Origin of the sequence: Rhodococcus sp. IEGM 1241, assembly GCF_033142365.1 — a bacterium.
GTDB classification, from domain to species: Bacteria; Actinomycetota; Actinomycetes; order Mycobacteriales; family Mycobacteriaceae; genus Rhodococcus_F; species Rhodococcus_F erythropolis.
Window position 1 is genome coordinate 1 of record NZ_JAWLSE010000004.1, and the last position, 230,686, is coordinate 230,686.

200 protein-coding genes, 1 rRNA gene and 3 riboswitches (1 of these 204 cut by a window edge) are annotated in these 230,686 nt (G+C 61.8%); of the genes, 113 read left to right on the forward strand and 88 right to left on the reverse strand.

Annotation, left to right across the window (positions count from 1 at the left end):
• Window positions 1–177 precede the first annotated feature (177 nt).
• Window positions 178–294 (forward strand): 5S ribosomal RNA (gene rrf / locus R4P70_RS18470).
• Window positions 295–560: 266 nt separating this feature from the next.
• Here rrf and R4P70_RS18475 read toward each other — a convergent pair.
• The gene (locus R4P70_RS18475; RefSeq protein WP_256065505.1) at window positions 561–1,958 is read right to left on the reverse strand and encodes a PLP-dependent aminotransferase family protein; all 1,398 of its coding nucleotides are present in this window, start codon (window positions 1,956–1,958) and stop codon (window positions 561–563) included.
• A 49-nt stretch (window positions 1,959–2,007) separates the two neighbouring features.
• Here R4P70_RS18475 and R4P70_RS18480 point away from each other — a divergent pair, with 49 nt between their 5' ends.
• From R4P70_RS18480 to R4P70_RS18495, 4 genes are all read left to right on the forward strand, one after another.
• Complete coding sequence (locus tag R4P70_RS18480; RefSeq protein WP_113682033.1) at window positions 2,008–2,466, forward strand: carboxymuconolactone decarboxylase family protein; 459 nt, start codon at window positions 2,008–2,010, stop codon at window positions 2,464–2,466.
• A 620-nt stretch (window positions 2,467–3,086) separates the two neighbouring features.
• The gene (locus R4P70_RS18485; RefSeq protein WP_317831077.1) at window positions 3,087–4,550 is read left to right on the forward strand and encodes a hypothetical protein; all 1,464 of its coding nucleotides are present in this window, start codon (window positions 3,087–3,089) and stop codon (window positions 4,548–4,550) included.
• 129 nt (window positions 4,551–4,679) lie between these two features.
• Entirely contained in the window at window positions 4,680–5,378 is a 699-nt protein-coding gene (locus R4P70_RS18490; RefSeq protein WP_317831078.1) for a class F sortase, read from the forward strand.
• Window positions 5,379–5,455: 77 nt separating this feature from the next.
• A complete protein-coding gene (locus R4P70_RS18495; protein ID WP_259117815.1) occupies window positions 5,456–6,253 on the forward strand; it encodes an SDR family NAD(P)-dependent oxidoreductase in 798 nt (265 codons plus the stop codon).
• 14 nt (window positions 6,254–6,267) lie between these two features.
• Here the strand turns inward: R4P70_RS18495 and R4P70_RS18500 are convergent, their stop codons facing one another.
• Window positions 6,268–7,389: a GGDEF domain-containing protein gene (locus R4P70_RS18500; protein ID WP_317557973.1), complete on the reverse strand. Its 1,122-nt coding sequence runs from the start codon at window positions 7,387–7,389 to the stop codon at window positions 6,268–6,270.
• 175 nt (window positions 7,390–7,564) lie between these two features.
• On the opposite strand from R4P70_RS18500, the gene R4P70_RS18505 reads away from it, so the two are divergent.
• Window positions 7,565–8,209: a GntR family transcriptional regulator gene (locus tag R4P70_RS18505; RefSeq protein ID WP_021342704.1), complete on the forward strand. Its 645-nt coding sequence runs from the start codon at window positions 7,565–7,567 to the stop codon at window positions 8,207–8,209.
• A complete protein-coding gene (locus R4P70_RS18510) occupies window positions 8,209–9,483 on the forward strand; it encodes an MFS transporter (RefSeq protein ID WP_019746671.1) in 1,275 nt (424 codons plus the stop codon). The genes R4P70_RS18505 and R4P70_RS18510 overlap by 1 nt, the downstream gene beginning before the upstream one ends.
• A gap of 49 nt (window positions 9,484–9,532) precedes the next feature.
• Here the strand turns inward: R4P70_RS18510 and R4P70_RS18515 are convergent, their stop codons facing one another.
• From R4P70_RS18515 to R4P70_RS18540, 6 genes are all read right to left on the reverse strand, one after another.
• On the reverse strand, window positions 9,533–11,092 hold the full coding sequence (locus R4P70_RS18515) for a flotillin family protein (RefSeq protein ID WP_070387081.1): 1,560 nt from the start codon (window positions 11,090–11,092) through the stop codon (window positions 9,533–9,535).
• 11 nt (window positions 11,093–11,103) lie between these two features.
• Window positions 11,104–11,619, reverse strand: coding sequence for a hypothetical protein (locus tag R4P70_RS18520; RefSeq protein WP_020968283.1), 516 nt, complete (start codon window positions 11,617–11,619; stop codon window positions 11,104–11,106).
• Window positions 11,620–11,767: 148 nt separating this feature from the next.
• Window positions 11,768–13,069 carry a M1 family metallopeptidase gene (locus R4P70_RS18525; protein WP_044480251.1) on the reverse strand — a complete coding sequence of 434 codons (1,302 nt, stop codon included), beginning with the start codon at window positions 13,067–13,069 and terminating at the stop codon, window positions 11,768–11,770.
• Between the two features lie 11 nt (window positions 13,070–13,080).
• The gene (locus R4P70_RS18530) at window positions 13,081–16,974 is read right to left on the reverse strand and encodes a Pls/PosA family non-ribosomal peptide synthetase (protein ID WP_003941141.1); all 3,894 of its coding nucleotides are present in this window, start codon (window positions 16,972–16,974) and stop codon (window positions 13,081–13,083) included.
• A 122-nt stretch (window positions 16,975–17,096) separates the two neighbouring features.
• Entirely contained in the window at window positions 17,097–18,950 is a 1,854-nt protein-coding gene (locus R4P70_RS18535) for a BCCT family transporter (protein WP_007727149.1), read from the reverse strand.
• 428 nt (window positions 18,951–19,378) lie between these two features.
• Window positions 19,379–19,783, reverse strand: a complete 405-nt coding sequence (locus R4P70_RS18540) for a hypothetical protein (RefSeq protein WP_019746677.1) — start codon at window positions 19,781–19,783, stop codon at window positions 19,379–19,381.
• 39 nt (window positions 19,784–19,822) lie between these two features.
• Here R4P70_RS18540 and R4P70_RS18545 point away from each other — a divergent pair, with 39 nt between their 5' ends.
• Window positions 19,823–20,149, forward strand: a complete 327-nt coding sequence (locus tag R4P70_RS18545; protein ID WP_317831079.1) for a hypothetical protein — start codon at window positions 19,823–19,825, stop codon at window positions 20,147–20,149.
• 15 nt (window positions 20,150–20,164) lie between these two features.
• Here R4P70_RS18545 and R4P70_RS18550 read toward each other — a convergent pair whose 3' ends face one another.
• The gene (locus R4P70_RS18550; RefSeq protein ID WP_003941170.1) at window positions 20,165–20,305 is read right to left on the reverse strand and encodes a hypothetical protein; all 141 of its coding nucleotides are present in this window, start codon (window positions 20,303–20,305) and stop codon (window positions 20,165–20,167) included.
• 244 nt (window positions 20,306–20,549) lie between these two features.
• Here R4P70_RS18550 and R4P70_RS18555 point away from each other — a divergent pair, with 244 nt between their 5' ends.
• The 8 genes from R4P70_RS18555 (at window position 20,550) to R4P70_RS18590 (ending at window position 30,493) form a co-directional block, all read left to right on the forward strand.
• Window positions 20,550–21,281: an SDR family oxidoreductase gene (locus R4P70_RS18555; protein ID WP_021333722.1), complete on the forward strand. Its 732-nt coding sequence runs from the start codon at window positions 20,550–20,552 to the stop codon at window positions 21,279–21,281.
• Between the two features lie 151 nt (window positions 21,282–21,432).
• On the forward strand, window positions 21,433–22,800 hold the full coding sequence (locus R4P70_RS18560) for a purine-cytosine permease family protein (RefSeq protein WP_019746680.1): 1,368 nt from the start codon (window positions 21,433–21,435) through the stop codon (window positions 22,798–22,800).
• Between the two features lie 30 nt (window positions 22,801–22,830).
• Entirely contained in the window at window positions 22,831–24,411 is a 1,581-nt protein-coding gene (locus R4P70_RS18565) for a hydantoinase/oxoprolinase family protein (protein WP_317831080.1), read from the forward strand.
• Window positions 24,408–25,517, forward strand: coding sequence for a DUF917 domain-containing protein (locus R4P70_RS18570; RefSeq protein ID WP_317831081.1), 1,110 nt, complete (start codon window positions 24,408–24,410; stop codon window positions 25,515–25,517). The genes R4P70_RS18565 and R4P70_RS18570 overlap by 4 nt, the downstream gene beginning before the upstream one ends.
• A gap of 6 nt (window positions 25,518–25,523) precedes the next feature.
• Window positions 25,524–26,582, forward strand: coding sequence for a DUF917 domain-containing protein (locus R4P70_RS18575; protein ID WP_020906014.1), 1,059 nt, complete (start codon window positions 25,524–25,526; stop codon window positions 26,580–26,582).
• Complete coding sequence (locus tag R4P70_RS18580) at window positions 26,579–28,114, forward strand: PucR family transcriptional regulator (RefSeq protein WP_153211390.1); 1,536 nt, start codon at window positions 26,579–26,581, stop codon at window positions 28,112–28,114. Before R4P70_RS18575 ends, R4P70_RS18580 begins: the two co-directional genes overlap by 4 nt.
• A gap of 60 nt (window positions 28,115–28,174) precedes the next feature.
• Window positions 28,175–28,289: riboswitch (SAM riboswitch) on the forward strand.
• Between the two features lie 53 nt (window positions 28,290–28,342).
• Window positions 28,343–29,668, forward strand: coding sequence for an aminotransferase class V-fold PLP-dependent enzyme (locus R4P70_RS18585; RefSeq protein ID WP_019746685.1), 1,326 nt, complete (start codon window positions 28,343–28,345; stop codon window positions 29,666–29,668).
• Window positions 29,669–29,878: 210 nt separating this feature from the next.
• The gene (locus R4P70_RS18590; RefSeq protein WP_020906017.1) at window positions 29,879–30,493 is read left to right on the forward strand and encodes a hypothetical protein; all 615 of its coding nucleotides are present in this window, start codon (window positions 29,879–29,881) and stop codon (window positions 30,491–30,493) included.
• Here R4P70_RS18590 and R4P70_RS18595 read toward each other — a convergent pair.
• The gene (locus tag R4P70_RS18595) at window positions 30,472–31,350 is read right to left on the reverse strand and encodes a DNA-binding transcriptional regulator (RefSeq protein ID WP_060939660.1); all 879 of its coding nucleotides are present in this window, start codon (window positions 31,348–31,350) and stop codon (window positions 30,472–30,474) included. The two genes, R4P70_RS18590 and R4P70_RS18595, sit on opposite strands and share 22 nt — an antisense overlap.
• A 143-nt stretch (window positions 31,351–31,493) precedes the next feature.
• Here R4P70_RS18595 and R4P70_RS18600 point away from each other — a divergent pair, with 143 nt between their 5' ends.
• Together R4P70_RS18600 and R4P70_RS18605 are read left to right on the forward strand one after the other, a co-directional pair.
• Window positions 31,494–32,492 (forward strand): alpha/beta hydrolase family protein, encoded by a 999-nt coding sequence (locus R4P70_RS18600; RefSeq protein WP_029254370.1) that lies wholly within the window; start codon window positions 31,494–31,496, stop codon window positions 32,490–32,492.
• Window positions 32,485–33,696, forward strand: a complete 1,212-nt coding sequence (locus tag R4P70_RS18605; RefSeq protein WP_317831082.1) for a saccharopine dehydrogenase family protein — start codon at window positions 32,485–32,487, stop codon at window positions 33,694–33,696. Before R4P70_RS18600 ends, R4P70_RS18605 begins: the two co-directional genes overlap by 8 nt.
• Here the strand turns inward: R4P70_RS18605 and R4P70_RS18610 are convergent, their stop codons facing one another.
• Window positions 33,697–34,041, reverse strand: a complete 345-nt coding sequence (locus R4P70_RS18610) for a hypothetical protein (RefSeq protein WP_019746690.1) — start codon at window positions 34,039–34,041, stop codon at window positions 33,697–33,699.
• 92 nt (window positions 34,042–34,133) lie between these two features.
• A complete protein-coding gene (locus R4P70_RS18615) occupies window positions 34,134–34,511 on the reverse strand; it encodes a hypothetical protein (RefSeq protein ID WP_003941183.1) in 378 nt (125 codons plus the stop codon).
• 63 nt (window positions 34,512–34,574) lie between these two features.
• Between R4P70_RS18615 and R4P70_RS18620 the strand changes: the two genes are divergently transcribed.
• Both R4P70_RS18620 and R4P70_RS18625 read left to right on the forward strand, forming a co-directional pair.
• Window positions 34,575–35,153 (forward strand): CGNR zinc finger domain-containing protein, encoded by a 579-nt coding sequence (locus R4P70_RS18620; RefSeq protein WP_317831083.1) that lies wholly within the window; start codon window positions 34,575–34,577, stop codon window positions 35,151–35,153.
• 159 nt (window positions 35,154–35,312) lie between these two features.
• Window positions 35,313–36,920 carry an ABC transporter substrate-binding protein gene (locus R4P70_RS18625; protein WP_020968297.1) on the forward strand — a complete coding sequence of 536 codons (1,608 nt, stop codon included), beginning with the start codon at window positions 35,313–35,315 and terminating at the stop codon, window positions 36,918–36,920.
• A 341-nt stretch (window positions 36,921–37,261) separates the two neighbouring features.
• On the opposite strand, the gene R4P70_RS18630 is transcribed toward R4P70_RS18625, so the two are convergent.
• Window positions 37,262–38,764: an MFS transporter gene (locus R4P70_RS18630; RefSeq protein ID WP_019746694.1), complete on the reverse strand. Its 1,503-nt coding sequence runs from the start codon at window positions 38,762–38,764 to the stop codon at window positions 37,262–37,264.
• A gap of 158 nt (window positions 38,765–38,922) precedes the next feature.
• On the opposite strand from R4P70_RS18630, the gene R4P70_RS18635 reads away from it, so the two are divergent.
• The gene (locus tag R4P70_RS18635; RefSeq protein ID WP_029254375.1) at window positions 38,923–39,597 is read left to right on the forward strand and encodes a TetR/AcrR family transcriptional regulator; all 675 of its coding nucleotides are present in this window, start codon (window positions 38,923–38,925) and stop codon (window positions 39,595–39,597) included.
• Here the strand turns inward: R4P70_RS18635 and R4P70_RS18640 are convergent.
• Window positions 39,587–40,546 (reverse strand): DMT family transporter, encoded by a 960-nt coding sequence (locus tag R4P70_RS18640; protein ID WP_030534848.1) that lies wholly within the window; start codon window positions 40,544–40,546, stop codon window positions 39,587–39,589. The genes R4P70_RS18635 and R4P70_RS18640 overlap by 11 nt on opposite strands.
• Before the next feature lie 272 nt (window positions 40,547–40,818).
• On the opposite strand from R4P70_RS18640, the gene R4P70_RS18645 reads away from it, so the two are divergent.
• On the forward strand, window positions 40,819–41,097 hold the full coding sequence (locus R4P70_RS18645) for a YHS domain-containing protein (RefSeq protein ID WP_020968300.1): 279 nt from the start codon (window positions 40,819–40,821) through the stop codon (window positions 41,095–41,097).
• 79 nt (window positions 41,098–41,176) lie between these two features.
• Here R4P70_RS18645 and R4P70_RS18650 read toward each other — a convergent pair whose 3' ends face one another.
• From R4P70_RS18650 to R4P70_RS18660, 3 genes are all read right to left on the reverse strand, one after another.
• Complete coding sequence (locus R4P70_RS18650) at window positions 41,177–42,499, reverse strand: MFS transporter (RefSeq protein WP_019746698.1); 1,323 nt, start codon at window positions 42,497–42,499, stop codon at window positions 41,177–41,179.
• Window positions 42,483–43,010, reverse strand: coding sequence for a carboxymuconolactone decarboxylase family protein (locus R4P70_RS18655; RefSeq protein WP_021333740.1), 528 nt, complete (start codon window positions 43,008–43,010; stop codon window positions 42,483–42,485). Before R4P70_RS18655 ends, R4P70_RS18650 begins: the two co-directional genes overlap by 17 nt.
• A gap of 73 nt (window positions 43,011–43,083) precedes the next feature.
• The gene (locus R4P70_RS18660) at window positions 43,084–44,514 is read right to left on the reverse strand and encodes an MFS transporter (protein WP_020968303.1); all 1,431 of its coding nucleotides are present in this window, start codon (window positions 44,512–44,514) and stop codon (window positions 43,084–43,086) included.
• Between the two features lie 251 nt (window positions 44,515–44,765).
• On the opposite strand from R4P70_RS18660, the gene R4P70_RS18665 reads away from it, so the two are divergent.
• The 3 genes from R4P70_RS18665 to R4P70_RS18675 all read left to right on the forward strand — a co-directional run bounded on the left by R4P70_RS18665 (window position 44,766) and on the right by R4P70_RS18675 (window position 46,552).
• A complete protein-coding gene (locus tag R4P70_RS18665; protein ID WP_024487558.1) occupies window positions 44,766–45,572 on the forward strand; it encodes a hypothetical protein in 807 nt (268 codons plus the stop codon).
• Between the two features lie 198 nt (window positions 45,573–45,770).
• Window positions 45,771–46,136: a metal-sensitive transcriptional regulator gene (locus R4P70_RS18670; protein ID WP_020968305.1), complete on the forward strand. Its 366-nt coding sequence runs from the start codon at window positions 45,771–45,773 to the stop codon at window positions 46,134–46,136.
• A gap of 35 nt (window positions 46,137–46,171) precedes the next feature.
• Window positions 46,172–46,552 (forward strand): 6-carboxytetrahydropterin synthase, encoded by a 381-nt coding sequence (locus R4P70_RS18675; protein WP_030534844.1) that lies wholly within the window; start codon window positions 46,172–46,174, stop codon window positions 46,550–46,552.
• A 40-nt stretch (window positions 46,553–46,592) separates the two neighbouring features.
• Here the strand turns inward: R4P70_RS18675 and R4P70_RS18680 are convergent, their stop codons facing one another.
• Both R4P70_RS18680 and R4P70_RS18685 read right to left on the reverse strand, forming a co-directional pair.
• Entirely contained in the window at window positions 46,593–48,194 is a 1,602-nt protein-coding gene (locus R4P70_RS18680; RefSeq protein ID WP_029254380.1) for an ABC transporter substrate-binding protein, read from the reverse strand.
• A 168-nt stretch (window positions 48,195–48,362) separates the two neighbouring features.
• Window positions 48,363–48,800 carry a hypothetical protein gene (locus R4P70_RS18685; RefSeq protein WP_317831084.1) on the reverse strand — a complete coding sequence of 146 codons (438 nt, stop codon included), beginning with the start codon at window positions 48,798–48,800 and terminating at the stop codon, window positions 48,363–48,365.
• Between the two features lie 111 nt (window positions 48,801–48,911).
• Between R4P70_RS18685 and R4P70_RS18690 the strand changes: the two genes are divergently transcribed.
• The gene (locus R4P70_RS18690; RefSeq protein WP_030534841.1) at window positions 48,912–49,586 is read left to right on the forward strand and encodes a class I SAM-dependent methyltransferase; all 675 of its coding nucleotides are present in this window, start codon (window positions 48,912–48,914) and stop codon (window positions 49,584–49,586) included.
• Here the strand turns inward: R4P70_RS18690 and speB are convergent.
• A complete protein-coding gene (gene speB, locus R4P70_RS18695) occupies window positions 49,550–50,506 on the reverse strand; it encodes an agmatinase (protein WP_003941134.1) in 957 nt (318 codons plus the stop codon). The genes R4P70_RS18690 and speB overlap by 37 nt on opposite strands.
• 146 nt (window positions 50,507–50,652) lie before the next feature.
• On the opposite strand from speB, the gene R4P70_RS18700 reads away from it, so the two are divergent.
• The 4 genes from R4P70_RS18700 (at window position 50,653) to R4P70_RS18715 (ending at window position 57,301) form a co-directional block, all read left to right on the forward strand.
• Window positions 50,653–51,288, forward strand: a complete 636-nt coding sequence (locus R4P70_RS18700; protein ID WP_020968310.1) for a helix-turn-helix domain-containing protein — start codon at window positions 50,653–50,655, stop codon at window positions 51,286–51,288.
• A gap of 133 nt (window positions 51,289–51,421) precedes the next feature.
• The gene (locus tag R4P70_RS18705; protein WP_021342734.1) at window positions 51,422–52,267 is read left to right on the forward strand and encodes a carbon-nitrogen hydrolase family protein; all 846 of its coding nucleotides are present in this window, start codon (window positions 51,422–51,424) and stop codon (window positions 52,265–52,267) included.
• Window positions 52,264–53,952, forward strand: a complete 1,689-nt coding sequence (locus tag R4P70_RS18710; protein ID WP_317831086.1) for an NAD(P)/FAD-dependent oxidoreductase — start codon at window positions 52,264–52,266, stop codon at window positions 53,950–53,952. The genes R4P70_RS18705 and R4P70_RS18710 overlap by 4 nt, the downstream gene beginning before the upstream one ends.
• Before the next feature lie 127 nt (window positions 53,953–54,079).
• Window positions 54,080–57,301 (forward strand): NAD-glutamate dehydrogenase domain-containing protein, encoded by a 3,222-nt coding sequence (locus R4P70_RS18715; protein ID WP_317831088.1) that lies wholly within the window; start codon window positions 54,080–54,082, stop codon window positions 57,299–57,301.
• Here R4P70_RS18715 and R4P70_RS18720 read toward each other — a convergent pair.
• Window positions 57,278–58,795, reverse strand: coding sequence for a PucR family transcriptional regulator (locus tag R4P70_RS18720; RefSeq protein WP_019746725.1), 1,518 nt, complete (start codon window positions 58,793–58,795; stop codon window positions 57,278–57,280). The genes R4P70_RS18715 and R4P70_RS18720 overlap by 24 nt on opposite strands.
• Window positions 58,796–58,923: 128 nt before the next feature.
• Between R4P70_RS18720 and gabT the strand changes: the two genes are divergently transcribed.
• Both gabT and R4P70_RS18730 read left to right on the forward strand, forming a co-directional pair.
• On the forward strand, window positions 58,924–60,288 hold the full coding sequence (gabT, locus tag R4P70_RS18725) for a 4-aminobutyrate--2-oxoglutarate transaminase (RefSeq protein WP_007727077.1): 1,365 nt from the start codon (window positions 58,924–58,926) through the stop codon (window positions 60,286–60,288).
• A 1-nt stretch (window position 60,289) separates the two neighbouring features.
• Window positions 60,290–61,735, forward strand: a complete 1,446-nt coding sequence (locus tag R4P70_RS18730) for an NAD-dependent succinate-semialdehyde dehydrogenase (protein ID WP_317831091.1) — start codon at window positions 60,290–60,292, stop codon at window positions 61,733–61,735.
• Window positions 61,736–61,787: 52 nt separating this feature from the next.
• Here the strand turns inward: R4P70_RS18730 and dszD are convergent, their stop codons facing one another.
• The 3 genes from dszD to R4P70_RS18745 form a co-directional block, all read right to left on the reverse strand.
• Window positions 61,788–62,366: an NADH:FMN oxidoreductase DszD gene (gene dszD, locus R4P70_RS18735; RefSeq protein ID WP_003941189.1), complete on the reverse strand. Its 579-nt coding sequence runs from the start codon at window positions 62,364–62,366 to the stop codon at window positions 61,788–61,790.
• Window positions 62,367–62,574: 208 nt separating this feature from the next.
• A complete protein-coding gene (locus R4P70_RS18740; protein WP_019746727.1) occupies window positions 62,575–63,048 on the reverse strand; it encodes a YbaK/EbsC family protein in 474 nt (157 codons plus the stop codon).
• A 15-nt stretch (window positions 63,049–63,063) separates the two neighbouring features.
• The gene (locus R4P70_RS18745; protein ID WP_003941129.1) at window positions 63,064–64,167 is read right to left on the reverse strand and encodes a membrane protein; all 1,104 of its coding nucleotides are present in this window, start codon (window positions 64,165–64,167) and stop codon (window positions 63,064–63,066) included.
• A gap of 126 nt (window positions 64,168–64,293) precedes the next feature.
• Between R4P70_RS18745 and R4P70_RS18750 the strand changes: the two genes are divergently transcribed.
• From R4P70_RS18750 to R4P70_RS18760, 3 genes are all read left to right on the forward strand, one after another.
• Entirely contained in the window at window positions 64,294–64,878 is a 585-nt protein-coding gene (locus R4P70_RS18750; protein WP_029254386.1) for a TetR/AcrR family transcriptional regulator, read from the forward strand.
• Between the two features lie 45 nt (window positions 64,879–64,923).
• Window positions 64,924–65,097, forward strand: a riboswitch (M-box (ykoK) riboswitch).
• Between the two features lie 347 nt (window positions 65,098–65,444).
• Complete coding sequence (gene mgtA / locus R4P70_RS18755) at window positions 65,445–68,138, forward strand: magnesium-translocating P-type ATPase (protein WP_317831093.1); 2,694 nt, start codon at window positions 65,445–65,447, stop codon at window positions 68,136–68,138.
• A 9-nt stretch (window positions 68,139–68,147) separates the two neighbouring features.
• On the forward strand, window positions 68,148–68,852 hold the full coding sequence (locus tag R4P70_RS18760; RefSeq protein WP_317831095.1) for an MgtC/SapB family protein: 705 nt from the start codon (window positions 68,148–68,150) through the stop codon (window positions 68,850–68,852).
• Between the two features lie 18 nt (window positions 68,853–68,870).
• On the opposite strand, the gene R4P70_RS18765 is transcribed toward R4P70_RS18760, so the two are convergent.
• From R4P70_RS18765 to R4P70_RS18785, 5 genes are all read right to left on the reverse strand, one after another.
• Window positions 68,871–70,232 (reverse strand): lipase family protein, encoded by a 1,362-nt coding sequence (locus tag R4P70_RS18765; protein WP_041814613.1) that lies wholly within the window; start codon window positions 70,230–70,232, stop codon window positions 68,871–68,873.
• Between the two features lie 64 nt (window positions 70,233–70,296).
• Window positions 70,297–70,746: a GNAT family N-acetyltransferase gene (locus R4P70_RS18770; protein ID WP_037125435.1), complete on the reverse strand. Its 450-nt coding sequence runs from the start codon at window positions 70,744–70,746 to the stop codon at window positions 70,297–70,299.
• Window positions 70,747–70,764: 18 nt separating this feature from the next.
• Entirely contained in the window at window positions 70,765–71,241 is a 477-nt protein-coding gene (locus R4P70_RS18775; protein WP_317831101.1) for a GNAT family N-acetyltransferase, read from the reverse strand.
• 176 nt (window positions 71,242–71,417) lie between these two features.
• Entirely contained in the window at window positions 71,418–72,539 is a 1,122-nt protein-coding gene (locus R4P70_RS18780) for a DUF475 domain-containing protein (RefSeq protein ID WP_003941145.1), read from the reverse strand.
• A gap of 137 nt (window positions 72,540–72,676) precedes the next feature.
• Window positions 72,677–73,252, reverse strand: coding sequence for a TerD family protein (locus R4P70_RS18785; RefSeq protein ID WP_003941199.1), 576 nt, complete (start codon window positions 73,250–73,252; stop codon window positions 72,677–72,679).
• A 243-nt stretch (window positions 73,253–73,495) separates the two neighbouring features.
• On the opposite strand from R4P70_RS18785, the gene R4P70_RS18790 reads away from it, so the two are divergent.
• The 9 genes from R4P70_RS18790 (at window position 73,496) to R4P70_RS18830 (ending at window position 83,781) form a co-directional block, all read left to right on the forward strand.
• A complete protein-coding gene (locus R4P70_RS18790) occupies window positions 73,496–74,641 on the forward strand; it encodes a hypothetical protein (RefSeq protein WP_082239047.1) in 1,146 nt (381 codons plus the stop codon).
• A gap of 92 nt (window positions 74,642–74,733) precedes the next feature.
• The gene (locus R4P70_RS18795) at window positions 74,734–75,891 is read left to right on the forward strand and encodes an HpcH/HpaI aldolase/citrate lyase family protein (protein WP_037129307.1); all 1,158 of its coding nucleotides are present in this window, start codon (window positions 74,734–74,736) and stop codon (window positions 75,889–75,891) included.
• Window positions 75,888–77,177: a phosphoribosyltransferase family protein gene (locus R4P70_RS18800; RefSeq protein ID WP_317831107.1), complete on the forward strand. Its 1,290-nt coding sequence runs from the start codon at window positions 75,888–75,890 to the stop codon at window positions 77,175–77,177. The genes R4P70_RS18795 and R4P70_RS18800 overlap by 4 nt, the downstream gene beginning before the upstream one ends.
• On the forward strand, window positions 77,174–78,283 hold the full coding sequence (locus R4P70_RS18805; protein ID WP_317831109.1) for a cysteine protease StiP family protein: 1,110 nt from the start codon (window positions 77,174–77,176) through the stop codon (window positions 78,281–78,283). Before R4P70_RS18800 ends, R4P70_RS18805 begins: the two co-directional genes overlap by 4 nt.
• 56 nt (window positions 78,284–78,339) lie before the next feature.
• On the forward strand, window positions 78,340–79,137 hold the full coding sequence (locus R4P70_RS18810; RefSeq protein ID WP_054826428.1) for a hypothetical protein: 798 nt from the start codon (window positions 78,340–78,342) through the stop codon (window positions 79,135–79,137).
• Window positions 79,138–79,164: 27 nt separating this feature from the next.
• On the forward strand, window positions 79,165–80,592 hold the full coding sequence (locus R4P70_RS18815) for a TerD family protein (protein ID WP_317831111.1): 1,428 nt from the start codon (window positions 79,165–79,167) through the stop codon (window positions 80,590–80,592).
• 158 nt (window positions 80,593–80,750) lie between these two features.
• Window positions 80,751–81,644 (forward strand): SGNH/GDSL hydrolase family protein, encoded by an 894-nt coding sequence (locus R4P70_RS18820; RefSeq protein ID WP_125050271.1) that lies wholly within the window; start codon window positions 80,751–80,753, stop codon window positions 81,642–81,644.
• Window positions 81,645–81,684: 40 nt separating this feature from the next.
• A complete protein-coding gene (locus R4P70_RS18825) occupies window positions 81,685–83,241 on the forward strand; it encodes a TerD family protein (protein WP_021342751.1) in 1,557 nt (518 codons plus the stop codon).
• A gap of 84 nt (window positions 83,242–83,325) precedes the next feature.
• Window positions 83,326–83,781 (forward strand): tellurite resistance TerB family protein, encoded by a 456-nt coding sequence (locus R4P70_RS18830; protein WP_003941110.1) that lies wholly within the window; start codon window positions 83,326–83,328, stop codon window positions 83,779–83,781.
• Between the two features lie 56 nt (window positions 83,782–83,837).
• Here the strand turns inward: R4P70_RS18830 and R4P70_RS18835 are convergent, their stop codons facing one another.
• Window positions 83,838–84,359 carry a 2-oxo-4-hydroxy-4-carboxy-5-ureidoimidazoline decarboxylase gene (locus R4P70_RS18835; protein WP_003941084.1) on the reverse strand — a complete coding sequence of 174 codons (522 nt, stop codon included), beginning with the start codon at window positions 84,357–84,359 and terminating at the stop codon, window positions 83,838–83,840.
• 559 nt (window positions 84,360–84,918) lie between these two features.
• On the opposite strand from R4P70_RS18835, the gene R4P70_RS18840 reads away from it, so the two are divergent.
• The gene (locus R4P70_RS18840; protein ID WP_003941092.1) at window positions 84,919–85,368 is read left to right on the forward strand and encodes a hypothetical protein; all 450 of its coding nucleotides are present in this window, start codon (window positions 84,919–84,921) and stop codon (window positions 85,366–85,368) included.
• A gap of 379 nt (window positions 85,369–85,747) precedes the next feature.
• On the opposite strand, the gene proC is transcribed toward R4P70_RS18840, so the two are convergent.
• The 3 genes from proC to R4P70_RS18855 form a co-directional block, all read right to left on the reverse strand.
• Window positions 85,748–86,551, reverse strand: a complete 804-nt coding sequence (gene proC, locus R4P70_RS18845; RefSeq protein WP_058227993.1) for a pyrroline-5-carboxylate reductase — start codon at window positions 86,549–86,551, stop codon at window positions 85,748–85,750.
• A gap of 522 nt (window positions 86,552–87,073) precedes the next feature.
• Entirely contained in the window at window positions 87,074–88,510 is a 1,437-nt protein-coding gene (locus R4P70_RS18850; RefSeq protein ID WP_082654919.1) for an MFS transporter, read from the reverse strand.
• Entirely contained in the window at window positions 88,507–89,094 is a 588-nt protein-coding gene (locus tag R4P70_RS18855) for a TetR/AcrR family transcriptional regulator (RefSeq protein WP_317831116.1), read from the reverse strand. The genes R4P70_RS18850 and R4P70_RS18855 overlap by 4 nt, the downstream gene beginning before the upstream one ends.
• A gap of 233 nt (window positions 89,095–89,327) precedes the next feature.
• Here R4P70_RS18855 and R4P70_RS18860 point away from each other — a divergent pair, with 233 nt between their 5' ends.
• Window positions 89,328–89,915, forward strand: a complete 588-nt coding sequence (locus R4P70_RS18860; protein ID WP_256261733.1) for a cytochrome P450 — start codon at window positions 89,328–89,330, stop codon at window positions 89,913–89,915.
• 448 nt (window positions 89,916–90,363) lie between these two features.
• Here the strand turns inward: R4P70_RS18860 and R4P70_RS18865 are convergent, their stop codons facing one another.
• Window positions 90,364–90,600, reverse strand: coding sequence for a hypothetical protein (locus tag R4P70_RS18865; RefSeq protein ID WP_054826767.1), 237 nt, complete (start codon window positions 90,598–90,600; stop codon window positions 90,364–90,366).
• A 463-nt stretch (window positions 90,601–91,063) separates the two neighbouring features.
• Between R4P70_RS18865 and R4P70_RS18870 the strand changes: the two genes are divergently transcribed.
• Window positions 91,064–91,759 (forward strand): hypothetical protein, encoded by a 696-nt coding sequence (locus R4P70_RS18870; RefSeq protein ID WP_054826768.1) that lies wholly within the window; start codon window positions 91,064–91,066, stop codon window positions 91,757–91,759.
• 116 nt (window positions 91,760–91,875) lie between these two features.
• On the opposite strand, the gene R4P70_RS18875 is transcribed toward R4P70_RS18870, so the two are convergent.
• The 3 genes from R4P70_RS18875 to R4P70_RS32750 are packed head-to-tail and all read right to left on the reverse strand — an operon-like array spanning window position 91,876 to window position 93,636.
• Window positions 91,876–92,883, reverse strand: a complete 1,008-nt coding sequence (locus R4P70_RS18875) for a CehA/McbA family metallohydrolase (RefSeq protein WP_167349900.1) — start codon at window positions 92,881–92,883, stop codon at window positions 91,876–91,878.
• The gene (locus tag R4P70_RS32745) at window positions 92,867–93,229 is read right to left on the reverse strand and encodes a DDE-type integrase/transposase/recombinase (protein ID WP_411742479.1); all 363 of its coding nucleotides are present in this window, start codon (window positions 93,227–93,229) and stop codon (window positions 92,867–92,869) included. Before R4P70_RS32745 ends, R4P70_RS18875 begins: the two co-directional genes overlap by 17 nt.
• Window positions 93,169–93,636, reverse strand: a complete 468-nt coding sequence (locus tag R4P70_RS32750) for an IS3 family transposase (RefSeq protein WP_411742480.1) — start codon at window positions 93,634–93,636, stop codon at window positions 93,169–93,171. The genes R4P70_RS32745 and R4P70_RS32750 overlap by 61 nt, the downstream gene beginning before the upstream one ends.
• Here R4P70_RS32750 and R4P70_RS18880 point away from each other — a divergent pair.
• Window positions 93,609–94,739 (forward strand): lipase family protein, encoded by a 1,131-nt coding sequence (locus R4P70_RS18880; RefSeq protein WP_256261732.1) that lies wholly within the window; start codon window positions 93,609–93,611, stop codon window positions 94,737–94,739. The genes R4P70_RS32750 and R4P70_RS18880 overlap by 28 nt on opposite strands.
• 391 nt (window positions 94,740–95,130) lie before the next feature.
• Here the strand turns inward: R4P70_RS18880 and R4P70_RS18885 are convergent, their stop codons facing one another.
• The 4 genes from R4P70_RS18885 to R4P70_RS18905 all read right to left on the reverse strand — a co-directional run bounded on the left by R4P70_RS18885 (window position 95,131) and on the right by R4P70_RS18905 (window position 99,456).
• Window positions 95,131–95,601, reverse strand: coding sequence for a DUF6301 family protein (locus tag R4P70_RS18885; RefSeq protein WP_054826769.1), 471 nt, complete (start codon window positions 95,599–95,601; stop codon window positions 95,131–95,133).
• 118 nt (window positions 95,602–95,719) lie between these two features.
• Window positions 95,720–96,946: an MFS transporter gene (locus tag R4P70_RS18890; protein WP_070161528.1), complete on the reverse strand. Its 1,227-nt coding sequence runs from the start codon at window positions 96,944–96,946 to the stop codon at window positions 95,720–95,722.
• Between the two features lie 502 nt (window positions 96,947–97,448).
• Window positions 97,449–98,270: an HAD-IIB family hydrolase gene (locus R4P70_RS18900; protein ID WP_141751457.1), complete on the reverse strand. Its 822-nt coding sequence runs from the start codon at window positions 98,268–98,270 to the stop codon at window positions 97,449–97,451.
• Between the two features lie 634 nt (window positions 98,271–98,904).
• The gene (locus R4P70_RS18905) at window positions 98,905–99,456 is read right to left on the reverse strand and encodes an AAA family ATPase (RefSeq protein ID WP_317831125.1); all 552 of its coding nucleotides are present in this window, start codon (window positions 99,454–99,456) and stop codon (window positions 98,905–98,907) included.
• 355 nt (window positions 99,457–99,811) lie between these two features.
• On the opposite strand from R4P70_RS18905, the gene R4P70_RS18910 reads away from it, so the two are divergent.
• A complete protein-coding gene (locus R4P70_RS18910) occupies window positions 99,812–99,952 on the forward strand; it encodes a hypothetical protein (RefSeq protein WP_317831127.1) in 141 nt (46 codons plus the stop codon).
• A gap of 180 nt (window positions 99,953–100,132) precedes the next feature.
• On the opposite strand, the gene R4P70_RS18915 is transcribed toward R4P70_RS18910, so the two are convergent.
• From R4P70_RS18915 to R4P70_RS18925, 3 genes are all read right to left on the reverse strand, one after another.
• Entirely contained in the window at window positions 100,133–100,495 is a 363-nt protein-coding gene (locus tag R4P70_RS18915; RefSeq protein ID WP_317831129.1) for an ASCH domain-containing protein, read from the reverse strand.
• A 618-nt stretch (window positions 100,496–101,113) separates the two neighbouring features.
• Entirely contained in the window at window positions 101,114–102,715 is a 1,602-nt protein-coding gene (locus R4P70_RS18920; RefSeq protein WP_317831131.1) for an ABC transporter substrate-binding protein, read from the reverse strand.
• A gap of 525 nt (window positions 102,716–103,240) precedes the next feature.
• On the reverse strand, window positions 103,241–103,834 hold the full coding sequence (locus tag R4P70_RS18925; protein ID WP_113682057.1) for a TetR/AcrR family transcriptional regulator: 594 nt from the start codon (window positions 103,832–103,834) through the stop codon (window positions 103,241–103,243).
• A gap of 155 nt (window positions 103,835–103,989) precedes the next feature.
• On the opposite strand from R4P70_RS18925, the gene R4P70_RS18930 reads away from it, so the two are divergent.
• On the forward strand, window positions 103,990–104,871 hold the full coding sequence (locus tag R4P70_RS18930; RefSeq protein ID WP_133727755.1) for an SDR family oxidoreductase: 882 nt from the start codon (window positions 103,990–103,992) through the stop codon (window positions 104,869–104,871).
• A gap of 608 nt (window positions 104,872–105,479) precedes the next feature.
• Here R4P70_RS18930 and R4P70_RS18935 read toward each other — a convergent pair.
• From R4P70_RS18935 to R4P70_RS18945, 3 genes are all read right to left on the reverse strand, one after another.
• Window positions 105,480–105,920 (reverse strand): hypothetical protein, encoded by a 441-nt coding sequence (locus tag R4P70_RS18935; protein WP_133727754.1) that lies wholly within the window; start codon window positions 105,918–105,920, stop codon window positions 105,480–105,482.
• Between the two features lie 85 nt (window positions 105,921–106,005).
• A complete protein-coding gene (locus R4P70_RS18940) occupies window positions 106,006–107,985 on the reverse strand; it encodes an amino acid permease (RefSeq protein WP_133727753.1) in 1,980 nt (659 codons plus the stop codon).
• A gap of 4 nt (window positions 107,986–107,989) precedes the next feature.
• Window positions 107,990–108,808, reverse strand: coding sequence for a polysaccharide deacetylase family protein (locus tag R4P70_RS18945; protein ID WP_317831137.1), 819 nt, complete (start codon window positions 108,806–108,808; stop codon window positions 107,990–107,992).
• 122 nt (window positions 108,809–108,930) lie between these two features.
• Here R4P70_RS18945 and R4P70_RS18950 point away from each other — a divergent pair, with 122 nt between their 5' ends.
• The 3 genes from R4P70_RS18950 (at window position 108,931) to R4P70_RS18960 (ending at window position 111,677) form a co-directional block, all read left to right on the forward strand.
• Window positions 108,931–110,460, forward strand: coding sequence for an LCP family protein (locus R4P70_RS18950; protein WP_230544148.1), 1,530 nt, complete (start codon window positions 108,931–108,933; stop codon window positions 110,458–110,460).
• Between the two features lie 133 nt (window positions 110,461–110,593).
• Window positions 110,594–110,800, forward strand: a complete 207-nt coding sequence (locus tag R4P70_RS18955) for a hypothetical protein (protein WP_124568973.1) — start codon at window positions 110,594–110,596, stop codon at window positions 110,798–110,800.
• Between the two features lie 46 nt (window positions 110,801–110,846).
• Window positions 110,847–111,677 (forward strand): crotonase/enoyl-CoA hydratase family protein, encoded by an 831-nt coding sequence (locus R4P70_RS18960; protein ID WP_021333819.1) that lies wholly within the window; start codon window positions 110,847–110,849, stop codon window positions 111,675–111,677.
• Window positions 111,678–111,764: 87 nt separating this feature from the next.
• Here the strand turns inward: R4P70_RS18960 and R4P70_RS18965 are convergent, their stop codons facing one another.
• Entirely contained in the window at window positions 111,765–112,256 is a 492-nt protein-coding gene (locus R4P70_RS18965) for an inorganic diphosphatase (RefSeq protein ID WP_003941181.1), read from the reverse strand.
• 103 nt (window positions 112,257–112,359) lie between these two features.
• Here R4P70_RS18965 and dacB point away from each other — a divergent pair, with 103 nt between their 5' ends.
• From dacB to R4P70_RS19020, 11 genes are all read left to right on the forward strand, one after another.
• Entirely contained in the window at window positions 112,360–113,769 is a 1,410-nt protein-coding gene (dacB, locus tag R4P70_RS18970) for a D-alanyl-D-alanine carboxypeptidase/D-alanyl-D-alanine-endopeptidase (RefSeq protein ID WP_021333820.1), read from the forward strand.
• Complete coding sequence (locus R4P70_RS18975) at window positions 113,769–114,842, forward strand: zinc-dependent metalloprotease (protein WP_019746776.1); 1,074 nt, start codon at window positions 113,769–113,771, stop codon at window positions 114,840–114,842. The genes dacB and R4P70_RS18975 overlap by 1 nt, the downstream gene beginning before the upstream one ends.
• Window positions 114,843–115,820, forward strand: coding sequence for a tRNA lysidine(34) synthetase TilS (tilS, locus tag R4P70_RS18980; RefSeq protein ID WP_113682065.1), 978 nt, complete (start codon window positions 114,843–114,845; stop codon window positions 115,818–115,820).
• Window positions 115,821–115,823: 3 nt separating this feature from the next.
• Window positions 115,824–116,378 (forward strand): hypoxanthine phosphoribosyltransferase, encoded by a 555-nt coding sequence (hpt, locus tag R4P70_RS18985; RefSeq protein ID WP_019746778.1) that lies wholly within the window; start codon window positions 115,824–115,826, stop codon window positions 116,376–116,378.
• Between the two features lie 294 nt (window positions 116,379–116,672).
• Window positions 116,673–119,240 carry a Z1 domain-containing protein gene (locus R4P70_RS18990; RefSeq protein ID WP_317831146.1) on the forward strand — a complete coding sequence of 856 codons (2,568 nt, stop codon included), beginning with the start codon at window positions 116,673–116,675 and terminating at the stop codon, window positions 119,238–119,240.
• A gap of 494 nt (window positions 119,241–119,734) precedes the next feature.
• Window positions 119,735–121,063: a hypothetical protein gene (locus R4P70_RS18995; protein WP_142006380.1), complete on the forward strand. Its 1,329-nt coding sequence runs from the start codon at window positions 119,735–119,737 to the stop codon at window positions 121,061–121,063.
• The gene (locus tag R4P70_RS19000) at window positions 121,063–121,956 is read left to right on the forward strand and encodes a hypothetical protein (protein WP_317831149.1); all 894 of its coding nucleotides are present in this window, start codon (window positions 121,063–121,065) and stop codon (window positions 121,954–121,956) included. Before R4P70_RS18995 ends, R4P70_RS19000 begins: the two co-directional genes overlap by 1 nt.
• A 107-nt stretch (window positions 121,957–122,063) precedes the next feature.
• Complete coding sequence (locus R4P70_RS19005; protein ID WP_221628835.1) at window positions 122,064–122,690, forward strand: DUF6339 family protein; 627 nt, start codon at window positions 122,064–122,066, stop codon at window positions 122,688–122,690.
• Window positions 122,691–123,372: 682 nt separating this feature from the next.
• Window positions 123,373–125,904 carry a UvrD-helicase domain-containing protein gene (locus tag R4P70_RS19010; protein WP_317831151.1) on the forward strand — a complete coding sequence of 844 codons (2,532 nt, stop codon included), beginning with the start codon at window positions 123,373–123,375 and terminating at the stop codon, window positions 125,902–125,904.
• An 8-nt stretch (window positions 125,905–125,912) separates the two neighbouring features.
• Window positions 125,913–129,098, forward strand: a complete 3,186-nt coding sequence (locus R4P70_RS19015; RefSeq protein WP_317831153.1) for a helicase-related protein — start codon at window positions 125,913–125,915, stop codon at window positions 129,096–129,098.
• The gene (locus R4P70_RS19020; protein ID WP_317831155.1) at window positions 129,095–130,801 is read left to right on the forward strand and encodes a DUF1998 domain-containing protein; all 1,707 of its coding nucleotides are present in this window, start codon (window positions 129,095–129,097) and stop codon (window positions 130,799–130,801) included. The genes R4P70_RS19015 and R4P70_RS19020 overlap by 4 nt, the downstream gene beginning before the upstream one ends.
• Window positions 130,802–130,809: 8 nt before the next feature.
• Here the strand turns inward: R4P70_RS19020 and R4P70_RS19025 are convergent, their stop codons facing one another.
• Together R4P70_RS19025 and R4P70_RS19030 are read right to left on the reverse strand one after the other, a co-directional pair.
• Window positions 130,810–131,244 carry a hypothetical protein gene (locus R4P70_RS19025; RefSeq protein WP_252194246.1) on the reverse strand — a complete coding sequence of 145 codons (435 nt, stop codon included), beginning with the start codon at window positions 131,242–131,244 and terminating at the stop codon, window positions 130,810–130,812.
• Window positions 131,241–132,143, reverse strand: coding sequence for a ParA family protein (locus R4P70_RS19030; protein WP_042922676.1), 903 nt, complete (start codon window positions 132,141–132,143; stop codon window positions 131,241–131,243). The genes R4P70_RS19025 and R4P70_RS19030 overlap by 4 nt, the downstream gene beginning before the upstream one ends.
• A gap of 143 nt (window positions 132,144–132,286) precedes the next feature.
• On the opposite strand from R4P70_RS19030, the gene R4P70_RS19035 reads away from it, so the two are divergent.
• The 6 genes from R4P70_RS19035 (at window position 132,287) to R4P70_RS19060 (ending at window position 151,048) form a co-directional block, all read left to right on the forward strand.
• Window positions 132,287–133,429, forward strand: coding sequence for a DNA cytosine methyltransferase (locus R4P70_RS19035; RefSeq protein WP_317831160.1), 1,143 nt, complete (start codon window positions 132,287–132,289; stop codon window positions 133,427–133,429).
• A gap of 95 nt (window positions 133,430–133,524) precedes the next feature.
• Entirely contained in the window at window positions 133,525–136,473 is a 2,949-nt protein-coding gene (locus R4P70_RS19040; protein ID WP_317831162.1) for a helicase-related protein, read from the forward strand.
• A complete protein-coding gene (locus R4P70_RS19045) occupies window positions 136,473–141,203 on the forward strand; it encodes an Eco57I restriction-modification methylase domain-containing protein (protein WP_317831164.1) in 4,731 nt (1,576 codons plus the stop codon). Before R4P70_RS19040 ends, R4P70_RS19045 begins: the two co-directional genes overlap by 1 nt.
• A complete protein-coding gene (locus R4P70_RS19050; RefSeq protein ID WP_317831166.1) occupies window positions 141,203–147,631 on the forward strand; it encodes a DEAD/DEAH box helicase in 6,429 nt (2,142 codons plus the stop codon). Before R4P70_RS19045 ends, R4P70_RS19050 begins: the two co-directional genes overlap by 1 nt.
• Window positions 147,632–149,845: a 3'-5' exonuclease gene (locus R4P70_RS19055; protein WP_317831168.1), complete on the forward strand. Its 2,214-nt coding sequence runs from the start codon at window positions 147,632–147,634 to the stop codon at window positions 149,843–149,845.
• 60 nt (window positions 149,846–149,905) lie between these two features.
• Window positions 149,906–151,048, forward strand: coding sequence for an HIRAN domain-containing protein (locus R4P70_RS19060; protein ID WP_317831170.1), 1,143 nt, complete (start codon window positions 149,906–149,908; stop codon window positions 151,046–151,048).
• 27 nt (window positions 151,049–151,075) lie between these two features.
• Here R4P70_RS19060 and R4P70_RS19065 read toward each other — a convergent pair whose 3' ends face one another.
• Both R4P70_RS19065 and R4P70_RS19070 read right to left on the reverse strand, forming a co-directional pair.
• Complete coding sequence (locus tag R4P70_RS19065; RefSeq protein WP_317831172.1) at window positions 151,076–152,485, reverse strand: acyl-CoA synthetase; 1,410 nt, start codon at window positions 152,483–152,485, stop codon at window positions 151,076–151,078.
• Between the two features lie 28 nt (window positions 152,486–152,513).
• Complete coding sequence (locus R4P70_RS19070; protein ID WP_317831174.1) at window positions 152,514–153,854, reverse strand: SLC13 family permease; 1,341 nt, start codon at window positions 153,852–153,854, stop codon at window positions 152,514–152,516.
• Window positions 153,855–153,953: 99 nt separating this feature from the next.
• Between R4P70_RS19070 and R4P70_RS19075 the strand changes: the two genes are divergently transcribed.
• From R4P70_RS19075 to R4P70_RS19140, 14 genes are all read left to right on the forward strand, one after another.
• Complete coding sequence (locus R4P70_RS19075) at window positions 153,954–154,601, forward strand: FadR/GntR family transcriptional regulator (protein WP_007727006.1); 648 nt, start codon at window positions 153,954–153,956, stop codon at window positions 154,599–154,601.
• A gap of 267 nt (window positions 154,602–154,868) precedes the next feature.
• On the forward strand, window positions 154,869–157,448 hold the full coding sequence (ftsH, locus tag R4P70_RS19080) for an ATP-dependent zinc metalloprotease FtsH (protein ID WP_134998458.1): 2,580 nt from the start codon (window positions 154,869–154,871) through the stop codon (window positions 157,446–157,448).
• Window positions 157,449–157,507: 59 nt separating this feature from the next.
• Window positions 157,508–158,125, forward strand: a complete 618-nt coding sequence (gene folE, locus R4P70_RS19085) for a GTP cyclohydrolase I FolE (RefSeq protein WP_019746783.1) — start codon at window positions 157,508–157,510, stop codon at window positions 158,123–158,125.
• Window positions 158,126–158,130: 5 nt separating this feature from the next.
• Window positions 158,131–158,991, forward strand: coding sequence for a dihydropteroate synthase (folP, locus tag R4P70_RS19090; protein ID WP_029254407.1), 861 nt, complete (start codon window positions 158,131–158,133; stop codon window positions 158,989–158,991).
• A gap of 1 nt (window position 158,992) precedes the next feature.
• Entirely contained in the window at window positions 158,993–159,358 is a 366-nt protein-coding gene (gene folB, locus R4P70_RS19095) for a dihydroneopterin aldolase (RefSeq protein ID WP_003945780.1), read from the forward strand.
• On the forward strand, window positions 159,355–159,858 hold the full coding sequence (gene folK, locus R4P70_RS19100; RefSeq protein ID WP_042451964.1) for a 2-amino-4-hydroxy-6-hydroxymethyldihydropteridine diphosphokinase: 504 nt from the start codon (window positions 159,355–159,357) through the stop codon (window positions 159,856–159,858). Before folB ends, folK begins: the two co-directional genes overlap by 4 nt.
• Before the next feature lie 17 nt (window positions 159,859–159,875).
• Entirely contained in the window at window positions 159,876–160,343 is a 468-nt protein-coding gene (locus R4P70_RS19105) for a DUF3180 domain-containing protein (RefSeq protein WP_153213529.1), read from the forward strand.
• Window positions 160,344–160,411: 68 nt separating this feature from the next.
• Window positions 160,412–161,533: a DUF6779 domain-containing protein gene (locus tag R4P70_RS19110; RefSeq protein WP_215515638.1), complete on the forward strand. Its 1,122-nt coding sequence runs from the start codon at window positions 160,412–160,414 to the stop codon at window positions 161,531–161,533.
• Between the two features lie 110 nt (window positions 161,534–161,643).
• Window positions 161,644–162,585 carry a Rossmann-like and DUF2520 domain-containing protein gene (locus R4P70_RS19115; RefSeq protein ID WP_003945822.1) on the forward strand — a complete coding sequence of 314 codons (942 nt, stop codon included), beginning with the start codon at window positions 161,644–161,646 and terminating at the stop codon, window positions 162,583–162,585.
• Window positions 162,578–163,510, forward strand: a complete 933-nt coding sequence (gene panC / locus R4P70_RS19120) for a pantoate--beta-alanine ligase (protein ID WP_317831180.1) — start codon at window positions 162,578–162,580, stop codon at window positions 163,508–163,510. The genes R4P70_RS19115 and panC overlap by 8 nt, the downstream gene beginning before the upstream one ends.
• Before the next feature lie 27 nt (window positions 163,511–163,537).
• Entirely contained in the window at window positions 163,538–163,984 is a 447-nt protein-coding gene (gene panD / locus R4P70_RS19125) for an aspartate 1-decarboxylase (protein ID WP_003945761.1), read from the forward strand.
• A gap of 3 nt (window positions 163,985–163,987) precedes the next feature.
• Complete coding sequence (locus R4P70_RS19130) at window positions 163,988–164,803, forward strand: type III pantothenate kinase (RefSeq protein ID WP_007726991.1); 816 nt, start codon at window positions 163,988–163,990, stop codon at window positions 164,801–164,803.
• A gap of 261 nt (window positions 164,804–165,064) precedes the next feature.
• Window positions 165,065–165,583 (forward strand): cysteine dioxygenase, encoded by a 519-nt coding sequence (locus R4P70_RS19135; protein WP_037132195.1) that lies wholly within the window; start codon window positions 165,065–165,067, stop codon window positions 165,581–165,583.
• Complete coding sequence (locus tag R4P70_RS19140; RefSeq protein ID WP_003945445.1) at window positions 165,580–166,002, forward strand: rhodanese-like domain-containing protein; 423 nt, start codon at window positions 165,580–165,582, stop codon at window positions 166,000–166,002. The genes R4P70_RS19135 and R4P70_RS19140 overlap by 4 nt, the downstream gene beginning before the upstream one ends.
• Before the next feature lie 21 nt (window positions 166,003–166,023).
• On the opposite strand, the gene R4P70_RS19145 is transcribed toward R4P70_RS19140, so the two are convergent.
• Window positions 166,024–166,983: an AraC family transcriptional regulator gene (locus tag R4P70_RS19145; protein ID WP_317831183.1), complete on the reverse strand. Its 960-nt coding sequence runs from the start codon at window positions 166,981–166,983 to the stop codon at window positions 166,024–166,026.
• Window positions 166,984–167,063: 80 nt separating this feature from the next.
• Here R4P70_RS19145 and R4P70_RS19150 point away from each other — a divergent pair, with 80 nt between their 5' ends.
• From R4P70_RS19150 to R4P70_RS19190, 9 genes are all read left to right on the forward strand, one after another.
• The gene (locus R4P70_RS19150) at window positions 167,064–167,897 is read left to right on the forward strand and encodes an NAD(P)H-binding protein (RefSeq protein ID WP_317831185.1); all 834 of its coding nucleotides are present in this window, start codon (window positions 167,064–167,066) and stop codon (window positions 167,895–167,897) included.
• Window positions 167,894–168,397 carry a DUF1772 domain-containing protein gene (locus R4P70_RS19155; RefSeq protein WP_019746795.1) on the forward strand — a complete coding sequence of 168 codons (504 nt, stop codon included), beginning with the start codon at window positions 167,894–167,896 and terminating at the stop codon, window positions 168,395–168,397. The genes R4P70_RS19150 and R4P70_RS19155 overlap by 4 nt, the downstream gene beginning before the upstream one ends.
• 11 nt (window positions 168,398–168,408) lie before the next feature.
• Window positions 168,409–169,920, forward strand: coding sequence for a lysine--tRNA ligase (gene lysS, locus R4P70_RS19160; RefSeq protein WP_003945834.1), 1,512 nt, complete (start codon window positions 168,409–168,411; stop codon window positions 169,918–169,920).
• 341 nt (window positions 169,921–170,261) lie between these two features.
• Entirely contained in the window at window positions 170,262–170,414 is a 153-nt protein-coding gene (locus R4P70_RS19165) for a hypothetical protein (RefSeq protein WP_167548962.1), read from the forward strand.
• 220 nt (window positions 170,415–170,634) lie between these two features.
• Window positions 170,635–170,973 (forward strand): histone-like nucleoid-structuring protein Lsr2, encoded by a 339-nt coding sequence (locus tag R4P70_RS19170; RefSeq protein WP_003945673.1) that lies wholly within the window; start codon window positions 170,635–170,637, stop codon window positions 170,971–170,973.
• A gap of 105 nt (window positions 170,974–171,078) precedes the next feature.
• A complete protein-coding gene (locus R4P70_RS19175; protein ID WP_097387918.1) occupies window positions 171,079–172,020 on the forward strand; it encodes an esterase/lipase family protein in 942 nt (313 codons plus the stop codon).
• Between the two features lie 5 nt (window positions 172,021–172,025).
• Entirely contained in the window at window positions 172,026–172,916 is an 891-nt protein-coding gene (locus R4P70_RS19180; RefSeq protein ID WP_411742481.1) for an esterase/lipase family protein, read from the forward strand.
• 297 nt (window positions 172,917–173,213) lie between these two features.
• A complete protein-coding gene (locus R4P70_RS19185) occupies window positions 173,214–175,757 on the forward strand; it encodes an ATP-dependent Clp protease ATP-binding subunit (protein WP_003945604.1) in 2,544 nt (847 codons plus the stop codon).
• Between the two features lie 77 nt (window positions 175,758–175,834).
• Window positions 175,835–176,314: a nucleoside deaminase gene (locus tag R4P70_RS19190; protein WP_019746801.1), complete on the forward strand. Its 480-nt coding sequence runs from the start codon at window positions 175,835–175,837 to the stop codon at window positions 176,312–176,314.
• Window positions 176,315–176,371: 57 nt separating this feature from the next.
• Here the strand turns inward: R4P70_RS19190 and fadD5 are convergent, their stop codons facing one another.
• From fadD5 to R4P70_RS19205, 3 genes are all read right to left on the reverse strand, one after another.
• Window positions 176,372–177,961: a fatty-acid--CoA ligase FadD5 gene (gene fadD5, locus R4P70_RS19195; RefSeq protein WP_317831189.1), complete on the reverse strand. Its 1,590-nt coding sequence runs from the start codon at window positions 177,959–177,961 to the stop codon at window positions 176,372–176,374.
• Window positions 177,962–178,056: 95 nt separating this feature from the next.
• Window positions 178,057–178,836, reverse strand: a complete 780-nt coding sequence (locus R4P70_RS19200; protein ID WP_097387915.1) for an enoyl-CoA hydratase — start codon at window positions 178,834–178,836, stop codon at window positions 178,057–178,059.
• Window positions 178,833–179,822: an NAD(P)H-dependent flavin oxidoreductase gene (locus R4P70_RS19205; RefSeq protein ID WP_020968363.1), complete on the reverse strand. Its 990-nt coding sequence runs from the start codon at window positions 179,820–179,822 to the stop codon at window positions 178,833–178,835. Before R4P70_RS19205 ends, R4P70_RS19200 begins: the two co-directional genes overlap by 4 nt.
• 338 nt (window positions 179,823–180,160) lie before the next feature.
• Between R4P70_RS19205 and R4P70_RS19210 the strand changes: the two genes are divergently transcribed.
• Together R4P70_RS19210 and R4P70_RS19215 are read left to right on the forward strand one after the other, a co-directional pair.
• On the forward strand, window positions 180,161–181,384 hold the full coding sequence (locus R4P70_RS19210; RefSeq protein WP_024487747.1) for a TetR/AcrR family transcriptional regulator: 1,224 nt from the start codon (window positions 180,161–180,163) through the stop codon (window positions 181,382–181,384).
• 98 nt (window positions 181,385–181,482) lie between these two features.
• Window positions 181,483–181,917 carry an OsmC family protein gene (locus R4P70_RS19215; protein WP_003945839.1) on the forward strand — a complete coding sequence of 145 codons (435 nt, stop codon included), beginning with the start codon at window positions 181,483–181,485 and terminating at the stop codon, window positions 181,915–181,917.
• Here R4P70_RS19215 and R4P70_RS19220 read toward each other — a convergent pair whose 3' ends face one another.
• Window positions 181,918–182,373: a hypothetical protein gene (locus tag R4P70_RS19220; RefSeq protein ID WP_317831195.1), complete on the reverse strand. Its 456-nt coding sequence runs from the start codon at window positions 182,371–182,373 to the stop codon at window positions 181,918–181,920.
• Complete coding sequence (locus R4P70_RS19225) at window positions 182,370–182,885, reverse strand: DUF4352 domain-containing protein (RefSeq protein ID WP_019746807.1); 516 nt, start codon at window positions 182,883–182,885, stop codon at window positions 182,370–182,372. The genes R4P70_RS19220 and R4P70_RS19225 overlap by 4 nt, the downstream gene beginning before the upstream one ends.
• A 24-nt stretch (window positions 182,886–182,909) precedes the next feature.
• Here R4P70_RS19225 and R4P70_RS19230 point away from each other — a divergent pair, with 24 nt between their 5' ends.
• Genes R4P70_RS19230 through R4P70_RS19240 form a run of 3 tightly spaced genes read left to right on the forward strand, consistent with a single transcriptional unit; the run spans window position 182,910 to window position 185,667 of the window.
• Entirely contained in the window at window positions 182,910–184,265 is a 1,356-nt protein-coding gene (locus R4P70_RS19230) for a sensor histidine kinase (RefSeq protein ID WP_113682073.1), read from the forward strand.
• A 48-nt stretch (window positions 184,266–184,313) separates the two neighbouring features.
• Window positions 184,314–184,967, forward strand: coding sequence for a response regulator (locus R4P70_RS19235; protein ID WP_019746809.1), 654 nt, complete (start codon window positions 184,314–184,316; stop codon window positions 184,965–184,967).
• A gap of 55 nt (window positions 184,968–185,022) precedes the next feature.
• The gene (locus R4P70_RS19240; protein ID WP_230091074.1) at window positions 185,023–185,667 is read left to right on the forward strand and encodes a DsbA family protein; all 645 of its coding nucleotides are present in this window, start codon (window positions 185,023–185,025) and stop codon (window positions 185,665–185,667) included.
• Here the strand turns inward: R4P70_RS19240 and R4P70_RS19245 are convergent.
• The gene (locus tag R4P70_RS19245) at window positions 185,646–186,914 is read right to left on the reverse strand and encodes a GAF domain-containing protein (protein ID WP_317831609.1); all 1,269 of its coding nucleotides are present in this window, start codon (window positions 186,912–186,914) and stop codon (window positions 185,646–185,648) included. The two genes, R4P70_RS19240 and R4P70_RS19245, sit on opposite strands and share 22 nt — an antisense overlap.
• Window positions 186,915–186,991: 77 nt before the next feature.
• Window positions 186,992–187,771: an acetoin reductase gene (locus R4P70_RS19250; RefSeq protein ID WP_020906092.1), complete on the reverse strand. Its 780-nt coding sequence runs from the start codon at window positions 187,769–187,771 to the stop codon at window positions 186,992–186,994.
• Between the two features lie 219 nt (window positions 187,772–187,990).
• On the opposite strand from R4P70_RS19250, the gene R4P70_RS19255 reads away from it, so the two are divergent.
• Entirely contained in the window at window positions 187,991–189,136 is a 1,146-nt protein-coding gene (locus R4P70_RS19255; protein WP_317831201.1) for a hypothetical protein, read from the forward strand.
• Between the two features lie 140 nt (window positions 189,137–189,276).
• Window positions 189,277–191,112, forward strand: coding sequence for a flavin-containing monooxygenase (locus R4P70_RS19260; protein WP_020968370.1), 1,836 nt, complete (start codon window positions 189,277–189,279; stop codon window positions 191,110–191,112).
• A gap of 59 nt (window positions 191,113–191,171) precedes the next feature.
• Here the strand turns inward: R4P70_RS19260 and R4P70_RS19265 are convergent, their stop codons facing one another.
• The 3 genes from R4P70_RS19265 to mhuD form a co-directional block, all read right to left on the reverse strand.
• Entirely contained in the window at window positions 191,172–191,948 is a 777-nt protein-coding gene (locus R4P70_RS19265) for a CbtA family protein (RefSeq protein ID WP_019746815.1), read from the reverse strand.
• On the reverse strand, window positions 191,939–192,133 hold the full coding sequence (locus R4P70_RS19270; RefSeq protein WP_003945915.1) for a CbtB domain-containing protein: 195 nt from the start codon (window positions 192,131–192,133) through the stop codon (window positions 191,939–191,941). The genes R4P70_RS19265 and R4P70_RS19270 overlap by 10 nt, the downstream gene beginning before the upstream one ends.
• Window positions 192,134–192,157: 24 nt before the next feature.
• Window positions 192,158–192,297, reverse strand: a riboswitch (cobalamin riboswitch).
• 87 nt (window positions 192,298–192,384) lie between these two features.
• Window positions 192,385–192,693, reverse strand: a complete 309-nt coding sequence (mhuD, locus tag R4P70_RS19275; RefSeq protein WP_007726927.1) for a mycobilin-forming heme oxygenase MhuD — start codon at window positions 192,691–192,693, stop codon at window positions 192,385–192,387.
• A gap of 45 nt (window positions 192,694–192,738) precedes the next feature.
• On the opposite strand from mhuD, the gene R4P70_RS19280 reads away from it, so the two are divergent.
• Window positions 192,739–193,476 (forward strand): alpha/beta fold hydrolase, encoded by a 738-nt coding sequence (locus tag R4P70_RS19280; RefSeq protein WP_029254422.1) that lies wholly within the window; start codon window positions 192,739–192,741, stop codon window positions 193,474–193,476.
• Here R4P70_RS19280 and R4P70_RS19285 read toward each other — a convergent pair.
• Both R4P70_RS19285 and R4P70_RS19290 read right to left on the reverse strand, forming a co-directional pair.
• Window positions 193,461–193,886: an HIT family protein gene (locus R4P70_RS19285; protein ID WP_019746817.1), complete on the reverse strand. Its 426-nt coding sequence runs from the start codon at window positions 193,884–193,886 to the stop codon at window positions 193,461–193,463. The genes R4P70_RS19280 and R4P70_RS19285 overlap by 16 nt on opposite strands.
• A gap of 38 nt (window positions 193,887–193,924) precedes the next feature.
• Window positions 193,925–196,543 (reverse strand): helix-turn-helix transcriptional regulator, encoded by a 2,619-nt coding sequence (locus R4P70_RS19290; RefSeq protein WP_317831204.1) that lies wholly within the window; start codon window positions 196,541–196,543, stop codon window positions 193,925–193,927.
• 386 nt (window positions 196,544–196,929) lie between these two features.
• Between R4P70_RS19290 and R4P70_RS19295 the strand changes: the two genes are divergently transcribed.
• Window positions 196,930–197,742 (forward strand): hypothetical protein, encoded by an 813-nt coding sequence (locus tag R4P70_RS19295; protein ID WP_317831206.1) that lies wholly within the window; start codon window positions 196,930–196,932, stop codon window positions 197,740–197,742.
• Between the two features lie 70 nt (window positions 197,743–197,812).
• Complete coding sequence (locus tag R4P70_RS19300) at window positions 197,813–198,835, forward strand: hypothetical protein (protein WP_317831208.1); 1,023 nt, start codon at window positions 197,813–197,815, stop codon at window positions 198,833–198,835.
• Here R4P70_RS19300 and R4P70_RS19305 read toward each other — a convergent pair.
• From R4P70_RS19305 to R4P70_RS19350, 10 genes are all read right to left on the reverse strand, one after another.
• Window positions 198,832–199,713, reverse strand: a complete 882-nt coding sequence (locus tag R4P70_RS19305) for an A/G-specific adenine glycosylase (RefSeq protein ID WP_024487744.1) — start codon at window positions 199,711–199,713, stop codon at window positions 198,832–198,834. The genes R4P70_RS19300 and R4P70_RS19305 overlap by 4 nt on opposite strands.
• A 122-nt stretch (window positions 199,714–199,835) precedes the next feature.
• Window positions 199,836–200,390 carry a hypothetical protein gene (locus R4P70_RS19310; protein WP_142006430.1) on the reverse strand — a complete coding sequence of 185 codons (555 nt, stop codon included), beginning with the start codon at window positions 200,388–200,390 and terminating at the stop codon, window positions 199,836–199,838.
• Window positions 200,387–201,625 carry an MlaD family protein gene (locus R4P70_RS19315; RefSeq protein WP_317831212.1) on the reverse strand — a complete coding sequence of 413 codons (1,239 nt, stop codon included), beginning with the start codon at window positions 201,623–201,625 and terminating at the stop codon, window positions 200,387–200,389. The genes R4P70_RS19310 and R4P70_RS19315 overlap by 4 nt, the downstream gene beginning before the upstream one ends.
• Entirely contained in the window at window positions 201,622–202,695 is a 1,074-nt protein-coding gene (locus R4P70_RS19320) for an MCE family protein (RefSeq protein ID WP_142006432.1), read from the reverse strand. Before R4P70_RS19320 ends, R4P70_RS19315 begins: the two co-directional genes overlap by 4 nt.
• Window positions 202,695–203,774 (reverse strand): MCE family protein, encoded by a 1,080-nt coding sequence (locus R4P70_RS19325; protein WP_052740911.1) that lies wholly within the window; start codon window positions 203,772–203,774, stop codon window positions 202,695–202,697. The genes R4P70_RS19320 and R4P70_RS19325 overlap by 1 nt, the downstream gene beginning before the upstream one ends.
• Entirely contained in the window at window positions 203,771–204,763 is a 993-nt protein-coding gene (locus tag R4P70_RS19330) for an MCE family protein (protein WP_020906101.1), read from the reverse strand. The genes R4P70_RS19325 and R4P70_RS19330 overlap by 4 nt, the downstream gene beginning before the upstream one ends.
• Window positions 204,760–205,770, reverse strand: a complete 1,011-nt coding sequence (locus R4P70_RS19335; RefSeq protein WP_020906102.1) for an MCE family protein — start codon at window positions 205,768–205,770, stop codon at window positions 204,760–204,762. Before R4P70_RS19335 ends, R4P70_RS19330 begins: the two co-directional genes overlap by 4 nt.
• Window positions 205,767–206,951: an MCE family protein gene (locus R4P70_RS19340; RefSeq protein ID WP_317831216.1), complete on the reverse strand. Its 1,185-nt coding sequence runs from the start codon at window positions 206,949–206,951 to the stop codon at window positions 205,767–205,769. The genes R4P70_RS19335 and R4P70_RS19340 overlap by 4 nt, the downstream gene beginning before the upstream one ends.
• Window positions 206,948–207,793 (reverse strand): MlaE family ABC transporter permease, encoded by an 846-nt coding sequence (locus R4P70_RS19345; protein ID WP_020906104.1) that lies wholly within the window; start codon window positions 207,791–207,793, stop codon window positions 206,948–206,950. Before R4P70_RS19345 ends, R4P70_RS19340 begins: the two co-directional genes overlap by 4 nt.
• Window positions 207,793–208,632 (reverse strand): MlaE family ABC transporter permease, encoded by an 840-nt coding sequence (locus tag R4P70_RS19350; protein WP_020968384.1) that lies wholly within the window; start codon window positions 208,630–208,632, stop codon window positions 207,793–207,795. Before R4P70_RS19350 ends, R4P70_RS19345 begins: the two co-directional genes overlap by 1 nt.
• 228 nt (window positions 208,633–208,860) lie before the next feature.
• On the opposite strand from R4P70_RS19350, the gene R4P70_RS19355 reads away from it, so the two are divergent.
• Entirely contained in the window at window positions 208,861–209,499 is a 639-nt protein-coding gene (locus R4P70_RS19355; RefSeq protein WP_019746832.1) for a carbonic anhydrase, read from the forward strand.
• Window positions 209,500–209,596: 97 nt separating this feature from the next.
• The gene (locus R4P70_RS19360) at window positions 209,597–210,340 is read left to right on the forward strand and encodes a DUF4232 domain-containing protein (protein WP_019746833.1); all 744 of its coding nucleotides are present in this window, start codon (window positions 209,597–209,599) and stop codon (window positions 210,338–210,340) included.
• Window positions 210,341–210,365: 25 nt separating this feature from the next.
• Here R4P70_RS19360 and disA read toward each other — a convergent pair whose 3' ends face one another.
• Window positions 210,366–211,451 (reverse strand): DNA integrity scanning diadenylate cyclase DisA, encoded by a 1,086-nt coding sequence (disA, locus tag R4P70_RS19365; protein WP_024487741.1) that lies wholly within the window; start codon window positions 211,449–211,451, stop codon window positions 210,366–210,368.
• Between the two features lie 96 nt (window positions 211,452–211,547).
• Between disA and R4P70_RS19370 the strand changes: the two genes are divergently transcribed.
• Entirely contained in the window at window positions 211,548–212,108 is a 561-nt protein-coding gene (locus tag R4P70_RS19370) for a PaaI family thioesterase (protein WP_019746834.1), read from the forward strand.
• Window positions 212,109–212,131: 23 nt separating this feature from the next.
• Here the strand turns inward: R4P70_RS19370 and radA are convergent, their stop codons facing one another.
• Both radA and R4P70_RS19380 read right to left on the reverse strand, forming a co-directional pair.
• Window positions 212,132–213,565: a DNA repair protein RadA gene (radA, locus tag R4P70_RS19375; protein ID WP_024487740.1), complete on the reverse strand. Its 1,434-nt coding sequence runs from the start codon at window positions 213,563–213,565 to the stop codon at window positions 212,132–212,134.
• A 98-nt stretch (window positions 213,566–213,663) separates the two neighbouring features.
• Window positions 213,664–214,299, reverse strand: coding sequence for a hypothetical protein (locus R4P70_RS19380; protein WP_317831221.1), 636 nt, complete (start codon window positions 214,297–214,299; stop codon window positions 213,664–213,666).
• A 265-nt stretch (window positions 214,300–214,564) separates the two neighbouring features.
• On the opposite strand from R4P70_RS19380, the gene carD reads away from it, so the two are divergent.
• Genes carD through rlmB form a run of 5 tightly spaced genes read left to right on the forward strand, consistent with a single transcriptional unit; the run spans window position 214,565 to window position 218,637 of the window.
• Window positions 214,565–215,053, forward strand: a complete 489-nt coding sequence (gene carD / locus R4P70_RS19385; protein ID WP_003945666.1) for an RNA polymerase-binding transcription factor CarD — start codon at window positions 214,565–214,567, stop codon at window positions 215,051–215,053.
• Window positions 215,054–215,075: 22 nt separating this feature from the next.
• Window positions 215,076–215,774, forward strand: a complete 699-nt coding sequence (gene ispD, locus R4P70_RS19390) for a 2-C-methyl-D-erythritol 4-phosphate cytidylyltransferase (protein ID WP_019746836.1) — start codon at window positions 215,076–215,078, stop codon at window positions 215,772–215,774.
• Window positions 215,775–216,251: a 2-C-methyl-D-erythritol 2,4-cyclodiphosphate synthase gene (ispF, locus tag R4P70_RS19395; protein ID WP_020968387.1), complete on the forward strand. Its 477-nt coding sequence runs from the start codon at window positions 215,775–215,777 to the stop codon at window positions 216,249–216,251.
• 11 nt (window positions 216,252–216,262) lie between these two features.
• A complete protein-coding gene (gene cysS, locus R4P70_RS19400; protein ID WP_003945830.1) occupies window positions 216,263–217,657 on the forward strand; it encodes a cysteine--tRNA ligase in 1,395 nt (464 codons plus the stop codon).
• A gap of 2 nt (window positions 217,658–217,659) precedes the next feature.
• Window positions 217,660–218,637, forward strand: coding sequence for a 23S rRNA (guanosine(2251)-2'-O)-methyltransferase RlmB (gene rlmB, locus R4P70_RS19405; protein ID WP_020906105.1), 978 nt, complete (start codon window positions 217,660–217,662; stop codon window positions 218,635–218,637).
• Between the two features lie 34 nt (window positions 218,638–218,671).
• Here the strand turns inward: rlmB and R4P70_RS19410 are convergent, their stop codons facing one another.
• Both R4P70_RS19410 and R4P70_RS19415 read right to left on the reverse strand, forming a co-directional pair.
• Window positions 218,672–220,453, reverse strand: coding sequence for an ABC transporter ATP-binding protein (locus R4P70_RS19410; protein ID WP_046377906.1), 1,782 nt, complete (start codon window positions 220,451–220,453; stop codon window positions 218,672–218,674).
• Window positions 220,450–222,078 (reverse strand): ABC transporter transmembrane domain-containing protein, encoded by a 1,629-nt coding sequence (locus R4P70_RS19415; protein ID WP_031330913.1) that lies wholly within the window; start codon window positions 222,076–222,078, stop codon window positions 220,450–220,452. The genes R4P70_RS19410 and R4P70_RS19415 overlap by 4 nt, the downstream gene beginning before the upstream one ends.
• A gap of 199 nt (window positions 222,079–222,277) precedes the next feature.
• Here R4P70_RS19415 and R4P70_RS19420 point away from each other — a divergent pair, with 199 nt between their 5' ends.
• Window positions 222,278–223,267, forward strand: a complete 990-nt coding sequence (locus tag R4P70_RS19420) for an iron-siderophore ABC transporter substrate-binding protein (protein ID WP_029537512.1) — start codon at window positions 222,278–222,280, stop codon at window positions 223,265–223,267.
• A 4-nt stretch (window positions 223,268–223,271) separates the two neighbouring features.
• Here R4P70_RS19420 and R4P70_RS19425 read toward each other — a convergent pair whose 3' ends face one another.
• Both R4P70_RS19425 and R4P70_RS19430 read right to left on the reverse strand, forming a co-directional pair.
• The gene (locus R4P70_RS19425) at window positions 223,272–224,069 is read right to left on the reverse strand and encodes a helix-turn-helix domain-containing protein (protein ID WP_019746842.1); all 798 of its coding nucleotides are present in this window, start codon (window positions 224,067–224,069) and stop codon (window positions 223,272–223,274) included.
• A gap of 172 nt (window positions 224,070–224,241) precedes the next feature.
• Complete coding sequence (locus tag R4P70_RS19430) at window positions 224,242–224,964, reverse strand: hypothetical protein (RefSeq protein WP_225320267.1); 723 nt, start codon at window positions 224,962–224,964, stop codon at window positions 224,242–224,244.
• 366 nt (window positions 224,965–225,330) lie between these two features.
• Between R4P70_RS19430 and R4P70_RS19435 the strand changes: the two genes are divergently transcribed.
• Entirely contained in the window at window positions 225,331–225,972 is a 642-nt protein-coding gene (locus R4P70_RS19435) for a hypothetical protein (protein WP_029254438.1), read from the forward strand.
• Window positions 225,973–226,060: 88 nt separating this feature from the next.
• Here the strand turns inward: R4P70_RS19435 and R4P70_RS19440 are convergent, their stop codons facing one another.
• The 6 genes from R4P70_RS19440 to R4P70_RS19465 form a co-directional block, all read right to left on the reverse strand.
• A complete protein-coding gene (locus R4P70_RS19440) occupies window positions 226,061–226,753 on the reverse strand; it encodes an LpqN/LpqT family lipoprotein (protein WP_317831232.1) in 693 nt (230 codons plus the stop codon).
• Window positions 226,754–226,830: 77 nt separating this feature from the next.
• Entirely contained in the window at window positions 226,831–227,703 is an 873-nt protein-coding gene (locus tag R4P70_RS19445; protein WP_182261283.1) for a biotin-dependent carboxyltransferase family protein, read from the reverse strand.
• Window positions 227,704–227,760: 57 nt separating this feature from the next.
• Window positions 227,761–228,375 carry a 5-oxoprolinase subunit B family protein gene (locus R4P70_RS19450; protein WP_092764586.1) on the reverse strand — a complete coding sequence of 205 codons (615 nt, stop codon included), beginning with the start codon at window positions 228,373–228,375 and terminating at the stop codon, window positions 227,761–227,763.
• Window positions 228,372–229,133 carry a 5-oxoprolinase subunit PxpA gene (locus R4P70_RS19455; protein WP_317831235.1) on the reverse strand — a complete coding sequence of 254 codons (762 nt, stop codon included), beginning with the start codon at window positions 229,131–229,133 and terminating at the stop codon, window positions 228,372–228,374. The genes R4P70_RS19450 and R4P70_RS19455 overlap by 4 nt, the downstream gene beginning before the upstream one ends.
• Window positions 229,134–229,167: 34 nt before the next feature.
• Window positions 229,168–230,049 carry a metal ABC transporter permease gene (locus tag R4P70_RS19460; protein WP_003945811.1) on the reverse strand — a complete coding sequence of 294 codons (882 nt, stop codon included), beginning with the start codon at window positions 230,047–230,049 and terminating at the stop codon, window positions 229,168–229,170.
• A protein-coding gene (locus tag R4P70_RS19465) for a metal ABC transporter ATP-binding protein (protein WP_029254441.1) crosses the window boundary here: on the reverse strand, window positions 230,046–230,686 show its 3' portion. The gene runs 220 nt beyond the window's last position; only the last 641 of its 861 coding nucleotides appear in the window; the start codon falls outside the window, past its right edge; the stop codon is at window positions 230,046–230,048. The genes R4P70_RS19460 and R4P70_RS19465 overlap by 4 nt, the downstream gene beginning before the upstream one ends.

Consider the following 230,686-nt stretch of genomic DNA (forward strand, 5'->3'; position numbering starts at 1 on the left):
GGCCGAGGACTTACCACAAAGAAGCTACGCGTCCACTGTGCGGTATCTGAAACAACACACAGATACTGATGAGAAACTCTGTTTTCTCCGTCATCCATCCACCCGGTAACGGGTTCGGGTTGGTGCACGGTGAAACCAGGTGATCAGAAGTTGGTTACTGTGACAGTTTCATAGAGTTACGGCGGTCATAGCGAAGGGGAAACGCCCGGTCCCATTCCGAACCCGGAAGCTAAGCCCTTCAGCGCCGATGGTACTGCACTCGACAGGGTGTGGGAGAGTAGGACACCGCCGAACACAATGTAGAGAAGCCCCCCAACCAGTGATGGTTGGGGGGCTTTCTCGTACCCAAAACACCCCGAAACATCCCGCCGCCGGCACCCCCCGGATCGAGCGAACGGTACGTTCGTCGCCTCAGATCGACCGAACGTACCGTTCACACCATCACGGGCGGGAGCACGGCCAACACGCGGTCCCTGTCCGGGATCGAGTGAACGACACTCTCACCCTCTTAGACGAGGGGAACGATACGTTCACTCCATCAGCGCAGGGCAGGGCAGGCGTTATCGCAGAGCCGCCTGCAACACCTCGCAGAGCACATCCAGCGTCCTGGAGTACTGCGACTGCGTCGGCGTGCTGTAACCGACGACGATGCCGTCACCGCCGACTGACGATGCGTCGGGATGTCGGAAGACGGACAACCCTTCGAGCCCGAGATCGCGCGCCTGCGCCGCCGCAAGAACAGATTGTTCGGTGCCGGAGGGAAGGCGGATCACAGCGTGAAGACCCGCGGAGATCCCCTCGACCCTGACCTGGGGTACTTGCTGTGCAAGGGTCGCAACCAGTTGATCGCGTCGTCGTCGATACGAGGTACGCATCTTTCGAATATGGCTGTCGAATCTTCCGGATGCGATGAAGTCTGCCAAGGTCAATTGATCCGTTGAACTGACCCAGCGTTCGTAGGGTCCCTTTGTCGCGAGGACGGGTTCGATCAGCCTGTCCGGCAACACCATCCATCCGATGCGTATGGCCGGCGACAGTGTCTTGCTGACAGTGCCGAGGTACGCAACGTGCTGCGGCGCGATTCCTTGGAGTGCGCCGACAGGCTTTCTGTCGTAACGGAATTCGCCGTCGTAGTCGTCCTCGATGATGACGCCACCGGTAGTCGAGGCCCATTCGAGAGCGGTCGCGCGCCTCGCCGGTGTGAGGGGACCTCCGAGGGGAAACTGATGCGTCGGCGTCAGCAGAACACTCTCAGCAGGTGTTGACGCCAATTCGTCTGTGCAAGTGCCTGATCCGTCGACCGAAATGGGAATTGTCAGCAGTCCTTCGTCGACGAGCAACTGTCGGTGCAGGTGAAGGCAGAAAGCATCGACCGCAATCGTTCCTCCGAGTGCACGGGCGAGGAGGGAGATCCCGTGACCCGAGCTGGCACTGATCACAATGCGGCTCGGATCGACGCGAACGCCTCTGGTGCGGCTCAGGTATGTGGTGAGGGCGTTTCGGAGTTCGACTCGGCCTCTGGGATCAGTGGTCGCGAAAGCGTCGGTCGGCGCGGTGGTCAAAGCACGTCTGGCGGACGAAATCCATGCAGTCCGGGGAAACGCCGACGCGTCCGGTGATCCGGGGAGAAGGCTGTAGGTCAAGCGCCGTCGGGTCGGTGATGTTGATGGATCGACCTCGCGACTGTGTGTGCTGGCGAGCGTGGCGACCACCGTCCCGGAACCCGGCCGCGTGACAAGCCATCCAGCGGCGGCGAGCTCGGCATAGCAGTCCGCAACGGTGTTTCGGGCAACTCCGAGGTCGAGTGCGAGGGTGCGGGAAGGTGGGAGTCTGGTGCCGGGCTTCAACAGTCCACTGTCGATCGCGTCGCGAAGCGTCTGAAGCAGCGCAGCGCGAACCCCGATTCCCTGTGGCAGCTCGATATGCAGATCGAACCCAAGATTGGCCCATGAATTCATCACCGGATTGAACCATGTTTCGGGGTCTTTCCGGGACTACGGTTTGAGTATGACTACAGCAACAGGACAACGACTGGATATCGCAAAGCTGGCGCCCGAGGTCTACAAGGCGATGATTGCGTTGGATGCCGCTGCGCGCAAGGGGCTGGAGCCGACGCTCGTCGAGCTGGTCCTCACGCGTGCGTCACAGCTGAATCATTGCGCGTGGTGCTTGGACATGCACACTCGCGACGCCCGAAAGGTCGGCGTGACGGAGCAGAAGCTCTACCTACTGAACGCGTGGGAAGAAGCGCGAGGGATGTACTCCGATCGCGAACGCGCCGCACTCGCCTTGACCGAGGCCGTGACAGTCCTTACCGACGGTTTCGTTCCGGACGAGGTGTACAGCGAGGCGGCCGGCGAATTCTCGGACGAGGAACTGGCCCAGCTCATCAGCGTCATCTTCACGATCAATGCGTGGAATCGCATTGCGGTTACCACAAGGAAGGCGCCTCCGGTCCGAGACTGATCCGAGGCTCGTACTCCGCTCTCTATCGGGGGCAGATTGCCGCCGTCGAAGATCTGGGTAATCGACACAAAGAGGACCAAAAGATTGGTTCAGAGTGTGAACAAAACCAACAGATTCTCTAAATGTGAGGCAAATCACATTTTGTGAATCGGTGGATTGTTCCGAGTATCTGCAAGTTGTCTGAATCCAGACAAAGCAGTCTCGGTTGGAAGTTCCGGTGAAGGGGTCCGCATTGCGGGCCCCTTCTTTTGTGTGCGCGCTGAAAACGCCCCTTCCTGTGAGTTTCCCCAGAATGTCCGAGTTACCGACCGGCTAGCGTCGGAGGAATGCCGGGAACGCCCCGGTTACGTGAGCCGATTTTGAGTTGATCGCGATAGTTGTGCGGTTGGACAAAGGTGCAGTCATCTTATTGGCTAACTCGTCGTCCGGAGGTTCAAGCTGCGTACGGGGGCTCGACGATCGGGTGGACTTTCTTGAAACATGCACTACATTGCCATCTAGTAACTGGCTGGTTGCCAAAAGCGATCAGCCGATCCTCTCGGAAGTGAGCGCTGGGTGGCGTGGCCTTGGGAATCCAAGCAACCTTCCCGCTACCGAAATGTCTTGAAAGGGAAGCTTTGATGACTGTGTCTGGTTCACGGCGTAGGCCGCTTGTTCTCCGGCTCTCGCTAACTGCAGCTATTGCCGTAACGGTGGCCGGTAGTAGCGTTGCTTTTGCTTCACCAGCTGTGTCCGCGCCGATGCCGGTGCGAACCGCGGCTGCTCCGGCGTTCACCGCCGGGTTGTGTGAGGGCGCCGAGTACACGCCCTCAGAGCAGATGCTCGACATCTCCGGCATTCGGCTGGATCACTACAACGACGGCAACATCGTGCCGATGTACGGCACCACCGATCGGGGTACATCGGCCGCGGTGGATGCTCCGGTCTGCGGTGTCCGCGACGTCGACGGAATTGCGAAGTCGGAATGGATGTACTGCACGGACTTCGATCTCGATCCATGTGCCGGCGTCGACGAAAACGGTTTGCCCGTGGACAAGCACAACGACGAGATGGGTGCGACGGTTCCGTCATCGGGCAATCCCGATCTGTCAGCCGACGATCTCGCTGTCATCAGTTGGTTGCTGCAGAATCCCGCCAAGCTCGACGGCGTCGTTTCGGGAAATGGCAGTGAGGATGCGCGTTCGGCGCGGCAGACGCTGGTGTGGTGCGTTTCGGACTACGACAATCCGCTGATGGCCGATTTCAAAAGCCTGTGCGACAGGAACATCGGCGACGACGAGCGAGCTCGCATCGTCGAGATCATGAACGTCACGCAGACGCTCGACCTCGTTCGCAAGACGCCCGCGACGGGAACTTTGAAGGCCGGCGAGACTGCCGTATTCACCCTGAACACGAATATGTACCGGAAGCCGATCAATGTTCAGTCCTCGGCGGGCACCGAACTCACCGTCTGTGGCGACAACGCCAAGGCAACGTTGAGTGCAAACCAATTGACGGTCGACGGCCGCGGCGACGCACCGACTGCCGTGGATCTATGCCTCACCGCTGCGGACGGCGGTGACTACTCCGTGACCGCAAGCGTCATTCCGGATTCGGTCGAGAACCTGCACTGGAACACGGCAGGCGCACAGTGCCAGGTCTTCGCGTCGTTCGACACCGTTCGGCCGGCGTTGATGAATGCGTCTGCCAGCGTCGGATATGCAGCAGCGCCCACGACGACACCCGCAACGACGACACCCGCAACGACGACACCGGCAACAACGACACCGGCAACCACGACGCCTGCAACTCCGGTCGTTCCGATTGTGCCCATCGTGCCGATTGTTCCGATCGTGCCCATCGTTCCGATTGTGCCGGTCGTGCCCGTAGTTCCGGGTGCGCCTGTTCCGTCGCAGCCGGTTGCAACTCCCGCTGCTCCGGCGCCGTCCGCTCCGAAGCAGGCCACCGGACCTCGCCCGGTTGCCATCGACGGTGGTGCCGCTGAACAGAATTCAGGCCGCAACGTCGCCGTCGCAGTGACAGGCCTCGGGCTTGTCGGAATGGCTGCTGCCGGAGCAGTTGCTCTCCGCCGCAAGCGTTCCTGACGCCAGACAGATGTAGTAGACGTCGGCACCGATCACGATTCGTGCGATCGGTGCCGACACTGATCAGACGCAGGGGGCGTCAATTCGCAAGAGGCGCCGGGGGTGCCTCATCCCGCAGGAGACAGTTCGATGACCATGTACGAGTCGGATCCCAATCCATCCAATCCATACGACGATTCCAACCACGATCAGCCCGCGAACACCGGCAAGGGGCGTCGTGTCGCGTTCATCCTGGCTCTCATCGCGGTGTTGGTCGCCGGTGCTTCCATGGCTTTCGTCGGCCTGCGATCCTCCGATGACGATGCTGCGATCCCGCCGAGTCCGAGAGTTGTCATGTCGCACTCCGCGAATCCGGCAGCGCCTTCGGATGAGTTGATGACTCCCAACACCCTTTCGCTCGACCCGGTCGGTGTTCAGGCGCCGATCGTGGACGCCACCGTGCCGGAAGGAGTTCTCACTCCGCCGGAGAACGTCAAGAACGTCGGAATCTGGCTCGACGGCGCCTCGCTCGACTCGGTCACCGGCACGACTTTGATTGCCGGACATGTCAATTTGACCGGCCAGGGTAACGGTGCACTGTTCGACCTGGGCACGATCGAACCGGGTGAAGTGATCCGCACCTCCGACGCGACGGGCAAGAGCACGTCGTGGAAGGTGACTGCGGTGACGACACGCCCGAAGGCCGATGGCGTGGAGGAAAGCGTGCTGGCCGGCCCGGAGGGCCCTCGCAAGTTGGCAGTCGTAACCTGCGGCGGCGAACTGCAATTCGAGGACGGTGTGGGTAACTACGCCGACAACGTCTACCTGTACGCGGATCTGATGGTCTGAGACCCAGAAACAATCCAGTCGGTCCCCGATCCCTCTTCGTAGAGATCGGGGATCGCCTGTTGGATAGTGTCGCAGGTATGGATCTTCACCTGTCTGGAAAGCGTGCGATCGTTGCCGGTGGTAGCAAGGGGATCGGTCTGGCAATCGCCAGAGGTCTGGCTGCTGAAGGGGTCGACATCGCGATACTCGCGCGCACTGAGCAAACCGTCGTAAGCGTTGCACGAGATTTGGTTTCGGAGTTCGGAATTCGTGCGATCGGAGTCGTGACGGATACGCGAGACGACGACGCGGTTCAGGCGTCGGTGCGGCAAGTAGTAAAGGAGTTCGGCGGCGTCGACATTCTGGTCAACTCGGCAGCGACTCCGTTCAGCGCCGGAAAGCCGACGGATTTCGAGGCGACCACCGACGACGTCGTGCGCGCCGAAGTCGAAGTGAAAGTGCTCGGCTACCTGCGCACTGCGCGTGCTGTGGCGCCGTATCTGATCGACCAGGGTTGGGGTCGGATCATCAACATCAGCGGTTTGGGTGCCAGACAGGCAACCTCGATCGCCCACACGATCCGCAACGTCAGTGTGTCTGCGCTGACCAAAAATCTTGCAGACGAGCTGGGCCCCAAGGGAATCAACGTCACAGTCGTCCATCCGGGCGTGACGCGGACCGAGAGGTTGACCGCGCGGATTGCGCGCGAGTCGGAAGAATCCGGCCGCTCGCAGGCAGAGGTGGAGCGGGGTATCGCGACGAACTCGATACACCGGATCATCGACGCCGAAGAGGTGGCTGACGTCGTGACCTTCCTGGCATCGCCGCGAAGCATCGCGATCACCGGTGACGCAGTGGCCGTGGGAGGAGGAGTGCCGGGGCCGGTTTATTACTGATAACTCACGTACTGCTACCTGCTCGCGGTGGTGACGATCGTGTGAACGCGTCCGCCGCCGAGTCTCTTGCTTTCGTACATCGCCGAATCGGCGACTTTCTGCATGTCGGTGAACGCTGTTGCACGCTCTTCTCCGGCGACGAATTTGTGGGTACGCACGGCGATTCCGATGCTCGATGTCGACGGTATCTCGTCGGTATTCGAGTGCATTGCCGGTCCGATCGAGTCGAGCATCGGGCCGATGGCCGGCACGGAAAGTCTTTGAGCGAGGATGAATTCGTCGCCGCCGACCCGTGCGACAACAGCATCGGCATGTGCCCAGGCGGACAACCGCTGTGAAACCCGGAGAATTATGCGGTCGCCCACGTCGTGACCGTGTACGTCATTGATCGTCTTGAACCGGTCGATGTCGATGGCGATCACGAGTAGTGCCGCCGATTCCTGACGCTGGAACTCCACGAGTACCTTCTCGACGTGGCGGTCGAGGCCACGACGGTTCAGGAGCCCGGTGAGGGGATCGAGGTCGGAGCTGGACGCGTCCATGCTGAGCATCGTCAGCACGATCTGCGAGATGAATGCACAGACCACGAGTGCGGTGACGACAACCAGCACTTTCGAAACTCCGAGCGCAGGATCTCGCTCCGGCCCGAAGAGGATCGGCTGCGCAGCCACCACGATCATCACAACCGAGAAGGTCAGGTGTGCGATCTGCAACTTCGGATTGTGAAAATAGGCGATGTAGATACCGATCAGCGCGTAGATGACACAGGTAAGTAATCGCGCAAGCTGCGAGGAATCTCCAAGTACGGAAATCGTGACTGCGATGTCGCAGAAGACTACGAAACCGAACGAGCGGCGCTTTGTCGGGCCGAAGACCCACCATGAGACTCCGACCATGAAGCACGAGATCACGACAACAGTGTTGAAGAACAGCGCAATCGTGCTTGTCGGACCGGCCGGACTGAATCTGTTGAGTAGTGCGCACACGCCCAGTCCGATGACAATGATGCCAAGTAATAGCCGAGTGGCGGTCGTGAGGCCGTTGTCGCGGAGATAGCGAGTGAATCGGTCGTATTGATCGGGGAGGGCCAGCCACTCGCGGGTCAGGGTCCTCATGGACTTCATCTGCGACGTCATGAGTGCATCAGTCTGCGATGGCGGGAGCGTGCGCCGTTCATCGTGAACTGACTCCTCTTCTGTCTGGCACCTTGCAATGCTAGCTGGATCGATGCCGTGTTGGACCGAGATGTTCGGATCGGCGACCCGAATGTCTGGGTTCCGCCAGCGTGGAGTATAAATACATCTTGTGTCTATGTTGTATTCCGCTTCGGAAACCGTCTTCCGCGAAGTCAAGGAGCTGATCCTTTCCGGCGAACTCGCCGGCGGGGAGCTGATCAGCGAGGGTGACATCGCCGCTCGGACCAATGTGAGCCGAACGCCGGTGCGTGAGGCGTTTCTGCGTCTCGAGTCGGAAGGTTGGATGCGCCTCTACCCGAAGAAGGGGGCGCTGATCGTCCCGGTCGCGGATGGGGAAGCGGAACACGTAGTCAGTGCCAGACAACTCGTCGAGACTCAGAGCGTTCGAGTGGTGTCGGTCCGACCGCACGCACGTGAAACGCTTGTCGCAGCGTTGCGCGCGAATCTGATCGAGCAACGTGAGATTGCTGATCGCGGGGACGTTGCCGCGTTCAGCGCGATCGATGCCGACTTTCACAAGATGATCGTTGCCGCCGGTGGGAACCCTTTGCTCGACTCGTTCTACGCGAGTCTGCGCGACAGGCAACGACGGATGACAGCGCGGTCGATCTCACGCGACCCCGGCCAACTGTCTCGCATCCTTGCCGACCACACCGCGCTTACCGACCTCGTCGAAACAGGCGATGCAGACGGATACAACACTGCCGTCCTCACACACATGCGCCAGGTGCACGGCCTCGGCTTCGAAGGAACTCTGTGATGAGCACCCAAACGATAGACGCTGGGACCGCAGCCGAACGTCGTCCAGGCAGTGAACGTGGCACCGGCGGAAAATGGCTGTGGCTGACCGTTGCCGCCAGCATGTTCGCCGCGGCCTGGGGCGGCAACGAATTCACGCCACTGCTGGTGATGTACCGACTCGATCACGGCTATTCGCCGGTGATGGTCGACTTCTTCCTCTTCGCCTACGTCGTCGGAATTGTGCCGGCCCTGCTGCTCGGCGGCCCGCTGTCCGATCGATTGGGTCGACGCCCGATCATGCTCCCCGCGCCGATAATCGCGATCGCCGGTTCGACGCTGCTCGCTTTCGGGGCCGACTCCGCTGCCGCTCTCATTCTGGGAAGAATCCTCTGCGGCATCGCCTTGGGGATCGGTATGGCCGTCGGCGGCTCCTGGGTCAAGGAGTTGTCCACGCAACCTTGGGATTCGACGGCGTCGGAAGGCGCAGGTGCTCGGCGAGCGGCGATGAGTCTGACCGCTGGCTTCGCCTTGGGGGCGGGCGCCGCGGGAATCTTGGCGCAGTGGGCGCCCATGCCGAGTGTGTTGGCGTACGTCCTGCACATCGCGATCACCGTCCTCGCCGCCATCGCGCTGTGGCGTGCTCCCGAAACACGACCGGCACAGGCGAAATCCGACCGTCGCAGGTTGATCGACGACCTCAAGATCCCTTCGGCAGGTCATCGTCGATTCCTCTACGTTGTTGTTCCGTTGGCGCCGTGGGTGTTCGGTGCTGCCAGTGTCGCGTATGCAGTTATTCCGGCGCTCATGACCGGGCACAGTGGCGATGCGCCCGTGGCCTTTTCGGCTCTACTGTGCATGGTCGCGCTGACATGCGGATTCGCGATTCAGTCGTTGGGGCGAAAGATCGATACCGACCGCAGCGCGCGCGGCGCAGTTGTGGCTCTGGTGTTTCTGGTGGTTGGTATGGCCGGCGCTGCTCTGGTTGCGTCGACGCTGACCGTGGCGATCGCGATCGTGGCTGCAGCGATCCTCGGTTGCGGGTACGGCATGGCATTGGTTTCCGGGTTGCTGGAGATCCAGCGAATCGCGGGGCCGGACGATCTGGCAGGACTGACCGCGGTGTTCTACTCGATCACCTACATCGGTTTTGCTGTGCCTGCGTTGCTGGCGATGCTGTCGGAAAGCATTCCGGCGCTGAGCTACACGGTGACTCTTCTGTTCGGATCAGCCGCCGCCGCTGCCTGCTTGATTCTGATTCTCTTCAAGTCGCGTTCACATCTTCCGAGCGCGTGATGCCGTCCGATCCGCCGACCCCTGCGAGAGTCGGCGGACCGGGGCGAAATCACGCGTCTACAGTTGCGGAACCGTTTTCCGAATTGTGTACCGAACCAACCGGAACCGATGCGGTCTTGTTCAGGCCGTTGAGCAATCCGGTGATATCGACGCCTGAGCTTTCGAGAGTTTCGATGACGCCGGCGATCACCTGGGGGCTGATGCCCAGGATCGAGCCGATCGAACCCTGGGCCCCATCACTGCCGCCGACGATGGAGATGCGGTCGATGTCGCCGACCGGCTTCGCCGCCGCTGCGGTGGCGTCGACCAATGCTGCCAGAACATCAGGCAGAGTGAGCAACTGCGCGGCCTGCGGGGTGTAGGAATTGAGCGCCTCGGCGATCTGACGCTTACCGGCAGCTTCGGCTTCGAGCTTGGCGCGCAAACCATCCGCCTCGGCTTGTTGCTCGGCACGGACGGCGTCGGCCGCTACCTTGCGGCCGTCTGCTTCGGCTTCCAGACGTGCTCGAAGGCCGTCGGCATCAGCCTGCTGCTCAGAGCGAACAGCGTCGGCGACGAGCTTTCGTGCATCGGCCTGAGCGCCGCCGGCCTGCCTTGCTGACTCGGCCTGTGCCTGGGCGCGGAGGATCGCGGCCTGTCGCTCACCCTCTGCGCGTGCGATGGAGGCTTGGCGTTCGGCCTCGGCCGGTGCAATGACATCTGCCTGCAATGCCGCTTCCGATTGCTGGGCGCGACGACGCTCGACCTCGGTGCGAGCTTCGACGCGGGCCGCCTCGGCCTGCTCACGTGCGATGCCGACGGCCTTCTCGGCTGTTGCCTGCGCGAGGGGCCCGGCCTGGTCGGCCTCGGCGTTCTCGGCTTCGGTCTGTGCTCGCAGGCGAGCGAGTTCGACGTCGCGTTTCTGATTTGCACTCGCGATCGCGGTGTCGGCTTCGGCCTGCGCGACGGAACCTGCCTGTCGCGCCTTTGCCGACTGGATCTGCGAATCACGCTCTGCTTCAGCAGTTCCGATCGCGGCATCACGTTTGACCTCGGCGATGCGGCGCTGACCGAGCGATTCGAGATAGCCGTTGAAGTCGGAGATTCCCGCGATCTTGATGACATCGACTTCCATGCCGATGCGGGCGAGGTCGCCGCCTGCCTCCTCGACCACACTGCGCGCAAGCGAATCGCGGTTGGAGTTCAGATCCTCGACCGTCATGGTCGCGGTGATTCCGCGCAGACTGCCCGCGAGGATTTCGTTGATCTGCTGCTGGAGTTCGTCCAGGTCGGAAGTCAGGAATCGTTGCACCGCTGTCTGAACCGCTTCGTCGGCGGAACCGATTCGCACCAGGCCGACTGCCTCGACGTTGACCGGAACACCGTCGTTGGAGAGCGCATTCTTGAGATTGATGCTGACGTTGAACGGCTCGAGCGACATGATGTCGACGCGTTCGATTCCGGGAATCTTGAACCGGGCACCGCCGCGGACGACCTTCGGCTTGCCTCGTCCGGTGAAGACCGCCACTTCGTTCGGCGGGACCTTGACGTAGTTCTTCACGTAGATCGCGGGGAGAACGATGAAGATGATTACTGCGACTACAACCGCAATGATGATGATTGGCAGCATGTATCGAGTCCTTAGATCGCGTCGTCAACCGTGACGACGTGAAGGTATTGATCGTCTACATCGGCGATGTAGACGGTGGTGCCGGTGGTGAGCGCCATCGGCTGTGCACTGACGGCCTTGGCCTGGACGCGATTGCCTTCGGCGTCGACGAACGAGACTTCTCCCCAACCTTCGGCTGCGATGGTGAGGGTGACCGTGCCCAACAATCCGTGGTATGAAGCGCGCCCGATGTGCGAATTATCTTGTTGTTTAAGGAGATAGGGGAGAAGAAGGCCGCGCGTGACGACAACGAGAACGGCGGCGAGTGCGAGTGCTGCAATCACCGCTACCAGCCTCGGAGCGTCCGCGAGAGTGGCAGCTACGCCGCCGGCGCCGAAGCCGAAAAGTGCTGTGGCCAAAGTTGTCAGGCTCAGAAATGGCAGCCCGTCTGCGTGGCCGCCGCCCAGATCTGCAACCTCGCCGACGGCGAAGGCTCCGATCAGGGCGACAACCCCGATCACGAAACATATTGTGAATACAACAAACATCGATCCCCCGATCTACCTGTCGAGGAAGCGTGCCCTGAGAATTGTGTTGTCGGGGTCGTCCCTCGGCCCACCTCTATAGTAAAGGTAAGACAAAGCTAATCGGCGCATTCGGAATGTTTCGGCGTGGTGCTACGGCTGGGGGAAAGCGTCAAAGCCGAGGTAGCGGGCGTTGATTCAGCCATGCATCCCAGAGAGGGCGCAGTGGGGTGTCGGTGAAACGTGAAGCGAGATCGGTGAATTGCTCGGTGCTGACCGTGCTGTGCCGATGCTTCGTAGTCCACTGGCGAATCAGTTCGAAGAACTTCTCGTCTCCGAGAACGCCGCGCAGGGCGTGCAGAGTCAACGCGCCCCGCTTGTAGATTCGATCGTCGAACATCAGGGCAGGCCCGGGATTGGCGACGATCAAGTCCTGAGATTTACGCCCGAGCCCTTGATAGGCGTTGGTCGCGAGTTGGTTCGAGGATGGGCCACCGGAATTCTCGGACCAGATCCACTCCGCGTAACAGGCAAAGCCTTCGTGTAGCCAGATGTCGCACCACTGCCCGAGAGTGAGGCTGTTTCCGAACCATTGATGGGCAAGCTCGTGTGCGACAAGACGTTCGGAACCGCGCCTACCCGTGCAGTGGTTGGCTCCGAAGATCGAGAGTCCCTGCGCTTCGATGGGGATCTCGAGTTCGTCGTCGGTGACCACAGCGGTGTAGTCGGCAAAGGGATACGGGCCGAACAGCTTTCCGAAGACCTCCAGCATCTGGGGTTGGCGCCCGAAGTCGACGTCGAACGCTGCGCGCAGCCGCGGCGGGTGAACGGCGAAGACCGGCACCGGCCCGGCGCTCACCTGCCGGTGCTCGTACTGACCGATCTGAATCGTCGCCAGGTAGGTTGCCATCGGTTCGGTCTGCTCGTAGACCCACGTCGTCTGACTCGCACGGGTCTGCTTGCGGATCAGCTTGCCGTTGGCGAGGGCATAGAACGGGGAATCGGTGGTGATCGAGATGCGGTACGACGCTTTGGAAATCGGATGGTCGTCGCACGGGAACCAGGACGCCGCGCCGTTGGGCTGACTTGCGACCAAAGTTCCTTCGTCGAGTTCCTCCCAGCCGACTTCGCCCCACAGGCTCTTGATCGGCTCGGGGTTGCCGCTGTACGCGATGGTGACCGACAGGGCACCGCCCGCGGGGATCTTGGTAGACGGCGTGAGGATCAGCTTGTTGTTCAAGTGCGCGTACTTGGTGCCGCGGGCACCGTTGACGGACACCTTGGACACCTGCAGGTTCTGCGCGAGGTCGAAGCTGAACTTGGATCGGCTCTCGGTGGTGACAGCGGTGATGACTGCCTTGCCGGCGAGACGGTTACTGAAGACCTTGTACGTCAGTTCCAATTCGTACCGAGACACGCGGTAACCGCGGTTGCCGTTGTGTGGCAGGTACGGATCGAGCGGCTCTTCGAGCATTCTGTTCGGCTTCACGACGCCACCCACGGTGCAATCGGATTGCCCTGCCAGCGGGTGGAGGGCGGAACGGTGTCACCTCGCATCACCAGAGATGCAGGCCCTACCGTCGCTCCCGCGCCGATGCCGGCTGCGGGTAGCGCGACACAATGCGGTCCCAGCGTTGCTCCTGCTCCCAAGGTGACGGTGTCCATGGACATGATCCGATCATGGAAGAGATGAGTTTGCACGACGCACCCCCGTTCCACTGTCGCTCCGTCGCCCAAAGTCACAAGATCTGCCTCGGGTAGCCAGTACGACTCACACCAAACGCCCTTGCCGATCTTGGCCCCGAGCCCACGCAAGAAGATGTTGAGTACGGCAGTACCAGTCGCTGCGCGAGCGAACCACGGCGCCGCGACGGTCTCGACGAACGCGTCGGCTACCTCGTTGCGCCAGACGAACGAACTCCACAGCGGATGCTCGACCTTGGCGATGCGCCCGACGACAATCCACTTGGCGGCGATGGTGATCGCGCCCGCCACTGCTCCGGCGACGAGCAGAATTACGCCGCTCAACAGAGCCGCGAACCAGAATCCGACGGCGCCGACCAGTGCTTCGAGTGCAAACAGAACACCGAGACCGATGCCGAACGTGACCATCACGGGGATCAGTCGGCAGGTTTCGACCACTCCGCGGGCGATCTTGAGTCTCATCGGCGGATTGAACGTGCGGGCGGCGTCGGTGTCCCCGGCAGCCCTTCTCAGACGTACCGGTGGACTACCCAGCCACGATGATCCGGACTTGGCCTTGGACGGGGTGGCCGACAGAACCGCCACGAGACCGTTCTTGGGGACGCGACGACCGGGTGCGGTCATACCGGAGTTGCCGAGGAACGCACGCTTGCCGATCTTCGCCTGTTCGATGTGCATCCAGCCGCCGCCGAGGCCGTAGCTCGCAACCATGGTGTCGTCGGCGAGGAATGCGCCGTCGGCGACCGTCGTGAACTTGGGAAGGAGGAGCACGGTGGATGCTTCGACGTTCTTGCCGATCTTGGCGCCGAGGAGGCGGAGCCATCCCGGCGTCAGCAGGCTCGCGTAGAGCGGGAAGAGGAAGGTTCTGGCCGAGTCGAGCAGGCGTTCGGTCGCCCACACCTGCCAGCCGATGCGGCTGCGGACAGGGTGGTAGCCGGGGGTCAGCCCGATCGAGAGAAGACGAACGGCCACCAGTGTGACGACTGCGAAGACGAGCAAACTCAGGATGGTCGCGACGGGAAGCATGATCAGCGATTGGAGCACTGCACTCGCGAGCGTGTCGGTGTCGCGGATCCACCAACCGATCAAGGCGATTCCGGCCATCAGAGCGAAGATCGGCATACCGGCCAGGAAGACCGAGGTGACGCCGTATACCGGCACCCAGCCGGGTGCGCGCTTCGGATGTTCGGCCGGCCAAGGATGATTCGCTTTCCCGACCTTGGTGGCGGGGGATCCGGCCCACTGCTGGTTTGCCTTCACTCGGCCGAACACCGCAGATCCGGGTTCGACGACGGCGTCCCGACCGATACGCGCGCCGGGCAGAAGCGTCGAGCGTGAACCGACGGAGGCGCCGTCACCGATCTTGATCTCGCCGATGTGAATGACGTCGCCGTCGATCCAGTGGCCGGAGAGGTCGACTTCGGGTTCGACGGAGCAGCCGTCACCGAGTTCGAGCATGCCGGTGATGGGAGGAAGTGTGTGGAGATCGACGCCGCTGCCGATGTCGGCGCCGAGGGCGCGGGCGTAATAGAGCATCCACGGTGCGCCCGAAAGGTTGGCTGCGCCACTGGCTTCGGTGAGTCGCAGCGCTATCCACAGACGCAGGTGTTCACTACCACCTCGCGGGTACGTTCCTGGTTCCAACTTGCGTAGGAGCAGGCGCGCCCCGACGACGGCGATGGTCATACGGCCGATCGGCGTGATGAACACGATGAACGCCAACAGGATCCACCACCACGAGACCGTGGGCGCCCAGCTGACGTCGACGAACCAGCCGAGGACGTTGTTCGCGATCGCCAGCCACGTCACCCACTGCAGTCCGGTGAGCGTCGTGAGTGGAACGGTGACGGCGATCTGCGCCAGCTGAGTTTTCAAGGGTGTTGGAGCGACGATGCGCGGCTCCACAGTTTCGGTGGGTGCCAATTCGTCGAGATATTCGGCGAGCGATCCCAACCGTGGATGATCGTAGAGCTGTGCGACGGTCACTTCGGGGAACCGCTCGCGCAGGGCGGTCACCAACTGAGCAGCAGAGAGGGATCCGCCGCCCACTTCGAAGAAGTCGTCGTCGAGTCCGGTGATCTGGGCTCCCAGGATCGATCCCCACAGACCGGCAACCCAGGCGGCGGTGCCGTCGAGGCCCAACGCGGCCCCGGCATCTTCACCGGCGCCGGGCAACGGCCACGGCAGCGCATTGCGGTCGACCTTGCCTGACGTACGCGTCGGAAGTTCGTCCATCAACGCCAGGCGCGGCACGAGGGCTGCTGGTAGCTGCTCGCTGAGCAGTGCATGAGCGGCCTTGAGGTCGAAGTCGGGATCCGTGCTGGCGATGTACCCGACGAGGAGCTGGTTGCCGGCTGCCGTCTTCTTCACGGCTGCGGCAGCGCCGCTCACACCCGGCAGATTCTGCAAGGCGTTGTCGACCTCACCGAGTTCGATGCGCCTGCCGCCGAGCTTGACCTGATCGTCCGCGCGGCCCTGGAACATCAGGCCGGTGGTCTCGAGCCGGACCAGGTCGCCGCTTCGGTAGGCGCGTTCCCACCCGAGCGAGGGCATCGACGCGTACTTCTCGGCGTCCTTCGCGGGGTCGAGGTAACGGGCGAGGCCGACGCCGCCGATCACCAGCTCGCCCACCTCACCGACCGCGACGGGATTGCTCTGGGCGTCGACGACGGCAAGGTCCCAGCCGTCGAGGGGGAGGCCGATGCTGACGGGGCTCTTGCCGTCCATCAGTGCGCCGCAGGCGACGACGGTTGCCTCGGTGGGGCCGTAAGTGTTCCAGACCTCGCGGCCCTCGACGGCCAGGCGTTCGGCCAGTTCGGGTGGGCAGGCTTCGCCGCCGAAGATCAGGAGTCGAACGGCTTCGAGGGCCTCGGCCGGCCACAGAGACGCAAGCGTCGGCACAGTGGAGACGATGCTGACGTCACGCGAGACCAGCCACGGGCCCAGGTCCATGCCGCTGCGAACCAGCGAACGAGGAGCCGGGACGAGGCAGGCGCCGTGGCGCCACGCGAGCCACATCTCCTCGCAGGACGCGTCGAATGCCACGGAGAGTCCCGCGAGGACGCGGTCACCAGGCCCGATGGGCTCGTCCTGGAGGAACATGCGCGCCTCGGCGTCGACGAAGGCTGCGGCATTGAGGTGAGTGACCGCGACGCCCTTGGGGGTGCCCGTGGATCCTGAGGTGAAGATGATCCAGGCGTCGTCCTCGGGTTCGGGTTCGCGAACCGGTGGATGTTCGAGCCGCTTCGGCGCCGTCCCCGGCTGGATTCCGTCGCCGGTGATGATCGCCGCTACCTGCGCCTCGCCGAACACCAACTCGGCGCGCTCTTCCGGATCGTCGGCGTCGACGGGAACGTAGGCGGCGCCCGCCGCGAGGATCGACAGGATCGCCACGTACAGCGAACGCGAACCTGACGGCATCCTGATTCCGACGCGGTCACCTGCGCCGACGCCGGCATCACCGAGCCAGCGCGCACCGAGCGCGATCTCGTCGAGCAACTCCGAGTACGACAGTGTGGTGTCGCCGTCGTCGATGGCAGGTGCTTCCGGGTTGGCCTCGGCTGAGGCCCGCACGATGTCGATGAGCGTGCGCGGCGCAGGTGCATGCGCCGACCGTAGGAATACGGACGGAATCCCGAAAGATTGTTCCGTCTCCGACTGCGACTGGAGTGGCAAACCCGTTGGTCCTGTTCTACTCACGAAACTTAGAGTCCTGCGAACTGTCGAGTTGAAAGTCTCATGACAAGTTTGCGAGTTGGTGAACAGATATGCCTAATGCAACATGCCGAACGTGCCGGTCAGTCCGTACTGGCAGCTTGCGCGTGGCCTTCTGCCGAGTCGGCGAACTCGGGTGTGTCGAACACCTCTCCGCCCAGCGGATCGACGACCTTCGATTCCTCGGAGAAGTCGACGGCGCCGGTATCCGGGTCGATGTTGACCGCATGGGCGGGAACTTCGTGGACCGCGACGAGCATGTGGGCGTCGGAGGGATCCGTCATGATTCCGCTTTGTGACGGGGTGAGCCCGGCGAAGGTCGACGAGATCTTCAGATCGCGGAGCCGCTTTTCGGTGGGTTGCGGAACGTCGGTCGATGCCGAGGCATTTGTAGAAACCCGCAGGTAGCGTGGTGCCGACGCGACCTCGTATCGGAACGCCTTCAGCATCGACAGACATGCAAGCACCATGATGACCGAGAACGGTACCGCCGTGGCGATGGCAACGGTTTGCAGCGCCGTGAGCGATCCACTGCCACCCACGATGAGGAGAACTGCGGCCGCGGCACCGGAGAGGAACGTCCAGTAGACACGCGTGATCTTGGAGGTCTCCAAGCTGCCACCGGTCGCGAGGATGTCGATGACGATCGAGCCGGAGTCCGCGGACGTGACGAAGAAGAACACGATCACGACGATCGCGAGAACACTCGAAATCGTTCCGAGCGGAAGTCCGTCGAGAAGCGTGAACAGCGACGTGTTGGTGTCCACTGCGCCGGATGCGTCGAGCATCGTGCCCTCGTTGCGCTGACGCAGAATGCCGGAGTTACCGAAGATCGTGAACCACAACGAACCAACCAGCGTCGGGGCCAGCAGCACACCGAAGACGAATTCGCGGATGGTGCGGCCGCGTGAGATGCGCGCGATGAACATGCCGACGAACGGTGCCCAGCTCATCCACCAACCCCAGTAGAAGATGGTCCATGCGCCCTGCCAGCCGTCTTCGGCGAACGGGGACGTGCGCAGCATCAGTTCGGGCAAGGCCTGGACGTATCCGCCGAGGTTCTGCACCCACGACTGCATGAGGAACAGCGTCGGTCCCAGAATCAGGACGAACAGTGCCAGCGCGGCAGCGAGCATCATGTTGATGTTGGAGAGCCACTTGAGGCCCTTCGTGACACCGGAGACGACCGAGAAGGTCGCCATGCCCGTCACGATGACGATGATGGTGATGACCAACCAGTTGTCGGTCTCCACCCAGCCGAGGTAGTCGAGGCCGGCCGAGATCTGCTGGACACCGAAGCCCAGCGACGTCGCGACACCGAACAGCGTGCCGACGATGGCGACGACGTCGATGGCGTGGCCGATCTTTCCTTCGATGCGAGCCCGTCCGAGGAGCGGCTCGAGCAGCCAACGGATCGACAGCGGGCGACCCTTTCGGTAGGTCATGTACGCCAGACCAAGGCCGACGACGACGTAGATCGCCCATGCATGCAAGCCCCAGTGGAACAGCGTCAGTTCCATGGCTTGATTGGCTGCGGCGTCCGTGGATCCGGCGATCTGCCCGGCGACGGGTGGGGTCACGTAGTGCGAAAGTGGTTCGGCTACTCCGTAGAACACGAGCCCGATGCCCATGCCGGCGCTGAAGAGCATCGCGAACCACGAGAGCATCCCGAACTCGGGCTGCTCGTCGTCACGTCCCAATCGGATGTTGCCGATGCGGCTGATTCCGCAGTACAGCGCGAAGATCACGAAACCGGTGGCCGAGAGGATGTACCACCAGCCGACGCCGTCGCTGATCACGTTGTTGAGTGTTTCGAAAGCATCCGCGGCGGTTCCCGCGTAGATCACGGCAAAGGCGATCAGGGCAAAGATCACTATCGACGCGGGGATGAACACGGGTTTCCGTAGTTCACGCCACGCAGTTTTGACCGCAGTCATTCCACTCCTCGAACGTTCAGGCATTCACAGCGCCCATCAGGGCGGCCACGTGTCACGCGTAGGTGGGCGTTTCGCTCACACCATCGCAGGTCAAGACCGGGCTATTGCTTTGAAATTCAACGTAACGTCAAGTTTCGGTCAACTCAACTGGACGAAAGATGCTGCACTGTCGCGAAAGTTCTCACTGGATGCCGTAGTTCCGGTTGTAAATCGTTGGGTAATAGTGGCATTGGGCCATGAGTGGAATGCTGAACGGCGAATTCGATTGGTACGGTGAGTTGAATCGGTCGAGTCGACGCTCACCGATTGACCACATTTGTCAAACTCGGCGAAACAGCCTGTCTGTCAGGTGGTTAACTCCTGGCGTGCTTGCCCGATCGTGGCGGTCAGGTGTCGATACCTAACTGTGATTGTGATGGTCGCAACTATCAGTGATGCGGGCCCTGTTCGCCCCGCTGAGCGTCGATCAGATCCATCGCATCCTTCAGACCCAAGCCCGGATGCAGTTCGCGTAGTGCCTTGATTGCCGGAATACGGTCGTCAGTCGACGCGAGTGCACTACGGACGTCGTCGGCGGGTATTTCGGTGGGGGCAGTTGTCCCTTCCCCCCACGCCGGTTGAGGATTGTTCCTGGTTCGCCAGGCTTGGACGGTGCCGTAGGCAAATCCGACCGTCGCGAAAAGCCAGATTGCCAGGCGAACCCAATTACCGGTTGTCGGTTCCGTGGCCACTGTATGGATGGTGCTCGGACCGATTACGACTACGAGCAGGACGAGGCCAATCGTCTGGCCCCATCGCTCGACGCGCCTGCTCGGTACCCACCACTCGGCCATCGATCGATACTCGCACGGGGCTGCTGTTTCGGTGCGAACATGGTGATCATGGAGATTCGTGATGCGGTGGAGCGACTTCGAGCGGATTCCGGGACCTCGATGATCTTCGGTGAACCGCACCAGACCAGCGACGGATCGACGATCATCACGGTTTCGCGTCTACACCGGCGGTGGCGGGGCGACCCGATACCGGTGCCAGTGGGAGTGTTCTCGATCCACGGGGGTGAGCCGTCGTGGTCACCGGCCGTCGATCACACCAGGGCGGCTTTGATGGGGGAGTTCATCGGGTTGGCGGCCGCGGTGATCGCAACCCTGGCCGTTCTACGTCGACCGCCCTGGCCTGATGTGACGATTCGGAAGGGGTGACTCAATAGGGGCGACTCAGAAGGGGTGACCCAGAATTACGCCGATCAACTGGAACGGCATCGCGAGGAACATCGATCCGACGTAGAGCGGATAGCGAATCGGGTCGCCGGCGAGGTAACCCTCGGCGAGCCAGGCCATGACATCTGCTGATCCCATATTCGTTACTTCCCTTCGCGGTTGTGGTTCACCGACATTTTCGGTCGTGGGAGTTGTTTTGTTACAAGCGAACTCGAAGGAGGAGTGCATGTGACGGCAGTTTCGACGCAGCAAACTCAGTCAAGTGAGATCCCTGGGGGCGGCAGTCTCTACCGGCTTAGTCTGGATACTTAGCACCGTGGCGTAGTGAAATCTGTGCATTCTGCACATGTCGGGACAATTCGGTGAGCCTTACAGTCGCTAAATGACAACGACACCTTCTCCTCTCTCAGGCAAGACCGTCGTACTGATCGGTGGCGGAACAGGCATCGGGCTGCGGGTGGCGCAGCTTGCCGTCGACGCCGGCGCGCAGGTAGTTCTCGGTGGCCGAACCACATCCAAGCTGGAAGCAGCGGCCACGCAGCTGGGTGAGGCGGCGCACTGGTTCACAGTCGACACCTCCGACGACGACTCGGTGAAAGCGTTCTTCACCAACATCCCCAGCGTCGACGCTCTCTTCACCACGGCTGCCGATTACCAGGTCGGCTCGTTCCGCGAACAGAGCGTCGAGGAAGCGGCGTCGCCGTTCACCTCCAAGTTCTGGGGGCAGTACCGCGTCGTGCACGCTGCGCTCGACAAGCTGACACCCACCGCATCGGTGGTCCTCATGTCCGGTGCTGCCAGTGTGCGGCCACCCGCGGCTGCCGCGGCCTACGTTGCGGCCAATGCGGCAATCGAGGGGCTCGGGCGGGGGCTGGCGGTCGAGCTGTCGCCGATTCGCGTCAACACCGTTGCTCCCGGAACCATCGACGGGCATCTGTGGGCTCAGCGTCCGGCGGAGGTTCGGGAGGCGGCGTTCACCTGGAGTGCGGAGAACAACGTGCTCGGCCGCGTCGGGAACGAAGACGAGATCGCACAAGCGGTGTTCTATCTCTTCACCAACACGTACACAACGGGTTCCACGCTGTACCCCGACGGCGGGTACGCGTTGCGCTAGACCCGTGCCATTTGACGACTGTGTGAAATGACGACTGTGCGAAATGCATTGTCGTAACACGAAGAAACGCCAATTCGCCCATAGGCGTGACCCCGGCCACATTCGTACCGTCTTCTCCGAGAACACTTCCCAACTATTCGAGGAGTCCGTCATGAAAAACACATCAACGACCGCCGCCGGCGGTGAAGTGTCCGACGGTGACGACTACGCGCTCACCCGCGTTCCCGACGAAGCACGGTATTCGTGGTTCTCGGTGGCAGTACAGCGATTCGGTCAGGTTTCGGCACTCGCACAGTTCCTGCTCGGCGCTACGCTCGGCTACGGCATGACGTTCTGGAATGCCTTCTGGGCATTGACAGTCGGGGCGGTGATTCTCGAGGTCGTCTGTATTTTCATCGGCATCATCGGGGTTCGTGAAGGGCTCAACACGTCGGTGGTCGCACGCTGGTGTGGATTCGGGCACGCGGGTTCCGCGGTGATAGGCCTGGTGATCGGAGTCAGCCTGATCGGTTGGTTCGGCATCCAATCTGCTGTCTCTGCATCAGGTTTGCACGGAATCATGCCGTTTCTGCCGCAGTGGGCGTGGGCCCTGGTCTTCGGCCTTCTGATCACCGCGATAGTCCTTCGCGGGTTCGGCTCCATGCAGCTGATCGCCAACATCACCGTTCCCCTGTTCTTGCTTCTGGTGGGTTGGGCCGTCATCGCCGAACTGCGTAATCACTCGCTGTCAGATCTGATGGCATCTGCTCCAGCCGGACCGGAGCTCAGCTTCCTCGCCGGAACCACCATCGTCGCAGGCGGTTTCATTGCCGGAGCAGTGATCACACCCGACATGACGCGATTCAACCGCACGGCGGGTGACGTCGTGAAGCAGACACTTGTCGGAATCACATTAGGCGAATACGTGATCGGATTGACCGGTGTACTTCTTGCGCATGCCGTTCGCAGTTCCGACATCGCCACGATCATCCTGTCGTCGGTCGGCTGGGTCGGCGTTCTCATCATTGTTCTCGGAACTTTCAAGATCAACGACTGGAACCTGTACAGCTCGGGGCTCGGCATCGTGAACTTCATCGACGTCGTGTTCGGGCGACGCATCAATCGCGCCGTCGTCACCGCTGTGGTCGGCGTGACCGGTTCGATCCTCGCGGCTGCCGGAATCCTGAACTCGTTCACCGACTTCCTGATCCTGTTAGGCGTCGGATTCCCGCCGATCGCCGGAATCATGGTGGCGGAGTACTTCATCGTCAAGACCTGGCGCAAAGACCTGGAGGAGAGTCGAGCCGCGGGTACCCTCCCGAACTCGGCGCCCACTTGGGTACCGGCCACGTTGGTGATCTGGATCGTCTCGGCGCTGATCGGGCATTACAGCACCTTCGGTTTGCCGTCCATCAACGCGGTGGCCTCGGCATTCGTTCTCTACGTCGTCGCGGGTCGACTCGGCCTGATTCGCGGGGTCGGACGCACCACAACCGAAGCGCCGCAAGAGCCTTCGGGAACATCTGCGCTCACGCACTAGCACTGCAAACACTGTAGAAGGGAGTTCGCGATGCGAATCGGAATCGACGTCGGTGGTACAAACACCGATGCGGTCCTGATGGACGGGACCACCGTCATCGGGCATGTCAAACACTCGACCAGCAAGGACATCACCGGCGGAATCGGCGGAGCTCTGACGGCGCTGCAGCAGCAGTACTCGTTCTCTCCCAGCGCTGTTCAAGCAGTGATGATCGGCACGACGCACTTTCTCAACGCTCTCATCGAGCAGCGAGGACTTGCACCAACAGCGGCTCTGCGATTGGGGCTTCCGGCGACCGCAGCGCTTCCGCCGATGGTGGGGTGGCCGCGAGACCTGGTCTCCGCTGTGCAAGGAAGGCACTACCTCGCTCACGGTGGGCACGAGTTCGACGGTCGTCGTATCTCACCGCTGGATCCCGACGAGATTCGTCGCCATGCCGCCGACATGGCTCGCAGCGGTACTCGTTCGGTCGCAATATCGTCGGTGTTCTCTCCGGTCAATCTCGAATGCGAAGCGGCGGCAGCGGAGATCGTGCGTCAGGAACTCGGTCCGGACGTCGCAATTTCGCTCTCTCACGAGATCGGTCGAGTGGGTCTACTCCAGCGGGAGAACGCGACCATCATCAACGCTGCGCTGCGCGAGCTTGCCGATCACATCGTCGACGGTCTTGCCAGTTCTTTGGTCGAGCACGGCATCGCCGCACCGCTGTATCTGAGCCAGAACGACGGAACCTTGATGGACATCGAGTACGCAAGGCGTTATCCGGTGGCGACTTTCGCGTCGGGACCGACCAACTCCATGCGAGGCGCCGCTGTTCTGTCCGGTCTGGCCAGCTGTGCGGTGATCGACATCGGGGGCACCACTACCGACGTGGGCGTACTGACCAACGGTTTCCCCAGAGAAGCCACCACGGAGGTGACGGTCGCCGGGGTACGGACCAATTTCCGTATGCCGGACGTCTTCTCGATCGGTATCGGTGGTGGTTCGCTGGTGGATGCAGACGGACTCACAGTCGGACCCGAATCTGTTGGATACGAATTGGGTTCACGGGCACTCGTATTCGGCGGTGACACGTTGACGGCCACCGACATCGCCGTCGCGGCAGGCTTGGCCGACGTCGGTGATCGCAGTGCGGTAGCGCACCTGGACCGCGGTCTGGTGTCGACGGCACTCGACCGGATCTCGCGCCGGGTCGCCGACGCCGTGGAACAGATGCGGACCACGTCGGATCCACTTCCCGTTGTGGCGGTTGGCGGGGGATCGGTTCTGCTGGAGCACGAACTTCCCGGCCTGGGAACGGTGATTCGTCCTGAGCGCTTCGACGTTGCCAACGCGATCGGCGCTGCGATCGCGCAGGTCAGTGGTGAGGTAGATCGAGTCGAAGCGGTACGGGACGGGCGCAGGCAGATTCTTGCCGACGACGCTCGCCAGGAGGCGATCGATCGGGCAGTCGCAGCAGGCGCACGGCCCGAGTCGGTGCAGATCGTGGAGTTCGATGAGGTCCCGATTCCGTATCTGCCGGGCAACGCAACACGTATTCGAGTGAAGGCAGTCGGTGACTTGGCACTGCACAGTGGTCTGGTCTCCACCCGTCAGGAAGGCTCACGATGAGTTGGACACTACGAACGGCAGACCTCGACGACCTCGCCAGGGGCGCAGCTTTGTTGGGGACCGGCGGCGGGGGAGATCCGTTCGTCGGCAAGATGTTGGTCACGCAGGCGCTCGGGGAAGCCGGTGAAATCACGATTCTGGATCCGGAGGAGCTCGACGACGACGCGTGGGTGATCCCCGTCGCGCAGATGGGTGCACCGACCGTCGTGGTCGAGAAGATGCCGCGCGGAACCGAACCCGAGCTGGCGCTGATCACGTTGGAGAAGCACACGGGGCGAACTGCAGATGCCACGATGCCGATGGAGTGCGGCGGGATCAATTCGATGATTCCGTTGCTGGTGGCAGCGCGGCGCGGACTGCCGGTTGTCGACGCCGACGGGATGGGACGAGCCTTTCCTCAGCTCGAGATGGAAACCTTCTCGGTGTACGGGATTTCGGCGAGTCCGCTCGCCATGGCGAACGAGCACGACGAGGTGGCGATCTTCGACACCGGCAGCGACAACAGCAGATTGGAGGGCCTCGCTCGCGGGGTGACGTCGAGGTTCGGTGGGATGGCGCATATCGCGCAGTACTCGATGACGGGTGCAGATGTGAAGCGGACGGCGATCCCACGGACTCTGTCGTTGGCCTTGGTCATCGGTCGGTCCATCAGGCTTTCACGTGAGCAGCGGGTGGACCCGGTTCAGGCGCTGGTGGACGGTCTCTCCGACACGCTTTACGGATACGGGCGAGTTCTCTTTCACGGCAAGGTGATCGATGTCGACCGGCGAACCGATGAGGGGTTCGCTCGAGGTTCGGTGCGGATCGCCGGCGTCGGAGACGAAGAGCTGGAAGTTCAATTCCAGAACGAAAATCTGATCGCCGTGCAATCCGGAGTAATGGTGGCGATCGTGCCAGACCTTATCTGCATCGTCGAGGCCGACACTGCCGAGCCCATCACCACCGAGGGATTGCGGTACGGGCAGCGAGTTGCGGTCATCGGGATCGCGACTCCGCCGATCATGAGAACACCGGAGGCACTGGCGGTCTTCGGCCCGGCAAGCTTCGGACTCGATCGCCCGTTCCTGCCGGTGGAGACACTCGAGCAACCTGTACTGGCAGAATAGCGAGCCGTGAGCAGGCTGCACGCGGTCCGGGAGGCCGACCTCGACGCGATCGCAGCGGGGGCGGTGGTCTTGGGCTGCGGTGGGGGCGGCGATCCACGCCTGTTCGTGGAAATGCTGCGTCCACTGATGACGTCAACGTCGGTAGAAGTCATCGCGCCGGACCAGTTGCCGTCCGGGGCGATGATCATGCCGGTGGGAATCGTCGGATCGGCCCTGGCTTTGGAAGAGCAACTGCCCTCCGGGCATGAGTTTGCCGACACTGCAGCAGCTTTGACGCGGTGGACTGGTAAACGTCCGACCGCGGTGATGACTTTCGAAGGCGGTGGACTCAACGCTCTCTCCGGCATTGCGGCGGCGTTGGCGTTGGGGATTCCCGTGGTCGACGCGGACCTGCTCGGTCGAGCGATGCCTCGGCTCGATCACTTCTCTCTCGCCGCAGCCGGGTTGGAATTGTGCCCGGTCACTCTCGCCCAGCCCGGCGGCCTCATTACCGTCGTCGACGGAGTGGATGTGCTGGGCGCCGAGGTAGCAGTGCGGTCGTTGATCGGGAGAACCAGCGGTTGGGGCGCTCTGGCGATCGCGTCGATCGATGCGCGGACTGTGCAGGAGGCGTGCATTCCGGGAACTCTGTCCCGAGCATATGAACTGGGTCAGCACGTCGGGACCCTCGGCAGTTGGCGGGAGATCGCCGAAAGCTCCGGGGGGCGAGTAATGGGGACAGGCCGGGTGCGTGCGGTGCGTCGTAGTCGCCCGAACGCCGGCGATCGTCGGGGCAACGTGATTCTCGAACACGATTCTGCGGTGATACGAGTCGAATTCGAAAGTGAGTTCCTGACCGTCGCGTCGGACGGCGAGATGATTGCGACATGTCCGGACATCGTGACGTTGCTCGACGTCCGGACCGGTGCCTTCGTCTCGTGCGAATCAGTGCACCAGGGGCAAGATGTGGCCGTGTTGGTTCTGCCCGGCCCTCAGTGGTGGGCGGAAGATGTGAGCAGGTTGAAAGTTGTCGGCCCGCGGGCCTTCGGGATCGACCATGACGCAGTGCTGATGGAGGCGCAATGAGCGCGAGTGTGTCGGCGTTGCTGAACAACCCGATCTTTGTCGGGTTGTATCGACTTGCCGGCGAAGGTGATCCCGTCGTGACGACAGTGGGAGCGCTCACCGGGGAATCGGCACAGTCAGCCGAGGCCGTGTCGGGTGCGGCGGGTGCAGGATCAGTTCTGGTGATTCTCGATCGAATCGACGTCGGGGAGTGGAGATTCGACGCTCTCCTTCGACGCACGGCGGCGACCGGCTGCCGGGTGCTCGCGGTACACAGCACTGCGGCGGAGGATGCGAATCTCTCGTTGCTTGCCGATCGCCTCGGACTGGTGGTGCTCGGAGTATCCGACCCGTGGCAGTTCAGCGTGGATCTTCGTGATCTTCTCTCGAATTCGCGGGCGGTGATGGCCGACGCGGTACTGCGGGCGACACACGCGGGCCAGCGGGCCGGCGGAAGCGTCGAGAATCTTCTGTCGGTGCTGCTGAACACATTTCAGCGTTCGTTCATCCTCCTGGACGCGTCCGGACGCCCGCTGACCGGCGCCGATTTGTTGTCCGATGCTGATCGAGCAGCCGCCGGTATGTTGTCGGGCCGCGGGGCGCCCACCACTGTTGAATTGGACTCCGGCGGGGTCCTGATTGCGTGCCCGGTGATGTCCGGCGCAGCCCGAGAGCCCTGGCTGGCGGTGCTGCTCCCGGTGCGTCAAAGCGTCGAAGAGGCTTCTCTCTCAGTGGTTCTCGACGTGGCCTCGTTGGCTGCCGGGCACCGACTGGCCGTTGCACGCATGGTCGACGAGCGTGAAGCGCGCCGGCGTAGCGCGTTACTCGGTGAACTGATCGACACGTCAGCAGACGCCACACCCGGACTGCTCCGGCGCGCACTCGACGCGGGTTGGGCACTGGACGGATGGCATATCGGCATCAAAGTCCTGGCGGTCGGTGAGGTCGACCTGGTGGCCAGGCGCAGTGAGGTCGCAGACGCCCTCGCCGCCGAGGGAATCGACGCCAATGTCGTGGAACAGGCTGACGGCTGGGCAGCGTGGACCACTCTGCCGGGCGAGCCGCGACCGGAGTCGATCACCAGGATCGCCGAGAGTATCCGTGCAGCTCAGGCGAGGTTGGAACCCACGATGGAGACCTGGGTCGGTGTGGGACGCGCACACGACGGTCCGGCTGGAATCGGTGCGTCCCTGTCTGAGGCCGGGGATGCCGCTCGGCTCGCGGGTTCGAGGTCGCACACAGGCCGCTTCCTGCACGTGGACCGCCTGGGTCTGGCGCAGTTGCTGCTGGCGTGGACGCGAACCGACACGTTTCAGCCCGCAGCCGCGGCGCTGCTCGCGCCGCTACGCGATTCGAATGGAGAGTTGCTCGAGACTCTGTCGACGTACCTCGACGAAGAATCGTCTCTTGCTCACACCGCAACCCGAATGGGCTTGCACCGCAACACCGTATCGAGTCGGATCGATAGAATTCAGCGCCTTCTCTCGGTGGATCTCGCAGATCCGGAAACGAGACTCGCGCTCCACCTTGCTTGCCGGACCATCGCGCCCTGACGGAGATCTTCGCGGCTTCGTCTTGACAAGCAAGGGAGGTTCCTGCCATCCTCGTTGCCAGGTCACGAGTACCAGTGTTCAGCCCCGGCTTGCTGGTCGGCAACCCTCCTCCGCGGTGGGGTGCTCCGGGTGACGACCCGGCTGCGTTCGAAAACGAATGCGGCAAGCGCGGACTCTTCCGGGGCCATCACCCGACGAACGAGTCCTTGAACGTGAGGATTGTCTTCGATGACTGCTGTATTGAGTGCCGACACCTGCCGCACCACCGCGATTGCCAAGGTTTCGGGTGCTGACCTGCAGGTTCCATTGGTTCAGGGCGGCGAATGCTCCTACGCCAACTTCGACTACGCCGCGAGTGCGCCGGCATTGGCCCAGGTCACCGACCGTATCGCCGAGTTGCTGCCGACATACGCCAGCGTCCACCGCGGTGCCGGCTACGCGTCTCGGATCTCCACGCTCACCTACGAGAACGCTCGTGAATCCGTTGCTCGTTTCGTGAACTGTGCCGACGATCAGGTTGTCGTCTTCACCCGGAACACCACCGATTCGCTGAACCTGCTTGCGCAGTGCGTCCCCGGCAGCACCGTCGTCCTCGATGTCGAGCATCACGCAAACCTGTTGCCGTGGAACGACGCTCGTATCGTCACCGCTGCAGACACCATCGAAGAGACGATCGAGCGTCTGATCGGTGAACTGTGCACCAAGCCTGCAGCGCTGCTCGCAATCACCGGTGCCTCCAACGTGACCGGCGAGATCCTGCCGATTGCACGCTTGGCTGACATCGCTCATCGTTGCGGCGCACGTATCCTCGTTGACGCAGCTCAGCTGGCTCCTCACCGTCGCATCGACCTGCAGGAATGCGGGGTCGACTACATCGCTTTCTCCGGTCACAAGCTCTATGCGCCCTTCGGCGCGGGTGTTCTGGTCGGACGCCGTGACTGGCTCGACGAAGCTCAGCCGTACCTCGCCGGCGGCGGCGCCGTGCGTGAGGTGACCATCGAGTCCACGGAGTGGGCCTGCGCGCCTGCCCGCCATGAGGCAGGTTCCCCCAACGTTCTCGGTGCGGCAGCCATCGCGACCGCATGCGAAACCCTGCACGCGCTGGACTTCGACGTCATCGCCGAGCACGAGAAGGCACTCACGGCCCAGCTCACCGACGGATTGTCCGCCATCGAGGGCGTCTCGCTCGTGCGACTGTGGAATGACGCACCGGACGCCGTCGGAATCGTCACCTTCACCGTCGACGGATTCGAAGCGGGCGAAATCGCCGCATTCCTCTCCGCCGAGCACGGCATCGGAGTTCGCGACGGTCGCTTCTGCGCACACCCGGTTCTCGCACGCCTCGGCCTCTCCGGCGGTGCAGTTCGCGCCAGCCTCGGCCTCGGTAGCAGCTCGGACGACGTGACGCGGTTGGTAGACGCCGTGAACATCCTGGTTTCGAATCAGCGTGATTGGAACTACGCCAAGACTGCCGGTGCGTGGAACCCCGTGCCCGAGACCCGCCCCTTCCTCGGAGCCGCAGACGACAACGCCGGCGCAGCCGAGTGCGTCTGAGCTGAGCTCGGTCCCCGAAAACTCGAACGGACAACTAGCATGGCAGCCATGGCACCAGCGGATTTCCCCGCCACCCCTTCGAGAGTGAGCATCACTCTCGGTCAGTGGTGCCGTCGCCATGTCGATCTGTGCCGCACCTCGTCAGGAATGTGTTCGAGCTGACGATTCGTCTCGCTCATCCCATACTTTTCTGATTTTCGGAGGTCTCACATGTCTTCACGCGCTTCGCATTCGCTGCACGTAGCGGTCGAGTTGACCGGATCCGGTCACCATCCGGCAGCTGAGGGCGCACCCGGCAACCTGCCCATCATCGGCGGCGACTACTGGGTGGACCTCACCGAGGGCGAAAAGGCTCTCGATTTAGCTTCATTCCCTACCAATGTGGTTCGGATTCGCGCTGCGGACCTGCGTGAGGCACAGCTCGAACGTGCACGGATACGCGCTGCTGTCGCCGAAGAAGGACGCGATCCCGACAGCGTCGCAGTACTGGTCGATCTCGAGATTCTGATCGCGCCGGAGGCTCGCTCCGCCCGTAAAGAGCTTGCACAGTTGGACAGCGCGTTGACGGCGCCGCGGGTTCCCGTTTCGCTTCACTACGTCGGAACGCCTTCCGGTCTCGGCAGTTTGATCGCCGATATCCGAGCTGCCGAGGTCGCCGACGGCGTTACGTTGCTGCCTCTCGCATTGCCTCGCACGCTCGAGCATCTGGTGGACAGCACCATTCCGTGGCTTCAGGATCGCGGACTTGTCACACCGTCCACCGCAGTCGACGAGGTTCTCGGGCGTTTCGGACTGCCACCCCGTCAGCGCACGCTCGCGTCCTGATCGTCACCGATTGCATCTGAGTACAGGTGGAACAGCGACGGTAAGTCGTCGGCACCGTCCACCTGTGCCAGAAGCGTCCAGCATTGCGCAGTGATCGACCGAGCCCTCGTGCCGATCCAGTTGGTGGGCAGTAGTTCCGGTGGCAACAGCGGATCCGGTTCCATGGCTCGCGTGAATTCCGCTGCGAGTTCGATGGTCATCGTGACAGCATCGGTACCCGGACTGTTCTGCAGTTTGTGCAGGCGTGCGGTCGCTACGTCGAGTAGCCGTTCGTATCCGTCAGCGATCTGGTCCAGTGGCCACAACTGCGCGGCAATCTTCACAGGGTCTTCGAGCATGCCCACTTTCAGATCTCGAGTGGTAAGAGAAGACAGGTGCTGTTCGACGTCGAGTTCGGCGGCCGCATCGCGAATATACGGTTCCCAGGCGTGCGGCGAGACGTACAGACCGCCCTGGACGAGCGCGCCGCCGAGGTAAACGACCCTGGTACGCAGCGCATCTCGCGCTTTCCGTGACGACTCCGGAATTGCGAATCCGGCCAGGTGCCAATACCCGTCCCACGGCGTCACAGTGTCGCGGTCTTGTTGATAGGCCAGCCGAACGAATTCGACGTCGGGTTCCATCTCGCGCAGGGCTTTCGGCGTTGCTCGTAGCGTGGCCTGCCGCCCGCGACCTTCCTGAGTGAACTTCCCCTCGGTGACCAACCGCTTGATGCACAGCCGAACCTGTTGATCAGTTTTGCCGAGGGCGTCGGCGGTGGCATAAAGGGTGCGTCCGTCGACAGTTCCGTCCGTGCGCAGTAGTCCCTCGATCAAGATCCTCGTGGGTACATCGACGTCCCTGTCGGTCATCGCCATGTCCTTTCCTCGCTTCTCGACATCTTCGCCCACAACTGTACTATCGAATGCAATACGATCGTTTCAAATTCGTACGTTAGGGCGGGAAGATGGCAGCGGAATCGATGAGCGAGGGCAAGAGTAAGCCTCGTTTACGCAGGTGGATGGTTACTTCCCTGGCGGTGGTCGTTGTTCTGATCGCGACTCTGGTGGGCTGGACGCTGTACCAGAACACCTATGACATCCGTGAGGAAAAAGTGACGATCACCGGGGGATCGGTGCCGCTCCAGGGAGTCCTTGCACTGCCCGAACACGGTGACGGTCCCTTCGGGCTCGTGGTTTTCGTCCACGGAGACGGCCCGGTCGATGCAACACATGAGACGTTCTATCGACCGGTGTGGGAGGCGTTCGCAAAGGCGGGGTACGCGTCACTCTCCTGGGACAAGCCGGGGGTGAATGGGGCACCGGGCAATTGGCTCGATCAGAGCATGGACGATCGCGCGGCAGAAACGGAAGCGGCAATCGAGTGGGCGCGGGGACGTTCGGATATCGATCCGTCTCGTATCGGTCTGTGGGGTGCAAGCCAGGCAGGGTGGGTGATGCCCAAGGTGGTGAACCTCGACCCGGACGTAGCGTTCGTCATTGCCGTGGGTCCCGCGATCAACTGGCTCCAACAAGGCGAATTCAATACCCTTGCAGAACTTTCCGAGAGAAATGCGTCGGCCGACGAGTTCGAGAAAGCGCGGGTCGATCGTGCGAAGAACTTGGATCAGTTGGCCCGTGATGCATCGTTCGACGATCTCGTGGCCTCCGGCGAGGCCGACGGTCTCACCGAAGACCGGTGGAACTTCATCCGAAAGAACTACCTCTCGGATGCGCGAGCCGATCTCGAAACCGTGAAGGTTCCGGTGCTCTTGATCATCGGCGGACAAGACGTCAACGTCGACGTGGCTGATACCGAAAGGGTGTACCGCGAATTACTCGACTCGCCAGGGCAACTGGTGGTCAAGAAGTACCCCGACGCCACTCACTCGATTGTGGAGAAGGACCTCGAAGACTCGGAATTGATGTCGGCTCTGGTGGCCGTTCTTGCTCCCCGTTCGATCTTCGCTCCCGGCTATCTAGCGGATCAGACTGCATTTTTGGAGGGAATTCATGGCTGACGGAATCACGGTTGTCGCACTGGGTGGTGCCGGTGCCATGGGCTCGGCAGCAGTTCGTCTGGCCGCAACATTGCCGGGAATCGGCAAGGTAGTAGTCGCGGATCGCGATATCGATGCTGCGAAGCGTCTTTCAGTTGAACTGGCGCAGGCGTCAGCGGAAGTCGAGGCGCGCAGCATCGACGTCACGGACGGTCGCACGCTACGTGAATTGCTTGACGGCGCAGACGTGGTCGTCAATACGGTCGGACCGTTCTTCCGTTTCGGCGTCGGCATTCTCCAGGCAGCGATCGAGACCGGGACTCACTATCTCGACATCTGCGACGACTGGGAGCCGGCCGTCGACATGCTGGAATTGGACTGTGCCGCGAGGGGAGCCGGAATCTGTGCGGTAGTCGGCATGGGCGCAAGTCCCGGGATGAGTAACCTCCTGGCCGCGATGGCAGTCTCGCGATTGGACGTGGTCGACGATCTGTATACAGCCTGGCCGGTTGATGTCGAGGGCGAGGACGAGTCGGTGGACACATTGAGTGCAGCGGCCGTTCACTGGATGCAGCAGATCAGCGGCACGGTTCCAGTGGTTCGTGCGGGGCGAATCGTCAACGAAGAACCGTTGCGTTCCATCGCACTCGAACTGCCCGGCGGACGTCGGGGGAACGCTTACGTGGTCGGGCATCCGGAGCCGGTGATGTTTCATCGGACCATCAATCCTGCAGGGCATTCGGCAAATCTGATGGTGATCACACCGGAAACCGTGGCGTTCCTCGACGTTCTCCGCTCCGATATCGACAAGGGGAGAATCGATCTCGACTCGGCTGCTGAAGAATTGGGCAAGCCCTCGCTCCGGCGGATGATCCGTGCTGCGCCTCGAATGCTCACGCGTGCCGGTCATGGATCCTTGCCGTTGTTTTTCGCCTCGGCGACCGGGGTGCGCGAAGGTCGAGAGATGCGCGTCGTGGCACGGATCGCTGACGATTCACCGGTATCGGCGTTACTGTCGGACATGGCCGGTGCAACCGCAATCCCCTTGGCGCTCGGCCTTGCTCAGGTGGTGTCCCGGCTGGCCGACGGAACGATTCGGGATCGGGTCGGTGTGCACTCAGCAGAGAGCGTCATCGACCCGGACGTTCTGTTCACTGCACTGTCGCGGTTGTTCGGTCGAACCGACTGGAGTGACATCGTTACCGTCGAATCCGAGTTTCGCTAGTCAGTTCGCGGCGTGCGATCCGATGCGACTGCGGATTTCGGTCTCGACGCGATCTGCGTCCTTGGGGCTGAATGAAGGCGCTCCGCGGCCGGCGAGGGTGAGTACCACCGCGGTCTCCTTCCACGGGCGTGAAAGATCCAGGCTGTACCACGAGCTGAAATCTGTTGTTCCCCAAATTCGTAAGCGTCCACTCAGCCATGACATGACTCCGAGGTCGACGGATTCGATCTGTGAGTACGGAACGAACTTGCTGACAAACGGGAAGTAATAGTGGCGGATCGTGACGCCCTGATCGTCGATCCGGACGGTCCTGTCCTCGTAGATCGTTGATGTCCCTGTACTCACAGTGAAAACCCGGTCCCTGCTGTTCGACGCTCTCGGCGGATGCCGAAAACCAACCATACAGTCTCTACTGGGACGGGTGGCCCGCCCGAGTGTCAGGCGCTGGTAGTCCTCGCGACGACGAGATCGCTCACCGCGATCTGAGCGTTGCCGATTGCAGCCTGAACCGGTTCGCAACTACTCGATGCTCTGGCGAGCGCAAGAACTGCGGTGAGTAGGGCGGCGTCGGGCTCTCCTTCGAACGGTCCGCTCTGGACGTCGAACTTTCCAGCTCGCAACTGCTTTCGAGCATTGATTCCAAGTTGTGAAATGACCTCGTCCATCGCGGTCAGGCACTGGGCGAGCGCGCCGATCGACCAGTAGAGATCGGCAGCGACGACAGGCGTCTCCGATGCCACGGTGCCGGCGCGGCGCAATCGGTGATGAGTGTCTCGGAGTATCTCGGGCAGTCTGTGGTCTGCGCAATGTTCCATCCCGCTGCCTCCGTAAGGTGTAAAGTTGGGTTATTCAATTACGGTAAGGCAGGGCGGTAAGGGATGCAAGTAGTTTTAGACGATTACGTCGTCGGTGCGTCGTTCGCGACCGACCTGGTCAACACCTCGCCCCGGGTCTGGGTGGAGGCAGGTGACGCGTTGGCTGACCCCCAGGCGCTTCACGATCTACTGGATGAACATGGACTCTCGCCGGATGCGCTCCGCAACGGGCGTCGGCTTACCAGCGGTGAACTTGCCGACGTGCAGGCACTCAGAGAGGAGATTCGTTCGATTCTCGATGCTCCGACTTCTGATGAGCTCGTTGATCGCACTGATCAACTCCTGCAGACTGTCCCGCATCACGTTCGACTTGTGCCTGATGCCCAGTACGACTATCGATGGAATGCGTTACCGGACAGAAGAATCGATCTCACGGGTGAGCTTGCGTTGTTGATCGGCTACTCGTTGCTGGGGACTCTGCGCACATTGGGGTACGAACGATTCCGCCCATGCGCGTCGCCGACGTGCAACGGGGTGTTTGTCGATACGAGCCGGGGAGGGCGACGCCGCTACTGCATGCCGGCGTTGTGCGGCAACCGAATCAACGTCGCGAATCACCGTCAACGGCAGCGTCGTACTTAGTCGTCAACGATGGCGTCGTACTTAGCGCCTGCGATTGCCCGGTCGATAGTGACAATCGAACAGAGTACGGCCGACTGTATGGGGAACTTCAACGAGATACAGACCACGTCAGTCCCGCACGATTGTCGCCATGGCAACTCCTAGTAGATGGCGGCTCGTATGAAAGCCCGTTCTGTCTCCGCGACAGCAGTTATCAGCGTTGGCGTATTCACTCTGGCCGGGTGTGGCGGCGCATCCAGTCCCGAAGGTTCGGTCGGTGAGTATGCAAAGGACGGCAGTTTCACGACTGTCATCAACGCCGATCCCGGAAATCTGCACCCTCTGATCACCAACCTTACGTCGACTCAGATCGTGAACGCGTACTCGTACGATTCGTTGATCGACATCGATGCGCAAACCCGCACGGTGCGTCCGTATCTGGCGGAGAGTTGGCGTGAAGAAGGAAACACGCTGAAGTTCGTGCTCAAGAAGGGCGTCACTTGTGCGGACGGCACTTCCTTCACCGCGCAGACCGCAGCCGATGACATCAACTGGGTCATGGACCCTGAAAACGCTTCACCGCTAAGAGGATCCACCGTACCGTCGTCGACGGTCGCGTCCGCGAACGGTGACGAACTGACGGTCACTACAGCCGAACCGGCACCCTTCTTGCTCTCCCGAATAGGCTCGATGCGGCTTCCGTGCGCTGCGACGCTCGAAGACCCGGCCAGTATCCGTTCGAGTAGTAACGGAACGGGTCTGTTCAAGGTCACCGAAGTTGTTCCCAACGATCACATCACGATGGAACGCCGCGACGGTTACACCTGGAGTCCGAACGGTGAGACCACTTCCGACACTCTCGGGGTGCCGAAGACAGTGACGATCAAGATTGTCACCGATCCGAGTACGACGGCGAATCTTGTTCTCACCGGTGGAGTGAATGCCGCGGCGGTGACAGGTTCGGACGAGGAACGAGTCTTGGCAGCGGGTCTGGATTCGAAGACCTACACCACGTTGTCCGGCGAGTTCATCTTCAATCATTTCGCGGCCCTACCCACGGCAGACCGTGCTGTACGGCAGGCCCTTGTGCAGGCAGTAGACCTGGACGACTACACCGAGATCACCACCGGCGGTAAAGGAACCCGTGCACGCGCCCTCGCGGTTTCGGAACCCCTTGCCTGCGACTACAACAGTGTCGAAGGGACGATCCCCGATTTCGACGTCGATGCAGCAAAGAAAACGCTGTCCGACGCAGGTTGGAAGGCGGGTCCCGACGGCCTCCTGACGAAGGACGGTCGACCGCTTGCCCTCAACGTAATTTTCAACAACTCACGCGATACAAACTCTGCCGCCGCGGAATACGTAGCAACACAGTGGGAAGGACTGGGCGCGAAGGTGAAACTGACCGGCGGCGACTACAGTTTCGTCATTGCCAACACATTCAGCACCACCGACCTGTCGTCGTGGGACGTTTCCATCGGTTTGACGCTGGGGAGTGATACGCCGAGCATCTTTGCCAAGTACTTCACCGGCCCGCCCAAACCTGAAGGAGTGAACTTCGCTTCCCTCGACAACAAGACGTACATCGAATTGTCCACTGAGGCTTCGCTTCTTCCCGGTGACGAGTCCTGCAAGGTCTGGGAGGAAAGTGAGCGCGCGTTGTTCAACGACATCGACCTGCTGCCGGTATCCACGACTCCCGCTCACATGTTCTTCAACGGCGCAACGTCGATCTACCCGCCGTCGAGCGGAATCCTTCCGGGCTCGGCGATCCGTGTCCTGAAGTAGGACCCTCGGCAAACGCTCACTTTCGGGTATTGATCATCCGAAGTGCAAACCGAAATACCACTGCAGCACCGGCACCTGCAGCCAGGCCGGCGACGACATCGGCAAGAAGAACACCGACGCCTATGCCCAGGACGGCAGCAGCGGCGACGGCAAGGGCGACGTCAGCACGAGGAGCGGCGATCGCGGCATCCTTTCCCCGAGTATCGAACGAGCACCCATCTCAACGGAGCATGTCACGAAACGGTCGTCTGCAGGTGTATCAACCGCAAAATGTGTGAAACGCGTCGGCCCCGGCGGAGTTGAACTCCGCCGGGGCCGTGCTGTGTGTGTTGCGCACTTGCTCAGTGCGTCGGGACGGATTCCTTCGACGTGGTCGGGGACGTATCGGTGTGCTGGCTACCAATCTCCTTGCGGGAGTTCGAGCCGTTGAACCGAGGGAGGAAACCGGCCAGGACGAGTGCGATGACGGCGGATCCGGCAGCGAGGGCCATGACGACGCGGAAAGCGTTCTCCGACGGCAGCGTTGCCCCACCGACGGACATGGTCATCTGGGCGATGACGACACCCGCGATGGCGCTGGCGAATGATGTACCGAGGGAGCGCATCAGAGTGTTGAAGCTGTTGGCCGCTCCGGTCTCGGACGGAGGAACAGCCCCCATGATGAGAGCGGGCATTGCGCCGTAAGCCATACCGGTACCGGCGCCGATGATTACTGCGATCACGATCAGTTCCCAAATCGAGTGCATGGCGAAAATGCCGATGCCGTAACCGATTGCGACCACAATGGCGCCGAGCATGAGCGTCACCTTGGGGCCGTGCGAATTGGTGATGCGTGAGGACAGCGGAGAGATCAGCATCATGATGATGCCGGAGGGAGCCATGACCAGACCTGCGGTGAGCATCGAACCGCCGAGGCCGTAACCAGTGATTTCAGGCAGCTGGACTACCTGGGGAAAGACCATGCTGGCGGCGAACATCGCGAATCCGAACACGATGGATGCGAGGTTGGTGAAGAGCACCTGGCGGCGGATGGATACGCGTAGATCCACCAGCGGCTTGGGGGTGCGTAGTTCCCACCATGCCCAGAATCCGAATATCAGGATCGCGGCGCCGAACAGGGAAAGCGTGAGCGTGCTCGTCCAACCCCAGTCGCCACCCTTGGAAATTGCGAGTAGCAGAGCGATGAGGGCGGCTGAGAGTGAGATTGCTCCGCCGAAATCGAACGTGCCTCCTGTGCGAACCGCCGATTCGGGGACCAGGACGACAACAAGAACGGCCGCAAGCGCGCCGAGCACGGCTGACGCCCAGAACAGGACGTGCCAGTCGGCGTACTCGGCGATCAAAGCCGCGATCGGAAGCCCCAGAGCGCCACCGACTCCCAGCGAAGCGCTCATCATCGCAACAGCGCCGGCGAGCTTCTTGGGCGGAAGTACATCGCGCATCACACTGATACCCAGCGGAATGACACCGGCAGCAAGGCCTTGCAGGATTCGGCCGGCAACGAGGGGGATAACGCTCGAACTGAGGGCTCCGACCACCGAACCGGTGACCAACAGCGCCATGCTGATCAGGAGTAGACGCCGTTTGCCGAACATGTCGCCCAAGCGGCCCATGGTCGGGACGGCGACGGCGGCGGCGAGCAGCGTGGCGGTCACAGCCCACGCGGTATCGGACGCCGGCGCGTTCAGGTACTCGGGCAGATGCGGGATGATCGGGATGACCAGCGTCTGCATGAGCGAGACGACGATGCCGGAAAACGCCAGAACAGCCACCACTGCGGTGGTGGCTGGCGACTTCGTTGTCTGTGGCGGCGTTGTCGGTGGTGGAGAAGTGGTTGACGACATTGCGGTAACTCCATCGGAAGAAGAACGAATAATGGTTTAAGTCAGTTGATTGAACTAAAGTTAAATCAAGTGACTGACTTAACGGAAGGGTGCGCCTCCGATCGTGACGAATATCTCCGGTGCCGAGCAGCTTCGGATGGTCGAGGATGATGGTGTCCATGACTACGAGGACTGAGGACGCGTCGGCCGACGTCGGCGGCGCCGCAAATTCCGCGCGCTCTGCTGCAACCCGAGACCGCATTCTCGCCGTCGCCGAGCAGCTGTTCGCCGAGCACGGAGTCTTCGCGGTTTCGAACCGCCAGGTGAGTGAAGCGGCAGGTCAGGGCAACAATGCAGCCGTCGGATACCACTTCGGGACCAAGACCGATCTGGTCCGCGCGATCGTAAACAAGCATTCCCAGCAGGTCGAGAAGAAGCGTGGCGAACTGCTGTGTGAGATCGAAGGGTCCACAAACGTTCGTGACTGGATTTCGTGTCTGGTTCGGGCGTCGACCGATCACTACGCCGAAATGGGTGGCCCGACTTGGTACGCGCGGTTCAGTGCACAGATTCTCACCGACCCGGTCCTGCGGAAAATCGTCTACGACGAGGTACTGGCCTCGCCCACCCTGCAGGAGACGCTTCGGGGACTCTCTGACTGTCTGGCCGACATGCCGATGAGTGTTCGACGCGCCCGCGCGGACATCGGACGCAATGCGATCGTGCACATGTTCGCCGAACGTGAGCGCACGCTTGCCGAAGAGGGGCCGGAAGCGGTCACGTCATGGGAGGACTTCACGACCGACCTCGTCGACGCGCTGGTCGGACTTTGGACGGCTCCGATCAGCCGCTGACCGGCCGTTTGTCCGCGCTAGCCGCCCGCCCCGGGGCAACCCTGCGCAATGGATCTCGCGTCGGCGGAAGATCCAGGAGCAAGCCCACTCCGGCAAGAATGATGACAAGACCGCCAACGAGCGCGAAGGTAACAGGCTCGTTCAACCACAGCACTCCGATGGCTGATGCCGAAATCGGAACGAGAAGAGTGACGGCCGATGCCGCGACTGGACCCGCCTGACGAATTATCCAGAAGTAGACCAGGTAGCCACCGGCGGTAGCCCCCAGCCCCAGGGCTGCCACGGCGATGAGTGGACCGACGGTTATGGGCCCCGGTGGGGGAGCGACGGCGGACACGGGAACCAATAGGGCAACCGCGGCAAGTTGTTGTCCGAGGGCCAGTGTCATCGGTGGAGTGTCCTGGAACGACTTTCGTGCGTAGACACCTCCGACTGCGTACAGCAGCGCCGCGGTCAAAGATGCGCCAATGGCCAGCATTGCGCGACTGTCGATCGCTGACGGAATTCCACCGACGAGCACCGAGACGCCGACGATGCCGATCGCGACCCCCGAGAGTTTTCGCCAGGTGATCTTTTGTCGAAGCCAGAAAGCGGCGACGAATACGGTGAACATCGGCGTCGTGGCATTCAGGATCGACGCCGTCGACGAGTTGAGGCCGACGATCGCAGTTGCGACAAGCGTCAGGGGCCCAGCGACGTTGAGGGCTGCCAGCAGTAGGAATGCAGGAAACCGGTGACCGACCGCGCGCCAGGTCGATCTGCTGGAAGCCGTTATCAGTGCGAGAACCAACGCTGCAACAATGAAGCGGCCGTGCGTCGTGCCGACGGCGCCGAGTGTTGGTGCTGCCACAGCAACGAGGGGGAACGAGCTTCCCCAGAGCGCGCCGACCAACAGCAAAGCTCCAACTACGGCGAATCGGCTGCTGCCGATTGCTTTCCAGTTCTTCATTGCGCCTCTTCGTCGACGACCTCGCGGACATGGATGGTCGATGCCAGAACTACCCTATACCCCCAGTAGGTATGATGCTTCTTGTGTCATGATGCTGCAGGTGATCCGAGGCTGAGGACGCATTATTCGTTCTCCTGCAATGGTTTATGTGTCGAGGCGCTGTACGCGCAGACCTTCAAGTTATCTCCAATATACCTATAGGGGGTATATTGGTGGTTGTGTCGGGCTCGCTTTCCGGGCCACATCCGTCCAGCAAAAGAACAGGAATCCCAATGAGTAGTTGTGGCTGTGGAAATACCCCGAAGGCCGACGCCAATGGCGCTGTAGGCACTGTCGGTACGGCGATGCCGACCGGTGGGAAAGACCTACTCAACTCTGGCAGCAGTGAACTCGTCGAATGTCGGGTCATGCCCGGCAGTGTGATCGAAAAGGCGCGTGCCGAAGCGGAAGGCCTGTTCCGTGACTACGAAGGTAATCGGTACTGGTTTTGCTGCAAGGGTTGTGGTCCTCGATTCGACGCAAATCCGCGGAAGTACGCTGACGTGAGCTGAGCGAAAAGTGGTGGTGCAGGCGATGGCTGCACCACCACTTTCGTTGAGGCCCAATCGGGGTTCGGGCAGACCGTCGACATCAGACGGTGCGAGCGCACGCGCACTGGGTGGCCGCCAAGGTGCATTCGCCTCGCGTGGTTTCGTACGTCGCTTGTCCGGGCAATTCAGCAACTGTCTCCCGAGGCCAAAGTGCAAATCCTGCAACGGCTCCCACTGCGGCAAGCGCTGCAAGGATGCTCCAGGTGACCGCAAATCCCGCGCTCGAACCAACCCATCCGGCGATCGGATAGGTGACAAGCCAGGCAAGGTGCGACAGGGAGAACTGGGCTGCGAATACCTCCGGTATACCTGCGGGCTCGACGGAGCGCCGAAGTACTTTTCCGGTCGGCGTGACGATCATGGCCATCCCGGCGCCGACGAGTGCCCACACTGCGGCAGTGAGCATCCACGTGAATACACCGGCCACGGCGAGGGCGGCTGCCGCGCTGGCACTGACGACCAGGACAACGGAACCTGCTGTCATCACAGTGCGTTCAGCGGTTCTGTCGAGAACGCGTGGAAGAAGCAGCGCGGTCACCAACGTGCCGGTGCCTGACGCGGCAAGCATCCACGCCACGTCGGATTGGGTTCCACCGAGCTCGTCGCGGACGTAGTTGACGGTGTTGACCACGACGATCGAACCGGCTGCTGCCACCACGAGATTGAGTGCCATGATGCCGCGCAGTCGCGGTGTGGTCACGAAGATTCGCACCCCCGACGCGATCCGATCCCACGCCTTGCGGTGAGTACTCCGGCGAGCGTTGGGGATTCGGGTGGCCAGCACGAGCAGTGCCGAGACCGCAAAGCCCACGGAGGTGGCGACGAACAACAGGTTGAATGTCATGAAGGACAGTGCGACTGCGGCAAGAACAGGGCTGAGCAGGCTTTCCATAGTGTAAGCGACCTGCGATGCCGACAGTGCGCGGGTGAAATCGGCCTCGTCGGTCACGATGTCAGGAATGACCGCTTGGAACGTGGGAGTGAACGCTGCCGACGCAGCTTGGAGAACGCCTACCAGCACGTAGATGTGCCAGATCTCGCTGACGAAGGGCAATGCGATCACGACCGCTGCACGAAGGGCGTCGAGGGCAACGAGGAAAGCCCGTCTCGGCAACCGGTCGACGTACGCCGCCGCGAGTGGAGCGATCACGACGTACAGGGACATCTTGATCGTCAGCGCGGTGGCCAGCACAGCTCCGGCGCTCGGCCCAGCGAGTTCGTAGGCGAGTAGACCCAGCGCAACCGTCGCCAATCCGGTGCCGAACAGCGCGATGATCTGGGCGCTGAAGAGCAGGCGATAGTCGCGAATCAAGAACAGACGCATGCTGTTCCGTTCCGGTGCGGTCCTAGCGGTCCGGTTCATCTGGTTTCACTCCCGCGACAAGATTGAAAGCTCCGGTCAGGACATTGAGGGCGACGATTCCGACGACGTCAGCGATCTCGCGATCACCGTAGCCGTGCGCTCGAAGGCCCGCGATGTGTTCGTCTGAAATCGAGGCAGGCTCCCGATAGACGCGAAGTCCGAGGTCGATCATTGCCGCGATTGCGGGATCGGCGGACGTGCCCGCGCGGGCACGCTCGATCTCGTCCGCCTCGACGCCGTTGGCGTGCGCGGCGGCAACGTGGGCTTCGAGGCAAACAGCGCAACCTTGCTGGACCTGCACGGCGATCGAGATTCGCTCGGTGATCTTGCGGCTCAGTTTCGCTCGCTTCATTGCCCGGCTGAGTTGCAGATAGCCACCCAGTACGGCGGGCGAATGAGCCATCGCCGCGACCATGTCACCGACCTGTCCATGACGGTTGACGAGTTCGGCGAGAAGGTCTTTAGATGCACCGACAGCGGTGGCGGGTGTGAGAGATGCAAGGCGCGACATAACGAGTCCTAAGTGGTTCCGCCGGTGGTGGGTTCGGCTGGTGACAGCCGGCCGAACCCACCACCGGAGTTGGTCAAGAATTGACGGTGGATTGAACGGTTCGAGGATCGTCGACCTTGGTCGACCGCATCACGACCGCGGTGATTGCTGCGCCCACCACTGCGATGGCGGCTGCTCCCAGGAACACGGCGGAGAAACCGTTCGTCAACTCCGTCAGGTCACCGAGTTGATCAGCGCCGAACACTGCTGCGATCGCGGTCATCACCGCGAGGCCGACAGCCGAGCCGACCTGGTAGCTGACGTTGACGATGCCGGAAGCCAATCCGCCCTCTTCCGGGCGTGCAGCCGAAATCGCCGTACCGAGTGAGGGAATGAACGCCAGCGTCATACCTGCCGCAGCCACGAGCGACGCCGGCAGTACGTCGACCCAGAAGTTGCCGGTGGGCCGGATCAACGACATCCAACCCAAACCGATTCCCAGTACCAGCAATCCGGTCACGATCATCGCTTTTGCACCGAAGCGTGCCATGGCCCGTGGTGCCACGACGACCATGCCGAGCATGACGAAGATCGTCATCGGCAGCAGCGCCGCACCGGCCGGGAAGGCGCTGTATCCGAGCACTTGCTGCAGGTACAGGTTCAGGAAGAACCACATCGGTATCCAGGCAGCGCCGAGGACGAGCTGAGCGATGTTCGCGGCACCGAGGTTGGGCGCCTTGAAGATTCCCAGACGCACCAGAGGTTCCCGACGCTTGGACTGGATCAGCACGAATGCACCCAACAGAGCGGCCGAAACGGCGAGCGCCAGCCACGTCTGCCCGGATCCCCATCCGACATCAGGTGCTCTGACGATGCCGAAGACTCCGACAGCAAGACCTGCGGTGACAGCGAGTGCGCCGAGGAAGTCGATCGACCCGGTACGTGCCGGTGCGTTCGGCATCAGGAGGGGAGTAGCGATCAGCGCGATGACGGCGATGGGAATGTTGAGGTAAAACACCCAAGGCCAGCTGGTGTATTCGGTGATGACGCCGCCGAGGAACACTCCGGCCGTACCGCCTGCCGGGGCGGCAGCGCCGTAGATGGACAGCGCCTTGGTCATCTCTTTCTGCGTGCTGCCGAACAGCATCATCAGCAAGGTGAGCGCCGATGGTGCGATGAGTGCGGCACCGGCACCCTGAACGGCGCGGCCCGCAAGTTCGACGGCAACGTTACCGGCGGCACCGGCGACAACGGAACCGATCAGCAGGATCAGCCAACCAGCGGAGAACACTCTGCGGGCGCCGAACAGGTCGGACAGGCGGCCGCCGAGGAGGAGTAGCCCGCCGAATGCGATGACGTACGCATTGAAGACCCAGGTCAGGCCTTCCTGGGAAAAGCCGAGATCGCTCTGCATCTGGGGGAGAGCGACACCGATGATCGAGGTGTCCATGATGACCATGAACTGAGCGGCGGCGATCAACGCCAACGCCCACCACTTACGGGTGGATTTCGGTTGTGTGGACATTCTGAGTTCCTTACCTCTACGGGGTATAGGTGATGCTCGTGTGGTCAGGGGGTGTCGAAAGCGAGCCTGGGCGACATCGGCGCAGCGCTTCGTTGAGGTGCGCGGGGAAATGCTGTTCTTGGAACTCATTCGGCCGGCGCTCTGCGTAGATGCGCATCGGATCTCCTTCGAGTGAATTCATGGTGTTCGAGTAGTTCGTTGCATACCCTAGGGGGGTATGGTACAAATTGCAACAGGTTCGAATTCAAGGAGTGTCGAACCCGACGCAGACGGCAACGGAAGTGCTGCCGACCCAAACTTTGGAGGGCAAGATGTTCAGCGGCAACGGCTACACACTGGAATTGGCAACGTCGGAGGCGGCCGTCGGCAGCCATGTCCCCTTGCAGTTCCGGATCCTGGATTCGGTTGGAACTCCGTTGACCAGGTACACCGACACCCACGACAAGCAGTTGCATCTGATCGTGGTCGGTCTGGACCTGACCGGATTCCAGCACGTGCATCCCGAATTGGACGAGAACGGAAACTGGCGTGTGTCAGTCGATTTCGATCACGCGGGAGACTACCGAGTCTTCGCTGACTTCACCCCGGACGGGGGTGACGGAATGACGCTGAGTGCGGATGTACGCGTCGCCGGGTCCTATGATCCTCGGCCGTTGCCCGCCGCTGCTGCCGTCACGACGGTCGACGGCTATACCGTCTCTCTCGAAGGCGCGGCCCATGCCGGCCAGACATCGAAGCTCACGCTCTCGGTCAGTCGTGACGGAATCCCGGTCACAGACTTGCAGCCCTACCTTGCCGCGTACGGGCATCTGGTCGCGTTGCGTGCCTCCGACCTCGCCTATCTCCATGTGCATCCGGATGGTCATCCGGGTGACGGTGTCACGCCGGCTGGACCGGCAATCACCTTCTACGCCAACATGCCGAGCGCTGAGGACTACCGGTTGTTCCTGGACTTCAAACATGGCGAAGTGGTGCGTACGGCGGAATTCACTCTGACTGCCGACAATGCGACCACGCCTGGGGCCGAACACTCGAGCCACTCGCACCACGGGCACTGAGACCGAATGAGTTTCGCAGCAACGGGAAAACGGGCATGGGCGATCACCATGCACCCATCTGTTCGTGCAGTAGCGAAATGCGTGGCGATGTGCGCAGTGATTGCTCTGCAAGACAACGGAAGTCGAAGAGTGACCGCACATCGCCCCGGTAACGAGAATTGTTGCGAAGTCACGCGTTGACGAACAGGAGGACATCGAATGTCGGAAGCGACAGAAGTGGGCAACGCTCCAAGCAGTGCCCCGGGCAATGATACGACCGGCGATGTGTGCTGCACGGGTGATTCCCACGGCTACATCACCGCCAAGGACGACTACCTAGGGCGCCTGCGTCGCATCGAGGGTCAAGCCCGCGGCCTGCAGCGCATGGTCGACGAGGACAAGTACTGCATCGACATTCTCACGCAGGTTTCGGCGATGACCAAGGCTCTCCACGCGGTGGCCATGGGGCTGCTCGAGGACCACATCAGCCACTGCGTCGTCAAAGCTGCCGTTGACGGTGGTCCCGAGGCGGAGGCAAAGGTGAAGGAAGCGACCGACGCGATTGCGAGGCTCGTTCGCTCGTAGAACTGTGCTCGACGAACATTGATACCGTGGTCGTCATGTTCAGCATCGAGATCCGTCGTACATTCGCTGTGAGGCAAGGGCTTCCGGCACCCGTGCGGGACGCAAAGAATTTGCCGCCGCTGATGCCCGTCGAGGGATTTCGCGTGACGATGCGAGTCGGGTTCTCGTTCGAGGACGACCAACTCGGAGAACGTGGATGGTTTGTCGACACGGACGCTCTCGACGAGTCTGTCGATCGGTGCGCCGAGCGATTGGCGAGCGGTGTCTGGCCGGAGATTTTCGATTTCCGTCCGTCATTCGAGAACGTTGCGAAGTGGGCTTTCACGGAACTTGCGTCCACGATTCCTCAGCTGACCTACGTCGAGCTGGACAACGAGACGATAGGTGTGGCAACGAGATACGTCAGATCGCACTGATCTGACATATCTCGTTGCCACAGGGTATCGATCGATCGGACTACTGGTAGAGACGCAGTGCAGACCCGATGAAGGACTTACCGAATGCGAGCCCGGCCTTGTTGAAGTAGAAGCTCATGTTCGTATTCGCGAACGGCACCGCGGACACCGTCTTGGTGATCTGCGACTCGGCGTCTGCCCACTCTGCGCACGCTGCGTCGCCGGTCAACCCGGAAGCCTTGGCCACCGCTGCTTCGTAGGCGGGGTTGTTGATCGAAGAGAAATTCTTACCGGCTGCCGGAGCAGGTCCGGTGAAGAACGGGGTGAACCCGCTGGGAATCGAATTGTTGATCTGGATCCATGCGATGTCCCACTGATTGTTGTCTTTACCGCTGAGCATGACGTCGACAACTTTGGTCTGGTCGGCTCCCGTTACCTCGACGTTTGCGCCGAGATCCGACCATGCAGATTGAGCGAGTTCGGCTGCTGCGCTGCGAGCCTCTTCGCCTCCTGCGTAGAAGAGGCGGAGTGTCAACGGGTTTCCGTCTTTGCTTCGTTTTCCGTCCGACCCGGCGGTCCAGCCGGCCGCGTCCAAGGTTGCCTTCGCTGCGCTGACGTCGTAGTCCGGAATGTTGCCGGTGACGGAGTCGTACACGCAGGCGCGGGGCTCTACACCGACGAGACTTGTTGCGCGGGTGCCCTGGCCGGCAGTGATAACTTCTGCCAGATCGTCGAGATTGACTCCCTGGATGAGTGCTTTGCGAACGGCGGGATCGCTGGTGGGATTGTTCGCGATCTGGTTGAAGTACATCTGACCGGACGGCATCGGGCGATTGATCGAGGCGAAATTGGCGGCTTCGATCCGGTCCTTGTCCGGACCGGCGATCGGAGATGCGTTGAGTTCGCCGGAGAGAAGCTGGTTTGCGGCGGTGCTGACATTGGGTGCCATGACAGCGATGACGGTCTTGGGGACACCTGGTGTGTCGGAGGTGGTGTCGTCGGGGCCCCAGTTGTAGCCGTCACGACGCTCGAACGTGTAGTGGTCGTTGGCGGCGACTTCGGTGACTTCGAACATCCCGGAACCGAGAGACTTCTTGTTCGAGGCGGTCGGGTCCGCGAGTCCGGCGTCGCACATGATCGGGAGGCGACTGACCGTGAGGAGGAGGAAGGGGCTCGGCGCCGGAGTGGTGACCGTGATGGTGCGGGTCGCGGGATCGGCAGTGGCCGAAGCGCCTACGGGGACCGTAGTGCCGCGTTGTTGTGAACCGTTGGCCGGATCGGCCACGAAGTTGATGTTGTTCGCGACGGTCTGCGCGTTCAGCGTCGACCCGTCGGTACAGGTCACTCCCTCGCGGATGGTGAAGGATGCGGAGGTCGGCGTCTCTTCCCATTTCTCTGCCAACCACGGTTTGAATTCACTGGTGTCCGGATCCTGGTAGACCAGGGAGTCGTAGGCCAGCCTCGAGATGTCAGCGGTTGCCGCGGAGCCGGACATGATCGGGTTGAGTGCACCCGGATCGGCTTGCAACGCATAACGGAAGGTTCCGTCTGTCAGAGGTTCACCGCCGTCGGAGCCCGAGGACGTGCCTCCCGAGCTGCAAGCCGACAACACGAGTGCGAGCCCCGCGGCCGTTGCAAGTGCCGGATAAGAGCGGTGTTTCATTGTGCCTCCGTGAAGGAGCCAGGGCCCGAGCGAAGTTCGAGAGGGCGCGGTCGAGTGTGACCGCTAAATCTTGGCGTAGGACGTGACGGGCATCTCGGTCGATCTTCACGAAAATCATGCCGATTTTTGTTCGATCTCACGAGAACCGGGGTGATGAACCAGTTCAGGTCACGGTGAGTCGAGGTCATTTTGCCGTGGCCACCCGGTTGCAGTGAGTACAACGGCAGGGACCGACGTCAACGGAGAGATCGGGCCGAGGGCGAGGAGATCTTCGTCTTCGTCGATCTCGGACCAGAATTTTTCAGAAGAAACATCGAGGCCGAGAACGATCCACGGCGGTCCGGCTTCTTGAAAGGCAAAGGAGACTCTGCCGGTTCGCGGAACCGTCGCATCGAACAGGTGGTCTCCGACTGGATATCCCTGTTGCTCGCCCACCAACGTCAGGGTTGTCGGTTCGAAGGACGCCTCGCGCAGCATCTTCTCGACTGCGCGGTCGAAACTCTGCTGAGTGATGAACTCTTCGTCCGCGTTCGAACCGCTGAACTCGGGGAAATGCGCACAACACAAAACGTGTGAGCCCTCTGAGTTGCAGTAGAGACGAAACACGGGAAATCCACCTGCCACGAAGCGTGACGTTAGCAGAGCGTCGAAATGGAGAAGTTGCTGTTTCGGCAAAGATGGTTGCGTGAGTTGTGGAAGGTCGTTCATCCTGGGTGCATGAGCCACGAACACCACAATCACCACGAAAACTCTGAAACCGCCGAGAATCCGTACGCCAAGGCGGACGCACAGTTCTGGAACTCGCTGTACGAGGAACGTCCCGCGCGCTGGAGCGGAAATCCCAACCCACAGTTGATTGCCGAAGCCTCCGACCTCGAACCGGGCACTGCACTCGACGTCGGTTGCGGCGAAGGCGCCGACGCTTTGTGGTTGGCACGTCGCGGGTGGAAGGTCACCGGCACCGACATATCGTCGGTTGCGCTCAGCCGCGCCCAGGCTCACGTCGAGGGCGAGGGCGTCGACATCGAATGGCTGGAAGCCGACCTGACGAAGTGGGATCCGCAGGGGCGCTCGTTCGATCTGGTGTCCGCGCAGTTCTTCCACATGCTCGAACCCGCGCGCGGGGAATTGTTCCGTGCTCTCGGAGATCTGGTCGCGCCCGGCGGGCATTTGCTGATCGTGGGCCACTCGCCACACGAGTCGCCGACCGAGCATCATCGGGCCATGCTCCATACACCCGAATACGTGGAGTCGCTGTTCACCGATGGTTGGAAGGTGTTGGTCTCGGAGTCGCGGGAACGTGATCTTCCCGCGAACCCCGAGATGCATCACACGACGGATACCGTTGTGCTGCTTCAGCGATTGAGTGCGAGCACCGACAGCAACTCGTAAGCGACGTGAGCCGCTGCGATACCGGTGATCTCGGCGTGGTCGTACGCCGGCGCTACCTCGACGATGTCGGCGCCGACCACGTTGAGTCCCACCAACCCGCGCAGTGTGTTCAACAATTCGCGAGAGGTCATGCCGCCCGCTTCGGGTGTTCCAGTACCCGGAGCGTGGGCGGGATCGAGCACGTCGATGTCGACGGAGACGTACACCGGGCCACCGTCGAGGCGCTTACGCATGCGCTCGACGATGCTGGCGACGCCGTCGACCTCGTAGTCGTCACTGCGGATCACCTGGAAGCCGAGGACGCGGTCGTCTTCGAGGTCTTTCTCGCTGTAGAGCGGTCCACGGATACCGATGTGCTGGGAACGCTCCATGTCGATCAGGCCTTCTTCGCTGGCGCGGCGGAAGGGGGTGCCGTGGGTGAAAGGCTGACCGAAGTAGGTGTCCCAGGTGTCGAGGTGAGCGTCGAAGTGCAGGACGGCGATCGGGCCGTGATCGCGGGCCAGTGAACGCAGGATTGGAAGTGCGATGGTGTGGTCGCCGCCGAGCGTGAGCACGGAGGAACCGTCGGCGCGCAGGTCGGTGACGGCGGACTGAACCGTCGTGAGAGCTTCCTGAATGTCGAAGGGGTTGACGCCGATGTCGCCGAAATCGGCTACCTGCTGGTTGGCGAAGGGCGAGACCTTCAGCGCGGGGTTGTACGGACGCAGCAGCTTCGACGCAGCGCGGATGTGCCCCGGACCGAACCGAGCGCCGGGTCGGTAGCTGACACCCGAATCGAAGGGGATGCCGAGGATTGTCACGTCGGCGCGCGAGACCTCATCGAGGCGCGGCAGACGCGCAAAAGTGGTCGGCTCGGCGTAGCGGGGGACGCGCGTGGCGTCGACGGGTCCGATGAACGATCCGGGGTTGTTGGTAGCCATGTGCAGAGGTCCCTGCTCTCGATTCGGCGCACACCGGGCGCCCTTCAGTGATGTAGCTCTCTGAGCAAGTATGGTTTCTTCAAGAGGCTCGGTTGTCAACCCCTGTTTCCTGAAAGGGACACGGCGGTCGTGAAGGAGTGGGTTCAGTGGCCAAGGCGAAGGAAGCGGTCGAGCCGGTCGGACCGCGCATCGGGGCGAGGCTCAAGGCGGCACGTCAGTCGAAGCGGTTGACCCTCGACGACCTGGCCGAGGCCTGTGGTGTGACGAAGGGGTATCTCTCGAAACTCGAGCGCGATCACGTCAACGCGTCGGTGGCGACCCTGATCAAGGTGTGCGCGGTGCTCGAGATCCCCGTCGGATCCCTGTTCGAGAATGCGTCCGCCGGTGAAGTAGTCCGCGCCGACGCCATGCCGCAAATCAGCTTCGGTGGCGAAAAGATGACGGAGTACCTGCTCACGCCTACCAACGAGCGTCGAATTCAGGTGCTGCTCGGCGAGCTGGAACCAGGCGGCGGAAGTGGTCAGGAGTTCTACAGTCTGCCGATCGACGTGAACTTCGTGCACGTGCTGGAGGGCGGCTTGCGGGTCTCGTTCGAGGGCGGTCGGACGGATCCGAACGGTGAGGCCGTCGATGCCGAGGACGTCGTGCTTGCGGCGGGCGATTCCTTCACATTCACGCCGACGCACAACCATAGTTTTCAGGCCGAAGGCTCGGTTCTGGCGAAGGTTCTGTGGGTCTTGAATCCGGCATTGCCGGAAGGGCCACGCGCGTCGCCTTCGTGAGACTCGAATCCGTGAATGTTGATTCTTAGGAAACAAGAGTTGACATGATTGGCGGCACCCGTCACGCTGGTAGTTGTCCCCGTCACACGCACCGTCGAAAATTGGCGTCACGGAACTCCTGAAGGAGCGCACCATGCATGTCGATTCAGTTCGAGTTGGCCTGTTCCAAGGTCCGCTCACCACCCCGGACACCTTTGCGTCGGTGGAGTTCAACCTCGCTGCAATCGACACCGCTGCCCGCGAGGCTGCGGCATCCGGTGCGAAGATCCTGCTGACGCCGGAGATGTCCGCAACCGGCTACGACATCGGCGAACTGGTGTCGCTGCGCGCGGAACCGGCCGACGGCCCTATCTTCGATTCCGTCGCCGAGATTGCTCGAAGTGCAGGCATCGCCGTCGTCTACGGCTACCCCGAACTCGACGGGGGAGACGTCTACAACAGCGTGCAGGTGGTGGACCGCGATGGCACTTCGCTTGCGCACTACCGCAAGACACACCTGTTCGGCACGCTCGACCGCGAACATTTCCGGCCAGGTGAGACCCTGGTGGTCGGGTTCGACTTCGAGGGCATCCGCTGCGGATTGTTGATCTGCTACGACGTGGAATTTCCCGAAGCGGTTCGGGCCCATGCCGACGCCGGTACCGAATGGCTCATCGTGCCGACGGGGTTGATGACTCCGTACGAACACATTGCGCAGCAAGTGGTTCCGGCCCGCGCATACGAGAGTCAGATGTTTGTCACCTACGTCAACCGCTGCGGCGCCGAAACCGAGCTGACCTACTGCGGTCTCTCGTGCGCCATCGCACCCGACGGTGCCGAGTTGGCGCGGGCCGGGGGCGGCCAGGAATTACTCTTCGCGGATATCGCCGCCGCCACCGTCTCGCAATCGCGCACCCTCAACACGCATCTCGACGATCGACGCCTCGATCTGTATCCAGACCTTTCTGTCACGACTGTCTCCAAGGAGAACCGTAGATGACCATCCCAGTAGCTCCGGACAGTTCCTCGGAACCCGGCAAGCAGCCGCCCCTCACGATGTTCGGACCGGATTTTCCGTTCCCGTACGACGACTACGTTTCCAGTCCGGCGGGACTCGGCTCGGTGCCCGATCTGGCACTGGGTACAGAAGTTGCCGTGATCGGTGGTGGACTCTCCGGCATGATCGCGGCCTACGAGTTGCTCAAGGTCGGTCTCAAACCGATTGTCTACGAAGCTGATCAGATCGGTGGCCGGATGCGGTCGGTCGAGTTCGACGGGCACCCCGGGGTTGTCGCCGAGATGGGCGCAATGCGTTTCCCACCGTCGTCGACGACGTTGTTCCACTACCTGAACGAACTGGGTCTGCAGACCGAGGAGTTCCCGAATCCCCTTGCCGAGGTCACGCCGAGCACGGTCATCGATCTCAAGGGTGAGAGCCACTACGCGCACACTCTCGAGGATCTGCCTCCGATCTACACCGAGGTGGCGCAGGCCTGGCAGCGCACTCTCGAAGAGCATGCCGATCTGATTCCGTTGCAGCAGGCCATTCGTGACCGCGACACCGCAGAGATCAAGCGGATCTGGAACGACCTCGTGGTGCGCTACGACGACCAGACGTTCTACGGATTCCTCGCCGCGTCGAAGCACTTCAAGTCCTTCCATATGCGGGAAGTGTTCGGGCAGGTCGGATTCGGTACGGGTGGTTGGGATACCGACTACCCCAACTCGATCCTCGAAATCCTTCGTGTGGTCATCACGGCCGCCGACGACGACCACCGCGGCATCGTCGGTGGATCGCAGCAGCTGCCGATGTGGTTGTGGAACCGCGCCCCGGAGCACATGGCGCATTGGCCTGCCGGTACGACGGTCGCTTCGCTCAACGACGGCGAGACGCGTCCCCGCGTCACCGAACTCCGGCGTACCGAGCCCGGCAACATCACGGTCACGGACTCCGAAGGTTTCATTCGCACATATGCGAGTGCCGTTGTGACAGTGCAGAGTTGGATGCTGCTGAACAACATCAGGTGTGACGACGATCTGTTCCCGATCGACCACTGGACTGCGATCGAGCGAACTCACTACATGGGTTCGACCAAGGTGTTCGTTCTCGTCGACCGCCCGTTCTGGAAGGACAAGGATCCCGTGACCGGCCGTGATTCGGTGTCGATGACACTGACCGACCGTATGAGTCGCGGCACCTACCTGCTCGATCAAGGCGAGGGCAAGCCAGGCCTGATCTGCTTGTCGTACACCTGGTCGGACGATTCGCTGAAGCTGCTGGCGCTCGATGCCACCGAGCGCATGAACATAATGCTGCGTTCGCTCGAAGAGATCTACCCAGGCGTGGACTTCCGCAGCCACATCATCTCGAGCCCGGTGACGCTGTCGTGGGAAACCGAGCGCGACTTCATGGGTGCGTTCAAGGCGAACCTTCCGGGGCACTACCGGTACCAGGAGCGCCTGTTCTCTCACTTCGTGCAGAATGATCTCGAACCGCGTCATCGGGGAATCTTCCTCGCCGGAGACGACGTGTCGTGGACTGCCGGCTGGGCCGAGGGCGCGATCCAGACCGCGATCAACGCGGTATGGGGCGTCGTCAACCATCTCGGCGGCGCTGCGCCTACCGAGAATCCCGGACCCGGCGACGTGTTCGAGGAGCTCGCTCCGATCAGGTTGGGCGACTGAGCTCACCGCAACTGCCGAAATGTCGTGCCCGATGGGGGTTGGTACTCCTATCGGGCACGACCTCTTTCCGGTGATCCACGCAACACTGGAAAGTGTTCGGATCCAATAATTTCCAGGAGGGTGTTCAATGGCGAGCACATCATCGGCGACCAAGACCGCAGCTGCAGAATCGAGACCCGCGGGCGGTGATCGATCCGGTGACCCGGTGCTCGAACTGGTCGCCGAATTGGCAGCAGCGGGCCAGCGACTCGTCTTCCGTCAGGGCGACGACTTGAACAGCGACGACTTGAACAGCGGTGCCCTGAACAGTGACGATCTGACCTGTGTGGTGCTGTGGCCGTCCGGAGAACCCTCCCTCTCCGATCTGTGCGAGAACTTCGAGTCCCTCGGACTCCGAGTTTCGACGCACCGCCCGCTTCCGACCGTTCTGGGTTCGGCACACTACTTCACCTTCGAGCCGAGCACCTTCGACGGCAGTGCGCTCGAGAAGATGGCGGACGCCTTCGAAGCCGTCATCGCCGGACAGACCCGGATGGACGCATTCTCCAGTCTGATCGGACGAGCAGACATCACGTGGCGCGACGCAGAGTTGCTGCGCGCTGCGTGCCGTTTCCTCGCTCAGGCTCGTATCGGGTTGTCCGAGAGCTACATCGTCGGAGTGTTGGCAGCGAAGCCGCTCTTCGTACGGCAGGCAATCGAACTCTTCACCGCGCGTTTCGATCCCGCAGTAGCAGGTTCGCGTGAGACGGCCGTGGCCACCGCGGCGGCGGCCATCGACGAATCAGTCGACGGTGCAGACACTCTCGACGAGGATCGCGTCTTGCGCGGTGTGCGTTCATTCTTGCAGGCGACTCTGCGCACCAACTGGTACCTGCGCGGTGAGGCCGGCGAACCGCTGCCGTACGCGTCGTTCAAGATCGACTCGCAGTTGCTCTCCACCCCGCAGAAGACAGTTCCTTTCCGCGAGATCTACGTCAGCGCACCCAATGTCGAAGGCGTGCATCTGCGTAGCTCCTCCGTCGCCCGTGGTGGCCTGCGTTGGTCGGATCGATACGAGGACTTCCGCACCGAGGCTCTGAGTCTGATGAAGACCCAGAGCGTGAAGAATTCGCCGATCGTTCCCTCGGGAGCCAAGGGTGCGTTCGTGGTTCGGGGCACGTCGTCACCGACCCCGGCGCAGGTGCAGGAGTCGTACAGCACCTTCATCCGCGGCTTGCTGGACGTGGTGGACAACATCGTCGACGGCGCAGCGGTGCACCCGGCAGAAGTAGTCGAGTACGACGGTGAAGACTCCTACCTCGTCGTGGCGGCGGACAAGGGGACCGCACGGTTCTCCGACGTCGCGAACGGCATCGCCGTCGAACGTGGTTTCTGGCTCGGCGACGCTTTTGCTTCCGGCGGTTCGGCCGGCTACGACCACAAGGCGATGGGCATCACCGCTCGCGGCGCCTGGGTAGCGGTTCGACGCCACTTCGCCGAGCGCGACCTCGATGTCGACACCGATCCGTTCACCGTCGCGGGCATCGGTGACATGTCCGGCGATGTGTTCGGTAACGGAATGTTGCTCTCGCACAAGATCCGTCTGGTCGCGGCATTCGATCACCGCCACATCTTCATCGACCCGAACCCCGACACCGAGACGACGTTTGCCGAACGCGCTCGCCTCTTCACCGTGCCGCGCTCGTCCTGGGACGACTTCGACCGCACCGTGATGTCGCCTGGCGGTGGGGTCTGGCCGCGTAGCGCTAAGTCGATCCGCCTTCCGCTCGAGGCGCGTCAGGTGCTCGGTATCGCCGAGGAGAAGCTGACTCCGCAGGAACTGATCCGAGCGATCCTGTGCGCTCCGGTGGACCTGTTGTGGAATGGCGGCGTCGGTACCTACGTGAAGGCGTCGACCGAAAGCAACGTCGACGCGGCCGATCCGTCCAACGACGCAGTTCGCGTCAGCGCTGACGAGTTGCGTGCAACCGTGGTGGGTGAGGGCGGCAACCTGGGTTTCACCCAGCGTGCCCGCATCGAATATGCCGCTGGCGGAGGACGAATCAACGCCGACTTCATCGACAACGCGGCAGGCGTGGCTACCTCGGACCGTGAGGTCAACATCAAGATCGCACTCGCAGAGTTGGACGCGACCTCGCGCAATGAACTACTTGCGGCGGCCCAGGACGAGGTAGCCGCATCGGTACTCGAGGCCAGCGAAGATCAGACCCTCGCGATCAGCCTGGCCGAGCACCGCGCTCCCGCCCTACTCGATCAGCACGAACGGTTGATCGAGAACCTGGTCTCGGCGGGCGCGATGAAGCGCCTCGAAGAATCATTGCCGGACGCCAAGGCGCTGGCGGTCAGGGCGCGAGCCGGGCAGGGCCTACTCCGTCCGGAACTTGCTGTGCTGGTGGCGCAGTCGAAGAACGTGCTGACGGCGGAATTGGGGGCGTCGACCGTCCCGGACAATCAGATCTTCGCCGATCGTCTCCCGCAGTACTTCCCGCTCTCCGTCGTCGAGGCAGCACCGGACGCGGTCCGCGCACATCGGTTGGGCCGCGACATCATCATCACCTCGGTGGTCGACGAACTGGTCAACCGCGTCGGACCCGGCGTGCTGTTCCGGCTGGAGGAACACCTCGGAGTCCACAGTCCGGAAGCGGCTCTGGCCTACGCAGTGGTCAGCGAAGTGCTCGGCACCGAGGAACTTCGGCGCGAGATCTTGAACTCGGAGCTTCGCGCCACCGAGCAGTTGCAGGCTCTCGATCGCTTGCAACAGTTGTTGGAATCCGAGATGAGCTGGGTGTTGCGTCGTCCGGGAGCAGCCGGCCGGTTCACCGTGAACCCGCGAGCCGACATCGATCGATGGGCAGCGCCGGTGCGGGCTCTCACCGAAGGGCTGTCGGCCAGCGACCGCATCGAGGCGTCTTTCGGGGCGCTCGCCCTGGCTGACATTGCGTTGCAGGAGAATACGACGGTTCAGGCCGCGGCTGCGATCTACCGGGAACTCTCCGACACCCTCGATCTGGGCGACGTTCTCGGGGGCGTCGACGTTGCCGTCGGTGCCTCGCATTGGGAGGTCATGGGCAGCGCTGCCGTCCACGCCAGGTTGACGGCGCGTTTCGCGGACCTCGTGTCCGGAGCGCTCGGAGAAGGTATTCCGGAGGTCGTCGAGTTGTGGACCGCCGCCAATCCGCAAGCGGTGCGCCGGTTCACGGCTTTGATGTCGAGCGTGAGCCGCAGTGGAGCGCTGGACACCGCCCGTCTCTGCACGGTCGACGCCGAACTCGAACTACTCGTTCGCGGTGCGTCCGGTTTCGCTTCGGTGCACGCCGCGGAGCGTTCAGCGACCCTCCCAGGCGAGTAGCGATAGCAGCAGTTCGGCTCTGACCCTGGCCTGTCCGAGGTCGCATTGCAGCAGTTCCTCGATGCGTGCGATGCGACCTCGGAGGGTGTGCCGATGAACACCGAGTTCGGCTGCGGCCGATTCCCATTGGCCGTTTGCCTCGAGATAGGCGCGCAAAGACGCGACCAGCGCGGTCCCGTGTGCCTGGTCGTGTTCCGTCAGCACCGGGATGGTGTCCGCAGCCATTGCGATCAGTGCCTCACGGGCAGGCTCGGATGCCAGAATCGTCGAACCACTCAGAGCGTCGAACTCGAGAATGCGGGCAGTGGCCGTCGTGAGATTGGCCGCGGCGCGGGCCTGGACGAGTGCGCGCGGTGCGTCCAGAAGACGGTGAGGGGTGCTGATTCCGGCCCGCACCGTCTTCGCCTCGGTGGGGGAGAGCTGCGCCAGTAGTGTTTTGGCGGTGTCGATTGTGTCGGTTCCGCGAAGGAGGACGGTCAGCGAACCGTCCTCGGATTGCGCGAACAACGGCCGGCCTGCTCGCGCGAGAGCGTTGTCGAGTTCGCGAAGAACAGGGCCGAGTCCGGATCCGCGAACGTGGACGACACGGACATTGCCGTGCGTATCGCTCGCTTCGTCCAAGTACGACGGCACACCGTCCTCAGGGATTCGGCCGTCGAGTAAGAGCCCGAAAGCCATGGCGTTGAGTCGAGTTCGCTCGGCCCGTAGTCGAACCGGTTTCTCGAGTTCGAGAGTGAGCAGCGAGACCGCATGCCCGAGCAACACTCTGTCGATATTGCTCAGGGGCCCGGCGCCCGCCATGGCGAGGTAGCCGTGCCAACTGTCGGTGACGCCGACGGGGGACAGTGTCAGCGTCCGTTCGGGTGTGCTCTGCGAGATCGACGCCGGAGCGTTGGGATCGCGGGTGGTGGCCGCGACCGCGCGAACCTCGGTGATCAACGACTTCTGGTTTGCCGGATGCACCGCGGTGATCCGATCACCGACAAACGCCACCGAAGTTTTTGTGGCCGTGGCCAGTTCACGCACGATCGCCGACACGCCACCGCGCAGCGCAACGCGGGTGATGCGTGTCTGTACTTCTGCCGCGCGGAGTACCGATTCGTATTCTTGCTGGCTCAGACGGGTCATCACCGCGCGCGTGACCGCCGCGAACGGGGTCGTGAACGGCACTTCCAGCAGGGGGAGCCCGCGACTGCGGGCGGCGGCAATCAGGTCTGCGGGCACACTCTCGTGGGAAAGGCCGGTCCCGAAACCCAGAGCCGATACTTCTGCGGCGGCCAGACGGTCGATGTACTCGCTGTAGTCGGTGGCGTCCGCGCCCACCAGTGCCAGCCCGGTGGTGAGCACCAATTCGCCGCCGGAAAGCCACGGGGTGGGGTCCGTCAGCTCTGTGGCCTGTGCAAACGTGACGGGGTGGGTGGCAGCTGCTCGGTCGGTGAGCAGAGCCAGCGAGAGGTGTTTCTGGCGCAAGAGCCACGAGATCGGAACCGTCACCTGATCAAGGCTAGCTGTCGTTGCCGATATGGAGTAGCCCTGAAGCTTCGGGTATCCATTTCGGCAGTGCTTGCGATGCTTCGCGCGTCGCATACTCGAATGCAATACACAACCGAGAGGGTGGTCACATGAGTGCAATCGAATACCGGCTTCCGCAGGAGCGTCGCATCGTCACGGAGTTCCCGGGCCCGCGCTCGGCTGCGCTCGCCGAACGCCGTAAGAAGGTCGTCGGCGCCGGCGTCGCATCCACCCTCCCGGTCTACGTCGCCGACGCAGACGGCGGAGTCATCGTCGACGTCGACGGCAACTCGCTGATCGACCTCGGTGCCGGTATCGCGGTGACCAGCGTCGGTGCTTCCAACCCGGCCGTCGTGTCCGCAGTTCAGGATCAGGTCGCGCACTTCACCCACACCTGTTTCATGGTCGCTCCGTACGAGGGCTACGTCGAGGTCGCCGAGCGTCTCGCCGAGCTCACCCCCGGTGACCACGAGAAGCGTTCCGTGCTGTTCAACTCCGGCGCAGAAGCCGTCGAGAACGCCGTCAAGATCGCCCGTCACGCAACCGGTCGCGACGCAGTCGTCGTCTTCGACCACGCGTACCACGGCCGCACCAACCTCACGATGGCACTGACATCGAAGTCCATGCCGTACAAGAGCGGCTTCGGTCCGTTCGCCCCCGAGGTCTACCGCGTCCCGATGTCCTACCCGTACCGCGAGGGCCTCAACGTCGACGGCTCCAAGATCACGGGTGAGCAGGCCGCACAGCGCGCCATCACGATGATCGAGAAGCAGGTCGGTGCTGCCAACACGGCCGCCATCCTCATCGAGCCCATTCAGGGCGAGGGCGGATTCATCGTTCCCGCAGAAGGATTCCTCCCGACGCTCGTCGCGTGGGCCAAGGAGAACGGCGTCGTCTTCATCGCCGACGAGGTTCAGGCAGGCTTCGCTCGTACCGGCGCCTGGTTCGCCAGCGATCACGAGGGCATCGTCCCCGACCTGGTCACTCTCGCCAAGGGCATCGCAGGCGGCATGCCGCTCGCCGCTGTCACGGGCCGCGCCGAGCTCATCGACGCCGTCCACCCCGGCGGCCTCGGTGGCACCTACGGCGGTAACCCCGTCGCCTGCGCCGCTGCATTGGCGTCCATCGACCAGATGCGCGAGCTCGACCTCTGTGGCCGCGCACGCACCATCGAGTCGACCGTCGTCGGCCGAATGAACGCACTGGCAAAGGAACTCGACGTCATCGGTGACGTTCGCGGTCGCGGCGCCATGCTCGCCATCGAGCTGGTCAAGCCCGGTGGGCAGGAGCCGGACGCCGATATCACCAAGAAGATCGCCGCCGAATGCCTCGCTGCCGGCGTCGTGATCCTCACCTGCGGTACCTACGGCAACGTCATCCGTCTGCTCCCGCCGCTGGTCATCTCCGAAGAGCTGCTCGACGACGCGTTGACCGTCCTCGAGACCGCTATTCGCACTGCAGCACAGGGGAACTGACATGTCCAACGTCTCGGATCTTCTCGACTCGGTACCCAAGGGTCTCTGGCTCGGCGGCAAGCTCGTCCCGGCCGAGAAGACCTTTGCGGTCTACAACCCGGCAACGGGTGAGGAACTCGCCCAGGTAGCCGACGCCACCGCTGCCGACGGTATCCGTGCGCTCGACCTCGCCGCTGCGGCGCAGGAAGACTGGGCGGCCACGCCGGCACGTGTACGCGGCGAGATCCTGCGCACCGCCTTCGAATTGCTGCACGCCCGCGCCGAGGACTTCGCGCTGATGATGACCCTGGAAATGGGTAAGTCGTTGGCAGAGAGCCGCGGTGAGGTCAACTACGGCGGCGAATTCCTGCGCTGGTTCAGCGAGGAAGCAGTACGCATCGGCGGACGTTTCACGCAGGCTCCGGCCGGCAACGGTCGCATCCTGGTCACCAAGGAAGCCGTCGGACCGGTCCTTGCGATCACCCCGTGGAACTTCCCGCTCGCCATGGGCACACGCAAGATCGGACCGGCGCTGGCTGCCGGTTGCACCATCATCGTCAAGCCCGCCGAGGACACGCCGCTGACCATGCAGCTCCTCGGTCAGGTGTTTGCCGATGCCGGTCTGCCCGACGGTGTGCTCTCGATCCTCCCGACGTCCGACGCGGCCTCCATCAGTGGACCGCTGATGGAAGATGCGCGTCTGCGCAAGGTCACCTTCACCGGCTCCACGGGCGTCGGAAAGCTGTTGGTGCGCAATGCCGCTGACAAGATGCTCCGCACGTCGATGGAACTCGGTGGCAATGCGCCGTTCATCGTCTTCGACGACGCCGACATCGACGCAGCTGTCGACGGCGCAATGCTCGCGAAGATGCGTAACGGCGGCGAGGCCTGCACCGCGGCCAACCGCATCTACGTCGCCAACTCGGTGCGCGAGGAGTTCACCGACAAGTTCACCGCCAAGGTTGCGGCCTTGAAGGTGGGCGCCGGTGACGCCGAGGGCACCAACATCGGCCCGCTGATCAACACCAAGCAGCTCGCAACCGTCACCGGACTCGTCGACGACGCCGTGTCCAAGGGCGCTCGCGTTCGCACCGGTGGATCGGCGCCCGAAGGAGCCGGCTTCTTCTTCACCCCGACCGTTCTGGATCAGGTGCCCGCCGATGCGCGCCTGCTGAAGGAAGAGATCTTCGGACCCGTTGCGGCAGTGGTCGGTTTCGACACCGAAGACGAAGCGATCGCGGCTGCGAACAACACCGAGTACGGCCTCGTGGCGTACTTCTACACCCGCGACATCGACCGGGCGATGCGCGTCTCGGCCAAGCTGGACACCGGCATGGTCGGCGTCAATCGCGGCGCGATCTCCGATGCTGCGGCGCCGTTCGGTGGCGTGAAGGAATCGGGCTTCGGCCGTGAAGGCGGTACCGAGGGTATCGACGAGTATCTCGATACCAAGTACGTAGCGCTCTAACTTGCTGTGCGCCTTTATTAACCGCGGGCGGTTAATAAAGGCGCACAGTTGTCTATTGACCTAACGGAGTGGGGCGGTAGTACTTGCCCTCGTGGTAGAGCAGCGGTGCGGCAGCGGATTCGTCGTCCTCTTCGGCGTGAACCCGCGTGACGAGTCCGATGACCAGCGTGTGGTCGCCGACAGGGATCAACTGGTCGACCTTGACGCGCATCCAGCTGGGGGTGCCGTGCAGAACCGGCTCCCCGGTGTCGAGCACTGCCCACAGCGACTCGTCTGCAAAACGCTGATCGGCGCTACGCGCAAAGCGCTGGGCCAGATGCTGCTGATGTTCGCCGAGAAGGTGGATAACCAAAGACTCGGCGGCCTTGAGTGCATTGATGCTCGACGACGTCTCCGCGATGTTGAACGAGACGAGCGGCGGCTCGAGGGAGACGGACGAGAACGAGGTGGCGGTGAAACCCACCGGGCCGGTACCCGAATCGAGGGTCACGACGGTGACACCGGCGGGGTGGCGGCGAAGCGCTGCACGGTAGTCACCGGCGCAGATGCCGGTGGACAACTCGGGCGTCGCTGCTACTTCGGGGACGTCGGGGGTGGTGTGGCTGGAAACGGCATTCGGCTTGTCAGACAACGGGAACTCTCCGGCTGGAACTCGAGGTGTGCGGTGTGGTCGAGGTGACTGCGCTCGGCATACACAGACATGCGTCGGTGCGGCACAGATCTACGTGTCGTCGACGCCAGTGGTTACCGGCCGGGGTCCTGGTTGCAGTGCACATGGTGCGTCCAACTATAGGTGGACGCACGTCTGAGTGGGTTCGGACCGGGTTGGCTGAAGTGCGTCAGTCCATGTCGACGGCGAGGCCGGCCGTGATTCGAAGGAGTTCGGAGTACGTCGTGCGAAAGACCGTGTTCGGGTGCCCGGCAGCAGCCCACAATTCGGGGTACTGCTCGAGGGCGGTATCGATGTAGGTGGGCAGGTTGGTGGGATGCCCGAGCGGAGCGACCCCACCGATCGGCTGGCCCGTTGCCGACTTCGCCATTTCCAGCGGCGCCCGCGTGAGCTTGCCTTCGAGGCGTTCGCCGGTGGCTTTCAGATTGACCTGATGTGCGCCGGAGACCAGCAGTAGGACCGGGTCGTCGTCGAGAAGGAACACGAGCGACTTGGTGATCGCGCCTACCTCCACCCCGACGGCCGCCGCTGCCTCGGCCGCGGTGTGCGTGGCTTCGGGCTGCGTGACGATGACGCCGTGGTGACCCCGTGAGATCAGTGTTTCGGCGACGTGCGAGGCGTTGGGGTGGAGGAGGCTCGTCATGAGTTCAGACTAGGACTAGTCGGCGTTCGCCACAGCTGGAGTCGGCGTCGTGTCGGTGGACTTTCGGTTACGACGGATCGTGAAGCCGAACAGCATGACCGCACCGATCAGCGCGTACAGGAAAAGCGTCAGAGCAGGCTGGCCGACGCCGACGTTGTTGAAGTAGACGATGCTCCGCACGCCTTCGGTGCCGGCGCCAGGTGTGATCCATCGGCCGATGGCGGCATAGAACGAGGGAATCACGTTGGAGCCGAATGCGCCTCCCGCACTGGGATTGCCGAGAATCACGAAGACGGCGATAGCCAGCGGGACTGCCAGAACGCCGATGGCAGCGCGCAATCCGAGTGTGAACATGGCGGTGCCGAACACCACGGCTGTTCCCAGGATCCACAGCGGGAACCAGTGGCCCGCGAAAGTTCCGAGCACGTGTGAGGTGATGAGGGCGCCGAGGGCTCCCGAGATGATCGAGTAGATCGCGATCACGCCCGTGTGCGCGCTTGCCTGGCGGAGGGTCTTCGGCGCACCGATGAACAGTCCGATGGCTGCCGCAAGGAGATAGCCGCCGACGACCCAGCCGACCGAGAGGTAGAAGCCGGAGAGGCCGCGGTTGTCGTGTGCTCCGACGGGGATCTCGTCGCGGACGACGAACTGTCGGTCCTGCGTCGCCTCGACCTTCGTGAACACCGCTTCGAGTGATGTCGCGATGGAGCTGCCTCCCGCGCTCGCGGTGATCAGGGTGTCCGGTCCGGCCGGGTTGATGACAAACGCGCCCTGGATCTCGCGGTCGTTGATCATGCGGCGAGCGGTCGCCGTGCTGTCGACCACCTGAGCGTCGAGCGGGCTGCCGTCGATGGCATTGAGTTTGTCGGCGATCTGCTGATCCATGCCGTCCGGTGTGCCCTGATCGGCGATGACCGCGATTTCGATGTCTCGCGGAGTCGGCTGATGGAAGGCGGCGACGTAGCTGAGGATGAAGCCCATCTGCAGCAGGAGCACGCCGACGAACAGCGCGGCCATCACCTTGGGTGCGCCGTATTTCACGAGCAGATTGTCGTGGTGGTGTTCGTCGTGGGTGGAGCTGTTGTCTGGTGCGGCGTGTGCCGGATGCGTAGTGGTCACGAAAGAGTCCTGATCTTGTCGAAAGTAAAGAGCTTGTCAATACCCGAGGTATTGAATACTCTAGGTATCGTGACTGAATCTCGTCAACCGGACTGGACGCCGGTAACCCGCCCCGGACGTGACGTGGTGCGGCAAAGACTGCTCGACGCTGCGGCGGAAGAGTTTGCGGAGCGCGGATTCAGTGCTGCACGTCTCACTGAAGTTGCTCGCCGAGCGGGCTTCACCAAGGGGGCTGTCTACTCCAACTTCGAGTCGAAACAGGATCTGTTCGCCGAACTGTTCGCGCAACGGTCTCTCGAACTGGCCGGCCGTGTGCTTGCCGAGATCGCCGGGATGAACCCGGCCGACGCGGCGGGCAAAGGTGGCGAGGCCATTGCAACGTGGATGGTCGACGACCCGGGGTGGTCACTGCTCGTCCTCGAATTCGGAGTGCTCGCCGGACGTGATCCGCAGATCGCTCAGGCGTACTTACGTGAGCGTCGCCACTTGCGCAGTCAACTCGTGGAGTTGATCGGTGAACGTGCCCGCGAATGGGGAGTGGACGATTCCTTCGATGTGCGGACCACTGCAATCTCGTTGATGGCCTTGATATCCGGGCTCGTTCTCGAGCACTCGGTGGATCCGGAAGAAGTTGATCAGAGCGTGATGGGTGCCGCCGTGACGGCACTCTTCGCCGGCGCCGTCGCACGGGCAGGATTGCCCGCCGTCTGAGTTGCTCGGTTGACAGGCAACAGATTTGAGAACTACCCTCTGGGTGCAGTACCTCGTTAGGTGAGGCTTCTGCACGAACACAGGCCACTGATCTCACGACGTCGAGAGACGCCCAAGGTTAGGACAGATCTCCCCGGCTTAAGGGGTGATCCAAAGTGGCTTCCCGGTCTTGATCGGGACACGTCGTGCAGTGCCAAAACTCGGACGTGGAGGTGTTTTCGCAGCTTGATGCCGGTTTCTTCCGGCGAAGGCGAGAGTACGTCGATATTCGGTTCTCCTGGCGTGTGCTGTGCGCATGTACTTTGTGTGGCGTCATCGGACGCCCCGAACTTTCAGGAGGTGACCATCGTGGACGACCCGCCGAGTCGATATTCGACCCATCCTTCTGTTCTTACCGACGGTGCTCACCCCGGCATTTTGCTCGTCAGTCTCTGACCTTCGCACCCTCGGTTTCATCTGCGCGGCTTTGTCGCGTCCGCTGACGACTTCCGTTGTCGTTCAGCGCATTCTGCTGCCCTCATGCACTGGCACTGGCCCGTGCACGCTGGCAGTCGAGGAGATTCGTCATGTCATTTTCCGTTCTCGCATTGCGGCCACGGCCCACGAGAAACAGTGCACAACAAACACCTTCAACGGTCCTGGCAAAAGAAAGCGCACAGGAATTGGTCGACTACTCGGCCTCGGACACGCGCACCGTTCTCGCAGATCTGACTACGACGGCCAACGGCCTTCGTGACGATCAGATCGACGATCTTCGTCGGCAATACGGGCGCAACGATGTCCGCCACGACCGCCCGGCACCGGCGATCGTGCAGTTCGCGCAAGCTTTCAAGAATCCGTTCATCTTGATCCTGGTGTTCCTCGCCCTGATCATGGTCGGGACCGACGTGGTGTGGGCAGACCCGGAAGACGGTCCCTCCTACGAGGGCATCATCACCCTCGGGCTGATGATCTTTGTCAGTGTGTCCCTGAGGTTCTGGCAGGAATACCGTTCGAGTCGGGCCGCCGAGGCACTCAAGGCCATGGTCACGACAACTGTCGCGGCCACCCGCAAGATCAACAACACAGTGGTCACGGCTGAGATTCCGATCGAGCAGCTACTGCCAGGTGATGTAGTCCAGCTTGCCGCCGGCGACATGATCCCGGCCGATGTTCGCATCATCCGGGCCAAGGATCTACAGGTCAATCAGTCAATGCTCAGCGGTGAGTCGATGCCGGCCGAGAAGTCGGCGGAACCGTCGACGGGGATCGACGTCGATCGGCTGCTCGAGGCCGAGAACATCGGGTTCATGGGTACTTCCGTCGTGTCGGGCAGCGGCACCGCCGTCGCGGTGCACACCGGCAAGCGGACTTACTTCGGTGCCATGACAGCACAATTGGCGTCCAAGCGACCCGAAACCAGCTTCGACGTCGGGGTGCGCAGTGTCAGCTACCTGCTGATCAAGTTCATGCTGATCATGGTTCCCGCGGTGTTCATCATCAACGGACTGACCAAGGACTGGAGCCAAGCACTACTCTTCGGCGTCGCCACCGCGGTGGGGTTGACCCCCGAAATGTTGCCGCTCATCGTGACTGCGAACCTGGCCAAGGGTGCGCTCCACATGTCGCGCAAGAAGGTGATCGTCAAGCAGATCAACGCGATTCAGAACTTCGGCGCCATGGACGTTCTGTGCACGGACAAGACCGGAACTCTCACCGAGGACCGCATCGTTCTCGGTGAGCATCTCGATACTGCCGGACGCAAGTCCGAGGACGTATTGCGGCTAGCGGCAGTCAATTCCGTGAATCAGACCGGATTGCGCAGTCTTCTCGACGACGCGGTGATCGAGGCCGCCGGTCCCGAAGTGGTCGAGGAGATCTCGCGTCGGCACGGGTTGGTGGACGAGATTCCCTTCGACTTCAAGCGCCGTCGACTCTCCGTGGTGGTCGACCACGGCGACGCCGATCTGATCGTCACCAAAGGTGCAGTGGAAGAGCTCCTTTCGGTCTGTGAATCGGTGGAACTGGACGGGGTGACCCACCAATTGACGCCGGGATGGCTGGCCCGAGTCGACCGTCTGGTCGCGGAACTGAACGGTCAGGGCAAGCGAGTGCTTGCGGTGGCAACCAAGACAGTCGTCGAAGAGCAGCGCCGTGAGTACTCGACGGCCGACGAAGAGGGTATGACCCTGGTCGGACTGCTGGCCTTCCTCGACCCGCCGAAGGAATCTGCGGCCGGGGCGATCGAAGCCCTCGCGAGCCACGGAGTCGCGGTCAAGGTAGTGACGGGTGACAACGAACTGGTCGCCGAAACCGTCTGCGGCAAAGTCGGTATCGACGTGGGAACTGTTGTATCCGGCGCCGAGATCGAAGCGTTGAGCGACGACGCCCTCGACGAGTTGGTGCAGCGGACAACCGTCTTCGCGAAGACGGATCCGATGCAGAAGGCACGCATTGTCGAATCGCTGCGCCGGGTCGGCCACACGGTTGGTTTCCTTGGTGACGGTGTCAACGACGCACCCGCACTTCGGGCGGCGGACGTCGGCATCTCCGTCGACACAGCGGCGGACATCGCCCGCGAATCCGCGGACATCATCTTGCTGGAGAAGGACCTCGGCGTACTCGAACAAGGAGTCATCGAAGGGCGTCGTACCTTCGGAAACATCCAGAAGTACATCAAGATGACTGCGTCGTCGAACTTCGGGAACGTCTTCTCGGTGCTCGTCGCCAGTGCCTTGCTGCCGTTCATCCCCATGATTCCCGTAGTTCTGTTGTTGCAGAACCTGATCTACGATCTCTCGATGCTCACGATCCCGTGGGACCGCGTCGACGACGACTTCCTCGCGAAGCCCCGCAAGTGGGAGACCAAGAGCCTTCGCCGGTTCATGGTGTTCATCGGCCCGATCAGTTCGATCTTCGACATCTCGACCTTCGCGCTGATGTGGTTCGTGTTCGCTGCCAACTCTCCCGAGCATGCAGCGCTGTTCCAATCGGGTTGGTTCATCGAGTCGTTGATCTCGCAGACGCTGATCGTTCACATGATCCGCACCCGGAAGGTCCCGTTCATCCAGTCGCGTGCTTCGCTTCCGGTACTGCTCAGCACGGGCGCCGCCTGCGTCTTCGCGCTGGTGTTCCCGTTCACGTCCTGGGGCCATTCCCTCGGGTTGGTTTCACTGCCGTGGAACTACTTCCCGTGGCTGGTCCTCACTCTCGCGGCTTACTGCGTCGTCACGCAGGTGGCCAAGGGAATGTTCATCCGTCGATTCGCGACCTGGCTCTAGGAGTTCACCGTGGAAATCCACGTCATCCTTGTGCGGATAGCGCTCGGACTCGTCCTCGGCGCTGCCGTCGGGATCGAAAGGCAATGGCGCGCAAGGATGGCGGGTCTGCGAACCAACGCGTTGGTGAGCTTGGGTGCGACGCTCTTCGTCATCATGGGCGCGTACGGGTTTCAGGGGCCGGACGCTGATCCGACGCGCGTCGCAGCGCAGATCGTCTCGGGGATCGGCTTCCTCGGTGCCGGGGTGATCATGAAGCAGGGAGCCTCGGTCACCGGCCTGAACACCGCCGCAACCTTGTGGGCCACGGCCGCCGTCGGTGCGCTGGCAGGCGGCGGAATGTACTGGGTTGCGGTGTTCGGTGCCGGTGCAATCATGTTGGCGAATACGTTGTTGAGGCCGTTGGGCCGGATGATGGATCACCAGCCTGCCCGCACCGGGCGCGAGGAACCGTCGGCTGACTACACCTTCGAGGTGACCTGCCACGGTGACGCCGAAGCTCACATCAGAGGGCTTACCGTGCAGTCCATTTCGAGGCCGGAGTTCCAGCTCCGGTCAGTGCAGTCCTTCGACATCCCGGACAGCGACCGCGTACGAGTGGTCGCGGAATTGGCCGCAGCGGAGCGTGACGACGGACTCCTGGAATCCGCCGTCAGCCGGCTTAGCCTGGAACCGTTGGTAACTCACGTTCGCTGGGAGGTGGAGCCGTCGAAGTAGATTCGAGGTCTCGGTCAGCTAGCGTGCATGTTCCTGCGGCGCAAGAGAGTTCCCCGGTGCGATATTCGCGCAGTTCGACGGAGCAGGCTTGCCGGTGAATCGGTCGTCGATCCAGGTGAGCGCACCGGGGAGCCAGAGCATGGCGCCGAGGAAGTGGCTGATGGTGTCGTACTGGTCGTACTGAATCGGCAGGCCGGCGTCGCAATACTTGCGTGCGAGGGTACGGACGTCGCCCGTGATCATGACGCCGTCGCCTGCTCCGACGCCGGGGCCACCGGGTTGGGTGCCCTCGATAGTGCCGTTGGCTGCCTGGGCGATGAACATCGGAATCGTCGGTGTCGCAGCGGTGCCCATGTTGATCTTGTTCACGACATCGACGTACTCGGGAACCGTATTGGGATCGGCGTACTCGGGCTTGACCAGTTCCTGCCAGGTCAGACCGGGGTACTGTGCCAGCACATTGCCGATGGACGCGTCTTCGAGTCGAGCCATGACGTCGCGTCCACGGTCACTGAGATACTTTCCGAAATCGATGTCGTACGAACGCGCAACGCCGACGATTGCCATGCCGACGACGCCGCCCCACCCGATGCTTCCGCTCGCGTAGCGAAGGTTGTTAGCCGGATTGACCAGCACGCCGCCCTGCGCGGCACCGATCAAGTTGTCGTTGATCTCCGGTGCGTACGCGGGAGCGAGGATCGAAGCCCAGTTGGTGGCGATCGCTCCGCCGGAGTACCCCATCAGCGCGATCTCTGCGTCGTCGGTGATTCCGGTTTCCGGGACATCTTTGGCCGCACGCAGAGCGTCGAGCGTCATCATCCCGTATTCGGGTCCGGCAGCGAAGTTTGCATCCGGGCCTTCGGTGTCCGGGACGACGATCGTGTAGCCGAGGGCGAAGAGCGGCCCGAACAAGGCTGCCTCGATGGACGTGAAGGTTCCGCCGACGTTGAAATTACGCCCACTCGGCGTCCAATCTCCGATCGGGGTGTTACCCGCGATAGCCCGCGACGGACTGTCGTCGGGGTTCAGTGAATCGTAAAAGGATTGGTACGAAACAACTTTGTCCGGTTGAGCGTTGGCCGGGCGCAGGATCGAGGTGACGTTGGCCGACGGCTGACCGAGGGCGTCGGTTGATCGGTAGAGAACCTGCACTGCCTGTATCGGGGTCGGGATGTTGAGAATGGTGTACGGCACGGTGCGAGTCTCGAGGACCGCGCCTGGAGCGTACGACGAGAGAGGCGCCGCGCCCTCGTAGCTGTAGAAACTGTCATCAGGGGACTGGGCAAGAGCCGGCTGCGCGAGTGCTGCCGGTGCACCGACGCCTGTCAGTGCAACCGCGAGTACTCCGACAACTGTGCGAGATAAGACCCTTGACGACATACTCGTCCTCCACATTGGTGTGCCACGCCCCACCCTGAGATCGCGGTGTGACGACCACCATATATTACTCGCGGGTAATGTGGGGATCGGTCAGATCGGGCGCAGGCTCGAGGTCTCGGCGCAGGAAGATTTCGGAGGACTCGCCTGGGAGTAACAGAACTCCCGCGTCGCTGTATCCCATTGCGCGATAGAAGTTCTGGGCTGATTCGTCGGCGAGTGTGGAGGTGAGGACCTGCGAGTGTCCCGCGCGGCTCATGCGTTTTTCCCAATCTGTGACCAAAGCGCGCCCGATGCCTTGGCCGCGGTTCGAAGACAGGACGGTCAGCATGTTCATGAACGGAATCTCGTCCCAGAACAAGCCCCAGCGCAGCCATCCGATTGGTTTCCCGCTGTCCTCGGCGACGAGTATCCGGCCGCGTTGGATCACTGACGCGAGTTCCTCGGCTGCGATGTGTGAGTCGTGCTCACGTAAGAACGGCAAGTCTGTCTGCGCTGCGACGCGAATGTTCACCACAGAAGTCAGTATCGCCGTTCACTCGGAGTTGATGGCGTTCGGCTTGGACAGGTAGACGACTCCGGGGATGTGGCTGGGGTCCGGCGGCAATTGGGAGTAGCCCGCTCGGGTGTACAGGCGAATGTTCCGCACGCTCTTGCTTCCGGTGAACAGCTCGAAACTTGTGGTGTGCTCCGGAGCGTTCTGTTCCACGTGTTGCAAGAGGCGTCGGCCGAGGCCGTTGCCCGCCAAGTCCGGCGCCACCATGAGGCGACCGATCTGCCATGCGGTTCCGTCCGCGGTTCCTCGCACGGCCCCGACGAGCCGTCCGCCGCGTCGTGCGGCCCAGACCGTCGACTGCTGAACCCAGGCTCGGACCGTGGGTAGGTCCTCGTGGAGCGGGGGTATGTCCATGCTGTTGTTCGAGATTGCTTCCGAGACCCAGCAACAGCGTTGTAGAACAAGGATTTCCGCGGCGTCCTCGTCCGTTGCGCCCTCTATGACTGTCTCGTTCATGGTTTCCCTTACGAATAGGTTTTTCACACCCGCAGGGCAATTGTTCACCCGCGGGCTGAATTTGGCGCGCGGCTGAACAATTGGCGCGCGGCTGTGAATGCAGAGGGTTTCAATTCAGGCAGAACAAACAAAACGCCCGCGACCAATTGGTCGCGGGCGTTTCGTGAAAAAGAACGTCAGACAGTTGCCGGAGTGTTCTCGTCCAACTTCGGATCTGCATTCGCGATTCGCTTGTTGCGAATGAGGCTGCTGATGAAAGCAGCGCCGATCAAGAAGACACCGACCAGGCCGGTGATGATCTCGTTGATGTGAACGCCGATGGACACCATCAAGATCACGGCCAGAGCGCCGATGGCCCAGTGCGCACCGTGCTCGAGGTAGACGTAATCGGAGAGCGTGCCCTTGCGGACCAGGAAGACCGTGATGGAACGGACGAACATCGCGCCGACGAAGCCGAGGCCGAGGGCGATGATGATCGGGTCTGCCGTGATGGCGAATGCGCCGATGACGCCGTCGAAGGAGAAGGACGCGTCGAGGACCTCGAGGTAGAGGAACAGGAAGAAGCCGGCCTTACCGGTCGCTTTCGCGAGCTGCGTGGGGCCGCCGGACTTGGCGGTTTCTTCCTCTTCGCCTTCTTCCGGCAGATTGAACAGTTCACCCAATCCGTTGACCGCGATGTAGGTGATCATGCCCAGAACGCCCGAGATCATGACGGTGGAGACCTTGTCGTCAGCAGCGAGGAAAGAACCACTGAGAACCAGGACGATGCCGGCTACGACGACCGAGAGCTGATCGAGCTTGCCGATGCGAGCGAGGGGCTTCTCCAGCCAGGACAGCCAGGTGATCTCACGCTCTTCGAAGATGAATCCGAGGAAGAGCATCAGCAGGAACATGCCGCCGAAGGCAGCGATCTGCGGGTGAGCGTCGGTGAGGATGGTTTCGTAGCTCGGCTCGCCGTTGGCGAAGTACGCGGCGTCGTCCGCAGGCGGGTTCAATGCCAGATCGAGTGCAGCAACGGGTCCGAGACCGGATGCAGCCCAGACGATCACGAGTGGGAACACCAGACGCATACCGAAGACGGCGATGATGACGCCGATGGTGAGGAAGATCTTCTGCCAGAATTCACTCATTCTTTGCAGAACAGTGGCGTTGATGACGGCGTTGTCGAAGGAAAGCGAGATTTCCAGAATCGACAAGATGATGACGAGGAACAGTGCCTCGGGTCCGCCGTAGATGAACGCAACGATCATCGCGAGGATCGAAATTGCGATGGATAAACCGAATATTCGCAGTACCACGGAGCGTGGCCCTTTCTAGTTGGTCAATGCAGAGTGGTTACTGCAAGCGGTCTCTCACCGCATCCGAACGTGAAAACGGGGAGGGTTCCACAGACTACTGCGGAACCTTCCCCGAGTCAGCTCGTCGAGAGCGAAGATCAGACGTTGACGCCGTAATCGCGCGCGATGCCCGCGAGGCCGGACGCGTAGCCCTGGCCGATTGCGCGGAACTTCCACTCTGCACCGTTGCGGTACAGCTCACCGAAGACCATGGCGGTCTCGGTGGAAGCGTCCTCGGAGAGGTCGTAACGAGCGAGCTCGTTGCCGTTCGACTTGTCGACGACGCGGATGTACGCGTTGCGGACCTGGCCGAAGGACTGCGAGCGAGCTTCTGCGTCGTAGATCGAGACGGGGAAGACAACGCTCTCGACCTCGGCGGGAACCGCTGCGAGGTTCACGTCGATCTGCTCGTCGTCGCCTTCGCCTTCGCCGTCCGTGTTGTCACCCTTGTGCTCGATCGAGCCGTCGGGCGAACGGAGGTTGTTGAAGAAGATGAAGTGCTGGTCGGAGAGGACCTTCTTGTTCGAGCCTGCGCCGATTGCGCTGGCGTCGAGGTCGAAAGCAGCTCCGGTGGTGGAACGTGCGTCCCAGCCCAGGCCGACGACCACTGCAGTCAGGTTCGGGGCCTCCTTCGTGAGAGAGACATTGCCGCCTTTGGTCAAGCTGACGCCCATTCAGGGGTCCTTTCAAGAGGAGAGACAAGGCCCACTACGACGCGAAGTCGTCTTGGGAGTGTGTTTACCTCCACCACCCTAACCGCAGTTCCGGTGTGTTCGCCGTAACAGCAGAATTACGATCCGAGAAGCGAAGTGCTGGACCCGTAGGATTCAATCGTGGTGGGAAGATGGTCGGAGCGCTTCAATCGGGGGGCAAGAGTGGGGGAGTCGGTCAGTCGTGCGCGGGAGGCGCAGACGGCCATGGTTTCGGCGTTCCTCGACATGGACAAGCGGCAGACCATCGCGTCGGCAGCAGTCGACGCTTCCGCCGAGCTGTACCCCGAGCGAGGGCTGCGCGCTGCGTGGGAACCCGTTCGGGATCGGTGCTTCCAGGCTGCGTCGGATTACCTCGACACATCCGAGCGCTATGGCAACGATCAGGTACTCCACCAGAACCCGAACGGTGCTCGGGCGGCGTTCGAAAAGTCGGTAGCCGAACTCGTCGAGGCGGCAAAGGGCGTCGACGCCTTCTACAACGGGCATCGTGCGCACCTCGAGCAGGCGACGGTCACGATGTCCGCCATTCCCGTCCTCGGCCAACAGGCCCGAACCCTGGCGAACGCCGTCCGGGAAAAACTGGCTGCCACCGATCAGCGCTATCGCGAGTACCCGTCGGTGGTGACGGCCTCCGAACACCTCGACGACGCGGTTGCAGCGCTCGACAATGCGCGCTCATCCGGTCGCGCCGACGCAGTCCGCACGCGGGCCGAGAGTGTCCGCGAAGCGGTATCGGCGCTCGAAGAAACATTGGCAGAAGCCCCGTCGACCCAGCACCGTGCCGAGATGACGATTTCCTCGGTCTCGACCAGGTTGTCGGCAGTGCGCACTCGAGTGGACCGCCTGGATCCGGCGTACTCCGCATTGCTGCGCGAGTTCAACGCCGCGAGTTCCGCTGACCTCGTCGACAACAGCAGTCGCAGTCGAGCGCATATCGATCAGGCCGACATCGATCTCAAGGAAGCGAAGCAGTCGCTGGCTGCGGGAAACCCCGAACACGCACTGGCTTTGATGGCCGAAGCCCGCGTGCACCTCGCCGACGCCGAAGCGTGTGCCGACGCCGTGACGGACCGTCTCGCTACTCTGCGTGCAGTCCGGGCAGATCCGAGCCAAAAGGAACGTGAGGTTCGTTTCCGGCTGAAAGACGCCCAGATGTTCGCTGTTAACCAAGGGTTGGTGGCGGAGTGGGGCTCTGTACTCGATGCTCAACTAGCAAGGATCGAGCGAGCGAGTGCGTCACTGTCGGGAACTCATCCGGACTACTGGTCGTATGTATTACAGCTGGACTCGGTATCGACGTTCATCACCGAAGTTGTCGAGAAGATGCGGGCGCGAGCCGGCAAAAACTGAATGGTCGGGCCGATCGGGGGATCGGAGTTGCCCGACGCGTTGTCACAGGGGGTCGTTTCATGGACTTGATTGCGGTTACAGAGAGAAGAGAAATGCAGCACTTTCAACATCTCGAGGATGACGTGCGGGAGCAACTGTTCCTGCATGCGCCTCGATCGTTCGCGGATTCCGACGAGAGGGATCTGCTCGCGATTGCTCTGGGTGCAACTCTCTACGTTCCTGCCACCCGGGCCGGGTTGGCCGACATCGTGTCCAAACGTGCGTCCGAGGGCGTCAGCTCGATGGTGCTCGATCTCGAGGATGCCGTCGCCGATCACGAGGTCGAATCGGCGCGAGCGAACGCGGTCGAAGCTCTCGACAAGATCGCGTCCACCGACGCCGTCGGCATGCTGCTGTTCGTGCGGGTTCGTGAAGTCGCGGACATCCACAAGGTCGCCGCGTCGTTGACCGAGGGGCGCGCCGCGCTCACCGGGTTCGTAATCCCCAAGTTCGGCAGCGAGTCCGGCCCCGTGTTTCTCGACGCCGTCGCGGACGCATCCGAACTGCTGGGTAAGCATCTCTACGCGATGCCGGTGCTCGAATCACCCGCGCTGGTTCACCGCGATACGCGTGATCTCGAATTGCGCACCATCAGTGGGATTCTCGCGCAGCACCGCGATCGAATCCTTGCCGTCCGCATCGGCGCTACCGACATGTGCAGCACCTTCGGCATCCGTCGTGACCGCGATCTGACCATCTACGACGTGCGCGTGGTGGTCGACGTCATCGCCGACATCGTCAACTATCTCGGGCGCGCGGACGGTTCGGGTTTTGTCATCACCGGGCCCGTGTGGGAGTACTTCGCCGATCACGAACGCATGTTCCGGCCGATGCTGCGCGCCACTCCGTTCGAGGAACACGACGCCGTCCGGTTCCGTCAGCATCTCGTCAGCCGCGACCTCGACGGTCTGCTCCGTGAGATCGCGCTGGACCGAGCCAACGGAATCCAGGGCAAGACGGTCATCCACCCGTCGCACGTCGCAGCGGTCAATGCACTGTCCGCTGTCACGCACGAGGAATATCACGATGCCCTCGACATTCTCGGTGCCGACGCCGGGGGAGTTCAGGCGTCCGGCTACCGGAACAAGATGAACGAGATGAAGCCGCACCGCAATTGGGCCCATCAGACTGCGCTCCGAGCTCACGTGTTCGGTGTGACCAACAAGGGAATCACGTTCGTCGAGTTGCTGACGGCGTTGGTCGATCGATGACAGAGGTTGTCCAGTCCAGGGACGTTCCCTGGGCTACAGCAGAATTCGGCTTGGACCTCGTTCACGGTGATTCGTCACTCGGGTATTCGGTGCCCGATCTGGTGATCCCGGGACTTCGGCGGAATCCGCGTCGCGCTCATCTGCTGGTGTCCACCGTGCTGGGAAAGCACGTGCCCACCGAGCCGTCCGTGGTCATCGGCGCTGCCGACGACCTCGGCGATCTGGTGCGGACAACCCTCGGTGAGGGTGTCGACGTCGTCGTTCTCGGGTTTGCCGAAACCGCAACAGGTTTGGGCCACTGCGTCGCAGCTCGCCTGCACGCTCACTGCTACCTGCACTCCACGCGCCGAGACGTACCAGGGGCTACGACGCTCGCCGGATTCGAGGAGGGGCACTCGCACGCCACGAGCCATCTGATGCAGCCGACGTCCGCCGAACTGTTCGAGAACGACCTGCCTCTGGTCCTCGTCGACGACGAGATCTCCACCGGCGCCACCGCGATCGATGCCATCCGGGCGCTGCACGGGCAATGCCCGCGAAGCCGCTACGTCGTGGCCTCGCTGGTGGACATGAGAACCGAGGAACACCGAGTCGCCGGCGAAGCCGCGGCGGCAGAGTTGGGTGTGCGGATCGATTACGTCTCTCTCGCTTCGGGTTCGACGGTTCTGCCCGACGGCCTGACCGAGCGCGTCACGGCGCTGGATGCTCCGGACCTCAATCCGATCGGTGATCGCCGCGGCACGCTGTCTCGGATGGATCTGCCGTGGCCTGCACATGTCCCCGACGGTGGCCGGCACGGTTTTCTCGATGGCGACACCGCGGCATTCGAGTCAGCCGTCGCGGCAGCGGTGTCCATTCTCGGATCGTCGATCGACGCGTCGCGTGCTGTGATCGTGATCGGTCACGAGGAGTTGATGTACCTGCCACTGCGCATCGCTGCGGGCTTGGAAAGCTCTGGGCGAGCGGTTCGTTACCAGACCACGACGCGTTCACCCGCCTACGTCGTCGACGTGCCGGGATACCCGCTGCGTCGCGGGTTCACCTTTCCGGCACCGGAACTGGGCGAGAACGAACCCCGATACGTCTACAACGCGCAGTGGCCTGACGCGGCGGTCGACGCCCTTGCCTTGCTCGTGGTGGACGAGCCCGCCGATACCGATCGGTTGACGGCGATGGACGGGGTGATCGAGGTGTTACGGAACTCCGGCACCGACGTCCTGGTCGCCACCGTTCGCGGGGCCGATCCGTCGGCGCTGCGAGAATCCAGAGCAGGAGGCTCGTCATGAACGAACCATTGATCGGGCCCGAATTCGGTTCGTACGCGCCGGGCGAAGTGAAGTGGCTGCTCAAGGATCTTTCGCACGTGGATCTCGAAGCGGATGTATCCGTGCGCGAGAAGCGTATTCAGTCGGGTGAGGCGCACTATGCCGAGTCTCTTCCCATCGAGTACCAACCCGATCAGGCATACCGGGATCTGTTCGAGACGGTGCTCGCCGAGAGCGCTCCACGGTTGGCGCGCGCTGTCGGGACCGTGATGGACCTGGTCTTGGCCGAGCGGGGGAGTGACATCACGCTGGTCTCACTCGCCCGGGCCGGAACACCGATCGGGATTCTGATGCGGCGCTGGGCCCAGCAGACCCGCGGGTTGACGTTGCCGCACTACGCGGTGTCCATCGTCCGTGGCAAAGGAATCGATTCCGTCGCACTCGATTATCTTGCGCACCATCACGACTCGGAGAACGTCGTCTTCGTCGACGGCTGGACGGGCAAGGGCGCCATCGCCCGCGAACTCGACGCAGCGTTGACGGAGTACCACGAGGCAGGCGGAGCGAAGTTCGACTCCGATCTGGCTGTTCTCGCCGACCCCGGACACTGCGTGCGAACGTACGGGACCCGTGACGACTTCCTGATCGCGTCGGCGTGCCTCAATTCGACGGTGTCCGGCTTGGTCTCACGAACTGTCCTCAACGACACCCTCATCGGGCCCGGCGATTTCCACGGCGCCAAGTTCTACGCCGACCTCGCCGACGTCGACGTTTCCAACAGGTTGCTCCACGTGGTCTCGGCCGAGTTCGATTCGGTTCGCGGCGACGCAGCGGATTCTCTTGCTGCAGTGCTCGATTCCGATCGGACGCCGACCTGGGCCGGTTGGGAGTCGGTGGAGAAGGTGCAGGCCGAGTACGGGATCTCGACGGTCAACTTCGTCAAACCCGGTGTCGGAGAAACAACCAGGGTGCTGCTGCGCCGGCTTCCCTGGAAGGTTCTGGTGCGCGAACTCGAAGCCCCGGAGCACGCGCACATCCGGTTGTTGGCACAGGCCCGTGGGGTCCCGGTCGAGGTCGTCCCGGATCTCGCCTACTCGTGTGTCGGCCTGATCAAGGACATCACGTGAGCCGTGTGGACACCGCTGCGTCCCAGGTCCTGATCGCCACGGATCTGGACCGCACGATGATCTATTCGCAGGCCGCGATCGGCGGCGATCCCAGTGGCTCCGACCTGGATTCGGCACCGAGCCCGCTGTGCGTCGAGTACTACAACGGCGGTCCGCTCTCGCACATGAGCGTCGAATCGATCGAACTGCTGATTGCGCTCAGCTCGCGGGTTCCGGTGATTCCGACGACGACCAGGACCATTGCGCAGTTCCAGCGGATCGATCTTCCGGGCGGACCGTGGAAGTACGCGATCACGAGCAACGGCGGAAACATCCTGGTGGACGGCGAAGCCGATCGCGACTGGCGAAACGAGATCGACCGGTCGACCCGTAAGGCCGGCGCCGAGTTGCCGCAGGTTCAGGCCGAACTGGAATCGCGGATCGACTCGAGCTGGGTCAGCTCCATTCGTGTTGCCGACGACCTGTTTCCATACCTGGTCGTCGATCTGGCCGTGATGCCGAGTGAATTCGAAACCGAATGGAATCACTGGTGCGTGACGCGGGGCTGGAATGTTTCGCGTCAAGGCCGGAAGATCTACACGATGCCCGACGCCGTGTCGAAGTCACGAGCGCTGGCAGAGGTGCGCCGCAGACTGGTCGAGTCGGGTGATCTGGATCAGTCCGCCGTCGTGATCTCGGCTGGTGACGGCGCATTGGATGCGGACATGCTCGAATACTCCGATTTCGCGATCAGGCCCAGGCACGGTGAGCTGGAAGAACTGAATTGGCAACGGCCGACCGTTACTGTGACAGAAAGGTCCGGTATCGCAGCGAGCGCGGAGATCTTGCGGTGGTTCTCTTCCGCGCTCGGGTAATACACGCTCTCTATGAAGGGGATTTAGTTGTCTGTATCGCTTGCCAAAGGGCAGAACGGCCCGCTGGACGTCTCGGATGTAGTTGTCTCGGTTCAGCTGGCTGCGGCCGCTGACCTGTCTGCACTCCTCGTGACGAGCAACGGAAAAGTTCGTTCCGACGCCGACTTCGTCTTCTTCAACCAGCCGACCGGACCCGGCGTGCAATTGGTACCCAACCCGGGTGGCATTGCCTCACTCCGAGTCTCACTCGCCGGCGTACCCGCCGATATCGAGCAGGTTCGCGCCGTCATCACGCTCGACGACGCTTCGTCGAACTTCGGGCGCACTGCTGCACCGACCGCTCGGGTCTCCGATGCGGCCGGGAACGTGTTGTACGAGTACGTGATCGACGGCCTCACCACCGAGTCCATCGTCATCGCGCTCGAGGTGTACCGACGGCAGGGTGCGTGGAAGGTGCGCGCCGTCGGCCAGGGGTACGCGGGTGGATTTGCCGCGCTGGTCACCGATCATGGTGTGTCCGTCGACGATGCACCACCGCCGCCGCCCACTCCGGTCGCGGCTCCGGCGCCGATCACCCCGCCCTCGTCCGTCGCTCCTACACCGCCGGCGTACAACCAGCCGCCGCAGCAGCAGCCTTCGTACAACGCGCCGCCGGTTCCGCCGGCCCCGCCCGCGTACAACCAGCCGCCTGCCTACAACCAGGGACCGACGCCGCCGGCCTACCCGCCGGCGCAGCAGCCTGCGTACAACCAGCAGCCGACGTACAACCAGCAGCCGACGTACAACCAGCAGCCGACGTACAACCAGGCACCCCCGGCGCCTCCCGTGCAGAACCAGCCGCCGGCGCAGCAGCCCGAGGTGAGCCTGGTCAAGGGACGCCCCGTCAGCCTGACCAAGGGCCAGAAGGTCACACTCCGCAAGGAGGGCGGCGTCGCGCTCACCATGATCCAGATGGGTCTGGGTTGGGATCCGATCAAGAAGAGCGGCCTGTTCGGAAGCCGTACCGCCGACGTCGACCTCGACGCTTCGGCACTCCTGTACGCCGACGGCAACCTCGTCGACGTCTGCTACTACGGTCAGTTGACGTCCAAGGACGGCTCGGTCCGTCACATGGGTGACAACCTGACCGGCGACGGAGACGGCGACGACGAGGTCATGCTCGTCGATCTGCAGCGGGTCCCGGCTCACGTGACCACCGTGATCTTCACCGTGACCTCGTACCGCGGACACACGTTCGAGCAGGTCTCCAACGCTTTCTGCCGTCTCGTGGACAGCACCACCAACTCCGAGCTCGCTCGATACACGCTCCAGGGCGGCATGGCTTTCACCGGAATGGTGATGGCAAAGGTGTACCGCGTGAACGGTGAATGGAAGCTGCAGGCCATCGGTGAAGGTATCCAGGCCAAGCACGCAGGAGAAGCTGCGCCGCAGCTGGGCCGTTTCCTCACTGCTTGAGTCGAGACTGCATAGTCGAGATGAATCCGGTTCGGCGGTAGGTGATTTCGATCGCCGTCCGTCGAACCGGACATCGTTTCCCCCTCTGTGCGTTAACCTCATGCGGCATGTCGAGCCGTCAGTCGAGCGGCCGTGCGCGAGAGGACTTGGCACAGTAGATGATCATTCGAGGGAAACTTCTCGGTCGGGCGGCGGCTGTCGCAGGCGTTGTGCTGGCGCTCGTGAGCACCGGGATCGCGCAGGCTTCGGTGCCGCAGTCGGAAACGCTGTCAGGTGTATCCGGCACCGGGATCAAGTACGTCGCCCTCGGTGACTCCCGCGCCTCCGGCCCAAGGCTGGAACCGATGTACCCCGACGCCTGTTCGCGTTCGTACGAGAACTTCGCGGGCAAGATCTCTCGGGCACTCGAGGTCGCGGAGTTCGCCGACGTCTCTTGCAGCGCGGCACGCGCCGAGAACATCATCGACACTCCACAGCTGATTCCGAACTACTGGCCTGTCCAACTCGATGCCGTTCACCCGGACACCGACCTGATCACCATCTCGATCGGCGGCAACGACTCCAACAGCATCTTCCTCGGTCCCCTGTGCGTCGCTCCGGGGCCAGGAACCGATCGTGGATGCCGGTACGACCCGCTCGCGAATTCCGTCGCCCAGTCCGGAATCGACCGGGCTGCCGGAGAATTGGATCGCATCCTGACCGCGGTCACGCAGCGCGCGCCTAACGCTCGCATCTACCTGATCGGTGAGGGCGGCATGATCTCCTCTCGCGGATGCTGGCCGAACATCCCGTTCTCCGACGCCGACGCAGCCTGGTTCATGGACTATTTCGCGCGCTACAACACGAAGTTCGACGAGGTCGCCCACGCCCACGGTGTGCGCACCGTCGACATTGCGGCGGCGAGCATCGCCGGCGGGCACGATGCGTGCGCGAGTGCAGATCAGCGTTGGTTCGAAGGCCTTTTCTCGGAGTCGACGGCGCAGCGCTTGCACTTCACGGACGCCGGGATGACCGCGGTGGCCGATCTAGTGGTGGCGGACCTGCAAGGCTGACCGAGAGAGCCCGGTCATGGCATAGTTCGCTGCTGTGGGTATGACTTTTGTTCCCGGACAGAACGCGCCGCTGCAGGCGCCCGTGGTGACGTTTCGAGCCGAGAGCCAGACGCCGTTCGACGTGTCGGCGCTGGTAGCGGACGCGAACCTGCGGGCATTGACGTCCGCGGACTTCGTGTTCTACAACCAACCATCCACCGCTGGAGTGCAACTCGACCAGAGCGGCATCCGGGTGGAACTCGATCGACTTCACCCCGATGCCGCAGCAGTGTTGTGCATCGTCAGCGTGGATCCGGCAGCGACGGCCGCGGGAGCCTTTCGCACGGCCGGGCTCTCCGCCACCCTGAGCGATCAATCCGGTTCGGTCCTGGCCGAATTCGCGATCCCCACCGCAGGCACCGAGACAGCGGTCATCTGCTGGGAGCTGTACCGAAAGTCCGGTGCCTGGAAGATCCGGGCCGTCGGGCAGGGCTATGCGGGTGGTCTGGCGGAACTGATCTCGGTGCACGGCGTCGAGGTCGACGACGAGCCGGCACAACCAGCCCCGACGGCTGCGCCCGCGTGGGACTCCGCGGTGGAGCCGTTGGAGGTGGGCCGCGGCCTCGAGCGTGCGTGGATGATCTTCGAGGACGCCTCGCGTTCTGCCGCTTCCTTCGTCTCCAGCAGCGAGTACGCGCTTGCTCGGTTGGACGAGGATCTGACCGCTGCCGTCGCAGATCCGTCGTTGCGGAACTCGGCAGCGGGAGTGGCGGCGCGCGACGCCGCACAGAAGCGTCACGACGACCTTGTCTCACTCGCACGGGACAACCACGCCCGCGACAGCGCTCAGCTTGCGCACGAACTCGGCGTGATCGACGGCGTGCTCCCACGGTCGATGGCGTCGTGGAAGTCGGTGTCGTGGGCCGGTACAACCGATCCGGCCCAGATCACGGCCGTCAGCGACGGAATGCGTCTTGGCGAGCTGTCGGCTCCGGACCGCGGCACGCTCACCGTTCCGTACTGCGTCCCGCTCCCACTGCGTCGGCCCATCTGGGTGGACAGTACGTCGAGCAAAGCAGCGCTCGGTCTGATCAGTGCCGTCACCGTGCGCGTCATGGCCGCCGGTCCGATGCCGCTACTCGACGTCGTCGATCTGACCGGCTCGCTGACGCCACTGACCGACAGACTGGCACCGATGCTCGCGGGGCCGGTCATCACCGCTCACACCGAGATCTCGGCGCGCTTGCGGGCACTGGCCGAGGCCGTCGACATGGGCGAGCTCGCGCGAATGAGTGGTGTCGCAGATGGCCCGAGTTCCCTGCGCCTGTTGATCCTCAGCGATTTCCCGCACGGATACTCCGCCGAAGACGCACAGACCATCATGTTCCTCGCCGAACGCGGACCCGCAATCGGTTTGTCCATACTGATTGTCGGAGAGGACGAGTCGAACTTCGCGGAAGAATCCGTCGCCGCGCTGTCCGAGGGGTGCCAACATCTTTCGGCAGCAGGGCAGACGGAGGTTCACGATCCGTGGACCCGCACGCAATGGCACTTCACCCCGGACGTGCTCGACCCGATCTCCGAGTCGCGAATTCTGGCAGTGTTCGACCGCACCTAGTGGCCGATGGCGGATTGCCGAGCGCACAGGCAGAGTGGTGGTACGACCACGCGCGGTGTGTGGCGGCAATACTCGAGGAGACTCATGGCATTCTGGGATCAGTTGAAGGCTAAGGCTCAGGAGATGAACGGCCAGCTCAAGACAAAGACCAGCCAGTTCCAGAACAAGGAATTCAAGAACGCGAGCATGGCAATGTGCGCGTTGATCGCCGCCGCAGACGGATCGATCGATCCGTCGGAGCGTCAGAAGACCGCCGCGCTGATCATGAGCAACGAGTCGCTCGCGGTCTTCCCGCCGGACGAGCTTCGTGAGCAGTTCGACTGGTACTGCAGCAAGCTGTCCTCGGACTACGAGTTCGGCAAGGTCGAGGCAACCGCAACCATTGCCAAGCTCAAGTCGAAGCAGGATCAGGCCCGCGCGGTCATCCAGATCGGCATCATCATCGGCGGCGCGGACGGCAACTTCGACGAGCACGAGCGCGGCGTCGTACGCGACATGTGTTTTGCAGTCGGAATCTCTCCGGCCGAGTTCGATCTCTGATCGATTCAGAGCATGAAAGCGGGTGCGGCGCGAAAGCGCTGCACCCGCTTTTCTTTTCAGTACTCGGGATAACCGTCCTCGGGCCCGAGCATGCGCTCGATCCTCGTCCGCGTGATCTTGGCGAGCTCGTCGACGCAGACCTTGCGCTCGACGGACCGTTCGTTGGACATGCGCTGGCCGATGTTCTCGAGCAGGTCGTCGGCGTCGTGGCCGTGCGAACACCACAGATACCGGAAGCCGAAGTTCCGCTCGTACTCCTCGCCGGCGCGATAGATGGTTGCCATGACGGCGTCGTCCGGAACCCAGATCGAGCATTGCTCGAGGTGGGACGGCACGCTGTTCCTACGGACGCCGACCGGTGGATGGCATTGCAGGGCGCGTTCGACGTCGACGTCCGAGAGGTTGAGAATCGCGTCCTCGGCGCGCGAGAGGATCTCCGCGTGGTCGGCGAACGGACGTCCGTCGCTGACCCACCCGGCCCACGTCAGCGAGCAGCAGCACTCGAACAATGCGTGAACCGCCTTCTGCCGCGGTAGTTCGTTGAAGCGCTCCAACCCGATCGATTGATGTAGCAGCATGTGACCTCCCGGCCCGTTGTGCCTTCAGGCGCGCTCGACATGCCGCGCGGTAACCAGATGCGCGACCATTTCGATAATCCGCCGCTTCACCTGGGAAAGGAAGGTTTGCTCACCGAGTTTTCAGGTTCTTAACGCGGCGTAACGAGCTGACCCACACAACGCAGAAGCCCCGCCGGCGACAACCGGCGAGGCTCCAGACCGGGAATCTCTAGAAGGAAAAACCCGATCATGACTGACGCTATTCGCCGGCGGGCCTATATCCAGCCAAGGCGCTCGCGATCGCCATTGCCCTCGGCATCACCGCCTGGCGCATTCGTACATTGCTTCGGCCATCACCGGGACCGGTTCTACGAGCCGCACTCGAGGATGCGTGGAAGACGAGATTGCGGCCACCCACTGCTCCAGGAAACAAACGACGATCATCCACATTTCGCCACCATCGCTGCGGACGAGCGGCAATCGCGCAGATTGTTGCCGACTGCCGCATAGACGCCGTGCTCGACGACCCACGATTCGAGCAGCCCCTACTAGGCGTAGTGGTGCCTGTAGCGTCCATGCCATGGGCTCCCGAAATTCCCGGCGATGGGGATATGCGCTGACGGCATTGGCGGTCATCGCGGCCGGTATCTCGGTCTTCGGCCCACAGAGCTTTCCGGGGCGAGAGCCGACATTCACCGGGGCCACAGCCTGGAACATCGATCCCGACGGCACCATCACTGAGATTACGGATTCGGACCTCGTTGCCGAAACCACGTTCGAGGACCCGCCGCCGCTCCGGGCAAGCGCAGTCGTCCGTGAGTTCCACGCCGAGGAAGGCTGGGGTGTACTCGACGCAGCCGAAATTCCCGGCGGTTGTTGGGTGTTCTACTCCGAGATTGTGGCGACTGGGTACCGCGTCCTGACTCCAGGCCAGCTAGTGGACCTTGAATACGAGGACCTTGTTGCGCAGTACGGTTCCGACGCGCACCAGGATGGCTACCGTTATCGTGCTACGTCCGTCCATCCGTGAGCCGCGCTGGTCTGGTAACGCGGATTTGGACCGCTTTAGGTGTGCGAAGTGGAATACCGGGAGTGCACCGACGGCGGACTCAGACATCCAGCATTCAAAGGTTTGCGCTCGACAAGTCCGCTGACGGAATCAACCCGCCGGGTCGTCACTGAGTCAGTGCCACAGCACTATTGAGGCAAAATAGCGCCCACACGGCGGCTGTTGTTTCCTCAGAAAATTCACGCTATTGCGAACTATGCGCCACCGCGCAGGAACGGTCGGTTCAATGAACTGCCGTTCTTGTGGACCGGATGGAGCTAGCTCACTAGCTCAGTCACAGATGGTCGGCCTCTGCCTCGGCGAACTCGCGGTCACTGCGGCAACTTGGCGGTGGGGACGTTCAGTTGTCGTGCTGTTTACCTAGCTCTGCGGCTCTATTGTGAGCGGCGGCGATCGCCGCGAGCACGGCGGTGTGAACTCCACGATTCTCCAGTTCGCGGATCGCGCTGATCGTCGTTCCTCCGGGCGAAGTGACCGCTTCGCGCAGACTGCTCGGATTGTCGTCTGACTCAGCGAGCATCTTTGCCGAACCTACGGCCGACTGAATGATCAGCTTTTCGGCGATCGCTCGCGGCAGACCGAGCCGGATCCCGGCGTCGACCATCGCTTCGACGAGGTAGAAAAAGTACGCCGGCCCTGACCCGGACAGTGCTGTGACGGCGTCCAACTGTGGCTCGGCCAGTTCGATGACCTCCCCGACGTGCTCGAACATGGTCTTGACGGTGGCTACATGCTCGGCGGTGGCGTGCCGGCCGGCGGCGAGAACACTCATCGATTCGCCCACCATCATGGGGGTGTTCGGCATGGCCCGGACGACCGGAACGTCGCCGAGGCGGTGTTCGAACAGTGCAGTGGGCAGGCCGGCACACACGGTCACAAGGAGCTTGTGGGCTGTCATTGCGATGCTCAGCTCTTCGAGCGTCACGTGGATGTCTTGCGGTTTCACGGCTACGACCAGAACATCCGCTCGTTCGACGGCCGCCCGTGTCTCGACGGCTTTCACGCCGTACTTGGCTGTCAGCTGTTGTGCGTGGTCGGCTCGACGCGTGGTGAACAGGAGATCTTCGGGCTTGTGTCCACCGCGCAGCAGGCCCGACATGAGGGCTTCGCCGATCATTCCTGCACCCAGTACCGAGATCACCATGGCGCCGAGCATAGCGGTCTGCCGACGGTCAGTTGGGTGGTGTTGTGGCGGCTTTGTGTAACGGCTTTGAGTGTCGTGGATTCTCAACGAACAAGCTATTCGATTGGTGTGGAACCGATTTCACGGGCATGTGGAGATAGTGCACGATCCAGATACTGCACACCGCCAGTCAACCTGCCGGGTCGTCGCTGAGTCGGTACAGCAGACTGCTTGAAGAAGGTTCACGAGGACGTTTTGACGTGCCGGATACCCTTCACCGGCAACGAGTCTCACTGACGAATGGTTTGCGTTTATGCAAATTCTTCACCAGAAGGCACCGAACACGGCCGCCGAGGTGCGTGCGCTGCGATCGCTTTCTGACAAAGGACGCCGAACGCGCTACAGCGCTGTGGACAGCAGAGTTTCGGGAGTTCATTTCTCTTCGCGATGGCCAAAACGGCGGATCGGTGAAGAAGACTTCGTCGGAAGTACGTCGAGCGCGATGCTATCTCCCGGCGGTCACTGTGTTGCTTCTTCGGTTCTTCACCGCGACGGTGGCCGGTTGTTCCGAGAGGCATTGATTCCAGCAGCGAGCACGATGGTGAGGAGTGCCAGAGCGCACGCGGTCCACGCCGCGGTCGAGTAGCCCGAGTTGGTTGGGGAAAAGGAACCGGTCACTGTGTGCGCGGCCAAGATCACACCACTGGCGGCACTACCGATGGAGAAGCCGACCGAACGCACAACCTGGTTGACGCTCATCGCGGCCGCGGTCTCTTCGGAGGGTGTGACTGCCAGGATCACCTGGGGCATCACGGCGGAGAAGCCTCCGACACCGAAGCCCAACAACCCCATGATCGCGATCGGCCACGCCACGCCCATGTCGCGGACGGTGGCGAACAGGACACACGCGAGGGCGATAACGACACCGTTGGCGATGAGTAGACCAAATGGGCTGACCTTGCGGCGCGCCTTGGGCACTACACGTCCTGCGACGAAACCCAGCGCGGAGAACGGGACCAGCACCAAGCCCGCCTCGACCTCGTTGAGCCCGTAACCGTAGCCGACCTCCGGGGGAGTCTGAACGAAGCGGGTGATCAGGGTGAAGAGCAAGTACATGGCGATACCGGAGACGAACATTATCAGGTTGGCGCCAGCGACCGCCGGGTGCCGCAGCGCGGTCAGGTCCACCAGCGGATGCGCCACTTTCCGCTCGACGGCGACCCACACGGCCAACACCGCTGCCCCGCCGAGGAGGACCGATACGACTACCAACGGCCTGCTCGACCACCAGCTCGACTGGCTCGTAACTACAAGCACCGCAACAAGACCGACGGAGAGAAGGGATGCTCCCCACCAGTCCACCGACTCCTTGGCCGGTGCGGCCGTACTGTCAGCTGGGAGTGCAACGACGGCGGTGATCAGCGCGGCGACTGCGACCACGACACCGAGTAGGTATGCCGCGCGGACGTCCCAAACTTGGACCAACAAGCTCGCGATGGGGTATCCCACGCCGATGCCGACGGTGGAGGCCACGGACAGCATTGCGATCGTGCCCTCTGCGCGGTCCCGGAGGTGTTGGCGGGCGGTGGCCATCATCAGTGCAGTCAGGCCCAATCCGATCCCCTGTGCTGCCCGACCGAGCAGGAGCACGACGAACGGTGCGGGCACGACGGTCGCCACGCTGCCCAGCGCCACGACGGTCAGAGTGGAGAGGACGACTTTTCGCCGCCGGTGGGCGGCGCCGAGGCGGCCGAGAAGCGGGGTGGCGACAGCGCCTGTCAGCAGTGTGATGGTCAACGTCCATTGAGCAGTGGACAGTGAAACGTCGTAGTCCTCGGCTACGGAGGTGATGAGGGGCGCTCCCAAGCTTCCGATTGCTGCGACCACCAATGCGATGAAGACCAGTGCCGCCACCATGTTGGTGTCGCCGCGCTTGGCGGTTCCGCTGGGGTGTGTCTCGGGAGTTGTGGAGGCGTTCATTGGTTGTTCTCCTCGGTCAGATGATCGAATAGTCCGGCATGGATGCGGGTGCGGATGCCGCGCGCCCACTCGGTGTCGAGGTCGTCGATGTCCAGCGCCGCGGCGACGTTGAGCAACATGCCGTAGGCGAGGAAACTTTTCACCGCCACCGGAGGCATACCCGTGTGATCGGCTGTCGCCGTCCACATTCCGGACATGTGATTGCGCACCGCATCGCGAACCTCGCGGTCACCGCATGCGGCGAAGGCTTGCAGTTGTACCAGCAACTCGGTGCGGTTCGACAGGGTGCTGTTGTTGTAGTACTCGCCCATCACGGCAACCGACTCGGGTCCTGTGGTGTCTGCCGCTGTACGGTCAATTCCGTCGATGAGGTGCGTGAACGCACGCTGGACGACTTGGAGGAACAGTGCCTTCTTCGTGCCGAACAGCCGAAAGATGTAAGCCTGCGAGATTCCCGCGCGATGGGCGAGTGCTTCCATCGACGCACCGTGCAGGCCAGCTGCGGCGAACTCCTCGGCTGCCAGAGCGAGCAGCTGTTCGCGTCGCTGCTGGGCGGTCATTCGCTTGACTTCACGTTTACTCACCCCGCCGAGAGTAGTAGTTAGTAGTCACTAACTACTAACAAAAATTCGAATTTGATGGTAGATATGTGACGGAACACTCCCGTTGTCGACGCCGCCAATCGGGGAGGGAAATGCGGACCTGACGCGGCAGCGGTACGCCCAAAGGCCGGGCAGTTCATCGCCTTTCTGCAATGCATCACCATCGCTCCTGGGTGGCATCGCGCTGACCGGGACCAATTCTGTTCGGAGATCGTATGAACAACGAATCGCCAGCGCAGCAGACAACAGAGTGCCCCTTCAATGGGGCAGAACAAGTCGGATCTGCATCTCCGGCGCCAACGATGCAGGTCGCACCAGGAAGGCTGCCCATGGTGGGCCATATGTGGCCACTGATGCGGAATCCTTTTGATTTTTTCGCTGACCTTCGTGCCAGCGGCAACGTGATCAAGATCTACATCGGAAAGCGTCCGATCTACTTCCTCACCAACGCGCGACTAGCCCACCAGGTTTTGGTGAAGGACGCGCGCTCGTTCCGCAAAGGCATGGTGTGGGAGGCCGTGCATCCGTTGAGCGGCAACGGTTTACTGGCCTCTGGTCGTGAGTTGCACCGTCGCCAGCGGCGGCTGATCCAGCCGCTGTTCCATCGGAAAATGATTGCCTCCTACGCGCAAATCATGACCGCCGAATCGCAGGAACTGGCCGAATCATGGCAGCCCGGGCAGAAGATCATCGTGCAGAAGGCCATGCTCGAGCTGACGCTCACAACCATCGTGCGATCGATGTTCTCAGGCAGGCCCAGACGATGCCTGGATCAAACCTGGACGTCGTTCGGCGAACAGTGATCGACACGGTCCACTCGTGCACCGCACCCGGGGTCGGTCGTAGAAGGCAGCGGGTCGATCTTCCCCCGGCTCTCCGACAGCGAGGTGTGTCGGTTAGTTGGTTCGTCGAAATCAATGGTCAGACTGTCGCTTTCGTAGCCATCGTCACGGGCCTAGGTGATGAGGTGATCGTTCGAGCTGCCAGAAGATGGCAGCAGGTTCGTGTTCGACGAGTGATTCCCGATCGGTCCGCCTGACGGGACGGGGAATATTGCATGTTTCGAATACTGCACATCTGCCAGTCAACCCGCCGGGTCGTCACTGATTCAGTGCAACAGCACAATTGAGGAAGGTTCGTTGTGGACAATTGGTGGTTGTACTGGAGCCCGTTTCCTCAGCCTGTCCGTGAGTGGCTGTGGATGATCGTGCAGCAGGTTTGGCCTAGCTGAGAATGGGTTACGGCCATCATTCACGCCCTGCCCTCGTACAGATCAGCTGCGATATCGATGGTCAACCCGGAACCGTGCGGGCCACCGCCGAGGTAGTAGATCCCGGAAATCCGCTTGGGATAGGAGTTGGCATCGACGATCGCCTCGGACCAGGCGTCTAGATAGGAGAGCAGTTCGTCGAGGTCGTCGCCGAGCGCATCGAGTCGACAACCTGCGGTATCGCTTCCATACGTGGTGAATTTGGGTTGGTGAAGCACATGCCGCTTCAGCGCAAGGCCGCGAGGTCGGTAGTGAGAAGGGTAAAAATTACCGGGTGCGCGACAACTGAACTCCGCTGCGCCAGACAACGAACCCAGTGAGCGCTCCGACCGCAGCGCTGGCCAGTGGCCCGACGATGAGATACAGCGTCGGGCTCTCATCACTGCCAGGGCAGAGGGAGATCGTAGGTAAGTTGGTCGGATCCGTGATCTGCGATGTCAGAGGTGCGTACGAAGAGCAATGGGTCGGTTGTCCGAGCCGCCAAAGCACGAAGCCAACGCAGATAAGACCACCAATCAAGAAGGTTGCAGCCCCCGCTGCGATCAACGTACGCATCTCAGCATCCTTCCATGGTCCTCCAACGTAAAGAATGATTGTGGAACAGATTTGGTCTGGCTGAGTCTGCAGCCGGTCGGCGGCGGAATACGATCTTGTAACACCCGGCGGCGAGAGGATCACAAGATGTCGGAACGTATCAATTTCGCCTACGTACGGTCCACTCCGCAGTGGGATGCGCACGTACTGCGCAGTGGTCAGGTCTTGCGGCTGGCTGGCGAACAAATTCCGGACCCGGTACTGAGGGAGAAGCTCGATGCCCTGAACCGTCCTGAACGATCTCGTACCGAACAACTGATTCGTAGCCGAGATCTCCCCGACTGGCGGCGACTCCCGCAAGCCGATTCCAACCTTCGCGCTTCATACGACATATCCCTACCGTTCCCCGCCGACCCCAGCCTCGATCTCCGGTTGACCAACCTGCAGCTATTTCGTACTGGGCTCGCATTCCATGTCGTAGCGCACGAACCCACGCCCGAGGAGATGCCCTCCCTCGCCCAGCCGAGCAACGAACAGATGAATTTCGGATCCCGGATCAAACCCGTTGAACCGCACAGAATTCGACTCATTGTCGACACCATCACCGGGCCGATTCTCGCGAACTCGACCCACCCCGGCGACTACCCCGACGACCCGAATGAGCCGTGGTTGTACAGTGGCCGTTCGTGGCGTGGTATCGCCGAGAACCTGTTCGGCATCACCACGGGCGGCGAATACTTTCTCAGCCCGCCCCCTCAGGGGCCCTTGTGGATCACCGTGGCATATCCCGAGTTCGGCCTGGCTCCGACAACGATCGAATTCGAGTTACCGCAATTGCTGTGAAGGAATACTGTACGTTTCGAATGCTGTACATCCGCCAGTCAACCTCCCGGGGCCGTAGTCGGAGCGGTCGCGGGCCGCGTTTCATTGCGCGTCGGCTATCGCTTGAACCGTCTTCGTCAGAGGTTCTCCTGTGAAGGTGTTCTCCTGTCCCTCAAGATGACTGGGTTGCTGAGTGCGGCCATGTGACCGGTTCGTGAACGCACCTCTGCGCGGACGAACGTCGAAGTTGGAGGGACAGGACGCGACAGTTCGCAGGTTCCGCTGCCGGGCAACGATTCTGAGTGAATTGGTCCTGCATCGGTGTGAATGGTGACGGTGCCGAACGGCACGCCGTGGACGGTGGCCTGAACCGTGGCCGATTTGCCATGTGTATCGAGCTCGTCGCCGATCTGTGCGCACTGATCGTCAAAAGTTGCCATGAACGACAGGTCGACGGTGGTTGCGGCTGAGATCCAAGTCCGGCCAGCTTTGATGGATGTCAGGAGATCGTCTGTGTTCAATCGTTCGGCTGCAACGACATTGTGGGGTAAGCCCATCTGGCTTCTCAGATGCGTATCGCTGTTGCCGATCGCGGGGGTCCAGCGCCCGGCTGGAACGTCGACAACTAACTGACGTGCCCAATGTGCAAGGGCTCGTTCGTTGTCTGCTTGCCACGGTAGATCGGACTCCCAAGTACCGTTCCAGACTTCGACGGCATCGAACCCGACGTGCGAGTAAGCGAAGGTACCTGACGGGTAGGGCGCGTATGGGTGTGCCACGACGCATATTCCTCCGGCGTCGTGGACGAGGTCACGCTGGGCGTGGAGACCGACGACGTCGGCGTACTGCCAGTCAACGAGATGTCCGGGTGGGAGTCCGAGAGCGAGCCAATGTCCGTGAGGGGTGGTGACTTCTTCTCCGAGGATTACTGCGAACTCCTGAGCGATGTTTTCTTGTTGCCACGCGTGGTGAGCCGCGGTTGTGTTGTGATCGGTAGTGGCCACGAAGTGCAATCCCAGTAGACGAGCGGTCTCCGCCAATTCCGGTGGAGTTTGCTCCCCATCGGAGTAGATCGAGTGGATGTGGCAATCACCTCGGAACCACAGAAGCTCAGTGGGCTGTACTGGGTCAACCTTGTCGGTCATCACCACATCGTCGCAGAGGTTGCTCGGCTATAGACCTCTCGGCCATGGCCCTTCTGCTCGATCTCGACAACACTCTCGTCGATCGAGATGGGGCTTTCACGAATCGGGCGTCAAATCTATTGCGCGCCTGGGGTGGTGACGCCACAGACATGAGTGCGTCCAGACAGTACGTAATCCCTTCTCGCAGTTGGGTCCAGATCGCATGTTCAATCGCATCAGCCACCAACGATGTCATCATCGTCCTAGCCGTCCTCCAGCCCGGAATCTGCCGTGAGTGCACATCCATCACGAACGCGACATAAACCCAACCCGACCACGCCGAAACGTAAGTAGATCGGCGACCCACAACATTTTGGCGTCACAGGATTGAACCTCACTGCACCAGATCGTCCGCGCGATGTCCTTGTGGATCGGCGATGGCGGTGCGCTTGGTTGGTCATGCCTCTTCGTGCGCATTCGAGCCCGAAGACACCCATCAATCGTGCACCGTGCCACATCAATGCCCTCACTACGCATTTCCAGCCACACCTTGTGTGCACCGTAGACCGAATAATTCTCGGTATGCACACGGCTGACCTCGGCTTGAAGTTCTTCGTCGCGCACAGTCCGCTGGCCCCTCGACTGCAGGAGCGGCACCCGAAGATAGTCGAACCGGCATACCGACACCTCCGGATCGCGCAGAATGGTAGTCGGCGTACACGCGGATGAACCCGGGGAGCGGTGCAATGATCCGACGACGGCTCGGCCAAGCATTAATGGTGATCGCGCTCGCCTCCGCGGCCGTTTCGACCGCGCCCGTCCACGCGCAGGAACCGTCGCCAATCACGACGCCGGGCACAGTGACCGCGGCAACTTCCCTGCCGCACTCCTTCTGGATTCCCGGCGCCGCCAACGCATCAAAGCTCACGTACTGGTCCACAGGACCGCTGAACCGGCCCGCGTTGAGTACGGGCGCGCTCTTCCTGCCCCCCGGCGACCCACCCGAAGGCGGCTGGCCGGTCATCTCGTGGGCTCACGGCACTGTAGGTATTTCCGACCAGTGCGCTCCCACCGTGACCGGGACCGTTGGCAGTCCGTACCTCACGAACTGGCTCTCGCAGGGCTACGCGATCGTCGCGACCGACTACGTGGGGCTCGGCACGCCGGGAATCCACGCGTACCTGGACGGACCGTCGGCGGCGCACAGCGTGATCGACATGGTGCGTGCCGCGCGTGCGGTCGAACCGTCGCTCTCACCGCGGTGGTTGGCACTCGGACAGTCTCAGGGCGGGCAGGCCGCTATGGTCACGGCAGCGATCGCCACACGGTACGCACCCGAATTGGACTACCGGGGCGCGGTCGCGACCGGGGCGCCGTCCAATCTGGAGAACCTTGCACCACTCGTGGGGCCGGACTTTCCCCGCCTGCCACTGACCGGCAGCACCGTGTTCGTCTCGTACCTCTTGGCAGGACTCCGGGCGGCGCGACCCGATCTCGACATCGATCGCTACCTGACACCACGCGGCACGGATGCCCTGGCCCGAGCCGAAACCGACTGCTACCAGGACATGGCATCGGGCCTCGGCGACGTCACGATCGGCGATCTGGTGAACCGGCCCCTCGACGATCCCGCGGTGCTGGCTGCTGCTCGCGGCATGCTGGAGATCCCGACGACCGGGTACGACCGGCCAGTGTTCCTCGGGCAGGGGCTGACGGACGAGATGGTGCCGGCACCGCTGGCTTTGAAACTCGCGGCCGAACTCGCCGCCAACCGCCAGCCAGTCACATTCCGCACATATCCGACCGGTCATATCGAGACGATGCGGGCAGCGCTCCCCGAAAGCCTCTCCTTCGTCCGGAATCTCTTCCAGCCATAAGTGAATCATGCGTTTCGTGAGAGCTTGTCCGACCCACTTTTGATCTTCTCAGCACCGTCAGGAGTGCGCGGCTGACCGAGGATCTGCCGAAGCCGAGCGTTGCAGCTACGGCGTCGAGGCTCTTGCCCCCGCCGCAGGTTGGACCGTCACCGAACATCGGGAGCGAGGCGCGTCAATAACCATAGACCTCAACATCGCATGTCCTGGGGGCCGCGGATCTAGACACGTACAGCGTCCAGGCGATCGACTTCGACGTTACGGATCGCTTGGGGCCACAGTGCGATGCGACCAGGCGAACCGACTTTGACCGTTCTGCTGAAATATTCTTCCTGGCAACAAAATTCGACTGAACCTGGTCAGGAGATGGCCTAGGTCGCTAGTCCTCGTCCTCCTACTCCGGTTCAGGCTCATCCATCCATGCTTGATATTCCGGACTCTTCAGACGCAGGTGGATCGCACTGACACCCCGGTTCAGTGTGATGACCGCTTTCGGCAGGTCCCATCTGAGAGCTGCCTCAGGTTCGGCGCTCGTGGCTGTCCCCAGGAGTGCAGTTAGTGCCACATCGAGGTTCGTGAATCCTTCGACCAGCAACGGACGCACCACGGTCATGGGCGTAGCATCATCTGCCACGTCCGTGACTAAGATCGAGATCGAATCCATTCTATGTTGCCGCCCGAACATGTTCGCCGTCGGCCGGCCGACATGAAAGTTCGTCCGAATCGAGCCGCCAGCATGCCTGAGTTCGACGAGCTCCCATCCAGCCTGTGCGCAGAATGGTTCCAGGTCGTCGACGGCCCAGGTCCAGTCGAATTCTGCGGCGAGGCGGGCGATCCGGGTGGCGCCCTCGATGTCGACGTGCATGCGTGGATGCTATCTGCGAGTGTCAACATGACCTGCACCTGGAACGGACGCTCCTAGGAATTACACGCTGTCAGAGAACTCGGCCGCCGCGGAGGTAAACCTGCGCTGAACGCCGAGGTTAGAGATCCCGCGCCGAGTGTCGCAGCGGCGAGAACGCCAGTGTGCCTGCCGCGATTGCGAACACGATGGTGACGCCGATCAGGGTGGGGCGTTCGCCGATCGCGCCGACCAACAGGCCTGCTGTCACGGCACCGAGGGCGGCCATGGTGCGGTTGACGGAACGCCGGGCGGCATTCACGCGCCCGAGAAGCTCATCCGGAGTGAGCGCTTGCCAATAGCCCATCTCGTTCGCGTTCTCCGCGCCTGCTGCCAAGCCCTGCAGGCCAAGAGCTGCGAAGAGAAGGAGATGGCCAACAAGTGTGTCGGTCGCGAAGGTAACGAGAAGCCAGGTGAGGGGATACAGCGAGCGGGCGAGGATGACCGTTCGTCCTGGTCCGATTCGCGTGCCGATCGCATGTGCACTGGACGCTCCGAGGAGGCTTGCGACACCGAACGTCGTCAGAAGCAGGCCGTATGTGTAGGCGCTGAACCCGAGTGAGCGGAGGGCGAAGAGAGACAGCACAGTCAACGCGGCTCCGTTGGCGAGGAACCACACGTGTGTCGATATTGCGAGCGGGTTGAGAGTGCGGTGGCGGTAGGTGAATCTCAGACCCTCACGCATTTCGTTCATCAGGTTGCGGGAGCGAGAAGCGGGTCGCGGCTCGTCTACGTCGAGACCGGAATTGAGTGCGGCATCAGCGAGATAGCTGATTGCGTCGACGGCAATCACCACTGGAGCGCCGAGCAGGCCAATGAGTCCGCCTCCGACCGTTGGCCCCAATGTCGTTGCTGCTGCGTCGGCTTGGTCGAGTCGAGCGTTTGCTTTCACCAGTTGGCTGCGTGGAACCAGCCGGGGTAACAAGGACTGCATCGCAGCGAAGCCGAACACCGAGAAGGAGCCGAACAACAGCAACACGATGACCAGAACCCAGATGTGCAGAAGCCCAGCGAGCCACAGGAGCGGAACAGTCCCGAGTGCTACCGCCCGACCGACGCTGGCCCACACGAGGATTGGCTTGCGCCGCCACCGATCGACGTAAACCCCCGCGAACAACCCGAGCACCGCATAAGGAATCAACTGAGCCGCGTTCACCATACCGACTTCGAAGGGCGTCGCGTCTAGAAGCTGCACTACCAAAATGGGCATCGCCACAACTGTCACCGACGAGCCGGCCGAACTGATTACCGCGGCCGTGAGGAAGCGGCGAAATGATGAACGATTGACGGCCGGAGAAACCTCACTCATCGCTTCTACTCACGATGCCGCCACATGTCCGACTCTGCAGGTCCGTCCCATGAAGGGGACTGTAGTCGAGCACGCCCGATATGGTGCTGAGCCCGGGACGGTTGTTTGGCATTGCGAAGTTGAGAGAAGTACTCGACATGGTGACAGGGGAGCGGCTCTACCGATTCGAGGGAAGGCATCACCATGATCGAAACAGGCTCTCCCACATGCATTTTCGTGATACCCCGCACTGAAGAACGCGACGGGTACGAGAATGAGTGCTTCACCCATTACGTCCAAGGAATGTTCCACCGCTGGATGTCAGGGCGCCACAGGATCTTCGGCCCTTTTCCTCGCACGCCAAGCCGTCGCCAGCGGCACCGTCGAATGCGCATTGGCTGTCGATGAAACCCGGCGCACTCAAGCGGGTCTGGGACGACCGCCCAGCGCCGATGTTCCGTTTCGACGATCTGATGACCGAGATCCTAGGCGTCCACGACGCGCCGCGCACAGCCCAGATGTTCTATCGGAACCATGTCGACAATGCGGTGGCAAGACCGTCCTCGGTGCCTGGTGGGCAGATCTGGTCGGCTGCGGCAAGCACAGAAGCAGGTGCGTGACCCATGGCCACGCCGTGAGCGGCCCAGTCCAGCATTTCCAGGTCGTTGATGCCGTCACCGACGGCTAGGGTCCGTGTTGCGGCGACGCCCAGCTCGATGCGCAGCCTTTCCAGCATCGCAGCCTTGCTTACGCCGGCTGCGGTCAAGTCGGCCAGTGGTTCGTCTTCGTAGCACAGGCTTCGAATGCCGGGGAGGTCGAGAGTAGACAAGATTTCGGTCAGCTCCTGCCCACTGCGTCCAGGCCAGTGGATCGCTAGTCGGGTGGTCGGCGTGGTCGCAAGTTCGTCGATATCGACCAGCTCGACCTCGCCGTGGTGCATATCCGCGTCGTCGACAGGGCCGGTTGCTCTGACCCCGATGCCCGGGTTCTCGGCTACGAAGATCGCGCCGGGTAGTTGTTCGCGTAGTGCCGCGATGGGAGTGCGTAAATCGAAGACCACTTGCTCCGCGATTTTCCCGGTTGCGGCATCGATCAGCACGGCCCCGTTGGAGCAGATCGCGAACCCCGTCATGATATCGAGCTCGAGTAGGAACGGTCGTGTGGCGGGGGCGAGTCTGCCGGTGCACAGCACGACGTGGGCTCCGGATCGAACAGCGGCCCGCACAGCCGATCTCACTGCGATGCTGATCGTTTCGTGCGCGAGCGGATTCGTGTCCTCCGCGACGTGCAGGGTGCCGTCAATGTCGAGGGCAATCATCATCGGGTGGCCGGATTCGAAAACCAAGGGTCATCCTTCGATAGTGTCAACTCGACAAAATTCATCGGTAGACCGTGTGTAGGTCGGTTCGGGTGCAACATACTCGAATCGGCATTCGTCGCCCAAACAGAAGCGGTGTCCGCCACGTTATCGGCACCGTCCACAGACTCGGCGGGCGCGGCATCGCATTCCGCTCCCTCACAGAAGGATTCGACACCACCGAGGACGGACGGTGGTTCCTGAGCTGCGGTCATCGGATCACGCGAGGTCGCCCGCGGCCATGAAATGCCCGAATCAGAAATGTCAGACCTGGTTAATGAACTCCCCACAAGGTGAGACGGGTTTCTCGGACACGCTGTCGATTCGACAACTGTTGAAATCGATTTCGCTCCGGAACTGTTTTCTGTCGGCGGACGAGGGTTAGCTGGTGATCTGCACTTATTTCTCAGTCACATAAGGGAACATGTCTCATCCTCCGGTGCCTCAGAAACAGCCTTGGTCTCAACAGTTCACGGCCGATTCTGAGACTGACAGCGAAATCCGAGACCGCAGTCGGCGAACCAAAGAGGGCTTTCCACTCTGGTTGGAGGGTCCCTGGCTGGTATGCCTCGTATGCCCGCGAGATGTCCTGCAAGAACACGGTTTCCGGCGGATTGAGCCGCTACTGTGCAAAGAGTCGGAAACGGTCGTCGCGAATGGCCGCTGCCACTTGTTGGGCACTCTGTTCTTCCGCGTCGCCCGACGTGTCCAGTACATGATCGTCGAGCTCGCCGAGGTCGGAGAACTGATCCCACATCGAGAGGATTGGCCCCTCATCGATCAAGGCGCTTGGCGCGGTTCGGGCTTGGGCTCGCTTCAGCGTGACGTCGCGCTGCGGCCGGAGCACGATGTAGTGGACCGCCAAGTTCGGGTGCTGTGTCGCGTGAGTTCGGAAGTGAGGGAGCATCCACGGCCCGATGATTCCGTCGATCACCGTGGTGAAGTCGCCGCGAGCATACGTATAGGCGGCGCCGGCGATCACATCCATGACAGTCTGGTTCTGCGCATCGGACGTGGGGTCGTACGGAGGTATCGCGCCCGAAACGATGCAGTGCCAGAAGTCGTCTGTGTGCAGATGAACGCCTTTGCTGTAACCGCGGGCAAGTCTCGCGGCGAGGGTCGACTTCCCTGCCCCTGGTGGGCCGGTCAGAATGATCACTGGTGCGTCGCTCACGCACCACAACCTATCCCTATCTCGACGGCTGAAGCACCCGATTTTCCCGGCCTAGGTCCAGTGTTCTCGCCGAACGACGCGGCGATGTCGTGCGAAGCGTCGCCGCCGTCGTGCTCGCGGTTTGGCCGCGAACATTTCGGTCCCGAAATCGCACTCCGAGTTGGCCCGCGCTGGCAATTCGCCGCCATGCACCCGGATCGTGCGTTCTCGTGCGGGTAGTGGAAGCAGGGCTGGGCGGAGGGTTTCGCGGTTGTCGACGCCGTCGATGGCGGCGTCGAAGTCCCCTACGGCATCTCTGATGGAAATACGTCCAACCCTGGGGCAGCACCGCCGGAAAGTCGAGTATGGTCCGGTCATGGGCCGACTCACAGAACTACTCAAGTCCGTAAAAAAACTCGGATCGCGCAAAGACACCGCCGCCAAGCAGGAAAAACGCGCACTGGATCGGTGGGAAAACGAAGGCGACCCTGTCGCAGAGGATCCACGACAACGCTGACCTCGGACGAGTGCCAGCGCGCCTGGACCGACCAACCCAGCCAGAATGGGCCGCAACGACCTGATCGGCTCCTCAAAGCCGCACCCACACTGACTCCGGTCGGTGGATCGGCGCCCGCAGCGCAGACCCCGACGCACACAGAAATACAACAGACGTTTTCGACGGCTGAGGTCGGTCGCACTACGTCGTGGGCAGTGATGAATCCCCGTGGTGACAGGTGGCTATGACGACCACCTGAACAACAGCGTCTTCAGGCATCTCGGGGTAGTAGTTGACCCGGAGTTGTCTTGCGAAATTCGTCATGTCGGTGCCGGGTGGCTGGTGAGCTGCTAGCGGCGACAGATGAGCGAGATCGTACGTTTCTACAGCGGTGACCTGTCCTGCAAGGGGGCGGGCGGTCGGGTGATTGTCGAAGATGAAAATTGCCGGCCCTTCGTGAATGTCTTCGCGCCAGCGGACGGTGGAAACTTTCGCGCCAGAAACCACTGCCGTGTAATGCTTCTGATGAAAGTGCACGGTTTGAGCAGGAGCGCAGGTCGTCATGTTCGCATTGTCCACTAAGCACGGCCAGCACCAAGGCGGTCCTACCCTCGATGGCGGCGGCCGGAAGCGTGGCCTTCGCGCCCCCGCAGGGTCGGCCGGCTTTCCCGGCAGGCATCGCCGCGCAGGGACTGGTCGGTGGAGCGGAGGGAATCCTCCTCCGTCTCCAAAGTCACGTCATAGGAGGCCTTCTGAACCTCGGAGTACTTCTGGTGCGAGGGCTCGAGCGTCGAGCACGAGAGCGGAAGCCGCACGACAGCGTGTGGATTTGGTTGTCATCTGGCTCCACCCGCATCTAACCCTTGGGTTCTAGTGCTACGACTCCTGTCATCCGCGGTGCCACGTTCTCACCGGAAACTGCGCGGTTAGAGATCGGCAGCCGCTGCTGAAGTGACGAAGAGGTGGTCGAGTGCCCAGACTTCGATGCCCCCTCCAGTGTGGGCGGAGGGGGCATCGAAGTGACGAAGGTGTCGGAGAGTAGCTAGATCAGTTCCCGATCCTGAAGAATGAGCTGGACGACAGAGGTCCGGAGCTCGCGCTGGACGTTCAGGGGAGTCGCACCGCTTCCGGTCGTTAGAGTGGAAGTAGTTCTACCGCAAGGAAATTGAGTGAGTAACTCGTTTACTGGTAGAGGCGGAGAGCAGAACCGTTGAGCGTTTTACCGAATGAGAGCCCGGCCTTGTTGAAGTACAGGTTCGTGATCGCGTCGGCAAAGGTCACAGCAGAAGCCGATTTCACGATCTCCGACTCTGCGTCGGCCCAGGCATCACAGGCTGCTTCGCCAGTCAATCCGGAGGCCTTTGTTACTGCTGCGTCGTATGCGGGGTTGCTGATAGACGAGAAGTTCTTACCGGCTGCGGGAACGGGTCCGCTGAAGTATCCGGTGAACGTGCTCGGGAGCGAAGAATTGATCTGGATCCACGCGATGTCCCACGCGGTGTTGTCCTTACCGCTGAGAATGATGTCGATGATCCGGTTTTCGTCGCCACCTGTCACCTCGACGTTTGCACCGAGTTGGGTCCACGCCGACTGCGCGAGTTCGGCTGCTGCATTTCGCGGATCGTCGACACCGTCGTAGACGAGGCGCAGGTTCAGCGGCTTTCCGTCCTTGCTTCGCTTGCCGTCTACGTTGGCGGTCCAACCAGCGGCGTCCAGGGTTGCTTGTGCCGCACTGAGATCGAACTCGGGAAGATTGGCGGTCACAGAGTCGTATACGCAGGCGCGCGGTTCGACGGCGACGAGACTGGTTGCCCGAATCCCGTTTCCTGCGGTGACGACCTGAGCGAGGTCATCGAGATTGACCGCTTGGATCAGTGCCGTGCGGACGGCGGGATCGCTGGTCGGGTTGGTTGCTGTCTGATTGAAGTACATCTGACCGGCCGACATCGGCCGTTTGATCGAGGTAAAATTGGCGGCCTCGATTCGGCTCTTGTCCGGCCCGTCGATCGGTGCTGCGTGGAGTTCGCCCGACAGAAGCTGGTTCGCGGAAGTGCTGACATTCGGTGCTACTGAGGCGATTACGGTCTTGGGGACACCTGGTGTGTCGGAGGTGGTGCCGTCGGGCCCCCAGTTGTAGCCCTCGCGGCGCTCGAATGTGTAGTGACTGCCGGCGGCGATTTCGGTGACTTGGAACATGCCGGTGCCGAGCGAGGCTTTGTTCGATGCCGTCGGGTCCTTCACTCCGGCCTCGCACAGGATCGGGAGGCGCCCGACATTAAGGAGCAGGAACGGGCTGGGAGTCGCAGTGTTCACCATGACGGTACGCGTAGCGGGGTCAACGGTCGCCGATGCACCGGTAGGGACAACCGAGCCACGCAACCGTGAACCGTTGTCCGGATTGGCGACGAAGTTGATGTTGTCCGCGACGGTCTGGGGGGTCAACGTGGACCCGTCGGTACAGGTCACGCCTTCACGGATGGTGAAGGATGCAGACGTCGGGGTTTCATCCCACTTTTCTGCCAACCACGGTCCGACTTTGCTGGTATCGGGATCCTGGTAAACCAGGGAGTCGTAAGCCAACCGCGAAATCTCGCCGGTAGCAGAGGATGCCGTCATGACCGGGTTGAGTGCGCCTGGATCGGCCTCCAGTGCAAATCGGAAGGTTCCGTCAATGAGGGGGTCACCGCCGCCGGGGCCCGAGGACGTGCCTCCCGAGCCGCAGGCGGACAACACGAGAGCGAGCCCTGCGGCCGCTGCAAGTGTTGGATAGGAGCGGTGTTTCATGGTGCCTCCGTGATGGAGCCGGGGCCCGAGCAAAAAGATGAGGGCGCGGTTAAGTGTTGACCGCTAAATCTTGACGCATGACGTGACGCCCATCTCAGTCGATTCTCACAAGAATCTGGTCGGTTTTTGTCCGTTCCCACGAGAATTGAATTGACAAGTAATTACCTGTCGACAATCGGGCAGCGACCGGTGAAACAGGCGGGTTAAGTCGGTTGCCGCCGCCCGCTGGTAGAGGTGCGAGACAGAAGCGACCTATATGGAAATGAAGATTTCTGCATGGGCGTGGACCTGAAACAGGGTCGCATCGAGCCAGCGGTCGCGAATTCAGTGCGGCGGCGTTAGACGAGCGCGGAATACGAGCCACCGTCACCGAGAACAAGGCAGTTCGAGTGGGATTTCATTTCGGTGTTCGACCTCAAATATGTCGGATAAGCCCTAGTCCGTAGGTAAAAGGTTTGGCCCCCAAGTCTGTTGGTAGATTCCATTGGTCGTTGCAACATATCGGCGGCGGTGCGGGAGTCATGATCACGCGACGAGCAAGCGTTCGAGTACGCGCAGTGCCGCGGACGTGGAGTCGGTGTGCGCGTTGTGGGCGAGCACCCATCGGTCGACTTCCGTGAGGACGGCGATCAGTAGGTGTAGTTGAAGCTCCAGGGGGGTGTCGAGGTCAATCTGGCCGAGGTCGCGGCCTCTTTCGAGTGCGTGTGTGAGCCAGTTCGTTATCGAGTGGCGAAGAGCGTCGAGCGTGGGTGAGGGCGGGACGTCGGCGGCGTGAAGCAGGCGTCCGGCAATCTGGGTGCGTGGGTCCGAGGTGGCGGCGATCTGGAGTTGATCACCGAGTTGACGTATCTGCGGCCAGAAGCTGTGCTGATCGAGTGAGTCGATGTTCGGTGGTGTCACCGCTGCGCGCAGCGCGTCCATTCCGGCTTCCACGGCGCGCTCGAACAGTGTCGTCTTGTCCCCGAAGTAGTGGTAGAAGGAGCTCTTCGGGAATCGCGCCTCGGCCAGGATCGAGTTGAGCGAGGCCCGCTCGAAACCGTGTGTTGCGAATGCGACGCCGGCGGCATCGAGTAGCGCGCGAGAGCGCGCCGGGTCCAACGGTCGTGCGGGACGCGCCATCACGTTTCCTCCATCTCATTGTTGCCGGCTATCCGAGGTGGCCCGACGTTCCCATTGTCCAGGTGGGCCGACAGGACCTCCTTTGGCGTGTCGAAGTCATCGCATGGCAGTACCGTATTCTTGGACTAAGCAGTACATGAATAGAAGGGGTGCACGTGGAAGCGCAGACCGTACTAGTTGCCGGGGCGACGGGGTATATGGGTAGGTACCTGGTGCGTGAGCTCCATCAACGCGGCTATCGGGTGAGGGCGCTGGTGCGTTCACGCGATCGGGCGGAGGGCTCGGGGGCGTTCGGAGCTCCATCTCTAAGCGGCCTGGTAGACGAGTGGGTGATCGGAGACATCGGCGATCGCAGTACGATTCCAGATTTGTGTCACGGTGTGCACCGGGTGGTTTCAGCGTTGGGTGTGACGAGGCAACACGCTGACCCCTGGGACATCGATTTTCAAGCAAACTTGCGTCTGCTGCAGTTGGCGGAGCTGGACTCGGTGTCGTCGTTTCTGTTTGTCAACGTCATGCATGTCCACGAGGGCACCTCGATGGTGATGCGGTCGAAGGCGGCGTTCGTGGAGGCGCTGCGGCGGAGCGAGGCGGCTTCGCAGATCGTCAATCCCTCGGGGTACTTCTCGGACGCTTCCGAGTTCCTCGACATGGCCCGTCGCGGCCTTGCGTTCGGCCTCGGTGCCGGAACTGCGCGACTGAACCCGATCCACGGCGCCGACCTCGCAGCCTTCTGTGTCGACCGACTCGGGGACGAGTCCGGTGAGTGGAATGTCGGTGGCCCGGACATCTACAGGTATCGCGACATCGTGGACTTGGCGTTCGCCGCGGTGGACAAGCGGCCCCGAATGGTCTCGGTCCCTGCCGGATTCGTCCGGCCTGTCATCTGGACCGCGGATCGCCTGGGGCCGCGCCCGTCGTCGCTGGCTCGATTCTTCATCGAAGGGCTCCAACGTGAGTCGGTGGGCGAGCGGACTGGCACTCACCGTCTCTCCGACTACTTCCGCGACCTCGTGTCAGCGGATCAGGAATCGTAAGTGACCCTTCGCGCAGCGCATGACACTGCCAAGCCCTCACTCTGAGTAGTGCTGAGCCGAGCCTCGGGTGGTGAGGCACTATCGCCTTCACACGATTGGAGCTGCGGAACAGGACATTTTCGCGGAGAAACTTTCGCGGGGATAAACGAATCGATTCTGGTCGAACCCATGAGGGGAAACATGACTATCTTCTTCGACATCATGCTCGTACTCTGCGTCGTCTCCATAATAGTGTTTTCTGGATACGTTCTTTATCGCTTGGTGACAGACGAATCGAACCTGCGATAGCCAGTCGCTTCGACGTGTGGGTGCGGCGGGGGCCGATCGTCCTATAGATCCGCACCATCGCAATGGATTTCAGGGCGAGCCTCGCACGCAAGATGTGATATCCGCGAGTTTCGCCTGAATATAGGCACGCAGCACTTCTTTCTGTGCGATCTTCCCTGTCTTTGGTCGAATTCTATGAAGCGGCTCGGTTGTTGGCATCGTGCGGGCGGCACGCGGCCGGTCTCCGGATGCGCGTTCCTGCGCAATTCACGGTCGATCGGCGATGATCATACGATCACTCTCGTTCAAGTAGGGTCGTGACTTTCAGGACCGAGCGAACATCAGTTCATCCGAAGCCGAGGATCGATTTTGTCGTTCGGCCTGGTCAGGCAGTGCGTTTTCGCCACGTGATAGAGCTCGGCGGACAGGACGGTGGTGAACGCGGCCGCCGATGCGCTGTGCCCTTCGAGACGCGATTTGACGGTGTTCTTGCCTTCGGTCATCAGCGCATGAAGATCAGCGGACTCGCTACGAGGGACGTTGATTGCGCCCATCAACTTCGGGGACGCCAACGGCTCGAGCAACCGGCACATGCGCTGACCACGTCGTCGGAGGAGTCGGACTTCGAGTCCGACGCCTGGCCGTTCGGCGTGCCAGTCCGGCAGATCCCTTTGCAAGACGGTGCGCACTAGTTTGACGTTGCCGGAGGACGCCCAGATCCGCGGGTCCATCAAGTCCTTGTCCTTGACGGCCGCGGAGTAGGGGTAACCGCGCATGCGCATTGCGGTTTTCCGTTCCAGTAGCCGGCGCTGCTGGTGTCGTCCATCGGCATGGCCTGGACCATCCCTCTGCTCGTCGTTTGCCGCGTCAACCGACGTGGACGTGGGGCCGTCGGGACTGGTCGGGTTCGGCGCGACGTAGAACCTCACGGGTCACCGGAGCGGTTTCGCCCTCACCGATGAACAGGAAGCGGAGCAGGTACATGATCGGATTTCCCTCCGTCCACTCGAAGTAGACGTCGGGAATCACGCCGGTGATGTCTCTCGTCCGCAGGAGAACCGCCGCAATGGTGTTGGGGACGGCAGGGCTGTCGACCCAGAGGATCCGGTGCTCACCGCGCTGTCGGCCGTGGACGAGGAGGTCGGTGCTGAATTCGGAGGAGTCTGTGACATTTACTTCGATGAAGATGATCGACTCCGCCTCCGGGATGTTGCTTTCGGCGCGCTGCTGCGATTCCTTCTGCCGATACTCGTCCTCGTCGAGACGATCGACGTCGTGCGCCACCATCGCGAGGTAACCCTTCTCGGCTGCCTCGGCGATGAATCGCAGTGCAGTCTCGTCGAATTCGACAGAGGTTGCCCGTAGTTCGAAGGCTCGCGAGATCCGGGAAAGGAAGGACACCACCATGATCGCGGCGATGAAAAACGACGCCACTTTCACACCGTCTGGACGTTCGAAGATGTTCGCGATCGTCGTGTAGACGAACAAAACTGCGACAAAACTGAACCCTACGAACAGTTTTCGCTGACCGTGCTTGCGGGCGGACAGGGCAACGGCGACGGTCGCCGACGAGATGAGCACGAGGACACCGGTTGCGTACGCGGAACTCTGAGCGTCGACACCGGCGTCGAAGTAGATCGTGACGGTGATGGCGATGACGCTGAACACGAGGACCAGCGGACGCACGGCGCGGGCCCACGACGGCGCCATGCCGTAGCGGGGGAGATACCTCGGAACAAGATTGAGCAACCCTGCCATTGCCGACGCACCGGCAAACCAAAGGATGAGGATCGTGCTGAGATCGTAGACGGTTCCGAAGATCTCACCCAGATAGTCGTGCGCGAGGAAGGCAAGCGCACGTCCGTTGGCAGCGCCTCCGGGTTGGAACTCGTTTTCTGGGATCTGGATGGTGGTGACCAGGCTCGACGTCAGCAGGAATCCACTCATGATCAGCGCCGCAGTGGTGAGCAGGCGCCGTGCGCCTTTGATGCGGCCACGTGGATTCTGTTCGGTGTCGTGCGGATCGCCCTTGATCTGCGGCATGACCGCGACGCCGGTTTCGAAGCCGGACAGACCGAGAGCCAACTTCGGGAAGACGATCAGCGCGATCAGGATCATCATCGCCGGGTTTCCGTGCTCGGTGGTCATGGCGCGCGTCCAGTCGGTGACCAACGACGGCGCGGTCGCGATGTGCCACAAACCTACGGAGATGACCACCACGTTCAAGGCGAGGTAGACGGCGACCAATCCGACCGCGATACCGATAGCTTCGGTGAATCCGCGGAGGAATACCGCGGCGAGGAGCGCGAGCAGAACAAGGGTGACGGCGACGGTGTGTCCGGAGAGAAAGGTTGGAGCAAAAGGGTTCTCGACGAGGTGTGCCGTGGCATCGGCAGCCGAGAGCGTCATAGTGATGAGGAAATCGGTGGCCGCGAAGCCGAGAAGCACGAGAACGAAGATCTTGCCGCGCCACTTGGGTAGCAGCTTCTCGAGCATGGCGATCGAGCCCTCGCCGTGCGGACTCTCGCGAGCCACTCGCCGGTAGACCGGTAGAGCGCCGAAGAGTGTCAGCAGGATCAATACGACTGTCGCGATGGGAGCCAACGTGCCGGCCGCCAGTGCCGCGATACCGGGTTGGTAACCGAGAGTGGAGAAGTAATCGACACCCGTCAGGCACATCACCTTCCACCACGGGTGGCGCTTCTCCTTCTTCGGCGCCATCCGGTGTGGCCCCAGATGTCCGGCGGGTTCCTCGGTGATGTCCGCGAGCAGCCAGGCCTCGGTGCGTTGTTTCACAGACGGAGCCCTGTTGTCGGCCGGAACCTCGTTGTCGGCTGCGGTCACCACGGCGTCACGGCTTCAGATAGACATCGTTGAGCGTGACCGTCCGCAGGTTCCGGCTTCGGATGATGTCCACCAGTTGCGGATACACGTGGGTCACGGGCAGATAGTTGAGGTGTCCGATCACTATGGCCCCCGGATTGAAGTACTGGTTCGCCATCTGCAGGATGTACTCCTCGGTGATCAACGAAGAATCCGACAGCGACCCGTACCAGAGGGTGGGTACGGTGTAGCCGACGCTCGCGGCCACGGAATCGACTGTCGCGTTGTGCCTTCCATACGGCGGCCGAAAGTACGGCGCCGCATCCACGCCGTAGGTGTTGCGCAGGAACGTGCCGTTCTTCGTCAGCTCGTCGGCGATCTGCTGCTTCGACACTGACGTCAGATCCGGGTGCGAGTAGGTGTGATTGCCGAGCTGAATTTGTCCGCTCTCGACAAGAGGTCTGAGAAGTCCGGCGTTTTCGGTCCACGAGTTGTATTGCCCGTTGACGAAGTACGTCAAACGGATGCCGGTGTCTTTTGCGAACTGTGTGTAGAGGCGCACGACTTCGGAGCTGGCTCCGTCGTCAACCGTCAGGGCCAACAGATCCCCGCCGCCGGGCAGGGCGGTCAACGATCCGCCGGCGGGCAGCGGCACCCGGGCAGACGGCGGTGGAGGCGGCAGCAAGGCAGGCGGGAGATTCGGAACAGCGGCGGGGCCTGCTGGCTCGTCGGCTGCGGCGACGGCCGTCCCGACGGAACGTGACGAACAAGCGGTTCCCATGGTCACTGCGGCGGTTCCGGTCAGAGTTGCTGCTGCGAGGGCACTGAGGAAGCGTCGGCGGTCCACAGGGCGGAGCCTAGAGCAGATTTGCCCAATTCGGACTTCATTCTCAGCGTTCTTTCAGCGAATGACCAGCTGTGTCCGGTATCGACAGGTTCTACTCAGGAACGGTGGATAGCGTGTCGGCCGTGGAACCGCGACCTCGACACTCGGCAACCAGGCACAGGCGTAGGCGTCAACCGCAGCGGTCGACGCTCTCGGTAGGGCGCAAGCTGGCGGCGGCGTCCCTGTCGACGACGATTCTGGTGGGCGTCGGAATCGGGTGGTATGTGCAGTCGGATCTGACGTCGGGGATGTACCGGTCGGATGCGCTCTCCGCCCTCGGTGACGACGCCGGAAGTTCTCTCGACGGGGATACCAACATCTTGTTGATCGGGCTCGACAGTCGCAAGGCGATGGACGGCAGTGACCTGCCGGCAGAGTTCGTCACCGACAAGTTGCACGCAGGGGACAGTGATGTGGGTGGGTACAACACGAACACGCTTATCCTGCTCCATGTTCCGGGCGATGGTGGCAAGGCCAGTGCGGTGGCAATTCCACGCGACGATTACGTCGCGGTACCCGGCTATGGAATGGCCAAGATCAAGGAAGCCTACGGAATGGCGAAGGCTGATGCGGACGCCAAACTCGTAGCGGACGGTGTGACGGATCCTGCTGCACGAGAACAACAAGCGCGTGAAGTCGGTCGGCGGTCGACACTGACCACCGTGCAGAATCTGCTCAAGGTTCCGATCGATCACTTTGCCGAAGTGAACCTGATGGGCTTCTATGACGTCGTCTCGGCTATCGGCACTGTTCAGGTGTGCCTCAACAATCCGGTGCAGGATGACTTCTCGGGCGCCAACTTCCCGGCGGGGGTTCAGACTCTCGATGCGTCACAGGCACTTTCGTTTGTCCGTCAACGCCACGGCCTGGACAACGGGGACTTGGATCGCACCCACCGGCAGCAGGCTTTCATCAGCGCGGTGATCGCCAACTTGAAGAGCTCCGGCGTCATCGGAAACATTCCGAAGATGACGGCACTGGCCGACGTGGTGAAGAAGGACGTGGTGATCGATTCCGCCATGGATCCCGTCCGATTCGCTTCTCAGGCAAGCGCTCTCGCGGGTGGGAACATCGACTTCTACACCCTGCCCATCGAGGGATACGAGACCGTCGACGGCCAGGACGTCAACATGGTCGATCCGGCGCGTCTGCGTAGTGAAGTGTCGCGGATCTTCGCGGGAGGTGACTCGGCATCTGCACCTGCGATGGACACCGCGATCTCGACCGGGAACGAAGTTGTGGACATCCGCAACGGAACCGCGACGGACGGGTTGGGCGCCGCGTTGGCAGCGGCGATGAAAGCGTCGGGAGTCGAAGTCGGAGAGGTGAGCACCGCAGCTGCGACGGCAAAGTCGGTGGTCAGCTATGGAGTCGGCGCCAAAGTCGTCGCAGAGGCGCTGGCCGAGCAGTTGGGCGTGGCCGCAGTGCCGAACGAGCAGGCAGCGGCCGAATCAGTGTCTGTACTGATCGGTGAGGACAATGCGCAGACCGTGTTCTCGGCCGCTCCGGCGCAGTCGGACTCCTCGGTATCCGCCGGCACAGTTCCCGACACGGGAGCGCAGGGATCACCTATCCGAGCGGACGCGAATGGCGGCATTCCCTGTGTGGACTAACTCTCAGGTAATTCGCACGAAACTCACGCTGACTTCTTCGATCTGCGGGTCTACATTGGAGAAGTCGAACTCAGTCGGGTACTTCACCTTTGGGGTACCTGACTGAGATTGCGTAGTTGAAAGGATCACCGACATGGCTACAACAGCAGCGGTACAGAATCCGACACGCTCACGTGCCAGGACCATGTCCTTGTCCGAGTACGTGGCAGAGCATCCGGCGCAGCGCGTTTTCCCGCCCACGAGTGAGCGGGCGGCCAGGATGGCGATGCTCATCATGTTCGCCCTGATGGCCGTCACCCTCGTCGTACTGGTACTTGACGAGGCAGGAATCTTCGGATGAAGGCAGCGGTCTTCGGCTGAGCCCGACCTTTAGTTACTCTTGAGTAATGACTGAACAGAAGAGCTGGAATGCGTTCACCGTCGAGCGCGAAGACAACATCGCCCAGGTGACGCTGATCGGGCCGAGCAAGGGCAACGCGATGGGGCCGGATTTCTGGAATGAACTCCCCGAAATCTTCGCCGACCTCGACGCCGATCCCGAGGTGCGTGCAATCGTCATCGCCGGTTCCGGCAAGCACTTCTCGTTCGGCCTGGACCTGCCGGCGATGAGCGGTGAATTCGGTGCCGTCCTCGCGGACAAGGCTCAGGCAGGCCCGCGCACCAAGTTCCACGACATGATCAAGCGCATGCAGTCGGGCATCAATGCCGTCGCAGACTGCCGCAAGCCCGTCGTTGCAGCTGTTCAGGGCTGGTGCATCGGCGGCGGCGTCGACCTCATCACGGCGGCGGACATCCGCTACGCAAGTGCCGATGCCAAGTTCAGCATCCGCGAGGTCAAGGTCGCGATCGTCGCAGACATGGGCAGCCTCGCGCGTCTGCCCGCGATCATCGGTGACGGACACCTGCGTGAATTGGCTCTGACCGGCAAGGACATCGACGCAGCGCGCGCCGAGAAGATCGGTCTCGTCAACGACGTTTTCGAAGATGCCGACGCGGTACTGGCCGCGGCGCGCGCGACCGCCAAGGAGATTGCGCTCAATCCGCCGCTCGTGGTCCACGGGATCAAGGACGTGCTCGATCACACCCGCAGCGCGAGCGTGAACGACAGCCTTCGCTACGTCGCAGCCTGGAACGCGGCGTTCCTGCCGTCGCAGGATCTGACCGAGGCCATCACCGCCGTCTTCCAGAAGCGCCCGCCGGTCTTCCAGGGTGAGTAGAAACTGCAAGGGTGAGTAAAAACAGCACAAAAATCCCCGCACATCTTCCGATGTGCGGGGATTTTCGTAAGGCCTGAGAACTCGAGCTCAGTGACCGCCGTTGGCAGCGAGACGCTTGATCGAAGCCTCGATCTCGGCCTCTGCCTCGGCGCGGCCGACCCAGTTGGCTGCCTCGACGTGCTTGTTCGGCTCGAGGTCCTTGTAGTGGACGAAGAAGTGCTTGATCGCATCGAGCTCGAACTGTGAGATGTCACCCAGATCCTGGATGTGATCCCAGCGGGGGTCACCGGCCGGAACGCAGAGGACCTTGTCGTCTCCGCCGGCCTCGTCGACCATCTTGAACATCGCGACTGCGCGAGCCTCGACGATGACGCCGGGGAAGACCGACTCGGGGAGCAGGACCATGGCGTCGAGCGGATCGCCGTCCTCACCCAGGGTGTTTTCGATGAAGCCGTAGTCGGCCGGGTAGCCGAAAGCTGTGTAGAGGTAGCGATCGAGTTTGACGCGACCGGTTACGTGGTCGACCTCGTACTTGTTGCGCTGACCCTTGGGGATCTCGATGGTGACGTCGAACTCCACGCCGATTCCTCGCTGTCGTGTCGGTAATGATTCGTCGGAAGGATATCGGGTCAAGGATAAGGTTGCCTGACCACCCAGTAGGCAGAGCACAGACGGAGGGGCGTTGGCGGGCCAAGGAAAGAAGAAGATCGGCTCGTTGGAAGAGAGTCGACGGCGTAACTTCCGCATCCTTCTGGCGGTCGGTGCAGTGGTTGTACTGGCCGTCGCCGGAGTTGTCGTCGTGAAACTCGGTACGTCGAACGACACAGCCGGCAGCGCGACTGTGACTACGTCGCCGCAGCCTGCGCTCGTGACGCCGTCACCTCAGGTGGTGCCCGTCCCGACGGACGCACCGATCCCGAGCGCGTCGGGAATCGCAGCGGCGATCGGCCCGGCTGTGGCCAACCCGGATCTGGGGAAGTTCACCGGAGTAGTCGCTGATGCGCTCACCGGAAACATTCTGTGGAGCGCAGACCCGTCGACGCCGATGACGCCTGCGTCCACGACGAAGGTGCTCACCGCATCGGCGGCATTGCTGAAGTTGCCGCTCGACCACAGGCTGTCCACGACAGTGGTGCCTGGAACGAGCCCCGGGCAGGTCGTTCTGGTCGGCGGCGGTGACCCGACGCTGACGGCGACGCCGAAGGGGCAGAGCGGGTACTACGCCAACGCAGCGCACATCGCGGATCTCGTCGACCAGATCAAGGCTGCCGGTACGCCGGTGACCAGCGTCGTGGTGGACTCGAGCTTGTTCAAGGGCGACAACATGGCCACCGGATGGTTCCCCGCTGACATCGCGGCCGGTTACATCACCCCGATCGAATCGGTGATGATCGAAGGCGGTCGGTACGACGGCACTCAAGACGAGTCGCCGCGTTCGGAAACGCCCGCGTTGGACGCGGGCAAGGTGCTCGCTCAGGCCCTCGGTGTCGATCCCGCCAACGTGAGTCTCGGCGCGGCGCCTGCCGGTGCCAAGCCGATCGCCACCGTGCAGTCGGCGCCGCTGAGCGACCGGCTGCTGCAGATGATGGAACATTCCGACAACGTGCTCGCCGAGACCATCGGGCGTGAGGTCGCGATTGCCTCCGGAATCGAAGCCTCGTTCACCGGAGCCGTCGACGCGACCGGCAAGACCTTGCAGGCCGCCGGGTTCGACTACACCGGGGTTTCGCTGCACGATTCCAGCGGACTTTCCGTCGACGATCTCATTCCCGCTCAGGTACTCGATCGCGTCATGACGGCGGCGGCCGGTGACGGTGATCCGAAACTGCGTCCGCTGCTGGACTACCTTCCGGTGGCCGGCGGAACAGGAAGTTTGTCCGACCGCTACGCGTCCGGAAACCGAACCGGTGCGGGTTGGGTACGGGCCAAGACGGGAACTCTCTCGACGGCCAGCGCGTTGTCAGGGTTCGTGGTCGATCAGAACGGGCGAGTGCTCACCTTCGCACTGATGTCCAATGACCGGCCGCCAGAAGTGAGCCGTCCTGCCCTGGACGCGATTGCCGGAGCATTGAGGAATTGCGGGTGCCAATAGTGGCCGAAAAGACTCCACAAGATGATGAAGCCTCGGCTCCGCTCGGTGGTGCCGTCGACTGGAGTCTTGCCGCCAAAGCCGGGATAAAACTGGCGCGCGGCGGCCCCGCGATGTCTCGCTACACGGCCGAGACGGCAACCGCAGAACTCGCCGAAGCGTCCAAGCGCGCAGAACTGCCAGTTCGTGAAGTGACCGGTTTGGCCGACGGTCTACCGGTCCCGGCCGCTGACGTGCTGGACCGGGCCGGGTGGATCACGGCGGCCTCGCGGTCGATGGCGCATCTCACCGGCGCCGACCCTGACGGCAGTGGCAATCTCATCGTCGGAAAGCCGGCGGGCTTGCAGGCCGGCGCCATGCTGGCGTACCTGTCTTCGGCGATCCTCGGGCAGTACGACCCGTTCACCGGCGAGCACGGCACCCTGCTTCTGGTCACACCGAACATCGTCTCCGTCGAACGGTCCCTTCGGCTGAACCCGAGTGACTTCCGGTTGTGGGTCTGCCTGCACGAGGTCACTCACCGGGTTCAGTTCTCGTCCTCACCGTGGCTAGCGGAGTACATGAAGGAATCCGTCGAAACGCTTGGTGCGACGGTGGACGAGTCGATGACCGACGTTGTCGGGCGCCTTGCTGCAGAGCTGCGCTCGCGGAAGGAACCCGACTCCAGTGACGGTGCGACGGCGGGCGGGATCATCGGCCTGCTGCGTGCTTCGCAGGCGGAACCCCAGCGTGACGCGCTGGATCGGATGCTCGTACTCGGCACTCTCCTCGAAGGGCATGCAGACCACGTGATGGACGCCGTCGGCCCCGCCGTGGTGCCGTCGGTGGCAACTATCCGCGCGGCCTTCGACAAGCGTCGGCAGCGCAAGTCCAACCCCGTGCAGCGGATCATCAAGATGCTTCTCGGCATGGACGCCAAGATGGCGCAGTACGTACGCGGCAAGGCCTTCGTCGACGCGGTAGTTCTCAAGGTCGGCATGGAGCAGTTCAACACCATCTGGACCGGGCCCGAGACCTTGCCGTTGCTCGACGAGATCGACAATCCCGACGCGTGGGTAAAGCGCGTTCTCGGCTAGATGCTGCTGCCTGAGACGCCTGCCCTCCTGGCGCTGCGACAGGCCGTGCGGGCGTGGACGGTCGTATTCGAGCCACGACGCCGTGTGGTCGTCGCACTGTCCGGGGGAGCCGATTCGTTGGCGCTGACCGCAGCAGCCGTGGCGGAAACCGATTCCGTCGACGCGTTGATCGTGGACCATCGGTTACAAGATGGTTCTGATGCCGTCGCACGCTCGGCCGCAGACCAGGCGCTGGCGCTGGGTTGCCGGACCGCGACGGTGCTGACCGTCGACGTAGCCGAAGGTGGGAGTCTCGAAGCCGCCGCGCGTGAGGCTCGGTACAGCGCTCTGCGCGACACCAGGACTGACCTCCCGGTTCTGCTCGGACACACGCTCGACGATCAAGCAGAGACCGTCCTTCTCGGACTGTCCCGCGGGTCCGGTGGGCGATCGATTCAGGGTATGGCTGCATTCGACGCCCCCTGGGGACGGCCGCTACTCGGCATCCGTCGATCGGTGACCAGGGCGGCCTGCGTCGACCTGGGCTTCACGCCGTGGGAGGACCCGCACAACAACAATCCCGAGTTCACTCGCGTGCGTCTGCGGCACGAGGCGTTGCCGCTGCTCGAAGAAATTCTCGGCGGGGGAGTTGCCGAGGCGTTGGCCCGAACCGCGACGCAGTTGCGTGAGGACGGCGAGGCGCTCGACGAGTACGCCGAGGCCCTACTTCTACGGGCTGTCGTCGACGGGAAAGTGGAAGTGGACACACTTGCCGAAGCGCCCACCGCAATCCGCCGACGCGCTCTGCGAGCCTGGCTGCTTCAGGGCGGCGCAAAAGCATTGACGGACAAACAGTTACGGGCGGTCGACGCCCTGGTGATCGACTGGCGGGGGCAAGGCGGCGTCGCGATCGGGGGCGGAACACCGGAGGCGAGGTTGGTGGCGGCCCGGCGACGTGGCAGGCTGATCCTCGGATTCGAAGACCGACGAAGGGTTTGACGCGTGTACGAGGGCGACATCGCATCGGTACTGATCTCCGAAGAACAGATCCGTGCACGAACGGCGGAACTGGCTGAGGAAATCGCCAAGCGTTACCCGGCAGGCGCCCCCGAAGGGGATCTCCTGCTGATCGGCGTCCTCAAGGGAGCGGTCTTCTTCATGACCGACTTCGCCCGCGCCCTGCCGATCCCGTCGCAGATGGAATTCATGGCCGTGAGCTCCTACGGATCCTCGACCTCGTCTTCGGGCGTCGTCCGCATCCTCAAGGACCTCGACAAGGACATCGCCGGTCGCCACGTGCTGATCGTCGAGGACATCATCGACTCGGGCCTGACGTTGTCGTGGTTGATGCGCAACCTCAAGACGCGCAATCCCGCTTCGCTCGAGGTCGTCACCCTGCTCCGCAAGCCGGACGCCGTCAAGATCGACGTCGACGTCCGCGACGTGGGCTTCGACATCCCCAATGAGTTCGTCGTCGGTTACGGCCTCGACTACGCCGAGCGGTACCGCGATCTGCCGTACATCGGCACCCTGGACCCCGAGGTCTACGGCGGCTGAGCCTGCTCGCACTGACCTGAACTTGCCTCGTCCCCAACGCGCCAACCAGCTCAGATCTTAACTGTTCCCAGTCACCACTTGGGTTCTAGGAAGGTTTCTGCAACGCCGGATCCTTCTTGCTAGACGCGGTGCTGCGTCGGTTATGCAATAGGTTTTCGGCAAGTTTCGGCTCTCCACAGCTAACCTCGGTCGAAGTCGCTCGTCTGCGACAGACCGGACGGATCGTTTCTAACGCAACCTTTTCGATTTCTGCGCTACCGTTCAGTCGCGAGGCGACACGGAGGTATGGAGTTGATGGACGATTTCTACGAGGTATTTGCGGGTTGGGCGAGGAAGACGTCGTTGGAATCAGCTCTCAAACGTTTCAAAGGCAGGCTCACCGCGGAGGAACTCGATGAATTCGAGGCGGAGTACCGCAGACATCTCTCTGGAGTGATCACCGCCGGCCCGCCGATCATCCACGGGCCGCGTGAGCCCTGGTATGCGGGGCCGAACGCCAGCGCCGATACTTATTGGCCTGCTCTCGAGCGCTACATCCGAGGAGACTTGTCGTGGCCGGATGATCGGATCCAGTCCTTGGACGGCTCGTCCAATAAGGTTATTGCCTACACGCCGCGTCCTAACGAATCATCGTGGGATGCGAAGGGGCTGGTGGTGGGCTATGTGCAATCTGGTAAGACCACCAACTTCACTGCTGTAATCGCAAAGGCCGCGGATGTCGGTTACAAATTCGTCATTGTGCTGTCGGGAATTCACAACGGGCTACGGAAACAGACGCAGGAGCGTCTCGATGAGCAGCTTCATATGCTCACGCCTACTAAGTGGAAGCAGCTGACGAATGCGGATGACGATTTTCGAGCGCCCGCCATGCAGTCAACGGCTCTACTGCATGTCGACGACAGTGGTGTGATCCTCGCCGTCGTGAAGAAGAATGCCGCGGTCCTGAAACGTTTGGACAAGTGGTTACAGCCGGCAGTAAAACAGCGAGCTCTCACCGATGTGCCGACTCTCATCATCGACGACGAGGCAGATCAGGCAAGTGTGGAGACTCGAACCATCAACCCCCTGATTAGGGGCATCATCGAGAAGCTGCCGAAAAGCACCTATATTGGCTATACAGCAACGCCATTTGCAAACATTCTGATCGATCCTGCCGGGGGCGACTTGTACCCGAAGGACTTCATTCTGAATCTCCCGGAACCAAAGGGATACTTCGGCACTGAAAAAATCTTCGGTCGAGATGCGGTCGAGGGCGACGAGGCGAACGGGAAAGACCTCGACGGCTCCAACATGGTGCGGATCATTCCCAACGAAGACGTAGACGACGTTCGTCCGCTGGGGAAGACCGCGACGGCGTCCTTCATTCCTTCGATTCCGCCCACCCTCGAGAATGCGCTCGATTGGTTTGTGCTCTCGACGGCTGCGCGACGCGCACGCGGTGACGCCGGGCATTCGACGATGTTGATCCACACCTCGGTGAAGACGGACATTCATCGCCAGTTCAAGGGGCCATTGAATGCATACGTGGAGAGGCTTTCAAAAAGGTGGGCTGCCGGTGATGCATCGACCAAGGATCGCTTGCGAGCGCTATGGGAATCCGAGACAGGGAAGGTGCACTCCTCCGAATTCGATTTGAAATCAATCGATTTCGATGCAGTGTCGGCGAAGGTCGAAGATGTCTTGTCGGTCTGTCGCATCGTCATCGACAATTTCCGAAGCGATGACCGCCTCGACTACTCCACTGACGGTCAAATCGCTATCGCGGTCGGGGGGAACACTCTCAGTCGCGGTCTGACGTTGGAGGGGCTGACCGTCAGTTACTTCGTCCGCGCAGCCGGTGCCTACGACACGTTGCTGCAGATGGCACGGTGGTTCGGATTCAGGCCAGGCTACGAAGACTTGCCCAGGATCTGGATGACCGAGGAACTACGGCAGTGGTTCCGTCATTTGGCGACGGTGGAGCGTGAGATTCGACTGGACATCGAGAGGTACGAGTCCGAGAATCTGACACCGACGGAGTTCGGCGTTCGAATCAGGACTCATCCCACACTCCGGATTACAGCGAAGATGGGCGCCGCTATTCCCGCGTACGCGTCGTACGGCGGCAGGAGGGTTCAGACGCGTTACTTCCGCACGCAGGACTCGGAATGGCTGTTACACAACAAGGATGCTGCAGACGGTCTCGTATCGCGAGTTCGTACCAAGGGAATTCAAGGCGACATCCTGGACTCCGGCTCCGTACTTTTTCGCGATGTCGATGCGGACGATGTGCTGACCTTCTTGGGTGATTACCACGTGCATAAGGATTCGCCCGATCTCGACGCCGAGTTGATTGCCAAGTATGTCGTGAAGCAAAGACGGAAAAATAGGCTCGACAAATGGAACCTGGCAATTTTGGCTGCAGAGCCAGGGAAGGAGAAGGGATTTGTCAGGCTGGGTGGGTTCGACTTCGGTCGGATCGTTCGATCTCAGCTCAAGGATGACGGTCTCGAGCGGGCTGATATCAAGACTCTGATGTCGAAGGATCATCGTGCGGTTGACTTCATACCCAAGACTGTCGCGAGGAAGCTCAGTGAAGGTGCATTGATGGATGCGCGAGACAAAGATGCAACCGTGCAACGGAAGGGCCTACTTCTCTTGTATCCGATCGATCCGGTGTCAGAACCGCTGGAGCAGAACAAGGATTCAAGGAAGCCGCTGAACGCGGTTGAAGACGTCATCGGCGTGGCTCTCGTCTTCCCTGGTGCTGCTGACGACACAAGCCCGGTTGCCCAGACGTACGTCAGTGTCGATTTGACTGATGCCGAGATCGAATCTGATCAGGAAGAACTCGATGAGCTGGTAGGTGCGGGGTCCAATTGAGAAAATCAAAGGCTGCGGAGCGATCACAGTGGTGGTCACAACGGGTCGCCGCTGAGGGATCTACCGCTTCGGAAGGTATCCGTCGACAACTCGGGAAACCCAAGCTGGATCCGCTCACCGTGCTCATTCGCGAAGCGGCTCAAAATAGCTGCGATGCAGCGCTTCCCGGCCGGGAGGTTGACTTCAATGTGCAGATTCGTCAACTGACAGGCAATAGGCTCGAACGGTGGCGGGAGTTCCTTCTCCCAGGGCCGGTAGGGGCGTCCCTCGGCCTGGCTGAAGCGCTGGACCGACAGCCGACCATCTTGACGATTTCCGATCGTGGCACGACTGGCCTTGGTGGCCCACTACGAGCAGATGAACCTCCACTCGAAGGGGAGCGAGCGGACTTCGTCAAGTTCATCAGAAATGTAGGTGAGAGGAAGGGAGTCGACCTGGGTGGGGGCTCCTACGGATTCGGCAAAGGAATTCTGTACAACGTCAGTCGGTGTCACGTGATCGTCGCTGACAGTCGTTGCATCTTTCGCGGTAAGCCGCAGCGTCGATTGATCGGTGCCGCCATGGGAGATGGTTTCCAAGACAAGGGCGTTCGCTACACCGGACGCCATTGGCTAGGCGTGCTGGAAGGTGAAATCGCGCAGGCACTGGTAGATGACGATGCCGAAGAGATGGCAACTGCCCTTGGCTTGCCGAGGTTCGCTGAGGGGCAAACCGGTACGACTGTAGCGATCATCGATATTGACCTGGGAGCCGTTCGAAATGGCGACGTAGAGCAGGAACGCACACCGGAGTCGGCTGCCGAGTTCATCGCTTCGACCATGTTGTGGAATCTGTGGCCGAAAATGATCGACGGGGTGGAAAACCGCTTGCGGTGTTCAGTGAAGTTCGAAGGGTTCTCTGTCCAGATACCTGATCCAGCTGCAACAATCGAATTGAAGCCGTTCGTCGATGCGTATCGAAAGCTATCGCTGAACGGTGAATACGATGTGCCGGCTCGAAGGGCTAAGCCTCAGGAGATCGGTCGTTTCGCGAAGGTCGAGTCGATGGCACCCATCAAGCAGAATTATCTGCTGTCTCTGGCAGCCCCATTCAGTGGTGCCGCACATCATTGCGCGCGAATGCGCCAAGCCGATCTGGTCGTGAATTATGTATCTGGAGACCCTCATCCGGATGAAGCGATTCAGTATGGCGCAGTCTTCAAAGCCGGCATCGATGCCGATCGGTATTTCTCGGATGCTGAGCCCCCCACTCACGACGATTGGGTGACGAGTGGGCTACATGGCACAGCATTGGGTGTAGTTCGTCTCGGAGCCACTTACGTGAAGAGCAAGCTCAAGCCCTCGGTTCGAGATGTCGATGCTGATTTGCATCACGAAGCTGCGTTGGCTCCGCTCGCAGGTCGCCTGTCAGGACTTGTGGCAGGTGCATCCGGCGATGGCGCAGGGCAACCAAGTCGAAACGGGAGCCGTCGGTCAGGTCGATCCGGCAGTCGTTCGGCTGTCAAGCCAAGGATCGTGGAGGGCCCGCAACTGATCGTGCATGGCGGCGACGCACTCGTGGTTGCTACGGTCGAGTTACCTGCTTGGCCCACAACAAAATTGGTGGTTGCGGAGCCTATCGTTGTGATCGATGGTGGCATTGAGTTACGGGGACTTCTGGAACCGGCGGAGGTCGTGGGCTGGGTATGTCTTGAAACGGGCGAGCATCGGGTAGGAAGTCAGATTTCTGTTGGACGTGCAGACCCCCGGAAATGGGTAGTTTCTGTCCGTCCACCTCGGGACGCGGTCGTGCGGCTAACTTTTGTTGTAGAGGATGAAAGCTGATGGCCGTCAGAGACGTTCGTCCGTATTTGGTGCCGAGGTCCGGGACTATTGAGCCGTCGATCTGGTTACGGATGGTTGAAGGTGAGTGGGAGCCACTGGGCGAGGCTGTCGAGAATTGGGACTATCGATCAGGACTCCGCCTGCGCTGCACCATAAATGCGGATCCGTTGATGATCCGCGCGCATACGAGGCTTGATGATGGTTCGCCATTGGCGTTCTACTTCGGGTGGCGAGCATTGGACACCTACCTAGTCGGGCCGGCGAAGCGCGTACCCCTCGCGGACGGGCGGTTCGATGTCGAGATTGAAGTCGATCCGCAATATGCCGGTGCAACTATCGCTTTGACCAGGAAATTGGTTCTCGAAAGGGATCGGTTGAGTCCGCTCGTGGGAGAAGCGCGCCACGCGGGCTCAATCCTCTGGAACGACGAGCAAGCACTTCGTCTCACCGGCTCCGAAGCGATGTTTCCTACCGAGGTTGTCGATTTCGACGCATTCGGCATCGACGAGGGAGCCAGCTGGCATCTTCGAATGCCACTGAGTCCGGACGAGCCTGCGATGGGGGCATTGTTGCTCCTGATAAATCCGCTTGACAAGAAGCTGGTCAAGGCAGTCCAGAGGGAGAGGAACCATACGGACGAGCAATTGGTACTCATTCAAGAGATGGAAGAAGGCCTGGTGGACGAAATCGTCCGATGGTCGCTGGCGCGTTGGGATGAGCTCGAAGGTTGTGATAGCGAATCATTCGGCGCCACTGCTCGTTCTCTTGCTCTCAGGGTGCTTGTCGACCCCACTGCGTGGACCGCCGAATCAATCCTGGGCTCCTCAATGGATTTGCACAGTTCGATTGTGGCGGGTGCACGTTCGATTGGATTTGGAAGGTTGCTCTCATGACCGAGCTGTGGCCCCGATTGAGTCTTGCGTCGGGGGTAGTTGAATTGCAAAAGCTCAATGAAGATCCTTCGCAAATGGCGCGGGCGGCGCGTCCTACGCACTCGCAGATGACGTATGCAGCGAGTGGAGGGAAGCGAATCGGCGAGTCTGGTGTACAAGAGTTGGCAGACTCGATTCGAGCGATTGCGCATGATTGCGGATATCCGGGCGAGGTAGGGAACGCGGACCTGATTCGCTTTGATCGCGTTGCTGCAGAAGAGATTCATCGGACTATGCAGATCACTTCGGTGGAGGCAGCTCACCGAGGAGTGTGGAACTTCCTCGCAATCGTGGCGATGCCTGACATCACCCGATGGCGATTCCCTGGAGAGAACATTGAACGTTGGATCGCAACTGACCTGACGCGTCATATGTTTGCTCGCTTGTGGTGGCAGGCAATGACATTCGCGACAGTGGTCGACGGCGTCGCGGACTACTCGCTCCTGCGCAAACTCTCGGAGAGTGACCTCAACCAGATTACCGAACGCAGGTCGATAGCAGGAGTAACTCCTCTTGCTCGTTCGATCGCTCGCATCTTGATCGAAGGTGGAGGACAGAGAAAGGTTCTCCGTGACGCTGTGCCCAGACTGCGTCGGTTGATGGCGTTCATCGACTTCTCGATATTGAGCGACGAACAGTTGGACGACCGCGTGCGCGCGATTTTTCGTGAAGTCTCGCTCGAGGTCATTCAGTAAGGCATTCGTCTTCCTGGCGAATTGCGAGGCTACCAGCGAGCGCCTAAACCGGACGGATAGTCTCTTATGGTGCTATTCGGTTGGCGGTGGAGAGGAGTGCCGGGTGAGTTCTCGAGTACAAGAAGACGCGGTGGCGTCGCTCAGTGCGATTCTCGTCCAAGCCCGGGCTGCTGATGAACGGGGCCGACGCAACCTGGTGAACAGCGTTGGTTCGAATGCGTTCACAGCCCCGTTGACGGATTCCTTCGGTGAACTCGCCGCATTTGTTACTGCTACGGCGGTAGGAATTCAGATTCTGCGCGGAAACACCGTTGCCACGGAGATTCCCCCACCGTTGCCGTGGCCGTTGGATGAGCTCATCGACGATTCCGAGTTGGGCGACTGGTCGGCGGAAGGACTGGTCGTTGATCTGAGCGAAGTTCATACACACGCCCCCTTCTATTATCGCGAATACGGCCTCGACCTGTGTGAGTTGTTCGGTGAGTACCGCCGAACGTGGAACACGTGGAGGCGCTTCCAGCGCCGTGTTCAAGAGAGCGCCGAATTGTACGACGTGCTTGATGAGCTCGAGACTGCGATTTCGCTGTCTGCTCGGACAGTCGATACCGTCATCGCAGCGTGGCGTCTGGTCGTTCCTGAGCATGGAATTGACACCCGTATCGCATTCCGCTCGGCGCGACTGGTGCGGATCATCGCAAAGGGTGCTGAAGGCGACCTTGGGGATGACGAAACGGCCTCGAGTACTGATGTGCGTGGGATTGCTCTGACCATCGATCCTGCTGAACCGATGTTCATCGAACTTGGATCGACCGGGCTGACCGCAGACGGTGGTGAGTCGCTCCAGTTCCGTACGAGTGTCCTCGAACGGAACGATCTCCCGGTCGGCGCGCATGTTCGTAGCCGTGTATTCGACGACGTCCGTCCGGCAGTTGCCAGGGCTCTCCATCGGCAATGGGGAAGCGACGTCACGTGGACGCTCACGATGAGCCCTGCACTTCTGGTTCGAGAATCCTCCGCGGAACAGGACCAGAGTGAAATTCAGCGACTGAAGGACGCGGTGGCCACGATACTGGCGCCCTGGCCCGACCTCGCCGAGCAAACACAGGCTGAAATTTCAGACGTGACCAGGGGCCGCTGGGGCAGCCTGGTGGAAAAACGACTCGCGGAACTGATCGCTCGGCTGGAGCTTCCTGCCGCAACCGGCACGGAGTCGATAGACGTCGCAGCAGATTCAATCGTTGTCACGATTTCGGACACACCGAAGTTTCGCGACCGGCTCAGGGCGCGGGCGAACCCCGTCGACATCCTTACCCGTTTTCGTGACCGCCGTCGCGCTGCGGCGGCTGCGTCGGTTGTGGCGCCCGCTTTCTCGATCGATGCGAGCGAAGGCCCTTCGCAATCGCTCGAGATCGATTCTGGTTCAACGGTTACCGGTCTTGACGAACTTCAACGCCGAGTAGTTGAGGCGGCCACTGAAGACCGTCTTGTGGTAGTTGCCGGGGCGGGGCAGGGAAAAACCGAAGTTGTTGCTGCCAGACTTGATCACTTGGCAAGGGAGTGCGACTTATCGCTGTCGACAGAGGTGCTCGTTCTGAGTTTTTCCAGAGCAGCAGTATCCGCTGTTCGTAGTCGATTGGAAACACGGGTATTGGCGCAGGCCGAGATTCGTACTTTCGACTCGTTTGCCAACCGGGTGATCATCGACGCGGGTGAGGATCCAAAAGGCAACTTCGACGCAAGAATCGAACGTGCTGTTGGGCTTTTGACTGATGAAGACGCTGATTTGCCGATGTTGGAAGACATTCAGCATGTCGTTCTCGACGAGGTGCAGGACCTCGTCGGGCAGCGTGCGAAGCTCGTGCTGGCGCTGATCGATCGACTTGGGGACGAGGTCGGGTTCACTGCGCTCGGCGATCCGAATCAGGCGCTCTACGATTTCCAGCTTTCTCCGGAAGAACAAACCCAGCGTTTGGACGTGATCAGCGAGCTGCGCGGTCTCGCGAATGTTGAATCGACGGGTCTGCAACGTAATTTCCGTGCGCGGGGGAAAGACCCTCTTGCTGTCGTCGAGCTAGGGTCTCGCCTCCGTGAGATGGACAGCGGTGCGCGAGCACGTGAAGAGGTTGATGCCTTCATTTCCCGGTTGGAAAGCGTCGATTCCTCGGCGTGGCTCACTGATGTTTACCGCGCTGGACGAAGCACCGCGATCCTGACGAAGACCAACGGTGACGCTTTGCGCGTGTCCCAACAGCTCACCGCCCTGAACATCCGTCATACACTGCGGCGTACTGCACAAGAGCACGGCGCTCGGGCATGGGTTGCAGAGCTTGCTCGGCAGCTTCCGCGAAACATGAACCGCCGTGAGGATGTTATTGCTGCACTGCAGAATACGTCGGTGATTGACCCGATCGATGCATGGAATCTGCTCAAGGAATCCGAAGGTCGGACGCAGTTTCCGAACGATCTCGATCTCTCGAGGATCAGGCGCGTCATCGGTGGATACGGCATCCCGACGGCATTGTTGGCAGATGCCACGGAGGACGTTGTGGTGTCCACTGTCCATCGTGCGAAGGGCCTCGAATTCGAGAGGGTCTTCCTGTTCGATACAGACTACGAACGTGATAACGACGACTTCGCCATCGCTCGGCGAAACTATGTCGCGTTGAGCCGCGCTCGTGACGAAATCGTCCGTTGTTGCCCCAAGCCCACAAGGGCGTGGATGGAGAGAGATGCAGCAGCGACGGGGCGTTGGACGGAAAAAGTGCAATTCAAGGGCCGGAAGCGCGTTCGAGCCGTTGAATTTCGTGTCAACGACATCGATACTGACGAGCCCTTCGAATGTAGTGAAAACGCTCCTGCTGTTCAGAGTCTGCTTGCCGCCGGTACTCTCGTCGGCCAAACTGTGACACTGGTTTTGGACCTGGAGTGGACCCACCGCGATGCGCCAATCTATCTGGTCAAGGATTCCGATGGTGTCGCATTTGCGCGTACATCCGAGCAGTTCGGGCGAGATATCAGGCGAATCTTCATGATTGGAAATGCCCGTTGGCCAACGATTCTGAATGGTGCAACGACGATGTCGATTGAATCTGTCGCAGGTTCACCCGAAGTCAGCGACGAATTGGGAGTCGGTGATTCCGGCATCTGGCTGGTACCCCGGCTCGCCGGCCTTGTCCAACCAGACTGGAACACGAGATGGGATGGAAAGAATTGACAACCGTCATGACCGAGCTGGATGCGATGTACGGGTTCCGTGCGGAGATGGTCGAGGAGCTCAAACTCGATCTTCTCGGTCCGGGAGAGGGCGCGTTGGAGGTGCTCGCAGAACCACCGTTGGATCGCTACGTGGTGGGCGTGCTGTGGCCGACGGATGAGCCCCTGCAGGAGGAGCCGGAACCCGGCAGTGCCGAAGCGGATTCCATTGAAGGTGAAAGTGATTCACCTGTTGCGCAATCCTTGATGCGCTACCCCTCGTCGATGGGTTTGACGTTCACAGTCGATGTTGGTCTGGCATCCGAGGTGTCTTTCGATGTGTCGGCAGCACGATACAGACCTTCCGAGACGCTCGACGACCAAGACCAGGGTGGCAAACGCCGCAGAGGACGGAGTCGGCCTACCGCCTGGACCAGAGAGGCATGTACGCCAGAACGAGTGCGCCATTCACTGGCCACGAAGGGTGCAGTGAAGCTGCATGTTGCACCGGGCTTGGAGCTGTACATTCTGACTCGGACACCGCGCGACGGTAAGGTGACGGTCTCCGCTGTTCTCCGGAACAAGCTTTCGGTGAACAAAGGTGAACTCAAAGACGCGAGTGCCTGGTTCCAGGTCGAACTTGTCGTGACAACCGAAGTGCCTGCGATCGTCGACCGTAGTGCGCCGAACAGGCTCGGTGGCGAGGGTGACTTGCTCTCGGCGGAATTGATGTACCGCAATGCACGCAACTTCGGCATCGGGCACGGATGCGCCGTCACCTGGAGTGGAGTCGAGGCGACCACCGATCGCATCGCCACGACGCTGTTGCCTACGCACGAGGTTTCCCGCGCCCGGCCTGGGAAGGTCGGACCCGACGTCGATCTGAGAATGTCTTTTCTCGCGGAAGCAGACAAGGCGACTCTGGTCGCCACGTTGGGCAAGCTTGTCACCGCATATCGGGAGTGGATCAGCGAGCTGGAAGGGTCGGTGAAGGCCGGCAAGACGAACATTCCTGAATCGCTCGAGGGCACCGCAGACGTTCACTTCGAGAATGCGCGCGAGGCCGCGAATCGCATAGAATCGGGAATCGAGCTGCTCGACAACGATTCTGAGGTTCTCCGGGCATTTCGCCTGGCAAACTCTGCAATGCAAACCCAGCGTGCCCGACAGGTCTGGGTTCGTGCCGGTGCCACCGGTCCTGTCGGCGACGGAATTGATCAAGGTTGGTATCCGTTTCAGATCGCGTTCATCCTGCTCAACCTCCCTAGCATCTCCGACCGAGAGCACCCGGAGCGCGGCGTCGCGGATTTGCTGTGGTTCCCTACCGGTGGCGGAAAAACCGAAGCGTACCTGGGACTGGTTGCGTTCATCGTTCTCCTGAGGAGAATTCGCGATGACACCGCCATTGGCGTAGCTGTAATCATGCGGTACACCTTGCGGCTGCTGACAATTCAGCAGTTCGAACGCGCGACGATGTTGATGTGCGCTCTCGAACGAATTCGAATTACAGACGGCAGCTTGGGCGCGAGACCGTTCTCGATCGGCTTGTGGGTAGGTCGGGGGGGAACACCGAATACGCTCCTCGAGGCAAAGAAATCGTTGCGGTCTCTGCGATCGGAAACCGAGATCACCGAGGCGAATCCGGTCCAGCTGACGCAGTGCCCTTGGTGTGGAAAGACTCTCGATCACACGAAATATTCGGTCGTTGCCAGTCCTGAGCCGAAGCTCGTTATCGCTTGTCGCAACAATGCATGCGACTTTGCGGCCGGACTGCCGGTTTATGTTGTGGATGAGGACATTTACGAATATCGACCCGAGCTGATTCTCGGCACGGTAGACAAGTTCGCCATGATGGCCTGGCGTTCCGATGTCGGAAAGCTCTTCGCGCGAGACGGAGTTGGTAGCCCGCCTGATCTGATCATCCAAGACGAGCTCCATCTGATATCCGGACCTTTGGGGTCGATGGTCGGTCTGTACGAGACGGCAGTGGATGTCGCGTGTTCGGTTCCTGGGGAGGATGGAGCGCCCGGATCAAGACCTAAGATCATCGCGTCGACGGCCACCATCCGTCGGTCTGATGAGCAGATAAAGATGGTCTTCGACCGGGAGTCGCGCCAATTCCCACCCCCAGGAATTGATCCCGATCAGTCGTTCTTTGCTGAGCCGGCGCCGCGCGACACCGCAGGAACTCGAATGTACGTAGGCGTGATGAGTCCGGGCACCAGCCACGCGACTCTCCTCGTGAGGACGTATGGTGCGTTGCTGCAGGCAGCGCAGGACATCGAGTCCGAGGACTCCACACGGGATCCCTACTGGACACTCTTGGGATACTTCAACAGTTTGCGAGTACTCGGCAGTGCCATGCTGCAGGTCGAAGGAGACGTTCGTGAGCGACTGGGCGTCGTATCCAGGCGTGGCGGCACCGAGGCGCGCCGGCTGGAGTCTGCGAATGAGTTGACCAGCCGCGTTTCGTCAGCGGAAATCCCCAGGCGGCTCAAGAGTCTGGAGCGGAAATACGATTCGGGGACCGCCGATGACATCGTTCTGGCCACGAACATGATCTCGGTCGGGTTGGACATCGATCGGCTCGGGTTGATGACTGTCATGGGACAACCTCAGTCGAGCTCCGAGTACATCCAAGCTACAAGTCGCGTGGGTAGGAAGTATCCCGGGTTGGTTGTCACGATCTTCAACTCCGCTCGTTCGCGAGATCGGTCGCATTTCGAGAATTTTGTTCCGTTTCACCAGGCCCTCTACCGTGCCGTAGAAGCTACGAGCGCTACTCCATTCGCTGCGCGTGCGCGAGATCGAGGGCTGCACGGGGTCTTTGTATCCCTCGCGCGGATGATGATCGGTCCGATGTCGGGCGAAGGGGGCGCGCATGCTGCGCCTGCGCATGAGGAAGAGCTTCGAAACTTGATCTCCATCATCGAACGACGGGTGGAAGCGACATCGAGCGACGAGAGCGAAGACACCGTGGAGCAGTTGAACGAAATGCTCAAGGTATGGATCGAGGAGGCGAAGTCCCGCGATTCCATGAAGTACCAGGATCGCAAGAATTCGATGGACGCGCTTCTGGTCGAGCCCTCGTCTGCACTCACTGATGACAACATCGAATACACCCAAACCGAGACGCCCTGGCCCACTTTGATGAGTTTGCGCGATGTCGACGCGGAGAGCGCCCTGTACACGATCCGAATGAGGAGCCAGTCATGACAGTCGCGAAAGCTCGCCGTACTCAGCTGCTGAGTACGTACGGCGTCGGGAGTCTGTTCCCCTCGGAGACAACGAGTTACATGATTGCCGGTATTCATGAGTGGAAGGCGCGTGATGCGGACCTCATCAGTGAACCGCGTCTTGCGCGAAGTCTCGGAGTGTCTGAGCTGAAAGCTCCCCCAGCAGGATCGAAGCGCAAGCGCGACATACCGGTGATTCGATTTCCCATCACACAGGTCTGCCCGTCGTGCAGGCGAATCGATTCCATTGGAAAGTTGTCCAACGATCGAGAAGTTGCTCGCTGTTCGTGTGAGAAGCGAACGGAACTGAGCCCGTTCCGTCTGGTTATTGCCTGTACGCGTGGGCATATCGACGAATTCCCCTACTTCCGATGGCTTCATCAGGGCCAAGATGGCGGATCGGAGCACACGATGCACCTGCGCGCCCAGGGCCGGACTTCGTCGCTCGCCGACCTGGAATTGACCTGTACCTGTGGTGTGCAACCCAGGACCCTCGACGGTTCAGCTGGTCCGATGGCACTGGCCGAGTTCGGTAAGTGTGCCGGTCGTCGCCCATGGCTGGGGCCCGACGAGTCCCAGCACTGCGAAGAGACACCTCGGGCTGTTCAGCGTGGTGCGTCCAACGTCTGGTTGCCTGCCGTCAGATCGGCAATTTCGATCCCGCCGTATTCTCAAGCACTTGCCAAGTTTGTTGACCGCCATTGGGTTTCGCTCGGAGACCCGGAGGCAGTGACACCGGCACTTCTGCGTAACCTAGCCGAGTACTCTCGTCGCTTCTCGGTGCAGCAGATCGAGGCCGAGCTGGAACGGCGCAGAGGCGAAGCGTTCGACGACCTGCTTACCGAGGAGGCACTCCGTCGTCAGGAATATGCCGCTCTTGTCGAAGGCCGCGAACAAGAGAGCCTTGACGATGATTTTGTGTGCCTGGAAAGAGATGTGCCCGTCGACTTCGAGCACTTGATTTCCGACGTTCGCAAGGTGACTCGGTTGCGGGAAGTGCGCGCGCTCTATGGCTTTACCAGGCTTGATGACAACGAAGAGAATCTGTGCGCATTGTCGCCGGACAAGACGCACTGGCTGCCCGCGATCGAGGTGATCGGCGAGGGCATCTTTATTGCTTTTCATCGAGATGCCCTGGAGGACTGGGCACAAGAGAGTTTTCCGGTCGAACGGTGGAGCTTGTTCAAGAAGGTTGCCGGTCCCGCGTTGCAGCGACCCGACGAACGAGCTGTGACGGGTCTGATTCGTGTTGCACTTCATACGTTTGCGCATGTGGTGATCGACCAATTGTCGCTTGAAGCAGGGTATCCGGCGGCGTCACTGCGAGAGCGGCTCTATGTTGACGATACGGGCATGGCTGGTGTGTTGATCTACACCGCAAGTTCCGATTCCGCAGGCAGCCTCGGTGGAGTGGCATCGCAGGCAGAAACCGAACGGCTGGGCCCAGCTCTCGCAGAGGGTTTGGCTCGAATGTCCTGGTGTTCAGCCGATCCCGTCTGCATCGAATCTCAGGGTGCGGGCGCCGATGCGATGAATTTGGCTGCGTGCCATGCTTGCGTTCTGTTGCCGGAAACCTCATGCGAGTTGGGAAACCGGTATCTGGACCGAGCCTTGCTTTTCGGAACGCCAGAGGACGGTCATGAGGATCACGGATTGTTCAGCGAGGCTCTGGAGTCGATCTGAGGACTGGATCAGCGGAATGCGTTGTCGCGCGTGCTCGTAGCACGGACGCGCTCGACAATGCGTTCCCTGACCTTGCCGGCCGTCTTCCACTTCATCGAGCGCTTGTCGGGATCCAACCCGTATTGGTGCAGGATGTCTCGGAGTTGTTCGAGATCCAGACCACCCAGTTCCTTGCGCAGTCCATCTTCTCCGTCGCTGCGAAAAGCTGCGAAGGGATCAAGGACTGCTGGTGCCCTTGGTGTGCTGACTCTTCGGGCTTTGGTTTCCGTTCGAATGGTCCGCGAGGCGCTAGGGCGGGCATCCCCAACGGCAATGTGTTCTGCGACAAGTTTCCCCATTGTCAGCACAATGATCGCGGCGTTCGGATCCTGAGCTGCCAGTTTGTTGATCGACAATTCGAACGCCGTCTGGGCGGCGACGAGTTCGTCGTTGATTGGTGTCACGTGTAGATCTCCACATTCGTCATTACGTGGGATGTGAGGTCTCTCAGATCGTCGACCTTCTTGCCCCCGCCGTAGCGGTTCTTCAAGGTGCCGAAGTCGAAGAACTCTGCTGCCGCTGCGATGTCCGTCGCCTCGGGTATCCAATAGGGGATGACATTGGGTGGACGTTCGATGAGCTTGCGTTCTGCAGCAGGCAACGCGTCGTAGTCGAGGACCGCGTTCTGCAACCGCTGGATGGTGTTTCGGTGCAAGTTGGTGTTCGCGCGATACTTGGTGATGATCAGTCCGAGGGCTTGGACGTGATGTCCAGTTTTTTCGGAGAACATCCGTACGCGCTTCTGAATCTGCGGGATGCCGTACGTGGACAGCACATCGGGAATCGTCGGAATTACGTACGCGTCGGCCAACATCAGTCCGTTGCGCGTGATGATCCCCATATTGGGCGGACAATCGATGAGTATGTAGTCGTAGTGGTCTCTCACCGTGTCGACAGCTTCTTTGAGAACTAGAAGCGGTTGCAGCGAATCTGGCTCGTCATATTGCCACGCTGCGACTTCTTCGGAGATCTCGATCATGTCGAGTGACGACGCCAGGAGGTCGATACCGGCCAATTTCGCCAGCGGTGACACGTTTCGTTGAATCGCATCGTCGATGTCGAACTTTGGCGCTTGCGAATCGAGGGCCTGTTCGAACAGTGCTTTCAGCGTGCGACCGGAGTTGTTGAGCTCGTGCCAGTGTTCGGTCCCGATCATCATCGTTGTGAGATTGGTCTGGGGGTCCAGGTCGATCAGGAGAACACTCTTTCCGAACATGCCGGCCATGAACTCGGCGAGTGCGGCGGTCATTGTGGACTTTCCGACGCCACCCTTGAGGTTTATGGTCGCAATTACTTTGGCCATGAGGTGCGTCGGTCCTTACATCTCGGATGCGGTGGTGGTCGTCACGGGCGAATTCGCATTCGACGCAGACTCTACGATGACCAGGCGACAATGCGGCTGTGTGGTGGCTGGAGTCGACCATCGGTGTCGTAAACTTCGCCGTTATGGAAGACAATCGCAGCGCACAGTGTGATCTGTCCACGCACTCGGTTGTCGACCTGTTTGCCGGTCCCGGAGGCATCGATGTCGCTGCGACCTGGCTTGGAATGAGTACCCACGGAGTCGAATGGGACGACGATGCGCATGCAACACGTATCGAGGCCGGCCTGGATACTGACCATCGTGATGTTCGTGAGCTAGGTCCGAAGAAATTCCCCAATGCAACCATTCTTGCCGGTGGGCCCCCGTGCCAGACGTTTACAGTGGCGGGATCCGGTAGCGGCCGGGACGCTCTCGATGATGTGCTGAAGTTGGTAGATCGCATGGCTCGGGCTGAAGACGTGTCATCTTCGCTCAAGGGCCTCGATGACGAGCGCACCGGACTGGTGCTCGAACCGCTGCGTTGGGTCCTCGAAGCGCACGGTGCCGGCCGACCGTACGAAGCGGTGGTCCTCGAACAGGTTCAGACGGTCCTACCCGTGTGGGAGGCGATGAAGCCGGTTCTGGAGTCGCTCGGTTACAAAGTTGTGTGCACAGTTCTACGAACCGAAGAGTTTGGTGTGCCGCAGACCCGCCGCCGAGCGGTGCTGCTCGCCAACCGGATGGTGACGCCGATCCGTCCGGTGCCCACGCACCAGGCGTACCGAGCGGGAATGGTGCGTGGAACCGGAGAATCGCATTTGCTGCCATGGGAAACCATGGGTTCCGCTCTGAAGCGGGGCGAGTGGTTCGAGGTTGTGTCCAACTACGGCTCGGGCGGAATTCCCTCCGCGCGTGGGCGGCGCACTTCCGAGCAGCCGTCGGCCACGGTGACCGGCAAGATTTCGCGTAACCGCATTGTCGACCACATGGGGGACGAACAGGAACGGTTCTCTCCCGCCGAAGCTGGTCGGCTGCAAACATTCCCCCTCGACTACAAATGGGCGGGGCAAGGCTGGGCTCAGCAGGTGGGGAATGCTATGCCGCCCAGGTTAGCTGTTCATGCGCTCGCGGCCGCCTTTGGTCGCGTTCCGGTGACTGCGCAGCTGGACAGCAAGATCGAAGAGTCCTGGATGCGATCACGAGTGTCCGACACGCCGGTTTTAACAGTAGTTCCTGACCTGGGGATGGAAGGTGCGCTGGATCTTGGTGCCGCTGTGGCGGTCTGACTCCAGAGTAGGTAGGGAAGAGCGGCGCACTAACCGTCCGACCGTTATGGTTGGATTTCGAGCCGGCACGGCCCGAAGTGAGAGGACCACCACGCGTGACAATCAGCGCTACCCCCGTCGTCGGCTCAGCAGCCGGGGGCGAGTATTCATTCAACGTTGCTCCCGGCTCGATAGTGGAGGTTCGGGATGAGGAATGGTTGGTGTCCTCCGTCGAACCGACGTCAGACGGATACGTAGTGCACGTGTTGGGTCTCTCCGACTTGGTGCGCGACACAGAGGCATCGTTTTCGACTGCACTGGATGAAGTTGTGCCGGTCGATCCCACAGACGTAACGGTGGTGGCCGATACCTCGGATAAATTCCGTAGATCACGGTTGTGGCTCGAATCGATGCTCCGCAAGACCCCGGTGGCGATTGCCGATCCCAGCCTCACGACTGCGCACAAGGCACTTGCCCGGCCACTCGAATACCAGTACAAGGCTGTTCGTCAGGCGCTGGATCCTGACAACCTTCGCCCGCGCATACTGCTTGCCGATGCTGTCGGTCTCGGGAAGACACTTGAAATCGGGATGATTCTGTCGGAATTGGTCCGGCGTGGTCGTGGTGATCGCATCCTCGTCGTGACTCCGAAACACGTCCTCGAGCAGATGCAGATGGAGCTGTGGACTCGGTTTGCTCTGCCGTTTGTCCGCTTGGATTCTGCTGGGATTCAACGCATTCGACAGATCCTTCCTGCGACTCGCAACCCGTTCACTTATTACAAACGGGTGATCATCTCCATCGATACCCTCAAGAGCGACCGTTACCTCAACCACCTTCGTAAGCAGCAATGGGACGCGGTGGTCATCGATGAATCCCACAACGTCACCAATGTTGCCGCTCAAAACAACCGACTCGCCCGGCTGTTGGCGTCGCGGACTGACGCGTTGATTCTTGCGTCGGCAACTCCGCACAACGGTCGTGCCGAATCGTTCGCCGAGCTGATTCGCATGTTGGACCCCAGTGCCGTGTCCCCGTCAGGTGAGTTGGATGCCGAGCAGGTCAAAAAGCTTGTCATTCGTCGCCATCGCCATCATCCCGATGTTGCCAGCGAAGTCGGTTCGGATTGGGCGGAACGTCAACCACCACGCAATATCACGGTGGATGCCTCGGCCGCTGAAGACGCAGTAGCCCGCGAACTCGAAGATGTGTGGCTCTGGCCTGAAAAGGGGCAGTCGCCGTATTCGGGTTCGACGCGGTTGTTTCCGTGGGTGCTCGCGAAAGCATTCCTGTCGTCTCCGGATGCGCTGACGCAGTCGATCGTCGAACGACGAAAGCGGTTGGACCCGGAGGATGCAAGTGCAGCAAGGGAAATCGCGGCGCTCGATCATCTCGGCGAGTTGGTGGCCGCTACACCACTGCGCGAGTCTGCGAAGTACAGAAAGCTCCTCGACTATCTTGCGGAAATCGGCGTCAAAAAGAACGGCGACACCCGCGTTGTCGTGTTCGCGGAGCGCGTCGCGACGCTGAAGGCACTTGCACAGGCCCTCTCGAAGGACCTGACGATGACTCTCACCGAGGGGCGCGACCTTGGTCAGGTGACGGTATTGCACGGTGGACTCAGCGACGTCGAGCAGCAGGACATCGTCGAATCATTCAAACTCGAGTCATCACCCATTCGAATTCTGGTCACGGGTGACGTTGCGTCCGAGGGCGTCAACCTACACTCGCAGTGTCAGGACATGGTGCACTACGACATTCCCTGGAGCCTGATTCGAATCGAGCAGCGCAACGGGCGCATCGATCGGTACGGGCAACGGCATCGCCCTCGGATTGTGACCTTGCTACTGACACCGTCGACGAAGCACTTTGCGGGTGACGTGAGAGTTCTGACGCGCTTGGTGGAGCGAGAACACGAGGCGCACAAGGCCCTGGGCGAATCTTCTTCGCTGATGGGAACTTACGACGTTGCAACGGAAGAAGAGGCCATTCGTCAAGTTCTCGCCGGCGAGAAGTCCCTGGATTCCGTGGTGAAGACCGTCGATCAGGTGACCTCAGGCGGTGGCCTCAGTGGTCTTCTTGCCCAAATTGGTGCTGCCAGTGTAAGCCTGGACGCATCGTCATCGCCGGTGCCCACCGAGCCGCCGACAAGCGGCGAGGCATCTACCAGTTTGTATTCGTCCGAGTTCGAGTATCTTTCTGATGCCTTGGAGGAGTTCGTCGGAACGCCGAGTAAACCAGCGCCGAATGGTGTGTCCTGGACTGTGCACAAGGCGCAGTCGATTGCCAGTCTCACCCCGCCGCGTGACCTGAAGCAGCGATTGCAGGTTCTGCCGCAGTCGTATCTTCGGGCGCGGTCGGTCACCGAGACCTATAAGCTGGCGCTCACAGCACTGCGGGGCGAGGAAGAACTGCGCGCTGCGCGGGCAGGGGAGTCGACGTCGACGTGGCCCGAGGCGCATTTCCTTGCGCCCCTTCATCCGATTCTTGATTGGGCTGCAGATCGGTCGCTCGCAGATCTGGGTCGACGGCAGATTTTCGCGGTCTGCGGGGCAGTGCCGGATACGACGGTGCTGGTCCAGGTAACGCAAACGAATACACGTGGGCAGGTAGTCGCTGCGTCGTTCTACACCGTGGCGTTCCCTGATGTGAACAATCCAAGTTTCGGTCTCGCATCTCCGCACCCGAGCGCGGCTCATGCAATTGCGGTACTTGGCCTCGCTGATATCAACACCGCCGCTCTCGGCAACGTCGAAGCCTTGCAGCTACTGGTTGCTGCAGCCGTTCGTGCCGCAGATTCTGCAGCCGAAGAACACGCAGGCGCGATCAGGGACGAGACTCGGCAACGAGTGAGTGAATGGACTTCACGCGCCGAACGGTGGACCCACGAAGCTGACGCGCTGATCCAACGTGACGAGTTACGTCAACGGGCAGATCGAGTGTCACACGAGCGAGAAGTCGCCCAATCCATGAATCCCGACCGCCGACTTGTCCGTCCGCTACTCGTCGCGGTGCCGGACAGTTCGATGAGTCAGAATGTAGCGACGACAGGGAAGAGTCTCTAGTGAGTTCAACATCTGATGCCCTGATCGTCGGTGAGGACTTTGTCAGCGAGCATTACTTCACCACTGACGCGACATCTCAGTCGTTCAACGCGCGAGTGATCGATCGGCGCAAGCAATGGGAGTCTGAAAAGGCCGACGGGCAACCAACTGCGCGTTCGCGTTTCACCGCGCAACGTGGTGATCTGACGCGAGACTTCTTGGGCTTGGGTGAAGCTGCGGACCAGCAAACGCTGATTGAGCTCTACTCGAACCTTCGCTCGGTACTCGGGTACGAAGGTGTGCGCTGGGAGATTGTGCGAATTGGTGGAACCGACACCGAATCGGGGCCGGCGCTTGCGGTCCGTACTCGCGGATTGACCGGGCCTGCACCGTTAGTGATCGTCGAAGGTAGGGCGGAGCTCAGCGTCGAGCAGTTGATCGCCAAGGACGAGAAGACGCTGCGAACAGTTTTCAGGACTGGCGACGAGGATGTTCCCGGCGAAGATCTGGCGTCAGTGGCACAATTGCTGTCCCACCTGTCGACGGCGGAAGACGGTCCACAATTCATTCTTGTTCTCGCTGGGTCCCAGGCCCTGATCACCGAACGAAGCCGCTGGCTCGAAGGTCGCTACCTCGCGGTCGACCTGCAACTGATCTGCGAGCGAAATGATGACAAACGAGGTGGTGAGACGGACCGAGCATTAACCTGCTTGGCGGCAGACTCGCTTGCTCCCGATGCCGAAGGCAATATTTGGTGGGCCGGGGTGATCGACGAGTCCGCCAAGCACACCGTTGGAGTGTCCAAGGACCTGCGCGAGGGCGTTCGGCTGTCGATCGAGCTCATCGCCAACGACGTCGTCACTCGGCGAGCCATGCAAGGACTGGCTCCACTGGCAGATTCGGTCGCGCAAGAGCTTGCGGGACAAGCGCTTCGCTACCTGTACCGCATCTTGTTCCTCCTGTACGCCGAGGCCCGGCCCGAGCTCGGCGTACTACCAACAGGTGAGCAGACGTATGAGCGCGGCTACAGCCTTGATCGTCTCCGCGAGCTGTTACTCGTCGAGCTGGTCACACCTCGGGCCGAGAACGGTACGCATTTCCACGATTCGTTGCACACCTTGTTCGAACTTGTAGACATAGGTCACGACGGGTTGTCCGGTGATGCATCGAGAACTGAAGGGCTCACCTTCAGACACCTCAAGGCTGATCTATTTCGGCCGATCGCAACGGCTTTCGTCAATGAAGTCAAGCTGAGTAACTCTGCCGTGCAGAAAGTGCTTCGGAATCTGTTGTTGAGCAAAGAATCTCGGGGAAGAGATCGCGGCTTCATTTCCTATGCAGACCTCGGAATCAATCAACTCGGCGCGGTGTACGAGGGGTTGATGAGCTACACAGGCTTCTTCGCGAAGGACGCGCTGTACGAGGTTGCGAAGAACGGGGATCCCTCCAAAGGATCATGGGTCGTGCCGGAGGGGCGAATCGACGGCATTGTCGAGTCCGACTTCGTCACTGTGAAAGATGAGCTCACCGGGGAGCCGACCAAGGTTCGACATGAGCAGGGCACCTTCGTGTTTCGTTTGGCAGGCCGCGAACGTCAGCAATCGGCCTCGTACTACACCCCTGAGGTGCTGACGAAGTTCACGGTGGGGCAGGCCCTCGAAGAACTGCTCGATCAGGATGGAACGAGCACTTCCGCCGAGGAGATTCTTGGTCTCACCGTGTGTGAACCTGCCCTGGGGTCAGGCGCTTTCGCTATCGAAGCAGTGCGCCAGCTAGCCGATCAGTACCTCACACGGCGTCAGCGTGAGCTGGGCGAGCGTATTGACCCTGAGGAGTACCCAACTGAACTGCAACGTGCAAAGGCGTACATAGCCCTTCATCAGGTGTACGGCGTGGACCTCAATGCAACTGCGGTTGAGTTCGCCGAAATCTCGCTATGGCTGGACACCATGGCGCGCGATCTGGACGCACCGTGGTTCGGATTGCATCTAAAGCGTGGCAATTCACTCATCGGTGCCAGGCGTGCTCTTATTCCGAGTGGGCAATTGAAGTCTCGGGGATGGCTCGATGCCACGCCGATCGACGTTCGCCTTGCGGACAACCTGCTGGGCAAGCCGATTGGCGTGGTGGACGGTGTCCACCACTTCTTGGTGCCGACCAGCGGCTGGGGTTCGACCGTCGAGGCCAAGGAAGCAAGAGAGCTCGCGCCAGACGCTCTGGCAGATCTGAAGACATGGCGGAAAGAGCTCAAGCCCCAGCCGACAACTGCCCAGGTTCGCAAACTCAAAGAGCTCGCCGGCCGTGTGGAGACATTGTGGCTACTGGCACACAAGCGCCTCGAGATCGCGGAGCGGGAGATCCGTCGGCCGATTCCAGTGTGGGGACGCGAAACCGAGAGCGCAGAAACCGTTGTCACGCGCGATCTGATCGAAGCGTCTTTGGCGGACGAGAATGGGGCATATCGGCGTTTACGTCGGGTGATGGACGCCTGGTGCGCGTTGTGGTTCTGGCCGCTGGTCGACGACGACGTTACGGTAAACGGCGATCTCGTACAGCCTCCGACCCTGGATCAGTGGATCGAGACTTTGACCGGTCTGCTCGGCACCCCCATCGGAGAGTCGAAGCCGGAGAAGAAGCACGGCCAGCTCAATTTGTTCACAATTCAGTCCTGGGACGAGCTCGAGGCAGTTGAGTCCAACGAACTGCTATTTGCGAAGGCTGTCAAAGTTGATGAGCTGAAGAAGAATTCACCCTGGCTGGTGGTGGTGGAGCGCGTATCCGCTCGGCAGGGGTTCTTCCACTGGGAACTCGACTTCGCTCCAGTCTTTGCCCGCGGAGGATTCGACCTTCAGGTTGGCAACCCGCCGTGGGTGCGGCCAGACTTTGATGAGAAGGCCGCCCTCGCCGAATTCGATGTACGGTTTGTTCTGGAGAAAAAACTTGAAACCGGTCGGGCGGAGCATCTCAAGAATGATGTGCTGAGGGACTCCGTCGCATTGCAGTTCTATGTGGATCAGCATTGTTCGATGGTTGCAACTCGAGAATTCATTTCCAGCCGAAGCCAATTTCCTAATCTGGGGGGGTTGAGGCCAGATCTCTATAGGTGCTTCATGGAGAAATCTTGGGTTAATAGTTCACGCCGTGGAACGATTGGACTTATCCACCTCGAGTCCCATTTTACCGATGAGAAAGCAGGTGCGCTTCGGCGTGTTACGTATCAAAGGCTGCGCAGGCATTGGCAGTTCATTAATGAGCTGAAGTTATTTGAAATTCAGAACCAGAAATTGTATGGCGTTAACATCTACGGAAGGAGTATGCATTCGCCGCGATTCCTTCAGGCTGTATCTCTATATCACCCGGACACAGTCGAACGCTCTCTTGTACATGACGGGTCGGGCCCTGAGCCGGGTATTAAGGATTTAGACGGGAATTGGGATCTGCGGCCCCATCGGGATCGGATAATTAGCGTCGATGAGAGCACCCTTGCCTCCTGGAAAAATGTTCTTGAGGCTGCAAATGTTCCACTGAATCAAACTCGCATGGTATACACGGTTAATCGGTCGTCGGCAAGTATTCTCAATAAGCTAGCTGCTTTGCCGCGGATTGGCGCTATGAATCCAGTATTCTCACTGGGCTGGGATGAGGGTGCTGATTTTAAACGTGGGTATTTCGAAAAGGGTTGGGGCTATCCTGATTCGTGGGACGATACGATCTTGCAAGGGTCACATCTGTTCGTTGGGAATTCATTCTACAAGGCGCCGAACCCTACTATGGCAAACCACCGGGACTGGAAGGCTGTAGATCTAGAGGCGCTAGCCGCTGACGCAATTCCGATAACTTCATATAAGCCAAAAGGAAGACGCTCTGTATACGATTCTGCGTTTACAAGTTGGGATGTTTTCACCCCACAGGGGGAGAAAATATTTGTCCAGGCGCACCGTCAGTATCGAACCGCTTGGCGCGCAATGGCTGCAAACAGTGGGGAAAGAACCCTTATTTCTGCCATAATCCCGCCTGGTCCAACCCATGTTGACGGTGTGCACTCGCTTGCAGACTCTTCGCTTTCCTTGCGGAACTTAGTTTGTTTGCAGAGTGTGCTTTCGGCATTGGTGTCAGACTTCATGGTTCGAGTTGCGCCTAAGTCTTCGATTCGATCGGGCGTGATTAATAGAATCCCGTTTATTTTGAACGCGGATATATCTGCGGCCCTGATTCTTCGTTCAGCTCGGTTAAGTTTCATTACGGACGCTTACTCGGACATATGGGCGACGTGCTTCGAGCGCGGCATGACACTCGACTCATGGGTTGGTGGACTCGCACATGCACGACGTAGGCCGCTGGGCGACGTTGGCCCAATCTGGACCCCAGAGATTTCATTGCGAATTTCCGCAGACCGACGCCAGGCAGCGGTCGAGATTGATGTGTTGGTTGCTCTCGGGCTCGGTCTGACTGCGGACGAGCTGTGTACGATTTACCGCACACAATTCCCGGTTCTCTATGGATACGACCGCAAGACATACCTCTACGACATCAATGGTCGACTCGTGCCCAACGAAGTCCTCAGTGTGTGGCGCAAGAAGGGCGACGCGATCAACGAGGACGAACGCACTGCCACAAACCCGACCGGCAACACGTACACCTACGAATTGCCATTCCAGTTCCTGGACCGCGAAGCGGACATGCGCGAGGCATATACGGAATTCGAACGCCGACTTGGCATTACGGGCGGCACGGCAGTGGGTGCCAACTGATGGCCTCTGAACTTCTGCCGCTCTCGCAGGCCGAGCGCATCACTGCCAGCCTGCTCGACTACCTCGGCACTACTTTCGCACTTGCGGACCCCGATGCACGACGTGAATTGGATGCGTTTCTCGAACATCCCTCAACCGGGATGTTTCGCGGACCGTATCTGCGGCTGCGCATGCCATTTCGGCCTGCCGAAGACGGCTGGCGAGACTCCTTGGAATGGTATGAGGGGTTCACGCCGTACGGCCATCAGGCCGCCGCCTTCGAGCGGCTCAGTAGCGCGAACCTAGGACCTGACAAGTCGCGGCCGTTGCCCACTCTCGTTACGACGGGTACCGGTTCGGGAAAAACCGAAGCATTCCTCTACCCGATTCTCGATCACGTTCTGCGTGCTAAACGCCAGGGCGTGACTGGCACCAAGGCGATCATTCTTTACCCGATGAACGCGCTGGCAAACGATCAGGCGCAGCGCCTTGCCGGTTTGATCACCGAGCACAAGGATCTCGGCGGAATCACAGCCGCGCTCTACACCGGTGAAGCTGGTGCAACCCGGACGACCGTCGGGCCGGACGGGTTGATCAGCGATCGCGACGTAATCCGAAGCGTCGCACCGGACATTCTGCTGACCAACTACAAAATGCTTGACCAGCTGCTGCTCCGTCCAGCTGATGCAGAACTGTGGCGACAGAGTGCTCACAGTCTTCAATATCTGGTTCTCGACGAATTTCACACCTATGATGGTGCTCAGGGCACCGACGTATCAATGCTGTTGCGCCGTCTCGGAATGACTCTCAAGAGTTATTGGGTTGACGGTGACACCGGCATCTCCGACGAAGACCGCGCCCGCCCACTAGGACGCGTCACGCCGATCGCGACGTCGGCGACTCTGGGAGACGGCAATGACTCCTCGACCATGCTCGATTTTGCCCGCACGGTCTTCGGTGACGAATTCACGGCTGAATCGGTGGTCACCGAATCTCGAGAATCATTGCAGGAGTGGTCAGATGGTGCTGCCTCGCGAATCGCTGAAACCGGGATCACCGTTGCACAAATTGACGAGAAACGACTTCGAGAGCTCGCATCTGCTTCCAGTGTGACTGATCCTGTTGACGTATCGCGGGCTGCACTTCGGTCGCTCTACAGGGTGCCGAATGGATTCGAAGACGACGCGATTGATGGTCTCGGCCTCGATTTGATTCGAGCGCATCCAGTATTTCATCGAATTGTCGAACGCTGCGAATCAGCAGTTCCCATTCTCAGTTTGTCTGATCCTGAGTTGTTTGCAGGCACAGACGAGTCCCTCGCGTCAGCCCTCGCGCGCATCGACCCGAACATCAGAGCCCAGGCCCTGCGAGCGCTGGTCACGACTCTCAGCCACGTGCGTGCGGTTTCAGGACGCACCGCACCATCGGTAGACGTCCATCTCTGGGTTCGGGAGCTCACCCGGCTGGATCGGGCAGCATCGGGGGCACCCCAGTTCGCCTGGGGCGACGACGGTCTACTGCTCAGCGACGATTTTCATGACGATTCACTCGCGGCTCCGTACCTTCCCGCGCTCTACTGCCGGCACTGCAATCGATCCGGCTGGGGAATTCTACTCGCACCTACCGGCACGGATCTCGATGTCGACGACTCTACAATCCGGCGTCGCAAGCTCGCTGACGATGACCGCTTCCGGGCTCTCATCCATGCACCGGTAGAAGGGGAGGCAGCGGTTGACTCGACATCGGACTCGAGTGCTCCGTCGAAACCTACTTCTGCGTCCGAGCTTTCATGGCTGGTAGTCGACGATCGTCGCATCACTCGACAACGGCCTGCCGAATCGGTTGTTGCCGAGGGTGGCGCCGTGCCCGTGTTGGTCAACGTCGGCGACACCGCCGGTGAGGATTCGATTCGAGATGTATGCCCGTCTTGCCGTCAACGTGACGGAATCCGCTTTCTCGGTTCCGCGATCGCGACGATGCTGTCGGTATCGCTCTCGACACTGTTCGGCACCCCCGGCCTTGATCCGCGAGAGAAGCGTGCGCTGGTCTTCACTGACAGTGTTCAGGACGCGGCACATCGCGCCGGTTTCGTTCAGGCGCGATCCAGGGCTCTCACGCTACGAACTTTGATCCGTCAGGCACTCGAGGACGGCGACACCAACCTCGACGCTCTCGCCCACAAGATGATCACCATGGCGGGCAACGACCGCGCCAAGCGCTACCGACTCTTGCCTCCTGAACTCGCCGATCGGGACGACTTCTCGAAGTTTTGGAGTACCGCGCGCCTGAGTCGAGCTTCGGCGACGTTGAGTGGTTTTGTCACCAAGCGACTTCAACTTGACATAGCGATGGAATTCGGTTTGCGTGCCGGCGTCGGTCGAACATTGACGCGTACGGGGACGGCCCTTGCCGAGGTCGATGTCTCGCCTTCGGTGTTGCTGCTCTGTGCACGAGACGTGCTCGACGGGCAGGACGTGCAACTGGCATTGGACACGTACACCGATGCACAGTTGGTTCGTTGGGTCCGAGGAACCTTGGAGCACATGCGAATCCGAGGCGCGATCGCGCACGAATGGTTCGAGAAGTTCCGGACCGACGACGGCAACCGGTGGTGGATCACCGGAGGCCGCAAACGAAGTCAAGGAATGCCAGGTTTTGGCCGCGGGAACTCCGCACCGGGCTTCCCCGTACTCGGCACGGTCAACCGTCGCGACAGCGACTTCGAGCCAGTGGCGTCTGCCCGCGGTTGGTACGCAAGCTGGACGGCAAAAGCTCTTGCCGTCAGTCCAGCCGAGGGGGCAGTCCTCAGCCGACTGCTGTTCGAGCGTCTACGGCATCGCGATGTCGTAGGCGAGTTGGTAGGCGGTAGTGGAACTCGAACCTTCCATTTGACGCCGGATTCGGTTGTCGCTCGTCCGATCTCCGATAGTGAGATTTCCGGCAAGACGGTCTCGCTGGGGTGTACCAACTGCGGAGATTCGATCATCAGCGGCCACGACACCGTTGATCAACTTGTTGGTGGTCCGTGCCTGATTGCGGCTTGTGCAGGCACCCTTGAACGCCGGCGTATCGATGACAACTTCTATCGACAGATGTACACCGTTACCGACATTCGTCGAGTTGTCGCGCGTGAGCACACGTCGCTGTTGCCCGACGAAAAGCGTTTGGAGTACGAGTCACAGTTCAAAGAAACCAATCCGCCGCCAAACGCGCCGAATGTACTTGTCGCGACTCCGACACTGGAGATGGGCATCGATATCGGTGATCTGTCGGCAGTGATGCTGTCATCGCTCCCGCGCTCCGTCGCGTCGTATCTACAGCGAGTCGGCCGTGCAGGTCGACTGACTGGTAATGCGCTTGCCTTGGCATATGTGACCGCACGTGGCGATCAACTGCCACGCTTTGCCAATCCGGACGCGACGATCAACGGCGCAGTCCGACCGCCGGCAACGTATCTGGATGCTGAAGAGATTCTTCGTCGGCAGTTCATCGCTTCGGTCGCCGATCGATTGGCACGCCTGAAGAATGTGCCACATCCGAGAACCACCCCTGACGCTCTCGGGTCGACCGGACCGAAAACCTACTTGGGCACTCTCATATCCGATGCCGAATCACATTCGACGCTCTATGTGGACGAGTTCGTGGCCGGTTTTCAATCGCTGGACGGCGAGGTAGTTGAGCGACTGCGCGACTTTGCCACACCTCAGAGTGGGCCCGAGAGTAGCGAATTGGCGTCCCGGTGCCATAGCGCGTCGATGGAATGGAACCAACGCATCGAGACGCTGCAGCACCGAAAGAAGGCAGTGGACGCGGTTGTTCCACAACTTCATGCAGCAGCGCAGAGCACAGTGGCCACAGATGATGACAAAGTTGCGTACCGTACCGCTCTCGCCGCCCAGCGACTGGTCGGCACGCAACTCGCGTCCCTGCGGTCCGAATACTGGATCAGTGCGCTGGAAGCGTTCGGGCTTTTTCCCAACTACACGTTGCTCGACGATTCGGTGACCCTCTCGGTCTCCGTCAACTGGATACATCCTGAGACTCAGGAATTCGAACACACCGAGTTCGAGCTCACCCGAGGATCCGCCCAGGCCCTACGCGACTTCGCACCCGGATCCACCTTCTACGCAAGTGGATTCGCTATTGCCATCGACGCCGTCGACCTCGGCGCCGAGGGTGACGCTGTGCACGAGTGGGCTTGCTGTCCCGCTTGCGGTTTCATCGCCGACCTGGGGGACGGTGCGCAGCCTCCGGCGACATGTCCGCGTTGTGGAACAGCAGCAATTGCGGATATCGGCCAGCGCCTCCCCGTCGTAGAACTCTCGAGTGTGTCGGCCGTCGTTCGACGTGAAGAAGCTGCCATCGACGACGGCAAAGAAGAACGAATTCGTAACCCGTTCACGATCATTACTGCTGCGGATATCGACCCGGCCTCCTTTACCCGCCGTTGGTTCGTCGAAGGACTCGGCTTCGGAGCGACACATCGTCGTTCGATGACGATCCGATGGATCAATACCGGAGGCAGCCGTAGCGGTGGGTCGTCGCGGATTCTCGCGGGCGGCGAGATCGAGTCTGCAATGTTTCGGGTGTGCTCGGAATGCGGAAAGCTCGACACGGACACGCGGCGCAACTCGCCGAGTGAACACCGTCCCTGGTGTTCGTATCGCAAGGCATTGGAAGAGTCGACGCTCTCGATTGCATTGGCGCGGTCATTGACCACCGAAGGACTGGTTTTGCGGTTGCCGCCATCGGTGACGTGGGGCGATTCCTTTGCAGTTCCATCCCTGTCCGCGGCGCTGCTACTCGGGTTACGTGAACGAATCGGCGGAGATCCGGACCATCTGCAGATCGTGGCTGTGGTCGATCCTGCCGTGAACGGCGAAAACCGACCCGGTCTGCTGCTGCACGACATCGTCCCCGGAGGTACGGGATACCTCGCTGATCTTTCCGATCCCAGTACCGTTTGGGACGTACTGAGAAGGGCGCACGCTGTCGTCGTATCGTGCGAATGCCAGCACGAAGGGAAGCTTGCCTGCGAAAAGTGTCTGCTACCGTTCGCGTCGTTCACCGAGGTCAAATTCACGTCGCGGAGTGCTGCTGCACGTCACCTGCGGTCGCTGTTGCTCGGCCGGGAGGTGTCAACGGACGACAACAGTCCGATTCCGGATGCGATGCCATGGAGCATAACTTCGGATGAACCGCCTATGGTCGATCTGGAGTCGAACCTCGAACGGCGCTTCCGGGTCGTGTTCGCCGAGCGTCTCCGGGCGCTTGGCGCGACGATCGTCGAGAAACCGACCGACAGAGGCGTCGCGTGGGACGTGGCGCTCGGATCATCCAACAGATGGAGTCTGAGGCCCCAGGAAAATATCCTGGGAAGCAAGCCGGACTTCGTTCTGACGTCAGCAACACCGGGTGTTCCTCCGACCGCGATCTTCACCGACGGATGGCAATTCCATGCCAGCCCTTCGAAAAATCGGCTTGCGGACGACGCGGAGAAGCGACGCAACCTACGTGAAGGTGGCTACCAAGTCGTCGCCGTGACGCATCAAGATCTCGAGGGTAAACCATCGACGTCACCGATCTTGGCCGCCGAGCGCGTCCCGGGGTTGCTGCAGATGGCGGGTGATCAGCTTGCCAAGAGTTCTGTCGACCTCGTATTCGCCACCGCCATTGATTTACTGCTTGCGTGGATGCAGAGCCCGCAAGCGCAGTCGCGGCGGAACCTTGCACATTGGCTCCCAGTACTGGCGATCATGGGAATGAGTGCATCGGCAACTCAGACCGGCGGTGCGGCACCTGCGGTGCTCGCGGGACGGCTGATCGACGGTGGTGTTGTCGCGGATCCGAATGGGGACACGATCACGTGGCGAGACCGTGGATTCGCGATCGCGGTGCGGGTCCCCGCCGGAAAGTCGCCCAACGATGCAGAGATAGCCGTCGTCATCGACGACGACGATTCTGCGTTGTCCACGGAGACACGCGATTTGTGGAGGGAATGGCTTCGGTGGTCCAACCTGCTCGAGTTGCGCCCGCTTCCGGCGGTCGTGACTACGCGCCGGCACCTGGCGTCTTCATCGATGAATCTCGGTTCGCCCGCCTCGACTGTCACGGGGGGCCCAAGTGAATCTGTGACACTGACCGGGCCTTGGCGTGAGGTGTACGACGAGGTGGTTCAGGCGGCTCAGCCGCTGGTGACCGGATTGGCGGCGTCTGATCTACCAATTCCGGAGGTCGGTGAGGAGTTCGCAGGGGTGCCTCTCGAAATATCCTGGCCTTCACTGCGAATCGCTGTCGATCTGGGTCTTGATGCTGAGGATCGCGAGGGGTTGACGGCGGCAGGATGGACGCTGTGCCCAGTGGACGCGAAGAAGGTAATCGAGCTTGTCCAAGCAGAGGGTCTTGCACAAACGCCTTCTGTGACTATTGATTCAGTGAAAGGCGAGTAGATGCCTCAGATTGTCATCGGACGTGGACTGGACAAGATCGATGGGAGTCTCCACAAGGCAACCTATGCGTTTTTGGCGAAGCTGTCGGCTAACGACGACAACAAGAGCCTGCACATTGAGCCGATCAACAACTCGGCTGATCCTCGCGCACGGACGGGAAGGGTGGACCTCTCCAATCGTGCGGTTCTGTTCAAAGTTCAAGGCAGCGGCCAGGACGCATCGTACGTATTCATCGGTACCTACCCGCACGACGAGGCAATCAAGATTGCTCAGACACAAAGGATGGCCGTCAATCCGCGTAACGGTATCGCTGAGCTACTGCCGGTCGAAAGTACAGCTCCAGCGCCGGTTTACTCAGCGCCGGTTGCAGTTTCCGAAAACCGTACGCCGTCGATTGAACAATCCTTACGCCGGCGTGAGTTCACAGCTGAAGATTTGACGGAGCTGGGACTGGACCTCGAGTTCGCCTCGGGTGCTCTGGACATCAACGATCCTGATGCATTGCTCGAGTACGCGGAGACGGCGCCGGCAACGTGGCAAGGCACTGCTCTCGTCGACATCTTCACGGGAACGTCATTGGCAGATGTCAAGGAGAAGTACGCGCTCGATACCGTCGAATCCGATGACGGTACCGAGGACGACAAACTGCTCAGGGCCCTCCGGCATCCCGCGGCGCGAATGGAATTCGCGTTCATCGAGGACAACGACGAGCTTCGCGAAGCTATCGAGCGTCCGGATTTCGCCGCATGGCGCATCTTTCTCCATCCGGAACAGCGTGCGTATGCGTTCAAAGACATCAACGGCCCCTTCCGTCTGACTGGCGGTGCAGGAACCGGCAAGACGGTCGTCCTTCTCCATCGCGCACGCGAGCTTCATCGCAAGAACCCTACGGCGCGAATCGTCCTCACAACCTACGGCGCCACCCTCGCAGAGAGCCTACGGGCGCAATTTCGCCAACTTGATTCCACCGTGACACTCGCGGCCGACATGGGAAAACCAGGTGTATATATTGCCGGCGTCGACGCCATCGCTTCGCGCGTCCTGCACAAATACGAAGGTCAGCTTGGCGGAGGTGCTGATGTAAACGGCGCAGTTGCAACAGTTCTCGGTCCTCGAACCGCGCAAGTGTTCAAGAATCAGGGTTTCGATGCATGGAAACAGGCGATCGGTGCTTACGGAGCCGATCTGCCGAATGAGTTGAAAGTGGACTCGTTCTTCGAAGCGGAGTACAGCTTGGTAGTTCTGCCGAACTCTGTCACGACGCGCGAGGAGTACTTGCGCGTGAAGCGCTCTGGACGGGGGGTGTCACTCAATCGGTCGAAGCGAAACGCGGTGTGGGACGTCATCGCCGGCTACCGAGCATCTGGAGCGGCGTCAGGTTCGACTGACTTCGACGAGAAAGCTGCCATCGCTGCAGCAGTGCTGCGTGACGGATCGTCGGCACTCGCCGATCACGTGCTCGTGGATGAATCTCAGGACTTGAGCCCGAGCCGTTTTCAGCTCCTTCGAGCCCTCGCATCTGAAGGTAAGAATGATCTGTTCTTTGCGGAGGACACTCATCAGCGGATATACGGCCAACGGGTTGTTCTAGGACGGTACGGCATCAACATTGTGGGGCGCTCGCGTCGCCTGACGCTCAATTACCGAACGACCGAACAGAACTTGCACTACGCCCTCGGGATTCTCTCTGGCGCAGAATTCACCGATCTGGGTGATCTGCCGGAGACTTCCGAGGGGTACCGATCCGCTCGCAGTGGGCCTAAACCCCAACAGATTTCGGTATCGAACCTCACCGAGCAATATGACGTCGTTGCCAAGCTCGTGAAGAGTTGGACAGCGGCTGGCACGGATGCAGAATCCATCGGTTTGCTTGTCCCCACAAAGAAAGAGGGACAAGCACTTCCGCGCGCACTGGGTGAACGTGAGACGTCTGCAACATTCGTCGACCGGAATTCATCAGGTGCCAAGGGAACTCCTCAGGTGATGACGATGCACCGGGCAAAGGGTATGGAGTTCGCGAAGGTTGTTCTCGTTGGAGTGGGAGAGAACTCGATTCCACGGTCCTATGTGGTGGATTCCCTCCCGGAGGGGGAGCGTGACGACGCGCTTCAAAGGGAGAGGTCGCTGCTGTATGTGGCTGCAACTCGAGCAAGAGACAACTTAGTCGTGGTGTGGACTGGAAAGCCTAGTGCGTTGCTTCCTGAAATAGGTTGACAAATTGGTCTTTCGGAGGCAGGCGCTCCATATCTCACCAAATACAGGAGTAGAACGAAAATGAGTGACGTTGGTGGGCAGTGGCGTCCATATCCGCTTTGGGGAGGGCGCGGAGACTGGTGCAACGAGGAAGTCGTCGGTGTTCATGCCTATACCGATGCGATCAGGTCGACTTTGGGTTCCGACTTCGACCCTGGAGGTACATCCGTCCGTAGAACGGTGGAACTCATCCCGGAACCCGGCAATCCGCATGATCGCTATGCAGTCTCGGTCAGGGCATCGAACTATTTGATCGGCTACTTGGCGCGAGAGCGGGCGATCCTGTTCCACAGTCGCTTGGCGGAGCTGATCAAGCGCGGGTTGGTGCCTACAGTGCCGGCATCGATCCGTGCTTACGACCGCAACTCTTGGGACGACACGCCAGGAACTCCAGTGGAGTTGTCTGTCTCCGTGGAGATTCAGCTCAGTGAACCGCATCTATTGATACCAGGCAACGAACCACCTGAGATCCCGTACACGCTGCTACCGTCTGGCGCCTCTGTCCAGGTCACCAAAGTCGACGACCATTTCGACGTGCTTCGGAATTTTGTAGAGCCGGAGGGCGAGCTGGAATTGCTCGTCACTTTGCATGAATTAGACGTGAGCACTGCGAGGACGGAAAAGAAGGTGGTCGAGGTCCGTGTCGACGGCCATCGCATCGGGCAGCTGACTCCGCAGACAAGTGCGAAGTTCTTGCCTGCGGTTCGTCATCTCGGAGGCCGAGGGCTCGTCACTGTCGGGAGGGGGTGGTTTCGAGGTTCATCCGTCTCTGCGCAGGTGTCTTTGATGGCGGCGAAGGCGCATGAGCTACCCGAAGACTTCTTGACCGGTGAGCCTTGGACCGTAATCGCCTTGAATCGGCCGAGCCGAATACCAGTCGACGAGGGCAGATCGGTGTGCGCCGAGCCGATTCCCACGTTCGCAATCGATATGGTGACCACCCGTCCACTGACGCCGTGGCAGCAGAAGGAAGCAACCAAGATGCTTATCGCTGCTTCCACTGCGGTTGCCTCGCGAGGCCTACCGGTTGTCGAGCCGCAGGTGGGTTCTGATTCGATCAAAGCAATTGTGTTGGAAAGCCATTCGGCTGATATCTTGGCTGCCCTGGCAGGTATCGAGGACTCGGACTTCGCATTAGCGGTCAAGTACCGGTCGCTCCAATAATTTTGGATCGACCGTTGATCCAACCGCCTAGGTCGTCAGCAGCTTCTTCTGGACTTTGCCCATAGCGTTGCGGGGCAAGCTGTCCACCAGACAAACCTGGCGTGGGCGCTTGTGGATCGACAGTGATTCGGCGACGAAGTCCGAAACCACAGCGCAGTCGGCTACGTCGCCGACGATGAAGGCGACTATGCGCTGGCCGAGGTCGTCGTCCGGCACACCGACGACGGCGGCCTCGCGAACGCCGGGGTATGCCAGAAGTGCCTGTTCCACCTCGCCGGCACCGATGCGGTATCCACCGGACTTGATCATGTCGACCGACTCGCGACCTACGATGCGGTGGAATCCGCTGTCGTCGATCACCGCGATGTCGCCGGTGCGGAACCAGCCGTCTTCGGTCATGGATTCCGCTGTCTTCGAGGGGTTCCCGAGGTACTCGTCGAAGAGAACGGCGCCCGCAACTTCCAGTTGCCCAAGCTGCTCTCCGTCGTGCGCCGACAGTTCGCCGTTCTCGCCGCGCAACCTCGTCCTGACTCCCGGAACGGAGTGCCCGACCCAACCCGGGCGACGTTCGCCGTCGTGCGTCGTGCTGACTGTGATGAGGGTTTCACTCATTCCGTAGCGCTCGACGGGAGCCAACCCGGTCAGCGATTTCATCCGCTCGAACAATGGAACCGGAAGTGGTGCACTTCCGGACACGAGCAAGCGCGCGGATCGCAATGCTGCTGCCGCCGAGGGATCACCGCACACGCGTGACCAGACGGTCGGAACACCGAAGTACAACGAGCCACCCGCTGCGGCATACGAATCCGGAGTTGGTCTGACGGTATGAATCAGCGGCGAACCCACGCGCAAGGCGCCCAACACGCCGAGAATCAACCCGTGGACGTGGAAGAGGGGCAGTCCGTGGACGAGTGTGTCCTCTGGCGTCCAATTCCACACATGAGCGAGCGCGTCGAGATCCGCTGCGATCGATGCTCGCGAGAGGACAACGCCTTTCGGAGCTCCGGTGGTTCCCGAGGTGTACATGATCAGTGCAGTAGCTGCCGCACTCGGTTCGGGATAGGACGTCGCGGATCGCGCGTGAATATCGATGGGAATCAACGGGATACTCGAATCCGACGGTCCGTCTCCGAGTATCAGTTCGGCCTGGGAATCGGCGATGATGTGCTGACGTTCGAGCGGGCCGGAGTCCGGTGGGATCGGGACCACGGCAACACCGGCGATCAGCGCGCCAGCGACGGCGACCACTGTCTCGAGGCCGGCGGCGGCTTGTACTGCCACTCGCTGTGCACCGTGGATTCGATCGGCGACCGCGGTGGCGGCGGCCAACAAGTCGGCGCGAGAGAGGGTCGCGCCTTCGCCGAAACTGACCGCCGCTCCGTGATCGTCGAAGATGCGGGGGTCGAGGGAGCGCAGAAGTGTGGATTCGCTGTTCATCGCGAGTTCCCTTTCTTTGAGCGAAGATTCAGACGGACCAGGGAACAACGAACAGCAACCAGGCGAGAATCGGCGTCACCACCATGATGGTCATGCCCCACCGCATCGTCAGCCCGAACACCACGTCGCGTTCTTCCGGAGCGGCGTTCGCCACCACCAGCGCGCCGTTGGTCGAGAACGGACTGCAATCGACCAGAGACGAGGAGATTGCCAGTGCGATAACCAGGCCGGTTGCATTGACCTGGCCGGTCATGAGGAAGGGAATTGCCAAAGGGATTAGTGCGCCGAGGATTCCCGTGGTGGATGCAAACGCCGACACGATCGCGCCGATCAAGCAGATCAAGAAGGCCGCGAGAAGTGGAATGCCCACGTGTGCAACCGAATCCCCGAGCCACTGGACGGTGTTTTGGTTCTGCAATAGGGCCACGTATGTGACGATTCCGCCGATGAGGAGGACGGTGCCCCAGCTGATCTTGTCGACGGCTCCGCGGGCGGAGGCCGGGAAGATCAGGGTGAGAAGTACCGCGACGGTCAGTGCGGTGAATCCGACGTCGAGGTCGAAGACCAAGGCGCCGAGTGCAAGTGATGCCAGCCCGAGCAGGGTGAGTCGCCGCTCGAGATTGAGTGCTCCCTCGTGCGGAGCGGTCCCACCCGAGGACTTGCCGCCACCCTTCGAGCTGTCGCCGGAACCCGAACCGGTGATGGTGTCGCCACCGCCCGCCGCGTTGCCGACTGCGCTGACGAGCACGCGCTCCGAGGCGCCGCGTGCAATCAATGCGCGACCGCCGAACGAGACGTACGCGATTGCGGCAACAACGGCCGCGGCTGCGAAGGTCGAGACGAACAGCAAGGCCGGGCTGGACGGGAGGCCGTTCTGGCGCATGACGTCGTTGGTGATCACACCGAAGATTCCGATAGGGGAGAAGCTGCCCGCCGTTGCGCCTTGGACGACCATGAAGCCCATCAGCATGGGGTGGATCCGGTAGCGGGTGGCGAAGCCCATCGCCACGGGCGCGATGATGGCAACGGCAGCGGGACTGACCGCGCCCATGGCGGTGACGGCCGCGCACACCGCGAACATCGCCCACGGCACGAGGGCCACTCGTCCTCTGACCGCACGGACCGCCGCGTGAATGATCCAATCGACCGTGCCGTTGTTTCTGGCCAGCGCGAACAGGTAGGTGACGCCGACCAGGATGACGAAGAGGCTGGCCGGGAAGCCGTCGAGGATCTCGCTGGTATCGACAGTGAAGACCAGTGTTCCGACGACGAAGGCAGCCACCAGGGCAAGCGCACCCATGTTCACCGACCTCACGGTGGATATGACGAACACCAGGACAAGTACTGACAGGGCTATGACATTTGCCATCGAACTCTCAATCCGTTCGCGACCAGCTTGTGGTCTGCATCACTTGGAATTGGCCTAGCCTCTCTGCCACTGCTCCATTTGTCAAGTACACTCCGAGGCATGAATTCGACGTCATCGCCCGGCTCGCGCTCGGGCCTGCCCGGACGATTGAAGCGTCCGCGTCTGTATGAGCAGTTGGCCGAGCACATTTCGAATTTCATCGAGGCTCAAGGCCTTTCACCCGGCGATCGGCTTCCTCCCGAACGCAGCCTGGCTGCCGAACTCGGCGTGAGTCGAGCGTCGCTGGCTCAAGCGCTCGTGGCCCTCGAGATTCGGGGCAGAGTCGAAATTCAGCACGGTAACGGAGCGGTGATTCGCGAAGCTCCCACGCCCGACGCGGGTAGGTCTGCGGATTCGGGAGTGCGGTTGCAAGACCGAACCGTCGACGAACTGACTGCTGCCAGGGAAGCGATCATGGCCGGCCTGGCTCGGGCGGCGGCGTCGAATCCCAACGCTGCGCTTCGGGTCGCGATGTTGACCGACGACGGGACCGCGAGAAACTTCGCCGAGACATGGCGCTGCGTCAGGCACCTGGCCGGTGGCGGCTTATTGGCTGATCTCGACGACACCATCGCCAAGCAGGCGGACGTGCCCGAGTCCTCGGCGCGACTGTCTGCGCGACTCGATCAGCTCGCCCACCGGATCATCGACGGTGACCAATCGGGCGCCGCTGACGCTGTTGCGGGAATCCTCTCCGAAACGGCCTGACGAATAACGACGGACGAGCGTCGGAAAAGCGCACGATAACCACTATGAGCATGTTCGCTCACAGGAAACTGTGCTGCGACGTAGCCCGGGAACCTGATCGGCAATGCGCACGTTGAACACAGTGACGACCGTTCCAACCAAGCGGCACGGCCGCTGGCGGGCATCGATGGGGCCGATCGCGGTAACCTGCAGGTGTCCGGTTGGCAGCCGGAAGGCGACCTGGCAGACCCGCACTCTCGAAAGGACCGGCCACATCGGCCGACCTGTATGAACCGTAAGACTGTGTTCCGTAACGTGCTACTCGTAGCCGTCGTGCTGTTGGTGATCTATGCCTTCAGCTACTTCAGCAACGACACCCGCGACTTCAAGACCGTCGACACCTCGGTCGCGATATCCCAACTCGACGCCAAGAACGTTGAGTCGGCGCAGATCGACGACCGTGAGCAGCAGGTTCGTCTGTGGCTCAAGAACGGCAACGACGCCACCGACGGTAAGACGCAGATCCTGGCGAAGTACCCCGCGAGTGCGTCGGAGCAGATCTTCGACAAGGTCGAAGGCGCCGGAGCGGACAAGTTCAACACGACGGTCACTCAGGAGAGTTGGCTGACGTCGATCCTTCTGTTCGTGCTGCCGATGATCATTCTGTTCGGCATCTTCTTCTTCGTCATGAACCGGATGCAGGGCGGCGGTGGTCGCGGCGGAGTCATGGGATTCGGTAAGTCGAAGGCCAAGCAGCTCACCAAGGACATGCCGAAAACCACGTTCGCCGACGTCGCCGGTGCGGACGAGGCTGTCGAAGAGCTGTACGAGATCAAGGACTTCCTGCAGAACCCGGCTCGCTACCAGGCGCTCGGCGCCAAGATTCCGCGCGGTGTGCTGCTGTACGGCCCTCCCGGAACCGGTAAGACGCTGCTCGCTCGCGCTGTCGCAGGCGAAGCCGGCGTACCGTTCTTCACCATCTCCGGTTCGGACTTCGTCGAGATGTTCGTCGGTGTCGGTGCTTCGCGTGTTCGCGACATGTTCGAGCAGGCCAAGCAGAACAGCCCCTGCATCATCTTCGTCGACGAGATCGACGCAGTCGGTCGTCAGCGCGGCGCAGGACTGGGCGGCGGACACGACGAGCGCGAGCAGACGCTCAACCAGCTGCTCGTCGAGATGGACGGCTTCGGTGATCGCACCGGCATCATCTTGATCGCCGCAACCAACCGCCCAGACATCCTCGACCCCGCACTGCTGCGTCCGGGACGCTTCGATCGCCAGATTCCGGTCGGCGCCCCCGACCTCGCCGGTCGCCGTGCGATCCTGCGAGTGCACTCGCAGGGCAAGCCGATCGATCCCAACGCCGATCTCGAAGGCCTCGCGAAGCGGACCGTCGGAATGTCGGGCGCCGATCTTGCCAACGTCATCAACGAGGCTGCGCTGCTCACCGCACGCGAAAACGGGACCGTCATCACCGAAGCCTCGCTCGAGGAATCGGTGGACCGTGTTGTCGGTGGACCGCGGCGTAAGAGTCGCATCATCAGCGAGCACGAGAAGAAGATCACGGCGTACCACGAGGGCGGTCACACGCTGGCTGCTTGGGCAATGCCTGACATCGAGCCGGTCTACAAGGTCACGATCCTCGCTCGCGGTCGCACCGGCGGTCACGCGATGACCGTGCCCGAAGACGACAAGGGTTTGATGACGCGTTCCGAGATGATCGCTCGTCTCGTCATGGCAATGGGTGGACGCGCCGCCGAGGAGTTGGTGTTCCACGAGCCCACCACCGGAGCGTCGTCCGATATCGACATGGCGACCAAGATCGCACGCGCGATGGTCACCGAATACGGCATGAGTGCCAAGCTCGGCGCGGTTCGCTACGGACAGGAGGGCGGGGATCCGTTCCTCGGCCGTTCGATGGGCGTTCAGTCCGACTACTCGCACGAGATCGCCCGCGAAATCGACGAGGAGGTGCGCAACCTCATCGAGGCGGCGCACACCGAAGCGTGGGCCATCCTCAACGAGTACCGCGATGCGCTCGACCTCATCGCTACCGAACTGCTCGAGCGTGAGACGTTGACTCGCAAGGACCTCGAGAAGATCCTTGCCGGCGTCGAAAAGCGTCCGCGTATCACGGCTTTCAACGATTTCGGTGGGCGCACGCCTTCGGATCGTCCGCCGGTGAAGACTCCTCGCGAACTCGCGATCGAGCGCGGCGAAACGTGGCCGGAGCCCGCTGCTGCACCTGTTCTCGTCAAGGCAGGCGCACCCAGCAGCGGCGCACCCAACAGCGGTGCACCCAACGGCGGTGTCCCCAACAACGGTGGTCTCCCCAACAACGGCAACCAGGGACCCTCGAACGGCTACGCACAGCCCTCGTACCCGCAGCCGAGTGCTCCGCAGCAGACTCCGCAACCGGGAACACCCGACTACGGAGCGCCCGCCGGATGGTCGGCACCGGGTTGGCCTCCGCGTGAGAACCCGTCGCCGACGTACCCCGGACAGCAGTCGGGTGGGTACACCGGTGGACAGAATCCGACCCCGCCGAACCAGTCGCAGGGCCAGTACGGTCAGCCCCAACACGGTCAGCCCCAGCCCGATCAGGGGCAGTACGGTCAACCGCACCCGGGACAGCAGGCGTACCCCGAGCAGCCGCACCCCGGCCGCCGTTACCCCGCGCAGCCCGATTACCCGGTGCAGTACCCGGACGGTGGACCCTTCGCCGATCCGAACCGGGGAAACCCGACCGGCGAAAACCAGTGGCAGAGCCCCGCACCGGAACAGCCGCAGACTCCGCCGCCGCATCATTCGGCTGAGGACGACGGCCCGAGCACCGCTCGCTGGGACGGACCGGACGGATCCCGCTGACCTTGCGCCACTAGGCTCTGCGGCGGGGGACCTGTGAACAATTCTCGAGGAGAGTTCGGTTGTCGGTGAATGATGTGGCCAGTGAACTGGTGTCGCTCGGAACGGGCCGCCCGTTCGATCAGGCGCGGGCAGAGGCTGCCGTACGGGAATTGTTGATCGCGGTCGGTGAAGATCCGGAGCGCCCAGGCCTGCTCGATACGCCGGCCAGGGTTGCGCGCTCGTACAAGGAGATCTTCGCGGGTCTGTACTCCGAGCCCGACGACGCGTTGAACACAACTTTCGACGAGGGTCACCAGGAATTGGTGCTCGTGCGAGACATTCCGATGTTCTCGACGTGCGAGCACCACCTGGTGTCCTTCCACGGTGTTGCTCACGTTGGCTACATCCCGGGAAAGTCGGGCAAGGTCACCGGTTTGTCGAAGCTCGCGCGCGTCGTCGATCTGTACGCCAAGCGTCCGCAGGTTCAAGAACGCCTGACCAGTCAGATCGCGGATGCTTTGATGCGCAAGCTCGATCCGCGTGGAGCCATCGTCGTCATCGAAGCCGAGCACCTCTGCATGGCGATGCGCGGTATCCGCAAGCCTGGAGCCAGCACGACCACGTCTGCGGTTCGTGGGCTCCTGCAATCCAGCGCGGCCTCACGGTCCGAAGCGCTGGACCTCATCCTTCGTAAGTGAGCGAGATGTCCGCGGCTCCCGTTGCAGGTAGCGATCCGGCCCGGATGGTCGTGATGGGGATTCTGAACGTCACCGCCGATTCGTTTTCCGACGGCGGTCAATTTCTCGATCGTGACGCGGCGATCGCTCGCGGGCTCGAACTGCAACGCATAGGCGTCGACATCGTCGACGTCGGCGGCGAGTCGACGCGCCCCGGAGCCACCCGCGTCGATCCGAAACTCGAGGCGGACCGTATTGCCCCGGTGATCGAAGAACTCGTGGCAGCCGGAATTCGCGTCAGCGTCGACACGATGCGTGCTTCCGTGGCCGCCGCCGCGATCGAAGCGGGCGCAGGCATCGTCAACGACGTATCGGGCGGTCGCGCAGACCCCGACATGGCATCCGTTGTGGCTGACGCCGGAGTGCCCTGGATCCTCATGCATTGGCGCTCGGCCGGCGACTACGTCCATCGTGGCAGCGCCGATCACTACGACGACGTGGTCCGCGACGTCCGTGACGAACTGCTGTCGCAGGTCGATCTGGCGTTGAAAGCAGGGGTCGATTCGTCGTCGATCATCCTCGACCCCGGCCTCGGGTTCGCGAAGAACGCCGACCACAACTGGGCCCTGTTGCGTGCACTACCCGAGTTCAACGCGACCGGATTCCCGATACTGGTCGGCGCTTCCCGCAAGCGGTTCCTGGGGTCTCTGCTCAGCGATCCCGACGGCAATCCCCGTCCGCCTGGTGGCCGCGAGACTGCGACGGCCGTGGTCTCGGCCCTTGCAGCACGTGAGGGCGCCTGGGGAGTTCGGGTGCACGACGCACAAGCCTCGCTCGACGCCATTGCCGTGGTCGACGCCTGGAACCGTGGACGAGAAAGGGCCTGACATGGGGGACCGAATCGAATTGCGCGGGCTGAAGGTTCGCGGCAATCACGGAGTGTTCGACCACGAGAAGCGTGACGGTCAGGACTTCTTCATCGACATCACCGTGTGGATGGACTTGGCTCCCGCCGCGGCGTCGGACGATCTGACCCAGACCCTGCACTACGGCGAGTTGGCGGAAGCCGCCGCAGCCATCGTCGCCGGCCCGTCGCGCGATCTCATCGAGACTGTCGCCGCTGAGATCGCCGACGACGTCATGAAAGATTCGCGAGTCGAGAGCGTTGAGGTCGTGGTCCACAAACCGTCGGCACCGATTCCGCTGGTTTTTGCGGACGTTGCCGTCGTCGCGCATCGGACCCGATCGGCATGACGCGCGCTGTTCTGTCGATCGGTTCCAACATCGGCGACAGCGTGGCTCACCTGCAGTCCGTTGTCGACGGGTTGGGCAGCGCCGTCGTTGCTGTCTCACCGGTCTACTCGACCGCGCCGTGGGGTGGCGTCGAGCAGCAGGATTTCTACAACGCGGTGGTGGTGGTCGACGATCCCGAAGCCGATGCCGCTGAATGGCTTCGCCGCTCGCAAGCTCTCGAGGAAGCCGCAGACCGGGTACGCGAACAGCGGTGGGGGCCACGGAGCCTGGACGTGGACGTAGTCGACTGCGAAGGCGTCGTCAGTTCCGATCCCGTGCTCACACTTCCGCATCCGCGCGCGCATCTTCGGGCATTCGTTCTCGTTCCCTGGCTGGACGTCGAGCCTGACGCGACGCTGATCGTCGACGGCCAGAAGTTGCCGGTGGCACAAATTCTCGACGGCCTCGATCGCACTGAGCGCGAAGGTGTCCGCACTACCGATATGGTGCTTGCGCGGTGACCGAAAAAGACAAGGGTTTGAAGCCGACCCGGATCAGTGAACTCGCGGTACTCGCCGCAGTGGCGGCCGTGGCCACCTGGATTCTGATTCGCGTGTTCTACGGTTCGATGCCGCCCATCCCCGTTTATGCGGGAGCGTCGCTCTACTTCGTCGCCGTTGCCGAGGCCGTCTTCGCTTTTGTCATTCGTTCACGCGTCAAGAACCGGCAGGTCGGCGACGGGCTCAGACAGCTTCATCCGATCACCGCCGCCCGAGCGCTGGCATTGGCCAAAGCATCCGCTTTGGTCGGTTCAGCTACCGTCGGTGTCTGGGTCGGAGTGCTGGTGTATCTCATCCCACAGCGCTCGGTTCTGCAGGCTGCAGCCTCCGACACGCCGGGCGCGTGGGTGGGGTTGGGCGCCGCAATTGCGCTGGTAGCGGCAGCTCTGTGGCTCGAACATTGTTGCAAGACGCCGGAAGATACACCTGACGAGCCTGCGCACTGACAGCCTGGTCGGCAAATCACCCACCGAGGTACGTGGCGACCCCGGTCTCGGCAAGTACCCTGGCAACCATGACAAATTCTGGTCGATCGAAGTCTGCGCGCCGAAGCAAGCGCAGCGCGAGCCAGATGATCATTGCTGCTCTTCTGGCACTTGCTGTCATTGCTTCGCTGTTTCTGATTTTCAGCAACAGCGTTCAGCTTCTTCGGGTGGGTCTGGTCGTCGCTCTGTGGGCAGCCACCCTCGGCGCTATCGCCATGACCAAGTATCGGCGTGAGTCGGCACTGGACAAAGCCAAGGTTGCCGATCTGCAGACCGTGTACGAACTGCAGCTCGAACGTGAAATTTCTGCTCGACGCGAGTACGAACTGAGCGTCGAAGGTCGCGTGCGACGTGAGGTGACCGCGGACGCGGAGGAGCTGGCCGGGTTGCGCGCCGAATTGGTGGCGCTGCGCCGAAACCTCGAAGCACTGTTCGAAGGTGGGCTGCTGCCCGAACAGACCGCGCTCAAGACCGATTCGACGCGAGTGCCGGAACTTGGCGGTAGTTCGTACGGCGCGTACCAGCCGGCACCGTCGGGGTTGTACGTTCCCGGCGCCGGCCAGAGCGGGCCCAGCCAACCGGCACCGAACGTCGGCGGCTTGGCTTCGCCCAACGACGATCCGGTGACTGCTGAGACAACCGTCGTGTTCGCGGAGACGTCGTGGCGTGACAGCAGCTTCGTGGCGCCGCGCGTCATCCCGACCCAGAAGTCTCGAGAGACGCAGAAGCCACAAGAGACGCAGAAGCCCCAGAGCGGGAACCAAGCACCGAGTTCTCCGGTGAGTTCCTCGCCGACACGAACGGTGAAAGACGTTCCGGTGAAGAAGGATTCGGAGCCGGTCGCGCCGGTCGAGCCTGAAGTCAAGGCTCCCGCCCAGGCCCCGAACATCGAAGATGCCGTCATCGAAGACGCTGTCGTCGAAGAGGTGCCCGAGGTTGTTCCCGCGGTTGTTCCCGAAGCTGTCGCGGAAGCTGAACCCGAATCCGCTGCGGAGCCTGACGCGGAGCCGCGACGTCGTCGCCGTGCTGCTCCGGAAGATGCCGCCAGTGGTGCTCATTCCAACGGATTGACCGTCGCCGAAATCATGGCGAATCTGAGTTCGAACAACCCGTCGGAAGGCTCCGGTCGACGCCGTCGCCGAGAGGACTGAGTCGCAGATCACTCGCCCGGCCATGGCATGACGGTTCGGGCGAAGGATATCCTCGGACGCAGAACGTCTGGTACCCGCCGAGCGGGACTGGAACGAACGAGAGGAATCCGGTGACTTCCTTCGGGATCACTAATGGACCTGCACCTGCGCGATTGACGGTAGGAATTGTCTCCGCAGGCCGGGTCGGAACAGCTGTCGGTGCCGCATTGGAGCGAGCCGGTCATGTTGTCAGCGCTTGCTCCGCCGTTTCCAGCGCCTCGGTTGCCCGCGCGGTGAAGCGGCTTCCCGATACCGAAATTCTTCCGGCTGCCGACGTCGCAGCTCGTTCCGAGTTGCTGATTCTCGCCGTTCCTGACGATCAGCTTGCGGATCTTGTTCGAGGTCTGGCGGCCACCCATGCCGTCAAGCCGGGCACGCTCGTCGCCCATACGTCCGGTGCCAACGGGATCGCGATCCTGACTCCACTCACCGAACTGGGCGCACTACCCCTGGCTATCCATCCGGCGATGACGTTCACCGGTCACGACGAGGACACCGCACGGCTGTCGTCGGCATGCTTCGGAATCACCGCTGCCGACGACATCGGTTACGCGATCGCGCAGTCACTGGTCCTCGAGATCGGCGGCGAGCCCGTCCGAGTGCGCGAGGAGAACCGCGCGCTCTACCACGCCGCACTGGCTCACGGCAGTAATCACCTGGTCACGCTCGTGGTCGACGCCGTCGAGGCACTGCGAGCGTCGTTGCAAGGTGACGAGCTGCTCGGTCAGCAGTTGGTCGACGGCGATCCGGGTGGAGTGGCCGAGCGAGTCCTGCAGCCGCTGCTGTCGGCGGCCTTGGACAACGCGCTACGACGCGGTCCCTCGGCGTTGACCGGCCCGGTGGCACGCGGCGACGCTGCTGCCGTCGACACACATTTGCGCGTACTGACAGACCTGGATCCGGAGCTCGCTGCCGGCTATCGGGCGATGTCCTTGCGATCGGCCCAGCGGGTGGGTGCCCCCACCGAATTGTTCGACATCTTGACTGAAACGGGAGGTGACCGTCGTGAGTGATCTGCAGGGCGGATACAAGCGCGGCGAACTGACGGTGCACCACGATCCGGACAAGCTTCGGCGCGTCTCGCGGGCACTGCGAGGTGTCGGGCGTCAGGTGGCGCTCGTTCCGACGATGGGTGCGCTGCATGCCGGCCACATCGAACTGGTTCGTCAGGCCAAGGTCACCGGCGCCGTCGTGATCGTTTCCATCTTCGTGAACCCGCTCCAGTTCGGTGCCGGCGAAGATCTGGACGCGTACCCGCGCACTCTCGATGCGGATCTCGACCTGTTGCGCGCCGAGGGCGTCGAATTGGTGTTCGCGCCGAACGCCAAGACGATGTACCCGCGGGGCCAGCGCACCACCGTCGTGCCGGGCCCGTTGGGTAGCGAACTCGAAGGCGGAGCGCGCCCCACTCACTTCGCGGGAATGCTGACGGTAGTGGCGAAGTTGCTGCAGATCGCGGTACCCAATCACGCGTACTTCGGTGAGAAGGACTACCAGCAGCTGACGCTCATCCGTCAGATGGTGTGGGATCTCAACTTCGATGTACAGATCATCGGAGTTCCGACGGTTCGCGAGTTCGACGGTCTCGCGTTGTCCTCTCGCAATCGCTACCTCGACGAGAACCAGCGCGCGGCAGCGGTCGCGCTGTCCGCCGCTCTGATCGCCGGTGCACACGCGGCGGCTGGGGGAGCGGAAGCAATCCTGGAAACCGCACGCGCTGTTCTGGCAGCTGTTCCGGAAATCGAGGTCGACTACCTCGAGGTTCGGGGCGTCGATCTGGGCCCCGCGCCCGAGCGAGGTGACGGCCGACTGTTGGTGGCCGCCAAGCTCGGAACCACCCGTTTGATCGACAACGTCGGTGTCGCGGTGGGAACCGGCTTCCTCGAGCGTGACACCGACCCATCCGCCGACGCCATCGACGACCTGCTGTCTCACTGAGCACTTTTCACGAGTAAGGACCTGGATATGTTTCGCACGATGATGAAGTCGAAGATCCACCGCGCCACCGTGACTCACGCCGACCTGCATTACGTCGGCTCCGTCACCGTCGACCAGGATCTGATGGACGCCGCAGACCTCCTCGAAGGCGAACAGGTGTGCATCGTCGACATCGACAACGGTGCGCGTCTCGAGACGTACGTCATTGCCGGCGAGCGCGGAACCGGTGTCATCGGAATCAACGGTGCGGCAGCGCATCTGGTCAAGCCAGGCGACCTGGTCATCCTCATCGCCTACGGCGTGATGAACGAGCAGGAAGTCAAGGAGTACTCCCCGCGCGTCGTCTTCGTCGATGCCGACAACAAGCAGATCGAACTCGGTTCCGACCCGGCTCACGCGCCGGAGGGTTCGGGTCTGATCACCCCACGCATGCTGTCGACGCTCGAGGCCTCGCGCGAATCCAGCCTGGTGTAATCCATGCTGCTCACGGTCGACGTCCGGAACACCAACATCGTTCTCGGTCTGTTCTCCGGGACTGGTGAGTATTCGAAGCTGCTGCAGGACTGGCGAATGCGAACCGATCCTCGGATGACTGCCGACGAGTTGGCGTTGACCTTCCGTGGGCTGTTGGGTTCTCATGTCGATCAGATCACCGGCGTTGCGGCGCTGTCGACAGTGCCGTCCGTCTTGCGTGAAATCCGTGTGATGCTCGAGCGGTACTGGGGTCACGTTCCCCATGTGGTGGTCGAACCGGGTATTCGCACCGGAGTGCCACTGCTGGTGGACAACCCCAAAGAGGTGGGAGCCGACCGGATCGTCAACAGCCTTGCCGCTCACCATCTTTACGAGGGGCCGTGCATTGTCGTGGACTTCGGTACGTCGACCTGTGTCGACGTCGTTTCTGCCAAGGGTGAGTTTCTGGGCGGCTGCATCGCGCCCGGACTCGAGATCTCGACCGATGCCTTGGCGTCGCAGTCCGCTGCGCTGCGCAAGGTCGAATTGGTGCGCCCGCGTTCGGTTGTCGGCAAGAATACCGTCGAATGCATGCAGTCCGGTGCGGTATTCGGCTTTGCGGGCCTCGTCGACGGATTGGTCAACCGCGTCCGCGACGAACTACCGGAGTTCGGTGGTGACGACGTCTCCGTGATCGCGACCGGGGACAGCGCACCGCTGATCATTCCCGAGTCCGACACCATCGATCACCTCGAACGGGACCTCACCCTCGAGGGGCTGAGGTTGGTCTTCGAGCGCAATCAGGCGCGTCGTGGATCCGGTCGACGACCCGTCGCCTGATCGATGGTTTCGTTCCAGCGGTTTCGCGATTGCAAAAGTTATGCCACAATGGTGCTCGTGAATCGCTGCATGGGTGCTCAGGAGTGTTGTCGAGGCTGACCGCTGCCTTGACCAATTCACATTCCTTGGAGCTAGCTCGTGCTATCCACATATTCTGCAGATCTCTCTGTTTTGGCCCCGACTCTTACTGCTGACCGTGCTGTTTCCGCAGGTCGTAGCGCTAATCGTGGGGCGTCCGGACGCCGCCCGAGTGGTGCGTCGTTGCCCACCCGCCTTCGCCCGGCCGATCTGCTGCGGCTGACCGACGAGGGAGCAAACGGCGTGCTCGACGGCCGTTTCGATCACCTCATCCCCGACACCTTCCCGACGCTCGACCGTTGGTCCACCCGCTTGCATGCGGACGACGACGTCGATGTGTGGCTCATCAGTTGGGTGCCCGAACGCAACACCGAATTGCACGACCACGCAGGCTCGTTCGGCGCCTTGACCGTCCTCAGTGGTTCGCTCACCGAATTCCGTTGGGCCGGTGACGCCCTGGTGGAACGCCAGCTCGACGCCGGCGATCAGGCTTCGTTCCCGCTCGGATGGGTTCACGATGTCGTGCGTTCGACGGATGCTCCCGGTGCTCCGATCGAAATCAGCTCTGATGCACCGACTCTGAGCATTCATGCCTACTCGCCGCCGCTGACGGCAATGTCCTTCTACGAAGTGACGGATCACCGGACACTTCGCCGCACCCGTACCGAGCTGACCGACCTGCCCGAGGGGGGCACCAAATGACCATCGACCAAATGCTCGACGACGCTCGCGCACAGATCGATCGTATGTACGTCTTCCAGCTCACCGAAGCCTTCCACCGCGGCGCGATCTTCGTCGACATTCGCCCGCAGGCGCAGCGCGCCATCGAGGGAACTCTTCCCGGTGCACTCGCGATCGAGCGGAACGTGCTCGAATGGCGCCTCGACCCCACCAGCAGCGCGCACCTCGCGTTGGCCACCGACCACGACGTCGAGTGGGTGATCGTCTGCTCCGAGGGGTACACCTCGAGCCTGGCCGCAGCGTCGTTGCAGCAGTTGGGTCTGCACAAGGCCACCGATCTCGTGGGCGGGTACCAGGCGATCAAGGCCGCCGGCCTGCTCGGTGCGCTCAGCGGAGTTCGTCATTGCTCCCGCGAGTTGGCGGCGGTTTCGGCTCATTGAGGTATTTGCTGTGCGCCTTTATTAACCGCGGGCGGTTAATAAAGGCGCACAGCGGGTCTGGCGGTAAATCTTCGGGCTCATTCCGTGATGACGGGTGAAGGCCGTCGTGAGCGCAAAGGGGCTCGAGTAGCCCACTTCTCGCGCGATCGAGGACACCGTTCGTGCCGGGTCTGCGAGTAGATCCGCCGCCACCGACAAGCGCCACTCGGTCAGATAGCCGACGGGTCCGATCCCCATGAGACCGGTGAACCGGCGCGCGAAGGCCGCTCGTGAGCTGCCGGACTCCTGGGCCAGGCTCGCGACCGTCCAGGGGTGTTCCGGCCGATTGTGTATGAGCCGCAAGGCATGCCCGATGACGGGATCCTCGTAGGCCTTGATCCATCGCGGTGATCGATTCGGGTTTTCGGCGAACCACGTACGGACCGCCGAGATCAGGACCAGGTCCAGGAGCCTGTCCAACAACACTTCCTGTCCCGGCCCGTCCGCGGCGATTTGTTGTTCCAGAAGCTTTGTCATCGGCGTGGTTTCCAGGCTGCGTCGCACTACCGCGACGGGTGTCAGGCTGTCGAGGATCTGACGGCTGACATAGGAGTCCAAACGGTATGTGCCCGTGAGCATGACGGTCTGGCCACTGGTCGAGTTGCCCCAGGTGCGAACGCCGAGAACCGACATGTCCTCGAGTGGTGATCCGTCGACTGCGGCGCAGTTTTGTGCCTCGTCGATGAGTACGTGGACCGGGGTGTCCGGGTGATCGGCGACCGTATAGGGGTCGGGGCCGCGCAGGAGTGCGATGTCGCCGGCCTCGAGATCTTCTGTCTGTCCGGTGTCGGAGACGACGACTGCGCTTCCGCGAACCAGAACCAGCACGGTGATCGGTGCGTGGTCCTCGATACGTAATGACCACGGTGGATCGAGCAGCGAGCGCAGCAGAAAAGCGCCCTCCGCCCGCGACCCGGCCAGCATCATCGACAATGCATCCATGTTTCGACGGTAGACGCTGACGTATGTTTTTGCGACCTTCGACTATGGATCGTATTGACGCTCCGCGGTCGAATGAGTACATGACGACAACAAGCGACATTCAATCGGCAGTAGTGATCGGTGGTACCGGTAAGACCGGTGCGCGCGTTGCGCAGAGGCTGACGGCGGTGGGAATCCGTACCCGAATCGCGTCGAGAACATCCGGGACGCGTTTCGACTGGAACGATCAGACGACGTGGCAGCCCGCGATGTCCGGTGTCGAAGCGGCATACGTGACCTATGCGCCGGACCTCGCAGTGCCGGAATCGAGCACCCACATCGAGGAACTCGCGGAGCTTGCGTACCGCGAAGGGGTTCGTCGCATGGTGCTCCTGTCCGGGCGCGGTGAACCGGCGGCGCAGAAAGCCGAGCAGGTTCTGGCCGACACCGGTCTGGAATGGGCTGTGGTGCGGGCCAGCTGGTTTGCCCAGAACTTCAGTGAGGGGTATCTACTCGATCCGATTCGGGAAGGCCACCTGGAACTTCCGGTCGGTGAGGTGGGGGAGCCGTTCATCGACGTCGACGATCTCGCTGACGTGGCGGTGGCCACATTGACTCGAACCGACCTCCTCGGCCGAGTTCTCGAGGTGACGGGTCCGGAGTTGCTCACCTTCGCGGAGGCCGTTGAGGCGATTTCGGCGGCGTCGGGGCGTGCGGTGTCATTTGAAAGAATTGGACTGCAACAGTTTTCCGACGGCATGGCAGAAGTTGGCGTCCCGAGTGATGTCGTGGAGTTGCTCACTTACTTGTTTGCCGAGGTTCTCGACGGACGAAATCAAAGTGTGACCGGCGTCGTCGAAGAGGTCCTGGAACGACCCGCTCGAGATTTCACCACTTTTGCCGCCGAGGCTGCTCGAACGGGGGTCTGGTCGTGAAGAAATCCGAGATCTTCTTGGAGTTGCTCGTCGGCGTGACTGCGCTCGGCGCGCTCGTTGCCGGTGGTGCGTTGTTCGCGTTCTCGTCCTTCGTAATGCCCGCTCTGCGGTCGGTCGATGCACACGCCGCGATCACGTCGATGCAGGCGATCAACGTCGAAGCACCGCGGAGCGCCTTGATGCTGCCACTCGTCGGATCGGCGCTCACCGCGATCGCCGCCGGAATCTGGGCAGCGATCTCCAGACCGGACGGCTGGGTCCTTGCCGTTGTCGGTTGTGTCGGGGTGCTCGCGTCCTTCGCGGTGACAGCGATCTACCACGTCCCCCGCAACGACGCTTTTGCCTCGGTCAGCGCTACCGATGCAGCCGCATGGGCGTCGTACGAGGCGGGTTGGACGGTGTGGAATCACGTCAGGGTTGCGCTGTACCTCCTGTCGGGAATCGTGCTCGCGGTCGCCGCGGTGCTACCAGCAACAAACGCGGTGGACACGGCCCAGTAGTCTTGTACCCCGTGAGTGATGTAGAAGCCCAGCCAGTCGACGACACCCCCGAGCAGCTCCGTATCCGGCGCGAGAAGCGTGAGCGGATCCTCGCGCAGGGGCAGGAGGCGTACCCGGTTTCGGTCGATCGCACCCACACGCTCGCGCAGATCCGCGCGGAGTACCCGGAACTCGAGCCGGACACGGCGACTGGCGTGCTGGTCGGCGTCGTCGGCCGCGTCATCTTCATGCGCAACACCGGCAAGTTGTGCTTCGCGACTCTGCAGGAAGGCGACGGTACCCAGCTGCAGGCCATGATCAGCCTCGCCGGCGTCGGCGAAGAGGCACTGGCTGCCTGGAAGTCCGACGTCGACCTCGGCGACTTCGTCTTCATCCACGGTGAGGTCATCAGCTCCCGTCGCGGCGAGCTCAGCGTGATGGCCGACGCCTGGCAGATCGCATCCAAGTCGCTGCGCCCCCTGCCGGTTGCTCACAAGGAGATGAGCGAAGAGTCCCGGGTGCGTCAGCGCTACGCGGATCTGATCGTTCGCCCCGAGGCTCGCGACAACGCCCGCAAGCGCGTCGCTGTTGTCCGTGCGCTGCGCAATGCGCTCGAGAGCCGCGGCTTCCTCGAGGTCGAGACGCCGATGCTGCAGACGCTGCACGGCGGCGCGGCAGCTCGCCCGTTCGTCACGCACTCCAACGCCCTCGACATCGACCTGTACCTGCGTATCGCGCCGGAACTGTTCCTCAAGCGTTGCGTCGTCGGCGGTATCGAGAAGGTCTTCGAGATCAACCGCAACTTCCGCAACGAGGGCGTCGACTCCACTCACTCGCCCGAGTTCGCGATGCTCGAGACGTACGAGGCCTACGGCACGTACGACGATTCCGCGAAGATGATTCGTGAGCTCGTCCAGGAAGTTGCGCAGGAAGCATTCGGCACGCAGGTCCTCACCCTCGCCGACGGTTCCGAGTACGACGTCAGTGGCGAGTGGCAGGTTCTCGAGATGTACCCGTCGCTGTCGGCTGCCATCGGCACCGAGGTCACGCCGGATACGACGGTCGACGAGCTTCTCGCTTTGGCGGAGAAGGTCGGCCTCGAGGTTCCCAAGGACAAGGGTTACGGCCACGGCAAGCTTGTCGAGGAGTTGTGGGAGCACCAGTGCGGCGATCAGCTGTACGTGCCGACGTTCGTCCGTGACTTCCCGGTCGAGACGTCGCCCCTGACCCGTGATCACCGAAGCAAGAAGGGTGTCACCGAGAAGTGGGACCTGTACATCCGCGGATTCGAGTTGGCGACCGGTTACTCCGAACTTGTCGACCCGGTCATCCAGCGTGAGCGCTTTGTCGATCAGGCGCGCCTCGCGTCGGCAGGCGACGACGAAGCGATGGTGCTGGACGAGGAGTTCCTCGCCGCGATGGAACAGGGCATGCCGCCGACCACCGGCACCGGCATGGGAATCGATCGACTGCTGATGGCTTTGACGGGTCTCGGTATTCGCGAGACGATCCTCTTCCCGATCGTTCGTCCGTCCGCTCGCTAGCTTTACTTCGATCAAGGTTCGGCCGCACATGTTGCGGCCGAACTTTTTTCAGTTGGGGCACTCCCAAGGTATTCGATACGGTTCACAGTCGGCGTCGTCGTCGGCTATCGGCGGTGCCGAAAACCAGATGAATCTGGGTGAATTCTTCAGCTCGATCAGCTCAGCGGGGAGCGCTCGTAGTTGGGATTCGATTTGTTCCCAACGACATTCGCCTGCGGCAAAGGATTCATCCATGCGCGGTCGCCTGAGTTTCGGACTTTCGAATTGTTGCGATGATTTGGTCGATCGTGCCCTGGTTGAGTGCGTCAGGTAGTCCCTGATCCGACTGGACAAGGAAGACCATGACCTCGGCTGTGGAGTATCCGGGTGTGGTGACGACATCGAATTGTGCTGAGGGCGGATCGCATTCGTTGTCCGCCGGGATATTTGTGACGGTTGCGGTGTACCGGATCGCAGGGCGTCCGGAGATGGTGAAATTCGTGGGTCCGCTGTAAGCGATGCTGGCGAGAGTGCAGTTCTTGGAGGCGAAGATTGCGCTCGGTAGTCTTTTCTCGAGCCGTCGTCTGTCATGATTCCCCCGTCTGTCTTTGTCGCAAGACAAGTCGACTGGCATACCCGGCGGAGATCAGTCCCAATCATCCGGACGAGCCAAGACAGGACGTTTGTCCAGGTGCTATTGTCGCTGCTTATCGAAGGATCTGGGGAGGAATGGTCGTGGTGAAAAAGGTTGTTGTCACGATGGTTGACGATCTGGACAAAAAATCGCCCGCGGACGAAACTGTGGAGTTTTCCGTCGACGGAGTTGCTTACGAAATCGATCTGACCGCCGCCCACGCCGCGGAACTGCGCGATGCACTGAAAAAGTGGATTCCTCATGCGAGAAAGTCGAATTCCGCCAAATCAGTCAACGGAGCGGTGACCAAATCCCGTCCCGTTGCGGACCGCGATCAGAGTGCCGCCATCCGCGAATGGGCCAAGGGTGCGGGCTTCGAGATTTCGGCCCGCGGTCGTATTTCCACCGAGGTGCGCCGAGCCTACGAAAAGGCCGTCTGAAATGGATCGCGAATGGATTCGGGCGCATTTTGCCGAAACGGATTGATAACGCGTTCTAGTTTGTTAGCGTCTGCACGGTTCGCATCTCTCGTAGAGGAGTCGGTCGTGCACAGAATCAGGTTGTTCGGGGGCGTGGTTCTTGCCGCTCTGATGCTTGTCGGGTTCACCTCCGTGGCTTCGGCTCAGGCCCCGTTGCCCGTGCCCAATGCCTTCCTTGCCGGTGTTCCTCAGGAGTTGGGAAATCCTGGCGGTTCAGCTCCTGGATCCAATGACTTTTTGTGTAAACCGACTGCCGAACATCCCAATCCGGTTGTGCTCGTTCACGGAACGGGTGGAAACAGGCAGACCAACTGGGCCACCTATGCGCCGTTGCTCGCCAACGAGGGCTACTGCGTCTTCGCGCTGACGTACGGCAACTTCCCCGAGCAGCCGTGGCCGTTGTCGGCCATCGGTGGAATGCAGGAAATTCCCTCCAGCGCAGCACAATTGTCGGATTTCGTCGATCAAGTTCTGGGCGCTACGGGCGCAACGTCGGTGGATCTCGTCGGGCATTCGCAAGGCACGATCATCAACGGGTACTACGCGAAGTTCCTCGGCGGTGCCGACAAAGTGGACAACATCGTCTCGGTGGCATCGCTGTGGAAGGGAACCCTCGGAAACGAGCAGGCAAGTATCGGCCGCAGCCTTCGCGAACTCGGGGTATCCGAGGCGGCACAGGCAGGATTCCCGATCTGCAAGGCGTGCCTGAACATGGGAGCCGGTTCGGAGTTCATCGAAAATCTCCGTGCGGGAGGCGTTTACGCGCCGGGCGTTCACTACACGAACATCACGACGCGCTACGACGAACTGGTGCTGCCGTATACAAATGGGCTGGAGCCCGGGCCGAACGCAACCAACATCGTCGTCCAGGACGGTTGTGAGCAAGACATCTCCGATCATCTCGCCATCGCGGCATCGCTGCGCGCGGCGACTTTTGCTCTCAATGCACTCGATCCCGCGCATCAGCGGCCGGTACCGTGCAACTCGGTATTGCCCGTCGTGGGTTGATCAATATGTGGAGGCCCTCGGTGGGGATTCGAACATGCGTGGGTGCGCTCGCTCTGGCGGGGGCCGTGGCCGCGACCGCCACACCTCTTGCGTCGGCGAACGAACCTCTTCCCGTTCCGTCCGGTTTCTTCAGTGGAATCGCCCTCGAAGCGACCAACCCGGGCGGATCGGCCCCTGGCACCAACGACTTCTCGTGCACGCCTTCCGCTGCTCATCCTGATCCAGTCGTCCTGGTGCACGGGACGGCGGCCAACCGTCAGACCAATTGGGGCGTACTCGCACCCGTACTGGCCAACGACGGGTACTGCGTTTTCGCGCTCACCTTCGGGAATCGAACGGACCAGCCGTGGCCGATTTCCGCAGCCGGCGGTCTCGCACCACTCGGAGACAGCGCAGGGCAGCTGTCGGACTTCGTCGATGACGTTCTCACTGCGACGGGTGCCTCGAAGGTCGACCTGATCGGACACTCTCAGGGGACGACGGTCAGTGCGTACTACGCCAAGTTCCTCGGCGGCGACGCGAAGGTTTCCAAGATCGTCTCCATCGCTCCGTTGTGGGACGGCTCGGAGGTCGGGCCGCCGGAAGGCGTCGGGGGACCGGATTTCGACAACGCCACCTTCGTGACCGAACTGCGCGACGCGGGCGTCTACTCCGATGACGTCGAGTACACCAACATCGTGACTCGGTTCGATCAGGTAGTCGTTCCGTACAGCAGCGGAATACTGGCAGCGTCGAACGCGTCGAACATAGTTGTTCAGGACGGTTGCGAGCAGGACCTGTCGGATCACATCGCGCTGGTGGCGTCGCAGCGAACGGCGACTCTGACGCTCAACGCGCTTGATCCGTCGAATCCGCGTGAGGTGCCGTGCACTCGGGTACTCCCGATATTCGGCTGATCAGGCGTCGAAAATCGCTGTTCGCTTCAGGCGTACAGGAACCGGGAAACGATTCCCTCAGCTGCGACGTTGTGAACGGTAAGCAGTCCGGCTTCCGCCGCCAATCGGGTGGAGGAGCAGCAGGTGGACTTCGCGCCCTCTAGAGTAATAAGTGGGGTCGTGCAACCTTTGTCGATTCGTGGACGTCAGTCCGCTGACCGGCGAGGCGATCAGTCTGTAGTGCCGGAGCGAAACGCGGCGACCAGGGACGAGACATCCGGTCTCGAACCTGCCCGCCGGAGAGTGTGAGGGAGAGCGATGTTCGAGAGGTTCACCGATCGCGCGCGGCGCGTTGTTGTCCTGGCTCAAGAAGAAGCCAGGATGCTCAACCACAACTACATCGGCACGGAGCACATCCTTCTCGGCCTCATTCACGAGGGCGAAGGTGTTGCAGCCAAGTCGTTGGAGTCGTTGGGTATCTCCCTCGAGGGAGTCCGCAGCCAGGTCGAGGAGATCATCGGCCAGGGCCAGCAGGCTCCGTCCGGTCACATCCCCTTCACACCGCGCGCCAAGAAAGTCCTCGAGCTGAGTCTGCGCGAAGCGCTGCAGCTCGGACACAACTACATCGGTACGGAGCACATTCTGCTCGGTCTCATCCGTGAGGGTGAGGGCGTAGCAGCCCAGGTTCTGGTCAAGCTCGGTGCCGATCTCAACCGCGTCCGCCAGCAGGTCATCCAGCTGCTGTCGGGCTACCAGGGCAAGGAGCCCACCGAAACCGGTGGCACCCGCGGAGAGGCCGGCACGCCGTCCACCTCGCTCGTGCTCGACCAGTTCGGTCGCAACCTGACGCAAGCTGCCCTCGAAGGCAAGCTGGACCCGGTCATCGGCCGCTCGAAGGAAATCGAGCGCGTCATGCAGGTTCTCTCGCGTCGTACCAAGAATAACCCGGTTCTCATCGGTGAACCCGGTGTCGGTAAGACCGCTGTGGTCGAGGGCCTGGCTCAGGCAATCGTCAACGGTGAGGTCCCCGAGACCCTCAAGGACAAGCAGCTGTACACGCTCGACCTCGGGTCGCTCGTGGCCGGCAGCCGTTACCGCGGTGACTTCGAAGAGCGCCTGAAGAAGGTTCTCAAGGAGATCAACACCCGCGGAGACATCATCCTGTTCATCGACGAGCTGCACACCCTCGTTGGTGCGGGCGCGGCCGAGGGCGCTATCGACGCGGCCTCCATCCTCAAGCCCAAGCTTGCCCGCGGTGAGCTGCAGACCATCGGTGCTACCACTCTCGACGAGTACCGCAAGTACATCGAGAAGGATGCCGCTCTCGAGCGTCGTTTCCAGCCCGTTCAGGTGGGCGAGCCGACCGTCGAGCACACCATCGAGATCCTCAAGGGTCTTCGTGACCGCTACGAGGCTCACCACCGTGTCTCCATCACGGACGGTGCTCTCGTGGCAGCGGCGACGCTGGCCGACCGCTACATCAACGACCGCTTCTTGCCGGACAAGGCGATCGACCTCATCGACGAGGCGGGCGCGCGAATGCGCATCCGTCGGATGACTGCACCGCCGGACCTGCGCGAATTCGACGATCGCATCGCCGACGCGCGTCGCGAGAAGGAGTCCGCGATCGACGCGCAGGACTTCGAGAAGGCTGCGAACCTGCGTGACAAGGAGAAGACCCTCGTTGCTCAGCGCGCTGAGCGTGAGAAGCAGTGGCGTGCGGGCGACCTGGACGTCATCGCCGAGGTCGACGACGAGCAGATCGCCGAGGTTCTGGGCAACTGGACCGGTATCCCCGTCTTCAAGCTCACCGAGGAGGAGACCACTCGTCTGCTCCGCATGGAAGAGGAACTGCACAAGCGGATCATCGGCCAGGAAGAGGCAGTCAAGTCCGTCTCGAAGGCGATCCGTCGTACGCGTGCAGGTCTGAAGGATCCCAAGCGTCCCTCGGGCTCGTTCATCTTCGCCGGCCCGTCCGGTGTCGGTAAGACGGAGCTCGCGAAGTCGCTCGCCAACTTCCTGTTCGGCGACGACGACGCTCTGATCCAGATCGACATGGGCGAGTTCCACGACCGCTTCACCGCTTCGCGTCTGTTCGGTGCCCCTCCCGGGTACGTCGGATACGAAGAGGGTGGCCAGCTCACCGAGAAGGTGCGCCGCAAGCCGTTCAGCGTTGTGCTGTTCGACGAGATCGAGAAGGCACACCAGGAGATCTACAACACCCTCCTGCAGGTGCTCGAGGACGGCCGTCTCACCGACGGTCAGGGACGTACCGTCGACTTCAAGAACACGGTGCTGATCTTCACGTCCAACCTCGGTACGTCGGACATCTCCAAGGCAGTCGGCCTGGGCTTCAGCTCGGGAACGGGCACGGAGTCGAACTACGAGCGCATGAAGCTCAAGGTGCACGACGAGCTGAAGAAGCACTTCCGTCCCGAGTTCTTGAACCGTATCGACGACATCGTCGTCTTCCATCAGCTCACGAACGAGCAGATCGTTCAGATGGTCGACCTGATGCTCGCTCGCGTCGAGGCGGCACTCAAGAACAAGGACATGGCCATGGAGGTCACCGACAAGGCCAAGTCGCTTCTGGCCAAGCGCGGATTCGATCCGGTACTGGGTGCACGACCGCTGCGTCGCACCATCCAGCGCGAGATCGAAGACCAGATGTCCGAGAAGATCCTCTTCGGAGAGATCGGACCCGGCCACATCGTGCTCGTCGACGTCGAGAACTGGGACGGCGAAGGCTCGGGCGAGGACGCGAAGTTCACGTTCACGCCTACCAAGAAGCCGATCGACGTGCCGGACGCACCGCCGATCGAGCTGACCAAGGCCGGCGAAAGCGAAAGCGCAGCAGAGTAGTACAGCAGAGTAATTAACGAACGGGCGGCACCTCACCGGTGCCGCCCGTTTCGTGTATCACGGGAGAGGGCGTACACATGAACGACATCGAACTGGGTCACCTGCGTCGTTGCGTCGAATTGGCAACGGAAGCATTGGATGCCGGCGACGAACCTTTCGGTTCCGTCCTGGCAGCGGCCGACGGAACATTTCTGGCGGAAGATCGAAACAGGATCGCGGGCGGCGACAACACTCGCCACCCCGAGTTCGAGCTGGCTCGGTGGGCGGCTCAGTATCTGACGCCGGAAGAGCGTTCGACGGCAACGGTATTCACCTCGGGAGAGCACTGCGCGATGTGTTCGGCTGCGCACGCATGGGTGGGCCTCGGACGTATCGTCTACATCTGCTCTTCGGCTCAACTCGGCGACTGGCTCGCGGAGTGGGGTGCGGCCCCGGCGCCGGTGAAGTCTCTGTCCGTCAACGAGGTTGCGCCGAACGTCCCGGTCGAAGGTCCGGTGCCGGAGTTGGTTCCGCTGGTGCGAGAACTGCATCGGAAGTTGCATTCGCAGAGTGCTTGAAAGGCACAGGTTAACGGGCGGCACCCCGCTGGAGGTGCCGCCCGTTTGCGTGTGGAGTCAGGAAACTGCGTCGACCGCTCGGACCTTCTCTCGCAGTTCGCCCTTGACGACCTTGCCGCTTGCATTGCGCGGCAGAGCTTCCACGACGACGATGTCCTTCGGGTGCTTGTAACGCGCGAGACGATCATTGAGGAAGCTGCTCAGTTCCTCGATGGTCAGGTCCAGGGCTGAACCTGGCGCCATCGCGACGATCGCTACCGGCACCTCACCCCACTTGGCGTCGGGGCGACCGACGACGGCCGCTTCGACGATCAATTCGTGTTCGTAGAGAACGTTTTCCACCTCGGCGCAGTAGATGTTCTCTCCGCCGGAGATGATCATGTCCTTCTTGCGATCGACGACGTAGACAAAGCCTTCGTCGTCGACTCGAACGAGATCGCCGGAGTGGAACCATCCACCGTGGAAGGCGTCAGCGGTGGCGGTGGGGTTGTTCCAGTACTCGCTCATCATCGTGGGCCCGCGGTAGACGATTTCACCGATTTCACCGGGCGCCACGTCGTCCATGTTCTCGTCGACGACCCTGGCCGAAATGGTCGGGATGACCCGACCGACAGATCCGAGCTTGCGAATCGCATCCTCACCGTCGAGAACGCAAGTGATGGGCGACATCTCGGTCTGACCGAAGACTGCGACATTGAATGCGTCCGGGAAGGTTTCGGCCATTGCCCGCAGGATGGTATCGGACGATGGTGCGGCGCCCCACGAGATGTTCTTCAGCGACAGTGCTCGAGGTTGCGCCTTCTGCACTGCGCACACGGCCTGCCATTGCACGGGCACGAGGAACAAGCTGGTGACCTTCTCGGCTTCGAGAATGTCGAGTAGTTGACCAGGGTCGAATGCGCCGACCGGATGGATCACCGTGGTCGTGCCGAGTTGCAGGCTCGGCGCGATGGAACCGAGGGCAGCGATGTGGAACATGGGCGACGCGCAGAAGCCGATGGAATCGGCATTGAACAGGTGGAAGGCCCTGATACAGGTCAATGCTTGCGAAGACAGGTTGGAGTGGGAGAGCACCGAACCCTTGGGGCGACCGGTGGTTCCCGAGGTGTACATGATGAGTGCAGGAGTGTCGTCCGGGATGTCGACGAACGCGTGCGGCTCGCCCGCCTCGCTGATCAGGTCCTCGTAGTTCAGGCTGTCACCCTCGGCGGGGGCGCCTACGGTGATGGAGATGTCGATACCCTCTGACACGGCACGCGCCGCTCCGGCCAGTGGAGCCAATGGTCCTTCGGCGACAATGACTTTGGAGCCGGAGTCGTTGACCAGGTAAGCGACCTCGGGTGGCGTGAGACGGAAGTTCACCGGAACAGCTATCGCGCCCAGTGCGTTGGTCGCGAGCACGATCTCGAGGTATTCGGGGCGATTGAGCATCAGGATGAGCACGCGGTCGCCGAAGCTGACGCCGCGTCGGGCTAGAGCGTCTGCCAGCTTCTCGACGCGCGCGTCGAGGGTGCTCCAGGTGATGGAATCGCCCAAAAATCGCAGCGCGGTGCGATCGGGAATCATCTGCGCATGCCTGGCGATCTGATTGTTCCAGTTGGTGCGGCGTGAACGCTGCGCCTCGGAGACTGCATCGGTGGAGGCCATCGATGGGTTCCTCTCATGCGTGGGTGATTGTGTGACTCAGGCTACAGTGAGCCGTCGATTCTCACAGTGGTTTTGTTAACGAAAATTCGCAACGACTACTTGAAGTGCGGTGCGCGCTTCTGCAGCATCGCCATCGCGCCTTCTTTGAAGTCGTCGCCGGTGAGAAGTTCTGCCTGACCGGTATTTTCGATCTCCAACGCGGCATCGAGGCGGTCCAGCGTCGCCGCATTGAGTGCGCGCTTGGTGAGTTCGAGTGCGCGTCGGGGAGCCTTCGACGTGCGATCGACGACCGAGTCGACGAGTGCGTCGAACGCGTCGTCTGCGACGGTGCGGGACACGAGCCCGAAACGCTCTGCGTCCTCGGCGGAAACCCGCTCGCCCAGCAACGCCATCTCGGCCGCTCTGGCACGTCCGATCGCTGCCGGCACCAGCGCACTGGCGCCGCCGTCGGGCATCAGGCCGATGTTGACGAACGAGAGGAGGAAATAGGCGCTCGATGCTGCGTACGTCAGGTCCGCGGCCAGGGCGATGGACACTCCGACGCCGGCTGCCGGGCCGTTGACCGCGGCGATCACCGGGACCGGGGCGCTGGTGATGGCGCGAATCAGAGAAGTCGCGGCATCCATGACAACTTTCGGGTCTGCGGGGTTGAGGGCCGCTGCCGCAAGATCGGCTCCGGTGCAGAACGCTCGACCGGATCCGGTGATCACGATGGTACGAACTCTCGGGTCTGCGCCTCCCTCTCTCACGGCGGCTGCGAAAGCAGTCATCGTGGGTAGATCGATCGCGTTCATCCGCTTCGGGCGGTCGAAGGTCAATCGCAGTACACCGTCGGTGATTTCGGAGCGGAAGCCCGTCTCGGCGGTGGCGGTCATGCCGCGCTCACAGCGGTGACGAATCCGGAAAGCCGTGAGGTGATGAGGTGTTCGGCCTCCGCGACCATGCGGTCGATCATGTCGGCGACGGTCGGGATGTCGTTGATCAACCCTTGGCTTTGCCCGGCGGACCAGATGCCTGCATCGAGATCGCCGTCTTCGAAGACCTTGCGCCCGCGTGCCCCGGCGACCAGATGCTGGATGTCGCTGAACTGCGCGTCGCCGCGCGCCTCGATGTCGACGACTTCGGCGCTGATCGCATTCGCTGCTACGCGTGCGGTGTTGTGCAGGGTTCGGAAAATCAGCTTGGTGTCACGCTCGGTGTTGGCGACTATCTGTTCTTTAACTGATTGCGCTACAGGAGATTCCACGGTGCACATGAATCGAGTTCCCATGTTGACGCCGTCTGCTCCGAGCGCAAGCGCCGCGACGAGACCGCGGGAATCTGCGATTCCGCCCGACGCGATCACCGGAATCGTGAGTTGCTGCGTGGCCGCCGGAATCAGAATCAGCCCTGGTATGTCGTCTTCACCTGGGTGTCCGGCGCATTCGAAGCCGTCGATGCTGACGGCGTCGACGCCCAGTCTCTCGGCTTTGACCGCGTGACGAACTGCAGTGCACTTGTGGATCACCTTCACACCCGCGTCCTTGAAATGCGGAAGATGATCGATCGGATTGGAACCGGCCGTCTCGACGATCTTGATCCCGGATTCGATGATCGCCTGGCGATATTCGGCGTACGGCGGCGGCGTGATCGACGGCAGAATCGTGAGATTGACGCCGAAAGGCTTGTCGGTGAGATCGCGGGTCCGAGCAATTTCCTTGACGAGATCTTCCGGAGTGGGTTGGGTAAGGCCGGTCAGGAACCCCAGGGCGCCGGAATTTGCCGTGGCCGCAACAAGTTCTGCGCGTCCTACCCACATCATGCCGCCCTGCACGATCGGATGGTCTACGCCGAACATCTCGGTGAAGCGAGTGCGAATCATCTGCTCACAACTACTTTCTTACGATCGGTCAATCGGCATCGAACCCTATTGCAGGCGAGGAAAAATCCTGCGCTGCATGGAACGAGCCCGCCAGCGGACTGCGTGCAAGTTTGTGCGAATCATCACTAACATAACACCGGTGTGAGAGCGGGTGTCAAGACTCTTTCTCCGGAATCCGTCCGCAGTGACAGCCGCGTTGTAGGGTTTCGGGTGAAGCCGTACCGGGCGCGAATTGCGACCTTCGCGACGGTTAACATGGTCCGTTCGGACTCGCGCCCGTAGAAGTGCGGTGCAGCGGACGAAGGCAGTGGAAGAAAGCAACGGAAGTGGAGGGTCAGGTGCCCGGACAGACACGCGTTTCCGTGAGCGGCAGTGGCTCTGCACCACGAACGCGTCCGAAGAATCGGAAGGCGCAAATCGCGGCCGCTGCTGCGGAGGCATTCAGTGAACGTGGCTACCACGCGGTCGGCATCGACGAGATCGCCGCGAAGGTCGGAATCTCCGGGCCGGCCCTTTACCGCCATTTCCCCACGAAGTACGCGCTGTTCGTCTACACGGTGAACAACCTGACCCAGGCGTTGCTGGATGCCAGCGATCCCGCGGTACACGGAAACGACGATCCACGCGAGCAGTTGAACTCCACCATGGTGGGGGTCATCCGCGCGACGATCGAGAATCGGCGTAGGGGAGGGCTCTACCGTTGGGAGGGCCGGTACCTGGTCGACGAGGATCGTGAGCAATTGCGGGCGGGAATGCGCACGCTCAATCTTCGGATTGTCGGGCCGTTGGCCGCAGTGCGCCCGGAACTGGACCCGGCCGATGTCGAGCTGATCGCACCGGCTGTGCTCAGCGTGATCGCCAGTATCACCGGTCATCGATCGGCGTTGTCCGCCAAGCAGATCGAATCGTTGATTCTCGCAGCTTGTTGGTCGGTCATCGGCGTCGAGTTGCCCGTTGGTGCGAAGGACAGCGGGAAGAAAGCGGCGCCCGAACGCAAACCCGGTCTTGCGCGGACATCGAAACGTGAAGTGCTGCTTCAGGAAGCCGTATTGCTGTTCGATCAGCGCGGCTATCACGACGTGAGTATCGAGGAGATCGGCGCCGCAGCGGGTATCAACGCGTCGAGCGTGTACCGGCACTTCGCGAGCAAAGCCGATCTACTCGCCGCGGCTTTCTATCGGGCGTCCGATCGCCTGACGATGACGTTGGGTTCGGCGTTGGCGGAGTCGGAGACACCACTCGCGGCCGTAGAGACATTGGCCAAGATGTACGTCGAGGTGTCGTTCGGCAGAAGCGAACTGTTGGCAGTCTATTTCGCCGAGATCGGCAGCTTGCCGGACCGGTCGCGGACCGAGTTGCGGAACATTCAGCGGCTCAACGTGGAGGAGTGGGCGCACTTGTGCGTCGAGGCGCGGCCGGAGTTGACGATCGTCCAAGCGCGGTTCCTCGTCCACGCGGCGCTCGGTCTGGTCTTCGACATCGGCAGGATCGTGCACTTTTCCTCGGAGAACTCCGCGCAAGCACGCGTCGAGAAATTGTTGACCGCGACTCTCCTGGGGTAGCGCAGTCCGAAACAGTAGGTGTGACTTCACGTATCGCGGGTAGGTTCGTGATCGCAAGGCGTTCACCGAATCATGTGAAGACGGAAGTAGGGACAGCAATGCCAACTCGTACCGCACGCACCGCCTGGAACGGCACCCTCGAAGCCGGGTCGGGACAGGTCGAACTCACCAGCTCGGGTGTCGCGACCTTCGATGTGTCGTTCCCCAAGCGCGCAGCTGAGGAAGCCGGCGGAACCACCAGCCCCGAAGAACTGATCGCCGCGGCACATTCGTCCTGCTACGCGATGCAGTTGTCGGCACTGATCGCCGAGGCCGGCGGAACCCCGCAGAGCCTCGACATCACCGCAGACGTGTCGCTGGGCCCCGACACGGTCGGCTTCAAGCTCACCGGAATCAAGCTCACCGTTCGCGCCGAGGTCGACGGCCTCGACGCCGACGGTTTTGCCAAGGTTGCCCAGGCGGCCAAGGAAACGTGCCCGATCAGCAAGGCACTGACCGGCGTCGACATCACGTTGGATGCGGCACTGGACTGATCACCTCGTGCTCGGGCGCCCCTGCGGCGCCCGAGTGCGGTTGTGTGTGACGACCAGGTAGCTTGCGAACAATATCGGGAGCACCCAAAGATCCGAGGGATCACGAAAGACCACGATCGGCAAGAGCTCGCCGCGGAATCCTCCTGCGGTCCAGCGGAAAAACCCGATCACCCACTCGTACGCGTCGCCGATCGGCGAGACCGTCTTCACCGCGGCGAAGCCGATGCCCGTGACCGCGATGGACCAGGCGATCGCTGCTCGCCCCGCCAGCTTTCGTCTGAGCACCTCGAGAACCGAGAGCAGAAGCAAGGGAAACAGGAACACGCCGGCGACGTCGGACAGCTTGCCCGTCATCGTGTTCCCGAATGCCCCTTTGAGTACGTGGTCGTTGACCAAGATGACGGACACCGAGACCAGCGCCCACGGACTCAGCAGCAGATCGCCCGGGCGGTTCACGACAGGTTGATGGTTGCCGAGCCGGACGAGAACAGGTCGCACTTGAACTGAAGGCGAAGACCGGTGGCGGCTTCGGGGACCTCGTACGCCAGTTCGCCTCGCTTGGCTGCACCCGGCGCAAGCTCTCCGTCGACACTCGACGTGCTGCTGTCGGTGAACGTGATGTTGTACGACTTGTTGGTCGAGTCCTGCAGTTCGAAGCACATCATCGATGACACGGTCGACGGCTTGTCGCTGTTGTTGGTGACCTCGGTGTCGACCACGACGTAGCGGTTTCCGGGATCCGCGGTGATGAACTGATTGGTCGAGACATAGGGATCGACAACGCCGTGTACCTGGACGCGCCAGTCGCCCAGTTCGACGACGTCACCGATGCCGAAGGCAGCCGCGGGTGCGGCGGAAGAACCGTTGTCGTCGACCTTCTTCGCTTCGTCGGTCTCGCCCGAGGCGATGGTTGCGAACAGGGCTGCGCCGACGGCGAGGAGGGCGAGGGGAGTACGGAGTGATCGCATGATGTGCGCCTTTCGAGAGTTGGTATGGCACAAGTCAACGATGTGGGGACCGCTCACCGCTTCGGTCGAAAGATCGGGGAGCCTCATCCTTTCGGTCGGAGCTTGACGGTTCGTCCACCCGTTCGGCTGATTCGAGGCGTCGGTGGCGGTGGATACGCTTGCTCGGTGATCACCACCAAAGGAACCGTTGTGCGACGACGCGTATGGACTACCGCCGCCGTCGCATTCAGCCTTTTCTGTTCCTTCATGACGGTGGGCATCGCAGGCGCGTCGGGAAATATGCCACCGGCATTGGTCGGGATCGGGTTCGTCCTGGGCGTGGCCGGTGGGATATCGCTTGTCTGGCGCCATCAACATCCCTGGGTGGTTCTGGCGATCACGCTGGTCGGCCCGCTGTTCTTCCCCACCGATGCGACGGCGGCGCTCATCGCGTTGTTCGCCGTTGCTCGGATCGCGCGTGGGCCTCGGCTTGCAGCATCCGCGGCAGCTGTCTTCGTCGTGTGCGGAATTTCGTTGACCTACGACGCTTTTCGAAATCGTGAGTACTCCGTTCTCACGATGGGCACCGCGAAACCCAAAGACGGTTCGGTGGTTGTTCAATACGACGTCGCCATCTGGATCCCGTGGCTCGTCGCTGCCGTCATGGTCGGCATTGTCGTGGCGCTCTCGCTCCTGATTCGGACCAGAACCGAACTCGTCGAGGCAGAGCACGTACGGGATCTGGCCACCGAGAAAACCGACGTGATGCGCGACGAGATGATTCGCACCGAGGAACGAACGCGGATCGCTCGCGACATGCACGACACGATCGCGGCCAGTTTGAGCCGGATCTCGTTGTTCGCCGGCGGGTTGCAGGTCAGCGCGGCAGACAATCCCGAGAAGGTCGTCAACACCGCAGCGATGATCAGAACCACCGCCCACGAGGCTTTGGACGAATTGAAGGGAATCGTCGGAGTGCTCAGGGGAAGCGGTGATCGCCGCGAACACGGTGGGCACCAGGGGATCGACGCGATCGGTAACCTGGTCAACAGTGCACGCGCGGCAGGCATCCACTGCCGTCTCGAATCCGAGTTGCTCCCGGGTGATGTCGGAATGTTGGCGGGGCATGTCTGTTATCGCGTCGTTCAGGAATCGTTGACCAACGTCCAGAAGTACGCGAGCGACCAGATGCTCGTCATTTCCGTGACCGGGTCGCCGCACGACGGAATCCGCATCCTCGCACGCAACAAGCTGAGCGAGCTTGCACCCATGACGTCGATCGGTTCTCGATCCGGCCTACGCGGGTTGGCCGAACAGGCGCGAGAGATCGGCGGCAAGGTGGAGGCAGGCGCGTTGGGGGACGATTTCCTCGTCAGTTGCTGGGTGCCCTGGTCGTCGTAGCCCTCCCACCCTCTAACTGTCGGGGGCTCTGGGTAATCTGAGCGCACTATGGACGCTGACTCGCGCATCACAGTTTTGATCGTCGACAACGACGCGTGGGTTCGGCGCGGGATGAAGGACATCCTGGAAGCAGCGCCGGACATCGTGGTGGTTGCCGAGGCCGAGGACGGCGATCAGGTCGCAGCCAAGGTCACTCGTTTTCGTCCCCACGTGGTGCTGATGGATCTGAAGATGGCACGGGTCGGTGGCTTGGAGGCCACGCGTGAATTGATGACCATGAGTAATCCGCCGAAGGTCATTGCCATGACCGCCTTCGACGTCGACGACATGGTTGTGCAGGCAGTCGAGGCGGGCGCGCACAGTTTCCTGAGCAAGGACGCAGCTCCGCAGGCGTTCCAGCAGGCAGTGCGGGTAGTGGCGTCGGACCACTCGTTGTTCAGTTGCGATTCTCTGCGCGCCATCGTGGCCTCGTCGCCGCGGCGGCAAGCGCCCGATCAGACTCCGCTCGCTTCGCTCACCGAGCGCGAGCGCGAAGTGCTGACAATCCTGGCGACAGGCGCGGCCAACAGCGTCATCGCGGAGCGGTTGTACCTCGGTGAGACCACCGTCAAGACGCATATCTCTTCGCTGTTCGCCAAGCTGGGTGTGCCCAACCGCGTGAGTGCATCGTTGATCGCGTTCCGGTGTGGCCTTGTGACGTGACTCGGGACTAATCCCTACCCTGTTCGTTGTTGCACCTTCGGTGACTGATCAAATCGTGATTGACCAAGACGTGACCATCGAAGTGTGGTCGGACGTCGCTTGTCCGTGGTGCTACATCGGAAAGACCAGGTTCCTCTCGGCGCTGGATCGTTTCGAGAACAAGGACCGCGTCAACGTCATCTGGCGCTCGTACCAGCTCGCGCCGGAGACGCCGGTGGGAGAGGGCCGAACCGAACTCGACGCCTTGGTCGAAATGAAGGGGATGGCGCCTGATCAGGTACGTCAGATGTTCGCCCACGTCAGCGCGACGGCCGCCGAGGTCGGGTTGACCTTGGACTTCGAAACCGTGATCGCCGCCAATACGTTTGATGCGCACAGGTTGCTGCATCTCGCGGGTGAGCGGCAGAACGAACTCCTCGAAGCGCTGTTCAAAGCGCACTTCAGCGACGGCTTGGTGATCGACGACCGTGAGGTGCTGGTCGAGTTGGCCGTGAGCGTCGGCCTCGACGCCGATGTCGTGCGCGAGCAACTCGATTCCGATGCCGCAGCGGAGGCTGTCCGCGAAGATCTGTCCATGGCCCGCCAACTGCAGGTCAGCGGCGTTCCGTTCTTTGTCGCCAACCGTGCGGTTGCCGTGTCGGGCGCTCAGCCCGAAGAGGTGTTTCTGCAGTTGCTTACTCAGGCCTCCGAACCGGCCTGAGAAAGGCGAGCGGCACGCACCGCCGGGGCGTTCGAAAACGGCAACAGATGTGCGCCGTTCACGGGGCAGGACAACGTCACGTGCGCTGCATCGACGAACCGGTACGGCTGCGCTGCAACAACTCCGGCGAGGTTCTTTCGCAGACGCGACATCTCGGCCCGCGCGGTCACCGTGCGGGCGGGGTCGCCGAACAGATCTTGCGCCAACCGAGATGCAGTCAGTCCCCGTCTCTCGGATCCGAGGAGGAACAGAATCTCCGCATGTCGTTGGGTGGGGGCGTATGCCCATTCGCCGAAACCCGACGTGACGGTCACCGACATGTTCTCGGAATCGCGCAGATCGATATGCACCGTGGGCGCGCTGATTCTCTCGCCGGTGGTGATCGGCCTAACCAGCCACCCGCCGGGAAGCGGATCCAGTTCGCACAGGCCCAGGGCCGGGAACCATGTCCTGCCGGGAGCCAAAGCTGCGGGGAGCAGCACGCGCGAGCGATGAGGTAACGCGTCGACCGCTGCTACCCATCCGTGGGTGTCGATCACCAATGCGGGTGATCCGCTGCGTGCAAGCATCGGCCCTGCAACAGAACGTAGTTGATCGAGATTGTCCCGATGCTTTTCGCGCAGGTGTGATTGAGCGAGGCGTGCGACGGCGTCGACCAGAGCGAGCGTCGTGGGATGGACGGTCTTGGCAGGACCACTGATGTCGACGACGCCGATGACACGGTCGTCCCGCGGATCGCGGATGGGCGCCCCCGCACACGTCCACGGATGATGGCTGCGCGCATAGTGCTCCGCCGAGAAGATCTGAACCGCCTGTCGTGACACCAATGCCGTTCCGATGGCATTGGTGCCGACGCTGTCCTCCGCCCAGTTCGCCCCTTCGACAAATCCCAGACGCGCAGCTTGGTCCAGTACGCGATGGGAACCGCTGCGCCACAGTACAGTTCCGCGAAGGTCTGCGACGACCATGATGTTCTCACCGCTCGCGGTGACCGATTCGAGTCCGCGTGTCACGTCGTCGAGTACGTCGTACAGTCCGGACTCACGACGACGGAGATCGAGTTCGGCGACGTCCATCGACGGTTCGACCCGGCTGTGCTCGGGATCGATACCGAGTTCGCGCAGGCGCTGCCACGATTGGCGCACCACGTCCCTTGGGCGGGCCGGTGCGCGGTCTCCGGCCATCGTCGCGTCGTACACCGCGGCGAGGGTCCTCGCGTAGTCGCGAGGATCCTCGCCGGGCGGCATCGCAGGCTCTGGCAACCGCTTTTTCAGTGAAGACACCGCTTTCAGCGAAGACGCCGCTTTCAGTGAAGACACCTCGGTCAGCGGTAGACGAGACCGCCGTCGATGAGACCGGCCTGCCCGGTCATGTAGTCGGAATCGGGCCCAGCGAGGTAAGAGACGAAACCGGCTACGTCGTCGGGGGTTTCAGCTCGACCCAGCGCAATTCCGCCGACGAACTTCTCGTAGGTGGCGCCCTCTGGCGCACCGGTCAACTCGGCGAACCTCTTGTCGATCGTCACCCACATGTCGGTGCCCACGACGCCGGGGCAGTACGCGTTGACGGTGATTCCGTCGGACGCGTATTCCTTGGCCGCAGCCTGAGTGAGGGCCCTGACCGCGAATTTTGTTGCGCTGTAAACACCTAACATGGCGAACCCGTCATGACCGGCGATGGACGACGCGTTGATGATCTTTCCGCGCTGACCGAGCGCCTGGAACTTTGCCGCTGCGGCTTGAATTCCCCACAGGACACCGTCGACGTTGACGCTCCAGATCTTGGAGACCTCTTCCGGCGTCGCATCGGAGATCGGGCCGACGAGAGCGATTCCCGCGTTGTTGACGATGACGTCGAATCCGCTCAACTCACTGTGCGCGTGTTCGACTGCGGCGTGAACCTGCGCGCGATCGCTGACATCGGCGATAAACGTCGTCGCACGACGACCGATCTGTCTGATCTCGTCGGCAACCGCATCCAGCTTGGTCTGGTCGAGGTCGACCAACGCGATGTCGGCGCCGTCGTGGGCGAGGCGGAGAGCGATTCCGCGTCCGATTCCTTGGCCGGCGCCGGTGACCAGTACTACCTTGCCCGTGATGCTCATGCAGATCTCCTCGTAAGCAGTGAACCAGTCGGTTGTGAACCGGTGAGTGATTTGTATGTGACGGCGACCACAATGCGGAAGGGTTGCACCGTGTTGCAATTCCGGAAAATCGGACAGTGGTTGCAACCCTCGGCAACCCTCCCGGTACCCCGCGCGACGGTTCCATAGTTGCGCCACCACTTCGCGAATCATCTTGCGAGACAATCTGGGAGAGGGCACATGACCGCTACAGTCGACACACCCACGGAACCGGCCACGCCGAGCCGACAACCGTCACGCCGCTGGATCGGGTTCGGGATCGCGAACCTCGTGATCGTTCTCGTGCTGGCCGTGGCGAGTTGGTACCTTCTGGCCGATCCGACCACCAGTCCCTGGAGTTTCTATCCTCTGCCGTTCAACGCGGCGCTTTTCTGGGCAATCCTTTTTGTTGTGTTCATCGGCTTCAATTGCGAGTTCGCCGGCTTCGATCGACTCCCACAGCCGGCGAAAGGCTTGGCGATCATGGTCGCGACCGCGGTCTTCGCCGTCGTGGTGACGTGGCTCCTGGCAAACGGCTTGGGGAGTTTGTACCCGGATTTCGCGGCCGATCGTGAGGGCGGCCTCGGATATTTCGCGGGTGCGCTGTTCGTGCTCTTCGGCTTCGGGACCTGGGTGATGGTGGTCCTGAACTGGCAGCATTGGCCGTGGACTTCCCTAGGGATGAAGCAGCCGTTGGTGGGTTTGTGTGAGATCGCGTTTGTCGCCGTCCCGACGCTGGCGCTGTACTTCGTGTTCGGTCTGCCGTCCGTGTCGCTGTCCGCCACGGATCCGTTGATGACCGTCGACACCGCACTCGGATGGTTCTACTGCGTCGTGGTGGTCGTGATCCTGACTGGCCAGACGCTCGACAACTGGCCGTGGCGACTGTTCGGCGGCGGGGGTAAGACGGCGCTCGCAGCCACGATCGGTAACTTCGCCGTCGGAACCGGCTTGTACTTCGTGGCGCTTCCAGTGGTGAAGGCACTTGTGGGAAGCGATGCCGTTGCCGAGTTGGGTGGTGTGGTCCATCAGTTCCCGGCGCAGCTCGGTGTGTGCTGGGCCTTCTGGATGATCTTCTGGGCCAACGCCTTCGGTAACAAGCCCACGGGCTTTTCGGACGGGGTCAATCTGGCGATCCGCGCGCTGCTCACGTTTGCGCTCGCGTTGGTCACATTCTTGTTCTATTACCGCTTTGCGGCAGAGCACATTCTTCACGAGCCGGCAGTTGTCGACGGATTGCACGGCAATGCACTGGGTTTCGTGGACTGGGCCGTGTTGTGGACGCTGTTCTACGTCGTGGGATTTCAGTCGCTGGGACTCGGCAAATTCAAGCCTACTGAGGGGTGAGTCGGTTGCCCGCACATCGGTGCGGGTAACCGGTATCGGGCGGCGGCACCGCGCCCGCTGATTGCAACAGACTGCAACGCTTGTGACCGGGGCCACTTATGGGATGTGCTGTGTGTCACATTCACAAACAAGGAGAAGTGATGACGCAAACCATCGATTCCGCAGTCACCCCCGAGGTGAAGTTGACGGCGGTGACACCTCAGGAACGCGTCGACGCCTGGCTGGCGGATTTCGAGTCGGCCCTCGCGGCTCGTGACATCGAGCGTGTGGCAGGCAAATTTGCACTCGACAGCTTCTGGCGCGACTTGGTGTCGTTCACCTGGAACATCAAGACCGTCGAAGGTCGCGAGCAGATTGCCGACATGCTCTCCGAGCGTCTCGACGACACCGATCCTTCGGGATTCCGGACCACCGAGACACCCGACGAAGCCGACGGCGTCACGTCGGCCTGGATCGAATTCGAGACTGCAACCGGTCGCGCGCACGGGCACCTTCGTTTGAAAGGAGATGAAGGTTGGACCCTGCTGACGTCGTTGCAGGAATTGAAGGGACACGAAGAAGGTAAGGGCACTCGCCGGCCTCGTGGCGCCAAGCACGGAGCAGACCCGAACCGCATCACGTGGGCCGAGCAGAAGGAGATCGAGGATCGCGAACTCGGTTACACCACACAGCCTTACGTCGTGATCGTCGGCGGCGGACAGGGAGGCATCGCCCTCGGTGCCCGGATGCGCCAACTCGGAGTTCCGGCCATCGTGATCGACAGCCACGAGCGGCCGGGCGACCAGTGGCGCGGCCGCTACAAGTCGCTGTGCCTGCACGATCCGGTTTGGTACGACCACCTGCCATACATGCCGTTCCCCGACAACTGGCCGGTGTTCGCGCCCAAGGACAAGATCGGCGACTGGCTCGAGATGTACACCAAGGTCATGGAGGTTCCGTACTGGAGTTCCACGACCTGCACCTCCGCGTCGTTCGACGAGAAGACCCAGGAATGGACCGTCGAGGTCAACCGCAACGGCGAGAAGCTGACGTTGCGTCCCAAGCAGTTGGTGATGGCGACGGGTATGTCCGGCAAGGCCAACGTTCCGACGTTCCCCGGGCAGGACAAGTTCCTCGGCGATCAGCACCACTCGAGCAAGCACCCCGGCCCGGATCAGTACGTGGGCAAGAAGGTCGTCGTGATCGGGGCCAATAACTCCTCGCACGACATCTGCGGCGCACTGTGGGAGAACGGCATCGACGTCACGATGGTGCAGCGCAGCTCGACGCACATCGTGAAGTCGGATTCGCTGATGGATTTGGGCTTGGGCGATCTGTACTCGGAGCGAGCACTGGCCGCGGGCATGACGACACACAAGGCAGACCTCACGTTCGGTTCGCTGCCGTACCGGATCATGCACGAGTTCCAGATCCCGGTGTACGACGCAATCCGTGAGCGCGACAAGGATTTCTACGATCGCCTCGAGAAGGCGGGCTTCGAGCACGACTGGGGCGACGACGGTTCAGGTCTGTTCATGAAGTACCTACGACGCGGCTCGGGTTACTACATCGACGTCGGCGCGGCCGAACTGGTCGCGAACGGGGACATCAAGCTCGCGCACGGCAACATTCGTGAGCTGACCGAGAACAGCGTGATCCTCGAAGACGGTACGGAATTGCCTGCCGACGTGGTGGTCTACGCGACCGGCTACGGCTCGATGAACGGCTGGGTGGCGGATCTGATCGGCCAGGACACCGCCGACAAGGTCGGCAAGGTGTGGGGCCTGGGGTCGAACACCACCAAGGATCCGGGACCGTGGGAAGGCGAGCAGCGCAACATGTGGAAGCCGACGCAGCAGGAAGCGCTGTGGTTCCACGGAGGCAATCTGCACCAGTCGCGCCACTACTCGCTGTACTTGGCGTTGCAGTTGAAGGCGCGCTACGAGGGCATCCCGACGCCGGTGTACGGACTGCAGGAAGTGCATCATCTGAGCTGAAATAGAACTGCTGTGCGCCTTTATTAACCGCCCGCGGTTAATAAAGGCGCACAGCAGGTTCAGCGAAGGGCGTACTTCTTTGCTACTTCGGTGTTCTTGGTCGCGCGCTCGGTGAGGAAGGCGAATGCCAACCCGAGTACGAGCCAGAGCGTCGCCTGCGTAGCGAGCGAGGAAAGTCGGAACTCCCACAGCAGAGTTGCCGGGAAGTCCTCGCCCACCTCGTTGATGCCGGGAAGCGAGACGTAACCGATCGTGGCGATCACCAGGAACGCAGCCACCGGAGCAGCGATGCGCACGCTGAGGAACTCGTGCCCGGAAACTGCCTTTGCCGCCGCTGCTGCCGCGGTGACGGACAGTAGCCCGAGAATCACGGCGGCCAGCCACAGCAGTGTGCGCTGGTTGATGGTGTCGGGATCTCCGACGGCCGGCGGATTGGCCGGGTACTTGAAGAAGGGCACGGCCTCGATGGCCAGCCAACCACCGACGGCGATGGTGATCGCCAACAACGGCCCGGACATTCCGGTGAGTCGTCGAGCGTAATTGGCAACGACCGAGAAGATCGCCCCGAGTGCCAGTCCGGCCAGCGCTGTGGCCAGGAACAGCCCGGCGCGCTGCCCGTCGCGGCTCACCAGTGGTTCTTCTTCGTCACCGTGCGAATGCCCAGCGGCTTCGCCGGCAACCTCACCGGTGGCGCTGTTGGCTTCTTCGATCGCAATGGCGGCATTGACGTGCGGTTCACCCAGCACGAATGCAACTCCGCCGGCAAGGATGCCTGCGATCAAACCAGCCAACAAACCACGAATGAGAAGCTTCGTGAAATTGTCGACTAGTGGCACGGCAGGCCCATCAAGTGTCGACCGTCGTGCATCAATTCATGCATGTACATGCCGGTGCGAGAGATAGCGCCCTGGTCGAATCCGACCAGGTAGAGAGCGAGCATCGCGAACAGAACTACTGCAGCGGCGAGGAAAGCAAGACGAGTCGAATCGATCGACGTATCGGGAGAATAGGCGAGAGCCATCGAAGCCTCCTGGGATTTTCGCGTCCCCTAGGTCCATGCGATGGCCGAAGTGTCTGGCTGTCGAAATAGTCGTGCCGAAAAAGGCACTTCACCTCGAATTACAGTGGCGCGACCGCTCCGGGCTTTCACCGGATTCCTGTCGGACCATCGCGTTTACATGCGAACTTTTGCACTACTGCCCGCACCGTGTCAACGCGTAAGCCGAGATGACCGTCGATTGTGCCCGCCAAGGCGGGCACAATCGTTCTAGATCAGCTCTTTGCGGCGACGTCCAGAACAACTTCGAACTCGAGCAACGACGCACCCGAAGCGACGGGCTTCGCACGCTCGCCGGAATGGGCTTCGCGGGCAGGGCCGTCACGCCAATCGGCGAACGCCTGCTCGGACTCCCACTGCGTCACCACGAAGTAGCGGCTCTCACCTGCGGTGGGGCGGAGGAGTTGGAATCCGAGAAAGCCCGGGGAGTTCTCGACTGCATGAGCGCGTGCTGCGAAGCGCTTCTCCAGTTCGGGGCCGGCGCCCTCGGGGACCTCGATTGCATTGATCTTCACGACTGCCATGCAAGCGACATTACCCGCGCACCTTCACCGCGTACCGTGACACTCGTGTTGCATGACGAAGGTGGAACAGGACAACCGATTCTGTTGTTGCACGGCCTCATGGGCAGCTCGAGGACGTGGCGACGCCAGGTGCCGTGGATCCGCGAGTTCGGCCACGTCTACACGTTCGACGCCGCCGGTCACGGCCGGCCCGCGCCGTCAGAGCTGACCACCGAGGCATTCGTCGACGACCTGGCATCTGCCGTTGCGTCCATCGAGGAGCCGATGATCGTGATCGGCCATTCGATGGGGGCTCTGCACGCGTGGTGCTTCGCCGCATCGCATCCCGAAAAGGTTTGTGCACTGGTCCTCGAAGACATGGCTCCGGATTTTCGCGGACGCACCGCCGCGGATTGGGCTCAGATGATCTCGGCGTGGCCGCAGCCGTTTGCTTCCGAGGACGCGATGAAGGAATTCTTCGGGCCCGTCGCCGGCCAGTACTTTCTCGACTCTTTCGACCGCCGCGACGACGGGTGGTACCTGCACGGCGAGGTGTCGACCTTCCGCGACATCTCGGAGGAGTGGGGCACGAGGCATTTCTGGGATCAGTGGAAGGCGATCGACGTGCCGACCTTGCTGATCGAGGGAGAGTTCACCATCACCCCCGAGGGACAGATGCGAGAGATGGCCGAGAGGCCGGGAACTCGGTACGTACGTATTGCCGACGCAGGCCACCTGGTTCACGACGATCAACCGCAGCGCTATCGCGAAGTGGTGACGGAATTCCTTCAGACGGTGAGCTGACTGCGGATCGACGCGCCCACCTGCTCCAGTTCGACGGCTCGCCTGGCCAGGAGTCCGGCAGCGAACTTCGCTTTGTCGCCGCGATGGCGGGGGACGACGTGGAGGTGCGAGTGGAACACGGTTTGGCCCGCGGCACGCCCGTCGTTGACGAGAAAGTTGACTCCGTCAGCGGCGATGTCGCAGCGGCGTAGAGCTCCGGCGATGAGCGTGCCGACGCGGAACATCTCTGCGCCCTCGTGGCTTTCGAGAGCATCGAGGTTTTCTGCATGACGCTTGGGGACCACCAGTGTGTGTCCGCGACTCACCGGTCGGGCGTCGAGAAATGCAAGAGTCGTCTCGCTCTCGTGGACGAGAATCGCCGGCTCGGTCAGCGCGACGATCTTGCAGAAGACACAGGTATCGGTGCTCATGCCTACAGAATGTAGTCCGAATCAGATCCGACACGGGACTACAGCAGGCGCAGCTGACGTGCCTTCGTGATCGCTTCGTTTCGATTGTGTACGTCGAGCTTCTTGTAGAGAGTGCGCAGTTGAGTCTTGACGGTGTTGACGGACACGTACAGCTTGTCGGCCATCGCGGCCGATCCCATGCCGAGCGCCAGGAGTGAGAGGACCTTCTGTTCGCGTTCGGTCAGCTCCACGATACGTACGGATCCCGGAAATGATTCCGCAGGAGCACTTTTCGAGAACTCGGCGAGTGCACGCGATTTTGTTACTGCCATCGATTCGAGTTTCTCGACGTCCGCCGATCCGATGGTCGCGAACGGACGCAGAAGTCCGGTTTGGTCCGCGATACTGCACGCTCTGGACCACTCCTGAGAGGCGAGGCGTGGCTCACCCAGCTCGGAGTGTGCAACCGCTTGCACCAGAAGCGATTCCATCTGTGCCCGCGGATAGGATTCGCCAGACCAGTCGAACTGATGGCACAGCGCCACAGCGGCCTCGTTCTGGCCGATTCGCTGACGTAAACGCGCCACCGACGCGAGCGTCCACGGGTTGGCTGCAGGATCGGCGATTTCCTTGGCCAGAGCCGTCGCCTTGTTTCCCTCGCCGAGTGCGAGCAGGAGATCGATTTCTGCGGATTGCAGCAGAGGAAGCGCGAAAGACGTGGCCGTGTACTGCTTGGAATGCACTCCAATCGCGTTGTGGAGCAAGGGCAGAGCGGAAGATGCACTGCTCTGAGTCAGGGCGAATTGGCTGTGCGCATAGACGACGAACGCCCATAGCTCCTCGGTGTCGGACGGAACGCCGAGTTCGGTCAGTGCGATACGTGCGTCACCGAAGTCGAGTGTGTCGAGAGCGGCGAGAGCCCGTGCCGTCAAGCCGGCGATCTTGACTACAGGTTCGAGCCAGCCCCCGGGGTCAGGATGCTTCTGTTCGAGTTCGAACCAGTGTCTGGCCTGCCGCGGCTCACCTGCCAAAGCCCAATTCAGGGCGGCACTACCCGCAGAGTTGCGAGCGATGAAGTCGACTCCGTGAGACAGGGCGCCGTGGTATGCCATTCGAGCCTTGATCGTGGATTCGGTGAACCTGCCGCTCAATTGAAAATTGATCGCCCATTGAAGTCGCATCAGGGGGAGTTGTGCGCTGACCGCTTCCGGATTGTTTTCCAGCGCACTGCGGCTGAGGTGAGACAGCCGCCTGGTGGTCTCTGCCGAGAGCCCGTATTCACCGGCCATCCTGAGCATGATCGATTGAACGCAGGCGATGCTCAAGGCGTCCTTCGCGCTGGGTTGGGCGCCGAGTTCCCACAGTTCGGCCGGCGATTCGGGTAGCAAGTCGATTGCCGTGGATCGCTTGCTCGGATGCATCGTGAACAAGGCACGCCCGGCCTCAACGGCCGAGTGCTTGTCGGCAGCTTCCGCCGGAATCCGTTGGAGGGCGGAGCGAACCGAGTCCAGGTTATGCACGATCATCGTCACCCAATGTTGTTCGACGATGTCTACTGCCAGGGTCCAGTTCTGTGCCTCGACCGCGTAGTCCAGCGCCGACGCGTGATGACCGTTGTCGAGTCGATTGTGAGCGAGGAATGAAAGACGTTGCGACGGATCGATTCCCACGCGAGTGTGGTGCGCGAGTATCGATCGTCGAATGGCGGGAGGCAATTCCCATGTTTCGTCGGCTTCGGCCTCGACGCGCGACAACAAGCCGGCTGTCTCCAGCGTCACGAGCCGCGAGCGGATCTCATGAACGGTTTCGGCAGTGTCAGGGCGCTGGGACTCGAACAGCATTGTGGCGACGCCGACGGTGATCGATCGACCAAAGGCGGTCGCGAGTAGGAACTCATGTTGCTTTAGGCGCTCAGCGGTGGCGAGAACGGAATCAGTCACGTAATCGTCTATCGCTTGCGCGGTGTTCGTTTTGATCTCCCGCTCACGGTTGCTGTTACGTGAGTCCCTGACGGCGGCGACTGCGGCGCGAACCAATGCGGGCAGCCCACCCGTCAGGGATGTGATTTGTTCTGCATCACCCTCAGCCGTGCGCACCCCCGCCTGTTCCAGCAATTGGGCGGTATCGGATGTCGTGAACAACAGCTCATCGGCGCCGATGACCTCGTGATCCGTGTCGAGAAGGTATGGCTCGGCGAACATGCCGAATCCCGAGAGCGTGACCACGAGGTCCAGGTTGTGGCAGAGGGTGAGGAGATCGATCAACTGATCGTCCAACTCTGGTTCCGATATCAGATCCGGCCTGATCAGCACGAGCAGTACGGGGCGGCTGAGGGCGTTCAGGGATTTGGCGGCAGCGGTGAAAGGATCGGCGAGATCGTCGACGTCGGGCAGTGCGATTCCGGCAGCGTGGATTCGATCGAGGACAACGGCCCAGAAATCTTCGAGTGTCGACGAGGGCTGTGGGGCCGAGACCCAGACGAGTATTCGTTCGGATGCCAGATGGGCGCGCAGCCACGATGCGATCAACGACGATTTCCCGTGGCCGTTCGGTGCACGGACGACGGTCAGAGCGGCGCGTCGATCCAGTTTCGCGAACAGTGCTTGCCGAGGAATCGACTCGGTGAGAGTGCGCCTTTCGGGAATAGCTGCCCAGTCGTGGCCGTCCCTCCCGAACATCAACGCGGACCCTTTCTGCTTTCACGCCCCACGCTAATTGGCGGATTTGGGCGGATTGTCTCGATCCATCTATCTACATGGAGGAGCGTAGCTGGTGCGAATCCAGAGCGTGTCATCCCGGGCAATTCACCCGCGACTTCACCCCGGGTGAGAGAAGTTCACCCACATAATCATGCCGTCACCATTGGCTTTCGAGTCCCTCGAGCGACTTCTATTGAACGTAGCTCGGGATTCGCCAAATCTGGTCGAGAGTGCCCGACCGGGCCCCGAGGGTCGGCCATCGAAGGAGTGTCGTGAGAACTCGTCTGTCAGTGGTGTGGTCGAAGGCGGTTACGGTCCGACTCCGACCGAGAGCGTGCGCCCGAAGAGTGCGAGGCGTAGTCGTGGTGACAGGAGTGTTACTTGTCGGCGCAGCTGCGCTCGGTGCGCTACCGATGCAGTCGGATGTTCGATTGGCAGCCGAGGGAGAGTCCGCTTCTCCCTTCACCGTCGAGTTGACGGCGATTGACGGTGCGCCGCCCTTCGACCCCGGTGACGGTCCAGGGCTCGATACCGGACCGTCCAACGGCATTGTCCGAGAGGGTGATCCGGTGACGTATGTCGTAGACATCGGCGTCCGGGGCAACCCGCTCTCGGACGTGGTCGTGCAGCTTCCGGTGCCTCGAGGTTTCGTTCTACCGTCCGTGCCTGACTACTGCGGAGACGGCTCGGGTGTCGACGAGTTCGGGTTACATTGCCTGATAGGCAATCTGGAAGCGGACCGGTACTTCACCCGGACAGCGACGATGACTGCGGGAAAGCGGGAAGACGCCGACGGTCTATCGATTGCTGCACTGGTCACCGCAGATCGAGGGGCGGCTCGCGTGCGGTCGGGCGATGTCACCGTGCGGGTGGCGACCACCCCGGGAGTGTGTGATCCACAAGGGAATTCTGTTGGTGGTCGGAGAGACCAGGGGACAGCTGTCTCGGCAGATGGTCGGATCTCAGGTCTGGTGACGTCGGGCATCTCGGAGGCGGTGGTGATCAACGGCGTCGATCAATGCGGGCACGCGACAGCGCGGACGGTGAAACCGTTCGAGGGTCGCTTCTCGTTTGTCGGACTCCTGCCGGGGACGTATCGCGTCACGGTCGACGGCCGAGCGCCGGTGGACGTGGTGTTGGAACCAGGCGCAATGGCGGTCGGTGGCCTGACGTTCTGATACAGCTCCACAGTGATAGCAACACCTGAAACAGTTCAGAACCAGTTGGAAACAGTCAATGGAGGATCCAGTGCGTGAAAGCCTGGGCGTGGTATTCGAAAACAATTCCATTTCAACAGCTCTCGTAGATGCGGACACACCCCTTCTGGGGTCGATCGACGAGTTCCGTCATCCGTGGGGCGCGAACGGGACTGTTCCCTCTGCGCAAGCGTCGGCACGCGCGCTCGCCTCCGCTGCCGAGGTCGCCACCGGTCGGGCCCTGCGCTCGAACCTGTGCCCCACCGTCCTCGGAGTGCTGTGCGAGCGCGCGGACGTGCGCGAATTTGTCCCGGGTTCATTGTCCTCCAGCACTTTCGAGAACATCGAGTTGGTCAACGGTCTGGACGCTCGCATTGCCTACTTGCGGACGGTCGACGCCCTGAATGGTATTTCGCCGATTCTCGCATTCTGGCCGGACGGCGGTGAGACTGTGATCGCTGCCATCGATCCGAGCGCCGGCGTCGTGGACTCGGCGCACCGTTACGCAACCGCCGAGTTGCTTACAGACAGCTCGACATTTGCTGCGACATTGGACCTGCTCGTCGCTGAACGAGACCCCGTGCCCAAGATGCTCGTCGCGATGCTCGGCAAGGAAGAGTCACGGCAGTTGTCCGCCGAAGCCGCCGAATCGGCGGGGCTCGGCTTCCTGTATCTCGGCGAGCGCGCCCAACTGGCGATAGGCGCTGCGCTGGTAGCGGCCGGTCGGGGGAGTGAGGTCAGGTCCGCTGGCGGCGCGGCTGTTCAGCCCGTCAACAGAATCCGGTGGGCGGCGGCAATAGTGCTGCCGCTCCTGCTCATGCTGACGGGATTGCTGATCGCTCTGTCGCCGGACGGGTCGCGAGCGGTGTCCACTGATCGCCCGAACGTCGGCGCCGAGCCGGCGAACCCGACGAGCGGGCCACCGTCCGGAGCGGCCCTACCGATCCTGACGCTCCCGCCTTGCGACCCGGTGGTACCCGTCGTTCCCGCTGCGTTTCGGCGTTCGGATCCTGAAGTTGCACCACCCCAGACCGTCGAACCAGCAGAAGCATGCGACCCGATGCGAGTGGGCTAGGGCGTACCTTCTCCAGCCAGTGCAAACAGGCCGTCATCGGTCTGCTCGACCAATCCGTCGACCAGCAGGGAATGTAGTGCGCGGTCACGCTGACCAGGATCGGTCGGCCAGACGATGTCGAGTTGCGCGCGTTCGACCGGACGGTGGCTCTCGCGCAGAACGGCCATCAATTTTCCACGAACTTGGCGATCGGTGCCCGCGAACTTCTGCACCTTCTTGGGCGGTCCGGTGTGTGCCGGTTTGCCCGAAGCGACCCACGCGCAGTTCGGCAAAGGGCAGTTCTCGCAGTTCGGCGTCCGCGCAGTGCAGATCAGTGCACCGAGTTCCATGAGAGCGGCGCTGTAGGTGGCGGCGCGCGCTCGTGTCCGTGGCAGCAGCGCCGCGACGTCGGCGAGGTCTCGCGTGTTGGACGGATTGCCTGGTTCCGCATTGCCGTGGACGGCTCGCGCAACTACGCGTCGTACGTTGGTGTCCACCACCGGCACTCGCTGTCCGTAGGCGAAGCACGCCACGGCGCGGGCGGTGTACGAACCGATTCCCGGTAGGGAGAGCAGGGTGTCGACGTCTTCCGGCACCACGTCGCCGTGCTCGGCGGCGAGGACACCCGCGCATTCGTGTAACCGCAGCGCGCGTCGCGGGTAACCGAGTTTGCCCCACGCGCGAAGCACCTCTGCCTGACTCGACGCTGCCATCGCGGACGGTACCGGCCAGCGCTCCACCCACTCTTCCCAGATGGGCGCAACGCGCACCACCGGCGTCTGCTGGAGCATGATCTCGCTCATCAGGATCTGCCAGGCACTGACGCCCTCGCGTCGCCACGGCAGGTCACGAGCCGTCTCGGAGTACCACTTCAGTAGCACCGAAGATTCCACTGCCACTGCCACTGCTACCGACACACTCCTCGAACCTGTGCTCCTGGTCGACGAAGGACACGTCGACTTGTGGGGGCTACTTTATCGGCAGTCGCCGACACGGCTGCCTGTGACGCCAGACCTTCGAGTCACAACAACTGCACGTTACTCAGTTTCCACTCGCCGTCCTCGCGGACCAGAGAAAGTTGCATGCGGTTACGGTCGATCCTCGGATCGGGGGAGTTGGTATTGGTGATCGTCTGATCGAGGAACACGAGCACCTCGGCGTTGTCGCGATCACTGCTCGCCAGCCCGGCTGAAATGATCTGAGCGGACGAGGTCGCCTGATACTGCACGATCATGTTCTGCAGGTTGGCTGCCACCTGGGCGTACTGACCGGCGAACTCACCGACAGAGTTGTCACGCACCACGGAAAGATTCTGATCGAGGTTCTGGAAGTTGTACGTCGCAAGATCAGTGGCGAATTGCCGTCCGCTGTCCAGTGCGCTGGTACGCGCGTCTTCGTCGGCCGATTTCTGCCAGGTCGCGAATGCGCCCCATCCGAGCGCCGCGACCACGACCAGGACGCCGGCAACGATCAACAAGGTCTGCTTGCGAAGCCTCTTGGGCTTTTCGGCGATTGTGGGTGTCGGACTCTCGGGGGTCTGGGGTTGGGGTGTCTCGGACTGGGGTGTCTCGGTCATTGCGTTCCTTGTACTAGTAGTGCGGCAAACGAGTTGTCACCGAGAACGGTGTTCTGACCACCGTTGAGGCCCAGACGAATCGACGTTCCGTCACCGGCCGCAACGGTGCCGAGGGCAGGATCGTATTCGGCAACCCCGTCGATCGTTCCAGTTCCGGTGGGGACGTTCTGCGAACCGCGATTCTGGATCCGGCCCGACTGGTCCGCGCAGTGTTGGTTCTTGTCGAGCGTGGTCGGTGAGGTGTCCTGTACCGCTCGCCGGGGCGTGTCGTAGATACAGACCGGGCCGAGTGCTGTGATCAGATCAAGCTGTGCGCGTCCGTCTTTGACGATACTTCCGAACTTCTCGAATCCTTTGGGCACCACCACCAACAAGGCATCGACGGCGGGCATCCGTGCGGTGACGATCTGAGTGGAGACGAGAGAATTGGCCAACAGCAGACTGAACGGCTCACGACTCTGTTCGATGAGAGGCAGTATCTGATTGTCGAGAACACTCGGGCTTCGATCGAGGAGTGTGCGCAGTTGCGGATCGGAGTTTCGTACCTGATCTGTCAATTGGCGAAGTGTGAGTGCAACTTCGGGAAGAGCGTCAACATTTTCCTCGTTCGCAGTGAACAGTGAGCGCGAGTTCTCGACGAGTGTGTTGACACGCGGTTGATCGGCTTGGACAGTGCGCGCGAGCACGTCGAAGTTGTCGACGAGCGCCTGCAGATCCGGACCCAATCCGTTCAATCCCTCACCGAGTTCGTGCGAGAGGGTACGCAGATCTGCCGGATCGACGGTGTCGGCAGCAGCGTTGAAATTCGCAATCACGGTTCCCAACGCGACCGGGATCGAAGTGCGCTCAGTCGGAACAACCGAACCTTCAACCAGATACGGGCCGCCGTCGGTCTGCGAGGACAACTGAACTTTCAATACCGGAACGGCGGTGTCCTGGCTGATGGCCACATGCGAATCGTTGGGTATCTGTTGGTCGGCGGCGATGCTCAACGTCATCACGACGAGGTCCTGGGCAGAGTCCACCTCCACCGACTCGACGTCGCCGACGGTGACTCCGCGATAGGCCACTTCCGAACCCGGAGCGATTCCGGCCGCGTTCTCCAATTCGACGGTGACCGAGAATGTTCCGGTGAAGGGATCTCCGGCACCTACTTGTCGGAGCACATACGTCGTGCTGACCACCGCGATGAGGAGAAAGGCGACGATCTCGAAATAGACGGTTCGGTTCTTCATCGCGTTCCTCCTTGCAGGGGTGTCGTGATCGGCAGTTCCCGATCGGAGGCGGGCAGAGGTGGCAGTGGCGGTGCGGCGCCCGGAATTATCTCGTTGAGCACCCCGGTCACGGTGCCCTCGACATCGACGTCGAGGTCGATGTTCACGTAATCACCTGGGCTGGCGCGCTCGAGGAGCGCTCTTGCGTTGTCCAGGTTGGACATGGTCTCACTCAGTGTCGGGCCCATTGCCGAGAACTGGTCGAGGATGGGTGACAGTCGTCCGGTGATCTCGGAGATCTGGTCGGCCGACTGGTCGAGCACGGAATTGGTTGCGGTACTGAGCCGATCGGTTTCGTCGAGTAGATCGAGGAGCGGTTGTCGTTGGTCGGCGATCACGCCCAATGCGGGTGTGAGTGTTCGCAAGCCTTCGTCGATGGTGGCGCTCTCGTCACCGATCAGAGCGCTGAGCCGGTTCAGTGAATTCAGTGCCGAATTGATCGATTCCTTTCGGTCGTCAAGTGTTCCGAGAAAAGTGTCAAGGCGCGCAAGCAGATCGCGGATCGTCTCTTCCCTGCCGTCGAGAATCTGATCAGCCTCACTGACGATGTTCTTGACCTGCGCCAACCCACTGCCGTTCAACAGAGTTCCGACGGCGCCGAGCAGTTGTGCGACATCGGGTCCGCGCACGGTCTCCGATCGCGCGATGGTGGAACCTGGTTCGAGCCTGGGGCCCGTGGGATCGACCGGAACTTCGAGGTTGACAAATGCGTCGCCGATCGGGGTGGACAGCTCGATCCGAGCGCGGGTCCCGGCGGGCAGTTCGATGTCCGATTCAATTTCTGTATGTACTACGGCTGCAAATGTTTCCGCGCTCATCGACGTGACTCTGCCGACCACTGCCTGGCCGATCCGCACCTCGCCGCCGACGGGGAGTAATGACGCATCGACGAATTCCATGTTCAGCGGGTACGACTCTCCTGGCAGACCGCGCCCGAGGGGGAGGTGCTGGAAGTTGAGACTGCAGCCGGTCAACGGCGCCGCGATGACAAGTGCCACGACAACGCTCACCACGGACTTGTTCGACGCCATCAGTTGCCCCCACCGAGGATGCGTGCCAGGTCGGAGCTGCCTGCCGAAGGAAATTCGATGGGATTGACGATCCCAGGCCCGGTGCACAGCGGAATCGGCATCTTCTCGCACAGTTCTCGCGTCGTGTCGAACTGTGAGAGATCGGTGGCGACGTTCAATCGCGCTCTGGCTCGGCCTTCTTCGGTGACGAGGTTGGCGACGTTCTCGAATCCCGTTGGTGCCGTTTCGATGATCTCGCGCAGTTGGTCCTGTTTGGTCGCGACTGCACCGGCCAACTGTGCGAGCGCACCCAGATCGGCGGTGACCGCCTCGCCGTGTTCGGCGAGTAACGCTGAGACCTGTCCGAGCAACGTGGTCAGGGAATCGAGCGCCCCGCTGATGTCATCTCGCTGGGTACTGAACGCGCGGGCGGTGACTGTCACCGAATTCGACAGCGAGTCGACCTTGGTCTGGTTGTCCGCGATCAACTGCACGAGGGTGTTCAGGTTCTTCACGAGTTCGGAGATGTCGGGACTTGCACCCGCCAGTACCGAACTAGCCTGTGAGATGGACCGAACGGCATCGTTGAATGCTTGCCCGTTGCCGTCCAACGCGTGGGCGCCTTCTCCGATGAGGTCACCGATCCCACCGCCGTCCGCGCCAGGGCCGAGCGCCACCGTCAGTTCGTTCACCGATGCGGTGAGCTGGTCCCATGTCAGAGGGGAGTGAGTTCGTTCGAGTGGGATCACTGCGCCGTCCGCGAGGAACTCACCGTCCTCGTAGCCGGGGCCGAGTTCGATCGTGCGGTCGCTGATGACCGAAGGAGACAGGACCCAGGCCTGAGCGTCGGCCGGTATGCGTGTTCCGGATGGCAGGCTCATCGCCACTCGTACCCGGGACCCTTCCGGCGTGACGCTCTCGACCCTCCCGCTGGGAACTCCCAGAATAGTCACCGTGTTGCCGGTGAAGATGGCGTCGGTCGAGGTGAATTCGGCAGTGAGAGTGAGTTGGTGTTCGTCACGCGTGACGAACAGGACCGCACCGATCGCGCAGATCATTATCGCTGCCAGCACGGCGAGCTTCTTGACGGTCGTGGTCATCGACACCCCTGAACGAGCCCGACGACGCACAACCAGTTGTCCGGGATGAGGGTGGAGGGTGAGTTGAGGTCGAGCCAGTTGCCGTTACCGGTCGCATTGGTGACGTACCGAACGCTGGGGGCGAAGTTGTCGAGCAACGTGGTCAGTGATTGTTCGTTCTCGGAAAGAACTCCCGTCACCTCGTGGATGTCTCCCATGACCGAGTCGACCAATGCCTGGTTGTCACCCAGGAACTGGGCAAGTGTGGTGCTCAACTGATTGAGGTCTTGTACAAGCGCATTCAGCACATCTCGCCGGTCGGCGATCGTGGCCATCACCAGGTCCGCATTTCCCAGAAGGGTTTCCAGAGTGTCCTTCTGCTCGATCAGTGTTGCGGTCGTCTGCTGCGCTCCGGTGAGAAGGGAACGGAGCGCAACGTCGTTGTCGTTGACTACTCCGGAGAGTGCGTCGATTCCCTCGAGCGAGCGGCGAATGAGCTCGGGATCGTCCGGTGAGTTGTCGGACACCACGGTCAGCATGTTTCGCAGTTGTTGCAGATCAAGGTTTTCCGAAGTGGATTGTGCTCCTCGTCCGAGATCGTCGAGGGTGAACGGAACACTCGTGTTCTCGATGGGAATGGTCGAACCTCCGGGTAACGAGCGCGATCCGTTCGGAGTGATGTCGAGCGAGCGTCGGCCGAGCAGAGTCGAGATCTTGATGTCCGCGCGCGAGTTTTCGCCGAGAGTGACGCCGTCGTCGAGTCGGAAGGTGACTTCAACAGAGTTGCCGCTGACCGCCAACGAGGTGACCACCCCGCTCGGGACTCCCGCGACGTTGACCGGATCGTCCTGCGTCAATCCGGTGGCGTTGGCAAACACGGCGTTGTACTCGTTGGTCTTGACCTTCAAGATCAATTGAGGGACAACGAGTGCGGCCAGAACGACACAGACTCCGACGAGAATGCAGATCATTCCGTTGCGGACCGGGTTCTTGACGGTGAGCCAGTTCATCGGCACACCGCCGAACGCTCGGGGCCGCCGAGAGTCACCGATTGGTCCAGCGCGCTGAGCCGGAAATTACAGATGTAGATGTTCGCCCAACTGCCGTAGCTCATTGCGATTCCCAATTGGGTGAACAGTTGATCGAAAGCGGTGATACCGGTCGCCAGCGACTCACGATTGTCGACGACGACGCTGGCCGACTGATCGATCGAAGTCAGCGCGCCAGCCAAGTCCGGTTCCACGCGCGTCACCAAGTCCTGAAGGGAAGAAGTCAGGGCACCTGCGGAATCAACTGCGGCCGAGATCTGTTGGCGATCCTGTGCCAAACCGCCTACCAGCGTGTCGAGCGTGTTGATCATCTCGACGAAGTTGGGTCGATTCGTCGTCGTGACGGTGAGTACCCGGTCGAGGTTGGTCAGTAGTTGGTCCAAGATCGCGTCTCGGGACGTCAAGTTCTCGGTGACGGCAACTGTGCGCTCCAGCAGGCTTTCGATGGTGGAACCTTGTCCTTGGAATACCTGGACGACTTGTGCGGCAAGCTCGTTGACTTCTGCGGGGTCAAGTGCGTCGAACAGGGGACGGAAACCGCCGAGGATGTCGGTGAGGTCGATCGCCGGCTGAGTCTGTTCCACGGGAATTGTGGCTCCGGGGGAGAGGTAGTTGCCGGCTACGAGTTCGCCCTGTCCGGGTTCGATCGAGATCGTCCGTGCCCCCAGCAGATCTGCATACCTCACCACAGCCCGACCGTCGGTCGGAATACGTTGTGTAGATTCGAGTTCGAAGCCGACGACGGCTTGGTTGTTCACCAACTCGACGCTGTCGACGCGCCCTACTCGCACCCCGGCGATCTGAACATCGCTGCCGGTGACCAGGCCGGAGGCATTGACGAAGACGGCCCGGTACTGCGAACTAGACCCGGAGACTGGGTTGATCAGAGTGCTCACCACGACCACGGTGGCGAGAATCGACAGCGCGGCAAACAGTCCGAACCTGATCAGAGATTTCTTCACGCTCATCCGCCCACCACCGTCGTGCCGCGAAAGACCGGCCCCGCCACGAGAGTGTCCAAAGCTGTACTGCCCTGGGTGATAGCTGAGATCAGGGATTGTTCGGCAGGGCTGCCGACCGGGCCGACGGTTCCGCCGAACGCGGTCGCGGCGGCAGGGCAGTTGGGGCCGCGGGTCCCGTCGTATTGTGGGCAGTCGGTCTTTCCGTACGGATACAGATCTGTGACAGACAGGCGCAAGTCAGTGCTGAGCCAGGGACCGTGCGCCAATGCGGGCGGGAGTTTGATCGTGAGATTGCGCAGGCCGTTGTAGAAGGTGGTGATGTGGTCTGGCCGCGAAGTGATTGCACCGGTGAGGGAATCGGCGTCGTCGACCAAGGTGATCAGGCGGTCGCGATTGTCGCCGATCAGACTCGTGGCAGCAGATCCAGTGCTGGTGCCTGCTCGCAGAAGCCCCGCCAATCCGTCGGATTTCTCGACGACGGTCTTGGATGTGGTGATGGAGTTCTCGAATGCGGCGAGCATGTCGGGCGCACTCGTCGAGAGACTGTCGGCGAGCGTGGCTATGTCGTCGAGGTCGTCACCGAGTCCGTCGATGACGGGCTGCGCACCGACCAACGCTTGGTGGACTGAATCGAGAGACTCACCGATCTGGTTTCCCTTGCCGCTCATCGCATCCGAGACTGCCGTGAGCGCCACGTTGATGTCGGCGGGGTCGAGGGAAGAAACGAGCGAGTAGATCCGTGAGATCGATTGGTAGAGCTGGACCGCGACTTCGGACTGATCTGATGCCAACTCGGTACCCGGCGCTAGAGCAGGACCGCGCGAGAGACCGTCAGGTTGAATCAGGTCCACGAAGAAGTCGCCGAAGATGTTGCGGGGCATCAGCCGCACCTGACTTGTCGACGGTATGTCCTCGAATGCACCCTCGTCGATTGCGAGTGAGATGGTGGAAGCGGTGGTGCCAGGCTCGATGTCGGCGACCGAACCGACGACGACGCCGCGGTACTGAACCGAGGATCCGACTCGCAGCGCACCGGCGCTGGCAGGGACGACAGCACTGACCTGCGGTGTGGAACTGAACGTGTCCGTGCCCCTGCTGAACAAGAAGACGTAGGCGACGATCAGCAGGACTATCGCAAGTAAACCACGCAGTGCCAGTGCAATTCGACTGGCACCCGTGACGATCATCCGGTCAACCCGGGCACCTGAGGTTTGAGTCCCCAGAGCGCGATGGTCATGGCGACGTCGGTGAAGGCCAGGAAGACGATGCTGGTGCGCAGCGCTCGCCCGGCCGCTCGCCCGACGCCTTCAGGTCCGCCAGTCGCGGTATAACCGTAGTAGCAGTGCACGAGGGTCACGACGACCGCGAACACCATGACTTTGATCAACGACAACCAGATGTCGTTGGGAGAGAGGAAAAGACTGAAGTAGTAGCCGTATGTTCCCTCCGACTGGCCTTTGACCCGGATCACCGCGAGCGCCGTTGCCATGTACGAAGCAAACAGGCCGACCAGGTACAGCGGGACCACCGCGATGAGCGCCGCGATCATTCGGGTGGTGACCAGGTATCGCAGCGAGGGAATCGCCATGACTTCGAGTGCGTCGATTTCCTCGGAGATCCGCATGGCTCCGAGCTGCGCGGTGAATCCAGTTCCGACCTTGGCAGCCAAGGTGATTGCGGCAACGAGTGGTGCGACCTCACGAGTATTCGCGATGGCGGACATCACGCCGGACAGCGGTGCGAGGCCGACGAGGTTGAGTCCGCGGTAGCCCTCGAGTCCGATCTGGGAACCTGCGAAGAACGAGATCGCGAAGATCACGACGACGCTGCCGCCGCCGGCGAGCAGGGTGCCCGAACCGAATGCCACCTGGGCGACGAGACGGGCGACTTCACGCCAATATCGCTTGAGGGTTGCCGGAATCGAGGTGATGACACGCGCGTGGAACGTGAACTGATCGCCGAGTCGACTCAGACCGTCGACGGTGCGCGAACTGGCCCGCTTGGCACGAATTGCGATGGGCAGGTGCATCAGTAGGCACCCTTCACCGAGACGAACAGCGGGTAGAACTGGGTAATTGCGAGGTTGGCGACGAACACGAGGACAAACGAGAGCACGACGGTCTCGTTGACTGCGTCGCCGACGCCTTGAGCTCCGCGCTTGACGGTCAGGCCCTTGTAGCAGGCCACGATTCCCGAGATGAGAGCAAAGGCAACGGCTTTGATACCGGAGACGACGAAGTCGCTCGGTTGACTGAATTGAACGAGATTGCGCAGGAAGCTCTGTGCGTTGCCGTCGAGTATCAGGACGTGAACGAAGAGGCTTGCGCCCAAACCGATCACGAGAACTATCGAATTCAGCAGGAGGCAGACGACGGCAATTGCGATCATCCGCGGCACGACCAGGCGTTCCAACACCGGCAGGCCCAGTACTTCGAGCGCATCGATCTCTTCGCGGATCGTGCGCGCTCCCAAATCTGCGCAGATTGCGGAACCGCCGACGCCGGCGATGATCAGGGCGCAGACCAGCGGTCCGGCCTGTCCGATGATGAGGAACGCGACGACTGCACCGCTGTATGAACCCGCGCCGATTTGGTCTGCGAGCGAACCGATCTGGAGAGCTACGCCCACGCCGAGGGGAATCATCACCAGTGCCGATGCGACCGAGGTGACGTGGGCGAGAAACCACATCTGGTCGAGCGCTTCACGCCAGGCGAGGCGCTTGTGTCGCAGAGTTGTGAAAGCGGCGACGCATACGCGAACGGTGAAGGTGAACAGCAGTCCGATCTCGGACAGCAGGTTCGAGAACATGTTCGTCTTGGCGGGGGAGGCAGGCGTTGCGTCCCCGGTTGTTCCAACTTCAGTGCTCACGCCATCCCCCTTTCCGGCCGAATCGTTCTGGTCGGGTTTCTTCGATCACACTCGGAAGGTCGAAGTGCTCCAGGTCACGTTCGGAGACGGTATCAGGAAACTGACTCTGAAGTAAGTTCCAATTCGGGCACGCCATCACAAGGCGTGAATGTGGACGCGGAGCTTCCGTTTGCGTCTACGCAACCTTCCCGGCGAGAGTCCGAAATGCGACGGGTGCACAATGAGTGAATGCCACGATCAAGCCCCATTTCCGCTTGGAAGTCCCTTCGCGAAGGCAACGAGCGATTTGTCAACGACGCGTCCATTCACCCCAGCCAGGGAATCGCCGATCGCGCGAAGCTCGTCGATGGGCAGCACCCCACCGCGGTGCTGTTCGGTTGCGGTGATTCGCGCGTAGCCGCCGAGATCATCTTCGATCAGGGCCTCGGCGACATGTTCGTCGTGCGTACGGCAGGTCACGTGCTCGACGATTCGGTGCTCGGTTCGATCGAGTACGCGGTTCACGTGCTCAACGTGCCGCTCATCGTCGTCCTCGGTCACGACGGTTGCGGTGCCGTGAAGGCAACGCTCGACGCCCTGGACAAGGGTGCGGTTCCCGACGGCTTCATTCGCAGCGTGGTCGAGCGCGTTGCTCCGTCCATCCTGATGGGTCGCAACGAAGGCTTGTCCACCGTCGACGAACTCGAAGGTCGACACGTCGTGGAGACCGGCTCGTTGATCATGCAGAGGTCGCGGATCATCGCAGACAAGGTGGACAACGGTGCGTGCGCGATCGTCGGCGTCACGTACACATTGTCCGACGGTCACATGCGAGTTCAGGGCGCGGTCGGCGACATCGGCGAGAGCGTCGAGACCGTCGAGGGTTAGATCTTCCGGGGCAGTGATACCCGGTAGCAGACAATGGGTACCGACACGCCGCCTCAGCTGACGGTTAGTGGACCCTGCGCCAACTACCGTTGAGTCCGTGTTGGAACCGAATGGACCACTGCCCCCCGAGATCTACTGGCGTCGCCGGGCGCTGGCCATTGGTGCCGCCGTCATTGCACTGGCGTTGATCATCTGGGCGGCGTCCGCCCTCTTCGGCGGTGGAAGCGATACTCCTGAGGCCAATTCGGCCGCTGCGAGTTCCTCGCTGACGACGGACGTCTCCTTCACCCCCAACCCTTCCGGCTCCAACGCGCCGGACGGTAACGGTGGTTCGGGTGGCGGTGCTGCGGGTGGATCAGGTGGCTCGGGCACGCAGGCTTCGGGATCGTCGACGTCGGCATCGTCCTCGTCGACCACCGGCGCTCCGGTCCCGGCTGGTCAGTGCGCGGACTCGTCGTTGGCAGTCAAGGCGACCGCAGACAAGGCGACCTTCGCTCCCGGTGAAGAGCCGTCCTTCACGATCGTCATCACCAACATCGGTTCGGCACCCTGTGATCGAGATCTGGCGGGCGGCCTGCAGCAGGTGCTCGTCTACAGCATCGACGGCAAGACCCGTTTGTGGTCCAACGTCGACTGCTATCCCCAGCCCGCAGCCGACGTACGCAATCTCGCTCCCGGCGAGCAAGCTGCGTTCAAGGTCGCCTGGTCGGCCACGACGTCGACCCCCGAGTGCGCGACCGCGCAGAACCCCGAGCGCAATCCGGTGGGCGCAGGCGCGTACACGGTTGTCGGTCAGCTCGGCGCACTGCGAAGCTCCCCGGAGCCGTTCAACATCGCGTGAGAGCGGGCAAGCCCGAACAGGCCCGCTAGTTGAACGATCCGGTGATCGACGTCTCCGCGAGCCGGGAAAGTCCCTCACGGATGTGACGGGCCCACAGCCCGCCGATGCCCTCGACCGACTGCAGATCGGCAGCCGTAGCGGCCAGCAGCGACTGGAGAGTGCCGAAGGATCCGACCAACCGGTGGATCTGATGGAACTGCAATCGAGGCACACGCATCAGTACGCGATATCCGCGAGGAGTCATCGGAGTGTCGAGGGCTTCGATCGTGCCCGGATAACCGAGAACACGCGCAAGAGTCGTGAGATCGAGTAGGTCGGCGTCGGTGACACGATCGAGTGCGACGAGTACGTTGTCCATCGCCGCGGTGCCGATGGGTTCGGGGCCGGCAAGATAATCCCGAACGATCAGTTGACGTGCAATGTCGTTGTCGCCGACCAGTTCTTCGAGCTGCAGTGCCAGCTGGCGACCGTCGGTGCCGAGCTCGAGGACATCCTGCTCGATTTCGATCGACACACGGCGAACCATTTCGAGTCGCTGTACGACGGTCAACGCGTCGCGCAGAGTCACGAAATCCTCGATCTCGACCACCGACAGTTGCCGTGTCACTTCGTCGAGTCGCGCTTTGTATCGTTCGAGCGTCGCGACGGCCTGGTTGGCGCGCGAAAGTATGGTGGCCGAGCCGTCGATGACGTGCCGGATACCACCGACGTACACACTGACGATCGACATCGACTGACTGACCGAGACCACGGGATAGCCGGTTTGAATTGCCGTGCGCTCGGCGGCACGGTGCCTGGTGCCGGATTCGACGGTGGGAATCTTGTGATCGGGAACCAGTTGGACATTGGCGCGCACGATGCGTGTGCCGTCCGTCGAGAGGACTACCGCGCCGTCCATCTTCGAGAGCTCGCGCAATCGGGTCGGTGCGAACTCCACGTCGAGGTTGAATCCGCCGTCACACAGCGCTTCCATCTCCTCGTCGTATCCGAGGACGATCAGCGCGCCGGTACGTCCGCGCAGAATTCGTTCGAGCCCGTCTCGCAAAGCGGTACCCGGCGCCAACCTGGCGATGGTCTCTCGCAATGCCGACGACGACTGTGTGTCCGCCATCGCACTGATCATTGAGAAACTCCCTGCTGAGGTCGATGTCACTTCGGTCGGGTCCGATGCCTGCGCCGGACTGATCCCCGTTTAGATTACCTATCCATGAGTAGTACCTGGACCCTGCCTGATGACCTGACTGTCCCGGAGCCGGTCGAATTCTTTCCGGCCGCCGGCGAGAAGTTGCCTCAGCACTGGTCGAAATGCTTCGGCTGCGGCGACGACCAGCCTGCGGGAATGGCGATGAGTTTCAGGGCTGGTGACGGGTTGGAAGTGACGGGCCGTCTGGAGGTCGCCAAGAAGTATCAGGGCGGTCCGGGGGTCATTCACGGCGGTATTTTGTCGACGGCTTTCGACGAGGCGCAAGGCATGGCATGCATGGCTCTCGGCTCGCCGGTGGTGACCGGGCACCTCGAGATCGATTTCGCCCGGCCCATCCCGTTGGGATCGGTGCTCGAATTTCGGGCTCGCATCGACGGCGTTGTGCGCCGCAAGGTCTACACCAGCGCGGAAGCGGTGATCGTCGAAGGTCCGACAGCGGATCCGGACACGGTGGTGGGAACGTCCCGCGGACTGTTCCTGACCATCACGTCGGAACACTTCGCCAAGACCAAGGAGTTCGTGGACGGCGAACCGACTTCCCCGTTCGGCACCTCGTCGGTCTGATGCGGTAGTCGGCCGCAGGCCGGTCACTTCACCGGAGTGAGCTTTGGGCGAGACGGGGCTTGTTTGCCGCCCATCAATCCGGCATAGGCGAGTGCCTCGGCCAGGTTCGCTACTTCGTTGACGCGCATGCCGGGAATGTTCGGGCCGGAATCGACCGGCACGATGGCGCTGGTGAATCCCAATCTGGCAGCTTCGATCAGCCGTCGGTTCACACCGGCAACTCGTCGAACCTCTCCGGCGAGTCCGACCTCGCCGAGGATGACGAGCCCCTTGGGGACAGGTTTGGCTTTCACAGCGGAAGCGACCGCTATCGCGAGAGCCAGATCGGCACCCGGCTCGGTCATCCGCATACCGCCGACGGTCGCCACGTAGACGTCGGCCTTCGAGATCGACACCCCGACGCGGCGCTCCAACACGGCCAGAACCATGGCCACGCGGGCGGTGTCGAGCCCACTGACGGCTCGACGAGGTGTCGGTAGAGGCGTGGCGGCGACGAGGGCCTGAACTTCACCGAGTAGCGGTCGCTTACCGTCCATCATTACGGTGACGGCCGTGCCTTCCACAGCTTCTTCGCGGTGATGCAGGAACAGGCCGGACGGATCGCTGATCTCGTTGATGCCCTGCTCGCTCAGCTCGAAGCATCCCACCTCGTCGGCCGCACCGAATCTGTTCTTGACGCCGCGGACCATGCGCAGCGTGGAGTGCTTGTCACCCTCGAAGTGCAGAACCACGTCTACGAGATGCTCGAGCGAGCGCGGTCCGGCGACGGCGCCGTCCTTGGTGACGTGGCCGATCAGAAGCACCGGGATTCCACTGGCCTTGGCCAGGGAGGTCAAGGCGCTGGTGACGGCCTTGACCTGAGTCACGCCGCCGACGACTCCGTCGACGTCGGCAGCAAGCATGGTCTGCACCGAGTCGACGATGACCAGGGTCGGCTTGACCTGCTCGATGTGGCCGAGGATGGTCGCGAGATCGGATTCGGCCGCCAGATACATCCGTTCGTGGACAGAGTTGGTGCGATCTGCCCGAAGTCGAACCTGACCGGCGGACTCCTCGCCGGTGACGTACAACGCTCGATCATCCGCGCTGCGCATCGCCCAGCGGTAGACGACCTCGAGAAGTAGCGTCGATTTTCCGACTCCGGGCTCGCCCGCGAGCAGCACCACCGAACCAGGTACGACGCCACCGCCGAGGACGCGGTCCAACTCGCCGATCCCGGTGGGCTTGGCCTGCGTCGAGGTGCTGTCGATCTGTGTCAGCGGCGTGGCCGGCGTCGTAGGGAGTACGGCGCTCGATCCTGCTTTGGCGAGTGAGGCGCCGGCGCGACTGGCGACGGGTGCCACTACCGCGACCTCGGTCATCGAGCCCCACGAATCGCAGTCCGGACATCTACCGACCCACTTGGGCACTACCGACTGGCATTCGGAGCAGCGGTAGTTCGATTTCACTTTGGCCACCGGGACAGACTAGAGGCGGGGTCCGACATGGACCCCGCCTCTAGTGTGATTCTGAAGTTGTTCTGCGAAGCGCAGTGTGCGCCTTGGTGATTCGGCGCTCAGTGCCCGGCTTCTGCGACGTCGGGAGACTTGTCCGACTCGTTGCGCTCGAGCTGCGGGCCTGCGTCGACCGGTACGTCGACGGTGACCGAGCCGGCCTTCTCGAACTTGAAGGTGATCGGGACGGTCAAGCCGGGGCGAACGCCTGCCTTGATGTCCTGCAGAACGACGAGAGTGAGCGCAGCGGGTGCGTCGTCGTTCTCTTCGTTGTTCTTGATCTGGGTCTCCGCCTCGGTCGCGGCACCTTCGCCTGCGGGCAGCTGGCCGGCCTGCAGCGACGTCTGCGGCTTGATCGTCAAGCCGCCTACCTCTTCACCTGCGATGACGCGTGCTGCGTAATCGGTGGTGATGCTGACGAGCTTGTCCGTGGTCTCGGCGCTGTCGTTCACGACGGTGAACGCGAGCACGGCGCTGCCGCCCGGCTCGATGCTGTATTCCTCGGACGAGGGGTAGGCGATGTGCACGTTGCGCAGTGCGATCTCACCGAGGTCGGCGCTGTTGCCGTTCACGGCGGCCTGCTGGACGGCGGTCTGGCTCACCTGACCGGAACCGCAAGCGGACAGCGCGATGGCTGCGCCTGCAGCCAGTGCAATGGCGGTAGCGACTCGACGAGTCGGCTTACGGATAGCAGTCACGATTTGTCCTCCACGGCGTCAGGTTCGCACTCCACTAGGCAGAGTAGTAGATAAGGTCCCGCGGGCTGGCCGTCGGGTCGCCACAACGGTTGTCTGCGTGGGCTTTCAGTCGGTTATGCAGGGGTGCTCCAGACCAGTTGAATGCACGTACAACAAGCCCTGTCAACCCCTACGCTCGAGCAAGGATGCCCCTGACCTGCACAGTTGATGAGTGGTCGGTTCTTTCACGTGTTAAACTAGTGGAATCGAAAGGGGCACGGGACACATGATTTTCAAGGTCGGAGACACCGTCGTATACCCCCATCACGGTGCGGCGCTGATCGAAGCTATCGAAACCCGCACCATCAAGGGTGAGCAGAAGGAGTACCTGGTTCTGAAGGTCGCTCAAGGCGATCTCACAGTACGGGTTCCTGCAGACAACGCAGAGTACGTCGGAGTTCGTGACGTGGTCGGCCAAGAAGGCCTCGACAAGGTTTTCCAGGTTCTGCGAGCACCGCACACCGAGGAGCCCACCAACTGGTCTCGTCGATACAAGGCAAATCTCGAGAAGCTTGCCTCAGGTGACGTGAACAAGGTAGCGGAAGTTGTTCGTGACCTGTGGCGTCGTGAGCAGGACCGCGGGCTTTCCGCCGGTGAGAAGCGCATGCTCGCCAAGGCTCGTCAGATTCTCGTCGGAGAGCTCGCGCTCGCCGAGGGCACTGACACCGAGAAGGCAGAGACCATTCTCGACGAGGTCCTCGCGGCCGCGTCCTGACTGCAACACAACAAAGCTGACAGTGGCAGTAGTAGCCCTGGTACCTGCCGCAGGTCGGGGAGTGCGATTGGGCGAGAAATTGCCCAAGGCATTTGTCGAACTCGGTGGGTGCACCATGCTTGCACGCGCGGTCGATGGACTCCGGAAATCCGGAGCGATCGACCGCGTTGTTGTCATTGTGCCGCCTGAACTGGTCGAATCCGTCGTAGCCGACCTCGGTCGTGCATCGGACGTCGACGTCGTCGGTGGTGGTGCCGAAAGAACCGATTCGGTTCGAGCCGGTCTCAGTGCTGCCGGCGACGCAGATTTTGTACTCGTGCACGACGCCGCGCGGGCATTGACGCCGCCGGCGTTGATCGCGCGCGTCGTCGACGCTCTCCGAGCCGGCAGCTCCGCTGTCATCCCGGTACTCCCGGTTACCGACACGATCAAGTCGGTCGACGTACTCGGCGCAGTCACCGGAACGCCTCTGCGTTCGGAGTTGCGTGCGGTTCAAACTCCTCAAGGCTTCTCCACCGACGTCCTGCGCAGTGCGTACGACGCCGGTGATGTCGCCGCGACCGACGACGCCGCTCTGGTGGAGCGTCTCGGTGTTTCGGTGCAGACGATTCCCGGCGACGCTCTCGCCTTCAAGATCACCACTCCGCTCGACCTCGTCCTTGCACGGGCGCTCCTGATCTCGGAGACAGAGTTGAGCGCGGACTCACAGGACGGAAAATAGATGCGCGTCGGTCTCGGCACGGATGTTCATCCCATCGAGGTCGGCCGACCTTGCTGGATGGCCGGGTTGCTGTTCGAGGAAGCAGACGGGTGCTCGGGGCATTCGGACGGCGACGTCGCCGTCCACGCGCTCTGTGACGCGTTGCTCTCCGCCGCAGGTCTTGGCGACCTCGGTTCGGTTTTCGGCACCGGCAGGCCCGAATGGGACGGCGTGAGCGGCGCTCGAATGCTTGCCGAGGTTCGTCGACTGCTCGAAGAGAACCAGTTCACCGTCGGCAACGCCGCGGTGCAGGTCATCGGCAACCGACCGAAGATCGGGCCGCGACGCGACGAGGCACAGAAGGTGCTCTCGGACATTCTCGGCGCGCCAGTTTCGGTGTCCGCGACCACCACGGACGGCCTCGGCTTGACCGGCCGCGGCGAGGGGATCGCCGCCATGGCCACCGCGTTGGTCATGACAACCGAACACGACAGGTAAGATCGCTGGTCGTGACCCTGCGCCTATACGACACCGGTACGCGGGCCCTTCGGGATTTTGTTCCGTTGGCCCCCGGACATGCATCGGTGTACCTGTGTGGGGCGACAGTTCAGGGCGATCCTCACATCGGACACGTTCGTAGCGGCGTCGCTTTCGACGTGCTGCGACGCTGGCTGTTGGCGCACGGCAACGACGTTGCCTTCGTGCGCAACGTGACGGACATCGACGACAAGATTCTCAACAAGGCCGCCGGCGCCGGTCGACCTTGGTGGGAGTGGGCGGCGACGTTCGAGCGGTCGTTCACGTGGGCCTACGACCAACTGGGTGTGCTGCCGCCGTCCATCGAGCCGCGGGCCACCGGTCACGTGACGCAGATGGTCGAGATGATGGAACGCCTGATCGAGAACGGCCACGCGTACGCGGCGGGCGGCGACGTCTACTTCGACGTGCAGAGCTACCCCGAGTACGGCGCACTGTCCGGCCACAAACTCGACGACGTTCATCAGGGCGAGAGTGCGGCCGAGGGCAAGCGCGATCCTCGCGACTTCACCCTCTGGAAGGCCGTCAAGCCCGGTGAGCCCTCGTGGCCGACACCGTGGGGACCTGGCCGTCCGGGCTGGCACCTCGAGTGCTCGGCCATGGCGGAGTTCTACCTCGGGGCCGCATTCGACATCCATTGTGGTGGACGCGATCTCGTCTTCCCACACCACGAGAACGAAATTGCGCAGGCCAAGTGCGCCGGCGACGATTTCGCTCAGTACTGGTTGCACAACGGCTGGGTCACGATGAGTGGCGAGAAGATGTCCAAGTCGTTGGGCAACGTTCTCTCTGTGCCGAACGTGCTCAAGAAGGTTCGTCCGCAAGAACTTCGGTACTACCTCGGTAGTGCGCACTACCGTTCCAATCTCGAGTACTCGGACGAGGCGTTGGACGAAAGCGCGAAGTCCTACCAGGGGCTCGAGTCGTTCGTCCTGCGCACACACAAGCGTGCGGGTGGCGTCGAACTCGGTACTTGGACCGAAGGTTTCGCGGCGGCTCTCGACAACGACTTGTCGGTGCCGATCGCGTTGGCCGAGATTCACGGCAAGGCGAGCGAGGGTAATTCCGCGCTCGCTGCCGGTGATCTCGACGCGGCTCGGGTGGCTGCCGGTCAGGTGCGGGCCATGCTCGCGATCCTGGGCGTCGACCCACTCGACGAGCATTGGACGCAGTCCGGTGGCGACACCGAGACGGCAATGGAAGCTTTGGACGTGTTGGTGCGGGCCGATCTCGATCGTCGGCAGCAGGCACGTACGGAAAAGAACTGGGCGGTGGCGGACGAGGTCCGCGATCGCCTCATCAAGGCGGGTATCGAAGTAACCGATACTCCCGACGGACCCGAATGGTCCCTTAAGGCAGGGCAGTAACAATGGCTGGAAACTCGAGCAGGCGCGGCGCAGTCCGTAAGGGCGGCACCAAGAAGGGCCAGGTTGCCGGTTCCGGTGGCCAGCACAAGCGTGGTCTCGCCGGCCGCGGTGCTACGCCTCCCGCCGAGGCACGCACCAAGCACCCAGCGGCAAAGCGTGCAGCGCGCGCCGCCCGGGCCGACGAGAAGCAGAACCAGGGCCGCGGTGGCCGTCCGGGTCCGGGCCGCAAGGTTCTCGACGGTCCCGAGACCGTGCTCGGTCGCAACCCGGTGGTGGAGTGCCTGCGCGCGGGTGTTCCGGCGACGGCGCTGTGGGTGGCTGTCGGTACCGAGAGCGACGACCGGTTGAAGGAATCCGTTCAGCGGGCTGCCGACGCCGGTATCTCCATCCTCGAGGTGCCGCGCTCGGATCTGGATCGCCTCAGCGCCAACGGTCTTCACCAGGGCATCGCTCTGCAGGTTCCGCCGTACCGCTACGCGCACCCGGACGATCTTCTGTCCGAGGCACGTAAGCACGCCGAGCCCCCTCTGCTCGTCGCGCTGGACAACATCACCGATCCCCGCAACCTGGGTGCCGTTGTGCGCTCGGTCGCAGCTTTCGGTGGACACGGCGTCGTGATTCCGGAGCGTCGTAGCGCGAGCGTGAGTGCTGTCGCTTGGCGTACCAGCGCCGGTGCTGCCGCTCGTCTGCCGATTGCTCGGGCAACCAACCTCACTCGCACGCTCAAGGACTGGGCGTCGAAGGGTGTTCAGGTCGTCGGTCTCGACGCCGAAGGTGACACCACTCTCGACGATTTCGACGGCAGCGGTCCCGTGGTGATCGTGGTCGGTTCCGAGGGCAAGGGCCTTTCGCGCCTCGTCCGCGAGAACTGCGATGCGATCCTGTCGATTCCGATGGCCGGTCCGGTCGAGTCGCTCAACGCCTCGGTTGCCGCCGGAGTCGTCCTGGCGGACATCGCCCGCAGGCGTCGTAGCAGCTGAGTTGTAACGGCTTTCAGGTGAGCCTGGCGGGGTTCTAGCTCCGTACCGACCAGGCTTCCCACAGTGCAGCGTAGGAACCGTCCGCGCCGATCAGTTCGTCATGTGTCCCGCTCTCGACCACGCGGCCACCGCTCATGACGAGTATGCGATCGGCGCGGACTGCTTGGCTCAGGCGGTGTGCGATCACCACGGCAGTCCTGCCGGTGACTGCGAGCTCGGCTGCCTGATCGAGTAGACCGGCTGCAGTGGTTCCGGCTTCGGCAGTCGCCTCGTCGAGGATGACGACGGGCGGGTCGAGCAGAGCCAGCCGGACGAGGGCTATGTGCTGTGCCTGTGCCGCCGTCAACTGGTACCCGCCGGCCCCGACCCTGGTCTCGAGCCCGTCCGGAAGCTCATGGATCCATTGAGCTTTCATCGTTTCGACGGCTTCGGCGATCTTCGCATCGTCCGAATCTGGTGCGCACAACCGGAGATCGTCGGCGATCGTCCCGACGAACACGTGAACTTCCTGGCTGACCAGGACGACTTTGTGCCGAAGTTCGGCATCACTCAGGTCGTCAATCGGTGTGCCGTCGACGGTGATTCGCCCGTCCCCGACGGGAATGATGCCGGCAATCAGTTTGGCGAGTGTGGTCTTTCCGGCACCACTGCTGCCGACGACGGCGATTCGTTCCCCCGGTGCGATCGAGATCGAGATCGAATCGATCACCGGGGTGGAGTTGTCGTACGAGTAAGAAACCCGCTCCACGTCGACTCCGATGGGTGCGGACCGAGCCGAGGCAGGAATGCTCGCGGGACGCCCGGGCATCGCGGTGACACCGATCAGGCGAGCCAGGCTGGCACCCGCATCCTGCAATTCGTCGATGTTCGAGAGAAATACCGCGATGGGGCTGAACAGACTGTGGAAGTAGAGCGCAGCGGCGGTAGCGGCCCCGATGGACACCGACCCCGTGGTCACGAGCCAGTAGCCGACGCTCAGGACCGCGGCCAGTCCGAGCAGTTCGGCGCCGTTGAGTTGAGCGAAGAAGTTGGTGCGCAGTCGAACTGCCTGCATGTCGAAGCTGATGGCATGCTCGGAGGTCTCGGCGATTCGGCCGATGTGCTCGTCGGTTCGACGCAGGGCAGTGACAGTACCTGCACCACCCAGGGTTTCGATGAGCTGCTGTCCCCGCCTGGCCTGCGCAGCGCGAGAGCGTCGGTAGACGGGTCCGGAGCGTCGGAGGAAATGACGAAGAGCGAAATAGTGAATCGGCGCAACGGCAACGATCGCCACGGTGAATCGCCAATCGATCACTCCCACACCGACAAGCGTCAGTGAAATCATGAACAGGGCGGACACCGTTGCGGGTAGCACCCGCGCGATGACGGTGTTTACCGCTTCGACGTCACCCGAGACCCGGGAAATCAGATCACCGGTTCCGGCATCCTCGACCAGTGACGACGGCTGCGCGAGCGTGGCGGCGAACACGTCCTCACGAAGATCGGCCAGCACGTTCTGCGCGACATTCGCGAGAAGCTGTGTGCTCCACCAAGTCAGCGCAACTCCTGCTGCCGCTGCGCCGAGCATGAATGCGGTGATACGCAGAAGTGAGACAAACGGTTTGCCCTCCGTGACTGCATCGACCATGAGCCCGAGCAGCGCCGGGGTGGACAGGCCGCAGGCCGTAGCGGAGAGAAGTACGACGGTCGTGAGTGCGAGCGCTCGCCCCCGTGGCCGAAGCAGTGCGATCAATGCGCGGACCGTCTGTGTGGTCGACGCGATCGGCAAGGCAGATGTAGCCGGAACAGCAGATGCATCCGGAAGGGTTTCGGTCACAGTGAGTCTCCGTCCCGAGCGGCGTGGTCGATCGTGACGACACGGTCACACGAATGGAGCAAGGTCGGACTCGAGGTGATCACCACAATGGCCTTGTCGGGAAAGTTTCTCAGTGAGTGTGCAATTCGATGTTCGGTGACAGAGTCCACGGAAGTGGTGGGTTCGTGGAGGACCAGGATCGGCTGGGGTTGATGCAAAGCGCGGGCGAGGAGAAGGCGTTGGCGCTGACCTCCGGAGAGTTTCTTTCCTTGCTCACCTACCTCGGAGAGGTGGCCGTCGGGCAGATGCGTCAACACGTCGTCGAGCGCAGATGACGTCATTGCCGACGAGTCGACGTTCGGTGCAGCCAGATTGTCGAAGACGGTGCCGGTGAACACGGTTCCTTCATGAGCGGACACGAACACCTGATCGCGAACTCCGTCCGGACCGAGTTCGGTTGCATCGGTGCCGAATACGAAGTAGCAGTCAGGGTCCAGCGGAGTCTGAAAGGCGAGTTGGCGTGCCAGTCGGTGAGCGGAATCGTCCGCGCGCACGCCCACCACCTCGCCGCGGCGAGCTGAGACGACGGTTCCGTTGTCCGTCGAAATCAGCAGGGCGTCTTCACTTCTGACAGCGCTGATCGGGGCGGTGGAGGGCGGCGATTCGATCAGGTGCGGCTCGGCCAGGAGTTCGGACAGCCTGCGTGCGGAGCCTCGCTTGGCAGCGAGTTCTGCACCGAAGAACCCCAGAGTTTCCATCGGACCGGCAATGACCCTGCTCAAGCCGACAACGGTGACGAAGTTGCCCACGGTGATCGTGCCTTGATGCGCCATCCACGCGGCTCCAAGTGCGACCGACGCCAGCACCAACGCGGAGACCCCGGAATTGAGCGCGGTCAGACTGGACATTGCTCTGACCGTCCGGATCGCTGCTTTCATCGACGCCCGGCTCGCCTTGACGTATCGCGACAGGGCAGTGGGCTCGGCCCCGAAACCCTTCAGTACTCGTAACCCAAGCGTGAAATCAGTTGCAAGCATGCCTGCCTCGGCTGCCTTCTTCTGCTCTGCATACACACGCTCGTCCAGTGGACCGCTGATCTTGTGAATGAATACGAGCTGCGCAGCAGTGATGAGTACGACGATCAGTGCGAGCGGCCACGAGACGAAGGCAAGCGAAATCACTGCCGCGGCGAGCCCCGCAAAAGCTGAGCCCTGTTCGGCGACAACCCAGGAGAAGCCCGAGACGTGTGAGGCGTCCGAGGTGGAGATGGTGAGAACTTCACCCGTCGAGCGCTGAGCTTGCATGCCTCTGGCATCGAGGACCCGTCTGGCAGCGTTCAATCGTAGGTCGTGTTCGCCGTAGACGAAGACCTGCGTGTTCAGGCGAACCGCGATGCGCCACGACAGAGCAAGTCCCACGAACAGAGCACACAACACAGCAAGCCATACGAGAAGTGCTGTGCTGTCGGACTTTCCGATTGCACGGTCGACGACGGTACCGATCAGCACCGGAATGAGGGCTTGAGCTACCTGATACGACGCCTGGCCGGTGACGGCTGCAACCAGTCGCGGGCCGCGTCCGGAGGAGAACGATCCGACTCTGATCATCTCCATCGGACCGGAACGAGTTTCGGGCAGCGCTGACACTCGTGAAACTCCTCGCCCAGATCTGAACACTCGTTGTGCAGTTCTACGGTAGAGCCGGAGCGAGTGCGGAAAGTGCTCGCAGATGCCAAGGGCTACGCGGCAGCGGACAGATGGAGTATCGACACCCCATTACCGGGATCAGGTCTCGATATACCTGCCTGGTCGAAACAAGTACGTTTGCGAAGAGAGCTGACAGAAGATGAAAAGCACTACCCGAATAGTGGCTGCGTTGGCCGCGATTGCCCTGCTCGCAGGCTGCCAGAGCAGCACCGAGTCAACAGCGTCGGAGGACACGACGCAGTTGGCCGAGACCGGTGCGCTGCCGGTCACCGTAGATCACGCGTACGGCTCGACCACCATCGAGACCGAACCTCAGCGGATCGTGACCATCGGCTGGAACAGCCAGGATTCGGTCCTGGCACTGGGCAAGACGCCCGTCGCCATGGAGTCGTTCAGCGGGGCAGGCTTGGAGAACGGAATCCTGCCGTGGGACGAAGAATTGTTGGGCGACGTCGAACCCACGTTGCTCGACAGCACTTCCGGTGTGCCTTTCGAGCAGATCCTGGCGTTGGAGCCGGACGTGATCATCGCGGTGGTCTCGGGAATCACCGAAGACGACTATGCACGTCTTTCTCAGATCGCACCCACGATTCCGTTCAAAGAGACCGCATGGGCGACTACGTGGCAGGAGCAGATGTCGACCATCGGTTCAGTACTCGGACAACCGAAGCGGGCGGCTGAGCTGATCGAGGAAACTGACGATTCCATAGCCGACCTGGCTGCGGGGTCCCCGAATCTGAACGGGAAAACCTTGACCTTCCTCTCGGGAAACATCGACGGCCTCACCAATTACTGCGCCGACGACGGCAGAGTCATCCTGATGTCCCAGCTCGGACTGAAGCAGTCGGCCGGAAGCGCAGAGCTGTGCGGGGACACCCAGGGGTCGGTGACTGCATCGCGCGAACAGTACAACGAACTGGACGCGGACGTGATCGTGCTCAACGACGCGAGTGGTCAGGGGCTCCCCGGATTGATGGGGGACAAGTTGTTTGCCGACCTGCCTGCAGTCAAGGACGGCAGGCTGATTCAGCAGCTCGGTCTGGCCCGAGTCATGGCACTGGCTTCGCCCACGTCGCTGAGCGTCAAATATGCCTTCGCCGAACTGGTCTCGAAGATGAACGGCTTCTGACCAGCTAGGCTGACAATTCGCACGCGTCCGAGTAATAGTTCTTCGGTGTTCGTCCGGTGACCTTGCGGAACACGCTGGTGAAGGCGCTGGGGGTTTCGTATCCGACGCGACGGCTAACCGTCGAAACAGGAACGCCCGCAGCGAGATAGGACATCGCGGCGCGGACGCGGACTTGAATCCTCCACTCGGTGAAGGACATCCCCGTTCCCTGAGAGAACACGCGGCTCAGGGTACGGGGGCTTCCACCGACCACATAGGCCCAATCGGCAAGCCCGCGTTGATCGGCGGGGTCGGCGATCAAGCGGCGTGCAACGGCGAGGGCCCGGGGATCGGCGGGCATCGGCACTGCGACATCAGCCGCCTCGATGGGCGCGAGCGTGTCGAAGACTACGGATTCCGCCCGCAAGCGAGCCTCGGTAGGCATGTTTCGCTGGTGCAGATGGATGAGCATCGTCTTGACCACGTCGTCGATGCCGATGATCGCGGGTTTTGTCCACGGGTGGGGGAACGACTCGGGCCGGAAATAGGTGAAGCGAGCCTCGGTGGATGCGCCGAGCGTGATGCGCCGTGGAGTTCCAGCCGGAATCCACATGCCGACCGTCGGTGGGATCTGCCAACGAACGTCGTCGATGTACGCGCTCATCTCGCCGGAAGCGCCCCACAGGAGTTCGTGCTCGGGATGGCGGATCTCACGCCACGCGCGCTTCTGATCGCGCCCGATGGTGGACGTCGTCATGGCGAAGGGGAGCGGAACGTACCGGCCTGCCGGCACAGCCCAGTACGGAAATCCTGTGGAACTCATCGGTGGATCATACCGCGAATGACTTAGGTAATGCTTTCCTATTTGGTTCTTCGACGCAGGGCACGAGGGAGTGCGGTCGCGACAAAAGACCGAGGGTGGCACCGAGTCCGAAGACTCGATGCCACCCTCGATCACATTCCCCGACGGAGTGTTTACAGGTGGAGCAGGTGAATCAGCTGCCGTTGGCCAGGACACCGCTGATGATGTCGGAGATGAAGCCGGCCGGGTTGTCGAGGATGGAGGAGCCGGCCGAACCGGTTCCGCCCTCGCCGTCAGAAGAGCCGAAGCCCAGATCTGCCGAGCCCGATGCGGCAGCCTCACCGGGGTTCTTGGCGCGGATCTTGGCGTAGACATCGCCGATGTTCTGATCACTGCCCCACAGCGAGATGCCGATGGAACTGGGGAGCTCGACGTAAGTTCCCGGCTGTGCGTTGGTCGGAACCAGGTAGCTCACTTCGAAAGTGACTGTCTTGCTGCCGGTGATCGAGACATTCCAACCCGCATCGGGAATTGTGACGGTGCGCGCCGCATTGTCGACGGTGGGGGAGACCTTCTCGGTTTTCTGAGTCAGTCCGAGAAAGTGCCATGAATCGATCGAGGCGCTGTCCTTGATGTAGGTGTATCCGGCCGGGAAACGGTCGACGAACTTGTTGACGAAGAAGTCCGGATGGCCGTTGGCCGAAACCGTGGTGCGGACGGTCAATTTTCCGCCGGGCGCCACTTCTCCGTCGCCTACGACGCTCTTGGTGATCGTGACTTGGTTCGAAGTCACGGTGTTGGTCTTCGGGTGCGCGGCATCTGCGTGCGCAGCTCCGGTGCCGATGAGAAGTCCGCTGGTTGCAAGCGCAGCGATTGCTACTCCGGTGAGTGTTTTGCGCATTGAGAAACGTGACATGAAATTCTCCGTTCGAGGGGTTCACGCTGACGGCGATGGGGATGACTCTTCAAAGGTTGCGCCGTGGTAACCATTGAAACCTATCGGACGCTTGCCTATGTGTCAGTTCGGCAGAATTTACGGAAAAGTCCGAATTGAGAGGACTTTTTCGACCTCGATTGCCTGTTGTTAACTGATTGGCGACCAATTCGGCGAAAAGCTGGGCGAATGTCCAGGTCGACTGTATCGTACTTCGAGAGTCGGGTTGCAACAAGTTCCAGTAATCAATGAATTCGGTTGTCCTGGAACCACACAGAGTGGAGATTGTTCGTGGCAAAGTTTGGATCCAGGAATCGTAGTCTGTCCACCGTTGGAGCTGGTTTGGGGGTGATTGCTCTTGCTGTGGGCGCAAGCGCGCTGGGTGCGGGAGTCGCGACTGCCGAGACAGCAACTTCTGGTGCCTACACATTTACTCGCACCGTGGACAATGCGTCCCCGAAGATCGGTGACACGATCACCTACACGACAGTGTCGAAGAAGAGCGGAATCGACGGATATATCAGCAGGTTCACCGAGACGCATGCCGCATGCTTGACCTTTGTCCCGGGCTCGGCGAAGGTCACGAAGTTTCACGTTGGCGGGACGATGACCGAAACCACTGAAACGCCGGAACTGACAGCCACGACGCTCGAGGTGACCAGTGCCGGCTGGATCAACAACGGCAGCAAGCCGGTGACCATGAAGACCAGCTACACGGTCACTGCTTCGTGTGCGCCGGGAACCGTGTACGGAAGTGGATTGGCGGTAGGTGCCACGGTGATGGGCAACGGATTCCAGTCGAGTGCGAATTTCGCCAACTTGGGCCCGTCCATCACTGTCCGCGCCGCGGATGTGGTTGATCCCGTTGACCCGGTTGATCCCGTTGATCCCGTTGATCCCACTGGCCCCGGAACCGGTGGCGGAACCGGATCGCTCGGCTCGTTGAGTGGTGGCCTCGGTTCCCTCAGCGGACTGTTCGGCTCGAGTTAGCCGAGAATTGTGAAACGGCGGGCCGAGACTGTCGTAGTCTCGGCCCGCCGCGGTTATTCGGTGATCAAGCGCTCAAATCATGAGGTGCTCAGCCGAATTCGATCGAGGTGTTGATCTCTTCCACCTGGTTGGAGGTCTGCATGTTCGTCGTGTCGGTGAACTGATTCGCAAAGCTGACCAGGTAGACCGGCGAGTTGTCGTCGGCTTGGTAAGCGACGACTGTCATGACGGCGTAGAGCGGAACGTCCAGGTTTGGGGCGGTCCAGGTTCCGGAGAGGCGGAACCCCTGCTGTCCGTCGACGTCGATCTCGGTGTACTTCACCTCGGTCCATCCGTCGAGGGTGGCGATCGTTTCACGCGCAGCGGCAAGAACCTCGTCTTTTGTTGCGGTGCCTTGGTTTTCGACCGTCACGGTGGTGTTCGGCATGAAACCGCTGGGTTCCTGGCTGTTGCTGGACAACGCATCAGTAACGCCGGCAGGGATGTTCTCACCGTGAGTCCAGCTTGGCGGGAGGCTGACGCTGATGTTCGGCGCTTCGGGGTCGTCGCCGGTTTCGATCGTCGTCCGCTCACCGATGAACGGTGTCCCGTCCCGCAAAGTCGGCGTCGCGGGAGCGGCAGACGACGAGGATGCAGAACTTTCGGAAGCGGTGGTCTCACTGGTGTTGGTATCACTGGAGACAGCGTCGCCGCTTTCCGAACTGCTGCATCCGGACAGGACGAGTGCAGCAGTGATCAGTGACGCTATTCCGAGAGCAAGTGTGCTGCTCTTAGGGCTCATAGTGTGACAGTCCTTCAGGTTCTGGCGACGGCCGAGCGCCGCCGGCAGCATTGCTGGCGCGGCTGAGACTATCAGCGCTAGGGCGGCCTGGTAGTGGCCTTCAAGGTAATGGTGCTGCCGGGCCGCAGCTGTGCCAGCGACGCAATCCCAGCGTCGGAAACGACGGCGATGACCGGGTATCCGCCAGTCACGGGATGGTCGGCCAGAAATACGACGGGCTGGCCGCCTGGCGGCACCTGGATGGATCCCATCACGACGCCTTCGCTCGGCAATTCCTCGGTGCGTGAGCGATGTAAAGGCCCTTGGCCCTGTAACCGGACCCCGACTCGGTTGGTGTGTTCGGTGACTTTCCACGTGGTGTGAAGGAGCGCGTGGACGGATGCGGCGGTGAACCAGGAATTTCGGGGGCCGAGCGTGATCTCGATCGGAACTGCGCCGAGTGCAGATGCCGGCGGTGGAATCAACTCTTCGGTGGGCCACGTCCCTTCCTCTGCCCCGAGGAGGAGTAGATCACCGGCGGCGAGCGGCGGCGGCCCGAGCCCGGAGAGCGTGTCGGTGGATCTACTGCCGAGTACCTGCGGGACGTCGACGCCACCGCGCGCAGAGATGTACGTTCTCAACCCGGTTGTGCTGTAACCCAATTCGATAGTGCTGCCACCGCCCAGGTGGATGCTCGCGTAGTCAGGTGCCGGCCGTCCGTCGACGGCCAGCGGCACCCGCGCGCCTGTCACTGCCACCGTCATCGAACCGACGGCCCGCATCGCAAAACCCCCAGTGGTGACTTCGATGGTTGCTGCTCGAAAAGTGTTGCCTACGAGTCTGTTCGCGCTGTCGTGCGAGATCATGTCGACGGCGCCGGATCTGCCGACCCCGAGAGCGCCGTAGCCTCTCCGCCCGCGGTCCTGAACTGTGGCGAGCGGGCCGGTACGCACTACCTCGAGCCAGGCCATGAATCCATTGTCCCGCAACAACGCGGTGAAGACACCAAAATCATGCTTGCACCGAAATCATGCACGGACAAAGGTGACTGTGGTGCCGGGTAGAAGCAGCGCCGGCGGGCGGCGCTCGGCATCCCACACCGACAGTTCCGTCGTTCCGATCAACTGCCAGCCGCCCGGGGAGCTACGCGGGTAGACGCCCGAGAACGGTCCGGCCAACCCGACTGCACCGGCCGGGACCTGCCTGCGCGGGTCCGATCGACGTGGAACTTCGAGCTTTCTCTCGTTGCTGGTCAGATACGCGAAGCCGGGGGCGAAACCGATGAACGCGACGGTCCACGACGCAGACGTGTGAGCCTCGATGACACCGTCGACCCCGAGTCCGGTCAGCTTGCCCACTTCGACGAGATCGCCGCCGTCGTAGCGGACCGGAATCGCGACAGCAGGCCAGCTCTCGTCTGCTGTGAGTTCGATCGGTACGGCCCCACGTACCCATTTCTCCACGAGTTTGTGCCCGGTGATCGTGTTGTCGTACTCGATCAGGATGGTTCGCGCCGCGGGAATCAGATCGATCACTCCGGGGATTCGACTGGCGTCGAGAGCCCTGAAGTTGCCCAGCACGCTCGGCAGTTCGTCGTACTCGACGAGGACTGCGGATTCACCGGCGGGCAGGATCGTGATCATGTGAACGGTGTGATCTCGACGTCGGAGGATTCGAGGAGATCGCGGATCGCTGCGGCCATGTCGACGGCTGCCGGACTGTCACCGTGTACGCACACCGACTCCGCGGTGATTTTGAGGGTGCTCCCGTCGACCGCATCCAACTCGCCGTCGACGACCATTCGCCGAACCCGTTCTGCAACAAGCGCCGGGTCGTTCAGAACGGCGCCCGACTCGGTGCGGGGGACCAAAGTGCCTTCTGCCGTGTACGCGCGATCGGCAAAAGCCTCGGCGACCACGTCGAGGCCGGCTTCGCGCGCCTCTTCCAGAAACACCGAACCAGGTAGTCCGAGAACAGGTAGCGAACTGTCGTAGGCAACGACGGCGGCGACCACAGCCCGCGCCTGCCGTCGGTGATGGACTATTGCGTTGTAAAGCGCGCCGTGGGGTTTGACGTACGTGACCCGCGATCCGGCGACACGAGCCAAACCGTCGAGTGCCCCTATTTGATAAATGACGTCGGCGGTGAGGTCTTTCGGGGACATGTCGATGAAGCGTCGGCCGAAACCGGCGAGGTCTCGGTAACCCACCTGCGCGCCGATCCGCACGCCGCGGGTGGCTGCGGATTCGCAAGTAGCCAACAGCGTCGTCGGGTCGCCGGCATGGAATCCGCAGGCGATGTTCGCGCTGGTGACAAGTTCGAGCATGGCGCCGTCGTCGCCCAGGGTCCAGGCTCCGAAGCCCTCGCCGAGGTCGCTGTTCAGATCAACGCTGTAGCCCATACCTCGATTCTAGGTAGGTATGGGCTCTCGGTGTTCAGGCGTGCGCCGGAATCCGTCCCGCATTCTTGCGACGTGCGGATCCGAAGAGTCGGCATATCAGGTAGATCACGAACGAGACCGAGGTGACGAAACTCGAGACGGGAACGCCGGGTGCCAGCGAGAGAAGGATGCCGCCGACGGCTGCCAGTTCGGCGAACACGACGGAGAGGATCGTGGCCTTGAGTGGGCTTGCCGTGACGTACGCGGCGGCCGCTGCGGGGGTGATCAGCAGCGACATCACCAGCAGCGCACCGACGATCTGTACGCCGAGTGCTGCGGTGATGCCGACCAACACTGCGAACACGATCGACAGTGCCCGAACCGGAACACCGCGAGCTGCAGCAACTTCGGGGTCGGTGCTCGCGAACAGCAAAGGGCGATAGATGAATCCGAGTGTGCCGATCACGATGACCGCGCACAGCAGAAGAAGTTCGAGACCGCTGTTTCCCGGCGCCACGATCTGTCCGACCAACAGTGAGAAGCTGGTTCCCGTGCGACCGTCGTACGCCCAGAGGAACAACACCGACAAGCCGAGACCGAAAGCCATGATCACGCCGATCACCGAATCTCGGTCGCGCGCTTTGGCTCCGAGCAGCCCGAACAGCACTGCCGCGACCACGGATCCGACGATGGCACCGAAGCCGACGCCCACACCGACGAGAAGTGCGGCGGATGCACCCGTCAGTGACAGCTCACTCGTTCCGTGCACCGAGAACGACATCTGACGACTCACGATCAGCGGCCCGATGATGCCTGCCAACAATCCGAGGATGGCACCGGCAATCAACGCCTGTTGGACGAAGTCGTACTGCAGTAGGTCGACGGTGGCGGACACGTCGAACATCCGCGACATCGCGTCGGTGAACTTGTTACTCACTGGTGGTGATCCTCATCCGAATGGTGAACGCCTTCTCCCGGACGTAGTCCGCCTGCGCTGCCGAGCGCGTCGATGGCGTCTCCGGTGCCGATCACGACGAGGCGGCCACGAACCTGCAACACTTCGACGTCGGTGTTGTACAGATCCGAGAGAACCTCGGACGTCATCACTTCGGCCGGCGTCCCGATCCGGAATTTGCCGTCCACCAGATAGAGCACTCGATCGACCAACGGCAGGATCGGATTGATCTCGTGCGTCACGAACAGCACTGCGGTGTCATGGCTGCGCCGACGCTTGTCGATCAGCGTCGAGACCAGGTGCTGGTTGGCGAGGTCGAGGCTGAGCAGCGGCTCGTCGCACAGCAGGATCCGCGGGTCGCCGACCAAAGCCTGCGCGATCCGCAGTCGCTGCTGCTCACCGCCGGACATGGAACCGATGGGAGCGTCGGCAAACGACTGGGCGCTGACCTGTGCGATGGCGTCGTCGACGATCTTGCGGCGACGACCCCGACGCAGTAGGCCCGTACCCCACTGGTGACCGTCGACGCCGAGGCCGACCAGGTCGCGGCCGCGGAGCGGGAGGCCGTCGTCGATGGATTTCTGCTGCGGGATGTACCCGACGTGTGAGTTCCCGGCCC

Coding starts and splice junctions, on each gene's coding strand:
- R4P70_RS18475 (WP_256065505.1), bottom strand. CDS start 1,958: ATGAATTCATGGGCCAATCTTGGGTTCGATCTGCATATCGAGCTGCCA.
- R4P70_RS18480 (WP_113682033.1), top strand. CDS start 2,008: ATGACTACAGCAACAGGACAACGACTGGATATCGCAAAGCTGGCGCCC.
- R4P70_RS18485 (WP_317831077.1), top strand. CDS start 3,087: ATGACTGTGTCTGGTTCACGGCGTAGGCCGCTTGTTCTCCGGCTCTCG.
- R4P70_RS18490 (WP_317831078.1), top strand. CDS start 4,680: ATGACCATGTACGAGTCGGATCCCAATCCATCCAATCCATACGACGAT.
- R4P70_RS18495 (WP_259117815.1), top strand. CDS start 5,456: ATGGATCTTCACCTGTCTGGAAAGCGTGCGATCGTTGCCGGTGGTAGC.
- R4P70_RS18500 (WP_317557973.1), bottom strand. CDS start 7,389: ATGACGTCGCAGATGAAGTCCATGAGGACCCTGACCCGCGAGTGGCTG.
- R4P70_RS18505 (WP_021342704.1), top strand. CDS start 7,565: ATGTTGTATTCCGCTTCGGAAACCGTCTTCCGCGAAGTCAAGGAGCTG.
- R4P70_RS18510 (WP_019746671.1), top strand. CDS start 8,209: ATGAGCACCCAAACGATAGACGCTGGGACCGCAGCCGAACGTCGTCCA.
- R4P70_RS18515 (WP_070387081.1), bottom strand. CDS start 11,092: ATGCTGCCAATCATCATCATTGCGGTTGTAGTCGCAGTAATCATCTTC.
- R4P70_RS18520 (WP_020968283.1), bottom strand. CDS start 11,619: ATGTTTGTTGTATTCACAATATGTTTCGTGATCGGGGTTGTCGCCCTG.
- R4P70_RS18525 (WP_044480251.1), bottom strand. CDS start 13,069: ATGCTCGAAGAGCCGCTCGATCCGTACCTGCCACACAACGGCAACCGC.
- R4P70_RS18535 (WP_007727149.1), bottom strand. CDS start 18,950: ATGACTGCGGTCAAAACTGCGTGGCGTGAACTACGGAAACCCGTGTTC.
- R4P70_RS18540 (WP_019746677.1), bottom strand. CDS start 19,783: ATGGCCGAGTGGTGGGTACCGAGCAGGCGCGTCGAGCGATGGGGCCAG.
- R4P70_RS18545 (WP_317831079.1), top strand. CDS start 19,823: ATGGTGATCATGGAGATTCGTGATGCGGTGGAGCGACTTCGAGCGGAT.
- R4P70_RS18550 (WP_003941170.1), bottom strand. CDS start 20,305: ATGGGATCAGCAGATGTCATGGCCTGGCTCGCCGAGGGTTACCTCGCC.
- R4P70_RS18555 (WP_021333722.1), top strand. CDS start 20,550: ATGACAACGACACCTTCTCCTCTCTCAGGCAAGACCGTCGTACTGATC.
- R4P70_RS18560 (WP_019746680.1), top strand. CDS start 21,433: ATGAAAAACACATCAACGACCGCCGCCGGCGGTGAAGTGTCCGACGGT.
- R4P70_RS18565 (WP_317831080.1), top strand. CDS start 22,831: ATGCGAATCGGAATCGACGTCGGTGGTACAAACACCGATGCGGTCCTG.
- R4P70_RS18570 (WP_317831081.1), top strand. CDS start 24,408: ATGAGTTGGACACTACGAACGGCAGACCTCGACGACCTCGCCAGGGGC.
- R4P70_RS18580 (WP_153211390.1), top strand. CDS start 26,579: ATGAGCGCGAGTGTGTCGGCGTTGCTGAACAACCCGATCTTTGTCGGG.
- R4P70_RS18585 (WP_019746685.1), top strand. CDS start 28,343: ATGACTGCTGTATTGAGTGCCGACACCTGCCGCACCACCGCGATTGCC.
- R4P70_RS18590 (WP_020906017.1), top strand. CDS start 29,879: ATGTCTTCACGCGCTTCGCATTCGCTGCACGTAGCGGTCGAGTTGACC.
- R4P70_RS18595 (WP_060939660.1), bottom strand. CDS start 31,350: ATGGCGATGACCGACAGGGACGTCGATGTACCCACGAGGATCTTGATC.
- R4P70_RS18600 (WP_029254370.1), top strand. CDS start 31,494: ATGGTTACTTCCCTGGCGGTGGTCGTTGTTCTGATCGCGACTCTGGTG.
- R4P70_RS18605 (WP_317831082.1), top strand. CDS start 32,485: ATGGCTGACGGAATCACGGTTGTCGCACTGGGTGGTGCCGGTGCCATG.
- R4P70_RS18615 (WP_003941183.1), bottom strand. CDS start 34,511: ATGGAACATTGCGCAGACCACAGACTGCCCGAGATACTCCGAGACACT.
- R4P70_RS18620 (WP_317831083.1), top strand. CDS start 34,575: ATGCAAGTAGTTTTAGACGATTACGTCGTCGGTGCGTCGTTCGCGACC.
- R4P70_RS18625 (WP_020968297.1), top strand. CDS start 35,313: ATGAAAGCCCGTTCTGTCTCCGCGACAGCAGTTATCAGCGTTGGCGTA.
- R4P70_RS18630 (WP_019746694.1), bottom strand. CDS start 38,764: ATGTCGTCAACCACTTCTCCACCACCGACAACGCCGCCACAGACAACG.
- R4P70_RS18635 (WP_029254375.1), top strand. CDS start 38,923: ATGACTACGAGGACTGAGGACGCGTCGGCCGACGTCGGCGGCGCCGCA.
- R4P70_RS18640 (WP_030534848.1), bottom strand. CDS start 40,546: ATGAAGAACTGGAAAGCAATCGGCAGCAGCCGATTCGCCGTAGTTGGA.
- R4P70_RS18645 (WP_020968300.1), top strand. CDS start 40,819: ATGAGTAGTTGTGGCTGTGGAAATACCCCGAAGGCCGACGCCAATGGC.
- R4P70_RS18650 (WP_019746698.1), bottom strand. CDS start 42,499: ATGAACCGGACCGCTAGGACCGCACCGGAACGGAACAGCATGCGTCTG.
- R4P70_RS18655 (WP_021333740.1), bottom strand. CDS start 43,010: ATGTCGCGCCTTGCATCTCTCACACCCGCCACCGCTGTCGGTGCATCT.
- R4P70_RS18660 (WP_020968303.1), bottom strand. CDS start 44,514: ATGTCCACACAACCGAAATCCACCCGTAAGTGGTGGGCGTTGGCGTTG.
- R4P70_RS18670 (WP_020968305.1), top strand. CDS start 45,771: ATGTCGGAAGCGACAGAAGTGGGCAACGCTCCAAGCAGTGCCCCGGGC.
- R4P70_RS18675 (WP_030534844.1), top strand. CDS start 46,172: ATGTTCAGCATCGAGATCCGTCGTACATTCGCTGTGAGGCAAGGGCTT.
- R4P70_RS18680 (WP_029254380.1), bottom strand. CDS start 48,194: ATGAAACACCGCTCTTATCCGGCACTTGCAACGGCCGCGGGGCTCGCA.
- R4P70_RS18690 (WP_030534841.1), top strand. CDS start 48,912: ATGAGCCACGAACACCACAATCACCACGAAAACTCTGAAACCGCCGAG.
- speB (WP_003941134.1), bottom strand. CDS start 50,506: ATGGCTACCAACAACCCCGGATCGTTCATCGGACCCGTCGACGCCACG.
- R4P70_RS18705 (WP_021342734.1), top strand. CDS start 51,422: ATGCATGTCGATTCAGTTCGAGTTGGCCTGTTCCAAGGTCCGCTCACC.
- R4P70_RS18710 (WP_317831086.1), top strand. CDS start 52,264: ATGACCATCCCAGTAGCTCCGGACAGTTCCTCGGAACCCGGCAAGCAG.
- R4P70_RS18715 (WP_317831088.1), top strand. CDS start 54,080: ATGGCGAGCACATCATCGGCGACCAAGACCGCAGCTGCAGAATCGAGA.
- gabT (WP_007727077.1), top strand. CDS start 58,924: ATGAGTGCAATCGAATACCGGCTTCCGCAGGAGCGTCGCATCGTCACG.
- R4P70_RS18730 (WP_317831091.1), top strand. CDS start 60,290: ATGTCCAACGTCTCGGATCTTCTCGACTCGGTACCCAAGGGTCTCTGG.
- R4P70_RS18740 (WP_019746727.1), bottom strand. CDS start 63,048: ATGACGAGCCTCCTCCACCCCAACGCCTCGCACGTCGCCGAAACACTG.
- mgtA (WP_317831093.1), top strand. CDS start 65,445: ATGTCATTTTCCGTTCTCGCATTGCGGCCACGGCCCACGAGAAACAGT.
- R4P70_RS18765 (WP_041814613.1), bottom strand. CDS start 70,232: ATGTCGTCAAGGGTCTTATCTCGCACAGTTGTCGGAGTACTCGCGGTT.
- R4P70_RS18775 (WP_317831101.1), bottom strand. CDS start 71,241: ATGAACGAGACAGTCATAGAGGGCGCAACGGACGAGGACGCCGCGGAA.
- R4P70_RS18785 (WP_003941199.1), bottom strand. CDS start 73,252: ATGGGCGTCAGCTTGACCAAAGGCGGCAATGTCTCTCTCACGAAGGAG.
- R4P70_RS18790 (WP_082239047.1), top strand. CDS start 73,496: ATGGTTTCGGCGTTCCTCGACATGGACAAGCGGCAGACCATCGCGTCG.
- R4P70_RS18795 (WP_037129307.1), top strand. CDS start 74,734: ATGCAGCACTTTCAACATCTCGAGGATGACGTGCGGGAGCAACTGTTC.
- R4P70_RS18800 (WP_317831107.1), top strand. CDS start 75,888: ATGACAGAGGTTGTCCAGTCCAGGGACGTTCCCTGGGCTACAGCAGAA.
- R4P70_RS18805 (WP_317831109.1), top strand. CDS start 77,174: ATGAACGAACCATTGATCGGGCCCGAATTCGGTTCGTACGCGCCGGGC.
- R4P70_RS18810 (WP_054826428.1), top strand. CDS start 78,340: ATGATCTATTCGCAGGCCGCGATCGGCGGCGATCCCAGTGGCTCCGAC.
- R4P70_RS18820 (WP_125050271.1), top strand. CDS start 80,751: ATGATCATTCGAGGGAAACTTCTCGGTCGGGCGGCGGCTGTCGCAGGC.
- R4P70_RS18825 (WP_021342751.1), top strand. CDS start 81,685: ATGACTTTTGTTCCCGGACAGAACGCGCCGCTGCAGGCGCCCGTGGTG.
- R4P70_RS18830 (WP_003941110.1), top strand. CDS start 83,326: ATGGCATTCTGGGATCAGTTGAAGGCTAAGGCTCAGGAGATGAACGGC.
- R4P70_RS18835 (WP_003941084.1), bottom strand. CDS start 84,359: ATGCTGCTACATCAATCGATCGGGTTGGAGCGCTTCAACGAACTACCG.
- R4P70_RS18840 (WP_003941092.1), top strand. CDS start 84,919: ATGGGCTCCCGAAATTCCCGGCGATGGGGATATGCGCTGACGGCATTG.
- proC (WP_058227993.1), bottom strand. CDS start 86,551: ATGGTGATCTCGGTACTGGGTGCAGGAATGATCGGCGAAGCCCTCATG.
- R4P70_RS18850 (WP_082654919.1), bottom strand. CDS start 88,510: ATGAACGCCTCCACAACTCCCGAGACACACCCCAGCGGAACCGCCAAG.
- R4P70_RS18860 (WP_256261733.1), top strand. CDS start 89,328: ATGAACAACGAATCGCCAGCGCAGCAGACAACAGAGTGCCCCTTCAAT.
- R4P70_RS18870 (WP_054826768.1), top strand. CDS start 91,064: ATGTCGGAACGTATCAATTTCGCCTACGTACGGTCCACTCCGCAGTGG.
- R4P70_RS18875 (WP_167349900.1), bottom strand. CDS start 92,883: ATGACCGACAAGGTTGACCCAGTACAGCCCACTGAGCTTCTGTGGTTC.
- R4P70_RS18880 (WP_256261732.1), top strand. CDS start 93,609: ATGATCCGACGACGGCTCGGCCAAGCATTAATGGTGATCGCGCTCGCC.
- R4P70_RS32750 (WP_411742480.1), bottom strand. CDS start 93,636: ATGCTTGGCCGAGCCGTCGTCGGATCATTGCACCGCTCCCCGGGTTCA.
- R4P70_RS18885 (WP_054826769.1), bottom strand. CDS start 95,601: ATGCACGTCGACATCGAGGGCGCCACCCGGATCGCCCGCCTCGCCGCA.
- R4P70_RS18890 (WP_070161528.1), bottom strand. CDS start 96,946: ATGAGTGAGGTTTCTCCGGCCGTCAATCGTTCATCATTTCGCCGCTTC.
- R4P70_RS18910 (WP_317831127.1), top strand. CDS start 99,812: ATGGGCCGACTCACAGAACTACTCAAGTCCGTAAAAAAACTCGGATCG.
- R4P70_RS18915 (WP_317831129.1), bottom strand. CDS start 100,495: ATGACGACCTGCGCTCCTGCTCAAACCGTGCACTTTCATCAGAAGCAT.
- R4P70_RS18920 (WP_317831131.1), bottom strand. CDS start 102,715: ATGAAACACCGCTCCTATCCAACACTTGCAGCGGCCGCAGGGCTCGCT.
- R4P70_RS18925 (WP_113682057.1), bottom strand. CDS start 103,834: ATGGCGCGTCCCGCACGACCGTTGGACCCGGCGCGCTCTCGCGCGCTA.
- R4P70_RS18935 (WP_133727754.1), bottom strand. CDS start 105,920: ATGCGCATGCGCGGTTACCCCTACTCCGCGGCCGTCAAGGACAAGGAC.
- R4P70_RS18955 (WP_124568973.1), top strand. CDS start 110,594: ATGGCTACAACAGCAGCGGTACAGAATCCGACACGCTCACGTGCCAGG.
- R4P70_RS18960 (WP_021333819.1), top strand. CDS start 110,847: ATGACTGAACAGAAGAGCTGGAATGCGTTCACCGTCGAGCGCGAAGAC.
- tilS (WP_113682065.1), top strand. CDS start 114,843: ATGCTGCTGCCTGAGACGCCTGCCCTCCTGGCGCTGCGACAGGCCGTG.
- R4P70_RS18990 (WP_317831146.1), top strand. CDS start 116,673: ATGGACGATTTCTACGAGGTATTTGCGGGTTGGGCGAGGAAGACGTCG.
- R4P70_RS19000 (WP_317831149.1), top strand. CDS start 121,063: ATGGCCGTCAGAGACGTTCGTCCGTATTTGGTGCCGAGGTCCGGGACT.
- R4P70_RS19005 (WP_221628835.1), top strand. CDS start 122,064: ATGACGTATGCAGCGAGTGGAGGGAAGCGAATCGGCGAGTCTGGTGTA.
- R4P70_RS19015 (WP_317831153.1), top strand. CDS start 125,913: ATGACCGAGCTGGATGCGATGTACGGGTTCCGTGCGGAGATGGTCGAG.
- R4P70_RS19020 (WP_317831155.1), top strand. CDS start 129,095: ATGACAGTCGCGAAAGCTCGCCGTACTCAGCTGCTGAGTACGTACGGC.
- R4P70_RS19030 (WP_042922676.1), bottom strand. CDS start 132,143: ATGGCCAAAGTAATTGCGACCATAAACCTCAAGGGTGGCGTCGGAAAG.
- R4P70_RS19035 (WP_317831160.1), top strand. CDS start 132,287: ATGGAAGACAATCGCAGCGCACAGTGTGATCTGTCCACGCACTCGGTT.
- R4P70_RS19050 (WP_317831166.1), top strand. CDS start 141,203: ATGGCCTCTGAACTTCTGCCGCTCTCGCAGGCCGAGCGCATCACTGCC.
- R4P70_RS19055 (WP_317831168.1), top strand. CDS start 147,632: ATGCCTCAGATTGTCATCGGACGTGGACTGGACAAGATCGATGGGAGT.
- R4P70_RS19060 (WP_317831170.1), top strand. CDS start 149,906: ATGAGTGACGTTGGTGGGCAGTGGCGTCCATATCCGCTTTGGGGAGGG.
- R4P70_RS19065 (WP_317831172.1), bottom strand. CDS start 152,485: ATGAACAGCGAATCCACACTTCTGCGCTCCCTCGACCCCCGCATCTTC.
- R4P70_RS19070 (WP_317831174.1), bottom strand. CDS start 153,854: ATGGCAAATGTCATAGCCCTGTCAGTACTTGTCCTGGTGTTCGTCATA.
- R4P70_RS19075 (WP_007727006.1), top strand. CDS start 153,954: ATGAATTCGACGTCATCGCCCGGCTCGCGCTCGGGCCTGCCCGGACGA.
- ftsH (WP_134998458.1), top strand. CDS start 154,869: ATGAACCGTAAGACTGTGTTCCGTAACGTGCTACTCGTAGCCGTCGTG.
- folP (WP_029254407.1), top strand. CDS start 158,131: ATGTCCGCGGCTCCCGTTGCAGGTAGCGATCCGGCCCGGATGGTCGTG.
- folB (WP_003945780.1), top strand. CDS start 158,993: ATGGGGGACCGAATCGAATTGCGCGGGCTGAAGGTTCGCGGCAATCAC.
- folK (WP_042451964.1), top strand. CDS start 159,355: ATGACGCGCGCTGTTCTGTCGATCGGTTCCAACATCGGCGACAGCGTG.
- R4P70_RS19110 (WP_215515638.1), top strand. CDS start 160,412: ATGACAAATTCTGGTCGATCGAAGTCTGCGCGCCGAAGCAAGCGCAGC.
- panD (WP_003945761.1), top strand. CDS start 163,538: ATGTTTCGCACGATGATGAAGTCGAAGATCCACCGCGCCACCGTGACT.
- R4P70_RS19130 (WP_007726991.1), top strand. CDS start 163,988: ATGCTGCTCACGGTCGACGTCCGGAACACCAACATCGTTCTCGGTCTG.
- R4P70_RS19140 (WP_003945445.1), top strand. CDS start 165,580: ATGACCATCGACCAAATGCTCGACGACGCTCGCGCACAGATCGATCGT.
- R4P70_RS19145 (WP_317831183.1), bottom strand. CDS start 166,983: ATGGATGCATTGTCGATGATGCTGGCCGGGTCGCGGGCGGAGGGCGCT.
- R4P70_RS19150 (WP_317831185.1), top strand. CDS start 167,064: ATGACGACAACAAGCGACATTCAATCGGCAGTAGTGATCGGTGGTACC.
- R4P70_RS19165 (WP_167548962.1), top strand. CDS start 170,262: ATGACCTCGGCTGTGGAGTATCCGGGTGTGGTGACGACATCGAATTGT.
- R4P70_RS19180 (WP_411742481.1), top strand. CDS start 172,026: ATGTGGAGGCCCTCGGTGGGGATTCGAACATGCGTGGGTGCGCTCGCT.
- R4P70_RS19185 (WP_003945604.1), top strand. CDS start 173,214: ATGTTCGAGAGGTTCACCGATCGCGCGCGGCGCGTTGTTGTCCTGGCT.
- R4P70_RS19190 (WP_019746801.1), top strand. CDS start 175,835: ATGAACGACATCGAACTGGGTCACCTGCGTCGTTGCGTCGAATTGGCA.
- fadD5 (WP_317831189.1), bottom strand. CDS start 177,961: ATGGCCTCCACCGATGCAGTCTCCGAGGCGCAGCGTTCACGCCGCACC.
- R4P70_RS19200 (WP_097387915.1), bottom strand. CDS start 178,836: ATGACCGCCACCGCCGAGACGGGCTTCCGCTCCGAAATCACCGACGGT.
- R4P70_RS19205 (WP_020968363.1), bottom strand. CDS start 179,822: ATGATTCGCACTCGCTTCACCGAGATGTTCGGCGTAGACCATCCGATC.
- R4P70_RS19215 (WP_003945839.1), top strand. CDS start 181,483: ATGCCAACTCGTACCGCACGCACCGCCTGGAACGGCACCCTCGAAGCC.
- R4P70_RS19225 (WP_019746807.1), bottom strand. CDS start 182,885: ATGCGATCACTCCGTACTCCCCTCGCCCTCCTCGCCGTCGGCGCAGCC.
- R4P70_RS19230 (WP_113682073.1), top strand. CDS start 182,910: ATGGCACAAGTCAACGATGTGGGGACCGCTCACCGCTTCGGTCGAAAG.
- R4P70_RS19235 (WP_019746809.1), top strand. CDS start 184,314: ATGGACGCTGACTCGCGCATCACAGTTTTGATCGTCGACAACGACGCG.
- R4P70_RS19245 (WP_317831609.1), bottom strand. CDS start 186,914: ATGCCGCCCGGCGAGGATCCTCGCGACTACGCGAGGACCCTCGCCGCG.
- R4P70_RS19250 (WP_020906092.1), bottom strand. CDS start 187,771: ATGAGCATCACGGGCAAGGTAGTACTGGTCACCGGCGCCGGCCAAGGA.
- R4P70_RS19255 (WP_317831201.1), top strand. CDS start 187,991: ATGACCGCTACAGTCGACACACCCACGGAACCGGCCACGCCGAGCCGA.
- R4P70_RS19260 (WP_020968370.1), top strand. CDS start 189,277: ATGACGCAAACCATCGATTCCGCAGTCACCCCCGAGGTGAAGTTGACG.
- R4P70_RS19270 (WP_003945915.1), bottom strand. CDS start 192,133: ATGGCTCTCGCCTATTCTCCCGATACGTCGATCGATTCGACTCGTCTT.
- mhuD (WP_007726927.1), bottom strand. CDS start 192,693: ATGGCAGTCGTGAAGATCAATGCAATCGAGGTCCCCGAGGGCGCCGGC.
- R4P70_RS19285 (WP_019746817.1), bottom strand. CDS start 193,886: ATGAGCACCGATACCTGTGTCTTCTGCAAGATCGTCGCGCTGACCGAG.
- R4P70_RS19290 (WP_317831204.1), bottom strand. CDS start 196,543: ATGTTCGGGAGGGACGGCCACGACTGGGCAGCTATTCCCGAAAGGCGC.
- R4P70_RS19310 (WP_142006430.1), bottom strand. CDS start 200,390: ATGACCGAGACACCCCAGTCCGAGACACCCCAACCCCAGACCCCCGAG.
- R4P70_RS19315 (WP_317831212.1), bottom strand. CDS start 201,625: ATGAAGAACCGAACCGTCTATTTCGAGATCGTCGCCTTTCTCCTCATC.
- R4P70_RS19320 (WP_142006432.1), bottom strand. CDS start 202,695: ATGGCGTCGAACAAGTCCGTGGTGAGCGTTGTCGTGGCACTTGTCATC.
- R4P70_RS19325 (WP_052740911.1), bottom strand. CDS start 203,774: ATGACCACGACCGTCAAGAAGCTCGCCGTGCTGGCAGCGATAATGATC.
- R4P70_RS19330 (WP_020906101.1), bottom strand. CDS start 204,763: ATGAACTGGCTCACCGTCAAGAACCCGGTCCGCAACGGAATGATCTGC.
- R4P70_RS19335 (WP_020906102.1), bottom strand. CDS start 205,770: ATGAGCGTGAAGAAATCTCTGATCAGGTTCGGACTGTTTGCCGCGCTG.
- R4P70_RS19340 (WP_317831216.1), bottom strand. CDS start 206,951: ATGATCGTCACGGGTGCCAGTCGAATTGCACTGGCACTGCGTGGTTTA.
- R4P70_RS19345 (WP_020906104.1), bottom strand. CDS start 207,793: ATGCACCTGCCCATCGCAATTCGTGCCAAGCGGGCCAGTTCGCGCACC.
- R4P70_RS19355 (WP_019746832.1), top strand. CDS start 208,861: ATGCCACGATCAAGCCCCATTTCCGCTTGGAAGTCCCTTCGCGAAGGC.
- disA (WP_024487741.1), bottom strand. CDS start 211,451: ATGGCGGACACACAGTCGTCGTCGGCATTGCGAGAGACCATCGCCAGG.
- R4P70_RS19370 (WP_019746834.1), top strand. CDS start 211,548: ATGAGTAGTACCTGGACCCTGCCTGATGACCTGACTGTCCCGGAGCCG.
- carD (WP_003945666.1), top strand. CDS start 214,565: ATGATTTTCAAGGTCGGAGACACCGTCGTATACCCCCATCACGGTGCG.
- ispF (WP_020968387.1), top strand. CDS start 215,775: ATGCGCGTCGGTCTCGGCACGGATGTTCATCCCATCGAGGTCGGCCGA.
- rlmB (WP_020906105.1), top strand. CDS start 217,660: ATGGCTGGAAACTCGAGCAGGCGCGGCGCAGTCCGTAAGGGCGGCACC.
- R4P70_RS19420 (WP_029537512.1), top strand. CDS start 222,278: ATGAAAAGCACTACCCGAATAGTGGCTGCGTTGGCCGCGATTGCCCTG.
- R4P70_RS19425 (WP_019746842.1), bottom strand. CDS start 224,069: ATGAGTTCCACAGGATTTCCGTACTGGGCTGTGCCGGCAGGCCGGTAC.
- R4P70_RS19430 (WP_225320267.1), bottom strand. CDS start 224,964: ATGTCACGTTTCTCAATGCGCAAAACACTCACCGGAGTAGCAATCGCT.
- R4P70_RS19440 (WP_317831232.1), bottom strand. CDS start 226,753: ATGAGCCCTAAGAGCAGCACACTTGCTCTCGGAATAGCGTCACTGATC.
- R4P70_RS19445 (WP_182261283.1), bottom strand. CDS start 227,703: ATGGCCTGGCTCGAGGTAGTGCGTACCGGCCCGCTCGCCACAGTTCAG.
- R4P70_RS19450 (WP_092764586.1), bottom strand. CDS start 228,375: ATGATCACGATCCTGCCCGCCGGTGAATCCGCAGTCCTCGTCGAGTAC.
- R4P70_RS19455 (WP_317831235.1), bottom strand. CDS start 229,133: ATGGGCTACAGCGTTGATCTGAACAGCGACCTCGGCGAGGGCTTCGGA.